The sequence below is a fragment of the Fictibacillus norfolkensis genome (assembly GCF_014836645.1).
Lineage (GTDB): Bacteria > Bacillota > Bacilli > Bacillales > Fictibacillaceae > Fictibacillus > Fictibacillus norfolkensis.
In genome coordinates, this window is sequence record NZ_JACSQM010000001.1 from 57,672 (window position 1) to 288,357 (window position 230,686).

At 39.1% G+C, this 230,686-nt stretch carries 219 protein-coding genes, 2 tRNA genes, 1 riboswitch and 6 other annotated features (2 of these 228 only partly in view); of the genes, 36 read left to right on the plus strand and 185 right to left on the minus strand.

Annotation, left to right across the window (positions count from 1 at the left end; genetic code table 11):
• Both nadC and nadB read right to left on the minus strand, forming a co-directional pair.
• On the minus strand, positions 1–816 hold the 5' portion of the coding sequence (gene nadC / locus H9648_RS00290; protein WP_191752637.1) for a carboxylating nicotinate-nucleotide diphosphorylase. It extends 45 nt beyond the left edge of the window; the window shows 816 of its 861 coding nt (coding positions 1–816); it begins with the start codon at positions 814–816; the stop codon falls past the left edge of the window.
• Entirely contained in the window at positions 770–2,350 is a 1,581-nt protein-coding gene (gene nadB / locus H9648_RS00295; protein WP_225218662.1) for an L-aspartate oxidase, read from the minus strand. The genes nadC and nadB overlap by 47 nt, the downstream gene beginning before the upstream one ends.
• Positions 2,351–2,447: 97 nt before the next feature.
• Between nadB and H9648_RS00300 the strand changes: the two genes are divergently transcribed.
• On the plus strand, positions 2,448–3,599 hold the full coding sequence (locus H9648_RS00300; RefSeq protein ID WP_191751835.1) for an IscS subfamily cysteine desulfurase: 1,152 nt from the start codon (positions 2,448–2,450) through the stop codon (positions 3,597–3,599).
• A complete protein-coding gene (locus H9648_RS00305; RefSeq protein ID WP_191751836.1) occupies positions 3,596–4,123 on the plus strand; it encodes a transcription repressor NadR in 528 nt (175 codons plus the stop codon). The genes H9648_RS00300 and H9648_RS00305 overlap by 4 nt, the downstream gene beginning before the upstream one ends.
• A 40-nt stretch (positions 4,124–4,163) precedes the next feature.
• On the opposite strand, the gene H9648_RS00310 is transcribed toward H9648_RS00305, so the two are convergent.
• The 29 genes from H9648_RS00310 to hemA form a co-directional block, all read right to left on the minus strand.
• On the minus strand, positions 4,164–4,610 hold the full coding sequence (locus H9648_RS00310; RefSeq protein WP_137788756.1) for an ACT domain-containing protein: 447 nt from the start codon (positions 4,608–4,610) through the stop codon (positions 4,164–4,166).
• Positions 4,611–4,725: 115 nt separating this feature from the next.
• The gene (gene obgE, locus H9648_RS00315; protein ID WP_191751837.1) at positions 4,726–6,012 is read right to left on the minus strand and encodes a GTPase ObgE; all 1,287 of its coding nucleotides are present in this window, start codon (positions 6,010–6,012) and stop codon (positions 4,726–4,728) included.
• 18 nt (positions 6,013–6,030) lie between these two features.
• The gene (locus H9648_RS00320) at positions 6,031–6,567 is read right to left on the minus strand and encodes a Spo0B domain-containing protein (protein ID WP_171005400.1); all 537 of its coding nucleotides are present in this window, start codon (positions 6,565–6,567) and stop codon (positions 6,031–6,033) included.
• 128 nt (positions 6,568–6,695) lie between these two features.
• The gene (rpmA, locus tag H9648_RS00325; protein WP_066239506.1) at positions 6,696–6,986 is read right to left on the minus strand and encodes a 50S ribosomal protein L27; all 291 of its coding nucleotides are present in this window, start codon (positions 6,984–6,986) and stop codon (positions 6,696–6,698) included.
• The gene (locus H9648_RS00330) at positions 6,979–7,332 is read right to left on the minus strand and encodes a ribosomal-processing cysteine protease Prp (protein WP_191751838.1); all 354 of its coding nucleotides are present in this window, start codon (positions 7,330–7,332) and stop codon (positions 6,979–6,981) included. Before H9648_RS00330 ends, rpmA begins: the two co-directional genes overlap by 8 nt.
• 5 nt (positions 7,333–7,337) lie before the next feature.
• Positions 7,338–7,646, minus strand: coding sequence for a 50S ribosomal protein L21 (gene rplU / locus H9648_RS00335; protein ID WP_191751839.1), 309 nt, complete (start codon positions 7,644–7,646; stop codon positions 7,338–7,340).
• Positions 7,647–7,660: 14 nt separating this feature from the next.
• Positions 7,661–7,733, minus strand: a sequence feature (ribosomal protein L21 leader region).
• 46 nt (positions 7,734–7,779) lie between these two features.
• Positions 7,780–9,267 (minus strand): Rne/Rng family ribonuclease, encoded by a 1,488-nt coding sequence (locus H9648_RS00340; protein WP_191751840.1) that lies wholly within the window; start codon positions 9,265–9,267, stop codon positions 7,780–7,782.
• Between the two features lie 29 nt (positions 9,268–9,296).
• On the minus strand, positions 9,297–10,148 hold the full coding sequence (locus H9648_RS00345; RefSeq protein ID WP_191751841.1) for a site-2 protease family protein: 852 nt from the start codon (positions 10,146–10,148) through the stop codon (positions 9,297–9,299).
• Positions 10,141–10,869 (minus strand): M23 family metallopeptidase, encoded by a 729-nt coding sequence (locus H9648_RS00350; protein WP_191751842.1) that lies wholly within the window; start codon positions 10,867–10,869, stop codon positions 10,141–10,143. The genes H9648_RS00345 and H9648_RS00350 overlap by 8 nt, the downstream gene beginning before the upstream one ends.
• A gap of 619 nt (positions 10,870–11,488) precedes the next feature.
• Complete coding sequence (gene minD / locus H9648_RS00355; RefSeq protein ID WP_066396533.1) at positions 11,489–12,283, minus strand: septum site-determining protein MinD; 795 nt, start codon at positions 12,281–12,283, stop codon at positions 11,489–11,491.
• Between the two features lie 15 nt (positions 12,284–12,298).
• On the minus strand, positions 12,299–12,976 hold the full coding sequence (minC, locus tag H9648_RS00360; RefSeq protein ID WP_191751843.1) for a septum site-determining protein MinC: 678 nt from the start codon (positions 12,974–12,976) through the stop codon (positions 12,299–12,301).
• Positions 12,977–13,039: 63 nt separating this feature from the next.
• Complete coding sequence (mreD, locus tag H9648_RS00365) at positions 13,040–13,558, minus strand: rod shape-determining protein MreD (protein WP_191751844.1); 519 nt, start codon at positions 13,556–13,558, stop codon at positions 13,040–13,042.
• Positions 13,558–14,430 carry a rod shape-determining protein MreC gene (mreC, locus tag H9648_RS00370; protein WP_066396538.1) on the minus strand — a complete coding sequence of 291 codons (873 nt, stop codon included), beginning with the start codon at positions 14,428–14,430 and terminating at the stop codon, positions 13,558–13,560. Before mreC ends, mreD begins: the two co-directional genes overlap by 1 nt.
• Positions 14,431–14,444: 14 nt before the next feature.
• On the minus strand, positions 14,445–15,482 hold the full coding sequence (locus tag H9648_RS00375; protein WP_191751845.1) for a rod shape-determining protein: 1,038 nt from the start codon (positions 15,480–15,482) through the stop codon (positions 14,445–14,447).
• Positions 15,483–15,554: 72 nt separating this feature from the next.
• Positions 15,555–16,226, minus strand: coding sequence for a RadC family protein (radC, locus tag H9648_RS00380; protein ID WP_191752638.1), 672 nt, complete (start codon positions 16,224–16,226; stop codon positions 15,555–15,557).
• 32 nt (positions 16,227–16,258) lie between these two features.
• A complete protein-coding gene (locus tag H9648_RS00385) occupies positions 16,259–16,849 on the minus strand; it encodes a Maf family protein (RefSeq protein WP_191751846.1) in 591 nt (196 codons plus the stop codon).
• A 459-nt stretch (positions 16,850–17,308) separates the two neighbouring features.
• Entirely contained in the window at positions 17,309–18,304 is a 996-nt protein-coding gene (locus tag H9648_RS00390) for an SPOR domain-containing protein (RefSeq protein WP_191751847.1), read from the minus strand.
• A 110-nt stretch (positions 18,305–18,414) separates the two neighbouring features.
• Positions 18,415–20,136 (minus strand): GGDEF domain-containing protein, encoded by a 1,722-nt coding sequence (locus tag H9648_RS00395; protein WP_191751848.1) that lies wholly within the window; start codon positions 20,134–20,136, stop codon positions 18,415–18,417.
• 108 nt (positions 20,137–20,244) lie between these two features.
• On the minus strand, positions 20,245–21,543 hold the full coding sequence (locus H9648_RS00400) for a bifunctional folylpolyglutamate synthase/dihydrofolate synthase (RefSeq protein WP_318243466.1): 1,299 nt from the start codon (positions 21,541–21,543) through the stop codon (positions 20,245–20,247).
• A gap of 77 nt (positions 21,544–21,620) precedes the next feature.
• Positions 21,621–24,269: a valine--tRNA ligase gene (locus tag H9648_RS00405; protein WP_191751849.1), complete on the minus strand. Its 2,649-nt coding sequence runs from the start codon at positions 24,267–24,269 to the stop codon at positions 21,621–21,623.
• A 46-nt stretch (positions 24,270–24,315) separates the two neighbouring features.
• Positions 24,316–24,538, minus strand: a binding site (T-box leader).
• A gap of 391 nt (positions 24,539–24,929) precedes the next feature.
• Positions 24,930–26,003, minus strand: a complete 1,074-nt coding sequence (ysxE, locus tag H9648_RS00410; protein ID WP_191751850.1) for a spore coat protein YsxE — start codon at positions 26,001–26,003, stop codon at positions 24,930–24,932.
• Positions 26,000–26,917 carry a hypothetical protein gene (locus H9648_RS00415; RefSeq protein ID WP_191751851.1) on the minus strand — a complete coding sequence of 306 codons (918 nt, stop codon included), beginning with the start codon at positions 26,915–26,917 and terminating at the stop codon, positions 26,000–26,002. The genes ysxE and H9648_RS00415 overlap by 4 nt, the downstream gene beginning before the upstream one ends.
• A 14-nt stretch (positions 26,918–26,931) precedes the next feature.
• Positions 26,932–28,518 carry a LysM peptidoglycan-binding domain-containing protein gene (locus tag H9648_RS00420; protein WP_191751852.1) on the minus strand — a complete coding sequence of 529 codons (1,587 nt, stop codon included), beginning with the start codon at positions 28,516–28,518 and terminating at the stop codon, positions 26,932–26,934.
• Positions 28,519–28,663: 145 nt separating this feature from the next.
• Positions 28,664–29,950, minus strand: a complete 1,287-nt coding sequence (hemL, locus tag H9648_RS00425) for a glutamate-1-semialdehyde 2,1-aminomutase (protein WP_191751853.1) — start codon at positions 29,948–29,950, stop codon at positions 28,664–28,666.
• Between the two features lie 16 nt (positions 29,951–29,966).
• On the minus strand, positions 29,967–30,938 hold the full coding sequence (hemB, locus tag H9648_RS00430) for a porphobilinogen synthase (protein ID WP_144698781.1): 972 nt from the start codon (positions 30,936–30,938) through the stop codon (positions 29,967–29,969).
• A 1-nt stretch (position 30,939) separates the two neighbouring features.
• Positions 30,940–31,686 (minus strand): uroporphyrinogen-III synthase, encoded by a 747-nt coding sequence (locus tag H9648_RS00435; RefSeq protein ID WP_191751854.1) that lies wholly within the window; start codon positions 31,684–31,686, stop codon positions 30,940–30,942.
• Positions 31,686–32,618, minus strand: coding sequence for a hydroxymethylbilane synthase (gene hemC / locus H9648_RS00440; RefSeq protein WP_191751855.1), 933 nt, complete (start codon positions 32,616–32,618; stop codon positions 31,686–31,688). The genes H9648_RS00435 and hemC overlap by 1 nt, the downstream gene beginning before the upstream one ends.
• 19 nt (positions 32,619–32,637) lie before the next feature.
• On the minus strand, positions 32,638–33,456 hold the full coding sequence (locus tag H9648_RS00445; RefSeq protein ID WP_144698775.1) for a cytochrome C assembly family protein: 819 nt from the start codon (positions 33,454–33,456) through the stop codon (positions 32,638–32,640).
• Between the two features lie 38 nt (positions 33,457–33,494).
• Positions 33,495–34,862, minus strand: coding sequence for a glutamyl-tRNA reductase (gene hemA, locus H9648_RS00450; RefSeq protein ID WP_191751856.1), 1,368 nt, complete (start codon positions 34,860–34,862; stop codon positions 33,495–33,497).
• A gap of 235 nt (positions 34,863–35,097) precedes the next feature.
• On the opposite strand from hemA, the gene H9648_RS00455 reads away from it, so the two are divergent.
• A complete protein-coding gene (locus H9648_RS00455; RefSeq protein WP_191751857.1) occupies positions 35,098–35,574 on the plus strand; it encodes a LiaI-LiaF-like domain-containing protein in 477 nt (158 codons plus the stop codon).
• Between the two features lie 300 nt (positions 35,575–35,874).
• Here H9648_RS00455 and yihA read toward each other — a convergent pair whose 3' ends face one another.
• The 18 genes from yihA to H9648_RS00545 form a co-directional block, all read right to left on the minus strand.
• Positions 35,875–36,462, minus strand: coding sequence for a ribosome biogenesis GTP-binding protein YihA/YsxC (gene yihA, locus H9648_RS00460; protein WP_191751858.1), 588 nt, complete (start codon positions 36,460–36,462; stop codon positions 35,875–35,877).
• Entirely contained in the window at positions 36,459–38,777 is a 2,319-nt protein-coding gene (gene lon, locus H9648_RS00465; RefSeq protein ID WP_191751859.1) for an endopeptidase La, read from the minus strand. Before lon ends, yihA begins: the two co-directional genes overlap by 4 nt.
• A 194-nt stretch (positions 38,778–38,971) precedes the next feature.
• On the minus strand, positions 38,972–40,639 hold the full coding sequence (lonB, locus tag H9648_RS00470) for an ATP-dependent protease LonB (protein ID WP_191751860.1): 1,668 nt from the start codon (positions 40,637–40,639) through the stop codon (positions 38,972–38,974).
• A gap of 693 nt (positions 40,640–41,332) precedes the next feature.
• The gene (gene clpX / locus H9648_RS00475) at positions 41,333–42,607 is read right to left on the minus strand and encodes an ATP-dependent protease ATP-binding subunit ClpX (RefSeq protein WP_191751861.1); all 1,275 of its coding nucleotides are present in this window, start codon (positions 42,605–42,607) and stop codon (positions 41,333–41,335) included.
• Positions 42,608–42,938: 331 nt separating this feature from the next.
• Positions 42,939–44,231, minus strand: coding sequence for a trigger factor (gene tig, locus H9648_RS00480; RefSeq protein WP_191751862.1), 1,293 nt, complete (start codon positions 44,229–44,231; stop codon positions 42,939–42,941).
• 106 nt (positions 44,232–44,337) lie between these two features.
• Positions 44,338–45,357, minus strand: a complete 1,020-nt coding sequence (locus tag H9648_RS00485; protein ID WP_191751863.1) for a tetratricopeptide repeat protein — start codon at positions 45,355–45,357, stop codon at positions 44,338–44,340.
• Positions 45,358–45,515: 158 nt separating this feature from the next.
• A complete protein-coding gene (gene ilvA, locus H9648_RS00490) occupies positions 45,516–46,469 on the minus strand; it encodes a threonine ammonia-lyase (protein WP_191751864.1) in 954 nt (317 codons plus the stop codon).
• A 43-nt stretch (positions 46,470–46,512) separates the two neighbouring features.
• Positions 46,513–47,106: a 3-isopropylmalate dehydratase small subunit gene (gene leuD, locus H9648_RS00495; protein ID WP_191751865.1), complete on the minus strand. Its 594-nt coding sequence runs from the start codon at positions 47,104–47,106 to the stop codon at positions 46,513–46,515.
• Entirely contained in the window at positions 47,093–48,529 is a 1,437-nt protein-coding gene (leuC, locus tag H9648_RS00500) for a 3-isopropylmalate dehydratase large subunit (RefSeq protein ID WP_191751866.1), read from the minus strand. The genes leuD and leuC overlap by 14 nt, the downstream gene beginning before the upstream one ends.
• A gap of 14 nt (positions 48,530–48,543) precedes the next feature.
• Positions 48,544–49,638: a 3-isopropylmalate dehydrogenase gene (leuB, locus tag H9648_RS00505; protein WP_191751867.1), complete on the minus strand. Its 1,095-nt coding sequence runs from the start codon at positions 49,636–49,638 to the stop codon at positions 48,544–48,546.
• An 18-nt stretch (positions 49,639–49,656) separates the two neighbouring features.
• On the minus strand, positions 49,657–51,198 hold the full coding sequence (locus tag H9648_RS00510; protein ID WP_191751868.1) for a 2-isopropylmalate synthase: 1,542 nt from the start codon (positions 51,196–51,198) through the stop codon (positions 49,657–49,659).
• Positions 51,185–52,210, minus strand: coding sequence for a ketol-acid reductoisomerase (gene ilvC / locus H9648_RS00515; protein WP_191751869.1), 1,026 nt, complete (start codon positions 52,208–52,210; stop codon positions 51,185–51,187). Before ilvC ends, H9648_RS00510 begins: the two co-directional genes overlap by 14 nt.
• Positions 52,211–52,226: 16 nt before the next feature.
• Positions 52,227–52,745, minus strand: coding sequence for an acetolactate synthase small subunit (ilvN, locus tag H9648_RS00520; RefSeq protein ID WP_066396617.1), 519 nt, complete (start codon positions 52,743–52,745; stop codon positions 52,227–52,229).
• Positions 52,742–54,460 (minus strand): acetolactate synthase large subunit, encoded by a 1,719-nt coding sequence (ilvB, locus tag H9648_RS00525; RefSeq protein WP_191751870.1) that lies wholly within the window; start codon positions 54,458–54,460, stop codon positions 52,742–52,744. Before ilvB ends, ilvN begins: the two co-directional genes overlap by 4 nt.
• Positions 54,461–54,596: 136 nt before the next feature.
• Positions 54,597–54,861, minus strand: a binding site (T-box leader).
• Positions 54,862–54,864: 3 nt separating this feature from the next.
• A complete protein-coding gene (ilvD, locus tag H9648_RS00530; RefSeq protein WP_191751871.1) occupies positions 54,865–56,532 on the minus strand; it encodes a dihydroxy-acid dehydratase in 1,668 nt (555 codons plus the stop codon).
• Between the two features lie 24 nt (positions 56,533–56,556).
• Entirely contained in the window at positions 56,557–57,459 is a 903-nt protein-coding gene (gene ilvE / locus H9648_RS00535; RefSeq protein WP_191751872.1) for a branched-chain-amino-acid transaminase, read from the minus strand.
• A 706-nt stretch (positions 57,460–58,165) separates the two neighbouring features.
• Entirely contained in the window at positions 58,166–58,390 is a 225-nt protein-coding gene (locus H9648_RS20575; RefSeq protein ID WP_318243477.1) for a type II toxin-antitoxin system HicB family antitoxin, read from the minus strand.
• 94 nt (positions 58,391–58,484) lie between these two features.
• Positions 58,485–58,745, minus strand: coding sequence for a hypothetical protein (locus H9648_RS00545; protein WP_191751873.1), 261 nt, complete (start codon positions 58,743–58,745; stop codon positions 58,485–58,487).
• A gap of 228 nt (positions 58,746–58,973) precedes the next feature.
• Between H9648_RS00545 and H9648_RS00550 the strand changes: the two genes are divergently transcribed.
• Together H9648_RS00550 and H9648_RS00555 are read left to right on the plus strand one after the other, a co-directional pair.
• Positions 58,974–60,311, plus strand: coding sequence for a DNA cytosine methyltransferase (locus H9648_RS00550; RefSeq protein ID WP_225218663.1), 1,338 nt, complete (start codon positions 58,974–58,976; stop codon positions 60,309–60,311).
• A gap of 33 nt (positions 60,312–60,344) precedes the next feature.
• Positions 60,345–60,551 (plus strand): hypothetical protein, encoded by a 207-nt coding sequence (locus H9648_RS00555; protein WP_191751874.1) that lies wholly within the window; start codon positions 60,345–60,347, stop codon positions 60,549–60,551.
• A gap of 48 nt (positions 60,552–60,599) precedes the next feature.
• Here the strand turns inward: H9648_RS00555 and H9648_RS00560 are convergent, their stop codons facing one another.
• Entirely contained in the window at positions 60,600–61,385 is a 786-nt protein-coding gene (locus H9648_RS00560) for a PmeII family type II restriction endonuclease (RefSeq protein WP_191751875.1), read from the minus strand.
• Between the two features lie 206 nt (positions 61,386–61,591).
• On the opposite strand from H9648_RS00560, the gene H9648_RS00565 reads away from it, so the two are divergent.
• From H9648_RS00565 to H9648_RS00575, 3 genes are all read left to right on the plus strand, one after another.
• Entirely contained in the window at positions 61,592–61,828 is a 237-nt protein-coding gene (locus tag H9648_RS00565) for a hypothetical protein (RefSeq protein ID WP_191751876.1), read from the plus strand.
• Positions 61,829–61,983: 155 nt separating this feature from the next.
• Positions 61,984–62,574: a helix-turn-helix domain-containing protein gene (locus tag H9648_RS00570; protein ID WP_191751877.1), complete on the plus strand. Its 591-nt coding sequence runs from the start codon at positions 61,984–61,986 to the stop codon at positions 62,572–62,574.
• A 520-nt stretch (positions 62,575–63,094) separates the two neighbouring features.
• The gene (locus H9648_RS00575; RefSeq protein ID WP_191751878.1) at positions 63,095–63,643 is read left to right on the plus strand and encodes a tyrosine-type recombinase/integrase; all 549 of its coding nucleotides are present in this window, start codon (positions 63,095–63,097) and stop codon (positions 63,641–63,643) included.
• Between the two features lie 444 nt (positions 63,644–64,087).
• On the opposite strand, the gene H9648_RS00580 is transcribed toward H9648_RS00575, so the two are convergent.
• Positions 64,088–64,861, minus strand: a complete 774-nt coding sequence (locus H9648_RS00580) for an HNH endonuclease (RefSeq protein ID WP_191751879.1) — start codon at positions 64,859–64,861, stop codon at positions 64,088–64,090.
• Between the two features lie 107 nt (positions 64,862–64,968).
• On the opposite strand from H9648_RS00580, the gene H9648_RS00585 reads away from it, so the two are divergent.
• A complete protein-coding gene (locus H9648_RS00585) occupies positions 64,969–66,108 on the plus strand; it encodes a Shedu immune nuclease family protein (RefSeq protein WP_225218664.1) in 1,140 nt (379 codons plus the stop codon).
• Between the two features lie 68 nt (positions 66,109–66,176).
• On the opposite strand, the gene H9648_RS00590 is transcribed toward H9648_RS00585, so the two are convergent.
• The 19 genes from H9648_RS00590 to H9648_RS00680 all read right to left on the minus strand — a co-directional run bounded on the left by H9648_RS00590 (position 66,177) and on the right by H9648_RS00680 (position 82,055).
• Positions 66,177–66,641: a hypothetical protein gene (locus H9648_RS00590; RefSeq protein ID WP_191751880.1), complete on the minus strand. Its 465-nt coding sequence runs from the start codon at positions 66,639–66,641 to the stop codon at positions 66,177–66,179.
• Positions 66,642–66,644: 3 nt separating this feature from the next.
• Entirely contained in the window at positions 66,645–67,019 is a 375-nt protein-coding gene (locus H9648_RS00595; protein WP_191751881.1) for a DUF1878 domain-containing protein, read from the minus strand.
• Positions 67,020–67,166: 147 nt separating this feature from the next.
• Entirely contained in the window at positions 67,167–67,421 is a 255-nt protein-coding gene (locus H9648_RS00600) for a hypothetical protein (protein WP_191751882.1), read from the minus strand.
• Positions 67,422–67,522: 101 nt separating this feature from the next.
• The gene (locus tag H9648_RS00605; protein WP_191751883.1) at positions 67,523–68,539 is read right to left on the minus strand and encodes a tyrosine-type recombinase/integrase; all 1,017 of its coding nucleotides are present in this window, start codon (positions 68,537–68,539) and stop codon (positions 67,523–67,525) included.
• Positions 68,540–68,699: 160 nt separating this feature from the next.
• Positions 68,700–68,776: transfer RNA gene (locus H9648_RS00610), tRNA-Arg, on the minus strand.
• Positions 68,777–68,964: 188 nt separating this feature from the next.
• A tRNA-Gly gene (locus tag H9648_RS00615) sits at positions 68,965–69,038 on the minus strand.
• Between the two features lie 81 nt (positions 69,039–69,119).
• Positions 69,120–69,650, minus strand: coding sequence for a metallophosphoesterase family protein (locus H9648_RS00620; protein ID WP_191751884.1), 531 nt, complete (start codon positions 69,648–69,650; stop codon positions 69,120–69,122).
• A complete protein-coding gene (locus H9648_RS00625; protein WP_191751885.1) occupies positions 69,635–70,243 on the minus strand; it encodes an XTP/dITP diphosphatase in 609 nt (202 codons plus the stop codon). Before H9648_RS00625 ends, H9648_RS00620 begins: the two co-directional genes overlap by 16 nt.
• A gap of 130 nt (positions 70,244–70,373) precedes the next feature.
• Positions 70,374–71,411: a GerMN domain-containing protein gene (locus H9648_RS00630; protein WP_191752642.1), complete on the minus strand. Its 1,038-nt coding sequence runs from the start codon at positions 71,409–71,411 to the stop codon at positions 70,374–70,376.
• A 197-nt stretch (positions 71,412–71,608) separates the two neighbouring features.
• A complete protein-coding gene (gene racE / locus H9648_RS00635) occupies positions 71,609–72,403 on the minus strand; it encodes a glutamate racemase (RefSeq protein WP_318243467.1) in 795 nt (264 codons plus the stop codon).
• A gap of 213 nt (positions 72,404–72,616) precedes the next feature.
• Positions 72,617–74,329: a phosphoenolpyruvate--protein phosphotransferase gene (gene ptsP, locus H9648_RS00640; protein WP_191751887.1), complete on the minus strand. Its 1,713-nt coding sequence runs from the start codon at positions 74,327–74,329 to the stop codon at positions 72,617–72,619.
• On the minus strand, positions 74,329–74,595 hold the full coding sequence (locus H9648_RS00645) for a phosphocarrier protein HPr (RefSeq protein WP_191751888.1): 267 nt from the start codon (positions 74,593–74,595) through the stop codon (positions 74,329–74,331). The genes ptsP and H9648_RS00645 overlap by 1 nt, the downstream gene beginning before the upstream one ends.
• Positions 74,596–74,608: 13 nt before the next feature.
• A complete protein-coding gene (gene ptsG / locus H9648_RS00650; RefSeq protein ID WP_191751889.1) occupies positions 74,609–76,681 on the minus strand; it encodes a glucose-specific PTS transporter subunit IIBC in 2,073 nt (690 codons plus the stop codon).
• A gap of 197 nt (positions 76,682–76,878) precedes the next feature.
• Positions 76,879–77,754: a glucose PTS transporter transcription antiterminator GlcT gene (glcT, locus tag H9648_RS00655; protein WP_318243468.1), complete on the minus strand. Its 876-nt coding sequence runs from the start codon at positions 77,752–77,754 to the stop codon at positions 76,879–76,881.
• A 128-nt stretch (positions 77,755–77,882) separates the two neighbouring features.
• Entirely contained in the window at positions 77,883–78,107 is a 225-nt protein-coding gene (locus H9648_RS00660) for a helix-turn-helix domain-containing protein (RefSeq protein WP_066243534.1), read from the minus strand.
• Between the two features lie 155 nt (positions 78,108–78,262).
• Entirely contained in the window at positions 78,263–78,730 is a 468-nt protein-coding gene (locus H9648_RS00665; RefSeq protein WP_191751891.1) for an acyl-CoA thioesterase, read from the minus strand.
• A gap of 182 nt (positions 78,731–78,912) precedes the next feature.
• A complete protein-coding gene (sdhB, locus tag H9648_RS00670) occupies positions 78,913–79,668 on the minus strand; it encodes a succinate dehydrogenase iron-sulfur subunit (protein WP_144698733.1) in 756 nt (251 codons plus the stop codon).
• Positions 79,669–79,670: 2 nt separating this feature from the next.
• Complete coding sequence (gene sdhA / locus H9648_RS00675) at positions 79,671–81,431, minus strand: succinate dehydrogenase flavoprotein subunit (protein WP_066396656.1); 1,761 nt, start codon at positions 81,429–81,431, stop codon at positions 79,671–79,673.
• Between the two features lie 15 nt (positions 81,432–81,446).
• The gene (locus H9648_RS00680; RefSeq protein WP_191751892.1) at positions 81,447–82,055 is read right to left on the minus strand and encodes a succinate dehydrogenase cytochrome b558 subunit; all 609 of its coding nucleotides are present in this window, start codon (positions 82,053–82,055) and stop codon (positions 81,447–81,449) included.
• 304 nt (positions 82,056–82,359) lie between these two features.
• On the opposite strand from H9648_RS00680, the gene H9648_RS00685 reads away from it, so the two are divergent.
• Positions 82,360–82,806 (plus strand): YslB family protein, encoded by a 447-nt coding sequence (locus H9648_RS00685; RefSeq protein ID WP_191751893.1) that lies wholly within the window; start codon positions 82,360–82,362, stop codon positions 82,804–82,806.
• A gap of 42 nt (positions 82,807–82,848) precedes the next feature.
• On the opposite strand, the gene H9648_RS00690 is transcribed toward H9648_RS00685, so the two are convergent.
• The 14 genes from H9648_RS00690 to zapA form a co-directional block, all read right to left on the minus strand.
• Entirely contained in the window at positions 82,849–84,087 is a 1,239-nt protein-coding gene (locus H9648_RS00690) for an aspartate kinase (protein WP_191751894.1), read from the minus strand.
• A 194-nt stretch (positions 84,088–84,281) separates the two neighbouring features.
• Positions 84,282–84,470: riboswitch (Lysine riboswitch) on the minus strand.
• 65 nt (positions 84,471–84,535) lie between these two features.
• Positions 84,536–86,359: an excinuclease ABC subunit UvrC gene (gene uvrC, locus H9648_RS00695; RefSeq protein WP_191751895.1), complete on the minus strand. Its 1,824-nt coding sequence runs from the start codon at positions 86,357–86,359 to the stop codon at positions 84,536–84,538.
• 142 nt (positions 86,360–86,501) lie between these two features.
• Positions 86,502–86,813: a thioredoxin gene (trxA, locus tag H9648_RS00700; protein WP_137788705.1), complete on the minus strand. Its 312-nt coding sequence runs from the start codon at positions 86,811–86,813 to the stop codon at positions 86,502–86,504.
• Positions 86,814–86,927: 114 nt separating this feature from the next.
• A complete protein-coding gene (locus H9648_RS00705) occupies positions 86,928–87,524 on the minus strand; it encodes a histidine phosphatase family protein (protein WP_225218665.1) in 597 nt (198 codons plus the stop codon).
• A gap of 68 nt (positions 87,525–87,592) precedes the next feature.
• The gene (locus tag H9648_RS00710) at positions 87,593–88,564 is read right to left on the minus strand and encodes an electron transfer flavoprotein subunit alpha/FixB family protein (protein ID WP_191751896.1); all 972 of its coding nucleotides are present in this window, start codon (positions 88,562–88,564) and stop codon (positions 87,593–87,595) included.
• Positions 88,565–88,576: 12 nt separating this feature from the next.
• Positions 88,577–89,347, minus strand: coding sequence for an electron transfer flavoprotein subunit beta/FixA family protein (locus H9648_RS00715; RefSeq protein ID WP_191751897.1), 771 nt, complete (start codon positions 89,345–89,347; stop codon positions 88,577–88,579).
• Positions 89,348–89,361: 14 nt separating this feature from the next.
• Positions 89,362–90,135: an enoyl-CoA hydratase gene (locus H9648_RS00720; RefSeq protein WP_191751898.1), complete on the minus strand. Its 774-nt coding sequence runs from the start codon at positions 90,133–90,135 to the stop codon at positions 89,362–89,364.
• Between the two features lie 26 nt (positions 90,136–90,161).
• Positions 90,162–90,764 carry a fatty acid metabolism transcriptional regulator FadR gene (fadR, locus tag H9648_RS00725; RefSeq protein WP_144698717.1) on the minus strand — a complete coding sequence of 201 codons (603 nt, stop codon included), beginning with the start codon at positions 90,762–90,764 and terminating at the stop codon, positions 90,162–90,164.
• 205 nt (positions 90,765–90,969) lie between these two features.
• Positions 90,970–92,661 carry a long-chain-fatty-acid--CoA ligase gene (locus H9648_RS00730; RefSeq protein ID WP_191751899.1) on the minus strand — a complete coding sequence of 564 codons (1,692 nt, stop codon included), beginning with the start codon at positions 92,659–92,661 and terminating at the stop codon, positions 90,970–90,972.
• A 548-nt stretch (positions 92,662–93,209) separates the two neighbouring features.
• Positions 93,210–93,614: a DUF350 domain-containing protein gene (locus H9648_RS00735; RefSeq protein WP_144698713.1), complete on the minus strand. Its 405-nt coding sequence runs from the start codon at positions 93,612–93,614 to the stop codon at positions 93,210–93,212.
• A gap of 43 nt (positions 93,615–93,657) precedes the next feature.
• Complete coding sequence (locus H9648_RS00740) at positions 93,658–96,015, minus strand: endonuclease MutS2 (RefSeq protein WP_191751900.1); 2,358 nt, start codon at positions 96,013–96,015, stop codon at positions 93,658–93,660.
• A 30-nt stretch (positions 96,016–96,045) separates the two neighbouring features.
• Complete coding sequence (polX, locus tag H9648_RS00745; RefSeq protein WP_225218666.1) at positions 96,046–97,758, minus strand: DNA polymerase/3'-5' exonuclease PolX; 1,713 nt, start codon at positions 97,756–97,758, stop codon at positions 96,046–96,048.
• A gap of 414 nt (positions 97,759–98,172) precedes the next feature.
• The gene (locus tag H9648_RS00750) at positions 98,173–98,709 is read right to left on the minus strand and encodes a CvpA family protein (RefSeq protein ID WP_191751901.1); all 537 of its coding nucleotides are present in this window, start codon (positions 98,707–98,709) and stop codon (positions 98,173–98,175) included.
• Between the two features lies 1 nt (position 98,710).
• Positions 98,711–98,974, minus strand: a complete 264-nt coding sequence (gene zapA / locus H9648_RS00755) for a cell division protein ZapA (RefSeq protein WP_144698705.1) — start codon at positions 98,972–98,974, stop codon at positions 98,711–98,713.
• Between the two features lie 156 nt (positions 98,975–99,130).
• On the opposite strand from zapA, the gene rnhC reads away from it, so the two are divergent.
• The gene (rnhC, locus tag H9648_RS00760) at positions 99,131–100,075 is read left to right on the plus strand and encodes a ribonuclease HIII (protein WP_191751902.1); all 945 of its coding nucleotides are present in this window, start codon (positions 99,131–99,133) and stop codon (positions 100,073–100,075) included.
• A gap of 198 nt (positions 100,076–100,273) precedes the next feature.
• Here the strand turns inward: rnhC and pheT are convergent, their stop codons facing one another.
• The 3 genes from pheT to H9648_RS00775 all read right to left on the minus strand — a co-directional run bounded on the left by pheT (position 100,274) and on the right by H9648_RS00775 (position 104,847).
• Positions 100,274–102,697: a phenylalanine--tRNA ligase subunit beta gene (gene pheT, locus H9648_RS00765; protein ID WP_191751903.1), complete on the minus strand. Its 2,424-nt coding sequence runs from the start codon at positions 102,695–102,697 to the stop codon at positions 100,274–100,276.
• An 18-nt stretch (positions 102,698–102,715) separates the two neighbouring features.
• A complete protein-coding gene (pheS, locus tag H9648_RS00770; RefSeq protein WP_191751904.1) occupies positions 102,716–103,750 on the minus strand; it encodes a phenylalanine--tRNA ligase subunit alpha in 1,035 nt (344 codons plus the stop codon).
• Positions 103,751–103,791: 41 nt separating this feature from the next.
• Positions 103,792–104,013 (minus strand) — a binding site (T-box leader).
• Positions 104,014–104,079: 66 nt separating this feature from the next.
• A complete protein-coding gene (locus H9648_RS00775; protein WP_191751905.1) occupies positions 104,080–104,847 on the minus strand; it encodes a TrmH family RNA methyltransferase in 768 nt (255 codons plus the stop codon).
• 105 nt (positions 104,848–104,952) lie between these two features.
• On the opposite strand from H9648_RS00775, the gene sspI reads away from it, so the two are divergent.
• Positions 104,953–105,159 (plus strand): small acid-soluble spore protein SspI, encoded by a 207-nt coding sequence (gene sspI, locus H9648_RS00780; protein WP_066396708.1) that lies wholly within the window; start codon positions 104,953–104,955, stop codon positions 105,157–105,159.
• A 51-nt stretch (positions 105,160–105,210) separates the two neighbouring features.
• Here the strand turns inward: sspI and H9648_RS00785 are convergent, their stop codons facing one another.
• Both H9648_RS00785 and H9648_RS00790 read right to left on the minus strand, forming a co-directional pair.
• Positions 105,211–105,705 carry a dUTP diphosphatase gene (locus tag H9648_RS00785; RefSeq protein ID WP_191751906.1) on the minus strand — a complete coding sequence of 165 codons (495 nt, stop codon included), beginning with the start codon at positions 105,703–105,705 and terminating at the stop codon, positions 105,211–105,213.
• Between the two features lie 211 nt (positions 105,706–105,916).
• Complete coding sequence (locus H9648_RS00790; protein ID WP_318243469.1) at positions 105,917–106,519, minus strand: TVP38/TMEM64 family protein; 603 nt, start codon at positions 106,517–106,519, stop codon at positions 105,917–105,919.
• Positions 106,520–106,666: 147 nt separating this feature from the next.
• Here H9648_RS00790 and H9648_RS00795 point away from each other — a divergent pair, with 147 nt between their 5' ends.
• Complete coding sequence (locus H9648_RS00795; protein WP_191751908.1) at positions 106,667–108,007, plus strand: cytochrome ubiquinol oxidase subunit I; 1,341 nt, start codon at positions 106,667–106,669, stop codon at positions 108,005–108,007.
• A 16-nt stretch (positions 108,008–108,023) separates the two neighbouring features.
• Positions 108,024–109,049 carry a cytochrome d ubiquinol oxidase subunit II gene (locus tag H9648_RS00800; RefSeq protein WP_191751909.1) on the plus strand — a complete coding sequence of 342 codons (1,026 nt, stop codon included), beginning with the start codon at positions 108,024–108,026 and terminating at the stop codon, positions 109,047–109,049.
• 3 nt (positions 109,050–109,052) lie between these two features.
• Here the strand turns inward: H9648_RS00800 and H9648_RS00805 are convergent, their stop codons facing one another.
• The 26 genes from H9648_RS00805 to H9648_RS00930 all read right to left on the minus strand — a co-directional run bounded on the left by H9648_RS00805 (position 109,053) and on the right by H9648_RS00930 (position 135,377).
• Complete coding sequence (locus tag H9648_RS00805; protein WP_269148762.1) at positions 109,053–109,304, minus strand: DUF1294 domain-containing protein; 252 nt, start codon at positions 109,302–109,304, stop codon at positions 109,053–109,055.
• 73 nt (positions 109,305–109,377) lie between these two features.
• Complete coding sequence (gene rplT, locus H9648_RS00810; RefSeq protein ID WP_191751910.1) at positions 109,378–109,737, minus strand: 50S ribosomal protein L20; 360 nt, start codon at positions 109,735–109,737, stop codon at positions 109,378–109,380.
• Between the two features lie 38 nt (positions 109,738–109,775).
• The gene (gene rpmI / locus H9648_RS00815; RefSeq protein ID WP_188401633.1) at positions 109,776–109,979 is read right to left on the minus strand and encodes a 50S ribosomal protein L35; all 204 of its coding nucleotides are present in this window, start codon (positions 109,977–109,979) and stop codon (positions 109,776–109,778) included.
• 24 nt (positions 109,980–110,003) lie between these two features.
• Complete coding sequence (gene infC / locus H9648_RS00820) at positions 110,004–110,507, minus strand: translation initiation factor IF-3 (RefSeq protein WP_191751911.1); 504 nt, start codon at positions 110,505–110,507, stop codon at positions 110,004–110,006.
• A gap of 543 nt (positions 110,508–111,050) precedes the next feature.
• The gene (gene thrS, locus H9648_RS00825) at positions 111,051–112,961 is read right to left on the minus strand and encodes a threonine--tRNA ligase (protein WP_191751912.1); all 1,911 of its coding nucleotides are present in this window, start codon (positions 112,959–112,961) and stop codon (positions 111,051–111,053) included.
• A gap of 63 nt (positions 112,962–113,024) precedes the next feature.
• Positions 113,025–113,253, minus strand: a binding site (T-box leader).
• A gap of 64 nt (positions 113,254–113,317) precedes the next feature.
• Positions 113,318–114,187, minus strand: coding sequence for a sporulation protein YtxC (gene ytxC, locus H9648_RS00830; RefSeq protein WP_191751913.1), 870 nt, complete (start codon positions 114,185–114,187; stop codon positions 113,318–113,320).
• Between the two features lie 104 nt (positions 114,188–114,291).
• On the minus strand, positions 114,292–114,945 hold the full coding sequence (locus H9648_RS00835; RefSeq protein ID WP_191751914.1) for an amino acid ABC transporter permease: 654 nt from the start codon (positions 114,943–114,945) through the stop codon (positions 114,292–114,294).
• A gap of 18 nt (positions 114,946–114,963) precedes the next feature.
• Positions 114,964–115,749 (minus strand): basic amino acid ABC transporter substrate-binding protein, encoded by a 786-nt coding sequence (locus H9648_RS00840; protein WP_191752645.1) that lies wholly within the window; start codon positions 115,747–115,749, stop codon positions 114,964–114,966.
• Positions 115,750–116,009: 260 nt separating this feature from the next.
• Positions 116,010–117,116: a cyclic dehypoxanthinyl futalosine synthase gene (gene mqnC, locus H9648_RS00845; protein ID WP_191751915.1), complete on the minus strand. Its 1,107-nt coding sequence runs from the start codon at positions 117,114–117,116 to the stop codon at positions 116,010–116,012.
• Positions 117,117–117,240: 124 nt separating this feature from the next.
• Positions 117,241–118,185, minus strand: a complete 945-nt coding sequence (dnaI, locus tag H9648_RS00850; protein ID WP_191751916.1) for a primosomal protein DnaI — start codon at positions 118,183–118,185, stop codon at positions 117,241–117,243.
• A gap of 14 nt (positions 118,186–118,199) precedes the next feature.
• Positions 118,200–119,588 (minus strand): replication initiation and membrane attachment family protein, encoded by a 1,389-nt coding sequence (locus tag H9648_RS00855; RefSeq protein ID WP_191751917.1) that lies wholly within the window; start codon positions 119,586–119,588, stop codon positions 118,200–118,202.
• A 163-nt stretch (positions 119,589–119,751) separates the two neighbouring features.
• Positions 119,752–120,213, minus strand: a complete 462-nt coding sequence (nrdR, locus tag H9648_RS00860) for a transcriptional regulator NrdR (protein ID WP_066396742.1) — start codon at positions 120,211–120,213, stop codon at positions 119,752–119,754.
• A gap of 72 nt (positions 120,214–120,285) precedes the next feature.
• Positions 120,286–120,681 carry a hypothetical protein gene (locus tag H9648_RS00865; protein WP_066396743.1) on the minus strand — a complete coding sequence of 132 codons (396 nt, stop codon included), beginning with the start codon at positions 120,679–120,681 and terminating at the stop codon, positions 120,286–120,288.
• A 104-nt stretch (positions 120,682–120,785) separates the two neighbouring features.
• The gene (gene speD / locus H9648_RS00870) at positions 120,786–121,169 is read right to left on the minus strand and encodes an adenosylmethionine decarboxylase (RefSeq protein ID WP_066396744.1); all 384 of its coding nucleotides are present in this window, start codon (positions 121,167–121,169) and stop codon (positions 120,786–120,788) included.
• A gap of 547 nt (positions 121,170–121,716) precedes the next feature.
• Positions 121,717–122,757, minus strand: a complete 1,041-nt coding sequence (locus H9648_RS00875; RefSeq protein WP_191751918.1) for a glyceraldehyde-3-phosphate dehydrogenase — start codon at positions 122,755–122,757, stop codon at positions 121,717–121,719.
• A gap of 144 nt (positions 122,758–122,901) precedes the next feature.
• Entirely contained in the window at positions 122,902–123,498 is a 597-nt protein-coding gene (gene coaE, locus H9648_RS00880) for a dephospho-CoA kinase (protein ID WP_191751919.1), read from the minus strand.
• 16 nt (positions 123,499–123,514) lie between these two features.
• Positions 123,515–124,156 carry a sporulation membrane protein YtaF gene (gene ytaF / locus H9648_RS00885; protein WP_191751920.1) on the minus strand — a complete coding sequence of 214 codons (642 nt, stop codon included), beginning with the start codon at positions 124,154–124,156 and terminating at the stop codon, positions 123,515–123,517.
• A gap of 61 nt (positions 124,157–124,217) precedes the next feature.
• Positions 124,218–125,039, minus strand: a complete 822-nt coding sequence (gene mutM, locus H9648_RS00890) for a DNA-formamidopyrimidine glycosylase (RefSeq protein WP_191751921.1) — start codon at positions 125,037–125,039, stop codon at positions 124,218–124,220.
• 59 nt (positions 125,040–125,098) lie between these two features.
• A complete protein-coding gene (gene polA / locus H9648_RS00895; protein WP_191751922.1) occupies positions 125,099–127,741 on the minus strand; it encodes a DNA polymerase I in 2,643 nt (880 codons plus the stop codon).
• A gap of 210 nt (positions 127,742–127,951) precedes the next feature.
• The gene (gene pnpS, locus H9648_RS00900; protein WP_191751923.1) at positions 127,952–129,682 is read right to left on the minus strand and encodes a two-component system histidine kinase PnpS; all 1,731 of its coding nucleotides are present in this window, start codon (positions 129,680–129,682) and stop codon (positions 127,952–127,954) included.
• The gene (locus tag H9648_RS00905; protein ID WP_191751924.1) at positions 129,682–130,392 is read right to left on the minus strand and encodes a response regulator transcription factor; all 711 of its coding nucleotides are present in this window, start codon (positions 130,390–130,392) and stop codon (positions 129,682–129,684) included. Before H9648_RS00905 ends, pnpS begins: the two co-directional genes overlap by 1 nt.
• A 189-nt stretch (positions 130,393–130,581) precedes the next feature.
• Entirely contained in the window at positions 130,582–131,058 is a 477-nt protein-coding gene (locus H9648_RS00910; RefSeq protein WP_191751925.1) for a MaoC family dehydratase, read from the minus strand.
• 93 nt (positions 131,059–131,151) lie between these two features.
• Positions 131,152–132,090: a malate dehydrogenase gene (gene mdh / locus H9648_RS00915; RefSeq protein WP_066396759.1), complete on the minus strand. Its 939-nt coding sequence runs from the start codon at positions 132,088–132,090 to the stop codon at positions 131,152–131,154.
• Positions 132,091–132,166: 76 nt separating this feature from the next.
• Complete coding sequence (gene icd, locus H9648_RS00920; RefSeq protein WP_066396762.1) at positions 132,167–133,435, minus strand: NADP-dependent isocitrate dehydrogenase; 1,269 nt, start codon at positions 133,433–133,435, stop codon at positions 132,167–132,169.
• A 115-nt stretch (positions 133,436–133,550) separates the two neighbouring features.
• Entirely contained in the window at positions 133,551–134,666 is a 1,116-nt protein-coding gene (citZ, locus tag H9648_RS00925; protein ID WP_191751926.1) for a citrate synthase, read from the minus strand.
• Positions 134,667–134,915: 249 nt separating this feature from the next.
• The gene (locus tag H9648_RS00930) at positions 134,916–135,377 is read right to left on the minus strand and encodes a DUF441 domain-containing protein (RefSeq protein WP_191751927.1); all 462 of its coding nucleotides are present in this window, start codon (positions 135,375–135,377) and stop codon (positions 134,916–134,918) included.
• A gap of 52 nt (positions 135,378–135,429) precedes the next feature.
• Here H9648_RS00930 and ytvI point away from each other — a divergent pair, with 52 nt between their 5' ends.
• Entirely contained in the window at positions 135,430–136,548 is a 1,119-nt protein-coding gene (ytvI, locus tag H9648_RS00935; RefSeq protein WP_225218667.1) for a sporulation integral membrane protein YtvI, read from the plus strand.
• Between the two features lie 297 nt (positions 136,549–136,845).
• On the opposite strand, the gene H9648_RS00940 is transcribed toward ytvI, so the two are convergent.
• The 8 genes from H9648_RS00940 to dnaE all read right to left on the minus strand — a co-directional run bounded on the left by H9648_RS00940 (position 136,846) and on the right by dnaE (position 147,524).
• Entirely contained in the window at positions 136,846–137,241 is a 396-nt protein-coding gene (locus H9648_RS00940; protein WP_191751928.1) for an FxsA family protein, read from the minus strand.
• Positions 137,242–137,341: 100 nt separating this feature from the next.
• Complete coding sequence (gene pyk, locus H9648_RS00945) at positions 137,342–139,096, minus strand: pyruvate kinase (RefSeq protein ID WP_191752647.1); 1,755 nt, start codon at positions 139,094–139,096, stop codon at positions 137,342–137,344.
• A 91-nt stretch (positions 139,097–139,187) separates the two neighbouring features.
• Positions 139,188–140,147 (minus strand): 6-phosphofructokinase, encoded by a 960-nt coding sequence (pfkA, locus tag H9648_RS00950; protein WP_137788670.1) that lies wholly within the window; start codon positions 140,145–140,147, stop codon positions 139,188–139,190.
• A gap of 118 nt (positions 140,148–140,265) precedes the next feature.
• Entirely contained in the window at positions 140,266–141,243 is a 978-nt protein-coding gene (gene accA, locus H9648_RS00955) for an acetyl-CoA carboxylase carboxyl transferase subunit alpha (protein WP_191751929.1), read from the minus strand.
• 3 nt (positions 141,244–141,246) lie between these two features.
• A complete protein-coding gene (gene accD, locus H9648_RS00960) occupies positions 141,247–142,101 on the minus strand; it encodes an acetyl-CoA carboxylase, carboxyltransferase subunit beta (RefSeq protein ID WP_191751930.1) in 855 nt (284 codons plus the stop codon).
• Positions 142,102–142,117: 16 nt separating this feature from the next.
• Positions 142,118–142,768, minus strand: a complete 651-nt coding sequence (locus H9648_RS00965) for a FadR/GntR family transcriptional regulator (protein WP_191751931.1) — start codon at positions 142,766–142,768, stop codon at positions 142,118–142,120.
• 20 nt (positions 142,769–142,788) lie between these two features.
• The gene (gene ystJ, locus H9648_RS00970; RefSeq protein ID WP_137788666.1) at positions 142,789–144,030 is read right to left on the minus strand and encodes an NADP-dependent malic enzyme; all 1,242 of its coding nucleotides are present in this window, start codon (positions 144,028–144,030) and stop codon (positions 142,789–142,791) included.
• Positions 144,031–144,143: 113 nt separating this feature from the next.
• On the minus strand, positions 144,144–147,524 hold the full coding sequence (dnaE, locus tag H9648_RS00975; protein ID WP_191751932.1) for a DNA polymerase III subunit alpha: 3,381 nt from the start codon (positions 147,522–147,524) through the stop codon (positions 144,144–144,146).
• Between the two features lie 161 nt (positions 147,525–147,685).
• Between dnaE and H9648_RS00980 the strand changes: the two genes are divergently transcribed.
• The 3 genes from H9648_RS00980 to H9648_RS00990 all read left to right on the plus strand — a co-directional run bounded on the left by H9648_RS00980 (position 147,686) and on the right by H9648_RS00990 (position 148,845).
• Positions 147,686–148,018, plus strand: a complete 333-nt coding sequence (locus tag H9648_RS00980; RefSeq protein WP_191751933.1) for a YtrH family sporulation protein — start codon at positions 147,686–147,688, stop codon at positions 148,016–148,018.
• The gene (gene ytrI, locus H9648_RS00985; RefSeq protein ID WP_191751934.1) at positions 148,018–148,530 is read left to right on the plus strand and encodes a sporulation membrane protein YtrI; all 513 of its coding nucleotides are present in this window, start codon (positions 148,018–148,020) and stop codon (positions 148,528–148,530) included. The genes H9648_RS00980 and ytrI overlap by 1 nt, the downstream gene beginning before the upstream one ends.
• A gap of 129 nt (positions 148,531–148,659) precedes the next feature.
• Entirely contained in the window at positions 148,660–148,845 is a 186-nt protein-coding gene (locus H9648_RS00990) for a YtzJ family protein (RefSeq protein WP_066396796.1), read from the plus strand.
• A 47-nt stretch (positions 148,846–148,892) separates the two neighbouring features.
• Here H9648_RS00990 and H9648_RS00995 read toward each other — a convergent pair whose 3' ends face one another.
• Entirely contained in the window at positions 148,893–149,840 is a 948-nt protein-coding gene (locus H9648_RS00995) for a DHH family phosphoesterase (protein WP_191751935.1), read from the minus strand.
• Between the two features lie 85 nt (positions 149,841–149,925).
• Between H9648_RS00995 and H9648_RS01000 the strand changes: the two genes are divergently transcribed.
• Positions 149,926–150,222, plus strand: coding sequence for a YtpI family protein (locus H9648_RS01000; protein ID WP_191751936.1), 297 nt, complete (start codon positions 149,926–149,928; stop codon positions 150,220–150,222).
• Between the two features lie 39 nt (positions 150,223–150,261).
• Here the strand turns inward: H9648_RS01000 and H9648_RS01005 are convergent, their stop codons facing one another.
• The 7 genes from H9648_RS01005 to H9648_RS01035 all read right to left on the minus strand — a co-directional run bounded on the left by H9648_RS01005 (position 150,262) and on the right by H9648_RS01035 (position 156,958).
• Positions 150,262–151,578 (minus strand): DRTGG domain-containing protein, encoded by a 1,317-nt coding sequence (locus H9648_RS01005; RefSeq protein WP_191752648.1) that lies wholly within the window; start codon positions 151,576–151,578, stop codon positions 150,262–150,264.
• A gap of 82 nt (positions 151,579–151,660) precedes the next feature.
• Complete coding sequence (locus H9648_RS01010; protein ID WP_144698634.1) at positions 151,661–151,903, minus strand: hypothetical protein; 243 nt, start codon at positions 151,901–151,903, stop codon at positions 151,661–151,663.
• A gap of 57 nt (positions 151,904–151,960) precedes the next feature.
• The gene (locus tag H9648_RS01015) at positions 151,961–152,641 is read right to left on the minus strand and encodes a metal-dependent hydrolase (protein WP_191751937.1); all 681 of its coding nucleotides are present in this window, start codon (positions 152,639–152,641) and stop codon (positions 151,961–151,963) included.
• 123 nt (positions 152,642–152,764) lie between these two features.
• Positions 152,765–153,889 (minus strand): alanine dehydrogenase, encoded by a 1,125-nt coding sequence (gene ald / locus H9648_RS01020; protein WP_191751938.1) that lies wholly within the window; start codon positions 153,887–153,889, stop codon positions 152,765–152,767.
• A gap of 253 nt (positions 153,890–154,142) precedes the next feature.
• Positions 154,143–154,307 carry a hypothetical protein gene (locus H9648_RS01025; RefSeq protein ID WP_191751939.1) on the minus strand — a complete coding sequence of 55 codons (165 nt, stop codon included), beginning with the start codon at positions 154,305–154,307 and terminating at the stop codon, positions 154,143–154,145.
• Between the two features lie 66 nt (positions 154,308–154,373).
• Positions 154,374–155,759 (minus strand): argininosuccinate lyase, encoded by a 1,386-nt coding sequence (gene argH / locus H9648_RS01030; RefSeq protein ID WP_191751940.1) that lies wholly within the window; start codon positions 155,757–155,759, stop codon positions 154,374–154,376.
• A complete protein-coding gene (locus tag H9648_RS01035) occupies positions 155,756–156,958 on the minus strand; it encodes an argininosuccinate synthase (protein WP_191751941.1) in 1,203 nt (400 codons plus the stop codon). Before H9648_RS01035 ends, argH begins: the two co-directional genes overlap by 4 nt.
• Before the next feature lie 213 nt (positions 156,959–157,171).
• Here H9648_RS01035 and H9648_RS01040 point away from each other — a divergent pair, with 213 nt between their 5' ends.
• Entirely contained in the window at positions 157,172–157,486 is a 315-nt protein-coding gene (locus H9648_RS01040; RefSeq protein WP_191751942.1) for a hypothetical protein, read from the plus strand.
• A 97-nt stretch (positions 157,487–157,583) separates the two neighbouring features.
• Here H9648_RS01040 and H9648_RS01045 read toward each other — a convergent pair whose 3' ends face one another.
• The 8 genes from H9648_RS01045 to H9648_RS01080 all read right to left on the minus strand — a co-directional run bounded on the left by H9648_RS01045 (position 157,584) and on the right by H9648_RS01080 (position 164,087).
• Positions 157,584–158,090 (minus strand): MogA/MoaB family molybdenum cofactor biosynthesis protein, encoded by a 507-nt coding sequence (locus H9648_RS01045; RefSeq protein ID WP_191751943.1) that lies wholly within the window; start codon positions 158,088–158,090, stop codon positions 157,584–157,586.
• Between the two features lie 18 nt (positions 158,091–158,108).
• Entirely contained in the window at positions 158,109–158,939 is an 831-nt protein-coding gene (locus H9648_RS01050) for an EcsC family protein (protein ID WP_191751944.1), read from the minus strand.
• A gap of 75 nt (positions 158,940–159,014) precedes the next feature.
• Positions 159,015–159,677, minus strand: a complete 663-nt coding sequence (locus H9648_RS01055) for a GNAT family N-acetyltransferase (protein ID WP_191751945.1) — start codon at positions 159,675–159,677, stop codon at positions 159,015–159,017.
• A gap of 146 nt (positions 159,678–159,823) precedes the next feature.
• The gene (locus H9648_RS01060; protein WP_191751946.1) at positions 159,824–161,011 is read right to left on the minus strand and encodes an acetate kinase; all 1,188 of its coding nucleotides are present in this window, start codon (positions 161,009–161,011) and stop codon (positions 159,824–159,826) included.
• Positions 161,012–161,214: 203 nt separating this feature from the next.
• Positions 161,215–162,213, minus strand: a complete 999-nt coding sequence (locus H9648_RS01065) for a class I SAM-dependent methyltransferase (protein WP_191751947.1) — start codon at positions 162,211–162,213, stop codon at positions 161,215–161,217.
• A gap of 160 nt (positions 162,214–162,373) precedes the next feature.
• Complete coding sequence (gene tpx, locus H9648_RS01070; RefSeq protein WP_191752649.1) at positions 162,374–162,874, minus strand: thiol peroxidase; 501 nt, start codon at positions 162,872–162,874, stop codon at positions 162,374–162,376.
• An 88-nt stretch (positions 162,875–162,962) separates the two neighbouring features.
• Positions 162,963–163,415, minus strand: a complete 453-nt coding sequence (ytfJ, locus tag H9648_RS01075; RefSeq protein WP_137788650.1) for a GerW family sporulation protein — start codon at positions 163,413–163,415, stop codon at positions 162,963–162,965.
• Positions 163,416–163,418: 3 nt separating this feature from the next.
• Positions 163,419–164,087, minus strand: a complete 669-nt coding sequence (locus H9648_RS01080) for a DUF2953 domain-containing protein (RefSeq protein ID WP_191751948.1) — start codon at positions 164,085–164,087, stop codon at positions 163,419–163,421.
• Between the two features lie 148 nt (positions 164,088–164,235).
• On the opposite strand from H9648_RS01080, the gene H9648_RS01085 reads away from it, so the two are divergent.
• On the plus strand, positions 164,236–165,033 hold the full coding sequence (locus H9648_RS01085; protein ID WP_137788648.1) for an NAD kinase: 798 nt from the start codon (positions 164,236–164,238) through the stop codon (positions 165,031–165,033).
• Positions 165,034–165,104: 71 nt separating this feature from the next.
• Here the strand turns inward: H9648_RS01085 and H9648_RS01090 are convergent, their stop codons facing one another.
• From H9648_RS01090 to ezrA, 6 genes are all read right to left on the minus strand, one after another.
• Positions 165,105–166,697 (minus strand): amidohydrolase, encoded by a 1,593-nt coding sequence (locus H9648_RS01090; RefSeq protein WP_191751949.1) that lies wholly within the window; start codon positions 166,695–166,697, stop codon positions 165,105–165,107.
• A 93-nt stretch (positions 166,698–166,790) separates the two neighbouring features.
• Positions 166,791–168,365 carry an acyl-CoA synthetase MbcS gene (mbcS, locus tag H9648_RS01095; RefSeq protein ID WP_191751950.1) on the minus strand — a complete coding sequence of 525 codons (1,575 nt, stop codon included), beginning with the start codon at positions 168,363–168,365 and terminating at the stop codon, positions 166,791–166,793.
• Between the two features lie 128 nt (positions 168,366–168,493).
• Positions 168,494–168,679, minus strand: coding sequence for an alpha/beta-type small acid-soluble spore protein (locus H9648_RS01100; protein WP_066243771.1), 186 nt, complete (start codon positions 168,677–168,679; stop codon positions 168,494–168,496).
• Between the two features lie 525 nt (positions 168,680–169,204).
• Positions 169,205–170,416: a tRNA uracil 4-sulfurtransferase ThiI gene (gene thiI / locus H9648_RS01105; RefSeq protein WP_191751951.1), complete on the minus strand. Its 1,212-nt coding sequence runs from the start codon at positions 170,414–170,416 to the stop codon at positions 169,205–169,207.
• Positions 170,417–170,421: 5 nt separating this feature from the next.
• A complete protein-coding gene (locus tag H9648_RS01110; protein WP_191751952.1) occupies positions 170,422–171,561 on the minus strand; it encodes a cysteine desulfurase family protein in 1,140 nt (379 codons plus the stop codon).
• A 171-nt stretch (positions 171,562–171,732) separates the two neighbouring features.
• Positions 171,733–173,424 (minus strand): septation ring formation regulator EzrA, encoded by a 1,692-nt coding sequence (gene ezrA, locus H9648_RS01115; RefSeq protein WP_191751953.1) that lies wholly within the window; start codon positions 173,422–173,424, stop codon positions 171,733–171,735.
• Positions 173,425–173,645: 221 nt separating this feature from the next.
• On the opposite strand from ezrA, the gene hisJ reads away from it, so the two are divergent.
• Positions 173,646–174,479 carry a histidinol-phosphatase HisJ gene (hisJ, locus tag H9648_RS01120; protein ID WP_191751954.1) on the plus strand — a complete coding sequence of 278 codons (834 nt, stop codon included), beginning with the start codon at positions 173,646–173,648 and terminating at the stop codon, positions 174,477–174,479.
• Here hisJ and refZ read toward each other — a convergent pair.
• The gene (gene refZ, locus H9648_RS01125) at positions 174,444–175,130 is read right to left on the minus strand and encodes a forespore capture DNA-binding protein RefZ (RefSeq protein WP_191751955.1); all 687 of its coding nucleotides are present in this window, start codon (positions 175,128–175,130) and stop codon (positions 174,444–174,446) included. The two genes, hisJ and refZ, sit on opposite strands and share 36 nt — an antisense overlap.
• Positions 175,131–175,282: 152 nt before the next feature.
• Here refZ and H9648_RS01130 point away from each other — a divergent pair, with 152 nt between their 5' ends.
• Complete coding sequence (locus H9648_RS01130) at positions 175,283–175,768, plus strand: GAF domain-containing protein (protein ID WP_191751956.1); 486 nt, start codon at positions 175,283–175,285, stop codon at positions 175,766–175,768.
• Between the two features lie 54 nt (positions 175,769–175,822).
• Here H9648_RS01130 and megL read toward each other — a convergent pair whose 3' ends face one another.
• On the minus strand, positions 175,823–177,001 hold the full coding sequence (gene megL / locus H9648_RS01135; RefSeq protein ID WP_191751957.1) for a methionine gamma-lyase: 1,179 nt from the start codon (positions 176,999–177,001) through the stop codon (positions 175,823–175,825).
• A gap of 346 nt (positions 177,002–177,347) precedes the next feature.
• On the opposite strand from megL, the gene rpsD reads away from it, so the two are divergent.
• A complete protein-coding gene (rpsD, locus tag H9648_RS01140) occupies positions 177,348–177,950 on the plus strand; it encodes a 30S ribosomal protein S4 (protein ID WP_191751958.1) in 603 nt (200 codons plus the stop codon).
• A gap of 55 nt (positions 177,951–178,005) precedes the next feature.
• Here rpsD and H9648_RS20955 read toward each other — a convergent pair whose 3' ends face one another.
• The 3 genes from H9648_RS20955 to tyrS all read right to left on the minus strand — a co-directional run bounded on the left by H9648_RS20955 (position 178,006) and on the right by tyrS (position 181,309).
• Positions 178,006–178,935 (minus strand): methyl-accepting chemotaxis protein, encoded by a 930-nt coding sequence (locus H9648_RS20955; protein WP_191751959.1) that lies wholly within the window; start codon positions 178,933–178,935, stop codon positions 178,006–178,008.
• A gap of 148 nt (positions 178,936–179,083) precedes the next feature.
• Positions 179,084–179,986, minus strand: coding sequence for an aldo/keto reductase (locus H9648_RS01150; RefSeq protein WP_191751960.1), 903 nt, complete (start codon positions 179,984–179,986; stop codon positions 179,084–179,086).
• Between the two features lie 63 nt (positions 179,987–180,049).
• Positions 180,050–181,309, minus strand: a complete 1,260-nt coding sequence (gene tyrS, locus H9648_RS01155) for a tyrosine--tRNA ligase (RefSeq protein WP_191751961.1) — start codon at positions 181,307–181,309, stop codon at positions 180,050–180,052.
• A 70-nt stretch (positions 181,310–181,379) separates the two neighbouring features.
• Positions 181,380–181,602, minus strand: a binding site (T-box leader).
• A 124-nt stretch (positions 181,603–181,726) separates the two neighbouring features.
• Here tyrS and H9648_RS01160 point away from each other — a divergent pair.
• Positions 181,727–184,594 (plus strand): transglycosylase domain-containing protein, encoded by a 2,868-nt coding sequence (locus H9648_RS01160; protein ID WP_225218669.1) that lies wholly within the window; start codon positions 181,727–181,729, stop codon positions 184,592–184,594.
• Positions 184,595–184,617: 23 nt separating this feature from the next.
• On the opposite strand, the gene acsA is transcribed toward H9648_RS01160, so the two are convergent.
• Entirely contained in the window at positions 184,618–186,333 is a 1,716-nt protein-coding gene (acsA, locus tag H9648_RS01165) for an acetate--CoA ligase (protein WP_191751962.1), read from the minus strand.
• Between the two features lie 160 nt (positions 186,334–186,493).
• On the opposite strand from acsA, the gene H9648_RS01170 reads away from it, so the two are divergent.
• The 3 genes from H9648_RS01170 to H9648_RS01180 are packed head-to-tail and all read left to right on the plus strand — an operon-like array spanning position 186,494 to position 188,965.
• Entirely contained in the window at positions 186,494–187,126 is a 633-nt protein-coding gene (locus tag H9648_RS01170) for a GNAT family N-acetyltransferase (protein WP_191751963.1), read from the plus strand.
• A 44-nt stretch (positions 187,127–187,170) separates the two neighbouring features.
• On the plus strand, positions 187,171–187,821 hold the full coding sequence (locus H9648_RS01175; RefSeq protein ID WP_191751964.1) for an acetoin utilization AcuB family protein: 651 nt from the start codon (positions 187,171–187,173) through the stop codon (positions 187,819–187,821).
• Complete coding sequence (locus H9648_RS01180) at positions 187,811–188,965, plus strand: acetoin utilization protein AcuC (RefSeq protein WP_191751965.1); 1,155 nt, start codon at positions 187,811–187,813, stop codon at positions 188,963–188,965. Before H9648_RS01175 ends, H9648_RS01180 begins: the two co-directional genes overlap by 11 nt.
• 267 nt (positions 188,966–189,232) lie before the next feature.
• Here the strand turns inward: H9648_RS01180 and H9648_RS01185 are convergent, their stop codons facing one another.
• The 3 genes from H9648_RS01185 to H9648_RS01195 all read right to left on the minus strand — a co-directional run bounded on the left by H9648_RS01185 (position 189,233) and on the right by H9648_RS01195 (position 192,301).
• A complete protein-coding gene (locus H9648_RS01185; RefSeq protein ID WP_191751966.1) occupies positions 189,233–189,934 on the minus strand; it encodes a 5'-methylthioadenosine/adenosylhomocysteine nucleosidase in 702 nt (233 codons plus the stop codon).
• A 21-nt stretch (positions 189,935–189,955) separates the two neighbouring features.
• On the minus strand, positions 189,956–190,957 hold the full coding sequence (gene ccpA / locus H9648_RS01190; RefSeq protein ID WP_191751967.1) for a catabolite control protein A: 1,002 nt from the start codon (positions 190,955–190,957) through the stop codon (positions 189,956–189,958).
• A gap of 255 nt (positions 190,958–191,212) precedes the next feature.
• Complete coding sequence (locus tag H9648_RS01195) at positions 191,213–192,301, minus strand: bifunctional 3-deoxy-7-phosphoheptulonate synthase/chorismate mutase (RefSeq protein WP_191751968.1); 1,089 nt, start codon at positions 192,299–192,301, stop codon at positions 191,213–191,215.
• Positions 192,302–192,419: 118 nt separating this feature from the next.
• Between H9648_RS01195 and H9648_RS01200 the strand changes: the two genes are divergently transcribed.
• Positions 192,420–194,573, plus strand: coding sequence for a cell division protein FtsA (locus tag H9648_RS01200; RefSeq protein WP_191751969.1), 2,154 nt, complete (start codon positions 192,420–192,422; stop codon positions 194,571–194,573).
• Positions 194,574–194,601: 28 nt separating this feature from the next.
• Here the strand turns inward: H9648_RS01200 and ytxJ are convergent, their stop codons facing one another.
• The 3 genes from ytxJ to H9648_RS01215 form a co-directional block, all read right to left on the minus strand.
• The gene (gene ytxJ, locus H9648_RS01205; RefSeq protein WP_144698574.1) at positions 194,602–194,940 is read right to left on the minus strand and encodes a bacillithiol system redox-active protein YtxJ; all 339 of its coding nucleotides are present in this window, start codon (positions 194,938–194,940) and stop codon (positions 194,602–194,604) included.
• Between the two features lie 82 nt (positions 194,941–195,022).
• Positions 195,023–195,439, minus strand: a complete 417-nt coding sequence (locus H9648_RS01210) for a YtxH domain-containing protein (protein WP_191751970.1) — start codon at positions 195,437–195,439, stop codon at positions 195,023–195,025.
• Positions 195,440–195,895 (minus strand): DUF948 domain-containing protein, encoded by a 456-nt coding sequence (locus H9648_RS01215; protein ID WP_066396872.1) that lies wholly within the window; start codon positions 195,893–195,895, stop codon positions 195,440–195,442.
• Between the two features lie 177 nt (positions 195,896–196,072).
• Between H9648_RS01215 and H9648_RS01220 the strand changes: the two genes are divergently transcribed.
• Positions 196,073–197,185, plus strand: coding sequence for an aminopeptidase (locus H9648_RS01220; protein ID WP_137788625.1), 1,113 nt, complete (start codon positions 196,073–196,075; stop codon positions 197,183–197,185).
• A gap of 383 nt (positions 197,186–197,568) precedes the next feature.
• Here the strand turns inward: H9648_RS01220 and murC are convergent, their stop codons facing one another.
• The 7 genes from murC to H9648_RS01255 all read right to left on the minus strand — a co-directional run bounded on the left by murC (position 197,569) and on the right by H9648_RS01255 (position 206,111).
• Positions 197,569–198,876 carry a UDP-N-acetylmuramate--L-alanine ligase gene (gene murC / locus H9648_RS01225; RefSeq protein ID WP_191751971.1) on the minus strand — a complete coding sequence of 436 codons (1,308 nt, stop codon included), beginning with the start codon at positions 198,874–198,876 and terminating at the stop codon, positions 197,569–197,571.
• A gap of 217 nt (positions 198,877–199,093) precedes the next feature.
• Positions 199,094–200,191 carry a nicotinate phosphoribosyltransferase gene (locus H9648_RS01230; protein ID WP_191751972.1) on the minus strand — a complete coding sequence of 366 codons (1,098 nt, stop codon included), beginning with the start codon at positions 200,189–200,191 and terminating at the stop codon, positions 199,094–199,096.
• Between the two features lie 344 nt (positions 200,192–200,535).
• Positions 200,536–203,244 (minus strand): DNA translocase FtsK, encoded by a 2,709-nt coding sequence (locus H9648_RS01235; protein WP_191751973.1) that lies wholly within the window; start codon positions 203,242–203,244, stop codon positions 200,536–200,538.
• 143 nt (positions 203,245–203,387) lie between these two features.
• Positions 203,388–204,203 (minus strand): DUF1444 family protein, encoded by an 816-nt coding sequence (locus H9648_RS01240; RefSeq protein ID WP_191751974.1) that lies wholly within the window; start codon positions 204,201–204,203, stop codon positions 203,388–203,390.
• Positions 204,204–204,276: 73 nt separating this feature from the next.
• Positions 204,277–204,702 (minus strand): preQ(1) synthase, encoded by a 426-nt coding sequence (queF, locus tag H9648_RS01245; RefSeq protein WP_066396893.1) that lies wholly within the window; start codon positions 204,700–204,702, stop codon positions 204,277–204,279.
• A 61-nt stretch (positions 204,703–204,763) separates the two neighbouring features.
• Complete coding sequence (locus H9648_RS01250) at positions 204,764–205,090, minus strand: thioredoxin family protein (protein ID WP_191751975.1); 327 nt, start codon at positions 205,088–205,090, stop codon at positions 204,764–204,766.
• 13 nt (positions 205,091–205,103) lie between these two features.
• Complete coding sequence (locus tag H9648_RS01255) at positions 205,104–206,111, minus strand: PTS sugar transporter subunit IIC (RefSeq protein WP_191751976.1); 1,008 nt, start codon at positions 206,109–206,111, stop codon at positions 205,104–205,106.
• Positions 206,112–206,282: 171 nt separating this feature from the next.
• Here H9648_RS01255 and H9648_RS01260 point away from each other — a divergent pair, with 171 nt between their 5' ends.
• Positions 206,283–208,463 (plus strand): methyl-accepting chemotaxis protein, encoded by a 2,181-nt coding sequence (locus tag H9648_RS01260; RefSeq protein WP_191751977.1) that lies wholly within the window; start codon positions 206,283–206,285, stop codon positions 208,461–208,463.
• 30 nt (positions 208,464–208,493) lie between these two features.
• On the opposite strand, the gene mltG is transcribed toward H9648_RS01260, so the two are convergent.
• From mltG to queD, 6 genes are all read right to left on the minus strand, one after another.
• Positions 208,494–209,519 carry an endolytic transglycosylase MltG gene (mltG, locus tag H9648_RS01265; protein ID WP_191751978.1) on the minus strand — a complete coding sequence of 342 codons (1,026 nt, stop codon included), beginning with the start codon at positions 209,517–209,519 and terminating at the stop codon, positions 208,494–208,496.
• Between the two features lie 137 nt (positions 209,520–209,656).
• Positions 209,657–210,169 (minus strand): DUF84 family protein, encoded by a 513-nt coding sequence (locus H9648_RS01270; protein WP_191751979.1) that lies wholly within the window; start codon positions 210,167–210,169, stop codon positions 209,657–209,659.
• Between the two features lie 13 nt (positions 210,170–210,182).
• Positions 210,183–211,253, minus strand: a complete 1,071-nt coding sequence (locus tag H9648_RS01275) for a M42 family metallopeptidase (protein WP_191751980.1) — start codon at positions 211,251–211,253, stop codon at positions 210,183–210,185.
• Between the two features lie 85 nt (positions 211,254–211,338).
• Positions 211,339–212,010 carry a 7-cyano-7-deazaguanine synthase QueC gene (gene queC / locus H9648_RS01280; RefSeq protein ID WP_191751981.1) on the minus strand — a complete coding sequence of 224 codons (672 nt, stop codon included), beginning with the start codon at positions 212,008–212,010 and terminating at the stop codon, positions 211,339–211,341.
• Positions 212,011–212,012: 2 nt separating this feature from the next.
• Positions 212,013–212,738: a 7-carboxy-7-deazaguanine synthase QueE gene (locus H9648_RS01285; RefSeq protein ID WP_191751982.1), complete on the minus strand. Its 726-nt coding sequence runs from the start codon at positions 212,736–212,738 to the stop codon at positions 212,013–212,015.
• Positions 212,728–213,207, minus strand: coding sequence for a 6-carboxytetrahydropterin synthase QueD (gene queD / locus H9648_RS01290; protein WP_144698545.1), 480 nt, complete (start codon positions 213,205–213,207; stop codon positions 212,728–212,730). The genes H9648_RS01285 and queD overlap by 11 nt, the downstream gene beginning before the upstream one ends.
• A gap of 244 nt (positions 213,208–213,451) precedes the next feature.
• On the opposite strand from queD, the gene H9648_RS01295 reads away from it, so the two are divergent.
• Positions 213,452–213,760, plus strand: coding sequence for a PepSY domain-containing protein (locus tag H9648_RS01295; RefSeq protein ID WP_186320459.1), 309 nt, complete (start codon positions 213,452–213,454; stop codon positions 213,758–213,760).
• A gap of 164 nt (positions 213,761–213,924) precedes the next feature.
• On the opposite strand, the gene H9648_RS01300 is transcribed toward H9648_RS01295, so the two are convergent.
• The 3 genes from H9648_RS01300 to trmB form a co-directional block, all read right to left on the minus strand.
• On the minus strand, positions 213,925–214,461 hold the full coding sequence (locus H9648_RS01300) for a hypothetical protein (RefSeq protein WP_191751983.1): 537 nt from the start codon (positions 214,459–214,461) through the stop codon (positions 213,925–213,927).
• 133 nt (positions 214,462–214,594) lie between these two features.
• On the minus strand, positions 214,595–215,437 hold the full coding sequence (locus H9648_RS01305) for a YtnP family quorum-quenching lactonase (RefSeq protein WP_191751984.1): 843 nt from the start codon (positions 215,435–215,437) through the stop codon (positions 214,595–214,597).
• 94 nt (positions 215,438–215,531) lie between these two features.
• On the minus strand, positions 215,532–216,173 hold the full coding sequence (gene trmB, locus H9648_RS01310; protein WP_191751985.1) for a tRNA (guanosine(46)-N7)-methyltransferase TrmB: 642 nt from the start codon (positions 216,171–216,173) through the stop codon (positions 215,532–215,534).
• A 117-nt stretch (positions 216,174–216,290) separates the two neighbouring features.
• On the opposite strand from trmB, the gene H9648_RS01315 reads away from it, so the two are divergent.
• On the plus strand, positions 216,291–216,575 hold the full coding sequence (locus tag H9648_RS01315; protein WP_191751986.1) for a YtzH-like family protein: 285 nt from the start codon (positions 216,291–216,293) through the stop codon (positions 216,573–216,575).
• A 50-nt stretch (positions 216,576–216,625) separates the two neighbouring features.
• Here the strand turns inward: H9648_RS01315 and H9648_RS01320 are convergent, their stop codons facing one another.
• The 6 genes from H9648_RS01320 to thpR form a co-directional block, all read right to left on the minus strand.
• Positions 216,626–217,408, minus strand: a complete 783-nt coding sequence (locus tag H9648_RS01320; RefSeq protein WP_191751987.1) for a phosphotransferase family protein — start codon at positions 217,406–217,408, stop codon at positions 216,626–216,628.
• Between the two features lie 154 nt (positions 217,409–217,562).
• Positions 217,563–219,701 carry a type I pullulanase gene (gene pulA, locus H9648_RS01325; protein WP_191751988.1) on the minus strand — a complete coding sequence of 713 codons (2,139 nt, stop codon included), beginning with the start codon at positions 219,699–219,701 and terminating at the stop codon, positions 217,563–217,565.
• Positions 219,702–219,862: 161 nt separating this feature from the next.
• Complete coding sequence (locus H9648_RS01330; RefSeq protein WP_191751989.1) at positions 219,863–220,066, minus strand: hypothetical protein; 204 nt, start codon at positions 220,064–220,066, stop codon at positions 219,863–219,865.
• 26 nt (positions 220,067–220,092) lie between these two features.
• Positions 220,093–221,016 (minus strand): diacylglycerol/lipid kinase family protein, encoded by a 924-nt coding sequence (locus tag H9648_RS01335; protein WP_191751990.1) that lies wholly within the window; start codon positions 221,014–221,016, stop codon positions 220,093–220,095.
• 49 nt (positions 221,017–221,065) lie between these two features.
• Entirely contained in the window at positions 221,066–221,848 is a 783-nt protein-coding gene (locus H9648_RS01340) for a hypothetical protein (RefSeq protein ID WP_191751991.1), read from the minus strand.
• A gap of 23 nt (positions 221,849–221,871) precedes the next feature.
• Positions 221,872–222,429 (minus strand): RNA 2',3'-cyclic phosphodiesterase, encoded by a 558-nt coding sequence (gene thpR / locus H9648_RS01345; RefSeq protein ID WP_191751992.1) that lies wholly within the window; start codon positions 222,427–222,429, stop codon positions 221,872–221,874.
• Positions 222,430–222,540: 111 nt separating this feature from the next.
• Here thpR and cysK point away from each other — a divergent pair, with 111 nt between their 5' ends.
• Positions 222,541–223,473 carry a cysteine synthase A gene (gene cysK / locus H9648_RS01350; RefSeq protein ID WP_191751993.1) on the plus strand — a complete coding sequence of 311 codons (933 nt, stop codon included), beginning with the start codon at positions 222,541–222,543 and terminating at the stop codon, positions 223,471–223,473.
• 72 nt (positions 223,474–223,545) lie between these two features.
• Here cysK and H9648_RS01355 read toward each other — a convergent pair whose 3' ends face one another.
• The 3 genes from H9648_RS01355 to H9648_RS01365 are packed head-to-tail and all read right to left on the minus strand — an operon-like array spanning position 223,546 to position 227,254.
• The gene (locus H9648_RS01355) at positions 223,546–224,727 is read right to left on the minus strand and encodes an MFS transporter (RefSeq protein ID WP_191751994.1); all 1,182 of its coding nucleotides are present in this window, start codon (positions 224,725–224,727) and stop codon (positions 223,546–223,548) included.
• 20 nt (positions 224,728–224,747) lie between these two features.
• Entirely contained in the window at positions 224,748–226,154 is a 1,407-nt protein-coding gene (gene pepV, locus H9648_RS01360) for a dipeptidase PepV (RefSeq protein ID WP_191751995.1), read from the minus strand.
• Positions 226,155–226,201: 47 nt separating this feature from the next.
• Positions 226,202–227,254 carry a potassium channel family protein gene (locus tag H9648_RS01365; protein WP_318243478.1) on the minus strand — a complete coding sequence of 351 codons (1,053 nt, stop codon included), beginning with the start codon at positions 227,252–227,254 and terminating at the stop codon, positions 226,202–226,204.
• A 388-nt stretch (positions 227,255–227,642) separates the two neighbouring features.
• Between H9648_RS01365 and H9648_RS01370 the strand changes: the two genes are divergently transcribed.
• Complete coding sequence (locus H9648_RS01370) at positions 227,643–227,861, plus strand: DeoR family transcriptional regulator (RefSeq protein ID WP_066243921.1); 219 nt, start codon at positions 227,643–227,645, stop codon at positions 227,859–227,861.
• 89 nt (positions 227,862–227,950) lie between these two features.
• Here the strand turns inward: H9648_RS01370 and H9648_RS01375 are convergent, their stop codons facing one another.
• Both H9648_RS01375 and H9648_RS01380 read right to left on the minus strand, forming a co-directional pair.
• Positions 227,951–228,586, minus strand: coding sequence for a PRC-barrel domain-containing protein (locus tag H9648_RS01375; protein ID WP_191751997.1), 636 nt, complete (start codon positions 228,584–228,586; stop codon positions 227,951–227,953).
• Between the two features lie 40 nt (positions 228,587–228,626).
• Complete coding sequence (locus H9648_RS01380; RefSeq protein WP_191751998.1) at positions 228,627–229,355, minus strand: pseudouridine synthase; 729 nt, start codon at positions 229,353–229,355, stop codon at positions 228,627–228,629.
• Between the two features lie 102 nt (positions 229,356–229,457).
• Between H9648_RS01380 and H9648_RS01385 the strand changes: the two genes are divergently transcribed.
• A complete protein-coding gene (locus H9648_RS01385; RefSeq protein WP_191751999.1) occupies positions 229,458–229,892 on the plus strand; it encodes a DUF6884 domain-containing protein in 435 nt (144 codons plus the stop codon).
• A gap of 44 nt (positions 229,893–229,936) precedes the next feature.
• On the opposite strand, the gene H9648_RS01390 is transcribed toward H9648_RS01385, so the two are convergent.
• Positions 229,937–230,686: the 3' end of a putative polysaccharide biosynthesis protein gene (locus tag H9648_RS01390; protein ID WP_191752000.1), read on the minus strand. Its footprint extends 858 nt past the window's final position; 750 of the gene's 1,608 nt are visible here — the last part of the coding sequence; its start codon lies off the right edge, out of view; the stop codon is at positions 229,937–229,939.

The following is a 230,686-nucleotide window of genomic DNA, read 5'->3' on the forward strand; positions in this document are numbered from 1 at the left end:
ATTCATGCTAATATCTAGTGCTTTATAAGAGTGAGTTAAGTAACCGAGAGAAATGTAGTCAACACCGGTTTCACTATAATTCTTAATCTCATCCAGTGTAATCCCGCCAGAGGCTTCCGTTATAATACTTGAAGGTACATGTGTAAGTCTTTGTTTAATCTCTTGGGGGCTGCAATTATCAAACATGATAATATCCGCTCCAGCTAAGACGGCTTCAATCACTTGTTCTTCCGTCTCTGTTTCTACTTCTATCTTTACGGTGTGTCCACACTTTCTACGCGCTGTTTCAACCGCTTCTCGAATAGAAGGAAATCCCGCTAAGTGATTATCCTTTAGCATCACGGTATCGTATAGTCCAAACCGGTGGTTGTATCCTCCTCCGCATCGGACCGCATACTTTTCAAACATTCTTAATCCTGGTGTCGTCTTTCTGGTATCACAAATACGAGTTTCACCTTCACAACAAGAGACTGCTTTAGCTGTGATCGACGCTATACCTGACAGACGTTGCAGAAGGTTTAGTATGACTCTTTCACCGGATAGAACACACTGTCTTCTCCCCGTGATCTCAGCTAATACTGTTCCTGCAGCAAACTCCTCTCCTTCGTTGACAAAGATACTCGTTTGTATGCTGCTATCAATCAATTCATATCCAATAGATAAAATTTGTCCACCAGCCATTACTCCATTTTCTTTCGCTATAATCGTTGCGGTGACTTCTGTATGATCTTCAAAAAGAGACGCTGACAAATCTCCTGATCCAATATCTTCAATTAAAAATTCCTGCAGCTGTTTTTTCAGCAATAATGGATTCATCATGCCACAAACTCCTTATTATTTTTTTTGAGTTCCATGTATTATTCTGAGAAGGAAAATCATTGCGATAATGACTTCCTCTGCTCTCTTCTCTCTTCAGGCAACTTGTTACTGTCAACCATGCGATGGTCTGCATATTGAACCTCTTGATCACAGGAAGAGGTTCTTTGAGCAGTTCTGTTCTCCACGTTCCAAGGTCTAGGGTTTCTGCAGCATTAATCAACTCTTTTTCGCTTCTGACGATGCCCGCATATTTATCCATAAGACGATGAATCTCTTCTTCTAGCAGAAGATTTCGGAGCTGAATGGATTTCTCATCGTTCAAAATCTTTCTTTTTATAATTTCAGGCCGCGTATCCGTTACCTCTGATGAAAGAATACTTTTTGCTGCTTCTTTTGCAAAAACTGCTCCTTCAAGAAGAGAATTACTCGCTAATCGATTTGCACCATGTACACCAGTATTCGCGCACTCTCCTATCGCATACAGCCCTCGCAATGAGGTCTTTCCGGTTTGATCTGTAACGATTCCTCCCATCGTAAAATGCGCACCAGGAGATACAGGTATCAGTCCTTTATTCAAATCGATACCAGCATTCTCGCAAAGCATCGTCACCCCAGGAAATTTACTTTTAAATTCTTTAATCGAAGAAATATCCAAGAAAACTTTCTCACCGTGAACGTGAATCTCTTGAAAGAGTCTCTTAGATACGATATCTCGCGGTGCAAGGTCTTTTAACGGATGAACATCCTTCATAAAAGGAACACCACTCGAATTGACCAATATTCCACCCTGGCCCCGAACAGCTTCGGTGATCAATCCTGCAGGTACTCTTCCTGATAAAAGCGTTGGATGGAATTGGACAAACTCCAAGTCCGAAAGTTCTATGCCGGCTCGGTAAGCCATGCATAGAACGCTCCCATCCGATCCATATGCATTAGAGGTCGTTCCATAGATTCCCGCATAACCTCCACCTGCCAATATTGTATTTTTAGCTTGAAAAATCGTGGTTTGATTTTCGTCATCCTTACAATACACACCGATACACTTTTGATCTTGTATGATCAAGTCAACTGCATATTGATGGCTGACCATCTTAACCTTTTTTCTTACTCGTCGAATTAGCGCTTCAATCACTTTTTTACCTGTTTGATCTCCTCCAGCATGAACGATGCGGTTTCGATGGTGTCCGCCTTCTTTACCCAGCATAAAAGAACCGTTCTCATGTCTGTCAAAACTTACTCCCCATTCAGTAAGTGTACGAACGACACTTTCGCCTTCTTTCACTAGTTGTTTGACCGCCTCTTGATCATTATGATGGTGCCCCGCCTTGAGAGTATCTAAAAAATGCTCCGCCCAAGAGTCCTCTTTATCTATAGCTGCAGAAATTCCCCCTTGAGCTAAAAAAGAATTTGATTTCTCTGCAGAAAACTTTGTGATAACTATCACATTCTTATGCGAACTTAAATATTCAGCAGCCATCAATCCAGCGATTCCTCCGCCGATAATTAAAACATCTGCTTCTATATGTTTCATAAACACAAAACACCTCAACTTTACACGTGTCTTGACACCTATATTTACATAGATTTAAACTAGATACAACTATTTTATTAAAACTGAGGTGGAAACCTTGATATATCTTGATTATGCAGCAACTACACCATTGTCGGATTCAGCGCTTAACGCTTTCATACAAACTTCAAAAACGTATTTCCAAAATACAGAGAGTCTTCACGAGGGCGGCCTAGCAGCTCGCGATTTATTAGAACATGCTAGGTGTTCTTTAGCTGAGTTGTTAAAAAAAGAAAGTGAAGGAATCTATTTTACAAGCGGGGGTTCTGATGGCAATTTTCTAGCTATTACTTCATTAGCGAATGGAGCAAACTATAAAGGAAAACACATTATCTCTTCAAATGTAGAACACCCCTCTGTTGATTATGTCCTTAGATTTTTAGAGCAGAGTGGTTATGAGATAACAAGAATACCCATACAAAAAAATGGGAAGATCTCGATTCAAACGTTGCTGTCCTCAATTCGTCCAGATACCATTCTCGTCACCATTCAGCATGTGAACAGTGAAACGGGAATCGTCCAGGATATCAAAGAAATCAGTGAATATTTAAAAAATCGAGGTGTTCTGTTTCATAGTGATTGTGTTCAATCCTTCGGAAAATGGGATAAAGCCTATTTTCATTCTATGAACATAGATGCTTTTACAATGTCTGCTCACAAGATAAACGGACCAAAGGGAACGGGTGCTGTATATATATCACCATCTATTCATATAGCCCCTCTTCTTTCTGAAGTCACACATGAACGTGGATTTCGAGCTGGTACTGTTGATCTCCCATCCGTAACAGCTTTTGTAACAGCAGCAGAAGAGGCATTTCAACTACAGCATGAACATTATCAGCATGCTGTAGACATGCGAAAACTACTCATATCGTCTATACTTACAGATAAGAACATAGTCTTTGAAGGCTTTGATGACAGCTCTCCTTTCATTATTCCAATCCGGGTTAAAGGGATGGAAGGTCAGATCATGATGCAAGAGCTTAATCGATTAAAAATCGCTGTTTCAACAGGATCAGCATGCAAGAACGGACAGCAGGCACCTTCTAAAACTTTACTTGCACTTGGAAGAACTGAGAGTGAAGCTCATGAATTAGTCCGAATATCGACTAGTCATCAAACAACTTCTGAAGAAATTACTTTACTTGGCAAAGTACTTATTGAAATAACAAATACATTCAGATCGGTTAGTGAGGTAATAACAAGATGAGTAACGAGAAATTAAAAGGTGATGATAGACGTTCGCAGCTCATAGCGTGGCTGATGAAAGCTGACAAGCCACTTAGTGGTTCTATTCTCGCCACTAGAACGAATGTGAGCAGACAAGTTATCGTACAAGACATGTCACTATTAAAAGCAAGCGGTGAGCCGATCATGGCAACAGCTCAAGGCTATATTTACATGAAGAACGACTCAAACAAGCAATATTATCGCGTGATTGCTGCCAATCATCCACCAGAAGAAACAACAAACGAACTCATAACAATCGTGGATTACGGAGTTACAGTCGAAGATGTGACCGTTGAACATCCTGTTTATGGAGATATTAAAGCTTCACTCAAACTCTCAACGCGTAAGGATGTTGAAGATTTAATCAAACGCCTAAGAGAAACGAATGCCAGTCTTTTAAGTGAATTAACAGAAGGCATTCACATGCACACTCTCTCATCAGACTCTGAAGAGAAACTGGATAAAGTTTGTGGCGCCTTAAAGGAAAAAGGGTTTTTATTATAAGCTAAAAAGAAATCCCTAGCTGTATCAGCCAGGGATTTTTTTATGCGCCTGTTCCTACTACTTCAACTCTTTCAACCGTTTCCATACGGTTTAATGTACTTAACAAGTCCTTCATATCTCCTTGAAGCATGTTTGTTTCGATCGTCAATGTAATATGTGCACGACCTTGCAACGGAATCGTCTGATTGATCGTTAATACGTTGCATCCTTGGGAAGCAACAACTGTTAACAGGCTCGACAGGGCACCAGATCTGTCTTCTAAGTGAATGGAAAGTGTAATAATTTTTTCTTTTACCATCGTATGAAACGGAAAGATTCCATCACGGTATTTATAAAATGCACTTCGGCTCAAGCCAACTTTTTCTGCGGCTTCTGCGACTGTTTTAACTTTTCCTCGATCTAAGAGAGACTTTGCTTCCAGCGCTTTTTGCATAGATTCAGACAAAACATCTTCTCTTACCATATAATATTGCTGGTCATTTTTCATTTGGCTTTCCTCCGGTGACTTTCTTACCTTTATTATAATAGGATTGACTTCTTATGTCTATCTCACACGGACATTTGTATAAAAAAAGACAGCCTACACGATAGGCTGCCTTCATTTAATCGATAAATTCAAACTCATATTTGAGAATTCGAACAACATCGCCATGCTCTGCTCCACGGTCACGTAACGCTTGGTCTACCCCAAGAGTACGCATCTGTCTTGCAAAACGCTTTGTTGCTTCTTCTCGAGAAAAGTCTGTCATCTTAAACAGTTTTTCAATCTTTGGACCATTGATAACAAAAACACCAGCAGGGTCACGAGTAATATAGAAGCCAGCGTCTTCTTTTTCATGCTTATATAGAACCCTTTGCTGTTCTCCACCATCATCATGAATCAGTGGGAACTCAGGCGTAACCTCTAGAGTATCAGCTGTTGTGAAAAGTACTTCTCTAATACCTTGTCGAGAAATCGCAGAAATTGGGAATACTTTTACGTCTTCTCCTACTTTTTCTTTGAATATCTCAAGGTTTTCTTCAGCACCTGGAATGTCCATTTTGTTAGCTAAAACAATCTGAGGACGCTCCATTAATCGCATGTTGTACTGATTAAGTTCATCGTTGATTTTTACGAAATCATCATAAGGATCTCGCCCTTCCATTCCAGACATATCGATAACATGAAGAATAACACGTGTTCGTTCAATATGTCTTAAGAACTGATGACCGAGTCCAACACCTTCGTGAGCACCTTCGATCAAACCTGGAAGATCAGCCATTACAAAGCTTCTGCCGTCTTCAACCGCAACAACACCTAAGTTAGGAGTGATCGTTGTAAAATGGTACTCAGCAATTTTTGGCTTAGCTGCTGAAACGATCGATAAGAAAGTTGATTTCCCTACACTCGGAAACCCTACTAATCCTACGTCAGCTAAGACTTTCAATTCTAATGTTACTTCTCGTTCTTCACCTGGTTCACCGTTCTCTGCAATCTCCGGAGCCGGGTTTGCAGGAGTAGCAAAACGAGTGTTTCCACGGCCGCCTCGACCGCCTTTAGCGATGATCGCTTGCTGCTGATGATGTACGAGGTCAGCAATCGTCTCTCCTGTATCAGCATCTGTCACAACAGTACCAGGAGGAACTTTAACAATCATATCGTTCGCTTTTTTTCCATGCATGCCCTTAGACATACCATGTTCACCTCGAGGGGCTTTAAAATGACGATTGTAACGAAAGTCCATAAGCGTTCGTAAACCTTCTTCAACTTCAAAGATTACGTTTGCTCCTTTTCCTCCGTCACCACCAGCCGGACCACCGTCTGGAACGTATTTTTCACGGCGAAATGCAACCATTCCGTTTCCGCCGTCACCTGCTTTTAAATAAATCTTGACCTGATCGACAAACATTTCATTCTCCTCCTTCCATTAGGAAGTTAACTGAATATCAAAATAACACTTATTTTCCTGATTATAGCTTTCGATGAGTAACATGCTTTTATGTGTTGAAAAAATATTTCTCAATACTTCATACGTATCCTTCTCATCTGTTAGCATCCCTTGAAAGGTATAACAAACTCGAAGAGCTGCAGGATCAAATGTAACAGTAAGTGAGTATTCATCATAACCCGAAATGGAATTATTCAACACATCACATACTTCTTTCGTCGTATGTAACAATTCCTCTTCAAATAAGCTGAAATCCCCGCTTTCACCATTTACTTTTCCATACAATTTCACCGGATGCTTCAACCAGTTATATGTTAATAAGTACTCCGATAAATTCGGGGTTTTCAGGTTAGAGATTCTTGATTCTTCCCGTGATAGTTCAATAACTTCATTCATAATCTCTTTTGCCCGCTCTGTGCGGCCAAGTGATAGGTTTGCTTTAATAAGCTGTAGCTGGTTAAGCCAGTCATGCCTGGCGTGGCGCAAAAGATCGACAGTTGTCCATTTGTTTGACATCATCGCACTCCTAGCCTTTCCTTTTAATAGGGCTATACCTTACACCAACAAATTTAGCGCAGTACTTAATACTCTAACAAAGCAAAGAAAAAACTCTAACCAATCTGGTTAGAGTTTTCATCTCCCTCTTACGCTTCTTGCGCGATTGGGTAAACACTTACCTTTTTGCGGTCACGGCCATAACGTTCGAAACGTACAACTCCGTCTACCTTAGCAAATAGTGTGTCATCTCCGCCTTTACCTACGTTCGTACCAGGATAGATCTTAGTACCACGTTGACGGTAAAGAATTGAACCACCAGAAACGAATTGTCCATCAGCACGCTTAGCGCCTAGACGCTTAGACTGTGAGTCACGACCATTCTTTGTGCTACCTACCCCTTTTTTAGAGGCAAAGTATTGAAGGTTTAATTTAAGCATTCGTTGCACCTCCTTCATGTTCAGTCAATTTTATATACTTGCTGTATCCTTCTTCAATTGAAGCAAGGGATACAACCATGCCTTCCAAAAGCCACTGTGTTTTTTGATGTATAGAATCATTAAGATTCCCCGGTACGTTTAACGTTAGAAAACCACCATCTTCATGAGTAGTTACTTCTGGCTCATAGCCGCAAAGTTTTTCTATCGCATTAATCGTACCGAACGAGACCGCTGTAGCTGCTGCACAAACCAAGTCTTGGCCATGTGGAGCGTAATCAGCATGTCCTTCCATCGTAAACGAAAGTATGTCTTGATCTTTGTTCCTGTATATAGAAACTAGAATCATGAGAATTACCCGTTAATTTTTTCAATCACAACTTTTGTGTATGGTTGACGGTGTCCTTGCTTACGGCGATAGTTCTTCTTCGCCTTAAACTTGTAGACAACCACTTTTTCGCCACGGCCATGTTTTTCAACTGTTGCCGTAACTGTAGCACCTTCAACTAAAGGAGCTCCTAGTTTCAAGCTATCTCCACCTACCATCAATACATCCTCGAATGTTACTGACGCTCCAGCTTCAACATCTAGTTTTTCAATATAGATCGCTTGACCTTCTTCAACTCGAACTTGCTTACCACCAGTTTGAATAATTGCGTACATCAACGTGCACCTCCTCTTATACTCAGACTCGCCATCCCAGGTGTATATAAAATACTTAAAACCTGGTCTGTGCGGTTGGAGCGGGTGCTCCAAACACTAACGAAAAAAGGATACCATGTTTGGCACCCTCATGTCAATGTGAATCTTTCAACATCCTGCTTCTTATTTCATCTATTTTTCCTGAATGTCTGACTGCCATTTCCCGGTTTGACGAACCGATAGATACGATCACAGAAATTTCATGCTGTTTCTCTAGATGCTTCAGCTTTTCAGGATTTTTCTTCAACCATTCAGAAAAGTGTTGTGGCACTTCCATCCACAAAGCCTCATCATCTTCGTATGTGTATTCTTTCATTATACGATCCATCTCATAATAAAACGTTTCCGGGCGCAGGATATACCCATCCATCATATGGCGATCGAACCTTATAGCAAGAGTCTCAAGTAATGAAGGTCTTTCTTTTTTTCTAGTCATCTCAAACAAGCCCATTTTCGTAAAGCCATGCAAAATCATGGTAGCAGAATCTTTCTTTAATGCGTCTCGCATAATTTTGTGGACTTGTTCTTTGTCTTCATTTGATTGCATGGTAATGAAGTCAATGACGATCATACCGGCAATGTTACGTAGTCGAAGCTGTTTCATAATTTCTTTTGCAGCGATCTTATTTGTTTCAACTACTGTCTTCAATCGATCTTTTTTTCCAGTGTACTTACCGGTATTTACATCAATCACCGTTAACGCTTCTGTCACATTAAAATATAGAGAAGACCCGTTCTTCAACCATACAAGTGGTGAAAGTGTTTTTTCTATATCCGTTTCAATTCCTAACTTACGAAAGAGTGGTTCTTTTTCGTTATATAGTGTAACGGAAAATGTATTTTGAAAAGATGCAGCATACTCTTTGACTTGATGATAAGTATTATAGTCATCCACTAAAATTTCTTCGACGTGAGGATTGAGCCATCTCTCTAAAAGTGGATAGAAAAAATATGGTCGTACGATAAGGGCAGGTGCCTTTTTGGCATCAAATTTTTTTTGCACTTCATTTAATTGTCTTCTCAGGCTCTCAAGCTCTTGATTCATTTCTTCTTCTGGAAATTCTTCGCAACCTGTTCGAATGATCAACCCTTCGTTACTATTCATGACAGAATCTCCCCAGTCCTGCAGCTTTGCGCGATGAGATTCTTTTATTTTTTTTGATATTCCAATGTGAGGTGTGAAAGGAAAATAAACCAGCAGATGCCCTGTAAACGAGATGAGGGCTGTTAATTTGGCACCTTTATCTCCAGTTTCTTCTTTAACGACTTGTACAAGGATCGATTCCCCTTCTTTTATAAGGTTTGAAATGGATACTTTCTTTTGTTCTTCACCAGGAAGCTGTTGATAAGCAGGCAGATCGTCTTTATGAAGAAAGCCATTCTTGCTCGTTCCTATATCTACAAACACTGCTTGCATACCAGGTAAAACCTTTTGTACTTTTCCTTTATAGATGTTTCCTGTTGACGGACTTTTTATTGGTCTATAAACTGCACATTCAATCAGCTTTTCATTCTCCATTAAAGCCGTTCGTTTTTCCATTCCTATCGCATTGATTACTACACGCTGCATCGTTCCATTCACATCTCCCTGTTTTTCGCTCTGTATCTATTCTAACGAAAAACTTTTCCGATTGCACACTCAGGAGAATGATTATGAAAATAAGCTTCTAAAAGTTGTTTCTCATTGATTGTTGTAGGATTAAAGTTCTTGATGACAATAGAATGCGAAACTCCTTTTACTAAATGATGGGTGACTTTTGAGAGTGACCATGTAGGAGGAACGATAAGCGTACGGGTATCTCTAACGTTTGATTGTTGTAATCTGTTCAGCAAGAATCGCATGAATACATAATGCCTGCTGCGCCATTCAAGAATATGAGCTAACCCTAAGAAAAGGCAGATTACCCAAAGGTTTAAGTGTGATGGCTGTAATGAAATCTGCCAAACACTACAAATTAGTAACAATACTCCGGAACCTATTAAAAACTTCTGTTGCGCTTCCCTGTATGGAACCCATTTCGAGACAAACGCAAATAACACTTTTCCACCATCAAGTGGCCATATCGGAAGGAGATTAAATAAGAAAAGCGTTAGATTCAAAAGAAAAAACCAATAGAAATCTTCAGGAGAGATGATATTTGACAGACTTAAAACATAAGCAACGCCCGTAAGCCAAATGTGCTGAAGCGGACCTAGAACAGCCACCCACACCTCCTCATGAAATGGACGTGTTCCATGTTCTTCAACTACTGCCGCTCCTCCAAAAGGAAGTAGATCTATTCTTGAAACTCTCCAATTAAAAAGACGGGCACCAGCAAAATGACCCATCTCATGAATTAGAACTACGAAAAACCAAACGATGATCTCCCTAAAGTGCCCTGTATAGACTGCACCAAAAATGACAACCCAGAAGGCGGGATTGATCTTTATTTTTCGTATGAATTCGATTATTAATTTAATCAATATCAATCACCTTACTAGGATCAATAAAGCTCTTGTCTTTTTTTATCGCAAAATAAAATTTACCCGACTTCCCATCCTTGCTCTCTGACACTTTACCTAATCGCGTTCCGCTCTCTACGTAATTGTAAAGTTTAATAGACTTATCAATTTCCTTAAGGTCTCCATACCACGATTCTTGTTCATCTGCGTGTTGAATAATTACAGTATATCCGTGATCTTCCTTTTTCCCAGCATAAACAATGTAACCACTTTTCGCTGTTTCAACATCTTCTTCTTTACCTGTTTCGATAACAATTCCCTTGCCGTTTGCACTGAACGTCTCGTACACTTTTCCATCTGCCGGAACAGCAAATACTTCACTGACTTCTTCTGTTTTCTTTTCTTTCTGTAACTTATCTTTTGGAAACAAAGCTAGCGGTTTCCCAAATTTATCTTCATACCAATCTTTTGCAGCCGCAAACTGAAACTCATCTTGATAGACGTGGTTGATAAACTTTTGTGCCTGTACGGTATGATCATTATTATTCTTAAATGCGATTCCTACAATTAAGAACAAGATAATAGAAAACATAATCTGCATTAACATAGCATGACGGTTGAATAGAGGATGAGATTTCTCCGGTTCGTCCCTGGATGTGATAACCGAGCTACTTTCTTTTGAGCTGCCGTTCTTAGAAATATTGCCGTACTTCTTTCGGATTTCATCTGCTCTATTTTTCATAACCGTTCCTCCATTTTTCTCATATATGTACATCCTATGACTTGTCCGTTGGAGATATGAGTAAATGGTTTATTGATTTGTGCAGCATGAAAATTAAAAGTTTATGTATGCTCTGTTGTTTTCGTAAGTGGTTGATTTCCGTTACAGGTGCTCGCTTTCCGCGGGGCGACCGGTGAGCCCCTTGCCGCTTTGCGCCTTTAAGGGTCTCACCTGACCGCTCGTCCCGCAGGAGTCTCGCACCCTCCACTCCAATCAACTTGCAAATGTAGCAAAAAGAAAAAATCCAAAAGCTCCTTAGACAACTTGAATGGTGCAACACCACCTTACAAGCTTCTCACGGAGCAAACGACAAGAAAGACTCTACGGTAGGTTTACTTGTAAACAAAGGAGCACAGTTGCTTTTGGCTAAGCGTGAAATGATCAAATTTAAAAACAAGCATCATAAAAGTCAATAATCGACTTCAAGAACAACAAGGCATGTGAAAATGCTTTATAAAAATACATCATTGTTTGTTGACGCCCCCCCGGAAAGCGAGCATCCTGGAACGGAAATCAACCACTTTCAAAATCTACAGAGGAGTCAACCCAATAAAAAAAAGCAACAGCGAAAGCCGATGCTTTATTTCATACCTAATAATGTTTTGATTTTTCCAAAGAAACCTTTATCTTCTTCTAAGGATAGAAGTGGAACAGACTCACCTAAAATTCTTCTTGCGATATTACGGTATGCGATAGAAGCTTTTGAGTCAGGCTGTAACGCAACGGGTTCACCTTTGTTCGCAGCTTTAATCACGTTCTCATCGTCGATCACAACTCCAAGGAGTTCGATGGAAAGTACCGAGACGATCTCATCAACATCTAACATATCACCGTTCTTGGCAAGATGATTACGAAGACGATTCACAATAAGTTTAGGCGGTTCCATGTCCTCTTGTTCTAAAAGCCCGATAATGCGGTCAGCATCACGCATAGAAGCAGTTTCAGGGTTTGTTACAACAATTGATTTATCTGCACCTGCTATGGCATTCTTGAAACCTTGCTCAATACCTGCAGGACAGTCAATAATCACATAATCATAATCTTGCTTTAATTCCTGAACGATCTTTTTCACTTGTTCAGGGGTAATGGAAGATTTATCTTTTGTTTGAGCTGCTGGGAGCAGGTACAAACACTCAAAGCGCTTATCTTTTATTAATGCTTGTTTAAGCTTGCAGCGTTCTTCTGCAACATCAACAAGGTCATAGATGATGCGATTCTCCAGTCCCATCAATACATCCAAGTTTCTCAACCCGATATCTGTATCTACAAGACAAACTTTTTTTCCAGAAAGAGCTAGAGCAGTACCTAAATTGGCAGAAGTCGTCGTTTTACCGACTCCACCTTTCCCAGACGTTATAACTATCGCTTCTCCCATGCTTCATTCCCCTTTCTATAGCAAACTGTTCAGTTTCGGTCTTAGTCGATGAACAGCACTGATTCGATCAATACGAATCTGTTTTTCTTCATTGGATATGTAAGCAAACTCCATCTCATTTCCAAGTTCGGGATAAGAGTCTGGCGCTCTATTAATATGGTGAGCAATCCTAAGTTGAGAAGGTTTCATTACGGATGCTGCAATGATCGCTTCTTCGTTGCCTTTCGTGCCGCAGTGAGCGATTCCTTTTAGCGAACCAAGAATATAAATGTTTCCTGTTGCCATAACTGTTGCTCCAGGATTAACATCGCCGATCAGAAGCAGGTCTCCTTGAATATCAAGCACCTGACCTGATCTGACCACTTTTGAAACGGTTACTACTTGAGCATCTTTTCTCATCTCTTCGGCTTCAGCTTTTGTAATAACCTCTGACTCAATGTGATCTAGAAATAGATTTTCTTTTTGTTTAAGGACTTCTAATAATTTCTCTTCTTGTTCAGCTGTCAAATAACGATTCCCTGCTTTTACTTTAACGGATATGACAGGGCCGTTTAACATTTGGCTGCTTCCGGCGGTTAATTTATCATTAAGCTCCTCGACTAATAGATCGAAGGAACACTTATCATCCAACAATAAAACGAGGCCGTCTTTTGTTCCTTTAATTGTAACGTTGTGCTGGAGTTTTTGTACCATTGCCATTGTTCACCTCAACGTACTAACATTCGACAGCTAGGTCTAAATTCCTCTTTGCAGAAGTTAGTTTTCTTTTAGAGTATCCTTTATTTGGTTCAACTGCTTTACAAACGGATAATAAATGAGTATCGCAAAGAAACCGTTTAAGATGAGGGTAGGCAACAATCTTTTATACAGGAATACATCTAACATCTGAGTACTGATTCCTATAAGACTGTTCAAACCGTAAACAAAAAACTCTAAAATGGAAACCCCTACTACGGACAGAAGCAAAGTCACGATCAAGTTCCCAAATAAATATCTTGAAAAAATTGATGTAATGTATGCTGTAGCAGCCATTGAAAACAAATACACACCAATGATGTCTGTATACAAAAGGTCAGTGAGCAGACCAAAAGCAAGACCATACAAAAGTCCATATGTCGTGTTTACATATATGGCAACAAACAAGATTAATACCATTGAAAAACGAGGAACCAGCTGCCAATCCATACTATTATCCTGTGGCAAGAAAGCTTGTACTAATGAGCTTTCACTTATAAAAGCTAAATAGATAAGAAAAGGAAGAAAGACTTTTTTCATCATTCTTCCTCCTTTTCTCTTAAACTTTCATCCACTGCAGGCATTTCACGTTCAAGCACCATCACATGATCAATATCATAAAGATCTGCTGAAGGCTTTAAATAAGCCGTTTGCGTTAAGCCCACTTCATCTGGTTCAATGTCAATAACTTCTCCGATGAGCAGGTTGGGCGGAAAGACATCTCCAAGACCAGAAGTAATGACCTTTTGGCCTTTCTTGATCTTTGCATCTACAGGAATCTTTTTAAACACTAACGCCTGTTTCTTTGCATCATAACCTTCGATCGTTCCAAAGATGTTCTTCTCACCTTGAACGATGGCAGAGAAACGATTCGTACGATCATTATCACTGATCAACTGAACCGTTGATTGGAACAAGGAGACATTAGTAACTTTTCCAATAAATCCTTGCGGTGAAATGACTGCCATCTTTGGTTTAATACCATCTTTTTCCCCTTTGTTGATGTAGATAAATTGGTTCCATTGGTCAGGGGAACGGCCGATCACAGTCGCTTCTCTCACTTTAAAATCGGTGAGATCTTCTTCTTTGTCTAATTGTGCTTTAAGTGTTTCGTTTGTTTTTTTAGCTTCCTCATACTGTACATAAAGTTTTGCGTACTCATCTAACCTAGCTTTTAACATTTGATTCTCTTTGTAGAGTTGCTTCATTTCAGCTAAATTCTCAAAGAAACCCGCTAGTGTATTAGCGGGTTTATAGAAAATCGTTTGTGTTAGTCCTGCAGAATCTTTTAAAAACTGTTCAGGTAAGGTTAGGCTTTCCCTTTTTTTCATCGAAAAACCAATCAGAGCTACTAGAATAATAATACTGACTAGTAGAATGATAAGGCGTTTATTCGAAAAAAAATGTGGCATGAAAATACACCTACTTACTTGGATTTAGATCTAGAAGTTATACCAGCCTTGGATTTAAAAAGGTGCAGGTTTTCAAGCGCACGGCCAGTCCCAACTGCTACACAATCCAACGCGTTCTCAGCCACGATAACAGGCATCTTCGTCTCTTCACTGATTACTTTATCCAAGTTTCTTAATAAAGCACCTCCACCAGTTAGAACAATACCGCGATCCATAATGTCAGCAGCAAGTTCAGGTGGTGTTTTCTCAAGAGTTACTTTAACAGCATCCATGATGCTATTAACAGTATCACGCAACGCACTGGAAACTTCTTCCGCCGTAATCGTAATCGTTTTTGGAAGACCTGTCAACAAATCTCTACCGCGGATGTCCATATCCTCGATACCATCAGGAGTACCAGCTGAACCGACCTCTAGTTTAAGTGTTTCAGCTGTTCTTTCACCGATCATAAGATTGTAAGTCTTTTTAATGTAAGCGATGATTGCGTCATCCATTTCATCTCCAGCAATTCGGATAGACTGGCTAGTCACAATTCCACCTAGTGAAATAATTGCAACTTCAGTCGTACCCCCACCGATATCAACGACCATGCTTCCTGTTGGCTCCCATACAGGAAGATCTGCGCCAATTGCAGCAGCAAAAGGTTCTTCAATCGTATAAGCTTCACGAGCTCCCGCTTGTTTAGTCGCATCTTCTACCGCACGTTTTTCAACTGCAGTAATCCCTGATGGTACGCAGACCATCACATAAGGTTTACGTGCGAAAACAGAGCGGTTTTTTTGGGCTTGCTGAATAAAATATTTCATCATTGTAGCTGTTGTTTCAAAATCAGCAATAACTCCATCTTTCATTGGTCGTACGGCAACGATATTACCAGGAGTACGTCCAATCATATTCTTAGCAGCATTACCAACTGCTTCGATTGAACCTGTGTCAGTACGCAAAGCAACAACGGAAGGTTCACGCACAACAACACCCTTGCCCTTCACGTAAACAAGTGTGTTTGCAGTTCCTAAATCAATTCCTAAATCTCTTGAAAATCCACCAAACATTTATGTAGACTCCTTTCATCAAGCAAAACTCATAAGTTTGATTATACGCTAAAAAACAAACAAAAGACAATGTTAAACATATCCTTTTTCTTTTAAACTTACGTATCTTTGATCACCGATTATGATGTGATCTAACACTTCAATTCCCAACATCTTTCCGCACTCTACTAATCTTTTTGTTACTTCAATATCTTCCCTGCTTGGAGCAGGATCACCGCTCGGATGATTATGAAAGCAGATGATTGAAGCACTCGAGCGTTTAAAGCCTTCTTTAAATACTTCTCGCGGATGTACAATAGAGGTATTTAGACTTCCTATAAATACTGTTTTTTTATGAAGCACTTGATTTTTAGTGTTTAAATACAAACAAACGAAGTGTTCTTGCTGTAAAAAACGTAGTTCATCCATCAGATATCGAGCACCATCTTCAGGTGAACGTATCGTGTACCTTTCTTCAAACTGAAGACGGCTGATACGTTTTCCAAGCTCGATAGCAGCCATCAGTTCCACTGCTTTTGCAGATCCTATACCGTTGATCTCTTTCAATTCACCAATTGTTGCTTCTTTTAGCTGCCTTAATCCTTCAAATTGCTGAATGATATGATGGGCAAGCTGGATTGCCGACATTTGCTTCGTACCCGTCCTTAAAAGAATAGCTAACAATTCATAGTTGGAGAGTGCTTCAGGACCATCATTTAAAAGTCTTTCTCGCGGTCTCTCCTGTAATGGGTAATCTTTTATCATAAGCGGCTTCGTTACCACTTACGTCCCCCCTATTATTCAGTCTTCGTGACTGACTCGGTGAATGAAAATCCGAAATCTTTTAGTGATCGAACCACCTTAGAGATCGGTAATCCTACAACATTAAAGTAATCACCATCGATTTTCTCAACTAATAGCGATCCAGACCCTTGGATTCCATAACTGCCAGCTTTATCAAATGGTTCACCGGTGTTTAAATACCAATCAATCGTATTTTCATCTAAAGTGTAGAAAGTAACACTTGTCTTAACAGAGAAAATCACTTTTTTTGTTTGATCTATTAAACAGACTCCCGTGTAAACTTCATGTGTTTGACCTGAGAGCATCCTTAACATATCGGCAGCTTCAATCCGATCCTTCGGTTTGCCAAGACGATTATTCTGATAAGATACAATTGTATCTGCACCTAAGACCACACAGTCTGGTTTTCGAGTAAAAATGTCAGCAGCTTTCTGTTCAGCCAGTGATTCAACCAATCGACTTGGAGTAAGGGAAAGATCCATTTTTTCTTCAAGTGTACTTGGATACGTTTCAAATGGAAGAAGCGTTAATGACAGAAGTTCAAATCTTCGAGGTGAAGCAGAGGCTAATATGAGGCGTTTCATGTAATCACCTTTCATCTAATTCATTGATGTATAGTTACGTACAGATTTACAATAGCAAACTTGTTAAAATTAGACAAATTACGCCGAAAAACATACTTCTATTAGTTTTTCGGTTCTTTACCGGATTTTATGTGGGCAAATGATTAAATTCATTGACGAATTCCGACAAAATTCTTAAAAGCTATCAATCAACACATTTTATTTTACACTTATTTCTTTCACACCCAATCTTGTTGAACACTAAAAAAGTACGACTCAAAAATCGAGCCATACCCTAATTTTCTTTAGTTTCTTCTTTTTTAAAAGATTGTTGCTTTCTAAGCATTGTCTCCTTTGACAGGTGAGACACTTAAGAGTGAAACGTACGAATGTGGCTCACCGCCTGCGCCACGGAAAGCGAGCAACTGGAACGGAAATTAACTACTCCCAAAAGCAACAAAGTTTACGTAGACAGCCCTTTTAGTTTAATGTTGCAAGCAGCTTCGTATATGACTGCAGGCTATCCATTGCTTTTTGCTGAAACGCCCAGTTCAGTTCTCCCTTTTTTGAATCCTTTAACGCTAGAAAAGCTCCTTCAAGCTGCTTTTCAAATTCTGATGCTGCTTTCGTTGTACTTTCACTCCACTTGCCTTTTTGCCCTTTTCCATATTCTTTCCACTTGTTAAAATCACTAAGTGTCCGATCAAGACCTGATCCACTTGCTTCTGGCATCTGAGAAAGGGTGAGTGTATTTTGAAGTAGAATCTGACCATTCGTAAAATAGGTTTCATCTAACTTTGTTGGTGTTTTCAATTGATCAAAAGAAAACGAGAGCGATTTAAAAAGCGGCTTATCCATTTCTTTTTGGTAAGCATCATTAAATTTATCCAATTGATGCTTCTCATTACCAATGCCCACAATTACAGAATACTTCTCTTCCGATTTAAAAATAACTGCTGAAAACCCTTTTTCTTCTATTGATTTCACAACTCCTTCAGCTCGATCCTTTGATGAGAAGACACCCGCTTGCAGTGCCGAGAAATTTAATTTTATCGGCCTTATCGTTACAGATTTGCCAGTATCAGCTGCTTTTTCTGTATGAACCGTTGAAGCTTCTGTCACTTTATCTCCAGCTTCCGTGATATCTGAAGAGAATACCGTTAAGACTAATATCCCTAATATGGTTCCCGTCACGATAGCCCCCATTATTGCTGCAACAATTTGCTTAGGAAAGCCTTTCCCACTGTTCGGAACAAGGAAGCTTGTCCTCTTGTTTAGCACATGTCCGTTCTTTCTTTTGAAAAAGTTTTCACGTTTCTTGAGAGAAGTTGTCAGGATCGTATATCCTCCTCTGTTCACTTCCTCGATGGCAGCAGCAACCTCATCATTATGAACGGGTTGTTCGTTAACAGGTGTTTGATCTTCACTATAGTTCGTTTCTTTACCATTGATTAAGATGGATATCTCTTGTTTCATATCATCCGCTCCTCTCTATCATCTACTAAAACATATGCTTTTTTCGTTTTAATAGAACAAGAAAAAGGTAGGAACATAAAAAAATCTAGGGAGAATACTCCCTAGATTCTTTATCCGATATAAGCGGCAACTTTATTTCTTCCTTGTTGTTTTGCGCCTGTATACATGGCGCGATCTGCGTTTCGTACTAATGTGAGTGCATCTTCTCCTTGATGAGGAGCGGTTGCAACACCGATGCTAGCTGTTATGTAGATGGTATGTCTGCATTGATCGGTGAGGTCATTATATATATCAAATCCTTGATCTGAAATAACAGAACGCAGTTGTTCAGCTACTTGGATACCTGCTCTGTCCCCTGATTCAGGCAGCAAGATAATAAATTCTTCCCCACCATATCTTGCGACCGTTCCTCGATCACCAATAAATTCTTCTAGCCTTCTAGCCAAGAGAATCAATACTTCATTCCCGCTTTGGTGACCATATGTATCATTTACTTTTTTGAAGTGATCGATATCCAATAAGATGATCGAGAACTGTTTTCTAAAATATTCATAGTTTTGGTACATTTCGGTTAGAATGCTCTCAAAATAACGGTAGTTATATAAACCTGTTAAAGGGCATTGTTCACTTTTTAACTTTGTGGATTCGTAGTTTCTTGCATTATCGATCGCTACTGCTAAATAGTTTGCTAAGATCTCAAGGATGATCAAGTGATGCTTTTGAAAAGCGTGCTTTTCTTTTGAAGCAAAAGTGATAATACCTACGATCTTTTGATTTCTAATCATCGGAACGGAGAGTACAGAATGTGCTTTTCCTTGAAAGAAAACGTCTGATATCTGTCTCCATGGCTTCAATTTGCTATAACGAATACTCTTACCTGTCGACCAAACTCTTCCACTGATCGCTTCATGTTTTTTTATAGGAACTGTGGTGAGAATTCCTTCTTCACTTTCATATTGTCGAATGATTTTTAGATGTTCACCTGCATCAGCATCATAAATGAAAGCAAAATCAACATTCATAAAACCAATTAGCCTTTCTATAAAAACATCTAGTATATGGTTCACCTTTAAATGTTCAGAAAGCTGCTGACCGATCTCACTCGCTTTTTGAAGAGCATCGTTAATCTGTTGACTAACATGATAGAGGTTAATAATGATAGATAATGAAAGAAATGGTAGACCGACATAGAAGATTCCTGGCCGCCCCAGTTGAGAGTATAGAACATATAGCATGAGACCTACAGGAATAGCTAGAACTTCAGATACGAAGTCCCAAACTGCATCACGCTCAAAAAAAGCAACATCTTCTTCGTATAGTACTTTTACGATGAAGTAAAGACCAACGTGATTTAAGACTAACCCCGTTAATACATAAGCCACTACAGGGATCAAATTAATAGATTCGTCTACTGCAAACGGTCCAACTTCACCTCCTAAGAGATGAAAGACAGTGCTTTCACAGATGATTAACCATGAAAACATGAGGGTGTTCGCCATATATCTGTAATATTCTTTTATAACATGAACTTTCAATGAGATGAACATCGCAATTAATGCTAAGAGTGTTACATATAAGGCAACTGTTAATCCGTAATATAAGAATACAGCTAGATTGATACCTGACATGAAGGAAATGTTCGTATCCATTACTTTGATCGGGAAACAAGATACAACGATCGCCAAAAAACTTATGATACCAAGATCGATTACATTGATATCAGGCTGATTACTCGTCATCTGAACAGCCGTCCAAATCGCGAGTGGAAATAGAAAAATCCATACTGCTGTAAGAAGCATACGTTTGTTTCGATTTGCCATTCGAGACGCCATTATCTTATCCCCCTTTCATATAATGAACGTTTAAAATACACATCTTTTTTACTAGGACAAATTCATTATCTTTTATTTTATCAAAAGTTCTAAAAATTACAATAAATGTTATTCCAAATTATGAAATGTTTTTCTGATTTCTGAAATAAAGTATAGCGATCCTGTAATAATGAGAACATCATCTTTCTGTAATTGGTCTTTTATATGCTGTAATGCTTTATTCCAAGAAGAGATGCTATATGAATTTCCCAGGGGACTTTCTCTCAATAATTGTTCTGCAGATGCTGCTCTTGGAAAATCAAAGGTCGTAAAGCATGCTTCGTAAATGACACTGACTAAATCCTGCAACATTGTTGCATACGCCTTATCCTCTAAAGCCGCAAACAAAAGAAAGATTCGCTTTTCTCCATAATGATTGTTCAGAGTTTGTTTAAGAGCTGCAACACCTTGTTCGTTATGAGCTCCGTCAATTATTATATCGGGTGAATGTGATACTTTTTCAAACCTTCCAGCCCAATTTGCTTTACGAAGTCCATCCGTTATCGCAGAGAGCGAAACTTCGAATCTATGAGCTCTTGTTAAGAACTTAACAGATGCAACCGCTAATCCTGCATTCTTGATCTGGTGCGTTCCCATCATAGAAATGTCAAATTCCATACTTTTTTTATTTTCCGTATCTGTATAGATAAATCTCTCACCACTATTTGTACTCTCAATGTGCTCAATAGAAAAATCACGATCAAGGAAGTAGTTCTGTGCATTCATTTCTTTCGCTTTAAGTTGGATGACTTCACGTGCTTCAGTTTGATCGGCTGTTGTAATTACGGGTACATCCTGCTTGATGATCCCAGCCTTTTGAAATGCTATCTCTTTGAGCGTTTCACCGAGTATGCCCATATGATCAAATCCTATATTGGTGATGATGCTTAAAATAGGCGTTATCACGTTAGTAGAATCGTATAGACCTCCAAGTCCTGTTTCGTATACAACGATATCAGGTTGTTTATCAGCGAAGTAAAGCAGTGAAATGACGGTAATCACTTCAAACTCAGTAGGGCTACCTAGATCCGTTAAAGCAACTTCTTCAACGAGGGGTTTTACAATTCTTACATAATGAAGCAGCTTTTCATCTGAAATAGGTATTCTGTTCAGCGATACTCTCTCATTGAAGGAAATGAGATAAGGAGATGTAAATGTACCTACCGAATAACCCGCTTCATTCATGATGCTTCTTATATACTCTACAGTCGATCCCTTACCGTTCGTCCCAGCAATATGTATACTTCTTATCTTTTTTTCAGGATTTCCAGTTCGTTCTAAAAGCCATTCCACTCGTTTAAGTCCTGGTTTGACACCAAATTTTAATAAGCTATGAATCCACTCTAATGCTTCTCGATATGTATCCACGTTAATTCCGCCTTTCTTTAACCATAAAGAAGGCGAATCCCTGCTGAAATAAGGATTCGCCTCATATAGATGATGTGTTAGCTTTGAAGTTCTTTAATACGTGCCAATACGTTATCATATTTTTCTTGATAATCCGCTTCTTTTGCACGCTCTTCTTCTATAACCTTTTCAGGCGCCTTCTTCATAAAGCCTTCATTGCTTAATTTTTTCTGAACGCGTTCTACTTCTTTCGCGTATTTTTCTGCTTCTTTTTCAAGTCTCTTAATTTCTTCATCAATATTTAACAACCCTTCAAGTGGAAGGTACATTTCTAAACCTGTTAAAATCGTGCTCATGCTCTTCTCAGGTGCTGAGATTTCATCTGAGATGATGAGTTCACCAGGGTTACAGAAACGAACTAAATAGTGACGATTTGATTCAAGAGCTGTAAGGATTTCTTTATTTTTTGGTTTGATCTGCAGTTCGATCGGCTTACTAGGTGCAACGTTCATTTCAGAACGAATGTTACGAACTGAACGGATCACTTCAGTAATTAGCGCAAATTCTTTTGCTGCTTCAGGGAAATGAAGGTCTTCACGCTTTTCTGGCCAAGCAGCAATCGTGATCGATTCACCTTTATGAGGCAAGTGCTGCCAGATTTCTTCTGTAATAAATGGCATGAAAGGATGAAGCAATCTTAACGTTTGATCTAACACGTGAGCTAGAACAGAACGAGTTGTTTTCTTCGCTTCCTCGTCTTCCCCATAGAGTGGAAGTTTCGCCATTTCGATATACCAGTCACATAGGTCATCCCAGATAAAGTTATAGAGCAGGCGTCCCACTTCTCCAAATTCGTATGCATCGATCAAACGTGTGATATCTTCTGCCGTTTCATTCAATCGCGTTAAAATCCATTGATCAGCTAGTGATTTTTTTCCACTTAGATCAATCTCATCGTATTGCATACCATCCATGTTCATCAATGCGAAACGAGATGCGTTCCAGATCTTGTTAGCAAAGTTCCAAGTAGACTCTACTTTTTCCCAATAAAAACGAAGGTCGTTTCCTGGTGAACTTCCTGTAGATAAGAAGAAACGCAATGCATCCGCGCCATACTTCTCGATAACATCCATCGGGTCAACACCATTGCCGAGTGATTTACTCATCTTTCTTCCTTCGGAGTCACGAACGAGACCGTGAATCAGTACATCATTAAACGGCTTTTGTTCCGTAAACTCGATCGATTGGAAGACCATTCTTGAAACCCAAAACGTAATGATATCGTAACCTGTTACTAGTACGTTTCCTGGGAAGTAACGCTTGTAATCAGCCGCTTCCTCGTCAGGCCAACCCATCGTTGAGAACGGCCACAGAGCAGATGAGAACCACGTGTCTAGAACATCTGTATCCTGCTCCCAATTCTCGGGATCTTTAGGTTCTGTCTTACCAACATAGATCTCTCCCGTTTCTTTGTGGAACCATGCAGGGATTCTGTGACCCCACCAAAGTTGGCGAGAGATACACCAGTCACGAATGTTTTCTATCCAACGCATATACGTGTTCTCAAAGCGATCAGGAACAAAGTTAATCTTATCTTCACCTTTTTGAAGCTTGATCGCTTCATCTGCTAACGGCTGCATCTTAACAAACCACTGTGTTGAAAGATATGGTTCAACGACTGCTCCACTACGCTCAGAGTGACCAACAGAATGAATATGCTCTTCGATCTTGAACAGTACGCCTTGCTCCTGAAGATCTTTAACGATCTGCTTTCGACACTCAAACCGGTCTAGTCCTTGGTAAGCACCAGCATTGTCGTTCATCTGACCGCCTTCATCCATTACTAGGATACGTTCAAGGTTGTGTCTGTTTCCGATCTCAAAATCATTCGGATCATGCGCAGGTGTAATTTTTACAGCGCCTGAACCAAATTCCATATCAACATAATCATCTCCAACGATTTCGATCTCACGTCCAACGATTGGCAGGATCGCTTTCTTACCTATTAAATGTTGATAACGCTCATCTTTCGGATGTACAGCGATCGCTGTATCACCAAGCATCGTCTCAGGACGAGTTGTAGCTACTTCGATATGTCCAGACCCATCAGCTAGTGGATACTTCATATGATAGAACGCACCTTGAACATCTTGGTGGATAACTTCAATATCAGAAAGAGCAGTTTTCGTCTTTGGATCCCAGTTGATGATATACTCACCGCGGTAGATCAAGCCTTTTTCATAAAGCGTAACGAAAACTTCTTTTACAGCTTCAGACAATCCCTCATCTAAAGTGAAGCGTTCACGAGAATAATCTAGACCGAGTCCTAGTTTGGCCCATTGCTTACGTATAAACTCTGCATACTCGTCTTTCCATTCCCATGACTTCTCTAGAAATTTCTCACGTCCTAAGTCATATCGAGAAATCCCTTCTTCACGAAGCTTTCCTTCAACTTTCGCTTGTGTCGCAATACCAGCATGGTCCATTCCAGGGAGCCATAGAACATCGTACCCTTGCATACGTTTTGTTCGAGTTAAGATATCTTGAAGAGTTGTATCCCATGCATGGCCGAGATGCAATTTTCCTGTTACGTTAGGAGGTGGGATTACAATCGTATACGGCTGTTTCCCTTCCTCACTCTTTGCTTCAAAAAATTTGCCTTTTAACCAAAAATCGTAACGATTTTCTTCTGTAGCCTTCGGATCATATTTCGTTGGCATCGTCAGTTCTTTCTGTTCGTTCGTCATTCTATTCTCCTCCTTTATTTCTAAAAAACAAAAAAGCCCTCTCGTCAAAAAGGACGAAAGGACTCCGCGGTACCACCTTTATTTACGGCAAGTCTAAATAAACTTGCTGTACACTCATGAATAACGGATGGACCGTCTTCTCCTACTTCTAGTTTCAGAGAAGATGCTCAAGGGCGACTTCCAACTAACTATCCTTAAGGATTCTTTCAGCAGATGAATCCCCTCTCTAGAAGGTGTTATGTTGTACTATTCCCTGTCTACGCGACAATATAGAATCTGAATATATTTTATACAACTTATCTGTTTTTAGTCAATAGTATTGCCGTAACTTGTAAAAGTTATTCTATGCTTTTGACCCTTTTATGGTGACAGCCTGTCTTTCACATTAATCATATTGCTGCATAAATTATAAAAAATGGGCGAATGGAGGGCTTGTCTTGTCTAGAAAATATTTTCGAAAAACACGTTTTCCAGGGTGGTTTGTCACCCTCAAACAAACAGTTGGACAATTGACTGCGCCACTTATTGTCTTTCAGCTTTTAAGGACGATACTATTTCCATCTGCTGTTGATTTTATCATCCTTTTAACCTTAGTCATCCTCCATGTGTGTTTCGCTTATGATGTTCTTTAATAATACAAAAAAAGATCACATATAGTCGCTATATGTGATCTCCGTCATCATTTATGTGAATTTTTGTTGGCATAGAATCTGTCGGTTCCATTGGTGCAGGTGGTGGAGCCATCATAATCGCATCGCAGAAATCCCGGATTTTCTTCATCGCTCTTATTCTGCTCTCAAGCCTATGCACCATTTCAATTTGAGAATAATCGTTGCGTTTCATGCAATAGAGATCCACTGCATTAAACACAGGTTCAGGATAAGATAAATAACTAATTAATAATCCTCTTTCTTCGTTTAGCAAAGGTACATGTTTTTCATACAGATCTAATAACGAGTTCCCTTCTTCGGGAGTCCATTCTTTTTGATGAGCCGCTCTTCGAAAATATACCGCTAAATCTCTGATCGGCGTATCCAGAACGGCTTTTTCAAAATTGAGCAGATGACCTTCCCCAGTGGGGTTAAAGATTAAGTGATTTCTTGAAACCTTCCCGTGACAAAGTACGCTCCGGTAACGTTTTTCTCTTTGACACGTTTCATACCACTCTTTTAATCTTCTTTTTGCTTCTTCTGTCATTCTCATAATTTGATGAAAGTGACTGAGATAGGTTAGTTCGAAGGGAGACATATACGTTTTCTGTTCTGCTTCTTCTGTAAATCTCTCCATCTCATATTGCCTATTTTCCCATCTGTTCATGAGATACTGATACGAATGTTCGACCACTTCATTCGAAAAGTCTTGCTCTTTCAGTGTTAAAGCATGGATCTTTCCTAAATGATCGATTAGAACCTCGTCTTTCGCTCTCTCATTTCTTTCATCAGAAGCAAACCATGGCATTAAATAATACGTTCTAGATCCTAACTGAACCGTATAATCACCAAACTTAGTTGGATAGAGAGGAACAACCTGATGAAAACCAATCTCAGAGAGACGCTGAATCACATGCGTAAACCAGCTTCTTTCGTCCTCTGTCATCTCTGCTTCTTTCAGTGCAAATGTACCCCTTTTCGTTATGACCTTCTTAACCTTCCCGTGCTGCTCCAACTTCTCGGGAAATAGATCATAATGAAAAAGGACGGGCCCGTAATTTAATGTATCTTTTTCCGTTGTCATAGGGCCACCTTCCTTCTTTTTTCATCAAACCATTCAGTTACCGTTTTGACCAATGTTCGGTTACTTTCCCAGCAAACTTCATATTTCTTCAAGCCGTCTATCATTCTTTCAAGTGAGCTGTTATCAAGTTGATCTAAACAATCATACAGTTCCCAAGGTGTAACCACCTCAGCTAAAAGTAATAATCCTTGCTCACGTTCCAAAGAAAAATGCTTATTCACCTCCGTTAACAAAAGTTTTAATGACGAAGGTGAAGTTTGTTCCAGCCACTCAACTAAAAACTTACGAAGTGGCAGATATCCCTTAATGGGTAAAGCTTCACTGCCTTGATAAAATAAGAAGTGAAAGATTTTCCTTCCATTCTTTATACTTAGCTCTCCATCAAGAACAGGCAATGGATAATTTCTCACGTTATGTTTGATAGCATGAGAAAATTCCAATCGTTGTTTACTCTCTTTTATACTTGTAACCATACATTGGAAGTTCGCTTCTAAATACTTTTGAGCGCGTGTTATACACTGATTCAGATCAAAAACAGGCTTTCTGGTTTGTTTCACGAAAACATCGTGGTTATCCGAAGAAATTGCCGTATTTAGCAACGTACCAATGAATTGGCCCCAACGTTCTATGTCTTCGCATCCATACCATTCTTTTGTATGATCATGAACAGTAAGCCACCTGTTTCCATATTTTATGGCAGCTTCACCGTTTTTAGTACGAATCATACGATCTGGCACGGCGCTAGAGCCTTTCGAGGACTCATCGCGCCATCTAATGTGCCAATTTAGATTATCTTCTTCACTCCAATAACGAATTCGTTTTTCTCCATAATCGGTCATGATCAGATATGGTCTTTCTTTCCACCGTATCCCATAAAGTTCATATTCTTTTTCTAAGGTGTTAATCAGTTCCATAATAGCACCTCGACTTAACGTGAACTGACTGGGATATATATGATCTGTCCCTCGGTCACCTCACCTTGTTGCAGTTGATTCATGCGCATGAGTGTATTCAATGAGATATCATATCTCTCACAGATGTGTTCTAAAGAATCTCCTCGTTGAAGAATATACATTTTCATCTTAGAAAAACGGTCTTCTTTAGCAGAAAGCATCTTTGTTAAATATAGAGCATTTTCGTCTTTAGGTTCCTCACGCTCCTTATTCATTTGCATCGGTTCTGCTTCAGCCTCATATTCTTCATAACTCGCATCATAGGATTCATAAGAGTTTTCTTGATCTTCTTCTGCTTCGTTGTAATTCACATTCTCGTATTCTTGCTCAGCTTCATACGATTGCTCTCCATATTCGTATGAAGGACGGGATGCATTTTGCTGATATTGATAATTTCCATATTGGTTGGATTGCTGTTGATAAGCATCTTGTTGCTGATAAGTTTCTTGTTGTTGATATGTTTCTTGCTGCTGATATGTTTCTTGTTGCTGGTATTCCTCTTTTTGCTGATATCCACCTTGATTCTGGTATGAAGTTTGTTGCTGGTAAGCTTCGTGTTGCTGATATGGATTGTAGGTGTAAGGTCTTTTCGTATCTTGATAAGTTTGATCGTATTGAGGATAGTTTGATTGTGAATCTTCAGCTTCTTGATCAGAAGCATCATAGCTCTCATAATCACCTTCTACATGATCATAAGCTTCTGTTTCATTATTTTCTTCCATCTCTTCTACTTCTCCATAAAATTCTGAATGCTCTTCATCTGAATCTGCGGTTTCTAAAGATGAAGAATCATTATTTCTTGTATCGTTCATTGAGAAAGCAATAGCTTTTAAAGAATCGAATGTAGCTTCCATCGTTCGATCATCCTGTGCCTCAAAATGCGGCTTAAATTCAAAAGGTGTTGACTTTTCAGCACGAACATCAGCTTCCTTCTCATCAAACCTAGCTGCAAATTCATTGAGATGTGAAGACTGTGAAGGTACACCCCCACTTTGACGTGCTTCAAATTGGAAAGGAGTGAAAATATCTTGTTTTTCTTCTTTCTGCAACGATTTTTCTTCTACTGCACTTGTTCGAACCGCTTCTTTTGGAAGATCATATGCAGGACTTTCTTGACGCTGTTTCTCATCTTTAATTCCATAAATACAAATTGAAGCAGAAAGTTCAAAGCAAGTTGAGTTTGGAAGTTCATATTCAAACGATTCAACTTCCACTTTTACCTCGTTTGAATCTTCTACACGATAAGACGGAATGGTGATATCGACTGGAAAACGGTGCACAAGTTCTGTCATCCCATCTTCTGCCACATTCAGCTGAGTAAGAGAGCGGTAAGACATGCTCTCAGAGAGCGTATTCTGGTCTGTTACACCCTCATTCTGGTCTTGTTTTTCTGACTGGTATCTGCCATTTAAAATAAGGGCTCCCTTGATATAAACCTGTCCGGCTTCCTCAGTGATTTGAATCTCAGGATTTAGTGACATCGACAAAACTTCAGCTACTTCCTGTCCCTTCTTTAGCCAAACAGACTCCTCAATGGAGAAACGCAGCTTCGATTGACTCATGCCCTTCTCCTCCTTTCGGTTTGCATATAGTTATACAATATAGGTGTATGAGTGAACAGGACGAAATATGATTTTTATTAGATAGAGGTCCTTAAAAAACAAAAATAGCGTCCGCTAAGAGTAAGCGGACGCTATAATAATGTGACTATTTTAATTGTGAAAAAGCCTTTTTGAACGCTGCAATTGTTTTATTAATATCTTCCTCTGTATGAGCAGTAGATAAGAATAATCCTTCAAATTGTGAAGGTGGCATCGAGATCCCTTCTTGAAGCATCGTTTTAAAGCAAGCGTTAAAGTGATCTAAATTGGATTGCTTAGCTGTTTCGTAATTGATAACATCTTGATTCGTGAAGAAAAAGCCAATCATGCTTCCTGCACGGTTGATCGTATGTGCCACTCCGTAATGCTCAGCAGCTTCTGAGATTCCGTTAGCTAATTGATCTCCAAGTTTTTGAAAATATGTGTAACTCTCTTTTGTAAGTTGCGAAAGTGTAGCATAACCTGCAGCCATCGCTAGAGGATTTCCTGATAACGTTCCTGCCTGGTAGATCGGTCCGCTTGGCGCGATCTGTTCCATGATTTCTCGTTTCCCGCCATATGCGCCAACAGGCAGGCCACCACCTATTACTTTACCTAAACAAGTTAGGTCAGGTGTTATTCCAAAATAACCTTGAGCACATTCATAATCTACTCGGAAGCCTGTCATTACTTCGTCAAAAATCAATAGAGAACCATGTTGCTCAGTCATTTTTCGAATGCCTTCTAAGAACCCTCTTTGCGGTGGAACTACACCCATGTTACCTGCGACAGGTTCTACAATCACACAAGCGATATCTTCTCCAAATTGATCAAAAGCTACTTGTAAGCTCTCTAAATCATTGTATGGAACCGTGATTGTATTCTGTGCGATTCCTTCTGGAACACCTGGAGAATCTGGCAGACCAAGTGTTGCTACACCAGAGCCTGCTTTGATCAATAAGGAGTCCCCGTGTCCGTGGTAACACCCTTCAAATTTAACGATTTTACTTCGCCCTGTATATCCTCGTGCTAAACGAAGAGCACTCATCGTAGCTTCTGTACCTGAGTTAACCATTCGTACAACTTCGATCGATGGAACACGATCGATTACAAGCTTTGCAAGTTTCGTTTCCATTTCATTAGGCGCACCAAAACTTGTTCCCAGTTCAGCAGTTCGCTTAAGTGCCTCCACTACTTGATCGTCAGCATGTCCAAGAATTAACGGCCCCCAAGACAAAACATAATCGATATATTCATTACCATCGATGTCATAAATCTTAGATCCTTTTCCGCGTTCCATAAATACAGGATCCATCTTTACAGATTTAAATGCACGTACAGGACTGTTAACTCCTCCAGGCATAACATCTTTCGCTTCTTGAAAAGCAGCAATCGATTTTTCAAAGCTTCTCATACCAACACCTCTTTCCTTATTTTTCATTCAGCCATCTTGCAGCATCTTTGGCAAAATACGTAATAATCAAGTCTGCTCCTGCTCGTTTCATAGAGATCAATTTTTCTAATACGATACTCTTCTCGTCTACCCATCCGTTCATTGCAGCCGCTTTGATCATGGAGTACTCTCCACTCACGTTGTATGCTACTAGTGGAAGAGGATATCTGTCTTTTAATTCTCTTAGAATATCTAGGTAAGAAAGAGCTGGCTTAACCATTAAGAAATCAGCACCTTCAGCAACATCCGATTCTGCCTCTCGTAGGGCTTCAAGTCGGTTAGCCGGATCCATCTGGTACGTTTTTCTATCCCCGAACTGTGGTGTACTATGCGCTGCATCACGGAAAGGACCATAGAAGGATGATGCATATTTTACTGCATAAGACATGATCGGAACATCATAGAATCCAGCTTCGTCAAGCCCTTGTCTGATCGCTGCAACAAATCCATCCATCATGTTTGAAGGTGCGATGATATCTGCTCCAGCTTTTGCCTGCGATACAGCTGTCTTTGCGAGCAAAGTCAACGTTTCATCGTTCAACACTTCACCATTTTCGATCACGCCACAGTGTCCATGGTCTGTAAATTGGCATAAACAAGTATCTGCAATGACAGTTAGTGATGGAGCAACTTCTTTAATTTGTGAGATAGCTTTTTGTACGATTCCATTATGATCATAAGCTGAACTTCCGCAATCGTCTTTTTCAGCTGGCACACCAAAAACAATAATAGACTGAATGCCAAGGCTTTCGATTTCTTTTACCTCTTCTTGAAGAAGATCCAATGATAGATGGTACACACCTGGCATAGAAGGGACTTCTTTTTTTATGTTCTCTCCTTCGACAAAGAACAATGGATAGATAAAATCTGAAACATGAAGATGCGTTTCACGCACTAGTGAACGCATGGATGCTGATTTTCTTAAACGACGATGACGCTGAAAATTCATATTAACTTCCTCCTTGAAAATAAGAGATGGCACAGTTCACCATATCTTCTGCGGTAAATTGCTTAGGCATTAGCACACGATGATATCCGCATTCTTCTGCAGCTTTTTTCGTTGTTGGACCAACACAGATCACAGGTTTTTTAAGAACTTCTTCTGTGTTCAACCCTCTACTCATGAAAGTTACGGCAGAAGGACTCATAAAAAAAAGACAATCTGCTTGATGCACGAGCGACCAATCTAAATGATCTTCTGATTCAGTTTTGTAAACAACTAACTCCTCTATTAATGCTGTACCTCTCAACTCTTCTTTAATGAAAGATGGAGCTAGATTCCCTTTTGGAAATAGAATTTTTTCATGAGGTAAGACGTGTTTTTTTAACGTCTTCACTAAACTTTCTGCATGAAAGTGTTCGGGCACAAAAATAGATGTAATCCCTCTCGTTCTTAATGATTCAGCTGTTTTCTCACCAACGGCGGCAAACTTAACATCTCCCAAAGTGAGATTATAATCAGAAATCAGTTGAAAAAAATAATCTACTCCATTTTTGCTCGTGAAAATGATCCATTGGTAAGACGATAGATTGTTTAACAACGACACATCGTTCTTAACACCTTTAATAGAGACAATAGGAAAAGAAAGAGGGAGTCCGCCATTCTCTCGTATAAGTGAGATCAATGGCGCTGCCTGCTCTTTCGGCCGTGTAACAAGTATTCGCTTACCTGCTAGTGGTCCTATAGATGTATTCATTATGAATTTAAATCCTTTTTCACTGTATCTAATATGGTTGTAGCACCTAATGTTTTTAATTCTTCAGCTAACTCTACACCTACGCGGTACGGGTCTTTGCCTGACTTCATTTCTTTTAAAACAGTCTTTCCTTCAGGATCTGCAACAAGACCCGTTAAAGAAACTTCCTGGTTGTCGTCCATCGTTGCGAATGCCGCGATTGGAACTTGGCAGCCGCCTTCTAACGTGTTCAGGAAAGAGCGTTCTGCTAAAACTGTGTCAAACGTATAAGCATCGTTCAGTGTAGCTAATAATTCTTTTACTTCAAGATCTTCACTTCTGCACTCAATAGCTAATGAACCTTGTCCTACAGCAGGGAGACACAGGTCAATGTCCAAGTATTCGGTTACAACATCTGTAGACCAACCCATTCTCTCAAGTCCTGCAGCTGCTAGGATGATCGCATCAAACTCACCGGACTTTAATTTGTTAAGACGAGTATCGATATTACCTCGAATAGATTTAATCGTTAGATCTGGACGTCTGTTCAGAACCTGTGCAGCTCTTCTTAGTGAGCTTGTCCCAACAACTGCACCCGCAGGAAGCTCTCTTAAGGACGAATACTTTTCAGATATTAGAGCATCTCTCGGATCAACACGTTTAGGAGTACAGCCGATTTCAAGCCCCTCAGGAAGTTCAGAAGGCATATCCTTCATGCTGTGAACGGCAATATCAATCTCTTTATCTAACATCGCTTGTTCGATCTCTTTTACGAATAAACCTTTTCCGCCTACTTTTGAGAGCGTAACATCAAGAATGATATCACCTTTTGTTACGATCTCTTTTACTTCAAATTCAAAAGGCATTCCTGATTTTTTTAATTGCTCGATCACCCAGTTTGTCTGTGTGATCGCTAATTTACTTCTTCTTGAACCTACTATAATTTTTCTCATGATATGAATCTCCTATTCTTTACTTATACCAAAGGTGAAATTCAGTGAACGTCGACGCTAAAAAGTAGTTGATCAAAACGACTAGGAAGGCCGCAGCGTTCCAAAGCGCTAACGTTTTACCTTGCACACCTCTTCCAACCTTTTGATAGAGGTAAGTACTGTAAACCAAAAGGACAATAAATGACGAGATGACTTTGGCATCAAGAAGTGTAAAGTCACTTATTTTCCAGAATGCCCATACGACTCCCAATATTAGACTAAGCAAGAGCAGCGGCACTCCGATCGTATTCAATCGAAAAGAAAGTTTCTCTAAGTATGATAGACTCCCAAAACGCTGCAGCCTTTTGCTCCATTTCTTTCGTTTCAACATGCCATGCTGTAGCAGGTACATGAACGAGAATATGAAGGAGAGTGAGAATGCTCCGTAAGAGATAAAAGCCATCGTTATATGAATGATTAATAATTCTGAGATCAGCTGCTTCTCAAGCACTGCACTAGCTTGTCCTGTTGGAGCAAACAAGTGGATCGAGACGAGCAAGAAACCAAGAATGTTCGTAAAAAACACGAGAAAATCAACACGGAAAAACCTGCTCATGACAACTGAGAACGTCACGAGGATCCATGCATAAAAAAACAGGCCTTCCGAGGGTGTTAATATTGGAAACCGTTGATCTTTCAGCATCCTTAACACAAAAAAGACCGTTTGAAGTACCCAGACAATAGAAAGCAACCAGAAAGCAAATCGGTTTGCTTTCCGGTTGTTTTGAAGAAAATCTATAAAATAGCCTATGATGCTAAGTGCATATAGAACGATAGTAAGATCATATATCCAATTCATTTTTGCTCACACTCCATGAGCTCGAGGGAAACGAGAGCTTAAGTTCTTACTACAGCCGAAGGAACCACTTCATCTGTTAGTGAAGACTTCTCTTCGACGTTTGCAGCAAATGCTGTTTCCAACTGCTTCTGTTTATCCAAATAATCTTCGAGTCCGAAAATTTCGGTAAATAATTGCAACTGTTCTTCAGCTCCTGGTTCACCAGCCATCTCTTTGGCTCTAGTCACAGGATCACGAAGCAATTGATTCACGATACTCTTCGTATGTTTGCTTAAAATTTTTCTTTCCCGATCCGTAAGATCCGGCAGCTTGCGTTCGATGCTTTGCATGGTTTCCGCTTGAATGTTTAATGCCTTTTCACGTAGTGCAGAAATTAACGGTACTACGCCAAGCATTGAAATCCAAGATTGGAAAGCTACAATTTCAGCTTCGATCATAATCTCAATCTTTTCTGCTTCTTTCATTCGTTCAGCAAGATTAGACTCTACGATCCCTTCTAAGTCATCAATATCATAAAGAAAAACACTTTCTAAATCATGAAGCTCAGGATCTAGGTCACGAGGTACTGCAATATCTACCATGAACAATGGAAGACCTTTACGTTTCTTAACTGCTGGTGCAGCCATTTTCTTTGTAATGACAAATTCACTAGCACCTGTGGAAGAAATCACAATATCCGCTCTAGTGAGCAAACTCTCAAGATCTTCAAAAGGATATGCTGTACCATGAAACTTTTTAGCTACCTCTTGTGCCTTTTCAAAAGTTCGGTTAATAACTAGTACTTCATTTCCTCCACTCGCATGCAGATGTTTCGCTGTAAGCTCACCCATCTTACCCGCACCAACGATTAAAATGGTTTTATTTTGCAAACCACCAAAGATTTTTTTAGCGAGTTCGACAGCTGCATAGCTAACCGATACCGCATTTTCACCGATATCCGTCTCTGAATGACATCTCTTCGCAAATGTGATCGCTTGTTTCATTAGTTTATTAAATATTGTCCCTGTTGCATCAAGTTTCTGTGACTCTAAGAATCCATCTCTTACTTGACCAAGGATTTGAGTTTCACCGATCACCATAGAGTCCAAGCCAGCAGCTACTCGGAATAGATGCTCGACAGCTGCCTCTCCGTCTCTAATGCTCAAGAATGGTGAAAGCTCTTCTTTATCAATTGAAAACCAGTCCGCCAAAAAAGATTTGATGTAGTATCTTCCGGTATGAAGCTGATCGGCAACAGCATAGATCTCAGTACGGTTGCACGTTGAAACGATTACACATTCAAGTATACTTTTTTGTTTTCGGAGTGTAGAGATCGCATCCGTTAATTCAGAGGGCTGAAAAGAAACTTTTTCCCGAATTTCTACGGGTGCCGTTTTGTAATTAAGTCCAACCACTAGAATATGCATGCGCTCACCTCCCTTAATTATGTATGTTCTTTATTAATTATAACATGTCCCAAAATACGGAATATCCAATAATGTGAACAGAATTTAAACGTTTATGCTATGATGTATTTATTATCTTTTTGGTGCCGTGTATAGCAGTTTTAGGATAACCATAATTACTAAAACTTAGCACCAATATTAAAAATAACAAAAATCGACCAATTTAGCAAAGGTTTACGTTTAAGATGGAGGCATTATGAAACAAAGAAACACATTCAGCGGCATCATTTTACTCGGAATTGGATTATTCTATTTTGCAAATAGAATGAATATTGAACTGCTTCAACCGTATTTGACTTGGCCGAGTATACTAATCATCATCGGTATAGCTCTGCTTTTCCAATCGGGTTCCGGAAAAGATTCTTCAAGTATTTTTTCAGGTGTATTTTTAACCGGATTGGGCGTACATTTTCATGCAGCAGAAATAGTAGCGACATGGCCAGAGCCACTACAAGTAATCATTTTACTTGTAGGTATATCCTTTCTGATTCAGTATCGAAAAACAAAAGAGGGGCTTATTCCGGGATTGTTGTTGTCCCTTTTAGCTCTCTGGTTGCTCTTCTTTAAGAGTAATACCCCTTCTGTAGAGAATATATTTGTGAAAGCGGAAGATTTTTGGCCTATTATTTTAATGGTCATAGGCGCTTATCTTATGTTCTTTAAAAAGAAATAGAAACACAAAACCCTCTATGTAAAAAAAACATAGAGGGTTTTGTGTTAAGGCTGTTTTCACATTCATAGTTGCTTTTAAAGTAGTTGATTTCCATTTCAGGTTGCTCGTGCTCGCTTTCCGCGGGGCAGGCGGTGAGCCACATTCGTACGCTACACGTATAAGTGTCTCACCTGCCGGCCTGTCCTAGCCTAGAGTCTCGCACCTTCCACTCCAATCAACAATCAAAGAAGTAAACAAAAAGATTTAAAAGCCATAATCTGTTAGCAATGAGGCGTCATGCTAACAGATTTTTAATAGTCATTATTTAGAAAGATAAGAATTCAGTATGCCCCATGCTTCATCTTTTCCGTGTCCGGTTTCAGATGAAAAGAGAACGATCTTATCGCTCTTGTCCATGTTTAAGGTTTCCTTGACTACTTTTTTATGCTTGTCCCATTTTCCTTTTGGGATTTTGTCACTCTTTGTAGCTACCACGATAACAGGAAGCTCATGATATTTTAACCAATCATACATGAGTACATCTTCTTTTGAAGGAGCATGTCTCAGGTCTACAAGCTGAACAACAGCTTTTAACTGATCACGTTCAACAAGATACTGTTCAATCATCTTACCCCAAGCTTCTCGTTCTGTTTTTGAAACTTTAGCAAATCCGTAACCTGGTACATCCACAAAATAAAAACTTTCATTTAGAATATAGAAGTTTAACGTTTGTGTTTTCCCAGGTTTTGAAGACGTACGTGCTAAATTCTTTCGATGAATCATCTTATTGATAAAAGACGATTTCCCTACATTCGAGCGGCCGGCAAGAGCAATCTCCGGAAGGTTGCCTTCCGGATATTGCTTAGGTCCGACTGCTGAAATTACGATTTCTGCTGTATTTACTTTCACTTTCTATCACCTGCTAATGCAACTTTTAATACCTCATCTAAATGAGATACGGTTATAAAAGATAATCCCTCTTTTACAGATTGCGGAATATCCTCAATGTCTTTCTCGTTTTCTTTCGGAAGGATGATTGTTTTGATTCCTGCTCGGTGCGCACTTAATGATTTTTCTTTCAAACCACCAATAGGCAATACACGTCCACGCAATGTGATCTCTCCTGTCATCCCTACATCTTTTCTAACTGGCTTTTTCGTTAGTGCTGATACTAATGCTGTAGCAATCGTGATTCCTGCTGAAGGCCCATCCTTAGGTGTTGCTCCTTCAGGAACATGTATATGAATATCTGTTTTCTCGTAGAAATCATGGTCGATTCCCAACTCTTCCACTTTCGTACGAACGTAGCTTAATGCAGCTTGAGCAGATTCTTTCATAACGTCACCTAGCTTACCGGTTAAGATCAGTTTACCCTTACCTGGAGATAAGGCTACCTCAATAGAAAGAGTATCTCCGCCTGCTGTCGTATAAGCTAATCCCGTCGCTGCACCAATTTGGTCTTCAAGTTCTGCCTGACCATAACGGAAACGCGGTTTACCTAGATAATCTTCAAGATTTTTAGCAGAAAGGATCACCTTTTTCTTTTCAGATGAAACAATTTGTTTTGCAGCTTTTCTGCATAATCCTGCAATTTGACGCTCAAGATTACGTACACCCGCTTCGCGTGTATAGTTACGAACCAGCTTTAAGATACAATCATCTTTAAATTGAATCTGGCTTTTCTTTAGTCCATGTTCTTTCAGCTGTTTGGGAATCAAGTGATTCTTAGAAATATGGAGCTTTTCAATCTCTGTATAACCAGCGATCGAAATAACTTCCATTCTATCCAATAATGGCCCTGGGATCGTTGATAGAGAATTGGCTGTCGTTACAAACATGACTTTAGAAAGATCATATGGCTCTTCGATATAGTGATCACTGAACGTGCTGTTCTGCTCCGGATCAAGCACTTCGAGCATCGCAGAGGAAGGATCTCCTCTAAAATCACTCGACATCTTATCGATCTCATCAAGCAAGAACACAGGATTGATCGTACCCGCTTTCTTCATACCTTGAATCAATCGACCTGGCATCGCACCAACATACGTTCTTCGATGCCCTCTGATCTCAGCTTCGTCTCTTACACCACCAAGAGAAATTCTTACAAAATTTCTGCCGATGGCACGTGCGATCGACCTCGCTAATGATGTCTTACCAACCCCTGGTGGTCCAACTAAACAAAGGATCGGCCCTTTTAGTGAATTTGTTAGCTTCTGAACAGCAAGATATTCTAAGACTCTGTCCTTCACTTTTTCAAGACCATAATGATCTTCGTTAAGAACTGTTTCTGCATGTGGAATATCCAGATTATCTATCGTCTCTTGTTTCCAAGGCAGATTAAAAAGCCACTCGATGTATGTTCTGATAACAGAGCTCTCAGCTGAAGAATTCGGCATCTTTTCATAGCGATCGAGTTCTTTTTTTGCAAGCTCCATGACAGTCTCAGGCATATCAGATGATTCAATACGTTCTTTGAGCGTACTTACTTCACCAACTTTGCCTTCTTTATCACCAAGTTCTTTTTGGATGGCTTTCATCTGTTCGCGCAGATAATATTCTTTCTGCGTTTTTTCCATCGCTTTTTTAACGCGTTGGCCGATTTTCTTTTCTAGACCTAGCACTTCTTTTTCATTGTTTAAAAGGTCCAGTAAGTGTTCAAGTCTTTCTTTCACATCAAAAATCTCTAGAATTTTTTGTTTTTCTTTGATCTTTAATGAAAGATGTGAAGAAATAACATCAGCCAGACGTCCAGGTTCAGTAATATCTTGAACTGAGGCAAGTGTTTCAGGTGTTACTTTTTTCGATATGTTTATGTATTGTTCGAATTGAGCCAGAATAGCTCTCATAAGAGCTTCCGTTTCGGCTTCTTTCACTTCAATATCATCCGTTAGTTCCACTTCTACTTCAACATGGGTCTTCTCGTCCGTGAACGAAGTAATTTCTCCGCGTTTAATACCTTCAACAAGTACTCTGATCGTGCCATTGGGCAGTTTGAGCATCTGATTTACTTTTGACAACGTTCCTACATGATAAATTTCCTCTTGTGCTGGATCTTCAATAGAAACTTCTTTTTGAGTAGATAGAAAGATCATCTGGTCATCAAGCATCACTTTTTCAAGCGCCTGAATCGATTTTTCTCTTCCTACATCTAAATGAAGTACCATTGTTGGATAGACCAACAACCCGCGAAGAGGGAGGAGCGGAAGAACTCGTTTTTCCCCCATTATAAACACCTCCGAAAACTGCTATGTAATCATTAATTATATGCTTAGTCTTTGTACAATTCTACCGATAATGCTTAACTTTGTCTAATGTAAGCTTCGGATTGTTAGAAAACTCATAATAAAACGTTCTCCTTGGCTGTTATAAAATTTTTATCGGCCAATATTCTGAATAAAAAGAAACTCCCTGCTTCTCCTTATACAGAAGAAGGAGGGGAGTTTAAGGCAGCAGATGCAGGGACCGATTGCTCTTCACTGTCATCTAAAAATGCGTGTTGAAACACTTCTGAAAGCTTTTTTACTGGAATGATCTCTACGTCTTCAATCGTATCAAAAATCTTTTGGTTATTCTCAAACGGTATAAGAACACGTTTTGCACCAGCATCCTTTGCAGCCAATATTTTAGCCATCACTCCACCAACTGGTTTCACTTTACCATGTATGCTGATTTCACCTGTCATTGCAATTTCATGATCTATTTTAATGTTGTGAATAGCTGAGTAGATGGAAGATGCGATCGCTATACCTGCTGATGGACCGTCTACCGGGCCACCACCTGGAAAATTCACGTGTATATCATACATGGATGCATCTACTCCCATGTATCGAAGTACTGTAATAACGTTCTCCACTGACCCTTTTGCCATACTTTTTCTTCGAATAGACTTAGTTTGATTACCGATACTCTCTTCTTCTGCTATACCTGTAATCGTAATAGAACCTTGTTTCTTTGCAGGAAGTACGGTTGTTTCAATCTCAAGCAACGCTCCGCTTGTTGGACCATATACAGCAAGACCATTCACTAATCCTATTTTTGGTTTGGTTCCAATTTTCCTTTCAGGTCGTGGAGCCATTCTACTTGAATGGGTTACCCACTCTACATCACTCTTTGTAATGTTTTTACGTTGTTCTGTGATGGCAAGACCTGCTGCAATTTGAATCATATTTACAGCTTCACGGCCATTTCTAGCATATTGAGCCATGTATGATAATGATTCATCATCAATTCCTAACTGAATCTTATCAGCTGCTCTTTTAGCGATTTGTTCAATTTCAGCCGGCTGCAATTCTCTAAAGAATACTTCCAAACACCTAGAACGAATAGCAGGAGGTATTTCTTCCGGCATACGAGTAGTGGCACCAATCATTCGGAAATCTGCAGGTAGACCATTTTGGAAGATATCATGAATATGATGCGGTATGTTTGCGTTCTCTTCCGAATAATAAGCACTTTCTAAAAAAACCTTACGATCTTCTAAAACTTTTAGTAACTTGTTCATTTGTATTGGATGAAGTTCACCGATCTCATCAATAAAAAGAACACCGCCATGCGCATTCGTAACAGCCCCTTGCTTCGGCTGAGGAATTCCCGCTTGCCCCATAGCTCCAGCACCTTGGTAGATCGGATCATGCACAGAGCCAATCAATGGATCTGCAATGCCTCGCTCATCAAAACGAGCAGTCGTAGCATCTAATTCTACAAAGACTGCAGTAGAACGAAATGGTGATGACTGATTTCGCTTCGCTTCTTCTAATACTAATCGCGCTGCTGCTGTTTTCCCAACTCCTGGAGGACCGTAAACGATAACATGCTGAGGATTCGGTCCACATAAAGCAGCCTTCAATGCTTTTATTCCATCTTCTTGTCCGATGATATCTTCGAATTTTCCAGGTCGAACACGTTCAGACAGGGGTTCTGATAGTGAGATCGATCGCATTCTTCTAAGCTGCTCCATCTCTTTTCTCGATTCTTTATCCACACTTACTTTTTGAGAACGCTGGTTGCGCAGCAAGTTCCAAAAATATAGCCCGATAACAATCCCAAAGAATAATTGAATAAGTAATGCTATGCCAGTCCAGTTCATTGTTTTTCCTCCCGGTACCTATGTAGTGATAATCATAGTATCTCCGAGGAGGTGGTGAACTAAACGGTCAACCTTTTAAAAGAATGGAATGATTTTAAAAGTACAAGGCATATCAAAAACAAAAGAACAGAAGAAGTAAGCTATGAAGTATATTTTATGAAGACCTTCACATGTATACATTGATGCTCTTGACAGAAGTTGATTTTCTGCTAAATTTTGCTCGCTTTCCATGGAGCGTACGGTGAGCCTCCTGCCACTTTGTGTGTTCAGGAGGCTCCACCTGTCTAGATGCAGTGGCTAGTCCCTCGAGGTCAGTTTTAACTGTCCGCGATGAACAAAAGTGCGACTTCCTAGCCCATTCAACTTTTGCTTGTCAGGGATGAACGACAACTTTCACTTTTCCACTGATCGCTCTTCTCTAAAAGATTGTCACTGTCAAAGCCATGTTCTCCTTTGACAGTTGATTGGAGTGGAAGGCGCGAGGCTCCTACGGGACAGGCGGGCAGGTGAGACACTTAAGAGTGAAACGTACGAATGTGGCTCACCGCCTGCCCCGTGGAAAGCGAGCAAGCCTGGAACGGAAATCAACACTTCCAAAAGCAACAAAGCTACGAAAACAGCATTTAGAAAAAATTACCGCTTTAAACTTGGTTTATCCCATACAAAAAAGACCAGCATACGCTGGTCTCAATGTTAAGCACTCTCTTTTGGCGTTTCTTTTGATTGTTCAATAACCGTACCATCTTCTAACTCGAGAGTTGGTGGTACTTTATCAGAGATTGTTTCTTTCGTTACGATACACTTAACAACATCTTCACGAGAAGGCAGCTCAAACATTACGTCAAGCATAACTCCTTCGATAATCGAACGAAGTCCACGCGCACCTGTTTTACGTTCAATGGCTTGAGCAGAAATTTCTCGAAGAGCTTCATCGGTAAATTCTAGCTCGACACCGTCAATATCCAATAACTTTTGATATTGTTTTACAAGTGCGTTCTTAGGTTTTGTTAAGATTTCGATCAATGCTTCCTCATCAAGAGGGTTTAAGTTTGAAATAACCGGTAAACGACCGATAAATTCAGGAATCAAACCAAAGCGAAGCAAATCTTCTGGAAGAACTTTAGACAAGTATTCTCCCGCTTTTAAATCAGCTTGTTTCGTTTCAGAACTGAATCCGATCACTTTCTTACCAAGTCGGCGTTTGATGATTTGTTCGATACCATCAAAGGCTCCACCACAAATGAACAGAATGTTAGTAGTGTCAATTTGGATGAACTCTTGGTGAGGATGCTTTCTTCCTCCTTGTGGCGGTACACTAGCTACTGTACCTTCAAGGATTTTAAGAAGAGCCTGCTGAACGCCTTCACCAGAAACATCTCTTGTGATAGAAGGATTTTCAGATTTACGTGCAATCTTATCGATTTCATCGATATAGATGATACCCTTTTCTGCTTTCTCAACATCATAATCTGCAGACTGAATCAATTTAAGTAGAATGTTCTCTACATCCTCACCAACGTATCCAGCTTCAGTTAAAGATGTAGCATCTGCAATAGCAAAAGGTACGTTTAAAATACGAGCCAACGTTTGAGCAAGAAGCGTCTTACCACTTCCTGTTGGTCCGATCATCGCGATATTACTTTTCGCCAGTTCTACTTCATCTGATTTTTGAGTTGAATTTATACGTTTGTAATGATTGTAAACGGCTACAGAAAGAGATTTCTTAGCCTGACCTTGACCGATTACGTACTCGTCAAGAATTTTACGAATTTCTACTGGTTTTGGTACTTCTTTTAGTTCTACATCCTCTTCTGTACCTAATTCTTCTTCGACGATTTCAGTACAGAGTTCGATACATTCATCACAAATATATACACCTGGTCCAGCAACCAGTTTTCTTACTTGATCTTGTGTTTTACCACAGAAAGAACATTTTAATTGCCCTTTTTCATCATTAAACTTAAACAATGATATCACCCCTAAAACGAGAATATGGATGAAACGCTTGACTAAAATTCAGATATGTTCTGAAGGAAAGTCTGATTATCTTTTCTACTACTTAAGCATTCCGTTGATTATAATGGATTGTATCACACTTCCATATTAAAACGGAAATAATAACTCTTAATAAATATGTATGGTAACGCTCTATATAAGTATGAACAATACCGCAAGATTTAAAACCTATTTTTCAAATAGGATGTGTATTTTAATAGAAATTTAATATGTATGGCAAAACAAGGCACGATACATAAGGATCGCGCCTTGCTTAAGTTTTATGAACTTATTTAATTAATGATTAAACAGTCTTGCTGTTTTCCAAAAGGAAATCAATTGCTTTACGTACTTTCAAGTCAGCTGCTACTGCATCATTTCCACCTTGCATAGCAAGCATTTGCTTGATTTGTTCTACTTCCATTTGGTACATTTCAGCCATCTTGCTAAGTTCAGCATCGATTTCTTCTTCAGAAACTTCGATGTTTTCAGCTTCAACGATCGCTTCAAGTACTAGATTAGTACGAACGCGCTTCCCAGCATCTTCTTTCATTTGCTCACGAAGTGCTTCTTCGCTTGTACCAGAGAACTGGTAGTAAAGGTCAAGGTTCATACCTTGCATTTGAAGACGTTGGCCAAATTCTTGAACCATACGGTCAAGCTCTGTGTTTACCATCGCTTCAGGGATATCGATTTCAGCATTCTCAGAAGCTTTTTCGATAACTGTTTCACGAGTTTTGTTTTCAGCTTCTTGCTTTTTGCTTTCTTCAAGCTTTGTGCGAAGTTCTTTTTTAAGATCTTCTAAAGTTTCAGCATCGCCTTCAGCTTCTTTAGCGAACTCGTCATTAAGTTCTGGAAGTTGTTTAGCTTTGATATCGTGAATGTTTACTTTGAAAACAGCAGGCTTACCAGCTAGCTCTTCAGCATGGTATTCTTCAGGGAAGTTTACGTTAACTTCTTTTTCAGCACCAGCTTTTTCACCAACTAATTGCTCTTCAAAACCTGGGATGAAAGATCCAGATCCGATTTCAAGAGAATAGTTCTCAGCTTTTCCGCCTTCGAAAGCTTCGCCATCAACGAATCCTTCAAAATCGATGTTTACAGTGTCGCCATTCTCAACTGTTCCTTCTTCTTTAACAACAAGTTCAGCTTGTTGTTCTTGTAAAGAAGTAAGTTCGTTTTGAACATCCTCATCTGTAACTTCAGTTTCAGTCTTTTCAACTTCAAGACCTTTGTAATCACCAAGTTTAACTTCTGGTTTAACGATTACTTTAGCTGTGAAAACAAGGTTGCTTCCTTGTTCCATTTTTTCGATGTCCACTTCTGGACGATCGACTGGCTCAATACCAGCTTCTTGTACAGCGTCTCCATATGCTTTTGGCAATAGGATATCTAGAGCGTCTTGGTAAAGAGACTCTACTCCAAAACGTTGTTCAAAAAGTCTACGTGGCATTTTCCCTTTACGGAATCCTGGTACGTTAACTTGCTTTACAACTTTTTTGAACGCTTGATCAAGCGCTGTATCTACTTCAGTTGCCTCAACTTCTACCGTTAAGACACCTTGATTACCTTCTAACTTTTCCCATTTAGCAGTCATTAAATGTTCCCTCCAACATCGGTATTTCCATAACTATCATATAGATTACAACCATTCCATTATAGCATAGACGTTCTGTATTTCAACAAGTTACATCACTTTCTCATTAAGTCTGCATATAAAATCTTTCCAATTCGACGAGAACCTTTACTGCTCTTTGTAATTCTTCATCTTCTTGATCCACTTCTTCTTCCATCCCACATAGAATATTCGCTGCCATAACAGCGGCCTCAAACCAAAGTATCTTATTCTCTGGAGTTGGTGAGAAAGGATATAAGGCGAGTGAATAATCCTTCCATACGGCAAGCGCGATCTCGAGTAGTGATGGATTCTCTTGTTCGAGCTCATCTTTGATCAAAGATTTTACTTCCTTATAAAAGAAATTATCATTTAGATCAGTGAGCTTCGCGATGTCCACTTCAGTGAATTGTCCATATTTCTCGATCTTTACGATTTTGTCTACTTGATTTTCTTTAAGATATTGCAGAATCAAGCTTTTAACAGCCGGATGTTTTTTTTCATCTATTAAAAAAGACTCAAACATCGGTACGATCATGTCAGGACCGAGCCGTTTCAACTGTTGTACAGCCATCCACTGCGAGTCTGCCTGATCGCTTTCAAGCATCTCTTTTAATGCTTGAAAGTCAGGATTAGCTGGGGGTGCTGTTGGAAGTACAGGATCTTTCTTCACTTCAGGAACACCTTCCTGCTCAATTACTTTACGACTAAACTGTAGAAGCTGATAAAACGTTTCAGCTTTGTCTGCAGGAATCTTCTGCTCTTCAAGAACAGCTTCGATCACTGAAACAACGGTTATGTATTCTGATAACTGAACTAATATGCTTAAGTAGATTTGAAGTACATCATAATATTCGCCGATTCCTTCTTTAAGCATACGGTCACATCTCTGTTTGGCTTCGTGTAATCGACCTAATTCAACCAAACTTAAAACAAGCCCAAGATTGCCTTGTGCATGCATTGGGTCTGCATGAAGCAATTGTTCAAAACAGGATAAAGATTCATCGTATTTTTTACTTTTTAAAGAATCCATTCCTTTTTCTAAAAGACGTCCATTTAAGTTAGGAAACCGAACGATATTGTTTTTGTTGTTCTTTTCGTTAGTCATCACAACTCTCCGCTTCCATTAATGTTTGACTAAAGAATAGCAGGTTCGCCAGATGAACTCAAGGTAACTAGAGGTTAGAACCCTGATTTCTTTAACCTCTGTTCTATACACAAAAAAACTTACTCAAAAGTTTCGCCTTCTGAGCAAGCCCAATATTATTAACTAATTCTTTTTAAGTTCACCTTATCAGCCATTCCTTTATATAATGACCATTTAACGGGATCTACATTACCACCACTAATGATAAGGCCTACTTTTTGGTCCAACGCAAGACGGCTATGGAACATCACTGCCGCTAAACTAGCAGCTCCAGCTCCCTCTACGACCACCTTTTCCCGCTCAAGCATAAACATCATCGCGTATGCGATTTGTTCCTCGGTCACAGTGACCATCTCATCCACATATTTTGATATCACAGGAACGGTGATATCTCCGGGCTTAACAACCGCGATTCCATCTGCGATAGATGTACAGCGAGTTAACGTTTTTCTTGTTGTACCTGTGAAGGCTTGATAGACCGCACTAGCATTCGCCGATTGCACGCCAACTACTCGGACATCAGGTCTGATCGACTTAACCGCTAATGCGATCCCAGCCAATAGACCTCCGCCCCCGACAGGTACTACAATCGTTTTTAATTCAGGTTTTTGCTGAAGCATCTCGAGAGCAACGGTACTTTGTCCAGCGATCACATCGTAATCGTCGAAAGGGTGAACAAACACTCCTCCGCTTTTTTCTTCTTCTCTTTTTGCCGCTTCATAAGCCGCCTGATAATTGTCACCTTCTAAAACAATATCTGCTCCATACGATCTTACTGCATCGATCTTGGAAATCGGTGCATTTTCCGGCATAAAGATCTTAGAATTTATTCCACGGAGTGAACATGAAAGCGCTAAACCCTGTGCATGGTTTCCTGCTGATGCAGCGATGACACCTCTTGCACCGTCTAGTTCGTTTAACGTGGAAACTTTGTAATAAGCTCCTCGCAATTTAAACGAACCTGTCTTCTGAAGGTTCTCCAGCTTCATATACACCTTTCCACCCGTCCACTTGTTAAGAGTTGATGATTGTTTAAGTGGCGTACGGTGTGCGATTTTTGAGACTTCCTCCAAAGCGTGAAATAAACGTTCCGCTGTGATTGTTAAATCCCCATTGTCAGTTCACAATCCTTTCATCTTCATATTCTTTTATAAGAGCTTCTTGTTGAAGAGTTACTGATATTTCGTCCCACCCGTTTAGAAGCATCTTTTTCCAGTACGGATCAAATTCAAAGCGGAATACTTCTTTCGTTTCGTTTTCTACAAGTTGTTGTTCGAGGTCTACTCTCAACGTTCGTATGAGGTTTCCAGCTCTCTCACTCTGCAGGTTTCGAAGCTCATCTTTAGAGAGTCGGATCGGTAAGATGCCATTTTTCACACAATTGTTGAAGAAGATATCAGCAAAGCTTTCGGCGATGATCACTTGAAATCCGTAATCTTTTAAGGCCCAAGGTGCATGTTCTCTGGATGAACCACAACCAAAATTTTTACCGGTAACTAATATGGATACTTCTTTTGTTTCTGGGGAGTTTAGCTCAAAGTCTTCGTTCTCCTCTCCATTTGAGTGATATCTCCAATCAAAGAACAAAAACTCTCCATAACCAGCTTTATCAATTTTTTTCAAGAATTGCTTCGGAATGATCTGATCTGTATCTACATGATCTCTGTCTAATACTGCAGCACTGCCTGAATATGTTTTAAACCCCGGCATAACGATCTACCTCCTGTTCTTTTTTAGGAAGTATGGAACGAACATCAGTGAATTTCCCATTTAAAGCTGCAGCTGCAGCCATGATTGGACTGACTAGGTGTGTCCTCGCACCTTTTCCTTGCCTCCCAGCAAAATTACGATTTGAGGTAGATGCACATCTTTCTCCTTCTGGAACAATGTCATCATTCATACCTAAACACATCGAACATCCCGACTCACGCCACTCGAATCCAGCATCTATAAAAATCTGATGAAGCCCAAGGTTCTCAGCTTCTTTTTTTACAGCTTGTGATCCTGGAACTACGATCGCCCGGACTTCGGGGTGTACATTTCTGCCTTCAACAACTTTAGAAGCTTGAAGTAGGTCACTAAGTCTTGAATTTGTACAAGATCCAATAAATACGTGCTGCACAGGTATATGCTCTATTTTTTCATTTCCTTTAAAGCCCATGTAATGGAGTGCATTTAGTAACGATTGCTTCTCTTCTATAGAAGAAGAATTTTCCTCTGCAGGAATCACTCCGCTGATCGGCAAACACATCGATGGAGTCGTTCCCCACGTGACCATTGGTTCGATCTCTGAAGCATCAATCTCAATCGTTTGATCAAATCTAGCATTCTCATCACTCGCAAGCTCTCTCCATCTTTTACAACTTTCCAGAAAATCTTGATTCTTTGGAGCATAGCGCTTACCTGATATATATGAAAAAGTAACTTCATCAGGAGAAACGACCGATGCTTTTGCTCCAGCTTCAATAGACATATTACAAAGAGTCATTCGTTCTTCCATCGAAAATTTTCTAACCGTGCTACCAGAAAATTCAATAATATGACCTGTACCGACATTCGTTCCATATTTCGCGATAAACCATAGGATGACGTCTTTCGCTGTAACACCAAAACCTAACTCTCCTTCAATCTTAACGTTCATCTGTTTTGGTTTGTTCTGCCACAGCGTTTGTGTAGCAAGAACATGTTCAACTTCACTCGTGCCAATTCCGAAAGAGAGCGCCCCGAAAGCACCATGCGTAGATGTGTGACTATCACCACATACAATTGTTTTCCCAGGCAATGTCAGACCCAGTTCTGGCCCTATAACATGAACGATCCCTTGTTGTTCAGAGTTCAATCCCTCGAGTTGAATACCGAATTCCGCGCAGTTTTTTTCAAGAGTTTGCACTTGCAAGCGTGATGTTTCGTCTTTTATATTGAATCGGTCGACCGTCGGGATATTATGATCCATCGTTGCAAAACAAAGCTCCGGCCTTCTGACGGTTCTATTTTTTTCTCTTAAACCAGCAAACGCTTGAGGTGATGTCACTTCATGAATGAGGTGCAGATCAATGTAGAGCAGGTCTGGTTTATTTTCCTCTTCTACGACAATATGGCTATCCCAAAGTTTATCTATTATTGTTTTACTCACCGAAATCTACCTCCCTACACATAAACCTCTAGAAGAGTTGCACTTGTTGAATCTTCCAACATTCTAAAATGAATTTGATTGACCATTTCTTTTGTCGTTACTAGCGTTCCACTTTCTCCAAAGATATCTTGTGTTCGATAACCTGCCTGCAGCGTTTCGAAAACGGCAAGTTCAACGGCCTCCGCTTCTTTCTCAAGTTGGAACGAATGACGAAGCATCATCGCGACACTAAGGATCATACCGATCGGATTTGCTTTCCCGCTTCCTGCGATATCAGGTGCTGATCCATGTATTGGCTCATATAGTCCAGGACCGTTTTCACTAAGAGAAGCAGAAGGCATCATTCCTAACGATCCTGTAAGAACAGAGGCTTCATCAGACAAAATATCTCCAAACATATTTTCAGTAACGACCACATCAAAACTCGTAGGATTACTGATCATCCTCATGGCAGCATAATCTACCAGCAAGTGTTCTGTTTCGATGTGTGGATACTTTTTAGCTACATCCTCCACGACTTCTCTCCACAATTTGCTCGTTTCAAGAACGTTTGCTTTATCAACAGATGTTACTTTTCTTCTGCGAGAAGAAGCTAACTCATATGCCTTTTCAACGATTCTCGTTATCTCCTCTCGCGTATACGACAATGTATCTACCGCACGTTTTTCATTCCGTTCTTTCGGCTCTGAAAAATAAATACCACCGGTCAGTTCGCGAACAAATACAAAGTCGGCACCTTTTACCTTGTTCGATTTAAGAGGTGATAGATGTTCAAGACCAGGATAAACGTGAACAGGTCTTACGTTTGCAAACACGTTCATCGCTTTTCGTAAAGCGAGTAACCCTTGTTCCGGCCGAACCTTCCCTTGATCCCATTTCGGTCCACCAACCGCTCCTAGCAGAACAGCATCACTGTCATTGCAAGTTTTAAGTGTGGAATCTGGAAGCGGATTACCTTCCTGATCAATAGCAGCACCTCCAAATACTTGTTCAATCGTCTCAAATTCATGACCAAACCGCGTTGCTACACCGTCTAACACTTGCAGAGCACCTTTGATCACTTCTGGGCCGATCCCGTCTCCTGGTAAAACTGCTATTCTCTTTTTCATCTAACATCCCTCCTAAATTTAGATACTCATTGCTTGATAGCTCTTCTTTTCATCATGAAGCTGAAGCTTATTATAGGCGTGAACATAGGCTTTAGCTGATGCTTCCAAAACATCTTGCGCCGTTCCGCTTCCGTTGATCTCATGACCATCACTAACGATCTGAACAAACACTTGAGCAAGAGCATCACGCCCTGCACCAACCGATTGAATTCGATAATCATTCAATTTGATTGAAGAAGGAAGCATCTTTCCGAGCGTATTGTAGATCGCTTCGACACTACCTGAACCTGTTGCAGCGTCTTGAATCAGTTTTCCATCTGGAGTCAACAGTCTTAACGTCGCAGTAGGAATCTGATTTGTACCATAATTCACTTGAATGTCTTTCAGCTGATACAACGGCACTTCAGGTTGTATTTTATGATCGATGAGTAGAGCGAAGATATCTTCTTCTGTCATCTCTTTTTTCTTATCAGCCAACTGTTTAAAATCTTCAAATAGAACTTTTACTTTGTTCTCATCTGGATGAAAACCTAATTTATGCAAATAATCTTTAAACGCGTGACGCCCAGAATGTTTTCCGAGCACGAGTTGGTTAGAAGGAACCCCTACAAGCTCAGGTGTGATGATCTCGTATGTCGACTTTTCTTTTAACACACCATCTTGATGTATTCCTGACTCATGTGCAAAAGCGTTCTTTCCGACAACTGCCTTATTCGGAGGGACAGCGATTCCTGTTAACCTGCTTACAAGCTGACTCGTTCGGCTGATCTCATTTAACTTAAGGTCAGTTCTTGCCTGATAAAAGTCTTCACGGATCGCCAATGCTACTGCAATCTCTTCTAATGAAGCATTTCCTGCTCTTTCACCAATCCCGTTGATCGTGCATTCCACTTGATTCGCACCATACTCGATCGCCGATAAAGAATTGGCAACAGCCATCCCTAAATCATCGTGGCAGTGAGCAGATAAAATTGCTTTCTCTATGTTCGGAACATTATTTAATAGATAACGAAAGATCTTTCCGTATTCCTCGGGATTCGTAAAACCAACCGTATCTGGTATGTTAATGATCGTTGCACCAGCATCGATTACTTTCTCAACAATGCGCGCTAAAAATACGAGATCTGACCGACATGCATCTTCTGCAGACCATTGCACGACAGGAAACTTTTGTCGTGCATATTTGACTGCACCAACCGCTGTCTCCACGACTTGGTCGGGTGTTTTCTTTAACTTGTATGTCATGTGAATGGGCGATGTTGCCAGAAAAACGTGCAACCTTGGTTCAACTGAATCTTTTAGAGCTTCCCATGCATAATCAATATCTGAGGTGTTCGATCGTGCCAAAGCAGTAACGGTTGAATTCTTTACGATAGAAGCTACTTTTTTTACGGCATCCAGATCTCCTTTGGATGCAGCCGGGAAGCCAGCCTCCATAACATCCACACCTAGCAGTTCTAGTCTTTTAGCTATCTCAATTTTTTCTGCCGTGTTTAGATTGACCCCTGCTGTTTGTTCTCCATCACGCAAAGTCGTGTCAAAGATTTCAATTTTTCGCACTAGCAACGGCCTCCTTTTTTTGTTTTGATTTTACGAACGGCATCATTGCTCGAAGTTCCCTCCCTACTTTTTCAATAGGATGGTTCTTCTCTTGATTGTTCACAACATGGAACACAGGTCGATTTGCTTGATTCTCTAAAATCCAACCCTTAGCAAACTCTCCGGATTGAACATCTTTCAGGACTGATTTCATTGATTCTTTCACTCTTTCATCAATGACACGTGGTCCTGATTGAAAATCTCCCCACTGAGCAGTATCTGAGATTGAATATCTCATCCCCTCTAGTCCACCTTCGTACATGAGGTCAACGATTAACTTCAATTCATGTAAACATTCAAAATAGGCAACTTCTGGCTGATAGCCAGCTTCTGTTAATGTTTCAAATCCAGCTTTGACAAGTGAAGATAACCCACCACACAACACGGCCTGTTCACCAAAAAGGTCTGTTTCCGTTTCTTCTTGGAAGGTCGTTTCGAGCACTCCAGCTCTAGCAGAACCAATTCCTTTAGCATAACTAAGTGCAGTTTCACGGGCAGTGCCTGTAGCATCTTGGTATACCGCGAAAAGCGCTGGAACTCCTTCACCTGATTCAAATGTACGTCTAACAAGATGACCAGGACCTTTAGGAGCAACTAAGAATACATCCACATCTTGAGGTGGTACTACTTGGTGATAGTGAACGTTGAACCCATGAGCAAAAACGAGTGCATTGCCCGGAGACAGTTCAGGTAAAATTTCATTTTTGTAAACTTCAGGTTGCCTTTCATCTGGTAATAGAACCATTACGACTTCAGCAATCCTAGCCGCTTCCCGAACAGGATATACCTCAAATCCATCTTTAACTGCTTCGTCAAAAGAACGACCCTCCCGAACACCAACTACAACATCATAGCCGCTATCCTTTAGGTTCAATGCATGAGCATGCCCTTGAGAACCATAACCTACTACCGCTACCTTCTTATTCTTTAATACATCGTTAGAAAGATCGTTTTCGTAATATACTTTTGCCATTATCATCATTCTCCTTTTACATAATAGAATAGGGGTGAAGCTCAAGTACTTTCTTTTGTGTTCCGCGAGGTATAGCTGTAACACCGGTCCTTGAAATCTCTTTGATTCCATATGGACGCAGCAGTTCGATCAACGCATCTATCTTTTCTCCGTCCCCCGTAACTTCAAGCGTTACGTTTTCGAGTGAAACATCAAGGACGGTTGCTCGAAACGGCTCGATCAGCATTTTGATCTCGCTGCGCGTATCAGGTGTTGTGAGAACTTTGATGAGCGCAAGTTCTCTAGAAACGAGTGCCATGTTTGTCAGATCACGAACTTTTAGAATATTAATCTGCTTATGAAGCTGTTTAACAAGTTGTTCAGCTTTACGATCATCTTCTACCCAAACCGTTAATGTTACTTTTGAAACGGCTGGATCTTCTGTATGTCCAACCGTAATGTTCTCTATGTTGAACTGGCGTTTTGTCAGCAATCCGGTCAAACGATTCAATACACCACTTTCGTTTAGAACCGTTGCAGAAATGATACGTCTCATCCTCTCACTCCAATCATTTCATGTAGTCCTTTTCCTGGAGCGATCATCGGATAGACATTCTCATCAGCAGTAACAACACAATCAAGAACAAATGGTTTTTTTGATGCAAGAGCAACCGCTAGAGCCTCTCTTACATCGCTTTCAGTTACAGCACGTTTCCCATCAATTCCGTAAGCTGATGCTAGCTTGATAAAGTCAGGTTGAATATCAAGCAAAGAGTGAGAGAATCGTTTTTCATAAAAAATCTCTTGCCACTGTCTTACCATCCCGAGAGATTTATTGTTCACAATGACTACGATGACAGGAAGCTCCCAATCTTGGAGAACTCCGAGTTCTTGAAGCGTCATCTGAAAACCACCATCTCCTACAACTGCTATTACCGGGAGCTCCGGCTTTCCAACTTTCGCTCCAATCGCTGCAGGAAATCCGAATCCCATCGTTCCAAGTCCTCCAGACGTTATCCATCTGTTCGATTCTAAAAACGTATAATATTGAGCTGCCCACATCTGGTGCTGTCCTACATCAGTAGCTACGATGGCTTCTCCTTTCGTAACTTCATGAAGAATCTGCATTAACTTTTGTGGTTTCAATTCTGATTCATCTGTCTTATACGTAAGAGGAAATTCAGTCTTGTGCTTCGTGAGTTGGATTACCCACTCGTTATAGTCTCCTTTATCGCCTCTCGTCTGGTTTAATGCCGAAAGTGTTTCTTTCGCACACCCCACAATGGGAATTTCAGTTGGAACATTTTTTCCGATTTCAGCCGGATCAATATCGATATGTGCAACCACTGCTTTTTTAGCAAAATAATCCAGGTTTCCAGTTAACCTGTCATCAAACCTAGCCCCAACACCAATTAACAGATCGCAGTCATAAAGTGCCATGTTGCTCGCGTATGTTCCATGCATTCCTGCCATCCCCAAGCAAAGCGGGTGTTCAGCTGGAAATCCCCCAAGGCCGAGAAGGGTTTGAGCAACCGGTATCTGGTGATATTCCGCGAATGCGACCAACTCTTTTTCAGCACCTGCCGCCAGCACCCCCGCACCTGTTAAGAGGACAGGTCTTTTCGCTTGCAACAAAGCTTCGTTCAATCTTTTCACTTGAAGAATATTAGGTTTTACTGTAGGTTGGTAACCTGGAAGGTGAATACCCGCAACCTCTCTAACTTCAGCTGTTTTTACCGCAACATCTTTCGGTATATCGATTAAAACAGGTCCTTTTCTTCCAGTGCTCGCTATATGAAAGGCTTCTTTCATAATTCTCGGCAGGTCTTCTGCCCGTTGGACTTGATAATTATGTTTTGTGATCGGCATTGTAATCCCGACGATGTCCGCTTCTTGAAAAGCATCCGTTCCAATCACTGTCGTTGCTACCTGACCCGTAAAGATAACAAGAGGAATAGAATCGATCATCGCATCTGCGATACCTGTAACAAGGTTGGTTGCACCTGGCCCTGAAGTCGCTAACACCACGCCTGGTTTTCCAGTTACTCTTGCATAACCTTGCGCAGCATGAATCGCTCCTTGTTCATGCCTCGTTAAAACATGTTTCATCTCTGATTTGTAGAGGGCATCATAGATAGGAAGTACAGCTCCTCCGGGATAACCAAACAGAACTTCAACTTTCTCATTCTGCAACCCTTGAATAAATAGTTCAGCACCAGAGACTAATGAAGTTTCGACTGATTTTTTCTCAGCCACCCAACTGGCCTTCATTTTCATTCCTCCTTTAACCTCGACTCGAACCTTTATTTAGTAAAGACTTTTCGCGAATCAGTTGTTGCTCTTAACAACAACGTCTTAAAAAAAAATAAAAAAACTTCTCCACCCAAATGGACAGGTCAATCCTATCCAAAGGGGTGAAAAAGTTTTCTTTTCCACGGTACCACCCTTATTCACAGTTCATGCACATTTACGCAAGAACTGCCTCAAGACGAAATAATCGTCATTTGATAACAAGCGATAAATAATGGTCTTATCGCTTGGCCCTTCCTACTAAGAAACGTTCAAAAGGACACTCAGGAGGGATGTCCTGGTATTAGGGATAACCGGTTCACAGCAACCACCGGCTCTCTGTATATCCCACATCTACCATTGTTCTCCGTCATCGTTTTAATGATTTAAATTTTTAAGATTCCTCCAGTATTAGCTGATGTTACAAGCGCCGCATAGCGTGCGAGGTAGCCTTTTTTGATCTTCGGCTCTGGTTTCACCCAACCTTCTTTTCGTTCTGTTAAGTCTTCTTCTGTTAATAAAACGTGAATCGTTCTATTCACTAGATCAATTAAGATTGGATCACCATTGTTTACGAACGCGATCGGTCCGCCTTGTGCCGCTTCTGGCGAGATGTGACCGATAGAGATCCCTCGAGACGCCCCAGAGAATCTCCCATCCGTGATCAGCGCTACTTTCGTACTCAATCCTCTTCCAGCGATAGCAGAAGTGGGAGAGAGCATCTCCGGCATACCTGGTCCACCCTTCGGTCCTTCATATCGAATGACAACGACATGCCCTTCTCTTACTTCACCATTATTGATGCCTTCGATTGCTTCTTCTTGAGATTCATAGACGATTGCCTCGCCTTGAAATGTTTTTATTGAAGGATCAACAGCTCCCACTTTGATCACACAGCCATCTGGTGCAATGTTTCCATAAAGTATAGATAAACCGCCTACTGGTGAATATGCGTTATCTTTTCTACGAATAACATCATCATCTAAAATTTCCGCATGCCGGACTCGGTGCTCTAGCGTTTCTCCACTTATCGTTAACCGATCGTTATGGATGGCACCTTCCATTCTACAGAGTTCATTGATGATCGCACTGACACCGCCGGCTCTGTGAACATCTTGCATGGAATAATCCGAAGCCGGACTAATCTTTGATAAATATGGAATACGCTCTGCGATCTCGTTGATTGATGATAAGTCATAATCAATCTCAGCTTCATTTGCGATGGCAAGCATATGAAGAACGGTATTTGTAGAGCCGCCCATCGCCATGTCCAATGCAAAGGCGTCATCAATCGCTTCTTTCGTTATAATATCTCTAGGTTTTATATTGTTTTTCACGAGATCCATAAGTGATGTTGCAGCCTCTTTGATCAGTTCTCTTCTTTCGTCTGAGGTAGCAACAATCGTACCATTACCCGGCAGTGTAATTCCTAGCATCTCCATAATGGAATTCATGCTGTTGGCTGTAAACATCCCCGAGCATGATCCACAAGTCGGGCAAGCACTCGTTTCAAGTTCTAATAGTTCTTCTCTCGTCATCTTTCCAGCTAAGTGAGAACCTACTCCTTCAAATACCGAGGCAAGAGATAGGGATTTTCCTGCCATAGACTTTCCAGCTTCCATCGGACCACCTGAAACAAATACTGCAGGAACATTCGTCCTGACAGCTGCCATTAACATACCAGGCGTAATCTTGTCACAGTTAGGTATGTAGAACACACCGTCGAACCAATGGGCGTTAATCACCGTCTCTGCTGCATCTGCAATGACTTCTCGACTCGGCAGCGAATACCTCATACCGATATGGCCCATCGCAATTCCATCGTCTACACCGATGGTATTAAACTCGAACGGAATTCCACCAGCTTCTCTAATGGCTTCTTTTACCCATTCACCTACTTTGTTTAGATGCATATGCCCCGGAATAATATCAACATAGGAATTACAAACACCGATAAAGGGTTTATCCATATCCTCTGGTGCAACTCCCGCTGCGTGGAGAAGACTTCTGTGCGGGGCTCTATCGATTCCTTGCTTGATCATATTACTGCGCATATCTGTAACACTCCTATACTTCTTTTATCCAGCTTGAACGGCTTGGTTTGGATACACCTTAACTCCTTCTTCAACTACTTTTTCTCTGAAGAATTTTAAAAGTTTGTTCGTATGTTCACCTGGTGCTCCATTTCCGATTACTCTTCCATCTACTTTTACTACTGCAATAACTTCAGCTGCAGTTCCAGTTAAGAATACTTCATCAGCTACATAAACATCATGTCTCGTGAATGGCTCTTCAACCATGTTGTATCCTTGTGCTCGTGCGATCTCTACAATTGCGTTTCGAGTAATTCCTTCTAGAGCCCCTAAGTATCCTGGAGGCGTCTTAATGGTATTCCCTTTGATGATGAACACATTATCAGCAGAACCTTCCGCCACATACCCTTGATCGTTCAGCATCAATGCTTCACTTACTCCTGCAAGGCTAGCCTCGATCTTAACTAAAATATTGTTCAGGTAGTTTAGCGATTTAACTTTAGGACTTAACACATCCGGGCGGTTTCTTCTGCTTGCCACTGTTATGATCTCTAAACCTGTTTCATAAAGTTTTTTAGGAAATAGTGCAAGCTGTTCTGCAATAACAATGACTCCCGGTTGGCCGCATGTAAAAGGGTCCAATCCTAGATTTCCTTTTCCTCGTGAAATTACTAGTCGAATATAAGCATCACGATATTTGTTTTTCTGGAGCGTTTGAACGATGATGTCTGTTAGTTCTTCTTTAGTGTGTGGAATTGTCAGCATAATGGATTGAGCTGATTCGTATAAACGCTGAAGATGTTCATCTAGTCGATATACATTCCCGTTATAGACTCGAATACCTTCAAACACCCCATCTCCATATAAAAACCCATGATCGTAAACCGAGACTTTGGCGTCATCTTTTAATACGTGCTCACCATTAACATAAACCCATTGCTCCTGCATCGTGATCCTCCTTTACGTGTCAATTTGAATTATTTGAATTTTTTAAAAATATTTTAATAATTGTTGACAATATTACGCCCATCTTATTAAAGAATCAACCACGAATTTTGGATTTTTTACTGAATTCTGACTTTTCAGTTATTTTGTACACGCTTTCATTCCCATGCCCATAAGGTTTTGAAGCTTTAACGCGTCACATTGTAAACATTTTTAAAGCGCTTTCAACAAAAAATAAAAAAACACGCTTGATATCCTTTAATAGAGGACATCAAGCGTGTCGAAAAGTTGTTATTATGTAAGTATTATGGCGTCCCAGGAGAGATTCGAACTCCCGACCAACGGCTTAGAAGGCCGTTGCTCTATCCGGCTGAGCTACTGGGGGGGATGCTGTTCCTTATCAGCCAAAACACTGGCATATCAAAGGTTAGCACAGATTAAGTTTTCACTGTATAGCTACAATATATAATAGTTGGGATTAGTACCTTTCCCTAACAAAGTTCTATTACCTTATTCAACAGAATAACTCAAACCCCTCATGTTATCAAACAATTTATTTATCTAATACTGCTACTCTAGCAGGTATTTCCCTTAATTAATTTGGAATCCCCTAAACTTCTCTTAGGTTAAGATGGCAATAACTATATAAGGAAGTAACTGTAACAGTTAACACCCCTGACATCTGAGACTTATGCTGACAAAAAAGAGCTTATTTAGCTCCCTCCCTAAAGTTATCAGTATCAATCTGTATCATTACTAGACTAGCTCCCTCAGGTACTTTAATGGTATCAGACTTACTAGGAACAGGAATAACCTCTCCATCCTTCTCCATTTCTGATAACATTAAGCCTAGAACATCCTGAGCATATTCTACAGCTCCTGTCAGAGTATCAGCATCTGTAAAGCAATTATCAATATCAGGAAAGCTGACAATAAAACATCATGAGCCATCCAGTTTCTCTTTCTCAATCAAAGCATAATATTTGTACATACCCATCTGATTGACCTCCTATTTCCTAAACAATCTCTCAATTAGTCATTTCTAACAATACCCTATCTAGTCTAGCTATATTTAACTTACCTACTGTAACTACATTTACTTTGTTAGTTCTATTAAAGTTTATAAATAATCCCTGTTCTAAGTGTTCTATCCATCTTTCATAACTCAAACTCTTAGGCATTGCTTTAGCCTTGAGCAGTTCATCATTTAGCTGTACCTGCTTGTCATCAGCATACCTAGATAAAAGTACCAGTTCCTCCTCAGTTAAAATTCCTTTATCCTCATACATAAACTCATCCTCTTAAATAAAACTCCTATTTAAGTCATTCAGATAATAAGCAAAGATAATGAGTAAATCAATGTAAAAAAGTATGGTTGCATCTATATAAGGTATAATGTTTGTTTTTGTCTGAATTTAGCTTTTCTTGAATCATTTTTATTGACTACCTCAGGACAAACCCTCATAATAACCCTATAAAAGTTAAATATTATTTTAACTCCAATGGAGGGTTACAAGTTGTATACTATAAGCAAAGACAAAGTTAGAGTACATATGAAAAGACATGGCATATCTACACAAAAGGAATTAGCTGAGCAATTAGGTATCAGCAAAAATCAGCTTTCTATGTTATTATCCCCTAATTTTAACCCTATTAAGTCCAATGCTCTCAAACTTGCAGAAATCTTAGATGTAAACTTTGAGGAGATTATTGACTCTGAGCAGTTTGCATTACCTTTAGATGCAGATACATTAGGAGAGCAGTCTCAGGATGATGTAATTAATGTAGCAGACTATGAGGGTCATGATTATGTAGAGGTAAGAGGATTAAAGGCTCATAAGGAATATACAGGTATTGAGCTTTTTGCAGGAGCAGGAGGTCTGGCTCTTGGACTTGAGGAGGCAGGGTTCCATTCTAAAGGTCTTATAGAGATTGATAAGTATGCCTGTCAGACTCTCAGAAAAAACAGACCTAACCTTAATGTTATTGAAAAAGACATTATAGAAGTAGCTGAGCAAGGTATCAGGAACTTTGTTGACATTGGTATAGGAGAGCTTGACCTGCTATCAGGAGGCTATCCTTGTCAGGCTTTCAGCTATGCAGGAAAGAAAATGGGTCTATCTGATGCTAGAGGTACAATGTTTTATTACTATGCTCAGATATTGAAACAGCTACTACCTAAAATGTTTTTAGCTGAGAATGTAAGAGGATTACTAAATCATGATGAGGGTAGGACATTTGCTCTAATGCTTAAAGTATTCTCTGATATTGGCTATACAGTTAAATGGAAAGTCTTAAGAGCCTTAGACTATGATGTAGCTCAAAAAAGGGAAAGATTAGTCATGGTAGGGATTAGAAATGACTTAGTTGAAAAATATAATTTTAGCTACTGTCTACCTCAGCCTTATGGCTATGAGCTAACTTTAAAAGATATTCTACAGGATGTTCCTAAATCAGATGGAGCTAAGTATCCTGAGTCGAAAAGGAAAGTCTTAGACCTGGTACCTCCAGGAGGATATTGGAGAGACCTCCCTGATGAGATTGCTAGGGATTTCATGGGTAAGAGCTATTACTCAGGAGGAGGCAGAACAGGAATGGCTAGAAGGTTATCATGGGATGAGCCTTCATTAACATTAACCTGCTCTCCCGCTCAGAAACAAACTGAGAGATGTCATCCTGATGAAACTAGACCTTTCACAGTTAGAGAGTATGCTAGGATACAAAGTTTTCCTGATAGTTGGGAGTTTGACTGTTCACAGGCTAATGCTTATAAACAGATAGGAAATGCTGTCCCTGTAAACATGGCTAATGCTATTGGCTTATCTATTGTAAATGTATTAAATCAGATAAAATAAATTAATCCATATTGAGGATAGGGAGATATTGGAATGTTAATTAAAAAGATGTATGGGTTACACAATTGGTTTTATGAAAAAGAGGAGCTTATACCTGAAAGTCATTTTGATGGTAAAGATTCTGTAGTCGCAAGATACCTTATCCTTCATGAGGATGTTACCGATATTAATGCTTATGATGTCCCTTACGTTGCTGATACGCTAGCAGAGGCAGAGATAGAATTAGGATATAGCCTATAAAAATGAAAAAAGGGATGGATGCAATTACAGCAACCTCCCTCTTTTTTGTTACAAAATATATTCCCCTTTATCCTCAGCAGCTATCTTCTTTTCGATAACAGGTTTTAATTGCTTTGGCTTTAATGTATCCTCAATTTCTTTAGCTAAAGTCTTAATCACATCCTCAATCATTTCAGAACCATCAACCTCAGAAGCTACATCACCTATAGCATCTGTAAGTTTTTGATAGAAGTCTAGCTCACCTGTTAGTCTGTACCAGAACTCCTGACCAACTATAACAGGATACTCTTTGTTGATAGTCTTATAATGATTACTTAAATCATCAGGAGTACCATAAAATACACCTACCACTAAATCATCAAAGCTGATACTCAACTTATTAGTCCTTGCAAGGTTTTTAATGCCTTGGAAATGCCCTTTGATAGTCTCAATATCATCTTTATTGATAGTGTTTGGACCTGCCTTAATTTGACAGTATTTCTTTCTGCCATCTACCTTATCAAAAAACTCAATATCAATACCTGATGTTGTAGATGCAAAGCCCTCTAATACCTCACTACAAAATTTCTGTAATCTATCTCCAAAGATAGTATTTATGGATGTACCCAAAACCCTTGGATAGACTAAAGCTCTAGCAATACTCTCAGAGTCATCATTTCCAGTTAGAAAGCTGGCTTTATACTTATCCAAAAATGGATTAAGGTTAAACTGCTTTAATTTTTTTAGTTTAAGAGTATTAGCTTTGTGGCTTGGAACAATATCATCTTTGAAAAATTTCTTTGCCTTTTCTATTATCTGTACTAAGGCATCCTCACTTAATTTTGCTTGACTCAACACATTTCCTCCTCTCCCCTATAAACTGACTACACTCTGCGGAAAAATAATACAGTGCTATTTTACCATTTTTTCCATGTGCCTTAAAGCCCCAGAAATAAGTCTCACTGAAACAGTATCAGAAATAATCTAAAGAACATCAGGAGTTGTCACAGTTTCTCTACTCTTTCTAATTATAGTAATGAAGAAAGAATGAGGAGGTCAATATGATGTTAGGGTTTAATAATGTCAAGCTAACTGATAGGGATGTCTACAAAATCCTTTATTACAGTAAAGTGAAAGGTCTGCTCCCATTTCAAATTGAGGAGCACTTCACTGTATCAAGAGCAACTATAAAAAACATTGTCAATGGAAAGAGCAGGAGAGACTGTTATGAGGCTTTCATGGAGTACAAAGCAAAGCATCCTAGAAAAGTAAAACTATTGTTTGAGGGTGAGGAATGAGTTTAGAAGTCCAATTTTAATACCATAACTAAATAACTGTATTAACTAACTAACAAAATAACTGGATAACTCAATATCTACTTTTGTAGCAAAGATAGAGGCTAAGCCTCACATCAATGATTAATAAAAAATTATTTGTAGAGGAGAATTACAACATGGGTAAGATAACTGATAAAGATATACAGAAATACAAGAACCTCATGAAAAAGCAATTAGAAGAAAGATACATTAAGCCTGAGCAGGTTACTCAACCTCTATTTATTGTACAGAATATTATATCCTATGATGATTGGACAGAAGATGTAATCTATATGCCATATGTATCTACTAACATTTTTAAAATTTACAACAGTGGTTACTTGAAAGGTCTGCCTAATGGATTAATAACATTTATGCAAGCACTTTGCTCCCATGTAGATAAAGATGGATTTGCTTTTCCATCTGTAGATAGATTAGCAGAGATGACAGGACTTGGTAGGTCTACAATTCTTAGCTACATCAAGGCATTTGCTAATAATCCCATTAGTGGAAAAGTATTATTTTATAAACAGACTATCAAAAGAGGTAAAGCACAGTATGACCTCAACATGTATTATGTTCCAAATTGTATTGTAGCATTTACTGACATTGATGACTTAAAGACTGATGAGGAAAAGCTCCAATTGTTACAACAGGAGCAAAATGAGACTAATATTTTTGAAATGCCTGATATAACAGATGAGGACTATATGGATGAAGTATCTTAATTTAAATAGCAATTACTTAGCATATTTAATGGATGCTATTAGGAAGGCTATGGAGTTTAATGGTTTTTCAATGCTAAGAAAGGTGGATATATTTCTTTTATGATGCAATTGTTAATCCTGATAATGAATAATTGAGTCAGCTGAATAGATAATAAACTTCTGTTTTTTTATTACTCTTTAAATCTCCTCAAACTCTTCCCTGTCCTGCAAGTCTGGTCTTGGATTTATCACACTAAAGGAATACAGTGTTACCAAGGGATGTAGCTGAGAAATATCCAAGAAAATAAGAGTCCATGCAATATCAAAAATATTTTTTCTGAGCCTGAAACAAATAAAGAGCAATTTCTAATCAAAGTGCCTATCTCCATATTCCAAAAAAGTAACACAATGTAATTATGTTACCTATAGATTGTTGTTATATCAGACTATAACTGCTATGATGGTTAAAGAAAATAATTTATGTAACATAGTGAGTCTTAATTATTACATTTTTTCTACATATAGCAGGGGGAAAATAAAAGTGAATACAGCTCAGCCAATCACTGATATGAAACTGATTAAGGATGTTATGGAAGTCTATAGAAAAGGTTCTAAGCAGTATTTACTGTTAGCTTACAGTCTGAATACAGGGCTTAGAATATCTGACATACTGAGGGCAAATGTTAAGGACAGCTTGAGAGGTATATGGAAGAACAGAGAGGAAAAGACCAATAAGGAGAAGTTGATAGAGCTTAACCCTAAGCTACAGCTACTGATAAGGGATTATGTTGTGGCAGAGGAATTAGCTGAGGGGGACTATCTCTTTTACAGTAATAAGGACAGGAGTAAGCCTATAAGCAGAGTACAGGCTCACAGAATAGTAGCTCATGCAGGAGATATGATAGGCATCACACTAAGCTGTCACAGCCTTAGAAAGACCTTTGGTTACATGGCTTACAAACAGGATGTAGACTTAGCACTGCTTCAGTATATCTTTAACCACAGCTCACAAGCAGTAACATTAAGATACATTGGTATTACTCAAGATGAGGCAAACAAAGTAACTACAAGATTATCAATAGGAATATAAGTGAAAATAAGTTAGGCTCAGGCAGATGCTGTAATGGTGTCTGTCTCTTTCTTTAAATGTAACAGCTCCTATCACCTCTCAGACTGCTTAAATTACTGTGCATTGAACAGTACAACAAACATGATAAGGATTCATGGCTGTACGACTACCTGAAAAGCCTGTTGCCTACTCAGCCCCCACCATGGGAACACCCCCTCTTAGAACTTGGAGCAAGGCAAATAAAACATACGCGTTCCATTTTTTTATTATATGTAATAATATTCCAGTTTACTCAGCTACAGATTTGCTAAATAGCAATTTCCTAAAAAATTTAGCATTATATTTTTATAAACTGGCAGGATGATAAAATAAAGAGAACTTGCTTAGCCCTCTGAAACTAACTCAATATTAGCCCTTAATTTAATTGCAAATTTATTTCATTACACTGTAATCATTCTAAGGTCTTTATCTATAAAAACTCTGTAATTCCTCTAATGATACTTTAAGTTCTGAGTTATTAAGTCTCTCTCTTCTCTTTAAATACAACTCCTCTAACATATCCACTTTATCCTCAAAAAGAGCAAAGTGTAACTTCTTATGACAGACCATACAGAGGGATACTATGTTTGCATGAACATCTAAGCTACAGTCAAACTGCTCTTGAAATTTCATTGGAATAATATGATGAGCTTCTACATAGTTTCTTTGGCTAAACTTAGATGTAAAGTGAGTATGCTGATTATCTACTTCACATAAGTAATCTGCATCCATTACTGAATCAATTGCATATTTAGGATTTCTACTCCAAATCTTTCTGTTGTTAACAGTCCTATATTTTGGTCTATCCTTTTTAGTATCTACAATGTTTACAGGTCTATTTTCATTGGATATATTTTGCTTAATCTGCTTTTCATACTCTATCTCATCCTTTAATAGCTCTGTTTGATATTGAATAGTCTGATTGTATTCAAGAAACCTTCTATAATGATTTAATGAAACACTATACATTCTATTTCCATTTTTATTTTTTTGGAGAAATTCATTACTTTCTTGAAGTTTTTTTATAACAGAATCAATAACTAAAGGCTCTTCCACATTGTAAAGGTTAATTTCATCCATTCCATAACTAGCTAATTCAGAGCTAATTGTTTCTATAGCATTTGCGTATCTATTTACTGAATATAGAACTATATTTCTATTATTTTCAAGCCAATAAATAAACTCTTTTTTGTTGACCATGTTTTTACATTCCCCTTTTACAGTTTGAGTCAATTATAACTCAATACAATTTAAAAACTTACAATTTATGTATTTAAAAGGTATAATTTATCTAAAAAGGAGTCTATATGATGAAAATTGTTTTAAATTCTACATCAAAGGATTCTGCAATGGGGACTGACATTATATTAAGGGAGAATAATTTAACTAGATTATTATTCAGACCTCAGATTGTAAACAATCAAAAGGATATCAATGCACCAGTAAATGGTTGCTTTATTTTTCAAAAAAAGAAAAAAGATGATGAGTGGGAAGATTTCAAAGATTTTAATCTTACTTCTCTAAAAGCATATGAGGGAATCAAACTTGAGTTAAAGTCAGATGAAATGCTCAAACTAATGACAGAGGCTGATGCTTATTACAAAATACATAAAGAGTATGGCATTATCCAGGGCAGGAGCTGGTTTACAAAAGCAAACAGCCAACTGCAAAAAGTAATAGAGATGTTCAAAAAAGATAGTAGTCTATTTGAAACTCTGCTTGATGAAAATAAGCAAGAATTAGTCAAGCAAACATTTGAATGGATGGCTAACACTAAAAATTCTGAGGATATAATTTCAAGATTGTTAGAGGTAAAGGGAAATGAGCTAGACCAATTAAATAATCTAATTGGAATAACAAATATCAGAAAATTATTAAAGGTCTGGCAAGAAAATTCAGATAATAATGATGAAGAGTTTTGGCAAAGGGTATTTACTGATAATGCTTGGGTATTGAGTCAAATCTTTGCCAGCCCCATGTTACTCTTTGAGGACAAAGCCTATGTTGGTGGTAAAGGAATTGGCAATAAAGGTGGAAAAGTAGTAGATTTCATGTTTAAGAATGATTTATCTAATGATGTAGCATTAATTGAGATTAAAACTCCAAGCACTGATTTACTTTCAGGTAAGTATAGACAAAATATATACTCCATACACAGTGACTTAACTGGAGCAATTGTTCAGGTACTAGGCTACAAGGAAACATTACAAAGAGAATATACATCCTTAAGAGGTAGTTCTGATGAAGATTTTAAAGTTTTTAACCCTATGTGTGTAGTAATTGCAGGGAAAATGAATGACTTGGAAGAACAGAAATTGCAATCATTTGAGTGGTACAGAAAAGAAATGAAAAGTGTAACTATAATTACATTTGATGAGCTGTTTAAAAAAGTGAATTTACTACTTGATTTATTATCAGGAAAACAAGAACAAGAAGAGAGCACCTAAATGCTCCCTTCTTTTTTAGTATTGATTTATAAGTCAGTAATAGGCACTACTAATCATTCACATAATTTTTAATTTTCTTGTTTTAGTTCTTCCATCAAGCCTTTAAGCCCTGTTGATACAATGTCTATTGAGTCTAAGACAGCATATTGCTTTTTATCAATTAATTTTTCATTTTTATCTCCATGTACTCTAAGTGCTTTTTCAACCTCCCTCATTTTTTCAATTAAATCATTATTTTTTGATGGTATTGCATGAATTATTTCACCTACAGTTGTTTCTAACTCTTTGTATCTTTTTTGGACATTAGCTCTGCCATCTGTACCTATCTTTCTGATGTCAGATTTAATCTGTTCTAATTTCTTATTAACTTCTGTGTATATCTCAACTCTTCTGTAGTTTTGAATAACTCCTAAAGTTTCACTTGCTTTATTTGCATATTTTCTTGCTTTAAGCCAAGCTGTGACTGCTACAATACCTGAAATGATTCCAATAAAATCTGCTAATTTTCCTACCACATTTAAAAAGCTATCCATTTATTAAAACCCTTTTTTAATGTGTTGATATTTTGGTAAAACTCTATACAGCTCATCAAACACTTCTTCCCATCTATCATTTTCCCAAAATGCTCTAGTTAATGATTCTACAAAGTGATAATTCCCACTATGTTGAGGAACTATTTCATACATCTCATCCTCAAATTTACCATGACTAACCTTTTCTTTATTATCTATTTTTGTTCTGTACCTATCCATCAAATCCATGATGAGATTGTACTGTTTTTTTGTAATATCATATTCATAAATGGCTCTATCCACAGATGTATTTGAAAAAAGCAAGTTCTGTCTGAAAGTAATTAATTCTATAGTTTCTTCAAGCTCTTGAATTCTTTTTAATAAATCATTGTTCTCCAATTTGAGTCCCCCTTAGTTTTTTAACACCCCTATTTAAATAAACTACTTATACACTAGAATCCCCATGAGAAATTAGCTAAGCAATTAAGATTCTACCTACCTCTAAATAATAAAAGGAGCTGACCAAATCAGCATCCTCTTTATGACTTACCATACTCCATTGTTACTTAAGTAAATCTTAGTAAGGTAGCCAGACAATAGGTTGTAGTAACCCTCATCATTATGAAAAGGCTGTTTAGCAACCTTATCCTCTGTTAGATATTCATTAACTAGTAGAAACTCTCTTGCTTTGCTAATCCATAACTCATATAATTCATGTTTAGCTTTTCCATTTTCAAAAGTAAAACTTTCCCCTAGCTTTAGCATCTCATCTAACCAAGTATCCATCTCAGCATTTTTCATCACTTTTCACCACCTTCTACACTCAACTATACTACTAATTTCTGTATTTAAAAATACAAAAACATACAAAAAAACCTGCTAGAATAGCAGGAGTAAAAGTATTATAAGTATTCCCTAAGGTTGTCAGCAACTTCCTCAACATCTAAGTCCAAATACTGAGTTGTGACAGCTAAATTAGAGTGTCCTAAGGCTTTAGAAATTAATGCAAGGTTAGCCCCTTTTTCTAATAAAGTCTTAGCATAGCCCCTTCTAAGGGCATGAGGATTTATGTTATCTAACCCATACTTTTTAGCATATTTATTTAACTGCTTTGAAATAGCATTGTTTGTAGACTTTGTATTAAGAGATGTGCCTTTGTAACTTATGAACAGATATGAATTTTTTTGCCCATAGTAAGTTCTAATTTTATTGTTCTGATTCATAAGAACCTTTAGCAAATGTAGTAGTTCATCATCAAGAGGCAGCTTTAAAAGTTTATGGTTCTTTAATATTGTACCATCCATACATAATTGCTTATTTTCAAAGTCAATATGCCTTTCTTGGAGTTGCCCCAGTGTATTAATTCTTACACCAGTTCTATAAAGAGTAAGAACTGCCACAGCATCTCTGAGACCAATAAAGGTATTTAAGTCTAACAAAGATAGCAAAACCATTACATCATCCTTCTTAGCACCTTTTTTAACCTGTTTATCAACTTTAATATTGATGCTATGCCAAAATTTTGAGCTGAACCACCCATTATTGAAACACTTACCTAGAATAGCCTTTAAGCATTTGAGCCTTGTCAGCTTAGTCTGATTAGATACTGCCATTGAATTAAGCCACAGATAAATACTATCTGTTGTAATATCCTCAAGGTATTCAACATTTGTAACCTTCCTAAACTGTGCCATGTAGCTTATATAATCAGTCATAGTCCTCTCTCTGTATCCACTAACTGTCATTTGCTGAATAATTACTTCCATAACACTGTCTAAGTCTCTGCCATCTTTCTTACTTGTTTTAGCTGTTGTAGGTACCTTTGCCCCTGATAACTTTTCTTGTATACCTGTAATATTTCCTTGATTAAACAGATTAATGTCTGCCTCTACATCAAATATGCCTTTTTTCTTTGTCATACTGTCTCCTCCATTGTGGCTAATAAGTTGGAGGTAGCAGAACTTTTGCTGAAATATTGTAGGTATAAAAAAGAGGATGCTCCCACAGTGTTATAATCTGTGATAGCATCCCTTATCTGTTCAAAACCCTGTCATATCAAGGGTTAGACTGTAAGTATTATGGCGTCCCAGGAGAGATTCGAACTCCCGACCGTACGCTTAGAAGGCGTATGCTCTATCCGGCTGAGCTACTGGGACATATGTATTGGAGCCCCTTTCGCATAGCAATGGCGCTTTCCGCAATTACCATGCGCTGCGGGCACACAGTGATTTGTTCCACCCGTCGACTGTGGATACAAATATATTTTTATCATGCATTTTAATTGTAAGATCTGTTAACTTCAGATGTAACTTTTCATGGACCATTTGAACGTGAGAAAAACAAATGGAGCGGGTGATGAGAATCGAACTCACGACCAGAGCTTGGAAGGCTCTTGTTTTACCACTAAACTACACCCGCAGACAATTTAGACCTTGTCGCGACGACATAACTAAATATACATGATATCTAAATTATAGTCAACCCATTTTCTTAACTTTTTTATTTTCTTACCGTTTTCTTTTCAAATGTTCTACTTAACTGATCGATACGTATACCATCGAGTGAATAAAAACTTACCGAAATACTATTATCTTCAATTTCTAATAAAGCATAAGTCTTTTCAAACGAACCTCTAGGCAGCCTGATACTGCCTGGATTAATAAAAATCATTCCCTCACGTTCAAATGCCTCAGCTATGTGTGAGTGCCCAAAACAAGCAATTGTTGCGCCTGTTTCCTCTGCTCTGTATGCTAGTGAAAGATAAGACATTTTTACATCGTATAGATGACCATGTGTTATATATATACATGTTTCTCCCAGCAGCTCAATGGCTTCGTTAGGAAAATCATCGCCTAAATAATCCATATTTCCTTTAACCGTTACAAATCCAGACATTTCTTTAGATGATGTCGAAAGCTCAGAATCACCGCAATGGATCATAAGATCTACTTTATTTTGATAGCGGCTCTTTAACGTTTCTAACTCATCTGTTAACCCGTGACTATCACTAACGATTAAGGCTTTTCCCATAAGAGATCCTCCTCATTGATCAGTTTTTTTAGTTTTTCCAAAGCTATTGCTCTATGACTAATTTTATTTTTTTCTTCTTTTGCTAACTCTGCCATCGAACGATTTAATTGAGGAAGAAAGAAAATCGGATCATACCCGAAACCTTCCGTTCCCTTCTTTTCTCTTAAGATCTGACCTTTACATTCACCTTTTACAACTAGCGTTTCTTTTTGAGGTCTTGCAAAAGCCAAAGCACATACAAATTGAGCGTTTCTATCGTTATCTTCAACATCCTGAAGTTCTTCTAAGACTTTGTTCATGTTCTCTTCATCACTTTTATGTATACCTGCATATCTAGCTGAATAAACGCCAGGTCGTCCTTCTAACGCATGAATTTCTAATCCAGAGTCATCTGCAATAACAGGAATATTCATCTGTTTAGAAATGGTTTCAGCCTTTAAAATAGCGTTCTCTTCAAAAGTGACTCCTGTTTCTTCAACATCAGGACTTCCTTCAATATCGTTTAAAGAAAGGATTTCAACTCCAAGGCTTTCAAACATGGATTGTAATTCTTTAGCTTTGCCTCTATTTTTCGTTGCGACTAAAATTTTCATGTGGTTTATTCCTCCGATAAAAGTAAATCTTAACTTAATGAATCAATATGTTAAATCCCTATATTAATATGGACAAAATAAAAAAGAAGCGAATATCTCGCCTCTTTACTGTATCACAACCTATTTGATTTTAAAATTCACCTGTATTCACTTCTTTAGGTCTTGAAACTGGAGCAGTGAGTTCTTTCCCTTTTTCATTAAAGATCTTTGACTTCCCATCGACTTTAATCGCTACTTTCTTCACTTCAGATAGTTCAGTAAGAGAAAGAACAATTGAATTTAATACTTCATCTGCAATCATGCTTTCTTCTTTGTTATCCAGTAAAGCTCCATTGAAGTTTAGTGTAACCACACCATCTTTGACGACAGGTGTACTCAACAGTTTCACATCTGTTCTAAAATCTGTTAGAAGGCTGCTCTCAGCAGAAGGGCCATCAATTAGATGTTCGATCGTTGCTGTTACTTTATCTGTTCCCTCTTTTGCAACTCGGCGCGTTACAGGTACATAATACGTTTGATCCTGTGTCTGTGCCAAGAAATAGAGCGTTACGAGTTCACTATTCGTGATATCTGCCACACTGCCATTTTCGAGGTTTATACCGTCAACGCGACTCACACCGTCACCAACTGGTGTATTGTTAACAGGCATTGAATTTTGGTTCTTTCCTGCGATTTGTATTTTAACTTTCTTTATGTTGTCAAACTGAGTAAGTGTAAATGTAATAGCTTGCAGAATCTTCATTTCATCCGCTGCATTATACTCTGTGAACTCTTTAGAAAAATTTGCTGTAGCTGTTCCTTTTTTGATATTTACCGATAACACTTCTGTATCTGCTGGCAGAACAGCTTGAAAACCGTTAGGAAGCAAATTACTGATTGGCCCATCTTTCACAAGATACTGCAGTACTTGTTTAGCCGTTTCATCGTTCTTTGGAAGAGCTAGTACCTGTGGGACAACCATCCCGTTGCTGTCGAATAAAAACAGTTGCCGCTTATTCGTTTGCTCTGCACTCGCTGCTTTATCCTTCTTATCAAGTGACTGACCTTCTTTCACGTAATTCACTTTAGGGGGATCAAGCTCATTTCCTGCTTTCTCTCCCCATAGTCCGCAACCTGATACCAGCAATGAAGCTGATAATATGATAAGCGGTGCTCCTGACTTCATCATTTTGCGCATACTTTCCCTCCTCAAGTGGTTTGTACTACTATGTATACGAGCTACCCTCTCCCGTTAGACCACTTGTACAAAAAATAAAAGAGATTGGCATTAATCAAAAGAAAAGAGCAGAATCCCTAAATGGATTCTACTCTTTTCATTTCAATATTCTCATTATGAGGTAACCTAATTTTCGTGTTTTTTGAAAACTACAACTTAATACATTCTACTTTTTCAATCTTGCGGTCTAGCCAATGGTTAGCGATCTTCAGGAAATGATTGCTCTCTGCTGTAGCTAAGAATCGATGCATCGGTTTAGCATCTTCTGTATTTAAGAGCCCGCTATGATCTAAGATGACAGAAACTTCACGCGCAGTTTCTGCACCTGAACAGATCAACGTGATATGTTCACCCATCACTTGCTGTATGACAGGTCTTAACAGAGGGTAATGAGTGCATCCCAAGATTAACGTATCGATGGAAAGATCCTTAAGCGGATATAACGTTTCTGAAACTGCGCTTAATGTCTCTTCACCTGATAACTTTCCTTGTTCAACAAGCGGAACAAACAACGGACATGCTAAACTTTCTACGATCACATCATTACGAATCTGCGTTAGTGCCTGTTTATAAGCACCACTATTGATCGTTCCGACTGTCCCGATTACACCGACATGATTATTTTTCGTCGCTTTTAAAGCGGAACGGGCACCAGGATGGATAACACCTAAGACCGGAATGTCTAACTTTCTCTTCGCTTCTTCTAATACTGCTGCAGTAGCTGTATTACAAGCGATAACGAGCATCTTAATCTCCTGTTCTAAAAGAAAGTCAATCATTTCCCATGTATAAGTCCTAACCTCTTCAAAAGGTCTAGGGCCGTACGGACACCTTTTTGTGTCTCCTAAATATATGATCTCTTCTTTCGGCAGCTGCTTCATGATCTCTCTTGCAACCGTTAAACCTCCCACTCCTGAATCAATGACTCCAATGGGTCTATTCAAAAACATCGCCTCATCTCTATATACATTACTGGCGTTTAATCACTGTTTTCTATTCTGCTAATATTTTTATGAAAATGCAAGACCATTCGTTAATGGAATGTTTTAAACCCTCGCAACCTGGAGCGGAAATCAACCACTCCCGTGTCCAACCATATTACCTCAAACATCTATAGAAAAAGACTATGGAAATTTCCCCATAGTCTTTTTTCTACTTTAGAAATTTTCTTCTGCAAACTTCACAACGTCTTCCATCGTTTCCATTTGTAGAATTTCATCCATGTGTGCACTTATCTTTTCTTTAGACAGACCTAGGATCTGACTACGAGCAGGAAGTACAGATGTAGCACTCATCGAGAATTCATCGAGGCCGAGTCCAAGAAGAATTGGAATTGCGATCGGATCGCCTGCCATCTCCCCACACATACCAGCCCATTTGCCTTCCTTATGAGCTGCATCAATAACCATTTTTACTAATCTTAAGATCGCTGGATTGTACGGCTGATACAAGTAAGAAACTTGTTCGTTCATACGATCAGCAGCCATCGTATATTGAATCAAATCGTTTGTACCGATGCTAAAGAAGTCAACTTCTTTAGCAAATGTATCTGCCATTACGGCTGTTGATGGAATTTCCACCATGATACCTACTTCAATGGATTCAGATACTTTTATACCTTCTGAAGCGAGCTTTTCTTTTTCCTCTAACAAAATACCTTTAGCAGCACGGAATTCTCCAAGTGTTGCAATCATCGGGAACATGATTTTCAAGTTCCCATATTGGCTTGCTCGAAGAAGTGCTCTAAGTTGTGTACGGAAAATTTCTTGCTCTTCTAAGCAAAGACGAATCGCACGGAATCCTAAGAAAGGATTTAACTCTTTCGGAAGATTTAAATAAGGAAGCTCTTTATCTCCACCAATATCAAGTGTACGGATGACTACTGGTTTACCTTCCATCTTTTCAAGCACTTCACTGTATGCCTTGAACTGCTCTTCTTCAGTTGGAAGTTGGTCACGGCCCATATAAAGGAATTCTGTACGGTATAAACCAACGCCTTCTGCACCGTTTTCTAGAACACCTTTTACATCAGCTGGTGTTCCAATATTAGCTGCAAGCTCAACTTGAACAGAATCGCTTGAGAATGTTTTTTCATTCACTAGCTTTGCCCATTCCGCTTTTTGGTCTTGATATTGTTTTTGTTTCTCTTCATATGTTGCGATTTCATCGTCAGTCGGATTCACGATTACGTGTCCATCCAGACCGTCGATGATTACCACTACACCGTTCTCAACATTTTCCGTAATTGTTTTAGTTCCTACTACTGCAGGAATCTCCATTGAACGTGACATGATTGCTGAGTGAGAAGTTCTCCCACCAATGTCAGTTGCAAATCCTTTAACAAAATTACGGTTTAATTGAGCTGTGTCGGAAGGAGTTAAATCTTCTGCTAAGATGACAACTTCTTCTGTGATGCTTGCAGGTGTTGTAAACGTCACATTTAACAAGTGTGCTAAAACTCGTTTTGAAACGTCACGAATATCTGCAGCACGCTCTTTCATATATTCGTTATCCATGGATTCAAACATATTGATGAACATGGATGAAACATCGTCCATTGCTGCTTCGGCGTTAACCTTTTCATTTTCAATCTTTTGTTTTACAGCATCAACTAGTTCTGGATCGCTCAAAACAAGAAGATGGGCAGCAAAAATCGCTGCCTTATCTTCGCCTAACTCTTTGTTCGCTTTTTCTTTTATAACAGAAAGTTCTTCTTTAGAAACTTTAAGCGCTGCTTCAAAACGCTCTATCTCACTCGCAGAATCGGAGATCGATTTTCTTTCGATCGTTAATTCAGGGTTTTGAAGAACAAACGCTTTTGCGATTGCGATGCCGGCTGATGCTGCAATACCTGAAATTTTTTCAGACATTACTCACCAAGCCCTTCCTTTTTCATTACATTTTCTAATGCTGCGATTGCTTCTTCTGCATCTGAACCTTCTGCTTTGATCACGATTGAAGATCCTTGTTGGATTCCAAGGCTCATTACGCCCATGATAGATTTTAAGTTAACGCTTTTTCCGTTGTAGTCAAGTGTGATATCTGAGCTGAACTGACCTGCTTGGTTAACTAAAGTTGTTGCTGGACGTGCGTGGATTCCTGATTCGCTCGTTACTTTGAATGTTTTTTCTGCCATGATAATTACCCCTTTATTTTTTGAATGTAATAATATTTTCTTCCTCTATAGCCACAGTTCCTGTTTTTTCGACGGAAACTGTTTCATCCGATAGATTCGTGAAAACAATCGGTGTGATTACGGATGGTGCATTTTCCTTAACAAAGTTCAAGTCAACCTTTAAGATCTTTTGACCGATCTTAACTCTGTCGCCTTCAGACACAAAGCTCTCAAAACCTTCACCTTTCAGTTTCACTGTATCGATACCAAAGTGGATGAGAATTTCTTTGCCTGAATCTGACTCAATACCGATGGCATGTTTTGTCGGGAAGATATTCATTATCTTACCATTAACAGGTGAAACCACCAAGCCTTCTGCTGGTTCGATGGCAAATCCATCACCCATCATTTTTCCTGAGAAAACTTGGTCAGGAACTTCGGTGATCGGAAGTATTTTCCCTTTAATCGGAGAAACAAAACGATCATCATCAGTAGAAATGGATGAAGTTGGTGTAGCACCTTCATTGTTTGTTTCCACAACTTTTCCTTGTTCAGGCGTTTTCTCTGAATTCTTCGGTTTAGCTACAGTCTTACCACTGATAATATCTTGAATTTCACTCTTGATCGTATCTGATCGAGTTCCAAAGATCGCTTGAATGTTATTACCCATTTCAAGAACTCCAGATGCTCCAAGTTTTTTCAATCGATTCTTGTCCACTTCCTTAGGATCATTTACAGAAACTCTTAATCGAGTGATACAAGCATCAAGGTTAGAGATATTGGACTCTCCGCCTAATCCCTCTAAAATATTCGCTGCTAGAGAATCTTTATTGGACGGTCCAACATTTGTTTCGACTTCATCATCCACGATTTCTCGTCCTGGTGTCTTAAGGTTCCATTTACGGATCGCAAAACGGAAACCAAAGTAATAGATCACTGCAAATACGAGACCTACAGGAATTACTAGCCACCAGTCTGTACGGTTAGGAAGTACTCCAAACAATAAGTAGTCAATTACACCACCAGAGAAAGTCATACCTATTTTAACATTTAACAAGTGCATGACCATAAAAGAAAGACCTGCGAATATAGCATGAATTCCAAATAATACTGGAGCAACAAATAAGAAAGTAAACTCAAGTGGTTCCGTGATTCCCGTTAAGAAAGAAGTCAACGCAGCAGAACCCATGATACCCGCTACTATTTTCTTTTGTTCAGGTCGTGCTTCGTGATACATAGCCAATGCTGCAGCTGGAAGTCCGAACATCATGAACGGGAACTTACCAGTCATAAATGTACCTGCTGTTAATTCAACGTTATCTTTTAATTGTGCAAAGAAGATCGCTTGGTCACCACGAACAAGTCCTTCTGCTGCAGATTTATAAGAGCCAAACTCAAACCAGAACGGCGAGTAGAAGATGTGATGAAGTCCAAACGGAATCAATGAACGTTCGATCACTCCAAAGATAAATGCCGCAACCGTCAAGTTCGAATTGATCATGCTTTCAGAGAACGTATTAAGTCCATGCTGAACAGGTGGCCAGATGAACGTCATTACAATACCAAGTGCTAAAGCAGATACTGCTGTAATAATCGGTACAAAACGTTTTCCAGCGAAGAACCCTAAGTATTGAGGAAGTTCAATGTTATAGAACCTCTTATATAGATAGGAGGCTAAAATACCGACGATGATACCTCCAAACACTCCAGTCTGAAGTGTTGGAATACCAAGTACGTTCGCAAAAGAAGGATCTTTTCCGATCATATCAGGCGTTACACCTTCAATTACGCTCATGGTTACGTTCATGATCAAGTAACCAATAATTGCTGCTAATCCTGCTACACCTTCACCGCCTGCTAGACCTACGGCAACACCTACGGCAAACAGTAACGATAAATTGGCAAAAACAATGTCTCCCGATTTTTCCATTACGTCTGCAACAAGCTGGAACCATGCTGCATCTAATGCAGGTATTCTTTCAATCAACGCTGGGTTTTTGAACGCGTTACCAAAGGCAAGCAACAGACCTGCAGCTGGTAAGATCGCAACTGGCAGCATAAGCGCTTTACCTACGCGTTGAAGAACACCAAAAAGTTTTTTCCACATAGGAAGTCCTCCTTTTTATTATGATAACCCTTCCATTTACTTTCGCATCAAACAAAAAAAGACATAAATAAGAAACATGAGTAAAATCCCTAATCAGAATTAATATATCCTAATTAAGCATCTGCTACACTTTTGTTTCTTACTTATGCCTGATCGAATCAGTAACACGTAAAAACGAGTTGTTCTATATTCATTTATCATTTGTCTTCATTGTCATAACGCGAAAGCCTTTGCAAATGCATCGTCAAATATACTGCTTCTGCATGGGGCACGGGTTTTTGTAAGGTATTTTGCATAACCTTAATCAACTTCCACGCCAAATTGTAGCATAAAGGATATTCTTCTTTCAACACTTTTGCTAACTTTTCTTGTTCCTCCATGATATCACCCATAGAAATACGCTCTATCGCATGTCTTAAATGACGCACAAGACGTAAATAATTAATGCTCTTTGTATCGATTGATAGGTCTAGTGAATGTTGAATCATCTGCATTAAAGTGTTGATGAGCTCTGAGTGCTTCTTTATGTCAGTTACACTTTTATTGGTTATGGCGCTATGAATATGTAATGCCACAAAACCAATCTCACCTTCAGGAAGATGAATGCCCAGCGACTTATTGATGATCTCGATCGCCTCTTCAGCCACCGTATATTCTTTTGGATATAGTGTTTGTGTTTCAGTTAGGAATGGATTTTTGATATCCATACTTTGTTCTAATCGTTTGATAGCAAATGTAATATGGTCGGTTAACGCGACATGTATATGTTCGTTTAACTCATTCTCAAAACGAGTTCGTATGTGAACAATTACATCATTGATCAATTCTACAATCTTTTCATCTATCGAATCTAATAAGGTTTTATATTGTTCTTGTTCGTTTTCATCTTTCAATACAAATAACTTGTCCACTTGCTTAGGAAGGATCTCTTCACCTGGTTTCTTGCCGAAGCCAATTCCTTTGCCGATAACAATTCTTTCTTCATCGAAGGAATCAATAGCAATAACCACATTATTATTAAGAACTTTTTTTACTTGCAGGCTTTTGTTCATGAATTTTTTCACCTTTTTCATTTAGGTCCATAAACCACTAACATCATAAACTTCATCATAGCGGAAAAAGGTTAGAAAAATCAATTACACTTTTTACCTTTAGTAAAACCAAACTGAAAACGGCTTTCACAATGAAAGCCGCTTTCTGACTAAATCTCGAGTTCTCCAAGCCTCAATAACTCTACAACGGCTTGAGAGCGTCCTTTAACCCCAAGCTTTTGCATGGTATTGGAAATATGGTTACGAACTGTTTTCTCACTAATGAATAATTGTTCCGCAATTTCTTTTGTGGTCTTATCTTGAACTAGTAGTTCGAAAACTTCTCTCTCTCTTTTTGTAAGTAGAGGCTTCGGTCGGTAGTGTTTATCTTTCAATGAATTCACCCCTCCTTGCTAGGGTTTAGGAACCGCCAACGAATATTGGAAGTATTTAGTCAACATATAGTATGTAAAGAATCAGATGGGAGTGACTTGGTTCATTTAAAAAGTATGAAGAATATTACGGATAAACCATAAAAAAAAGCCCATTTTCAAACATGGGCTTTTTTAGAAAAATTATTTAGTTGGTTTTTCAGCTCTTCATTCCACTTAACGGGACGTCCATTTCGTCTAGAAATCTGTACAATAGCACCTCTTCCTGTAAATACAGGAATCTTCTTCTCGTTTATTCCTAAGTAATGTATGTCGATGGAAGATGAGCCTACTTCATTAATTTTCACATAAACTCTTAATTTTTCATCGTACATGATCTGAGCCAAATAGTCACATTGAAGGTCTGCCACAACCGGAATCTCTTCTGAATCAGGAGCACCCCAGTCAGTCATCAGACCTAGTTCCTTAAACATCGCGATTCGTGATTCTTCCATATAAGTAAAGATATTCGTATTATTCACGTGGCCGAATCCGTCAATTTCACCAAAACGCACTTGCAATTCGTGATAAAAAGAAAAGCCCTTCTGCCACTCATCCATATTTGATATGTAATCTTGCCTAGCCAAATTCTTTACCGCCTTTCTTATATAGAAATTCAAGAATCATTCTTTTTTAGTATCATAGCGGCTTTTGAAAATAATTGATTTCCACTTATAGTTGCTCGTTACTTCCAAAAGCAATTATCTCCCAGACTACTGCCTTTTAAAAAAGCTTCTCCCTGATGAGAGAAGCTCTTGTGTTATATGGTTTAACGATCGCTTCCAAAGAAGTTCTTAAATGCTTGGAAGCTTGTATCACGGTTAAGTGCCGCAATTGATGTTGTTAAAGGAATACCTTTAGGACAAGACTGCACACAGTTTTGAGAGTTACCACACTCTGCAAGCCCACCGTCATCCATGATCGCGTTCAAACGTTCTTCCTTATTCATCTCACCAGTTGGATGAGCATTGAATAGACGAACTTGCGATAAAGGTGCTGGTCCGATAAAGTCCGAATTTGTATTTACGTTCGGACATGCTTCTAAACAAACACCGCATGTCATACATTTCGAAAGTTCATATGCCCATTGACGCTTTGTTTCAGGCATACGAGGACCTGGTCCAAGATCGTACGTACCATCGATTGGAATCCAAGCTTTAACTCGTTTAAGTGCATCAAACATTCTACTTCTATCGATCGCCAAATCACGGACAACCGGAAATGTTTTCATTGGTTCAAGACGAATTGGCTGTTCCAATTGATCAACAAGAGCCGTACAAGATTGTCTTGGCTTTCCGTTGATCACCATTGAACACGCACCACAAACTTCTTCTAAACAACCCATCTCCCAAGTAACGGGAGTCGTAGCTTCCCCTTTTGCGTTAACAGGGTTTCTACGAATTTCCATAAGAGCAGATATTACGTTCATGTTAGGACGATGAGGAATCTCAAACTCTTCTAAATATGGGGCAGTTTCTGGGTTATCCTGTCTTGAGATGACGAATTTCACCATTTTTGTGCTCATTCTTACACCCCTGCCTTCTTCTTAGAATAGTCACGTTTACGTGGCTGGATAAGCGAAACATCTACTTCTTCATACTCGAATTCTGGTCCGTTCGTTGTTGGATTGAATTTCGCTTTTGTTGTTTTTAACCATTGCTCATCATTACGTTCAGGGAAGTCTGGTTTGTAATGAGCTCCACGGCTTTCATCACGGTTAAGAGCACCGAGCGTAATAACACGAGCTAGCTGAAGCATGTGCCATAGCTGACGAGTAAATGATGCACCTTGATTACTCCACTTGGAAGTATCATTAATATTGATGTTTTTATAACGCTGCATCAATTCTTGAATCTTTTCATCCGTTTGCTTTAACTTATCGTTGTATCTTACAACCGTTACGTTATCTGTCATCCATTCTCCAAGTTCTTTATGGATCACATAAGCGTTCTCAGTTCCATCCATGGATAGAATGTTGTTGTATACTTCTTGGTCTTTTTTCACTTGGTTATCAAATACAGTAGAAGGTACATCCTCAACTGTTTTTTCTAATCCTCGAATATATCTAACAGCAGATGGGCCAGCTTCCATACCGCCAAAAATAGCTGAAAGCAGCGAGTTAGCTCCTAATCTATTAGCACCATGATACTGATACTCACATTCACCAGCTGCAAAAAGACCTGGAATGTTTGTCATTTGATCATAATCAACCCACATTCCACCCATTGAATAGTGAACCGCAGGGAAAATCTTCATTGGAACTTTACGAGGATCATCACCCATGAACTTTTCATAGATCTCAATGATTCCACCAAGCTTAATGTCAAGCTCTTTAGGATCTTTGTGTGAAAGATCAAGGTATACCATGTTCTCACCATTGATTCCTAGCTTTAGATCGACGCAAACGTGGAAGATCTCACGTGTAGCGATGTCACGAGGAACAAGGTTTCCGTATGCTGGATACTTCTCTTCAAGGAAGTACCAAGGTTTTCCGTCTTTATATGTCCAAACTCGTCCACCTTCACCACGTGCTGATTCACTCATCAATCGAAGCTTGTCATCACCAGGGATAGCAGTGGGGTGAATTTGAATGAACTCACCGTTCGCATAATATACACCTTGCTGATAAAGAGCTGATGCTGCTCCACCTGTGTTAATAACAGAGTTCGTAGATTTACCGAAAATGATACCAGGTCCGCCAGTTGCCATAATAACGGCATCCGCAGGGAAACTTACGATCTCCATCGTTTTCAAGTTTTGTGCGGTGATTCCTCGACATTGTCCTTCGTCATCAATAATGGCAGATAAGAATTCCCATCCTTCATATTTCGTAACAAGACCTGCTACCTCGTGGCGGCGAACTTGCTCATCTAGTGCGTACAATAACTGCTGACCCGTTGTTGCACCGGCAAATGCAGTACGATGATGCTGCGTTCCTCCGAATCGACGGAAGTCAAGTAATCCTTCAGGCGTTCTGTTAAACATTACACCCATGCGGTCCATCAGATGGATGATTCCTGGTGCCGCGTCACACATTGCTTTTACAGGAGGCTGGTTTGCTAAGAAGTCTCCACCGTATACAGAGTCATCAAAATGCTCCCATGGTGAATCTCCTTCACCTTTTGTATTTACTGCACCGTTTATGCCACCTTGAGCACAAACAGAATGCGAACGTTTTACTGGAACAACTGAAAAGAGGTCAACATTAACACCAGCCTCAGCTGCTTTGATTGTAGCCATTAAACCGGCGAGACCTCCGCCAACAACAATAATTTTCTGATTACTCAATTTGTCTCACCCCTTTTAAATAAATGCAAAGATTGTTCTTACGCTAACAATTGCAAGTGCAACAAATACACCCATCGTTACGTATGTTGAAATTTTCTGTGAACGAGGCGAAACTGTAAGGCCCCAGCTGACAAAGAACGACCATAATCCGTTTGCAAAATGGAATACTGCTGATAAAACACCTACCAGATAGAAAGCAACCATGAATGGAGAGCTTAAGATGTCTGCCATCATATCAAAGTTTACTTCTTGTCCGAACGCAGCTTGTACACGTGTTTCCCATACGTGCCAAGCGATAAAAACTAATGTGATAACGCCTGTTATACGCTGAACGAGGAACATCATGTTGCGGAAATAGCCGTAGCGGGTAACATTGTTTTTCGCTTGAAACGTAATGTAAAGTCCATACACAGCATGAAACAAAATTGGTAAGTAGATCACAAACGTTTCTAGGAAGATACGAAACGGTAAGCTTTCCATAAAATGTGCTGCTTTGTTAAATGCTTCAGCATCCCTCGTCGCAAAATGGTTCACAACTAAATGCTGCACGAGAAAAATCCCGATCGGAATTACTCCTAATAATGAATGAATCCTTCTGTTAAAAAAATCTCTACTGCCAGCCATTCTCTTGCCCCCTTCAAATTTAGCCTCTCTCTGGCTGCTAATCTTTGTTCCTCTCCACATGTAAGCGTTTTAAGTTTCCTCTTTTAGAGGATGAGTGTTAAACAATTAGCTTAATTAACTAGCAACATGTCCATTTTACTCCCATCGTTTGACACCGTCAAGAAAACGCTAACAACTAAACACGTAAATTTTCTTGATACATCAACGCTTTTGGAGGTTTAAGATTTTCGACAAATAGTGATAGTTGCTATAGAGTTTAAACCGCTTTCCCGTTATAATAAAAATTAGAAAGAAGGGATGCAGAATGTTTAAACAAAAGACAAAGGATGATAACACCCCTGTAGAACAGCTTTCTGTTTCAGCTTTTGGGTATGAGATCCTACGAAGCGACTTATTGCCTGAACTTCTTGGCAAACAAGAACGAAATATTCTCTATTGGGCAGGAAGACACTTGGCTAGAAAATATCCTTTACATACGATGGAAGAAGTTCACGCTTTTTTTGTTGAAGCTGGCTGGGGCACACTTGAAATGATTGAAGCTTCGAAAACAGAGATGAATTTCTCTTTAAACTCTCAACTGATCATGCAGCGAATAGAAAACTTCACTCATCAAACGTTCAGCCTAGAAGCAGGCTTCCTTGCTGAACAAGTTCAGCTACAAAAAAAATGCACAACAGAAGCTTTAGAATCAATGAAAAGAAACAAAGTTTTTATCACAGTTCAATGGGATAAAAAAGATACGATCGAATAACAAAAGCCGGCGGATCGCCGGCTTTTTTTTCAATGTTTGGTCTTACGTGTTCTCAACAGGAACACGAGCATCTAACTCAAACACATCATGCAGCGTTTCTATCGACTTAATCATATCTTCTTGTTTCACAACAGTAGATACTTTAATCTCAGAAGTGCTAACCATCTTGATCATAATCTCTTCGTCTGACAGAGCTTTAAACATTTTAGCTGCTACACCAGGATTTGAGATCATGCCAGAACCAACGATTGACACCTTCGCCAGACCTTGTTCATAACTTATCGATTCAAATCCTAATTTTGATTGATGCGCTGCAAGTACTTCTTGTGTAGCAGACAATGAATTTGATTCGATCGAGAACGAAATATTCGTTTTTTCTTCATTTAATACATTTTGAATGATGATATCTACATTTATGCCGTTCGAAGCCAAAATCGTAAACAGTTCCGCTAATGCATGCATCTCATTAGGTACTGAAGAGACCGTAATTTTTGTTATGTTTCCTTCAAACGCAAGACCTCTAACCATTAAATTTTGTTCCATAGACACTTCCTCCTCAACTAATGTTCCACGTTCTTCACACATACTTGATCTTACTTCTAATGTAATATTATAGTTTTTAGCAAACTCAACCGCTCTCGGATGTAAGACGCCTGCACCGAGGTTCGCCATCTCTAACATCTCATCATAAGAGATCGAAGGTAGTTTTCTAGCTGAATTCACTACACGGGGATCAGTCGTATACACACCCGTCACATCGGTATAGATGTCACATCGATCTGCATTAAGAGCTGCTGCTAGTGCAACGGCTGTTGTATCAGATCCACCTCTACCAAGAGTGGCAATATCCTTTGTTTCAGGAATAATTCCTTGAAATCCAGCAACAACCACGACATGGCCATCTTTTAACAGCGAAGAGATGCGCTTTGAATCGATGTCTAGTATTCTTGCATTTGAAAAGGTATCTTCTGTTTGAATGCCCGCTTGCCATCCTGTTAATGATTGAGCTTTATATCCTTCTTGATGGAGAGCCATCGTCAAAAGGGCGATCGTAATCTGTTCTCCCGTCGTAAGGAGCATATCCATCTCCCGTTTGGAAGGGTTCTGACTGATATCCGTAGCAAGCTTTACCAGTTCATCCGTTGTTTTACCCATCGCTGAAACAACAACTACTACTTCATTTCCTGCATCTACTTCATGGATAATTCGTTTTGCCACATTTTGTATTCGCTCAACTGAGCCAACACTAGTTCCACCAAATTTTTGAACAATTCTCCCCATATACTCCAATCCCTTCTTGTTGTAAGATTCTATCTCTTTTATTAGAAGACTTTGTTGACGCTAAAATGACCACGTCTACTTAGTTTGCACGTATACTTTCAGGTCACTTATTTTTGAAAGTAAATACAAAAAAGCAACAATAAGGAAAAACCCTATTGTTGCTATAATCCGTAGCAAGCCAAGTTTGTTCCCCCTCGTGAGATAGTCCTCCACACAAACCCTGGGGGGACTTGTGTGACAGCTCTGTATTTATTCAATACAGGTCCAGCATAAAAGACTAGAAGCCCTTTTACACTTCGGCAAGAATCCCCTTTCCACCATCATCACTAGAGCTTCTTCTCTTCAGATGGGTTACTATTGGTTCCTGCTCCTCTACCATCACTTCATACGAAGCATGGCATATTTATAAAGTTGGATTCATTTTAACAAAGTTACTCAATGGCTGCAACTACTCATTTGATAAAAATGCTTTTTCTATCAGCTCGGCCACTGGTTTAGGTACACCTGCTGCTTGAATTTCATCAACAGAAGCTTCTTTTAACTTCTTTAATGATCCAAAATGGCGAAGAAGCATCTTCTTCCGTTTGTCACCGATACCCGCAATGTTGTCTAATGTTGATTCAAACATACTTTTAGAGCGAACTTTTCGGTGGAAAGAGATCGCAAACCTATGAACTTCATCTTGAATTCGTTGCAACAGATAGAATTCCTGACTGTTTCTAGAGAGGTGTATCATCTCTGGAGGATCACCGATCCATAGCTGTGAGGTTCTATGCTTTTCATCTTTCGATAGACCTGCTACAGGAATAAATAAGTTAAGCTCGTTTTCTAACACATCTTGAGCGGCTGATATCTGCCCTTTTCCGCCATCGATCAGAATTAGACTAGGAAGTTCTCCTTCTTCTCTTAACACTCTTGTATATCTGCGGCGAACAACTTCTTTCATAGAAGCATAATCATCTGGTCCTTCTACAGATTTGATCTTGTATTTTCGATAATCCTTTTTATAAGGTTTACCATCAACAAAAACAACCATCGCAGAAACAGGATCTGTTCCATGTATATTCGAGTTATCGAACGCTTCGATACGATAAGGAGCAGCAATTCCCATTCTTTCGCCAAGGTTCTCAACGGCTTTGATCGTTCTCGCTTCATCATGTTCAATCAGGGCAAATTTTTCGTGAAGAGCTAAAGATGCGTTTTTAGTTGCTAACTCTACTAGCTCTTTCTTTTGTCCTTTTTTTGGTTGCAATACTTTTACTTGAAGAAGTTCCGATACAAGATTAGCATCTACTTCCTGAGGAAGCAGGATTTCTTTAGGCAAAAGGTGATTTTTTTGCAGATAGAACTGACCAATAAAGGTCAATAGATCTTCATTCGCCTCTCCATAAAACGGAAAGACAGAAATATCTCGGGCGATCACTTTACCTTGTCTGATGAAGAAGACTTGTACACACATCCATCCTTTATCAAAATGGTAGCCAAACACGTCTCGATCGACTAAATCTGCCGTCATCATCTTTTGTTTTTCCATAACAGCTTCGATATGCTGTATCTGATCTCGAAGCTCTTTTGCGCGTTCAAAGTTCAATGCTTCAGAGGCTTCTAGCATCTTTTCCGATAACTCATTTTTAACATCCTGATAACCGCCGTTAAGAAATCTTACGATGCCATCAACCATCTTCTTGTTTTCTTGTTCAGTTACATCATACACGCAAGGACCTAAACATTGGCCGATATGATAATACAGACACACCCGTTTAGGCATCGTGTCACACTTTCGGAGCGGAAATATACGATCTAATAATTTTTTCGTTTCTTGGGCAGCATAAGCGTTCACGAACGGACCAAAATATTTTCCGCCGTCTTTCTTAATCTTCCTTATATACAGAAGTCGTGGCTGTTTTTCAGCCGTAATCTTTAAGTATGGATAACTCTTATCATCTTTTAGCATCACGTTATATCGAGGGTCATGCTTTTTTATTAAATTCATCTCTAGAACTAATGCTTCCATCTCAGTAGAAGTTACAATGTATTCAAAATCTCTGATCTCACTTACAAGTCTCTGTGTTTTGCCATCATGTGTCCCAGAAAAATAAGACTTAACACGGTTCTTTAACACTTTCGCCTTACCAACATAAATAACTTTCCCGAACTCATTCTTCATAAGATAGCAGCCGGGTTGATCTGGTAGCAACATTAATTTTTGTTTTACAGAAATAGAGGTCAATTTCTTCCCCCTTTCACTCTCAGCAGTCTTTTCAACTATCATATCATGTATCAACCTGATCATAATACTACCATGATTTCAATATCACATATTTTCATTTATCGACAATATTTCCTAGAAAATATTGTGCATTTTGTAAAATGCATAAAAAAAAGCCCGAGCAACGGGCTTTTTTGGGTAAACCTTATTTATGTTTGTTTAATAGTTCAACTAAAGCTTCTTTCGGTTGGAAACCGACAACTTGATCTACCACTTGACCGTCTTTGAAAACAAGTAGAGTTGGAATACTCATAACTCCGAATTTACCAGCTGTTTCTTGGTTTTCATCAACATCAAGCTTAACTACTTTTACTTCTTCCATTTCTTGATCTACTTCTTCAAGAACAGGAGCAATCATTTTACAAGGTCCGCACCATGGTGCCCAAAAGTCAGCAAGTACTAAACCTTCGTTCGTTTCTGTATTAAATGTTTGATCTGATGCATTAACAATAGCCATTTATTTGGCCCTCCTTTTAAATAACAAAGTGTAAACAAAGTATATCTCACAAATGTTTCAGTTGCTAATAGTTTGCTCACGTTTATGGTACCCAAGTTTTTAATTCGACAAACGTTATATTGTTGCACTCGTTTCAAGATGTTTTTGACAGTTAAATAATTCACAATTCCAATCGTTTTCTGCTTTTAGGTTAAAGACCGAAAATGACGTGTTATTAAGTCCGTACCAGCGATCAGTATCGTCTTGCAGAAGCTCTTTGAAGATCCTTACAAGCAATGCTCCATGAGTGATGACCAGAACTTTCTCGCCATTATGCTTTTGAACAATGTCGTTTAGGGCTGCTTTCCATCTAGTATCTGCATCTTCATTTGGTTCTCTGCCTAGATCAAGTTCCATCCAATTTTCTCCCCAGCGTTCGACTCGTTCGATTTCAGTGGTACCTTCTGTCTCTCCGAATGAGATCTCGCGAAGTCTATCATCAGCCAACACGTTTAGACCCGTAATTCCGCTAATTGCCTCAGCTGTTTTATATGCTCTGAGTAGTGGACTGGCATATATAGCATCCCATTTCTCATCTGCAAATCTTTTTGCTAAACGTTCTGCTTGATACTTTCCGTTATTGTTAAGCGGTATATCCTTGCATCCTTGAGCTCTTTTTTCAGTATTCCAATCGGTTTCACCGTGACGAATGAATGCAATTGTTGTCATCATACACCTTCCTCGTTACATGATTGAAAAAAACGTCCAGAAAAACGGACGTTTTCATTCTTTACATTCTATTATACTAACACTTTCTTAAACTCTTCTGTTAATAATGGAACGACTTCAAAAAGGTCACCAACAATTCCGTAATCTGCTACTGAAAAGATACTAGCTTCTGGATCTTTGTTGATCGCAACGATTACTTTAGAGTTGGACATCCCAGCTAGATGCTGAATAGCTCCAGAGATTCCACAAGCAATATACAGATCAGGGGTGACAACTTTACCTGTTTGACCAATCTGCAATGAATAATCACAATAGTCCGCATCACAAGCACCACGTGAAGCTCCTACAGCTGCACCAAGTACATCTGCAAGTTCTTGAAGAGGTTTGAAACCATCTTCAGATTTAACGCCTCGACCACCGGCAACAATAATCTTTGCTTCCGCTAGATCTACGCCTGTAGACGCTTTACGAACAACTTCTTTAACAATCGTTCTTAAGTCTTTGATGTCAACAGATACAGATGTTACATCACCAGAGCGAGATTCATCTTTCTCTAATGGTGCGATGTTATTCGGGCGAATCGTAACGAATACAAGGCCATCAGAGATTAATTTCTTTTCAAAGGCTTTTCCTGAATAAACTGGACGAGTAAACACAGTGTTTTCACCAGCTTGTTCAAGTCCAGTAACATCTGAGATCAGTCCAGATTCTAAACGAGCTGCAAGTCTTGGAGAAAGGTCTTTTCCTAAAGATGTGTGTCCGAACACGATAGCTTCAGGGCTTTCATCATCGATAATCTGCTTTAACGTTTGGAAATAACCATCTGGAGTATAGTTCGCTAGCTTCTCATGTTCCGCTGTGAGTACACGATCAGCTCCATAGTGAAATAATTCTGCTGCTAACGACTGAACAGAGTCACCACATAATACTGCGAACACTTCTCCGCCGCCAGAAATTTCTTTTGCTGCTGCAATTGCTTCGAATGAAACATTACGTAATGCACCGTCACGGGATTCTGCAAGTACTAAAACTTTTTTTGCCATGATGACTCCTCCTTATATTACCTTCGCTTCGTTTCTTAACAGAGATACAAGTTCTTTTACTTGCTCTGGTGTTTCACCTGTTAGGATTTTTCCAGCTTCCTTTTTAGGTGGAAGATACACTTCTACAGTTTTTGTTTTCGCTTCAACTTCATCTTCATCAATATCAAGATCATCTAGCTCTAGCGTTTCAAGAGGCTTTTTCTTTGCTTTCATAATCCCTGGCAACGAAGGATAACGCGGCTCGTTCAATCCTTGTTGTGCTGTTACCAATAATGGAAGAGATGTTTCGATCTTCTCAAGATCTCCTTCAACATCGCGTTCGATGTTTACAGTCGTACCGTTTATTTCAATCTTAGTGATCGTTGTTACGTGTGGAATATCTAATAGTTCTGCAAGACGCGGTCCAACTTGACCAGTACCGTTATCAATCGCAACGTTTCCGCCTAGAATAATGTCGTATTCTTTATCTTTAAAGTAAGCTGCCAAAACTGACGAAGTCGTAAATTGATCTTGGCTGTCCAAGTCTTCGTTTGAGATAAGAACCGCTTGATCTGCTCCCATAGCCAGTGCTGTGCGAAGTTCTTTTTCAGAATCTTCGTCTCCAACCGTGACAACCGTAACAGTGCCACCGTGGGCATCTTTTAATGTGATCGCTTCTTCGATCGCATATTCGTCATATGGATTAATAATAAATTCTGCACTATCTTCAGAGACCTTGTTGTTTGAAACCGAAATTTTTTCCTCTGTATCAAAAGTACGTTTTAAAATAACAAAAATGTTCATCGTTACCCTCCTAGTTATCGGTCCTGAAATTCAGGCTGTCTTTTTTCAATAAATGCTGAGATTCCTTCTTGCCCATCGAAACTTTTAAAAGCTTTTCCGAACAGTTCTTGCTCTTTCTCTGCACCTTTTTCATAGAGTCCATGTCTCGCATAATTCAACAATTCTAATGTGTACTTAATGGAGACGGCACTTTTCATAGAAAATTCTTCAGCCATTTTGTAAGCCTTTTCAAAAAGTTCTTCTGTTGGATAAGAGCTGTTTGCTAAACCAAATGTGACAGCATCTTTTCCTGAGATCGGCTTACTTGAAAGGAGCATCTCGCAAGCTTTAGGTACACCTACAAGCTGTGGCAGTCTTTGCGTTCCTGCAAATCCCGGAACCAGTCCTAGTGTGAGCTCGGGAAGACCAAGTTTCGCATCTTCGGCCACAAGTCTTATGTGGCAACTCATCGCAAGTTCAAGACCGCCACCAAGCGCTGCCCCATGAATCGCAGCGATCACTGGTTTTGAGAACTGTTCGATTCGGTTGAAAACATCTTGTCCCTTTTTTCCAAGCTCTGCAAAACCTTTTTCATCAGTAACTTCTGTAAACTCTTTGATATCAGCACCTGCAGAAAAGAAACGTCCTTCTCCTAAAATAACAATTGCTTTAACCGCGTTATCATTTTCGATCTGATCGAGTGCTTTGTCGATTTCCGCGATTACTCCCGTTGATAATGCATTGGCTGGCGCACGATTAAGTTTGATCGTAGCCACTTTATTTTGTTTTTCAATTTGTAAGAATTCCAACTTCGCATTCCCTCCTTATTTGAAAATCAATCATCTGGATTTACAGACCGTACGGACAGACCGTTTACAAGCATCTGATGTACGGGACCAGCAAGAGCAGGAAGATCATATCGATGATCGTTCATCACCCAGTTTGTTGCTGTTTCGTCAATTGTTCCAAAGATCATCTGACGAGCTAATCTGTAATCCATGTTCTTAACAAAAACACCTTCATGCATTCCGTCCTTCAAGATAGAATCGATTAAATCTAAGTACCTCTTTAATACTTCACCGATTTTTGCACGAAGTTGTCTGTTTGTCTGCCTAAGTTCTAGCTGAGTTACGATTGATAGTTCAAAATCAGCAGTCAGTTGCTTAAAGTGCATCTCAACAAGAATTCTAAGCTTCTCAATCGCTGAATCGTTACTTTTCAGCTCGTTTTCTGTTTTTTCGATAAAGGTCCCCATCTTCTCATTAAAAACAGAAACAAGCAGATCTTCTTTATTTTTAAAATATAGATAGATGGTGCCGTCAGCGACACCTGCTTCTTTCGCTATCTTTGAAACTTGGGATTGATGATAGCCGTGCTCCGCGATTACATTTACAGCTGCATCAATTATTTTTTCATATTTTGGACCTTTACGTTTCATTTCTATCGCCTCTTTTTGTATAACACAATCATCTTTTCAAAAATGAATGATTGTTCATTCATAATTGTAAAACAAATCTTTCTTTTCTGTCAATTTCATTATGTCATTTTTTCTATACATTTTACAAGTTTAACTTGAAGATAACGTTTTTTCATTTTTGCAAAGTGATATTTTCACATAGAAAAAGCCGCCAGGTGGCAGCTTTTTACGAGCTTTGTTTTGCCTTCTCACGTTCTTCTTCCAAAAGAACTCTTCTTAAGATTTTTCCTACCATCGTCTTAGGAAGCTCTTGTCTGAACTCATAAAGCCTAGGTACTTTAAAGGATGCAAGATGTTCCCGGCAGAATTTATTTAACTCTTCTTCCGTACTTTCTGCCCCTTCCTTTAAAACAACAAAAGCTTTGACCGTCTCTCCTCTGTATGCATCAGGCACACCGACTACTACAGCTTCTTTTACTTTTTCGTGTTCATATAAAACCTCTTCTACTTCACGAGGATAAATATTAAATCCTCCTGCAATGATCAAATCTTTTTTGCGGTCCACGATGTAAAAGTAACCTTTTTCATCCATATAACCCATATCCCCTGTAATCAACCAATCTTCTCTGAATACAGATGCGGTTTCTTCGGGTTGGTTCCAATACCCTTTCATAACCTGAGGTCCTCTTACAGCTAACTCTCCGATCTCACCTGGCTCTGCCCATTCACCTGTCTCAGCTGAGATGATTGCTGCTTCAGTGTTTGGCCAAGGTAACCCGATACTGCCTCTTACCTGATCTCCATAAATGAGATTCGCATGAGTAACAGGTGAAGCCTCAGTAAGTCCATACCCTTCTACTAACGATCCTGAAATGACTGCTTGGAATTTTTGTTGCACTTCAAGCGGCAGAGCAGCTGAACCGCTTATACATGCTTGAATGGATGAAAGATCGTATTTTTCTAAATCTGGATGATTCAGAAGGGCGATATACATTGTCGGAGCGCCTGGAAATAGCGTTGGTCGTTCCTTATGAATCGTCTTCAAAACTTGCGCTGGATCAAACCTCGGAAGAATGATCATCTCTGCTCTCGTTATGATGCCAAGATTCATTACACACGTCATCCCATATACATGGAAGAAAGGCAGAGCACCGAGAATTTTTTCTTTTCCCTCTCTGTTTTTATACATCCAAGTATTGCACTGTAACGCATTCGTGACTAGATTCTTGTGAGTCAGCATCACACCTTTTGCTGGCCCTGTTGTACCCCCAGTATACTGCAGCAGGGCAAGATCCTCATCGGGGTCCACCTCTACTTGTGGCTTTACTGGTTGAGAGCGCTTCTGCAGATCTTTAAACGAATGAACTTCATGATTGTACGTAATATCAACGACTACTGTTGGATTCTGCCTCTTTTGAATAAATGGATAGATCAAATTCTTAGGAAAAGGCAGATAATCCTTCACAGAGGTCATGATGATGTGTTCAATGTTCGTATCTCCTCGAACGGCTGAGATTCTTCCAAACAAAAGATCTAATCCTACAATGACTTTTGCCCCGCTGTCAGATAACTGATGGCGTAATTCTCTCTCCGTGTAAAGAGGATTTGTCTGTACAACGATTCCGCCTATAAAAAGCGTGCCGTAATAGGCGATTACTGCCTGTGGACAGTTGGGCAGCATGATGGCAACACGATCACCCTTTTTTACACCAAGGGATGTTAAAGCATGCGCGAAGCGTAAACTGCATTCATGAAGCTCACCGAATGTTAATGTTTTTCCTAAAAAGTGTACAGCAGTTTTATCTGTTTTTTCTTCTGCTGCTGATTCTAAATACGCGAATAAAGGTTTGCTGTCGTAATCAAGATGTCCCGGAATCTCACTAGGGTAACTGTTGAGCCACCGTCTTTCCACTTGCATCTCCTCCTTTAATTCACGCCTTCCTTCAAAATTTCTATATCTTTATTCCTATTATATTGAAAACGCATACAATTTTATATACTTTTTTAAAAATTATAAATAATTAAATAATACGGTTCTAAAAATAGTATTTGGGCATAAGCCAAAAATCTTTATGTTGCGAATTCATCGTAGGATTTGAAAGTAGTTGATTTCCGCTCCAGGTTGCACGCTTTCCGCGGGGCAGGCGGTGAGCCACATTCTTAACGTTTCACTCTTAAGTGTCTCACCTGCCCGCCTGTCCCGCAGGAGTCGGCAACCTTACGCTACAATCAATTCGCACAGAAGAAAATAGAAACAATAAAAGGAACATTCTTTTTAGTAATCATTAAAGATTAATAACAATTAAAGAACAGTCTATAAGAAAACAATAAAAACCAGCTCTCCGAATTGAGAACTGGTTTTGAGACTTACGCAAAGAAAAATAAGTAGATAAGTCCTGCAGCAATAAAAACTCCGCTTAATACAAACAACACTTTAAATAACGTTTCCATATCTTTTCCCTTCAGCTATTCGATTCCTTCACCGATTACAAATGATAAACCAATTGAGATGATCATCGATATGAAACCCACTGCTCGGTTATCGTTTTCGATCTCTTTATCGATCTGAAACTTTGGGGTTAAGAATTCGAAGATAAAATAACCGATCAAGAGCAGGATGAATCCATAGGCACTCCACGTTATCATCATTAGTATGGAATCATTTTGAGCGATCGAGTAACGGAAGATGTTGGCGATACCAAAAATTTTCCCGCCAGTAGCCATAGCAACGGAAAAGTTCCCTTTCTTGATCTCGACCCAGTTTTTATAACGCGTAACCAGTTCAAACACAGCCAAAAAGACGACTAGACATAGCACGACAACGCTATAGTTAGCTGCTGTTTTAATAAAAGCGTTACTCATAAAATCCATTCAACAATACCCCTTTGTAAACGGCTTGGTTTAATTCCCTATACTATTTCAATACAGCGACTGTTACTCCGCCTCCGCCTTCACCAGCTGCACCCATACGAGTGGATTTAACATTTCGATGTGTTTTCAACAGCTCTTGAACACCTTTTCTAAGTGCACCTGTCCCTTTACCATGGATGATATACACTTGGTTAAATCCAGCTAGAAGTGCTTCATCCAGATATCGATCCACCTCTAGCATCGCATCTTCATACCTTTTCCCTCTTAGATCAAGTTCAGGACGAGAAGAATCAGAGTTTCCTGATACTTTTACGAATGAACGCGGTTCAGGTTTCGGTTTACTTTGTTTTACCCACTCTAAATCTTTTTCAGATACATTCATCTTTAAGATTCCAATCTGAACTTGGTATTCATTGTTGCTTACTTTTTCAACGATATGCCCTTTTTGACCTACAGTAAGCACTCTTACCTCGTCACCTGGAACGTACTCTTGTTTTGTTGATACAGCTTTTACCTTCTTATTTTTGGCTTTTGATTTTGGAACAGCTTCTTCCAATCTCTTTTTCGCTTCAATCAGTTTATGTTCTTTGATCTGTCCGCCCGATTTTTGAAGTTCACGAATCTCATGAATGATCTCTTCTGCTGTTTCACGTGCTTTTTCAATCGCCTTTTCTGCTTCCTGCTTTGCTTTTTCATACAATCGATCTTTTTCATTTTGAAACAGTTCGAGTTCTCTTTCTAGGTCACCCTTAATAGACTCTGCTTCTTTTCTTCTGTTCTCTGCTTCTTCCATCTCTTTTTCTGCTTTTTTACGATTATCTTCTAAAGACTTTATCATATTATCAATCTTGTTCTCATCTTCACTGATCTGAGAACGAGCTGAATCAATGATATCTTGACGGAGCCCGAGTCTTTTAGAGATCTCAAACGCGTTACTTCGACCTGGCACTCCCACTAATAAACGATATGTAGGTCTTAACGTCTGCACATCAAATTCTACAGAAGCGTTCATAACACCAGGTCGGTTGTATGCATATGCTTTTAACTCGCTATAATGGGTTGTCGCTACGACACGTGCTCCTCGCGCAAAGACAAAGTCTAGAATCGAAATAGCAAGGGCTGCACCTTCTTGAGGATCAGTCCCTGCTCCAAGTTCATCAAAGAGAACGAGGGATTCAAAATCAATCTTGTTTAAGATGTCTACGATGTTAACCATATGTGAAGAGAATGTACTCAGTGATTGTTCAATAGACTGTTCATCACCAATGTCAGCATAGATATTCTTAAAGACTGCCATTTCTGATTCTTCTCCAGCAGGAATCTGAAGGCCACATTGCGCCATAAGTGTAAGCAGCCCGATAGTTTTAAGGGTAACCGTTTTACCACCTGTATTTGGACCTGTTATGACGAGTGATTGATACTCGCCACCTAACATCACAGTAGTTGGAACAACCGTTTCTTGATCGAGCAGAGGATGTCTGCCTCTATTCAGTGAAATAAAACCTTTGTCATTCATAATCGGACGCGTACATTTTAGCTCATTGGAGAATCTAGCTTTTGCTAGAATAAAATCCATCTCTGCTAAAATATCTACGTTCAACAGAATATCATCAGCATGTTCCGCGACTTCAGCAGTTAATTCTCTTAGAATCTTTTCTACTTCGCGCGCTTCTTTCGCTTTTGCTTCTTTCACTTGATTATTAACCGTCATAACAGATTGAGGTTCAATAAACAAAGTTGCTCCACTCGCTGATTGATCATGAACCATTCCGCCAAAATTACCTCTGTACTCTTGTTTTACAGGAATAACGAATCGGTCGTTACGAATCGTTATGATCGAGTCAGATAACATTTTTTGATAACTGGATGATCTGACGATTGATTCCAGCTTTTCTCTTACGCGCGTCTCAAACGTACGCAACTGCTGACGAATCGCACGAAGTTCTGGACTAGCGCTATCCATCATATGTCCATTGTCATCAATACAGCTTTTAATTCCTTGTTCTAGCTCATGAAGAGGAATGATGTTTTCTGCTGCATTCTTTAAGATGCGCAGTTCAATTCCATCCTCTACCAAGCCCTCGATAAATCGCTTAAACCGTCTTCCACCATAAAGAGTAGAAGCGATATCCATCAAATCTTCTTCGTTTAGCAGACTGCCAATCTTTGACCGCTTAACATTTGGCGAAACATCAAAGATCCCTCCGAATGGAACTTGTCCTTTTAATCGGAGAACTTTTACCCCTTCATCTGTAGCATCTTGAGCTTCGTTTACTTCTTCAAGGGCTGTAAATGGCATTAAAGAATCGATTCTTTTCAGTCCAAGTGAGCAGCTTGCATGCTTTTTTAGACGATCGATCACTTTTTTTAGTTCTAAAACACGCAGCATTTTTTCTTGCATATTCTTTCCTCCTGATCCCAGGACCTAGAGCTATCTACGGTTTAAATAGGTTTCGAGTTCTTTTAAAGTCATTGTGTTTAACACATTGCTTTTTCGAATGTAACCTTTTCGGGCAACCGCTGCTCCAATCTCCATATGTTTCATCGTGTCTTTATAATGTGCATCTGTATTAATCGCTACCTTAACCCCAAGTTCCTGAGCTTTCTTAAGCCATTCAGGTGCAAGGTCCAGGCGATTCGGATTTGCATTCAACTCAACAGCGGTACCTGTTTCATAAGCAAGCTGCAGCAGGGTTTCAACATCCACGTCATATCCTTCTCTGCGTCCGATCAAACGCCCTGTTGGGTGGGCGATCAGATCAACTTTTTTATGTGTTAACGCCGTCTTCAAACGATCCATGATTTTGCTTTGATCTTGAGAGAACGCAGAATGGATGCTTGCAATGACAAAATCCATTTCTTCTAACAATTCATCATCATAATCAAGTGTACCATCTGGCAGAATATCCATCTCGATTCCAGCAAGTATCTTGAAATCGGTATACTTTTTATTTAACTTATTAATCTCTTGTCTCTGCATGCGCACTCTCTCAGGAGTTAGACCGTTTGCTACTCGTAGATATTGAGAATGATCTGTAATCGCCATATATTCATAGCCTTTGCTTCGTGCTTCCTCAGCCATTTCCTCAATCGAGAACGCCCCATCGCTCCAAGTAGAATGCAGATGAAGATCTCCTTTTATATCGGATAACTGAATAAGGTCATGACCATCTTTAAATAGCTCTATTTCTTCTCCAGACTCTCTCGCTTCAGGCGGTATCCAGCTTAACGAGAAATGAGCATAGAAATCCTCTTCCGTGTCAAATGTAAGAATTTCACCAGTTTCTATATTTTCTACACCATATTCACTGATCTTTTCGCCTCTTGCCTTTGCAAGCTGACGCATTTTAACGTTATGCTCCATAGAGCCTGTAAAATGATGCAGTGTAGTAGCAAACTGATGAGGTTGTACGATACGAAAGTCTACGGATACAGAGAGTTTCTCATCGAGTACGAGAGAAACCTTCGTATCACCACTTGCAATCACGTCGATAACTCCATCGAGTTTCAAGAGTTGCTTCTTCACTTCACTCGGATGTTCACTTGAAATAATAAAATCCAAGTCTTTGATCGTTTCACGATATCGTCTTAAACTTCCTGCTCTAGAGTATCTTTCAATACTGTTCATTCTTTTTAAATGAGATTCTATTTTTTCTGCAATGGGCAGCATGTATGCTATAGGAAGTCTCTCTGGTCTTTTCCCAAGATCTTTTAACGATGCTAAAATCTTTTCTTCTGTTTTAGCACCAAACCCTGCCAATTCTCTTACTTTACCATTTTCACATGCTTCTTTTAGAGATTCAATATTCGTTATACCTAACTCGGAATAAAGTTTAGCGATTTTCTTACCACCAAGATTAGGTACCTGCAGCAGTGTTATCAGTTCAGATGGTACTTTTTCCTGAAGTTCTACTAAAAGTTCCGACTCGCCCTTTTCTATCATTTCAATTATTACAGAAGCTGTTCCTTTGCCTATTCCTTTTAGTTTTGATACGTCCCCGATCTCATTCATCGTTCGCTCATCACTCTCAAGAGCATTGGCTGCTTTACGATAAGCGGAAACTTTAAACGAATTCTCACCTAAGATCTCAAGGTACAAAGCAATCTGTTCCAGTGCGCGTACTACCTCTTTTTTATTTACCATAATAAGCTCACCTCTATTATAATTGTATGGCTAGAAAGACAAAGGCTGTTTTCTACGAGTTTGGTACTTATGAAGTATTTGACACGTTGATCTAATGACACATCTCTGAAAGCGAGCAAGTGTGTGCGGAACTCAAGTACTTTGATTTTTTAAACAAAGTGTGCAAAATCACCTTCCAAAAAAGGGATTCTTTTTGTTATTTTTTAATTAACTTCTTTGACAAGTTGATTGGAGCAGAAGGATGCGAGACTCTAGGCTAGGACAAGCGGCCAGGTGAGACCCTTAACGGCGCAAAGCGGCAAGGGGCTCACCGCCTGCCCCGAGGAAAGCGAGCAGCCTGAAGCGGAAATCAACTACATTCAAGGTCTACTTAGTATAAACAACAAAGAAAAAACTTCTCCGCTTTGGGAGAAGTTATGCCATATGTTTCATCCACATTTCCTTTACTGACTCAGAAAATACGGGGGTGTTTTTGACCATTCCCTGTGCGATCCATGAATTTTCATAATGAGCTTGAAAGGCTTCAATCGGAACTAATGTTGCGATATACAATAGAATAAACACGATTAAATAGACTTCTACAAAACCTAATAAACCACCGAGCCATCTGTTGAACGTATGAAGGATCGGTAAGTTTGCAAGAAAATCAAGCATAGACCCAAGAATCTGTAGGATGATCTTCGTAGCGAAGAACAAGATAGCAAAGGCTATCGCATTATAATAAGCTTGTTCAAGTGATATGCTGTTCGTTAAAAAGGATACAGAACTATCATTTGAAGAAGGATACGGAATCCACAACTCTAACTTTGGCGCAAGTTCATCGTAATACAGATAAGCAACGATATAGGCTGCTATGAATCCGATCAAATGAACCAGCTGCATGATGAAGCCTCTTTTTAACCCAATTAAAAATCCACCTGCTAATACGATAATTAAAATTAAATCCAACATACTAACTTTCCTCTTTTCCAATTCGCTGTTGCAATTTTTTCAGCTCTTCTTTAATCTTTAAATATTCGTTCATTGTATTTACTGCTGTAAGTACAGCTAGTTGTTTCGTGTCGAGAAACCGGTTATGAGATTGAATCTCTCTCATTTTCAAGTCTACTTTATCAGCTACTAAATGAATGTGGCTGGAGGATTCGGTCCCTGCAATTACATATCGTTGTCCATAGATTTCGACCGTCGTACGGTTTTTCTTTTTCTCTTCCGCCACAAAATAACCTCCTTAACATACAAAGGATCATTCATTTAATGAATACTCTAATCTTTATCTTATCAAATATCGTTCATAGTTGAAAATATTTCTGTTCTATTGTAGCGTTTTTTTGATATATTTGGAAATCTCTTCATTTTTAGGAGGATTAATATCATGTCTCACGTTGTTAAAAAAATGACAAATGCAGAAATACTTGAAATGAAAAAAGAACTCACTTCCGTTCTATCAGCTAAAACCCCACCTGGCGCAGTTTTTTCAGCCAAGCTCTCAGATTGCACCGTTACAGCATACCAGTCGGGAAAAGTCCTTTTCCAAGGTAAGGGAGCTGAAGCTGCTTCTCAAAAATACTCAGGTGAAGTTTCCGTCCCAAAAGCGAAAAGCAAGACGGTGAAACCGCCTCATCAGTATGCCCCACCACAGAACGCTGCAGAATTATCGATGATCGGAAGTGACGAAGTTGGAACAGGAGATTATTTTGGACCGATGACTGTTGCTGCGGCATACGTTTCTAGGGGAAATCTAGAACTTGTAAAAGAACTAGGAGTGAAAGATTCCAAGCACTTAAATGACAAACAGATCATTCAAATCGCAAAAGAATTAATCCATACCGTTCCATACTCACTTCTTGTACTGAATAATGAGAAGTATAATGAACTTCAGCAAAAAGGTATGACGCAAGGTAAGATTAAGGCGATCCTTCATAACCGAGCTCTGCAAAATGTAAAAGCAAAAATTGAAGGTGAAGAGATCGAAGGTATATTAGTCGACCAGTTCTGTGAACCTGGTGTTTACTTTAACTACTTAACAAGAGAGAAGAACCTTTTAAAAGAAGGGCTTTATTTTGCTACAAAAGGTGAATCGATCCACCTAGCTGTTGCTGCTGCTTCCATCTTGGCGAGATATAGCTTCTTAAAAGAAATGGATAAGTTAGGGCACCGCTTCAATACCGTTATTCCAAAAGGTGCAGGCCCCCACGTTGATGTGAAGGCAGCTGAGCTCGTTGAAAAATATGGAGAAACTGTATTTGATACAGCAACAAAGAAGCATTTTGCAAATACGCAAAAAGCCTTGAAGCTGTTAAGCAAAAAACGAAGTTAGTAGGAGTAGCTGATATTAATAGGCTGTTTTCGTAAACTTTGTTGCTTTTGGAAGTGTTGATTTCCGTTCCAGGTTGCTCGCTTTCCACTCCAATCAAGTGTCAAAGAAGTAAATAAAAAAGTTTTAAAAGCAACAATTTTTTAGAAAACAGATTATAAAAAACCGGTTCATCCATGGATGAACCGGTTTTTGTGTAAATTATTTTCTTAGCTGTGCGCCAAAGCGCTCTTCTAAGCTCTTTAATACGCGGTTATGCGCCGTTACAACTTCTTCATCTGTTAACGTTCGTTCTGGATCAAAATATTTCAGTGAGAAGGCGAGTGATTTCTTGCCTTCTTCCATCTTTTCTCCTTCATACAGATCAAAAAGATTTACTTCTTTTAACAGCTCTCCACCTGCAGCTTGAATCACAGTTGTTAGGTCTCCTGCTGGAAGTTCTTGATCAACAACAAGAGCAATATCTCGTGTAATCGAAGGATAACGAGGCAATGTTTGATAGACCATCTGATCCGTTTCCTTCTCTAAAAGACTAGTTGCGTTCAACTCGAACACATACGTATCTTTTACATCCAACTCTTTTTGAAGAGCCGGGTGAAGCTGACCAACAAATCCTACAGAAATTCCATCAAGTTTCACGATCGCTGTTCTTCCTGGATGCATGTTCTCAATTTCTCCAGCTTCATATGTGATGCGTTCAGAAAGGTTCAGTTCACCCATGAGACCTTCAAGAATCCCTTTTAACACATAAAAATCAACAGTCTTTCTTTCCCCTTGCCAAAGATGCTCGTTAAATACACCTGTAACAGCTCCTGAAACGAACACATACTCTTCTGGAAGGTCCGTCAATACCTCCTGTCGATTGATGAAGACTGAGCCCATCTCATAGATAGCAAGGTCTTCCATCGAACGATTTCTATTGTATTGAAGCACTTCTAGAAGCTGCGGCAACAAACTCATTCTTAACGTACTGCGTTCTTCACTCATCGGATGTGCAACTGAGATCGGATATACCTTCTCATCGCTAAATGAAAAATGAGTAGACTTTGCAGGAGTAGTCAATGCGTATGTTACAGCTTGATATAGTCCAGCTCCTTCTAGATACGTTCTGATATTACGGCGTTGTGCCTGATTCATCGTTAGACCACCGGGACGCGCTTCTGATAAAAGGTACGTAGTTGGGATACGGTCATATCCATAGATACGTCCTACTTCTTCAATCAAATCTGCTTCGATCGTTATGTCCGGTCTGCGTGAAGGAACGTTTACTTCGAACTGTCCGTCAGACTCTTTATAACCAAAACCTAAACGCTTAAAGATAGATGCAGTTTGTTCAGATGTGATCTCTGTTCCTAAAAGATTATTCATTCTAGATACATCCATCTTGACGCTGTATGTGTTGACTTCTCGCTTACCAGCCTCAACGATTCCTTCAGCAACTTTGCCTCCAGCAAGCTCGGCCATAAGGCTAGCCGCTCTCATTGCTGCTGCATAAACACGGTTACGGTCTATGCCTTTTTCGTATCTCGAACTTGCTTCACTGCGTAAGCCTAGATCTTTTGAAGCTGCTCTTACACGACCTGAAGTAAAATACGCTGCCTCTAATAGTACGTTTGTTGTGTCAGATTGGACTTCACTCGTAGCTCCACCCATAACACCAGCTACTGCAATCGGATCTTTTCCGTTTGTGATCACTAAGTGAGTTTCTTTAAGCTTACGATCTTGATCGTCAAGCGTTTGAATGTGTTCACCTTCTGTTGCACGACGGATCACGATCTCTTTTGAACCTAAGCGGTTATAGTCAAAGGCATGTAAGGGCTGACCGTACTCAAGAAGCACATAGTTTGTGATATCAACGATGTTATTGATCGGACGAATACCCGAAGCCATCAGGCGATTCTGCATCCAAAGCGGAGAAGGACCAATTTTAACATCACGGATGACCATCGCTCCGTAATAGGGATTATCTTCAAGCGATTCGATCTGAACCGAGATAAGATCTTCTGCTTTTTCTTGTGTTGTTTTGATCGATGTGTTTGGAAGTCTTACTTCTTGTTCTAAAATCGCAGCTACTTCATTCGCTACACCGATCACGTTCAGACAATCAGCTCGGTTTGGTGTAAGTCCAAGTTCTAATACATGGTCATTCAGATTTAAGTATTCTAAAGCATCACTTCCAGGCTCTGCATCACTTGGCATCACAAAGATTCCTGTTGCATATTCTTTTGGAACTAATTTTGTATCTACACCTAACTCTGTAAGCGAACAAATCATTCCGTGAGATTCTTCACCGCGAAGTTTTGCTTTTTTTATTTTAAAGTTACCTGGAAGAACCGCTCCAGGTACAGCAACAGCCACTTTTTGGCCCTGAGCTACGTTTGGTGCACCGCACACGATCTGTGAGACTTCACCTTGACCTACATCTACTTTACAAACTCTAAGCTTGTCAGCGTTAGGATGCTGGATGCATTCTTCCACATATCCAACAACTACTCCACTGATTCCTTTATTTAGTGACTCGACCATCTCGACTTCAATGCCGCTTTTTGTAATCTTATCTGCGAGTTCAGATGGTGAGATTTCTACGTTTACATATTCTTTTAGCCAGTTATAAGAGATTAGCATATAATTCCCCTCCTCAAGTTATGCATTTTTGAATTGTTTTAAAAACCGGATATCGTTCGCATAGAAATGACGAATATCATCAATTCCATATTTGAGCATCGCGATACGCTCTGGCCCCATACCAAATGCAAAACCTGTGTATTTCTTTGAATCGAATCCAGCCATCTCAAGTACGTTCGGATGAACCATACCTGCTCCTAAGATCTCGATCCAACCTGTTTGCTTACAGATCGAACAGCCTTTTCCGCTACACTTAAAGCAAGAGATATCCATTTCGACAGATGGTTCTGTAAAAGGGAAGAAACTTGGTCGAAGACGAATTTTACGATCTTCACCGAACATTTTTTTAGCGAACGTTTCAAGCACACCTTTTAAGTCACTTAAACGAACGTTTTGGTCCACAACTAGTCCTTCGATCTGCATGAACTGATGAGAGTGTGTTGCATCATCGTTATCTCTTCGGTAAACCTTACCTGGAGAAATGATCTTCACAGGTCCTTCTCCTTCATGCTTTTCCATCGTACGTGCTTGAACAGGTGATGTTTGTGTACGAAGAAGGATATCTTCTGTAATGAAGAATGAGTCCTGCATATCTCGAGCAGGGTGTCCCTTCGGCAAGTTTAGCGCTTCGAAATTGTAATAGTCTGTTTCTACTTCTGGTCCTTCAGCGATCGTGAAGCCCATGCTCAAGAAAAGATCTTCAATCTCGGTAACAACAGCTGTTAGCGGATGCGGATTTCCTTTCTTTACAGGTCTTCCTGGTAATGAAACATCGATCGTTTCTTTGGATAGTTTTTCTGCGATCGCTGCATTCTCAAGCTCACTTTGTTTTTTATCTAGTTCTTGTTGGATGCTGTCACGAACTTCGTTTGCATAAGCACCAATTACAGGTCTTTCTTCAGCAGACAGTTTCCCCATCCCTTTTAATACTTCAGTAATGGGTCCTTTCTTTCCTAAATAAGCTACCTTAACAGCTTGCAGATCTTTTAGATCATGAGCTTCTTTAATCTGGCCGATCGCTTCAACTTTTAGAGCTTCTAAACGGTCTTTCACCGTGCAACCCCTCCTTAAAAATATAAAAAACTCCTCATCCAATAAGGGACGAGGAGTTCGCGGTACCACCCAATTTAACAATGAAAAATACACTGTTCACTTCATTTTAATAACGGCTTTTCACCGGTCAGCCCTACTAATCAGTTCAGGTGACAACTCAGGAGTGAATTCAATAATACCTACCAAAGAAATGCTCACAGTCCAAGACATTTCCTCCCTTTTTGGCGGAATCATTACCTACTCTTCTCCATCTTCGTTTTTAATACTATTCCATTCATCTTTTTTATTATATATGAAAAAATTCATTAATTGCAACGCTATGTCATAAATTACGTTCGATTTCGCTGTAATTCATACAAAAGGATACCCGTTGCTACAGAAACGTTTAGGGACTCCGCATTTCCGAAGATCGGAATTTTCACATTCAACGTTGATTGTTGTTGAAGAATCTCCTGCACACCAGCGCCTTCATTGCCCATGATCAAAGCAAATCCATCTACTTCAGGCGTTTCTCGCATATCCACAGAATTTTGAAGTGAAGTAGATAATACTGGCAGATCATGCTCCTTACAGCGCTCAATAATGTCTAACAAGTTCGCTTTAACAATCGGCAGATGAAATAAAGATCCTTGCGTTGATCGAACGGTTTTACCATTGTAAAGATCCGCTGTACCCTCACCTAAAAATACGCCATCAAGGCCAGCACTATCAGCTGTTCGAATGATCGTACCAAGATTTCCTGGGTCTTGAACGCCATCGATTAGGAGATAACGTCCACCTTTTTTGATAAGTTCTTCAGATTGATCCATCATCTCGCAAACAGCAATGATACCTTGTGGTTTCTCAGTTTCAGACAGCTGTTTCATCAATTTAGCCGGAACAGACCAAAGCGTAAATTCTTCCTTTAACCACGCTTCATTGATCTCAAAATTTTCCTCAACGATCACATGTTGAAGTTTTGCTCCAGACGTGATTGCTTCTTCTATAAGATGAGGACCTTCAAGTAAGAATGTCCCAGATTTTTCTCGTTCTTTTTTTGTATGAAGTTTTTTCCATTGCTTCAAGGAAGTGTTGGACTCTGATTCAATGTGCTTCATATTCAATTGTTCTCCTTTAAATCATAAATATTTTACTTTTTTCTCATAAAACATACTCAAAACGTACACAATAAAAAAAGAAAAAATTAATAGAGGTGCATATCCATGAATCTAGACTTAAGAAAAGCTGTATTGCATAACGTTACTGGCAACAATAAAGAGCAGTTACAAGATACGATCGTAGATGCTATCGAAAGTGGAGAAGAAAAAATGCTTCCTGGTCTTGGCGTTCTTTTCGAAGTGATCTGGAAAAACTCAGATCAGCAAAAGAAGGAAGAAATCTTAAACACACTTTCAGACGGCTTGAAGTAAAACCCGGGTTTCCGGGTTTTTTTTTCGTTAGAGCATAAGGTTGTTATCCTATTAATAGCCCGTATCTTGACGTTTATGATTCACTGCATTCTTTTCAAAATAAGCAGCTTCGATCTCTTCAAAAGTAAAGCCTAGTTTTACACCAAGTCCTAAAAATTCGTCAAAAAACGTTTGAAACTCATCGTTTGATAAGGATCTAGAACCGTTTTGATAAAGAGTTAGAAATAAAGAATTTATATCTATCTTGTCCATTTTCTCGCTAAGATCAACCTCATCTGTCATCTTAACCTCATTAAATCCCAAATCTAAACCAATCGATAAGACAAAATGTAGCCCGTCTACATATTCTTCTAAGATTACTTCTTTTTCAGACGCTGGACGTTTACTCCAATATTTAAAGCATCTTGTCTCATTGGCCAGCTCCCCAAGCTCAACAAGAAATGCTAATCTTCTCTGTTCAAATAATGATGAGTTATCAAGATTATGTTCTTTTACAATGCGCATGTTCAATTCGCTCTGCATAGAAAAGAGTTCTTTAATTTTCATGTCCATCCCTGCCTTTCATACCTAAGCTATTATAACGTTTTCTAGTCCTACATTCGAGGATGAATTTTTATAATGAAAACCAAGTAAAATTATGTCGCAAATTGCAAACTCGCCGCTATATTGCAAAAACTCGCCGGATTATCTATCAAATTTAAAGAATTAACATCTTCTATGCGGCTTAGTTCTGTACCTAACATAAAAAAAGCACACCTTATGCAGGCATGCGCTGTTTTTGCTGCTCTTCTTTCTCTTCCTCAAAGAACTCACTCCATTTGATCACCCATTCTTTTCTTCTCAATAAGTAAAACAATACAGACAAGACAATAATAATAGCTGCAGAAGTAACGAGCGATAGAGACAGCAACACCGAACCGAACGAAGAATAAAAAATAGCGATCGGAACGTTTGATATGATACTAGCCTTTGTATACTCTTTAAAATTTGATGAAATCTCGATCAAGCATAGACTCAGCAGATGAAAATGCATGAAGGGAATCATTTTTAAAATGGCAATCTGACCTACCGAAAACGGCATACGTTTTCCAATCCACTTTTTTTGCAGCTTTTTTACTTTTTTCATCAGTTTCGGCATACTTTTCATTCCCCAGTAGAAAAGAACACTCGAGAGCGTGATTCCGATGACTGAATAGAACGCGCCTGCAACTGCTCCAAACAAGATGCCTCCTGTAAGACAGATCAAGCCCACCGGAAGAAAAAAGAACTGTCGAAACGCTTGAAGAAGAATGAACAATAAAGGGGCAAAGATTCCACTAAACTTGAGCACCTCGATGAACACACCACTATTGTCTAACACGCACTCATCCCCCCTTAAGTCAGCATATGACAGAAGACGAGCTCTGTATGACAGAATGTTCGTATGCATAAACACTACTTCTTTTTGACACCTTAAATATAGATTGTTTGCTTACATAGTTCTTAGTTTCTTAGGAGGAGTCCGATCATGGATACAGTTGTACTTGCGAGAGCGTTCTTTGGTACATCACTAGGTTTTCATATAATATTTGCAACACTTGGTGTGGGTCTTCCTTTGATGATCGTTATCGCCGAAATCATACATCAAGTGAAAGGTGACAATGATTATGCCATCATGGCTAAGCGCTGGACAAAGGCGTTTGCTGTTTTGTTAGGGGTGGCTATCCCATCAGGGACGATCGTCGGCGTACAATTATCTTTATTGTGGCCAGGATTTATGGAAATCGTAGGAAAGGTTATCTCCCTTCCCTTTCAGATTGAGATTTTCGCTTTCTTTTTAGAAGCCTTGTTCATGTCTATTTACGTGTATGCGGCTGACAGGTTACCGAGATATTTCCGTTTGATCTCTGTATTCTTTGTAGCACTTGGTGCTGTTGCGTCCGCCATCTTAATTTCAGCCGTTAATACGTGGATGAATACACCGGATGGATTTAAGATCAAACCAGATGGGACGATCTATGATGTCTCCCCTTGGGATGCTTTCTTCAATCCTAGCTTTCTATCCTCTTCCTTTCACGTTGCCATAACCGCTTATATGACCGGCGCTTTTGCCGTTGCTTCTGTAGCAGCGTTTAAACTTTTAAAGAAGCGACCTGAACGCGAACGAGCTTATCATTTAAAAGGGTTGTTCATGTCTCTTACCGTCGCTCTTTTGATGAGCTTTGTCTCTGCGGTTTCTGGGCATCATTCCGCCCAGATTCTGCACCAGCATTCTCCTGAAAAACTAGCAGCTGCAGAAGGGCTGTTTGAGACTCAAAGGTATGCACCACTTGCTATAGGAGGTTATACAGATCCAAAGACCGAGGAAGTGAAATACGGAATCGAAATCCCTTGGGCACTTAGCTGGCTTGCTGCTGGAAAGTTCGATACTGAAGTAAAAGGACTGTACGAGTTTCCTCGAGAAACATGGCCACCTTTTTATGTACACACACTCTTTAACTTAATGGTAGGGATTGGAACACTTTTATTAGGACTTGCAGCAGTTGCTTTAGCATACTGGTGGTTCTTCGTAAAAAGAAAAGGAAAACAGTTTCCAAAGTGGCTGTTATGGTCTCTTGTTTTATCCGGACCACTTTCTATGCTCGGCATTGAGTTCGGCTGGGTATTTAGCTGTAGCGGAAGACAACCATGGACCATCTATCGCGTTCAGACGACGGCCGAGGCTGCAACTAAGAATGAAGATCTTGGCGTGCTCTTCCTGTTATTTTTAGGCTTATATGCGCTACTCAGCGTGTTAACCGTTTTGATTTTAACAGCTTATTTCAAACGAAACCCTGTTTCAAAAGATATGGAAAAACTTCAGAGTTAGAAAGGAGGAATGAAGGATGAGCGAAGAAGTTTTAGCGATTCTGATGATGTGGACCTTTATCTTTATCTATAGTATTTTCGGTTCGATCGATTTTGGTTCTGGATTTTGGGCGATGATCTATAACAATCATAAGACGATGGCTGGAAGAATCGCGAATCGTTTCTTGTCTCCCACTTGGGAAATTACAAACACGTTCTTAGTACTTTTAGTGGTTGCGTTCGTTGGTTTCTTTCCAAAAGGTGCATACACTCTCGGAACGGTCATGCTCGTTCCAGTTTCTTTAATTCTCTTCTTACTTGCTATCCGAAGTGCATTCATGGTGTTCTCGTATTCAGTTCAAGGATATCGCAGAACGATGTTTATCATCTCAGGCATCTCTGGCCTACTTATTCCATCCCTGTTGATTGCCGTGCTTCCTATCTCACAAGGTGGATTTATCGCGGTTGATGGAGATACACAGAGCTTATTGCTCTCAAAGCTGCTCACAAGTCCAACACTCTATTTGTACGTGCTATTCGGCCTTACATCTGAGTTGTATCTTTCGTCGCTGTTTTTAGCGGATTACGCAAGAGTCTCTAAAAAAGAGGATGCATATAGGTTATATCGAAGCAATGCGATTCTGTTAGGACCACTGACGCTACTCGCTGCGCTATTCACATTACTATTCATAACACCAGAATCGCGCTGGCTCATCGATAATCTAATGGATCAAAAAATTTGGTTTATTCTTTCATTGGTCGCCTTTCTTATTGCATACTTTTCTCTATGGTGGCCAAAACAAAACCGCCCAGGAATTGGACGGCCGCGTCTTACACTATTAGCAACTGTTTTACAATATGGTCTTGCAAGCGTAGGTTATGGATTAGCTCATCTGCCTTACATCGTATATCCTGATTTAACAATCTATGAGGCGTTTACTGCACCAGAAACATTTTATTCTTTAATGATTATGTATATCGTAGGTCTTGCCATCTTGGCACCAGGTTTCTATATTTTCTGGAGGTTGTTCTTAAAAGACAAACGATATCTTCAACAAGAATAGTTTTTATATAAACCAGCCTGCTAAAACCGTTATAAACATACTTAAAAGAGGCAGCCCGTAACGAAATGAAGGATGCTTAGTCTTATGACGTAACTTTTTCATAGCTAGCCACATACCCGGTGCTCCACCAATAATAGCGATCAGCCAAAGCCTCGCTTCAGGTGTACGCCATTCGCCCTTTTTAGCAGATAACTTGTCTCTTTTCATAACATAATAAGCGGCTACGTTTAAAATGATTAGATAAATGATTAACACCTTGTTGTTTCCCTTCAGAATGAAAAAAGATCATCTCCATCAAATGAGGAAATGATCTTTTCTTTTTTTCTACTTAAGCTTTTAGGCTGTCTTTAGCTTTTGAAGCTAATTCAGTGAAAGCTTTTTCGTCTGTGATAGCAATTTCAGAAAGCATCTTACGGTTGATGTCGATACCCGCAAGTTTAAGACCGTGCATTAAACGGCTGTAAGAAAGACCGTTTGTACGAGCAGCAGCATTGATACGAGTGATCCAAAGCTTACGGAAGTCACGCTTCTTTTGACGACGGTCACGGTAAGCGTACATAAGGGATTTGAATACTTGTTGTTGTGCTACTTTAAATAATTTATGTTTGGAACCGAAATAGCCTTTAGCTAGTTTAAGAACTTTTTTACGACGACGACGTGTTACATAGCCACCTTTTACTCTTGGCATATTAAAAACCTCCTATTTTTAAATCGATTAATAAACGATTAACGTTTTTTGTAAGTTAACAATGTACGGATACGCTTGTAGTCACCGCTGTGAACAAGTTTCGCTTTACGAAGCTTACGCTTAGCTTTAGTAGACTTGTTAGCAAATAAGTGACTAGTAAAAGCGCGAGCACGCTTTAATTTACCTGATCCAGTTTTTCTAAAGCGCTTCGCAGCACCTTTATGAGTTTTCATTTTAGGCATAATGGTTATCCTCCCTGGTAAAAATTATTTTTCGGCTTTAGGCGCAAGGATAAGGAACATGCTACGACCTTCCATTTTCGGTTTTGTTTCAACCGTAGAAAGATCTTCACATTCTTTCGCTAACTTCTCCAATACCGTTTTTCCGATTTGAGAATGAGTGATTGCACGTCCACGGAAACGAATGCTTGCCTTTACTTTGTCACCTTTTTCAAGGAACTTACGGGCATTTTTAAGCTTTGTATTAAAATCGTTTTCCTCAATTGTTGGACTTAGACGAATCTCTTTAGTCGTAATGACCTTTTGATTTTTTCGTGCTTCACGATCTTTACGTTGTTGCTCGTATTTAAACTTACCGTAGTCCATGATACGACATACTGGCGGTTTAGCAGTTGCAGCAACGAGTACAAGGTCAAGATTTGCGTTTACAGCAAGGTCTAAAGCTTCCTGTCTAGTTTTAATGCCAAGCTGGCTTCCATCAGGTCCGATTAAGCGAACCTCACGAGCACGAATACCTTCATTGACAGACATGTCCTTACTAATAGTAAGTCACCTCCAAATTTTTTCAGTGAGCGTTTTAAAACACTCGACTTGTTATTTCTGCAAATAAAAAAAGCGTCGGCGCAACGATCACCCACACATAGTAAACCGGCTATGTACACTTTGACATGCCTGAATATCCATCTACCCATCAACAGCCTTTCTTGGCGTCGAGTCAGGTGAGAAGCGGGTGCTTCTGCTTGTTTGATGCTTTTGCTTATTTTATTAACCTTACATACTATAACACATTGGAGATATGCGTGTCAATCAACGAATGTAATAACAGCAACGAAATTAATTTTACTTCGTTTACGAAAGGATTGCAAGAGTTTTTTTATTTGCCTTTTCGGTTTTGGAGTTTTACTGTCCACTCTTGAGTAATTACTGTCTACTTTTTTAGATTTACTGTCCACTTTTGAGTACATACTGTCCACTTTCAGTAATTTACTGTCCACATTGAGCATTTTACTGTCCACTTTTCATTTTCCTATAAAAAAGACGGCCAATTCAACATTGGCCGCTCTCTCAATAACCTTATCTCTTCTCGTTAATTTGAGCTAAAATCTTATCGCGGAAATCTTCATAAGAAACAGTCTCTGATTTTTGCTCACCATATTTGCGAACATTAACAGCATTGTCTTCGATCTCTTTATCACCTAGAACAAGCATGTAAGGAATCTTCTTCATCTGTGCTTCACGGATCTTGTAGCCCATCTTTTCATTTCTTGTATCAATCTCAACACGTACTGCATGCTGCTTCAAATCTTCTTGGAGCTTATACGCGTATTCATTATGAACATCTGATACTGGAATTAGTTTCACTTGTACTGGCGCTAACCAAGTTGGGAACGCTCCCGCAAAGTGCTCAACCAAAATTCCTAAGAAACGGTCGATCGAACCATAGATCGCACGGTGAATAACAACTGGACGAACCTTTTGGTTGTTCTCATCTACATACGTTAGATCGAACTTTTCTGGCATCTGGAAGTCCAGCTGAATCGTTGCACACTGATGACTTCTCTTAAGAGCATCTTTAATATGGAAGTCGATCTTCGGACCGTAGAATGCTCCATCTCCCTCATTCAGGTGATAATCCATTCCTAGATCTTCTAGAACGTTTTTCAATGCGCCCTCAGCTTGTTCCCATAAACGATCATCTCCCATAGAATCTTCTGGACGAGTTGAAAGTTCTACCGAATATTCGAATCCAAACGTGCTGTAGATTTTATCCACTAACTTAAATACGTTCTTGATCTCACTTTCGATCTGCTGTGGCGTTACAAAGATATGTGCATCATCTTGGCAGAACGTACGAACACGAATCATACCGTTTAGTGCACCACTATATTCGTGACGATGTACTTGACCGAACTCAGCCATACGTACCGGAAGATCTCTATAAGAATGTAGTTTGTTCTTAAAGATCAGCATGTGGCCTGGGCAGTTCATCGGCTTCATCGCAAATTTTGTATCATCTACTTCAGAGAAATACATGTTTTCATGATAATGATCCCAGTGACCCGATTGTTCCCATAGACGCTGATTCATCATAAACGGAGTACGCACTTCGTCATAATCCACTTGACGTTGAAGTTCGCGAGAGAAGTTCTCAAGCTCTGTACGGATTGTCTGACCGTTAGGAAGATAGAAAGGCATTCCTGGTGCTTCTTCTGAGAACATAAATAACTCTAATTCTTTTCCGAGTTTACGGTGATCTCGTTTTTGAGCTTCCTCAATAAAGTGAAGATACTCATCTAGGTCTTTTTGGCTTAAGAACGCAGAACCATATATACGTTGAAGCATTTGGTTGTCGCTGTCTCCACGCCAGTATGCACCAGAGATACTCATTAATTTATAAGCTTTGATTTTCCCAGTCGAAGGAATGTGAGGCCCACGGCAAAGGTCAAAGAATTCACCTTGCTCATAGATCGTGATCTTTTCACCTTCAGGAAGGTCTCGGATCAACTCAAGCTTTAAGTGATCGTTCAATTTTTCGTAAATCTCAAGGGCTTCTTGTCGACTAACTTCTTTGCGTACGATCGGAAGGTTTTCGTTTACGATCTTCTTCATTTCTTTTTCGATCGCAGGCAGATCTTCTGGTGTTAAGTTATGAGACATGTCTACATCGTAATAGAATCCGTTATCGATAACTGGTCCAATCCCAAGTTTCACGTCTGGGTAAAGACGCTTAAGAGCTTGAGCAAGTAAATGAGCATTTGAGTGTCTTGTCATTTCAAGACCCTCTTTAGAATCCTGCATTACGATCTCAATCGATGCATCTTCTTCGATAGGACGTGAAAAATCATATAATTGTCCGTTTACTTTCCCTGCAACTGCTTTTTTCTTTAAACTCGGGCTGATACTCTCTGCTACTTGTTCAGAAGTAACGCCTTTAGGAAATTCCTTGACTGAACCGTCAGGGAACTTGATTGAAATTGACGACATATAAAACATCTCCTTTTTTACTAGGTTCTTATCTGATTGAAAACAAAAAACACCCGTCCCTATAGAAGGGACGAGTGATTATCTCGTGGTTCCACCCTTGTTCCGACAACTTTAAACAAGCCAATCGGCACTCGGACAGTGTAACGGACTGCGACCGTCAGCGATTACTAAAGTTTTCACCGCTGAAGTTCCAAGGTGGTAAAGCACTTTTCCGTGTTAGGAAGCTTTCAGCCAAGACTTCCCTCTCTATGAACCGTAAAAACATGCTTCGTGTCCTTATCAATACAGATTGAATGATAAAATTATACACCTATTATATGCAGTCGTTTTTCAAAAAGCAAGAGGACTCTGTAAGTTTATGACTTTTTTTTACGGTAAGACCAATGTTCTCTGTAGGACATCCTATCAATTGGTGTGATCGTAACTTTTTCTTGAAAGATGTTTTTCACCGTTTGAAGCAATGGATGATCAATATCATAAGCATAGATCCTAGCGGAATTTGGTGAGATTCCAACTAATGGACCTAAAAGTCTTTCGTCTAAATTCGTTACATTCGTTAGACGCAGTGCCTTTTCATGGAACATCATCAGTTCAGTGTGTGTTAACTGTTTTTGATGTTCATCAAAAAGAAGTATTTGCTCTTGTTCAAAAACAATGACGATATCTGCTGAAATAAACGATCTCTGTTTCGTTATGCATGTCCTTAACTGCTCTACGAACATTTGGTATTCAAGTTCTAACTTGTATTCATCAATAGCACATTCAACTATCTTCAGCAAGGTCGCTAAATACTCTTTCAACCTAAACTTTATAAAGGATTCAAATTCTAAGAAATCTGTTTTAGCATCAATAATAGATTCCCATTGCTTTCGGATCAGTTCATTTAAGCTTGGCAGGTGTTTAACATCAGGTATTCCTTCGATCTCTCCAAGAATGATGCTTTTCGTGATAGATAAGATCTCTTTTTGCTCTGCTAAATCGCTGTAACAAAATGCTTGTTCGATCATTTCCTTCAAACAAATATCCTCTACTTTGTTTCGAGTAAATTCCGTTAACACATCCAATATGAACGTTTTTCTCTCCTGTATGTGCAGTTCAAGAATTTTTGAAGAAGCTTCAGATAATTTGGCAAAGGAAGGGTTTATTTTATGCTCAGCTGCCATACGAATCATTTTCTTCAAAACAGCTATACCATCTGCTGGGTGTGAAAAAGCAATCGCGACCAAATAAGTCCCCCCCATATAAAATCCTCAATAATACACTATATGGGACGAGGTCCTAAAACATGTTACTTACAAAAGAAAAAACAACCCTGTGGGTAGGGTTGTTCTTAATAAACAAATTTACGCTCAATTCTAGATAAGATAAACGCCATGCCAAGCGTTAAGATTAAGTACATTAGAGCGGCTGTCATGTATGGCTCCCACGGTCGGTAGTATTGACCCATCATCGCTCTCGCGTAATACATCAATTCTGGGGTAGCAATAATGGAAACTAAGGATGAATCCTTAATAAGCACAATGAACTCATTGCCTAGCGGCGGGATCATCCTTCTAGACGCTTGTGGAAGAATGACATGTTTCATAGCTTGTACATGATTCATGCCTAGAGAACGCGCTGCTTCCATCTGCCCTTTATCGATCGATTGAATCCCTGCTCTAAATATCTCAGCGATATAAGCAGCAGCATTAAGCGAAAGAGCTAGAACGCTTGAAATGAAAACGTTTGGCGGCTTCATGAACAATGGCATGAGCGCTGAATGGATTAAAAGGATCTGAACCAACAACGGCGTGCCGCGGAAAAAGCTGATATACCACATGCACGGAAGATGAACAAATGGGTTCTTCACCATTTTGCCAAGTCCGATGAATAATCCAAATATTGTACCGAATAGAATCGCCAAAAAAGATAACTGTACCGTTACCCATGTTCCTTTTAGAAACAGGGGCATATAATCACTGATAATCTGTAAAGAGTATTCCATGAAGACCTCCTGAGAATGTTATTGTTTCAGCACATCTACATTTGGTTCTTCACCAAACCATTTTTTATAGATCTCAGCATATTTTCCATCATCGATAATTTTCTTCATCGCTTTGTTAATCTCTTCTTGATGTTCACCATCTTTAGGGAAGATAATTCCGTAAAATTCGCTCTCGAAATTTTCTTTATCGCTGATTGTTACGAGTTTTTTATCAGGATTATTCTTTTCATATTCTTGTACTACAGCGTTATCTGCAACTACAGCTTCTACTTCACCATTTAATAGAGCTTGTATCGCTAATACATTGTTTTCGTACTTCTTTATGTTTTCACTTTTGCCAAACATTTTTTCGAGTGCTGCTTGTCCGGTAGTTCCGTTCTGAACGCTTACCTTCATTCCCTCTAAGTCCTTTGCACTTTTAATCGATGTTCCTTGTTTAGCTAAAATCATGTTAATCGATTCAAAGTATGGTGAAGAAAAGTCATAACTTTTCTTACGATCGTCATTTATCGTAATAGCAGAGATACCTGCATCAACTTCTTCATTCTGAAGAGCGATAAACAAAGGATCCCATCCTTTATTTGTTAATTCATAATCTAATCCCGCTTCCTTCATCACGGCATCAAGCAGATCTACGTCGAATCCTACAATTTTTTCACCGTCTAAGGATTCAAAGGGGGCATATGCTGCATCAGTACCAACCGTCAGCTTTTCACCGGACCCAGAACCAGAATCAGCACTTCCGCATGCTACAAGAAACGCAGCAGATAAACCTATTAATCCCATTTTAAATTTTCGTTTCATTTCCATTCTAATATTTCCCCCTTTATTCTAAATATTCTTATATTATACACAAAATTTTTAATATAAGGAAAATTACGATAATTTTTTTAATACGAAAGTCACTCATTAAAACATTTGGATATAAAACAAAAGACCCCGTCTTGGAGTCATTTGGGTCATCTATATTCTGCAGGTACCAAACGGACAACCTTAAAATCTGAAAACATCCATACAAGCGCATCAAAAAAGCACTCGACATAAATATGCCAAGTGCTTCACTGTTAGTTTTGCATCACAAAATCTTTTTCAGCTTTTTCTTCATCCTCAAATACACGAAGTGTTTCGTATTTTGTATTTCTTTGTGCTGGTATCTTACCTGCTTCACGAATCAGTCGCAACGTTAAGTTCGTATTTACCTTGTGAGTGGTTCCAGCTGCTGAAACAACGTTCTCTTCCATCATCGTGCTGCCAAAATCGTTGCAGCCATAGTGAAGAGATTTTTTACCAACCTCAGGTCCCATCGTAACCCAAGAAGATTGGAAGTTAGGTATGTTATCTAAGAAGATACGAGAGATCGCAACATTCTTTAAATATTCTCTCGGAGTTGTCTTTTCAGCCTTCATGTTCGTGTTATCCGGTTGGAACGTCCAAGAGATGAAAGCTAAGAAACAATCTGTCTCGTCTTGTGCATCACGAACACGCTGTAGATGAAGTGCGCGTTCTTCGAATGTTTCACCAAATCCAATAACCATCGTAGCAGTAGAATGCAGTCCAACTTTTTTAGCTGTTTTCATGCAATCGATCCACTCTGTCCACGAGCCTTTAAGTCTACTGATTTTCTTACGGGTGCGGTCATCTAAAATTTCTGCTCCGCCTCCCGGAAGAGAATCAAGCCCGGCTGCTTTCAGTTCCCGGAGCACTTCCTCTAGAGATAGACCAGACACTTCAACCATCTTCCAAATTTCTGCTGGAGAAAATGAATGCATCGTGATATCAAAGCGCTTTTTGATCTCTCTTAATAAGTCCGTATAGTAGTTGAATGGCAAGTTAGGATTTGTTCCACCTTGCATAAGAATTTCTGTACCACCTACATCAACTGTCTCTTGTATCTTTTGGAAGATTACTTCATCATCCAACACATAACCTTCGCTGCTTCCTGGCGCTCTATAGAACGCGCAGAATCTGCAATATGTATCACAAAAATTTGTATAGTTTACGTTACGGCCAATTACAAAAGTGGTAATCGGTTCAGGATGCCACCTTTTCATAATAATATCCGCAACTTCTCCCATGCGTTCTACTTCATCACTCTCATAAAGTTTAACGGCATCTTCTACCGATAAACGTTCGCCATCTAAAGCTTTTTGTAAAATAGATTCTATACTCATCGGTAACCTCCGAATACAATGTCTTAAGATCTTGTCTGTTCTTATCCTATCATATTTTAGTAGAAGAGACAGCTTTGTGTTTTCAAGAAAAAAGCTCCTGCCCTTTAAAAGAGCAGAAACTGAATTAATAATCTTCTCTAAAGTTTTTATTTCCACCCATAAAAATCGGAGAACTTAAGTGTTTGATCCGCTCCATGATTCTGAGAGCTTTCAGTTCATCGAGTCCGCCTTTTTGAGAATACGATAAATGTTGCTGCAGCATATCATAATCACAGTTGGACGTGTAAAGAGTTGGCAGTTTTTCCATCATTCGATATTGAAGAATAACGCCAATAATCTCGTCTCTGACCCAGTTCGTCATGTTTTCAGCACCAAGATCATCGAGCATGAGAACCGGAACGGTCTTTAACAGTTCCATCTTAGAGTCAAATGTCCCGTCAGAAAGGGAAGATTTCATTTCGCGAAGAAACTCGGGTGTATGAATAATTAGTGAGTGGACGCCCTTCTCAGCTAAACCATTCGCGATAGCACCTAACAGATATGTTTTACCAACACCAAATTTTCCATAGAAGTAGATTCCTTTTGCTTGATGACCAGAACCAGTCATCTGAACAAATTCATAAGCCTTCGAGATCGCGTTACGTCTTGTTTCATCAATACTATGTTTGTACAAACGATCAAATCTCGCTTCAAGGATTTCTTTCGGTATAAAGTAACTCTTAATCAATGAAGTCATGGATTTCTTTTGTTCATCGATGACCTTTAGTTCACAAGGTTTGTATCTTAGTTCTACCGTTTGTCTCACTTTCGTTAATTCAGAACGATACCCTTGCATAAGGTTAGGACAATTCTCTAAACCTGGACAATTGCGGCAAGCATGCTGTTCGTTCTTAAAGGTGTAAAAACTGGACAATAACTTTTCCGCATGGACATCTGATATGTCAGGGTTCTCTCGCAGAAAACGCATGACTCCAGGGTCTGTAAGTACTTGTTGCTTCATTTGCTCAAATCTTTCCTGAAACTTATCAAACCCCGGCATATTTTTAACAGATTCCTTTATGGATTCCATATTATTTCCCCCCTTTATTTCGAACTATTTAACAAACTCTCGAGCCATTTACGGTTCTCATCCTCAGTAGTATCTGTGTTAGCATCACCAGTCTGATCAGCAGATACTTTATCCTGTTTCAGCCAATCAGGAACAGTAACGTTACTCTTCTTATTACCCTTATTATAAGAGCCCGAATTTACCTTCTTATCTTGCCATTCTTTATATTTTCGTTTTTCATCGCGTGCTAAAGTCATTGCCTCTAAGACCGTTTGCGCTCTTTTACGAGCCCAATGTGAAGCGATCCGTTCGATCAATCCTTTTGCAAGCTTCATATCATTCTCAGATAACACGTAATCTAAAAGAACATTCGTAACGCCTGGTGTTAGATTCTGATCGATCATACAATAGGCAACGAGTTTCAAATCTACTTCTGAAGGAGTTGTACCTGAATAATCTTCTAACAAACGATAAGGTGACACTTCTTCAAAGTATTTGATAAGTTCCTCTTCTTTTGATTGAGGCTGCATGCCATGAAGAGCCTTTAGGGGAACTGGCTGCGTTTTTAACGCTAGAACCGGTAGTCCTTCTTCATGCTCAAATCGATACCATTTCTGAATTTCTTTTCTTAAACTCTCTGCAGAAATTTCTCCTGTAGAGTAGTATACGTTTTGAATCTGCTTACTCATATCCATCGGTTGTAACTGATAGATATAAGCTAGTTTATAGATAGCTTCCTTTAATTTTGGGGTGATCACCTCTTTAGGCACGATAAAAGACGAGATCTGATTCACCATCGCTTCAAAATCAAATGTGGATTCACTTAGTGCAACTTTCCCATGATTGCCTTTTTCATGTAAAGAGACATCTTCTGGAAGAACGTTTTCGTTAATCTCTGCATAGCTCTTCGATGACATTTCAGAAGGGTGTAAAGAAGTAAACACATCACTGAACGAAGCAGTAACCTCTTTATAATCCGACACATCCGTTTGAGCGATATAAAAGGACTCTCTAACTTCAGTAAACTTCGCTTTTCCTAAACGGTTAAAAAGATATATGCTTAAAAAGCCATCTGTAAAAAAAGCATTTGGCGAAAGTGGGAGTTGAAGCTCATAAACGTACTCCCTTGAACTATCGCCGTCTTTCTTAAACGTCTTCAAGAGACCGATCGCTTCTAGCTTCTTTCTTCCCGCCAAAATATCTTTTAGCGAGAACTGAGTTACGTTCATGAGGTGCTGATGTTTTTGTGTCTGCCGATCCATATTTACTTCGCACCATAATGTCATATATAAACTATGTGCAAATGCGCCAACCAACGGCTGATATAACATGGTTAGAACTTTATGATCTATTTCATGCAACATACCCTTGCACTGGACGGAATACGTATCAACGGGCACAACTTCTTGAAAATGTACCGTCATCGTTTTCACCCTTTGTTAAAAAGTCTTTAAAGTAAGCTGGCCGACGGATGTTAGTATCGTCAGCCAGAGTCATTTGTTCATTTCTATTTAGCCGTTTTCTAACACAGTAGAATACGGATTAAAATTTGTATAAAAAGAGCGTTACAGCAGTCTAAGATACGCTTTAACGCTCCTCCTTGTTAATGAGTTCTTTTAATTCCTGTATAAAAACATTGATATCTTTAAATTGACGGTATACAGAGGCAAATCTTACATAAGCCACCTCATCCGTTTTAGACAGATGTTCCATCACCTGTTCACCAACGGCTGTACTTGATACTTCAGATGCACCTGAGTTCCGTAATTCTTTTTCAATGCTATCTACTATATTTTCAAGCGTTTCCAAGGGGACTGGTCTTTTTTCGCAAGCTTTAATAAGCCCTCTAAGGATCTTTTCACGGCTGAACTCTTCACGTTCTCCGCCCTTTTTAACAATGATAAGCGGTGTTTGTTCTACCGTTTCAAATGTAGTAAATCTATAGCTGCAAGATTCACATTCCCTTCTGCGGCGAATGGATCTTCCGCTATGTACAGGTCTTGAATCAAGCACTTTTGTTCCGTTGTGCTGGCAAGTAGGACACCTCATTGTAATCATCCCCAAAAAATTTTCTATTCTCTATCTATCTTAAAGAAAAGGGAGGAGTGTGACAAGCTATTCCTACAATTTTTCAGCCATTGACGTCCCTACAAACGTTAGTTTTTCTTTTAAGATCTCATAAATATTAACTATTAGTCTTTGATTGTTACCAAAATTAAAAGGAAGAGCAGACTCTGTTGAAACGTTCAGATCTACAGCAGTTCGATTCGCTCTAACTGTTACTACACTAATAACAACAAACGCGCTCTTGGGCTGTCTGACTTCAAACGTAACTTCTCCCCTTTCTTCTGAAAAACCAAGTTCATGAAAATTGGTGTCTTCATCTAGGATCTGTTTGATCACTTTCATAACTTCTGGTTTATTAGCTTTAAAATAATGGGTTCTAAGTCTTTCGTCCACATGCTGTTCACTCGTTTCCGCATGATTTTCCATTAGATTTTGAAGTTTTCTAAACATAGTAGTCCTCCAAAGCAATATAATTTGTATCCTATTATTCCCTATAATGAGTGAAATAAAAAAGAGGTGTGATTTCTCACACCTCACGTACATTCTGTTTTAAATTATTGAGCAGTAACTTTTGATTTGGCAACAGAAATTGGACCCATTCCACGAGGAACTTCCAAGTTTTCGCGCTTTTTAGCGCCAAGTGCCTCCGAAATGTAATCAGCAGCTACGTTAGGATCGATTCGATCTCCACACGTATATACATCAATACTTGCATAACCATGCTCAGGAAAACTGTGAATAGTTAGATGAGATTCAGAGATAATAACAACTCCACTTACACCATGTGGAGCAAATTTATGAAAAGCAACCTCACGAATTTCTGCACCTGCTTTCAATGCAGCGTCAACGAATGTCTCTTCAATAAATTTCATGTCATTTAGTTTTTCAGAATCACAACCCCATAACTCAGCAATTACGTGTCTTCCCATTGTATCCATTAGCATAGTCCCCCTTTTAAAAATAATCATGCCTTCAAGCATGCGGTATCGAACATCTACCACGGGGGCAAGTTAGTCCAAAGAGGTCCTAACCCTTTAAGTAGCATTCAATGCCTTTGTTTGCTTTATTTGAAGTTCACGAATCATAGTATACTTCTTTTAAAATTTATTTGCAATAACTATAGGTAAATTTTTTCGAATCAATTTTTTATTGTTTTTTAAGTATGCTGTTTTCGTAAACTTTGTTGCTTTTGGAAGTGTTGATTTCCGTTCCAGGCTGCTCGCTTTCCACGGGGCAGGCGCTGAGCCACATTCGTACGTTTCACTCTTAAGTGTCTCAGCTGCCCGCCTGTCCCGTAGGAGTCTCGCACCTTCCACTCCAATCAATTGTCAAAGGTGACAAGGAGTTCAAAGCAACAATCTTTTAGAAAAGAGCGTTTAAGTATAAAGATCAATCGAAATATACTGGTGCGTTGAAACGCAAAAAAGAGCTGATGTGTAATCCAGCTCTTACTCATTTATCTATTTTTGATTTTTGTTAACGTTTTTATGATACAGAAACATTTTTTTCTTGTACTGGCATATTTACAGCAACACTTACATGTTTAGCTAGATCTACTACTCGGCATGAATAACCCCATTCATTGTCGTACCAAGCAAGTACCTTAACTTTGTTTCCGTCCATCACCATCGTTGATAATCCGTCTACGATTGATGAGTTTTCATTTCCATTATAATCAATTGATACTAGTGGAAGATCACTGTACCCTAAAATTCCACGCATTGAACCTTCAGAAGCAGATTGGAAAGCGTGATTCACTTGGTCTTTCGATACAGGAGTCTTCAATTCTACAACAACATCAACCAAAGAAACATTAGGTGTTGGAACTCTGAGTGCCATACCATTCAGTTTACCTTCTAAGTGAGGCAAGACTTTTGAAATGGCTTTTGCAGCACCTGTAGAAGTTGGAATGATTGATGTTCCACATGCACGTGCACGTCTTAAGTCCTTATGAGGGTTATCAATATTCTTCTGATCATTCGTATACGCATGTACAGTCGTCATCATGCCAGATTTTACCCCGAACTGATCATCTAGAACTTTAATCACAGGGGCTAAACAATTCGTTGTACACGACGCATTAGAAATAATATGATGTTTTGAAGAAATGTAATCGCTATCATTTACTCCCATAACAATTGTAATGTCTTCGTCTTTCCCTGGTGCAGTAATAATTACTTTCTTTGCACCTGCTTCAATATGAAGACCTGCAGATTCTTGTGAAACAAATTTACCTGTTGCTTCTATAAGAATATCAACGCCTAACATTCCCCAAGGTAGCTCACGAGGATCGCGAGAGTTAACTAATTGAACTTTTTTTCCATTAACAAAAAGGGCATCTTCTCCAGCAACAACTTCTCCAGGATACGTTCCATGTATAGAATCGTATTTAACCATATGAGCAAGAGTTTCGGCTGGATAGCTGGCATTAACAGCTACAACCTCAAATTCATCGTTCTCCATCATTTTGCGGAAGACCATTCTTCCGATTCTCCCCAAGCCATTAATTGCAATTTTTGCTTTCATGAAGCTGCTCCTTCCAATGTGTTATACTCTATCTTGTATCTATCTGTAATTAGTATATCATATTCACACTTAAAAAGAACATACTTTTATTTAAATTAGGCTGAAAAAGGGCTTATATAGATAAAAACAGACCTGAATTAGTTATCAGGTCTGTTTTTTGGTTTGCTTAAGTAATAATAGAACATCATTTTCTAATTCTGCTAAAGAGCCATTATTCATGATAACAACATCCGCCAGTTCCTTTTTCTCTGTGATTGGCATCTGTGAATGTATTCTAGACAGCGCTTGCTTCTCTGAAAAATGATCACGGTTGATCAATCTTTGAAGTTGCAGTTCTGGTGAAGCATAGACTAACCACGTTCGATCAACCATATGTGTCAGGTTACTCTCAAATAAGAGTGGTATATCCATGACCACTAAAGACTCACCTATACGTTGATAAGCATCTGCTTGCCGTCTCATTTCTTTTCTTACAGCAGGATGAACAATCTCGTTCAACATCGTTCTTTTTTCTGAATCATTAAAGATGATTTCTCCTAATCCTGCTCTATTTATTGTCTTGTCATCATTTAGTATCTGTTCACCAAAGCTGGCAACGATCTTCACATACGCTTCTTGATCCGGCATAACAACTTCTCTAGAAATTATATCGGCATCAACTACAGGAATTCCCTGACTCTTAATGATGTTGCTGACTGTTGATTTCCCCGTTGCAATGCCTCCAGTTAATCCAATAATCACAAGTTATCCTCCAGTGTTACATTTTTAATAATCCCATTACGATCAACAGAACTCCTGGCAGTATAGATAATCCCTTCATCCAGTTTGTTTTGTTAAAAAGATATAATCCCAGTATCATACCACCCCATAAGAATAAAGCACTCATCAACGCAATTGTAATGGTTGTTAATGAAGGTGACAGATCAATGAGTGCGGCTCCTATTCCCGCTCCAAAAGCATCCAGCGATAATGCTATCCCAAGCAATACGGCTTCTAAGCCCGTGATCGATCCAGACTTATCGATATCAGCCATAACTGGTTTCTTAAGTATGTGTATAACGATTCCCAACGATTTAATTTCAAAAAGCACAATGTTCTTAGGTTCTTTGTCTGTGCACTCAACGTTCTCTTTCTCCGGTAAGAAAACCTGCCATAGAGAGTAGATTCCGATTCCAAGAAGAATCACGCCTCCCAATATCTCACCTGTCTTAGGGGAAATAAATTGTTCTAACGTAAATCCAAGCAACATCGAAAGTAAAAAGGTAACAGCTGAACAAATTGCGATGATGATAATGGAGCGAAAAGGAATTTTAATGGATTTCATTCCATACGTTAATCCGGCTCCAAAACTGTCCAGGCTGACGGCCAGTGCCAACAAAACAAAAGAGTAAGCCACCATTGTTCCTGTACTCCTTTCAGTTAACGGTAAACGTAGTATATGAAAGGAGCACAGAATTGGTTTATTTTTGACAAGTCTTACAAATGTGAGTTCCTCTACCCGCTACAACTAATCGTTCAATTTCAGTACCACAAACGCGGCATTCTTCATTTTTTCTTCCGTAGACAAATAATTTCAGCTGAAAGCCACCTGTCTCACCAACTGCGTTCGTGTAGGAACGTATTGAGCTTCCTCCGTGCTTCACAGACTCAGAAAGAATTTCAGTAATCGCGGTTTTCAATTTCTTTAACCTAGGTAGGGTTAGAGAGTTAGCTGGTGTCTCTGGATGGATTCCTGCCTGAAACAGTACTTCATCTACATAGATATTGCCTAAACCAGCCAGAAGAGTCTGATCTAGCAATACCGATTTTATGTTGCGCTTTCGATTAGCAAACAGCTTTTTCAAAAGTGCTGCTGTTAAGGAATCTGATAATGGTTCTATACCTAAAGTTTTTAATGGTGCATGACTTTCCTCTGTTCCTTTTGGATACAGATGCATCGTCCCAAACTTTCTCACATCTCGATATCTGAGTTCAGTTCCATCAGAGAATTGAAAAAATACATGTGTATGCTTATCAGCAGACTCTTCACTTTGATTCAACCCATATTTGCCTTCCATCCTTAGGTGAGATACTAAAACATCTTCATCAAGATGAAAGATTAAAAACTTTCCTCTTCGATACACATTTTGAAAACTTTGACCTTTTAACTTCAAAATGAATTCTTCTATCCCAGGATGTTTAATAATATTTTCCCAGTGTATTTTCACATCTGTAATCTTCTTCCCCGGAAGAAATTTATTCAAAGTGTTTTTGACATTTTCAACTTCAGGTAACTCAGGCATTCTTTCACCAACCTTATTAGAAAAACAGCACCCTGGATCTATAGGATGCTGTTTCTTTATTATTTTGCTTCAAACCAGGAATCTCCCCAGTTCACATCTACTTTTAATGGTACATCAAGTTCTACTGCTGATTCCATCACTTCACAAACGATCTCTTCAAGTTTTTGCAGCTCATTTTCAGGTACTTCAAAAATAAGTTCATCATGTACAGTGAGCAACATTTTTGCTTCAAGTTTCTCGTCTGTTAACCGCTGATCCATATCGACCATCGCTTTTTTTATGATGTCTGCGGCAGTTCCTTGAATCGGTGTATTCATTGCTGTTCTCTCCGCAAAACTGCGAAGGTTAAAGTTTCGGCTATTAATCTCAGGCAGATAACGGCGTCTATGAAGCAGAGTTGAAACAAAACCATTATGTTTTGCTTCAGAAACACTGTCCTTCATGTACTGTTGAACACCAGGGAAACTATCCAAATAGGATGAAATAAATTCTCCAGCTTCTTTCCTCGTGATTCCAAGGCTTTGCGATAAGCCATAATCACTGATTCCGTATACGATCCCAAAGTTAACGGCTTTAGCGTGTCTTCTCATCTCTGAAGTAACTTCGCTTTCTTCGACATGAAAAACGTCCATGGCCGTTTTCGTATGAACATCCATCTCTGTTTTAAATGCTTCTATCAAGTTTTCATCTTGTGAGATATGAGCCAAAACACGAAGCTCGATCTGTGAATAATCGGCAGCAAGTATTTTCCATCCAGGCTGTGATGCAACAAAGGCATGTCTGATCTTTCTTCCTGCTTCTAAACGGATCGGAATGTTTTGAAGGTTCGGATCGATAGAACTTAGTCTTCCCGTTTGCGCAAGAACCTGATTGAAGCGTGTATGAATCTTACCCGTATCTTCTTTTACTACTTTTAGCAGACCTTCAATATAAGTAGACCGTAACTTACCTAGCTGACGATAGATAAGGATCTTATTAATGATCTCATGTTTGCCTTCTAACTTCTCTAATACATCAACAGAAGTCGAGTAACCCGTCTTTGTTTTCTTAACAGGAGGCAAGTTCAGCTTCTCAAATAATATTTCACCCAACTGTTTAGGTGAGTTTATATTAAATGATACCCCAGCTAGGTCGTGTATATCTTTTTCAAGTGCAGTTAACTGTATATCTAAGTCAGCACCCATCTTTTGAAGAGTATCTGATTTTACTTTTACGCCGAACTCTTCCATCTTGGCTAATACGAGAGCTAATGGCATTTCTAACTGATAGAATAGATCGCTCTGTTCATTTTCTTTTAACTTCTCATCCAGAAGATCACTCAATTGAAAGACAGTATGAGCTTTTCTACAAAGATGCTCAGCAAGAACAGCTTCATCTTCTGGCAGCTTCTTCTTAGCACCTTTACCATATACTGCTTCATTCACATCAACATTAGACTTGCCATACTGCCTTGCAACATCAGCTACTTCATCTAAGGATTCAGAAGGATTAAGCAGATAGGAAGCAAGCTGAATATCAAAATCAATACCATTCAAGACGATCCCTTGCCCGTGTAAGGCTACATGTGCTCTCTTAGCATCAAACATTCTTTTCTTTTGGTTCTGATCTTGCAGCCATTCATGAAATTCTTCTGATTGATCTGCAACACTTGAAGGAATATAAAATGTTCCTGCATCATTACTTACAGCAAAACCATGAATTTTTGCTTTATGATAATCTTCAGTTAACGTTTCTACGATTATGGATGAAGGACTTGTTAACATGTCAGCTTCAATTTTCGTTACCGTTTTGAAGTTAAGTTCTTCTTTTTCCTCATCCTGAAGAATTTCTTCATCTCCGCCTAATCGTTCGAGCAATGAATTAAATCCTAACTCTTTGAAAAGAGGAAATATAGATGACGTTTCATAACCATCGTAATTCGTTTCTTCCAGACTGACTTCAATAGGAGCTTCTTTCGTTATCGTAGCAAGCTCTTTACTCATAATAGCTTGCTCTTTGTTCTCTGTTAATCGCTCTTTAAGCTTAGCACCTGAGATCTCATCAATTGAATCAAGAACTTTTTCAATCGTCCCATATTGTTTGATTAATTTGATCGCAGTCTTTTCACCAACTCCAGGTACTCCTGGAATATTGTCGGAAGGGTCTCCCATAAGGCCCTTCATATCTATAATTTGATGAGGTGTAATTCCGTAGCGCTCGTTCACTTGTTCTACGGTATAAGCCTCCACCTCAGTGATTCCTTTTCTAGTTAGCACGACTTCAACATCAGGGGTAACCAGTTGAAGTAAATCTTTATCACCCGTAAACACTTTTACATCCCAGTTTCCATCGGCAGCATAAGATGCAAGGGTTCCGATAATGTCATCTGCTTCATAATTTTCAAGCTCATAACGCTTTATTTTAAATGCATCTAACAGCTGTCTGATAAACGGAAACTGCTCTGATAATTCTGGCGGGGTTTTCTGTCGGCCGCCTTTATATTCACCAAAAGTCTTATGTCGGAAAGTAGTTTTCCCGGCATCAAAAGCAACGAGGATATGTGTAGGCTTCTCATCTTCTAAAATCTTTAGGAGCATCTGTGTGAACCCGTAGACAGCATTTGTATAAATACCTTTATCGTTGTTTAAAAGAGGCAGAGCAAAAAAAGCTCTGTATGCAATACTATTTCCATCAATAAGTACTAATTTATTTGTTTTTGCCAAGTCCGTAACCTCCTGAGGACATTTCTTCTATCATCTATTGTATCACGATGACAACCAGAAACAAAAAAGTAGGAACAGAAGAGCTCTTGGCCATAAAAAAGGCGAGAATCCGTAAAGGACTCTCGCTAAGGGGGTACTGAAAAAGGATACTTTAATCATAAGATTGAACTGTTAACTAAAGAAAACAAGTGTGTAAAAGAATTGTAAATCTTACAACTCAAACTTCTTCGGAAACAGAATCGTAAACTGAGAGCCTTCTCCTGGCTTACTCTGAACTTCAATGGTTCCGTGATGAGCTTCTACAAGATGCTTAACGATTGCAAGCCCTAATCCAGTACCTCCTGAATTCCTGCTTCTTGCTTTATCTACACGATAAAAACGTTCGAATATTCGAGGAATCTCACTTTCCTTGATGCCGATTCCTGTATCTTTGATCAGCAGCTTCACATGGTCTTTTAGTTCTTCCACTATTACATTTACACGGCCACCAGCAGGCGTGTACGTTAAGCTGTTCGAAACAAGGTTAATGATGATCTGTTTCAATCGAGGTGAATCTCCATCCATAACAGTTTCACCTGAAACATCTACTGATAGAACAATACCTTTCTTTTCAGCTTTCGGCTGAAGAATCTCAAAGGTATCGTTTACTAAAGCACCTAGATCAATAGATTGAGTTTCTAGGTGAAAACCTTGTTCACTTTTAGAAAGATCTAACAAGTCTTGGATAAGCGCCTGTAGCCTATCACTTTCATTTAACATGATCGTTAAAAACTTATTTCGATACTCTTCGTTTTCACCTGCACCGTCTAATAAAGTCTCAGCAAAACCTTTTAAAGAAGTGATCGGCGTTTTAAGTTCATGTGAGACATTAGCTACGAAATCTTTTCTTACTTGCTCGAGTTTCTTAAGCTCTGTAATATCGTGAAAAACAAGCACGATTCCTTTTAGCTTCCCTCTTGCGTTCATGACAGGCGCACTATAGACATCAAAATGTTTTGTATCGATGTGAATAGGGATCACCGTATTTCTTCTCACCTTTTTTTCAGTTAAATACGTTTCTTTCACAATATCCTTGATGGATGTGTATGGAAATACTTCATAGAAGAGATGACCCGTCCAATAATCTGTATGTTCCTTAAACAGTTCTTTGAACGTTTTGTTTACTAAGTTGATATAGCCATTTTTATCAATAAGAATAAGTCCGCTTCCCATGTTCTCGATCAATGTTATCAAGCGATCATGCTGAGATTCTTGGGATTTTGTCATTTTCTCTAAGTTTCGTGCTAAAACGTTTAACGAGTAGTTTAACTCTCCGATATCTTCTCCAAAATACTCATAGGTTCTCGCTTTAAAATTACCTTTTGCAAGCTCTTTCGCAGTCTGAGTCGCTTCTTCAACAGGTCTGACAATCTTATGGATCACTTTAAGAGACACGTATAAAATGATGATAAAGCAGATCAGGAAACCGATCGACATCATGATCCAAATCGATCTCTCTTCAGATTCCGCAGCACCTTCAGGAATTGCAAACTGTATATATCCTGTTTCATCTTTCTTTTTTAACGTATAAAACAATTTACCATTCTCATTCTTAATAACAAGATTTTGGTCATTCATTCTTTTATCTTTTGGGTAATACAGAGACATGTTTCTTGGACTGTCTCCGTCAGATGTGTATTTTACATTCCAATCTGAATCGAGGACATAAATCTCACCTTTAAGATCTTTAGAGGCCGTTCTTAATAAGTTCGTTATAGTAGTCTTAGATTTTTCTGTCTTAAGAACTTGTTCAATTAGGCTTAATTCACCTTTATAAAATTCCATGCGCTTATCTTTCACACTATGGTGAACAATGTTCCCCATTATTAGAGCTAATAGAATAAAAACCAATAAAATACCGAGCAGGAAAAAGGTAAGTACCCGGTTTTTAAAATCATGCATTATTGAGGCTCCTCTAGCTTATAACCTAATCCCCTTATGGTTTTAATATAAATCGGCTTGCGTGTATTATTCTCGATCTTCTCTCTTAGATGACTGATATGCACATCAACAATTCGTGTATCACCTACAAAATCATAGTTCCAAACTGCAGAAAGCAGCTGTTCCCTCGAAAGTACACGGCTCTTGTGTCTAGCAAGATAGACGAGCAGTTCAAATTCTTTTGGTGTAAGTTCTAATGCTTTCTCCTTAAAATATGCTTCATAGTTTTCCGGATAAATATCAACTTCACCAATTTTAAGGTGCTCTACTTCTTCTTTTTTCTTTTCTGATTCTGTATTGACTGATGTTGACCTGCGGAGAATTGCCTTTACCCTTGCAACTACTTCTCTTGGACTGAATGGTTTCGTCATGTAATCGTCCGCGCCTAACTCAAGGCCCAAAACTTTATCAAACTCATCATCCTTAGCCGTTAACATGAGAATAGGAATATTTAATTTTCTCAGACGAAGTTCTTTGCATACTTCTATTCCATCCATTTCTGGCAGCATAAGGTCTAATATGATTAGATTAGGTTCTTCGCTTTCCGCTTTTTTTAATCCACTCTTGCCATCCATTGCCGTAACTACTTGAAATCCTGCTTGTTCTAAGTTAAATTGCAACAATGTTGAGATCGAAATTTCATCTTCTACTACGAGTAACTTTTGGCTCATCATATTCCCACCTTTTTACGACTTGTACAAATTCATCATACTATTTTTTTTATAGTGTGTACAAAAAACGCAAAATTTTCATAGTGGATTTACATATCCTTAACACTACCTTTACATTGGATAGGTTTTTTTGTGTTTTTTTAGTTCCAATAAGCCATTTCATAAAAATAAACCTTTCAAATGAAAGGTTTAAAAATTTTCCATCGTATTAGATGTAATTGATTTTGGAGCATATGGAGGACAAACTTGCAAAGTACTCTTTAACACTTCGATCCCTTCCTCGTTCTGTGCTCTAACGATCATATGCACAATATGTTCTTCTCTATTTACTTCGGTAATTTCAAACAAAAAGGTTAATTGGGAATAATGATAAACGGGTTTGATAAATGTGAAACTTGATTCAACGATCGAACTTCCAGGACCCGGTAAATATTTCGATACAGCCGATGTAACCATTCCCATTAACATGATCTGTGGAACAACGGGCTTTTTATAAGGTGTCAATGTTGCGTAATCGTGTTGGATGAATAGTGGGTTGTTGTCGTTCGTTAAGCCTAAATACAAAAGAAGATCTTTATCTTCAATCGTTTCTTGCATCTCTAATTTTTCACCAGCTTGAATCTCATCTATCTTTCTTCCAAGTTTTCGTTTTTTTCCGATCAGCATTTAATGACCCCTCTCTTGATGATAACGCTTTCATTATTAATAGGAGAAAAGATTCGGGGAGTTGCCCGAATCTCTCACACACTCTTCACACACTTATGCTAATACTTTCATAACTGATTTAACAGATTCAGCCGATTGATCAAGCGCTGCTTTCTCTTCTGCCGTCAGCTCAAGTTCAATGATTTCTTCTAGTCCGCCACCACCAAGAATCGTTGGAACACCAAGACAGATACCATCGTAACCATACTCACCTTCTAAAAAGGCGATTGAAGGAAGCACTCTACGTTGGTCTTTTACGATCGCTTCCACCATCTCAACTAAAGAAGCAGCTGGTGCATAATAGGCAGATCCGTTACCTAAGAGATTAACGATTTCCCCTCCACCTTTGCGTGTGCGCTCAACAATAGCATCTAAACGCTCTTTAGAGATTAGTTTCTCTAACGGAATTCCACCTGCATAAGAGTAACGTACGAGTGGCACCATATCGTCTCCGTGACCACCAAGAACAAAACCAGTTACATCTTTAACTGATACGTTAAGCTCCATAGCCACAAACGTACGGAAACGTGCTGTATCTAGTATTCCTGATTGTCCGATTACACGGCTTTTAGGAAAACCAGATTCTTTTAATACTGTGTAAGTCATGGCATCAACTGGATTTGTTAAAACGATAATCGTGCAATCCGGAGAATGTTTAACGATCTCTTTCGTTACGCTCTTCATGATTCCAGCGTTTGTGTTTACAAGATCATCACGGCTCATACCAGGCTTACGAGCAATTCCCGCGGTTATAACCACTACATCAGATTCAGCTGTATCTGCATAATCGCTCGTACCCGTGATCGATGCATCAAAACCTTGAACAGGACTTGCTTCCATCATGTCTAGCGCTTTACCTTTTGTAGGGTTTTCCATTTGAGGAATATCAACTAAAACTACGTCCCCAACTTCTTTTTGTCCTAAGATAAAAGCCGTTGTTGCTCCTGTAAATCCTCCACCAATAACCGAAATCTTTTTTCGTTTGTTAGCCATGTCTTTCCCTCCAGGAACAGTTTTAATAAGCATAAATGATGTTGAGAAAACCCCTTATAAAAAGGGGTCAGTTAGATTACATGTTTTTGATTAGTTCGTCAGCAAACTCAGAACATTTAACTTCTGTAGCGCCGTCCATCAAGCGTGCAAAGTCGTAAGTAACAACTTTACTAGCGATTGTGTTTTCCATAGAAGAAAGTACTAATTTAGCAGCTTCTCCCCATCCTAGATGTTCAAGCATCAACACACCTGAAAGAATAACAGATGATGGGTTTACTTTATCAAGACCCGCATATTTTGGAGCAGTACCGTGAGTTGCTTCAAAGATTGCATGTCCTGTTTCGTAGTTGATGTTAGCACCTGGTGCGATACCGATACCACCAACTTGTGCAGCAAGAGCATCAGAGATGTAATCTCCATTTAAGTTCATCGTAGCAACTACATCAAACTCAGCTGGACGAGTTAAGATCTGTTGTAAGAAGATATCAGCGATAGAGTCTTTAACAATGATCTTACCTGCAGCTTCAGCATCTGCTTGAGCTTTGTTCGCAGCATCTTTTCCACTCTCTTCAACAATGCGGTCATACTGAGCCCATGTGAATACTTTGTCACCAAACTCAGCTTCAGCTAACTCATAACCCCAGTTTTTGAAAGCACCTTCTGTATATTTCATGATGTTTCCTTTATGAACAAGTGTTACACTCTTGCGTCCTTCGTTGATCGCATACTGAATCGCTGCACGAACGAGACGTTGAGTACCTTCTGAAGAAACCGGCTTAATACCGATACCTGAAGTTTCAGGGAAACGAATTTTGTTAGCACCCATTTCATCTTGTAGGAATTGAATCAATTTTTTAACTTCATCAGATCCACTCGCATACTCGATACCAGCATAGATATCTTCTGTATTCTCACGGAAAATAACCATGTTTGTATCTTCAGGGCGTTTTACTGGTGAAGGCACACCTTTGAAGTATTGAACTGGACGAAGACAAGTAAATAGATCTAGCTCCTGTCTTAGTGCAACGTTTAAAGAACGGATTCCTCCGCCTACTGGCGTTGTTAAAGGTCCTTTAATCGCAATTATGTAATCGCGAATCACATCAAGAGTTTCTGCAGGAAGCCATTCACCTGTTTGGTTAAACGCTTTTTCTCCTGCTAATACTTCTTTCCATACAATTTTTTTCTCACCGTTATATGCTTTTTCAACAGCAGCTTCTAAAACACGTGAAGCTGCAGCCCAAATATCAGGACCCGTTCCGTCACCTTCGATAAAAGGGATCACCGGTTGATTTGGTACGTTTAATACACCATTGTCGACTGTAATACGTTCTCCGTTAGACATTTCTAAATTCCTCCTAATTCTTGTATTGCATGTACTATACTAGTCTACTAAAAAACATAGGGAAAAGAGAAGAAGAATCCCTTCTCTTTTTGTGATATAACCTATCGTTTTTATATTATCTTTGTTCTAAAGCAACATACTGCTGCATGTCAGGTCCGATATATTCAGCACGAGGGCGAATTAAACGGTTGTTTTCATATTGTTCTAAGATATGTGCAATCCAGCCAGAAACACGGCTTATCGCAAAGATCGGCGTGAATAGGTCATGGTCGATACCTAAGCTGTGGTAAACACTAGCAGAATAGAAATCTACGTTTGGCAGCAAGCCTTTCTTCTGCTTAAGCGTATCATCAATCTTTACGCTCATCGTGTACCATTTTTCTTCACCTGTGATAGATGTTAGCTGTTTAGACATTTCACGCAAATGTTTTGCACGTGGATCGCCGTTCTTGTATACACGGTGACCAAAGCCCATGATCTTTTGTTTGTTCTCAATCGCGTTGTCCAAGTAAGATTCTACATTTGCTTCTTCACCGATCTCAGATAGCATCTTCATTACTTGTTCGTTTGCTCCACCATGAAGTGGTCCTTTTAAAGCACCGATCGCTGCTGTAATTCCTGAATAGATATCAGAAAGAGTAGCCACACAAACACGTGCAGTGAACGTGGATGCATTTAGCTCATGATCAGCATGTAAAACTAATGCTTTGTTAAAAGCTGTTTCAGAAATTTCATCAGGCTCTTTACCTGTTAGCATATATAGGAAGTTAGCTGCATAGCTAAGTTCTTTTTTAGGAGCAATCGGATCTTTTCCTTCCCTAATACGTGCAAATGCCGTTACAAGTGATGACATCTGTGCTTGAAGACGGATGGCTTTTTTGTAGTTTCCATCTGTAGACATATCCTCTGCTTCTGGATCATACATCGCTAATGTTGACACGATTGTACGCAATACAGTCATAGGATGTGTATTCTTCAAAGGAAGCGATTTCATTTGTTCCAACAATTCTGCAGGCAGCTCAGTAGCTTCAGCAAGCTCTGATTTAAATGATTCAAGTTCAGATTGGGAAGGCAGTTTACCATTCCAAAGCAAGTATACAACTTCCTCAAAAGTTGCATGTTCAGCTAAGTCATCAATGCTATATCCTCTATAGGTTAATACATCGTCAATGATAGAGCTGACAGAAGATGTCGTTGCAACAATTCCTTCTAATCCTCTTGTAGCTGTCATGGCTATCTCTCCTTTTTTTCTGTTATTCTCTCTTCTCCTTTAATTGTTTCACTTTTAAAAAAATAGAAAGAGCTTACATTTTCCTTGGAATAAAAAAGCCGGATTCAAGGTTACATTCCCAACTTTTTTAATCTCGAAACTGAGACTTGAAAAATGAAAGACTATTTAAAGGAAATGGGACATACACATCAATTATAAACAATAATCTGATATTTGTGAACGGATATCACTTATTTCGTGCGGAAAGCGTCATGAACCTGAAATCATTCCAACGACTTTCATAGCCATATACGCAATTCCAGCACCGATCAATGGTCCTACAGCCACTCCTTTAAAAAGAGCGACGGCAAGGATTGTTCCAAAGACTAAAGCAGCTGTAATATGAGGATCATTCTGAAGCAGATGAAGTCCTTTACTTGCGATTACCGCTACGAAAATGCCCGATAATAGAGCAACCCACGCATAATAAGAACGCAATGATTCAGACAACTGTTTAAACCCAATCTCACCAGATGCTATCGGTACCAATACGGCAATCGTTATGATCGTCACACCCCAATTTATTCCTTTTTGCTGTATAACAGAAAACCATTTATCACCCATACCGGTAAATTTTAACACTAACAAAAATGCTACTGCGACGATTAATGATTGATTTTTTGCAAGTAAGCCAATAATCAATAATCCTAATAAAAAAAGTAAAGGTCCCATAGTTTCATTCCTTTCTCAAAGATGATATGTAGTGAAAAGGCAGGTGGAAAATTTGTATGCTGAACTGACACATCGCTTGTTGCGTATTGGATTTATTCTATTCCTCGCTGTTGCCCTTATTTTTTCTGGCTATTATGTTTCTGCTATTCTTTATCCATTCATAGCAGGCGCAATCATAGCACTGATGATCAACCCTTTTGTTGGCTTTATCGTGGATCGATTCAAAGTGAATAGAGCTCTTGCTGTCATTCTTTCTATATTAGGCCTTTTAGGTGTGATTGTCTTGTTACTAACCTTGCTTATTCAAGAGATGATGACTGGTTTTGCCTATATTGCACATGAATTGCCCGCATATATTCAAGAGCTGGTCTTTTATTTTGAACGATCTTTTAAAACGAACGTACTTCCTTTATATCAAGATTTACTCTCCATCTATAGCAAGTTGGGAACGGATCAGCAAGAAACGGTAATGGATAATATCGAGAAGATCGGAACCGGCATTACCACAAATGCGTCCAGTATGACACAGGCCGTAATTAATAGTGTCTCTCTAATGATCGTAAGTCTTCCAACTTTTTTAACGGTATTTATCTTTTCACTGCTTGCTGCTTTTTTTATTAGTAAGGATTGGTATCGTCTAACAGGATTCCTTAAGGCGATCTTTTCTGAAAAGTTAATCCATACTGTCACAACGGTATATGTAGAACTCCGAAAAGCTTTATTTGGCTTTTTAAAAGCTCAGTTAACCTTAATCTCCATAACAGCCTGTATCGTATTAGTAGGTCTCTTGTTGATGCGTATTGACTATGCCGTAACCATATCTGTACTGATCGGAGCGATTGATCTGCTACCATACCTTGGGACAGGTGCTGTTTTTCTGCCGTGGATCGCTTATTGCTTCTTGACAGGAAACTACACGCTAACGATCGGACTATCCATCTTGTATGGTGTTGTCGTTATTCAGCGACAGATCATGGAACCAAAGCTTTTATCACAAACGATCGGACTAGATCCTCTCGCGACTTTAGTTTCTTTATTTGCTGGATTCCAGCTTCTTGGATTTGTCGGCCTTATCGTAGGACCTGTTATCCTAGTCATTATTCGTGCTCTTTATGAAGCAAAGTTCTTTCATGAGATCTATCAATTTGTTATGAAGCCTATACACAAATAAAAAGAACGAATGCTTTAAGTGAGCATCGTTCTTTTTGTTATGTTTTCGTATTCACAGATGCCCTTTTTAGTGGTTGGTTTCCGCTCCAGGTTGCTCGCTTTCCACGGGGCGACCGGTGAGCCTCCTGCCACTTCGTGCCATTAGGAGTCTCACCTGACCGCTCGTCCCGTAGGAGTCAGCAACCTTCCACTACAACCAACTTGCCAAGAAGAAATTCAAAGAAACTTAAAAGAAGAAATCTTTTAGAAAACAACCTCTTATTATTTGCTAGGTTGACTCTGTCAGTAACTAGTGACTCTACCTTCTTTTTATAAAGTAAAACTGTCCTGATTGCATCTTTTGGAAGAGTTTCGCTTTCATCCACAACTTCACTGGCTTTCTTAGTGGAGGGATAAGTAAGAAGAAACCTAGAATGTCGGTTAGGAATCCAGGTGCTAAGAGTAATGCTCCACCGACTAGAATGCATGCCCCATCAAGAACTGCCTCTCCTGGCATCTGTCCGCTCTCAAACTGCACCTTCACACGTTGAAGCGTTTGTACACCTTCTCTTTTTGCTAAATAAGCGCCTAATATACCCGTTATAAATATCCCAGCAATCGTCGCAGGAATGCCTATATATTGTCCAGCCAGTATAAAGAGTCCTACCTCGATGGCAGGAATAAGAATAAAGATCGGTAAAAGCTTACGAAACAAATAAACCACCGCTTTCGTTAAACATGTAATAAGGGATTAAGCCTATTCCTTTTTTTACGAATGAAAAAAGAGAAGGTTTCACCCTTCTCTTTTCGTATCATTAAATAACGTTCTTTCTTCCGTCATAAATATATCCAACAGAAGCATCGATCGTAATCTCTTGGCCATCTGTAAAGATTTCCGTAGCATTTTGTAAGCCAACGATAACAGGAATACTTAGTGATACTCCACATACAGCAGCATGGCTTGTTAATCCGCCTTCTTCTGTAATAACAGCAGATGCTTTTTCGAACGCACCAATCATATCACGGTCAGTTCCAACTGTTACAAGAATAGCACCTTCAGTCATTTTATCCATCGCTTCTTGAGCTGTTTTAGCTACCACAACTTTTCCTGAAGCAGATGATTGTCCGATCCCTTGAGCTTTTGCAAGCACATCACCAATGATGTGGACTTTCATTAAGTTTGTAGAACCAGATTCACCAACTGGTACACCTGCTGTGATCACTACAAGGTTTCCATGTTGAACAGCTTCTGCTTTAAGCGCTGAATCAATTGCAATTTGGAACATTTCATCTGTTGTTCCAGCTTTTTCACCTTTAACTGGTGTTACTCCCCAAACAAGTGCAAGCTTACGGCAAACATCTTCGTTGCTTGTTACTGCGATAATAGGAGCTTTTGGACGATATTTTGAAATCATGCGAGCTGTTTGACCTTTTTCAGTAGCTGTAATAACTGCATCTGCATCAAGGTTAAGAGCTGTAAAGGAAACAGATTGAGAGATCGCATCTGTAATTGTCGTTTTGCTCTCTTTGCTTCTTGAAGATAATAATGTTTTATAGTTTAACGAACTTTCAGCACGGCTAGCAATCTTATGCATGGTAAGAACCGCTTCAACTGGATAAGTACCAGCAGCTGTTTCACCTGATAGCATGATCGCATCTGTACCATCAAAGATTGCGTTTGCTACGTCACTCGCTTCAGCACGTGTAGGACGCGGGTTACGTTGCATAGAATCTAACATTTGAGTCGCTGTAATTACTGGCTTTCCAAGCTCGTTACATTTCTTGATCAGCATCTTTTGCACAAGAGGTACTTCTTCAGCCGGGATCTCAACACCAAGGTCACCACGCGCTACCATCAGACCGTCAGAAACAGCAAGGATCTCATCAATATTGTCTACACCTTCTTGGTTCTCGATCTTAGGGATGATTTGAATATGGTTTGCATTGTGTCGATCTAAGATCTCACGGATTTCAAGAACATCTGTTGCACGACGTACGAATGACGCAGCAATAAAGTCAACACCTTGTTCGATACCAAACTCAATATCTTTTGCATCTTTGTCCGTGATACCAGGAAGTTTCACGCTTACGTTAGGTACGTTCACACCTTTTTTATTCTTTAATGTACCGGAGTTTAAGATTTTTGTAGTTAATTCTTTCTCGCCGATCGCTGTTACTTCAAGTTCGATCAGTCCGTCATCAAGCAGGATTCTTGATCCTACATGAACATCTTCAACAAGACCTGGGTATGTTACAGAGATCTTTTTGTCGTTACCAACAACTTCTTCCATAGAAACGATCAATTCGTTTCCAACTACAAGTTCAGCAACTCCGCCTTCAAGCGTTTGTGTGCGGATTTCAGGCCCCTTCGTATCTAAAAGGATCGCAACTGTTTTTCCGAGCTCTTTAGATGCCTCACGAATGTTGATGATTCGTTGACCGTGCTCGTCAAAGTCACCGTGTGAGAAATTTAGACGGGAAACGTTCATCCCAGCATTCATCAATTCTTTTAACTTATCAATACTTTCGCTTGCCGGACCTATCGTACAAACGATTTTTGTTTTACGCATCATATAAATGGCCTCCTGATTTTCTTTTTTCGCAGAAAGGCATCGTAAGGCTTCTGCAGTCAAACTGCAGCCGTACGATGCATTAAGCAGATTATATGGATAATTCTTGTGATAACTTGTACATTTGTCTATCTATCGAATGTTTTCTAGATAATACTTCTGTAATGTCATAATCAACAAGTTTGTTATTTTCAATACCTACTGTACGCCCAGCTTTACCTTCTAATAAAAGTTCAACCGCTTGCGCACCTAGACGGCTTGCTAGTACACGGTCAAAAGCTGTAGGGGAACCACCACGTTGAATGTGGCCGAGAACCGTAACCCTTGTCTCGAAGTCTGTAAGCCTTTCGATCTCTTTAGCAACATCAACGCCGCTTCCACAACCTTCAGCAACAATAATAATACTGTGTTTCTTACCGCGCTCATGTCCTCTTTGTAACTTTTGTACAACCTGATCCATCTTGTGGTCTTCTTCTGGAATGAGAATCGTCTCAGCACCATCTGCAAGGCCAGCCCATAGAGCCAAGTCACCAGCGTCACGTCCCATAACTTCAATGATATATGTACGCTCATGTGAAGTAGCCGTGTCACGAATCTTATCGATAGCATCGATAATCGTGTTTAATGCTGTATCAAATCCGATTGTGAAATCTGTACCAGGAATGTCATTGTCGATTGTACCAGGTACACCAATCGTTGGATAACCTTGTTCAGACAATTTCTTAGCACCTTGGAAAGAGCCGTCTCCACCAATAACGACTAATCCTTCGATACCGAATTTTTTTAATTGCTCGATACCTTTTTGTTGTCCTTCTGGTGTTTTAAACTCTAAACAACGTGCAGAATGAAGCATTGTGCCTCCACGATGTATAATATCTCCAACAGATCCTAATTCTAGTTTTTTAATATTCCCTGAAATTAGTCCTGCATAACCATTGTATATCCCATAAACTTCTAAGTCATGGTAGATTCCTTTTCGAACAACCGCCCGAATCGCAGCGTTCATGCCTGGTGAATCGCCACCACTTGTTAGAACTCCTATCCGCTTCATGAAACATTTCACCTCTCTAGTTCTCTCGTCTTATTAAAATATCATGTTCAAATGTTGAACACAATAGACAACAATAGGCAAAAAAATGCGCCTTTCCCTAAGCAGAAAGGCACATTCCCTATTTAACAACAATGGAATCGTTTACAAACCCAAATTGTCCGATTTTTTTATATTTTTCATAACGTTGATTTATGAGCTCTTCTTTAGACATGGAGAGCAAAGAATGTAAAGAGTCTTCCAAAACCTGGTCGATTAATTCTGCTTGATGCTTCGCGTCTTTATGTGCTCCGCCCTTAACTTCTTCAATAATCTCATCAATAATTCCTAACTCTTTTAAGTCTGGAGCAGTGATTTTCATAGATTCAGCTGCTTTCTTTGCCATCGAAGCATCTTTCCAAAGAATGGCAGCTGCGCCTTCTGGAGAGATAACAGAATAGGTTGAGTTCTCGAGCATGTGTACGTAATTTCCTACACCTAAAGCTAATGCTCCACCGCTTCCACCTTCTCCAATCACAACACAAATAACAGGAACAGTTAACCCAGCCATCTCAACTAAATTACGAGCGATCGCCTCACTCTGTCCTCTTTCCTCAGCTGCTTTTCCTGGATATGCTCCCTTTGTATCAATGAAACAGAAAATAGGTCTATTAAACTTCTCCGCTTGTTTCATTAAACGCAGTGCCTTGCGATAGCCTTCTGGATGAGGCATACCGAAGTTACGACGAAGATTTTCTTTCGTATCCTTTCCTCTTTGGTGTCCGATGATCGTAATAGGAAGTTCCTTATAAAATGCTACTCCTCCAACGATCGCTTCATCGTCACCAAAAAGACGGTCTCCGTGTAATTCAATGAAATCCGTAAAAAGATAGTTAATATAATCAAGGGTAGTTGGGCGTTCAGCATGTCTGGCAATTTGAACACGATCCCATGGCTTCATCTCTGAATACGTACTGTTTTCAAGGTTAGACAATTTTTCTTCTAGCCTCTTGATCTCGTCTGTTAAATCAATATCTTTCTCATCCATAAATGACTTAAGCTCTGCGATTTTTTTCTCCAGTTCGTGTATCGGTCTTTCAAATTCTAGTTCTGCTGCCATGCTTTACACCCTCCCTTCTGTATGAATCTTTACTAACGTACTCAATGTTTTCTTCATTTCACTTCTATGGATGACTCTATCTAACTGCCCGTGTTTTAATAAAAACTCTGCTGTCTGAAAATCATCCGGTAATTCCTGGCGAATCGTTTGTTCTATGATCCTTCTGCCAGCGAACCCGATCAAAGCCTTAGGTTCAGCAAAATTGTAATCACCTACAGATGCGAAACTTGCAGAAACGCCACCTGTTGTCGGGTGTGTCATGATAGAGATAAACAACAATCCTTTGTCACTCAAACGGTTAAGAGCTACACTCGTTTTAGCCATCTGCATCAAACTTAATACGCCTTCTTGCATTCTAGCTCCGCCAGATGCTGTAAAGATGATAAACGGTGTTTCTTTATCGATCGCGTGCTCGATCGCACGTGTGATCTTCTCACCTACAACAGAACCCATGCTACCCATTCTAAAGCGAGAATCCATAACCGCTAATGTTACATCACGGCCATCAATCTGACCGGCGCCTGTAACAACGGCTTCATTAATTTTTGTTTTTTTTCGGTCACCTTCAAGTTTTTCAACATAATCTGGAAACTCTAAAGGATTTCCAGAGATCATGTCTGCATCATATTCTGTAAAGGTTCCTTCATCAATCAGAGCAGCTATTCGTTCTTGTGATGACATTGGATAATGATATTGACAGCCTTGACAGACAAGCAAGTTTTTTCTCAATTCTTTTGTTACCATGATGTGCTTGCATTCTGGACATTTACTCATAATTCCTTCTGGAACGTCTTGTTTAACTTTACCAGTTGGTATCGTGGCATATTTTTTCTTTTTTACAAACAATCCTTTAATCATAAATGAATAACACCACCTATTCGATTGCGTTTAGAGCATCGTTTTGTTTTGATAACAAACTCGTCAGCTTCACAGCATCTTTTTGTTGGAGAAGTGTCAGAACTTCCTCACAAAATGCTTGTGACCAGTACGAATTTGCTCGTTGCAATGAAGACCCATAACCCGTTAGTTCTACATATAAACGATAAAGAAGATGATTGCCGCATGCTTGGATCACAATTTTTTCGAATTGTTTGCAAGCTTTATGAACTTGCTCTTGTTCGTTTGTATCCATCTGTTCGATAAGATTTCCCAGTTTTGAGATAGTGGCAGATTCAGCTCTGCGTACTGCAAGCTCCACACAGTCTTTAATAACAATATGTCTTGTTTCCTGAAGATCGTGTCTAGCTTTATTATCATTTAAGATGAACGAAGCTAGCACTTCAACGAGCCGGTGTCCGGTTGCTTCACGAATGAAGGTCCCTTCGCCTCTTCTTGTCTCAATCAGACCTAAAAGTTCTAGAGATCGCAGTGCTTCGCGAACAGATGATCTTCCAACCTTCAGGCGGTCACTCAGCTCCCTTTCAGAAGGGAGCTTGTCACCCGCTTGAAGACCGTCCTCAACGATAATCGCTTTAATTTGTTTAAGAATTTCTATATATACTTTTTCGGTAGGCTGGACAGACATTCCTCTCTCCTCTACCGGTTTCATTCATCTTTTCCGATAATAGCTAGTTTCTTAGTCTTTTCAGCGATGTCTTCAGGATTCACACGAAGTCTTGCTACTCCTGTTTCCATAGCCGCAGTGGCTACAGCTGCAGCAACAGCAGGTGCTACACGCGGGTCGAATGGTGCTGGAATTACATAATCCGCCGTCAATTCAACTGGGTTCACCAGATTTGCGATCGCATGTACCGCTGCGATCTTCATTTCCTCATTGATGTGTGTTGCACGAACATCAAGAGCACCGCGGAAAATACCAGGAAACGCTAACACGTTATTTACTTGATTAGGAAAATCAGATCGGCCGGTTCCAATGACCATCGCACCTGCTTCACGCGCTTCATGAGGCATGATCTCAGGGTTCGGGTTAGCCATAGCAAAGATAATCGGTTCAGGATTCATTGACTCAACCATTGCCTTTGTTAATGCACCTTCTACTGAAACACCGACGAAAACATCTGAGCCGCTGATTACATCAGCAAGTGTTCCCTCTTGTTTTGTACGGTTCGTAAAGTTTGCAACTTCTTTTTTTACACTGTTCATTCCGAACGGACGACCTTCATAGATCGCACCTTTTGTGTCGCACATGATAATATCTTTCACACCAAAACGATCTAGCAATTTAATAATAGCAATCCCAGCTGCCCCTGCTCCATTAACAACGACCTTAATCTTAGACATTTCACGTCCTGTTAATTTAAGCGCATTAACTAGACCAGCTAGTGTAACAATGGCTGTGCCATGCTGATCATCATGGAAGATTGGAATATTCGTTTCTTTCTTTAATCGCTCTTCGACTACGAAACAATTCGGTGCTGCAATATCTTCTAAGTTCACACCGCCGAATGTAGGTTCAAGCAATTTCACCGTTTCAACGATCTTGTCCACATCTGTCGTATTCAAGCAGATTGGGAACGCATCAACGCCAGCAAAACTCTTAAATAGTACTGCTTTTCCTTCCATTACAGGAAGTGCAGCTTCAGGCCCTATATTTCCGAGACCTAATACAGCTGTTCCATCAGAAACAACAGCTACTGTGTTACCCTTCATCGTATAGTCATAGACTTTCGTTTTGTCATCATAAATATCTTTACACGGCTCTGCCACACCAGGAGAATACGCTAAGCTTAAATCTTTCGCGTTACGTACAGGTACCTTTGATTTTGATTCTAATTTCCCTTGATGTGTGCGGTGCATGTGTAGTGCTTCTTCTCTTAATGTAGACATTTTTTCATCTCCTAATGATTTTAAATTTAAGGTTGATAAGCCAATTAGGAGGTGGTCAGACCACTAATATTGACTCATCCATTATAACAAAAGTTAACAAGCTGTAAAGGTTTTTAATTTCTTCTAAATACGACATTACCCTCACCAATAACAGATTGCAATTCTAATAACAATTTTTCAGAAACATTTACTTTTTGTGAAATCTGGACCTTTTGTCTATTCTCTTCATAGATCAAAACAACAGTTGTAGAACCTTTTGATTCGTCGAAAATGGTCTTCAACGCATTCAGATGCTGAGACGACTGATGATCTTTATCTATTTTAATAAATAGGGTCGGCTGCTCATTTGACTTTAGATCTTCGAGCAGTCTGCATTTATTCACAAGAATCTGCAGTGAATCGTTACGGTGTTCCACACTTCCTTCTATAAACAATTGTTGTCCTTTCTGAAGAAGAGAATGGTAAGCTTCATACACTTTTGGAAAAGCCACGGCCTCTATCTCACCACTTTCATCACTGATCGTCAGGAATGCCATGAGTTCTCCTTTTTTGGTTTTGATCGCTCGTACTTTGTCCACTAGAACACCTAGACGAACGGATGATTTTTTTTCTTTTAACTCATTGATGTTAACCGCTTTCCAGCTGCTTAAGGTCGTTCGATATCTTTGCAGCGGATGTGAAGAAAAGAAAAAGCCTAAAGCTTCTTTTTCAAACTTAAGTTTTTCGCTTTCTTGAAAGGATTGAACGGAAACATAGGAAGGTTTAGGCAAATTAATATCATCATCAAATAGATACATCTGATTCTTTCGTGAGATTTCCTGAAACTCTTCTCCATATTCAATCGCAGTTTCTAATGAAGCTAGCAACACTGCTCTATCTTGTCCCAATTCATCCAAAGCTCCTGCAAAAATTAATGATTCGAGTGTACGTTTATTCACCACTTTCTGAGGACATCGTGAACAAATATCGAACAGATCATGAAACGTTTCTTTTTGGTTCTCTGTCATCAACATCCTAATTGCATTGTACCCAACGTTTTTTATTGCCAACAGACCAAATGTGATAGTAGATCCATTTGAAATAAAAATTTCGCTGCCATTTTTTATAGATGGTGAAAGAACAGGAATCCCTCTTTGCTCGGATTCTTTAATATATTGATTCACTTTATCATGATTCCCGATAACGCTTGAAAGCAGAGCCGCCATAAAGTAGGCTGGATAGTTCGCCTTTAAAAAGGCAAGTTGATAAGCGATCACACTGTATGCAACAGCATGGCTCCTAGGAAATCCATAATCAGCAAAACGTACGATCAAGTCGTACAACGCATCTGCAGATTTTTCATCATAGCCTTGCTCTAAACACCCTGCAACAAAGTGTTGTCTCTCACGTAGAAGAATATCCCTTTTCTTCTTGCCTACTGCTCTCCTAAGCAAATCTGCCTCTCCTAGTGTGAAACCAGCTGCTTTTGTTGCAATCTGCATAATCTGTTCTTGATAAACGATCACACCATATGTTGATTGTAAAATCGGTTCCAGATCAGGGTGCATGTATTGCACAGTCTTCAGACGATGTTTGCCTGCAATATAGTCGGGAATATTCTGCATTGGACCCGGCCGATAGAGAGCATTCACCGCTACGATATCTTCAAACTCCGTCGGTTTAAGCTGCTGAAGAACTTTTCTCATCCCGTCAGACTCAAGCTGAAACACCCCAGTAGTATCACCTTTTGCAAGAAGCTCAAATGTTTTAGCGTCGTCGAATGGAATGTCATTCAGACTAATCTTCACATTTTCATTTTCTTCGATCGCCCATAAGATGTTTTCAATGAGCGATAAATTTCGCAAGCCCAAAAAGTCCATCTTCAACAGTCCTGCAGCTTCGAGCCATTCCATACTATATTGTGTAAGAGGTATACCGTCATGACCGGTTTGTAAAGGTACTTTTTGAACAAGTGGTGCTCCAGACAAGACTACGCCTGCGGCATGGGTTGATGCGTGCCTCGGTAAACCTTCAAGTCTCATTGCGATCTCAACTAGCTTTCTCACATCAGGTTCATTTTTGTACGCCTGTTGCAGGCCGGCTGATTCTTTCAACGCATTTTCCAACGTTATTCCTGGTCTAGATGGAATATTCTTTGCCGTAAGATCAATAAGTGCTGGAGCAAAATCCATTACTCTGCCCGCATCCCTTATCGCAGCTCTTGCAGCTAATGTCCCAAAGGTAATGATCTGTGCGACATAATCTGTACCATATTTACGCGCAACATAACTTAGTACTTCATCACGGCGGTTATCAGGAAAGTCGATATCAATATCCGGCATCGTGATCCGTTCAGGGTTTAGAAAGCGCTCGAATATCAGTTGATGATGAATAGGATCAACATTGGTGATCTTAAGGACGTAAGCGACTAATGAGCCTGCTGCAGAACCTCTTCCTGGTCCTGTGATCATCTTTTCGTCGTGTGCAAATTTCATAAAATCCCACACAATCAAGAAATAATCTTCAAAGTTCATGCTTTTAATAATATTGAGTTCGTAGGTTAAACGATCTTTGATTTCAGGTGTTATCGTTTCGTACCGATTCATAAGTCCTTTATTGCACAGCTCTGTTAAATATTCATAGCTGTTCTTATTGTCAGAAACAGGGTATTTGGGCAAAGCGATGTTACCAAGATGGAGCTCGAGCGAACATCTTTCTGCCAGTTTGGCCGTTGTATCTAACGCCTCTTCAGCATGGGAAAATTGACGTTCAATTTCTGTTGGGGATTTAAAATAAAACTCATCGGTCTGCAGTTTAAATCGATCACGATTGTTTTTCTTCTCTCCTTGTTTGATGCAAAGCAGGATATCATGCGCGTCTGCATCTTCTCTTTTCATATAATACGTTTCATGCATACAAACGAGAGGGATGAGATATTTCCTTGAAAGGTTGTGCAATTGGAGATTTATTGTTTTCTCTATACCTGTATTATGATCTTCTATTCCAAGGTAAAATCGATCTTTGAAGCACGATTTATAGAATTGAAGCATTCGATCTAATGTTTGATCGTCAAGGATTTCACGAGCAAGATACTGCTGGACCTCACCTTCTATTCCTGATGAAACAGCAATAAGGCCATCAGTATGATTTGAGATTTCTTCATAAGTAAGAGGTGACACGTCTCCATCCAGCTTAGTCTGCATAAGCGTTGTAAGTCTTAATAGATTTTCATAGCCTTCTATGTTCATGGCATATAAAAGTAGTTTATGGTGTGAACTTATCTTCTCTTTTGTATCAGTTTGATTTCCAACTTCTGCTTCCAATCCAATAATAGGTTTGATGCCAGCTTTTACACATGTTGTATAAAACTTTAAAGCACCATACATGTTTGATTTATCTGTTAAGGCTAACGACGTATACCCAAGCTCTTTTGCATATTGAACAAGCTCTTCGATCCGACAAGAGCTTTCAAGAAGCGAGTACTCACTATGTATATGCAGTGGGACAAATCCCATACCATCACTTCCTTTACGCACCTGTTTGCATTCCATTATAGTACAGAAGTTCGCATGTGTTAATGAAACAGTTATGAATAACGAACGATTATTCATTTTCTCTCAAATTAGCATACACTTCAGCTACTTCCCATACATTGATTAAGAGGGGAGGTTGTCTCATGGTACGTGAATTTTTTGCGAATATCATATTAGATTTTGCTATAGCTTTTGGTGTATTGTTGGGTGGAGCGTTAATCGGCGGGCTTGCTGCTTTTCTTGTGGGAAAAGCACCTATATATGAAATGATGGAACTTGCGAAAAGACTTAAAATATGGGCAATCGTCGCTGCTATTGGTGGAACGTTCGATACGATCACGAACTTTGAGCGAAGTTTTGAAAACGGCGCTACTATAGAGATTTTTAAACAATTAACTTATATTTTCGTAGCGATTGCTGGTGCTAATTCTGCCATGCAATTGATTCAATGGCTCAGTCAGGAGAACATCCACTGATGAGGATCCCCCCGCTATATCAACGAAAAGGCTACCAGCGTTTTTTTGCTGGGATAGCGATCGGATTTATTATCGGCTGGGCTTTTTTTTTAATACAAGGCGGTTTAGCTCATGAAAGACTGATTGTTAGAATTGAAAAGCAACGAGTTAAAATTAATGATTTGGAAAAAAAGAACGAGATCTTAACTTCGGATGATGAAAAAGCAAACAAAGAACTTGCTAAGAAGTTTAAACTACATGAAGTGAATGCAAGGTTTTCAAACCAAGATTCTTTAAAGTTATCAAACTTAACTAGACTGCACTTAGCAAAAGCAGTTGAAGACGACCTAGAGCACCTTATAGGAGAAGATACAGAAACACTTGCAAAAAGCCATTCCTTACTCGTACAAGCTATTGAAAATAAAACGTACCGACTCGATGACGATGAGCAAGCTTATGAAGTCAAGATCGATCATTTGTATTTATACACGGGTGTTCTTCGAATCTATATCTCAGCTAAAATCAGTGAATGATTATGCATAAATAATGGTCGAAATATTACGTTTTTATGAATCTTTGGGCAAAGAAATGGCAATCCCTCCTTCAATTGTATAAAATATGTGTAAAGAATAATTCAAGAGTGATTATTGGGGGGAAACTACATGATTATCAATCGAAAAGAACTTGCCCGTGAAAAGGTAAAGGAATTACAGAATGGCTTTTCTGCTTTTGCAGAAACGAAAGAAGTAGCAGACCTAATCAAGAGAGAACTTGCAAAATTAAACTTAAAAGTGCATGAAGATGTAACAGATGTTGGCTCTTGGTTTATCCCTGAAAAAGCTAACTAAATCTATTCCATGCTAAAGCATAAAAAGGCCCCCCGATGAGGCCTTTTTTATTTGAATTTATATTCTTTACAGAGGTTTCGAAGTTCAGCTAGTACAGACATCGTTTCGTCTTCTGTATATACCGTTGCTCCTGATGCTCTCGGATGCCCTCCGCCGTTGAATTTAGCTGCTATCTTATTAACAACAGGACCTTTCGACCGCAATCTAACTCTGATCTGATCTGGTTCATCCACAAAAAACACCCACGCCAACAAGCCTTCAACATGTGAAAAAGAATTTACTAAAAGAGAGGCTTCACCAGGAGTTGTTCCAAACTCTTTTAACGTATCTTTTTTTAAGTGGATATACCCTACACAATTGTCTACAATCGAAAAATTTTGAAGTACATAACCGTTCAATCGAACGAGTTTTTCCGATATCTTATATAAATTTTCGTGAATTTCTGAGGGTGAGAATCCTGTCTCTAATAACGCTGCTGTATAATGGTGTGTTTTTTGAGTCGTGTTTGAAAATAAAAAGCGACCAGTGTCACCAATAATACCAGCATAGATTAGTCTTGCTGCATGTTCATCAAGTTTTAATCCAGACGTTGATCCATAAAGGTAAAGATCCATGATCATCTCTGATGTAGAACTTGCTTCAGTATCCACCCAAATCAAATCACCATAAGGATCTTCATTTGGATGATGATCGATTTTGATAACAAAATCTCCTAGTGAATAACGGTGATCACTGATACGAGGTGAGTTTGCAGTATCGCAAATAATGACCAAAGCCCCGTTATAAACACCATCTTCTATAACATCCATTGTGTTTAGAAATGTGAGGCCCGCTTCCTCTTCTCCTACAACATACACTTCTTTTTGAGGATAACTTGCTTTGATGATCGCAGAAAGCCCACCTTGTGATCCAAGCGCATCCGGGTCTGGTCTCACATGTCGATGAATAATTATTTTTTCATACTGTTCAATTCTTTGTAAGATTTGTTCTTTCATAGCAGACTCCTTTTAGATGTCGTTGTGGCAATTATGGTTTTAAACGTTTACAATATAGTGGAGTAAATACGTGGGGGAATTTTCAATGCCTATTTTTATTATCCTAATTATACTTTCTTTTTCTCTTTATGTGTTCTATAAAGTCTCTGAGGTGCGCGCAAAAGAACCGTTCTTAAAGCGGTGGACAGGCACAAAAGCAAAAATGGCACTCGGTTCATTCTTAGCTTCTTTCGGTCTTAACGAACTCACTGCTGTTGAAGGACGTGTTCAGCTTTGGGTAGCACTTATTTTCTTAATCTATGGAATTGTACTGTTAGTCATGAATTATAAAATGTACAAGCATTTTCTTACACTTGCACGTGAAGAAGCACAGAAAAATTAATTACTTATGGATAAAAAGTCCCTGAACCAGGGACTTTTTTTATGAACGATGATCAAGAAGCTGTGCCATCATCATAGCTTTTCCAACAATCTTTCCATCATGATGGATTTCAACATCTACTTTCCCAAATTTCCGGCTCACTTCCAGCACTCGGGGGATCAGTTCAATATCACTATCAATCTGTACGGGCTTAATATAATAAAATGTAACATTCTCCACAACGAGGTCGCCTTTTTTAATTTTTCTCAGCGCTTTTCGCGCCGTTTCCGTAACGATCGTCATTAAAACGCCGTATGAAACAGTTCCAAGGTGATTGGTCATCTGTGGTGTAATCCTGCAAGAGTATGTGATCTCATTATCTACTTTTTGCTCTTTTAACTCTGTCGTAATAAGATCATCAAAAGTAGCACCTACCTGAGGCTGCTTTTGCATCATCTGCATCGCTTTTAATACATCTTGTCTTGTTAAAATTCCGATTAGTTTATGAGAGGTTCCGATAACAGGAAGGAGTTCGATTCCTTCCCAGATCATCATATGAGCACAAGCAGCAACAGATGTTTTTTCCGTAACGGTTAAAGGTGCACGGGTCATTACTTTTTCTACTTGCATGGAAACAGGTACCCCTATAATATCTTTAGAAGTAACTACTCCCGTTACGCGATTACCTTGATCTACAACCGGATAACGGCTATGCATAGTTTGTTGATTCAATTCATGCCAACGCTGCACTTTATCATGTTGATAAAGAAAATGCGTCTCATCGATCGGAATTAAAATATCAGATGCTAAAACGATATCTTTCTTAATCAAACGATCATGAATGGCTTTATTAATCATAGTCGCAACAGTAAAGGTATCATAGCTCGTAGAGATGACAGGAAGCTCAAGATCATCTGCGAGTCGTTTCACTTCTTCCTCTGTATCAAAGCCACCAGTAACTAAGATTGCACTTCCTGCTTTAAGTCCAAGTTCATGAGCGTTTACACGGTTACCTACGATCAATAAACTTCCTGCATCAACATAGCGCATCATTGCTTCAAGTTTCATGGCTCCGATTACAAATTTGTGCAGCGTTTTATGAAGACCAGCGCGTCCGCCAAGTACTTGTCCTTCAACAATATTTACGACTTCAGCAAACGTTAACTTTTCAATATTACTCTTTGCTTGTCTTTCAATTCGTATCGTCCCAACACGTTCGATCGTGCTTACGATTCCTTGATTCTCTGCTTCTTTTATCGCTCGATAAGCTGTTCCTTCACTAACGGTCAGATCTTTTGCTATTTGCCGAACGGAGATTTTTGATCCGACATCAAGGTCCAAAATATGCTGTAATATTTGTTCATGCTTGGTTAGCATTACATTCACCGTTCCTTCTACCTGTATCTATCTGTTTTATCACTTTGACTAATACAGATTATACAGGCATTAGAACAGAAACTCAACTTTCCATGTGTATCCTTTTTTTCATTTTTGAATCTGGAGTCACAATCTGCTTTTTAACAGCTCTTTTCTCTGGTGTATCTTTCTTAAACAAAAGGCTAACTAAAAGCATACCCGCAAATCCCATCCATGCTGCCGAGAAAAGTTGTTGCAGCAGAGGACCGTCAAACGATAAGACAGGTATCGCTACATAGAAAAGCACCAACAACATTAAAACTTTTGCCATTTTTTCTTGTCTCATAAAAAACACAACCTCCCTTACTATCATCAATATGCATAGAAAGGGAGGTTAGAATCATTATACACTTATGCTTTCACCGCTTATGAGCACTTTTCCTTTGTTTCCGAGTTTAGATGTGAATGAGGCTTCAGGATCCTGTTCAATCACAGGAAACGTGTTGTAATGGATTGGCACGGTAACCTCAGCACCGATCCACTCTGCTGCGATTAATGCATCCTCCGGCCCCATTGTAAAGTTGTCACCTATAGGCAAGAAAGCAATATCTGGTTTTGCAAACTCTCCAATTAATTTCATATCTGAGAATAGAGCTGTATCTCCTGCATGGTATAGCGTTTTCCCACCATGTGAGAATAAAATTCCCGCTGGCATTCCCGTATATACGACAGTGCCATCTTCTTGCGAATAACTTGATCCATGAAAAGCTTGAGTGAATTTCACTTTACCAAAATCAAATGTGCGGCTTCCTCCTATATGCATAGGATGTGCCTCTACTCCGAGTGTTTGTAAGTACTCAGCAAGTTCAAACGGTGCTACGACCAAGCTGTTATTCGCTTTTGCGATCTCAACCGTGTCGCCTACATGATCGTTATGACCGTGTGTTAATAAAATCACATCGGCTTTTACGTCCTTAACATCGATCTTAGCTTGTCCATTTCCATTAATAAAAGGGTCGATCCAAATGGAATGTTGTCCGGTTTGAATTTCAAGTACAGAATGTCCGTGGTATGTCACTCTCATAATTACATGCTCCCTTCTCAAATAAAACGCTGAAATATCTTACTTCCATTACATACCCTATTATAGAACAGAAAAAAAGTCCGATTCCAGAGAAAAGGAATACGAACTTTTTCTAATTGTTATCTATTTGTTTGATTTTAGAATGGAGACAGCATCTTTATAGTCTAGTTGATGCGATTCAGCAACCGCTTTGTATGTTACGAACCCATCTAATGTATTGATTCCTTTAAGTAGAGCTTCATTATCTAAACACGCTTGAACATAACCTTTGTTTGCAATTTGAAGAGCATAAGGTACCGTGACATTAGTCAGACCGATCGTTGAAGTTCTCGGAACAGCACCTGGCATGTTAGCCACTGCATAATGAAGAACACCATGCTTTTCATACGTCGGATTATCATGTGTTGTGATGCGGTCGACCGTTTCAAAGATTCCACCTTGATCAATGGCAACATCCACGATGACAGAACCTGGCTGCATGCCTTTAATCATCTCTTCTGTCACAAGCTTAGGAGCCCTAGCTCCCGGAATTAACACAGCTCCAATAACTAATGCTGATTCTTGAACCGCAAGAGCTATATTGAGTGGATTTGAAATGAGCGTGTTGATCTCAACACCGAAAATATCATCAAGCTGACGAAGTCGTTCGGGGTTCAAATCAATGATTGTAACATCTGCTCCAAGTCCCATAGCGATCTTAGCAGCATTCGTCCCGACTACTCCACCACCAATAACCGTTACTTTTCCACGTCTTACACCAGGTATTCCACTTAATAGGATACCTAGCCCACCTTTTGGTTTTTCTAAGAATTGAGCCCCTATCTGAGCCGCCATTCTTCCTGCCACTTCACTCATCGGTGTAAGGAGAGGGAGTGTCCCATTCGGCAATTGAACCGTCTCGTACGCAATGCCAACTACTTTATTATCTGTTAATGCTTTTGTAAGTTCTGGCTCAGGCGCAAGATGTAAATAAGTGAAGAGAATTAGACCTTCTCGGAAAAAACAGTACTCCTCAGGAAGCGGTTCTTTTACTTTCATGACCATATCCATCGACCATGCTTGAGTCGGTGTTTCTACGATAACACCACCAGCACTTTCGTATTCTTCATCTGTAAACCCTGAACCGATTCCAGCACCTTTTTGTATAAACACCTCATGACCTGATGCCACAAGATTCAACACGCCCGCCGGTGTCATCGCTACTCGATTTTCATTATTTTTTATCTCAGTCGGTACTCCTATTTTCATGTTGTACCCTCCCTTAATTCACATGGAAATATTTTCATTATTCTATAGTTAACATACCACCAAAAACTCAAAATAAAAAGTTGAATCTTCTTAGAATATTTATAAATTCAAGACAGCTTTAAGGTGCCCTAAAAGGAAAAAGAACATTCTCATTTTTGGTTTTATGAAAAATTCTGCTTATGTTCGCAACTGTAATAACTTTTTTTAGAACACAAAAAGGTAGCCTCTGTAATAGAGCTACCTTAATCTTGTGTTATGAAAGACTTTCTTCTTCATCAAGTTTTGTTCTTTGCTGTCCTTGATCTACTTTATCAACGATTCCGCTTTGATAAGATTCTGTTATCTGCTGATGAACAGTCATCTCACCTTCAGCATCATATTCAAGCTGTTGATTGGGACGTTTTTCGTTTTCCATCATAACTTTCCTCCTTCAAACGCAAGACTTTAATCATAGTTTTTGTCTTACAAGGAAAGTTCATTTGAGCTAATTATTGGAAACGGCCATTTTTGATTGAGCGGCATCAATCTGTTGGCGAACTGCCTCAAAACCAGTTCCACCTTCAGAATTTCGTCTTTCTACTGCTGTTTTTGGAGATAGAGCCTCAAACAGATCATTTTCAACGAGCGGACACCATTCCTTATACTCATCCAACGTCACATCAAGAAGATAGCACTCTTTTTGAATGCATTGAAGGACCATCTGACCAACTAATTCATGTGCTTCTCGGAAGGGAATTCCTCTTTTTGCTAGATAATCTGCAAGCTCTGTAGCATTAGAAAAGTCTTGATGCACTGCTTTATTCATCTTATCAACATGAATCTTCACTTCATTCATCATGCCAGTCATGATACTTAAGCATCCTTTAACGGTTTTTACCGTATCAAAAACGGGTTCTTTGTCTTCCTGCATGTCTTTGTTGTATGCAAGTGGCAATCCCTTCATCAATGTAAGAAGGGAGATCAACGAACCATATACCCTCCCGCTTTTTCCTCGGATCAATTCAGCCATATCAGGGTTCTTTTTTTGTGGCATCATGGAACTGCCTGTAGTAAAGCTGTCACTGATCTCAATGAATCCAAACTCTTCTGAAGACCAAAGGATCAGTTCTTCACAAAAACGAGAAAGATGCATCATGATCATAGAAGCATTGCTGCAGCATTCGATCGCAAAATCTCGATCACTTACAGCATCCAAGCTATTGAGATACTTGTCTCTGAATCCAAGCTCGTTCATCGTGATGTTGCGGTCGATATCAAACGTCGTTCCCGCTAAAGCCCCAGCACCAAGGGGCAAAATATCACTACGCTTTAGACTATCTTGAAGTCTTCCTTTATCACGATCAAGCATCCAAAAGTACGCCAACAGATGATGAGCAAATGAAACGGGCTGTGCACGCTGAAGATGTGTATAACCAGGGATGATCGTTTCTACATGCTCTTCTGCAAGATTCAAAAGTGATTTTTGTAATTCTTCAATATGAGCAATGATCAATAACGTTTCTTCTTTTACATAAAGATGAAAATCTGTTGCCACTTGATCATTTCGACTTCTTGCCGTATGAAGTTTTCCGCCATCCGGTCCAATTTTGTCTGTTAATAATTTTTCAAGGTTCAAATGAATGTCTTCGTATTTAACAGAATACGTAAGCTCCCCTTCTTCAACATCTGATTGAAGAGAAAGCAAACCATTCTTTATATTTTCATAAGCACTCTCGTCAATAATCTTACACTGAAACAACATCTTAGCATGAGCCAAACTTCCTTTAATGTCTTGACTGGCCAATTGCTGATCAAAAGAGATGGATGCTCCAAACTCATCTACCCATTCTTCAGGCTGTTTTGAGAAACGTCCTCCCCATAACTTCTTCACACTTTCACCTCATTTTTTTGAACCATGCTGCTAACTTTTGTAGGAAGTCCCCATAAAGAGATAAAACCTTTCGCAGCTGTATGATCAAAAGCATCGTCTGATGTATATGTTGCTAATTTTTCATCATAAAGAGAATAAGGTGATTTTCTTCCTTCGACGATCGCATGCCCTTTAAAGAATTTAACACGAGCTGTACCTGTTACATGTTTTTGTGTTTCGTCCAAGAAAGCTTTTAAAGATGCATGTAACGGTGAGAACCATAAACCTTCATAGATCAGTTCAGTCATCTTCTTTTCAATGATCGGTTTAAAGTGAGCGACTTCTTTAACTAATGTAAGATCCTCAAGTTCTTTATGGGCTTTAATAAGCGTTGTTGCGGCTGGACATTCGTAAACTTCACGAGATTTGATTCCTACTAATCTATTTTCAACATGGTCGATACGTCCAACACCATGCGCGCCTCCCCATTCGTTCAACTGATTAATCAGAACATCTAACGTAACATGCTGACCGTTCAGTGATACTGGAACACCTTGTTCGAATCCAATCTCAACAATCTGCGGCTCATCTGGCGTATGTTCGAGAGCAACAGTCATTTCATATGCTTCTTCTGGTGGTGCAGCCCAAGGATCTTCCAAGATTCCACACTCATTGCTTCTTCCCCATAAATTTTGATCGATAGAGAACGGATTTTCCTTTTTAATTGGAACAGGAATATCATGTTCTTTTGCATACTGAATCTCTTCTTCACGAGACCAGCTCCATTCACGAACCGGCGCTAGAACTTCAAGCTCAGGAGCGAGTGCAGAAACAGAAACTTCAAAACGAACTTGGTCGTTCCCTTTTCCAGTACATCCATGAGCAACGGCTGTAGCTCCATATTTTTTAGCAGTTTCTACTAACTTTTTCGCGATTAACGGTCTGCTTAATGCAGAGATGAGTGGATATTTCCCTTCATACAATGCATGTGATTGTAGAGCTACTAATGCATATTCATCAGCATATTCCTTCTGAACATCAAGTACGATCGATTCAGATGCCCCGATTGATAACGCCTTTGATTGTATAAAAGGAAGATCCTTGCCTTCACCTACATCCAAGCATAATGCAATAACTTCGTATCCTTTATCAACTAGCCAAGGAATCGCAACAGACGTATCTAATCCTCCAGAATAAGCTAAAACTACCTTTTTCCCCATATGAAATCTCTCCTTTTGTTATAGACAAAAATGAATATTTATTTATTTTTATACATTTTTTTTTATAAAAATACCATTTATGATAGTTCATACTATAACAAAAACATCACAGGGATTGCAAGGTTATTCTTTAAAATGAATAAAAATAACATCGAACTTTTATCTACCATCCCACTCCACCCTTTTGTACAATAGAAATAGAGGTGATTTCAATTGCAGAATGACTTTGTTTGGGATGAAAGACTCGGAATCTTTGTTCCGCATTTAAATAAATCGTGGGGAAAGTACGATATGGCGACTCAAGAAGCGATAATGTTACAATGGGAAAAGATCAGAGGAAGAATTCCTGATCGAATCGGAGAGATCGAAGAGATAATTAACGAGTTGCAAGACCAACTATCAACCGAAGAACATTTTAAGGTCTCATGCGAATTGAACAATAAAATCGCGAGCCTCGCTTCTGTCATCAACGATCTTTGGCTATGGTACAGATTGAATCAGAGTATAACATCAAAGATTCATGATTAAATTAGGGTCTTTTCGATAGTAGGAGTCTTCACATAAAAATAAAGAGGATGCATTTTGCATCCTCTTTATTTTGGACTATATTCTTTAACAAACATCCTTATTTATTCAGCTGTTGAACAACATGAGACAGCTCGGGTATGACTAATTTCTCCATGCCTAGTTTTACAGCACCTGATGAACCAGGGAGTGCGAATATCGCTGTCCTATCCTTAACTCCCGCTACTGCTCTGCTCAGCATCGCACCAGAGCCAATATCGTCTGTATAGCTTAACATGCGAAAAAGTTCACCAAAACCAGAGATCTCTTTATCGAATAAAGGCGTTAATGCCTCAATTGTTACATCCCTATAAGCGATTCCTGTTCCTCCATTAAAAAGGACAACATCAATCTCTTCATTCTGTATACCGTATTCCGCAGCATCTTGAATGGATCTAATCTCATCTTTAACAATTTTGTATGCAGCAATTTTATGATCCTTTTTCTCTAAAAAAGCATGTATCAATTTGCCGCTCTTATCTGTTTCTTCATTTCGTGTATCACTAACGGTTACGATCATGCATCTAACCACTCGTGGTGCTTCAGCTTTATGTTCTTTTTCACTCATGGATGCAACACCTGTTTCTTAATATTTTTCGTAAAGATATCTTTTTTGATAAAATTTGTGTGCAATTTCTGTAATCTTTCTCGACTGTTGATAGTTCATGAATGCACCCAGTGCCATACCGAAGATCGGCAGACCTTGAGTGAGCTTCTTTCTGAGAAGGAGAATCGCCATCATCTTCACAGCTTGCTGTATCGGATGAGACATCCAGGACACATCTGCGATCACATCTTTTCCTGCATAAAAAATCGGATCTTCTTCCTCTCTGATCTCAACCATTAGTTCGTCCCACTTTTCCTGCTGAAAACGCTTTGGCATCGTTGCTGCATGATAAACTTTTAACGAACGCATCATTTCTGCAGGTCTTTGTATATCATAGCCATAGTGCATCGCGATAGATTGCACAGAGCGGATTCCTAGAGCAACCATTGCAGGCAGGTCTGTACCTAAGAAGAGAAGTCCACCTGTGCCGGCGAGTCCTCCTTGAGAGAATGACAACAGTCTGTTTCTTGCGATCTGCTGGTCTGCCATATAAGACAACTGATCGATCGAACACTTTTTCAGATCTTCAATTTCAAAGATATCGTCTCTAAAGACTCTTGCTTCAGACAACAGCCTTTGCTTCGTATCCAGTTGGAATTGTGAATTCTGAATAAGAGCATGAATATGAAACAGTGCAGAATCAACATACTCTCCTATCGTCTCTTGCATCTCGTCTGGAAGAAGGTCCATTTGCCTTGTTGCCCATTTTTCGTAAGTACGGCCAAAATCCGTTGGTTCATATGTAAAAAAATCTTCTTCCCACGCATTAATGTCCTGCCAGATTTGTTCTTCACGCTCTGTTAGTGCCATAAGCATCCTCCTTAAAACCTTTTAAATAGTGTAGTATAAATCACTCTTAAAGTAAAAAACACCGAATGAGCAATCTTATAGAAAGGGATTTCTCCATTCCATCAACAAAGCATAGTTAGACGATTCTTCGTCCTCAATATAATTCGGGATAAGCATCAGCGGATTTCTTCCACATCGCAAAAGAAACGATATGACCGGATCATATAACTCACCACTAATCACTTTGTCAGCATAATCTTGAGGAGAAAGAACATGTGAATGCTTTGAATAACCCGGCATCCTCCCTCCGCCTAATAATCTCTGTAATTTAAGGTGAACGACTGTTTCATACAGAGATTGCATAAGAAGCTTGCCTAAATTTAATTTACGGTGTGATGGTCTTATGCAAATATCTACAACATACAGTGTATTTCCACTTTGATCATGATTGGTGATATAGCCATTATCCGTTATCTCTTCCCACGTATGCTGCGGATGTTCCAAGTCATAATCCACGAGTAAACTTGTTACTGATCCAGCAAGGACTCCATTGATCTCTACACATAGAGCTCCATCCGGAAAGAGCGAGATATGGTTATATAACTGTTTTTCGTTCCATAATAATTCTGGGGGAAATGGAGAAGGAAAGCTTTCTTTTTGAATGGAAAGGAGTTCAGCAAAATCCTTTTGTTCATAATTCCGAACGACAGCTCTTACATTTTGATTGTTCATGTAAAGATATTGTTCCTTTGTGTACATATTTTGGCCTCCCTCTTTTAAGAGGTGATCGCTATTTATTTGCTCATTAAATGGTTTACGCTAAACAACTCCATATTCCTCCTTTCACTTGCATATCTAAGCATAAAAAAACAGCCTTTTCCGAGGGAAAAGACTGTCTCTAAAAACTACATCGCATAGCGCATTGTATCACGCGCAATCATCACTTCTTCATTTGTAGGAATTACGATAACTTTTACAGGAGAGTGAGGGTAGCTGATGAATGCCTCTTTACCACGAACTTGGTTAAGAGCTGGATCCCAATATACTCCCATGAACTCTAAACCACGAAGTACGCGCTCACGGACAGCCGTACTGTTCTCACCGATACCAGCAGTAAAGATGATTGCATCAATACCTGCCATTCTTGCTGCATAAGATCCAATGTATTTATGGATACGGCTAGCAAAAACTTCTAAAGCAAGCTCTGCACGTTCATTCCCTTTTTCTGCTTCACTTTCAATATCGCGAAGGTCAGAAGAGAAGCCAGAAACTCCAAGCATTCCACTCTTATTGTTCAATACATTGATTACTTCTTCAGCACTTTGACCAGTTTTTTGCATGATGTAAGGAATTAATGACGGGTCAATGTTACCGGAACGAGTGCCCATTGTAACTCCTGCTAAAGGAGTGAAGCCCATAGAAGTATCAATCGATTTTCCACCTTCGATCGCTGCAATACTTGCACCGTTACCTAAGTGGCAAGATAAAAGACGAAGTTGTTCAACCGGACGTCCAAGAAGCTCCGCAGCTCTCTCTGAAACATACTTGTGACTTGTTCCATGGAATCCGTATTTACGAATTCCGTATTCTTCATAATACTCGTATGGAAGGCTGTATAAGAATGATTTTTCAGGCATGGACTGATGGAAAGCCGTATCAAAAACAGCAACTGCAGGTACGTTAGGCAATACGTTTTTGAACGCTTTGATTCCAACAACGTTGGCTGGATTGTGCAGTGGTGCAAGATAAGAGATTTCTTCAATTTCATGAAGAACTTCATCTGTGATTAAAACAGAGTCGTTAAACTTTTCTCCACCATGTACAACACGATGACCGATTCCTTCGATCTCATCTAGAGAAGAAATGATGTTATGTTTTACTAATTTATCTAAAAGCATTGATACTGCTTCTGAATGATCTTGGATATCTTTAATTTCTTTAACTTTTTCACCATTCACTTCGATTGTGAAAACTGAATCATTTAATCCGATACGTTCTACAAGTCCTTTAGTCAGTACTTCTTCTTCAGGCATTTGAAGCAACTGAAATTTTAAGGACGAGCTTCCGGCATTAATTGCAATAATTTTAGCCAAAATAGCCATCTCCTTCATATTCAATGAAATAGTAGGATGAGAACTCCAACTTCCATCTCACTTGAAACTTAATCCTTCCTTATTTAAACATTGACCTTTATTAATATCAAGGTTGTAAAACGCTTACACCTTATATTCATGCAATTCAGACTTGAATCCGTTTGCAAATGCATAAAAAAACAGCATAGGATAGACCCACGCTGTTATTTTTCACGTTCCCACTCTGTTTTAAACCACTCATTAATCTGTTCCATTACATTTCCTAAACCATTTTTATTTGAGAAGGATGGAAGCTGAGCTAGCATCGCTTGTTTAGGCTTTATTGCACCTTCTCCATTCTTCTGAAGAATCAGGATACTCTTTGCATGTACGGATGACTTAAACAATGATTCAGGAAGTTGAAGAAGACCTAGGACGGTTACTGTTTCCTTCATCCAACTTTTAAACAAGTCCGCTTGTTCACTTTCAAAGAGGTTGTTCGGCACGATAAATATCCCAATGCCTGTTTCTTTCAAATGATGAATCGATTGCTCAATGATTAAGTGATGAGCATAAGTATGTCCTTCTTTTTCATGTACTTTAAAGGCTTTAGCTGCTTCGTCATCAGGATAATATCCTACAGGCAAGTCGGCTACAACAACATCAACAGGATCTGCATAGAGTGGTTTGATCACATCTTGGTGAAAAAGTTCAAGTTTATGTTTTTGGATATTTGCATTGACCCACGCTAAACGTAAAAGAGTTTCGTCCACTTCTACTCCAAATGAAACACACTCTTTATCCTTCAACTGATTCATAACAGCTGTTAGCAAGTTTCCTGAACCCACTACAGGATCTAACAATGTAAGGTTTTCGGATTTTTTCATGAATTTTTGTACGAGGTATCCTGCAAAAAGTGCAACCGCATCTGGCGTCATCGCATGATGGGGCTGAACAGCTTCTTTCATACCTTTTAGTACAGCCAACTGAAATGCTTTACGCGTTTCTTCTTTACCGAATTCTGTAACATTCACTTTTTTGTATTCATCTGTTAATACAGTTGATAATTCTTTTGGGTATTCTTTTGGTATCTCCTGAAAGAACAGATTTTCTCCTGATTCTACAAGAGCGTCTAAATAAGGCAGTTCAATTTTATCCTTAATTGCCGTTGCTGTGTTGTCGAGAACAACAAATAGCTTTTCTACATCTTTAAAAGAACTCATATATAGCTTCCTCCTAAGTTTTCACAGGAAACATTTTAGCAAACTACGTACTATATATACAATCATTAACTTCTACCATTACCAAAATGGAGGTTGTGAGCAATATTTAAAACAAAAAAATCTCCGGTATTTTGAAGCTTTACCGGAGATGTCTGAATGTCTATTTTGCTGCTTTAGCAGCTTCGATCGCTGCTTCGTAATTCGGATGGCTCGTTACTTCGTCTACGTATTCTACATACGTAACTTTATCAGAGCTATCAATAACAAATACGGAGCGTGCAAGGAGACGAAGTCCCTCGATCGCAACGCCGTATGCTTTACCGAATGAAAGATCACGGTGATCAGAAAGAGTTTGAACATTTTCGATACCTGCTGCAGCACACCATCTTTTTTGTGCAAAAGGCAAGTCCACTGAAACCGTTAATACTTTAACGTTATCAAGCTTAGATGCTTCTTCATTAAAACGACGAACTTCAGCATCACATACGCCTGTATCAACCGAAGGAACAGCAGCGATCAAACGTACACTTCCTTTAGAATCTGCAAGGCTCACTTCAGACATGTCGTTTGCCAACACTTTAAAATCTGGAGCTTGGTCCCCTACTTTTACTTCATTTCCTAGTAATGTAACTGGTTTTTCCTTAAATGTTACAGCCATGATCATACTCCTCCTTTAAGGTATAAATTATGTACTTTCCCTTCCATCTTAAAGCAATGCAGAAAAAAAAGCTAACGAGATGTTAGCTTTTTTAAAACTCATGAGTTTGTGTGCTTGAAGGTCCGTGATCATGTTTGTTCTTGTTCATGAGATGCTGAAGCTTATCAATCACACCAGGTGCTAGATCTAAGATTCTCTCGTAAAGGTGCGTACTATTATCTAAGTGGATCGTTTTGATCCCAGTATTGCTTACAACAAGGAATGCAATTGGAGTAATCGAAACTCCTCCTCCGCTTCCTCCACCAAAAGGCATCTCTTTTGATTGACTAGAAGATCCTTGCTGTGTAGATGAATTACGGGATTCCTCCTGTCCACCGAATTCACTTCCACCTGCTGCAAATCCAAATCCTACTTTTGATACCGTTAGAATAACACTGCCGTCGGGTGTCTCTACAGGATCACCAATAATCGTATTTACATCGATCATTTCTTTTAAGTTTTCCATCGCGGTTTTCATTAAACCCTGGATTGGGTGTTCACTCATTTTCTACATGCCTCCAGTCATATATTCAGAATTCACCTTAGTCGAACGACTTACTATTCGCCAGGACTTTAAGATTTTTAACATAACGACAATAGCATGCCCGATTTTAAATGAAATCATACAAGAAAACCGCGTTTCACTATGCATACCCTGAAAAACAGGAACAACGGATATATTCGGAGATTCTTCAAGTTTAAAAAATGCATTCAGCACTTGTATCGCTATTCCTTTGAAACCCCAAACAGTACCAGCTGCTATAGCTGAGGAAGATGCTTCACCAAGTCCGATCGCACTATGCCATTCTACTTTTTTCACTCTCATCTTCTTTAAAAATGCTGCGAGTATCTGGTAAAAATGGTTGATGTGCTTTAGCATCTTATTAAATGATTGATATTGATTTTTTAATTGTGAGAACGTAATCTTCTTCTTTTCCTTTTTTTGTCCGAGCGTTGTTTGTTTTTCTTCTCGGATCTTTACAGAATGATCTTGAGCATCAACCATGATGAGTGGCACATTTAATTTATATTTTAAAAAACGATACATCTTAAAATTCACTTGAATGTTACTATTATCATTTCTGTGAACGAAATAAATAGAAATATGAATCGTAGAAAAACTTATTACGATTAATAAAAGCAGTAAGATACCAATTATGATTGTCACCCAAACCATACATGCTCTCCCCTTCTGTTATCTTTTCATTATGGACAGAGGGCATTCAATCTAAACGTTATGATGTCTGTTACAATAGAATCAGGAATTCGATTAAATGACTAAGAACAGAATAGGAAAGCAGAGAAATGTAAGGGAGGAAGGCATAATGGCTGTTCGTAATAAAATATTCTTCTTTTATAAAAAGGAAGAACGTACTTTAGAGAAGATCAACTCATTACTTTCATTGGCCAAAACAGAGGGCTTTGAACTAGTTGAAGATGAGAAAGAAGCAAACATCATAGCTAGTATTGGTGGTGATGGCACCTTCTTACAAGCTGTCCGTAAAACGGGCTTCAGAGATGATTGTCTGTATGTTGGCGTCAGTACACTCGAGAATGAATTTTATTGCGATTTTCATATTGATGATCAAGCAGGTATGATTGAAGCGATGAAAAATGAACAAGTTGAAGTTAGAAAATATCCTGCTCTATCGGTAAACATTGATGGACAAGGGTCATTTTTTTGCTTAAACGAATGTTCACTTCGCTCTTCTATTATTCGAACTCTTGAGATCGATGTCTTCATTGATGATTTATATTTCGAAACATTCCGTGGAGACGGAATGATCATTTCGACTCCTACAGGGAGTACTGCTTACAATAAGTCAGTTAACGGAGCAGTCGTTGACCCGATGCTAGCTTGCTATCAAATCAGTGAGCTCGCTTCATTAAATAACAATCACTATCGCACTTTAGGTTCGTCGTTTATCCTAAGTGATAACCGTAAGATGACATTAAAGATCAAGCATGATAACAGCCATTATCCGATTATCGGTATGGACAATGAGGCGATGAGTATCAAACATTGTGAAACCTTGAATTTTGAGCTTACAAATAAAAGAATCAAGACCGTAAAATTAAAAGATAATTCATTTTGGCATAAAGTAAAAAGAAGCTTCTTGTAGAAGATAAACAACCAAATAAAACAGCTTGCATGTTCTGCAAGCTGTTTTTCTTCTGTTCATGATTCCGCGTTCTACTCACCCTTGTGCTCATAGACAATATTACCATCTACAATTGTAAGTACAACCTTAGATTTTAAGATCTCATCTTCTGAAACTTCAAATAGATCTTGATCTAATACAGTAAAGTCAGCGAAATATCCTTCTTTAATGACCCCTTTAACATCCTCTTGCATGATGGCAGAAGCACTTCCGACAGTATATAAAGCTATCGCTTCAAACATCGTTAATTTTTGTTCTGGAACATATCCTTCATGGTACTCCCCCGGTTTTCTTCTCGTAACAGCTGCAAATATTCCAAGAAGTGGATCCACCGGTTCAATAGGAGCATCAGAGCCACCCGCACAAATTAGTTGTTCATCTAGCAGTCGCCTAAATGGGAAAGCATTCGGAATCCGTTCCGTACCAAGCCGTTCGATTAACCAAGGAAAGTCTGATGCTACAAATCCTGGTTGTATATCTAATATGACAGGTAGTTGTTTCATGTCAGCAATTAATTCATCATCTACAAGTCCAACATGAATTAAACGATCTCTGCCTTCTCTTGCCGGGTTATTTTTTATCGCTTCAATCGTTTGTCTCAATGCCATATCACCAATCGTATGTACCGCAACATTCATATGATACCCTCTAGCTTTTTGAACAAGTTTAGCAAGATCAAAATCTGCATGGATCGATACACCTGACGTTTCCGGTGCATCGTTATAAGGCTGAGATAGCCAAGCGGTCCGGCCTCCAAAAGCTCCATCTGCAAATATTTTCAATGCTCCATACTCTACAAAAGGCAACTCATATTCCTTTTTAACATTCTTGAAGTCTTCAAATGCTTCATGATGCACTAATAGATGAGCACGAAACTTAATCTCTTCTCCATCAATGACAGATCGATAAGCACTCAACGGCCTTTCTACATACCCATAATAGCTTAGGTCTTCCGAATGACCTCCTGTTAATCCTAATGAAAGCAAATGTTTAATAGAGGTCTTTAAGGCAGTATTCAAATAGTTCTGTGAAGCTTCTGGCACAACTTTCTTTACAAGTTCTGCAGCACTATCATGTAACAGCCCTGTTGCTTCTCCATCATTATCTCTTACGATAATTCCACCAGGAGGATCGATCGTATCCTTAGTTATACCTGCCAATGCTAATGCTTTCGTGTTCGCTAAAAATGCATGCCGACACACTCTGGATAGAAGAACAGGACGTCCTCCTGAAATATCATCAAGTTCTTGCCTATGAAAAATCTTACGGTCGATAAAATTGTTCTCGTTCCAACCTTCTCCGATCAACCATTCATCGGATGTAAGGGTAGCTGCTTTTTCTCGCAGAGCACGTTCCATCTCCTCAGCAGAAGTCATTTCTGAGAGATCAAGCTTTATCAATTTTTCACCATGACCGATCAAGTGCAGATGACTATCTACAAAACCTGGATACATAACATACCCTTTAAGATCAACTTTTTTCGTAATACGCTCATTAAATGTTTCTAATAAGTTTTCTTCGGTCCCTGTTTTAATAATTTTGCCGTTCTCTACGTAAACGGCTTCAATATGCTCATCTTCATTTACCATCGTATAGATTTTCCCATTAAAAAAGAGCGTCCCCAATTGATTTACCACCTTTAACAATCTTCTTTTTACAGTAGTATAACGTAAAAACCAAACAAAAAAGCAGATAAAATATCTGCTTTCCCTTAAAAATCATCTTGTTTTAGATGCTTCTAACTGACGCAGCTCGATACGCCTGATTTTCCCTGAAGTTGTCTTAGGAAGATCATCCACATATTCAATCGATCTTGGGTATTTATAAGGAGCCGTAAGTTCTTTTACGTGTTCTTGAAGTTCTTTTGTTAGGGCATCGTTACTTGCAGTATGATCTCGTAAAACAACAAACGCTTTTACAATATGACCACGTAATTCATCTGGGCTTGCTACTACTGCACATTCTTTAACAGCAGGGTGTTTTACAAGTGCATCCTCAACTTCAAAAGGTCCGATCGTATAGCCAGAGGAGATAATGATATCGTCACCTCTGCCTTCAAACCAAAAATAACCTTCAGCATCTTTCTTTGCTTTATCACCCGTAACATAATAATCACCACGGAATGCCATCATCGTCCGATCTCGGTCTTTATAATATTCTTTAAACAGAGCAGGACAATTTTTATGAACGGCAATATCACCAACTTCTCCAGCTGCAACAGGTTTTCCGTTCTCATCAATAACATCAACATCGTTTCCAGGGGTTGGCTTGCCCATTGAACCTGGCTTGATCTCCATACCTTCCATCGTACCGACTAATAACGTATTCTCTGTCTGCCCATACCCATCACGGACTTTGATGTGGAAGTATTTTTCAAACGTATCGATCACTTCCCGGTTCAGTGGTTCTCCTGCTGATACAGCACTTCTTAAATGCGGTAACTTATATTGATCTAAATTGTCTACTTTAGCCATCAAACGATACTCTGTTGGTGTACAGCATAGCACCGAGATCTGTTGGTCTTGCAAAAGTGTTAAATATTTTTTTGGATCGAACTTACCTTGATAGACAAAACCAGTAGAACCAGTACCTAGAGTGGATAAAAAAGGACTCCAAATCCACTTTTGCCAACCAGGTCCCGCTGTTGCCCAGACTTTGTCATCTTCTGAAATGTTTAACCAGCTTTTAGCAGCAGTACGAATGTGAGCATACGCCCATCCGTGTGTATGAACGACACCTTTAGGCTGTCCTGTTGTGCCAGATGTGTAGGATAAAAAAGCCATATCATCCTTCGATGTTTCAGGTGCTTTATAGGAAACGCTTACATTATTCGTTATTGCTTGCAAGCTTAACCAGTTATCTGTTTCCCCGTTCGCACTAATTTTATATGTAAGAGTAGGCAGAGTATCTTTGATTTCATTAACTTGTTCTGTAAATCGGTAGTCCGCAATGATCGCTTTTGCTTCACTATGTTGGACGCGGTAGCTCAGGTCCTTAGCTCTTAACATTTCTGAGCAAGGAATAACAGAAATTCCAGCTTTCAAACAAGCGATATACACCGCATACGTTTCAATCAGTCGCGGCATGATGATCAGAACTCTATCACCTTTAGCCAGTCCTAGTTCTTCTAAAGAATTTGCAATTTGATTCGCTCTGTCTAGGAGCTTCTTATATGTAATCTCCTCGGTAACGCCTTGTTCATCCATCCAGATTAAAGCTTTTTTTTCAGGGTTTAAAGCATACTTTTCCATTTCTTCCGTTAAATTATAAATGTTTGGAGCAATCAAGTTCATTTACTTCACCCTTTCAATTCATGTTGTTCTTTACCATTATAATATATTTTAGAAAATTTTTAAAATTTAGTTATATATGCACAAAAATAAAAGGAGCGGGGACAACCCGCTCCGTTAGCCATTACTATTTACTTAGAGTATCCACCTAGAGCTTGAGCTACTAGACGCTTAGTGATTTCTCCACCTACAGATCCGTTAGCACGTGAAGTTGAATCTGGTCCAAGGTTTACACCGAATTCAGAAGCGATTTCATACTTCATTTGGTCTACAGCTTGTTGTGCACCTGGTACTACTAATTGGTTTTGGTTTGCCATGTTGTTTCACCTCCTTTGTACTAATAAGATGTGTCTAAATGACCGATTCAATTCTTGGAAATTGTTGTGTGTGTTGCCATTTCGAATATTAGTTAGGAAGAAGGTCTATGAAGGTAGTTGATTTCTACTCCAGGTTGCTCGCCTCGACTACCTTGCGCTCCAATCAACTTGCAACGGAGAGACAATTCAAATGCAAAAGCTACAGCTCCTAGAAAAAGAAAAACGAAAAAAAGCCTACACAATGTGCAGACTTTTTCAACTGGGTTTTATCTTGTTTATTTTTTGAACTGAAAGCGTGCCTGAATCACCGCCACTAAACATTGAAGGCATTAATTTTTTCACCGGGTTACTTTCAGGTCATTTTCTTTTCTCTTCATTGACTAGTTGATTGGAGTGAAAGGTGCGAGACTCCTGTGGGACAAGCGGTCAGGTGAGACCCTTAAGGGCGCAAAGCGGCAAGGGGCTCACCGCCTGCCCCACGGAAAGCGAGCACCTGTAACGGAAATCAACAACTTTCAAGATGGCTTAGAGCAAATCATCAAACGTTTCGTCCGTTGACTTCCCCTCTTCAAGAATCAACGTTTCAACATCATTAACCGCTTCTTCAATCAACTCTTCAAGATTTTCAATATTTTGTTCAAAACGAATGGCTTTCTCACGCTTCGGTTTAGTCTTTGGTGCAGAAGGCAAGAATATCGTACAGCAATCTTCATAAGGACGAATTGAAATCTCGTATGTTCCAATTTTATGCGACAAATTCATGATCTCTTGCTTATCCATTGTAATAACAGGACGAAGAATAGGCATGTTCGTTACTTCATTGATCGCATACATGCTATGCATCGTCTGACTTGCAACTTGGCCAAGGTTCTCGCCGTTTGCGATAGCCATCGCATGGTTGTTCTCCGCTAATCGTTCAGTGATTCTCAGCATTACTCTTCTCATGATCGTCATGCTATAACTAGACGGAATCTTATCTTTGATCGTTTGTTGGATTTTTGTAAAAGGTACAACATGAAGCTTGATCTTGCCTCCGCTATAGCGAGTGAGCTCTTGTGTTAGATCGACCACTTTTTGTTTTGCTCGTTCACTTGTAAATGGCGGACTATGAAAATGAACACCTTCAATACGAACGCCACGCTTCATCGTTAAATATCCTGCTACCGGACTGTCGATACCACCTGAAAGCATAAGCATCGCTTTACCACCAACACCGATCGGCAGACCGCCAGCTCCCTCAAATGATTTTGAGCTAATGTAAGTTCCTGTATCTTTTACTTCCACTTTTACATTTACATCTGGATTATGAACATCAACGGTTAAACCTTCCGTATTTCTTAAAAGGTATCCTCCAACTTCTTGGTTAAGCTGCATCGAATTAACAGGGAAAGATTTTAAAGAACGTTTACCTGTAACTTTAAACGTCTTCTTTCCTTCCATCGCTTCATTTAGAGCGATTAACGCTGCTTTCTGGATCGCTTCTAAGTCATTTTCAGATCTTACAGCTAAACTGATCGAGTGTATGCCGAAAATATCTTGTAGTGATTTGACGATAGGCTCATAAGATTGTCCGTTTAACTCAATAACAATTCGGTCAAAGTGTTTAGACATATTAAGTTCCTGAAATGGACGCATTTTTCTTTTTACTGTTTCAAATAGCTGTGATTCGAAATGCCTTCTGTTTTTTCCTTTTAGTGATAATTCACCATAACGCACGACTAAATGATCATAAATCATCTTCATTACCTCATTACCTTCTTAATATTTATTAGTTCTTCTTTTAATATTTTTAAAGACAGTTCTGCTTCTTTCAATGTGTTTCCATAGGTGGTACTCAAACGAATGGCCGTTGAAGCACGATTTTCTCCTAACCCCATCTCTAGTAAGATACGGCTTGCTCCACCTTGTCTTGATGAACAAGCAGAACGAGTAGATACATACACATCTCTTTTATCAAGAGAATGAATCAGCACTTCTGGTTTGATGCCCTTCACTGAAAAATTAATAATGTGAGGAGCTGAGCTTATAGGAGTATTAATGTCTATTCCATCTATGGTACGTAACTCTTCAATTAAGAACTGTTTAATCTCAAATAAATTTTCTCTCTTTTCCTTACTCTCTTGAAGAATCAACCTTAACGCTTTTGCCATAGCTACAATACCTGCAACATTTTCAGTACCAGCTCTTTTCTTTAATTCTTGTTCACCACCAGTGAACAAAGAAGAGAGACTCACACCGTTCTTCACAAAAAGAATTCCATTTCCTTTTAGGCCGTGAAATTTATGTGCAGATATTGTGCACAGATCGATCCCACACTCTTTAAGTGGAAGGTCAACCTTACCGACACCTTGAACATTGTCGACATGGAAAAAAATCTTCGGGTGCTCTTTCAAGATCTTACCTATCTCTTGAATAGGTTGTATCGTTCCCGTTTCATTATTGACATGAATAAGTGAAACAAGTATCGTATCCTGCCGAATCGAACGTTCAAGGTCTTCTAATGAAATCAACCCGTCATGATCCACTGGAAGATACGTTATTTCGAAACCTTGTGATTCAAGATATTGAAAGGATTCATGACTCGATGCATGCTCAACAGAAGATGTTATAAGGTGTTTACCTCGATTTTGATGTTGAAAAGCAATCCCTTTGATCGCAATATTGTTGCCTTCTGTACCACCAGAGGTGAAAACGACTTCTGATGGAGCAACCTCCAGTAACTGAGCAATTGACTTTCTGGCCTGACCAAGCAATTTCTCAGCTTCGCTTCCTTTAGAATGAAGGGAAGATGGATTGGCAAAATACCTTTCTGACACCGTAACGAACGTATCAAGCACTTCCTTATATGGCTTTGTTGTTGCACTATTATCCAAATAAATCATTGTTGAATCCTCCAATTATACATTCCAAACCGTTCTAAAACACACATTTCATTATCATACCATAATTTAGCTATCGTGCACATCTACACATATCTCCTATTTTTTGTTAACCGATTTAAAAAATCTCTTTTTTACAGCAAAAAAACTGCAGGAATTGAATCCTTACAGTTTTTATACGTGTGACTTTAAATTAATTTCCATCTCTTTAAGGATTCCAGGTCTAACACTCTCTATCGCAGAAGCTGCAATCTCAAGAGCATCTTCATACTGATAATTTCGAAAAGCGATCTCAGCTTCAATCAATCGAACGGATACTGATTGATAAGAACTTCTAAATCTATTTCCGTACTGTATAAGCTTTTCTGCTAAAAAAGCATTCTCTATCATCTTAGAGGTTTCATCGTAGCCCTCATTCACTGCTTCATGCGCTTTGTTTAGAACATAAGAGACATCTGACATTTCTAGAGGTTTCTCATCCAGTTTTTTAGAAACTTCGATGATATATTCTTCTGCTTTCCCAATTGTGATCAAGTAATGTTCCGGCAATCCAGGAAGGTTGCTCTTTTGTACCATCCTTCTCGCTTCAAGAAGTTTCTTTCGAAGTCCTCTTAAGCTCTGTTTCGTTTCAAGTTCATCTTTTCTTAAATTATGAAGCATTTCTTCATAAACTTTCTGAGAACGCTGCAGTTCTTCCATCTGCTTTTGCATCTCTTCCATCATCTCGCGAATAACAGAATATGATTCTCTTTTCTCGTCAATTGAATCTTCGATGATCAAGAACCTGCTTTGTAGCTTGTGAAACAATTTTTCAATCTTCTTTTGCATCTCTGCTTCATTTTGTTCGATCAAGTAAGTAGAAGAAACGATTTGGGTCTCTTGCTTTAAATTCTCAATTCTATCGTGTAAATCTTGAATATTTGAGAAAAAGACTTCTCTTTCACTTATTACAAATTGCTTAGAATGTACTTCGTTCTCAAGCACTTCATAGAGCTGATCCATCTTCTGTACCGTTTCATCCATATCTTTTTGAGCACTTTCAAGCTCAAGTTCAAGTACTTTGTTCAGCGCTTGATCGTTAAGATCCTTTAAAGAACGGATCTCTTTTTCGATGCCAATATGATGAAGAACATAACCTTGTTGTTCCATCTCTGTAAAACCTACACTTAACTCTTTTAATGAATTAGGAATATCTGATTGAAGGATCACAAGAAGTTCAGGAACTCCCTGCATCTTTGTTTTACAATCAGAAATACGATTCAAACTCTCAACAAGTCTTTGTCTAGCTTCAAGATGGCTCCCTTGTACAGTTAATGATTCGAACGTTTCAATTAAAGCTTTTATCTCGTCAAGTTCTTTATCAAAAATTGGAGCAGTCTGGCCAAGTGCACGGATATGAGTTAAATAGTACTTCTTTGTTTCTTGAAGCTTTTCTTTCGCTTCAACAATCTCTTCCCGATTTAGTTCCTCACTCGTAACTAACTCATTGATTTCGGAAGTAATCTCTTTAATTCTCAAATCCATCTTTTCTAAAGACTGACTAACACCAGCTAAAATAGATTTAGCTTTTTTGAAACGATACTTGTCTGTATATTCCTCAGCATCGAATAAGTCTTCTTCTAAATTAGGAAGTTGAGTCGTTACCATCTCATCCCATTCTTGACGCCACATTTCAAATTTCTCTTCCGTTTCACCAATCATCGCCATACCCTTAACTTTTGAGATTTCTTCTGTTAAGGGGCGATTCATAATTTGCATCTTCCATGCTTCAAGTCGGTCAATTTCTTTATACACTCTTCGGCGTGACATGGCACCGTACAGGATCAATGCTAGGAATGTAACGATGGCAATGACTATGTATATCATCAGAGGCACCCTTTCTATCTGTTCAAATTTCTATATTGTCTATATTATGTATTCGTATGTTTAAATCGCTTTACCGATCTAATTTAGTTTTTATTCTATAAAATTGCAGTTTAATGCTTTTATGATAACATGTAAACAAACATTTGACGCAAAAAAATTGCATAATCTGATAACTTTTTTCCAATTTAATGAAGATTTTGTCGAAAGGAGGAGTAAGAAAGATGTACTATGATGGACATATCCACACGCCTTTTTGCCCCCATGGGTCTTCAGACACTTTTGAAATGTATATCGAAAGAGCTATCTCTTTAGGTTTGAAAGGTATTACTTTTACAGAGCATGCCCCGTTGCCTCATTCATTCATCGATGCTGCTCCTACGAAGGACAGCAGTATGAAACATGAACAATTAGGAAAATACTTCGACACTTTGAGAGAAGTTAAGAAGTTTTATAAAAGTAAAATTGAAATCTTTACTGGTTTAGAAGTCGATTTTATTGAGGGCTATGAAGAGGAGACGAATACATTTCTGAAAGAGGTTTGGCCTGAACTCGATGATGCCATTCTCTCTGTTCATTTCTTAAAGGTTCAAGACCATTACTTCTGCATGGATTATGATGAGAACGTATTTAGAGATTTGATCGAGCAATCCGGCAGCCTCTCTGCAGTATACTCACTATACTTTCAAACCGTAAAAAAATCGATCAGTCATTCATTTGGAGATCATCAGCCAAGAAGGATTGGACATATGACATTAGCAACTAAATTCCAGAAACTTTTCCCTCCAGATTTTAGTTATGAAAAAGAAGCAGAAGAGATTTTAACGGCACTGTCTGAACGTAACATGTATTTGGATTATAACGGAGCAGGCGCTGTTAAGCCATATTGTTTGGAACCATATCCTTCTAACTGGATCATAAAAGAAGCACAAAAAAGAAAAATCCCTCTTGTCTATGGGTCTGATGCCCACAGTGCTAAGGGACTCGGTCAAGGATTGGATCAATTAGTATCAACAGCAACATTAACTTCCCCACTTCTCCTGAATAGAGCCAAATAAAGGCTTTTGAACAGCGGACAGCAGGGGATTTTTTCTTTCTGGGATACAAACACATTTATCAAACCAGTTCATCATCCACTTCTTATAAGGTTGGAAGAACGTTTCTGTTTCAGCACTTATCTGATATACCTCAGCTAAATAAAGAGGATGTAAAAATGGAAGCATCATCATATCTTTGAACTGAATGGTTAAAAAGTCGATTGGCTGCCTTCTGAATTCTTTTTTCTTCATCCCTTTTTCAAACAGAGTTTGCAAAAAGTATTTTTCTTTAACTAAGTAGGTAGACATGAGTTCACGGACCAATGTTGAATCAAGCGTCATCTCACGATAGACAAAGCGTGCAAGAGGAAGGTTTCGCTGTTGATAGATCAACAATGCTTCTACTATTTCAATAAAACTCCCTTTTACAGTTGGAGAGCTCGATGTATGATATATGATTTCAATCCTTCTGATATACCCTTCAAAAAATGATATGATCAACTCTTCTAGAAGACCTTTCTTTCCTCCAAAATGGTACGAAATTAAAGCGATGTTCACACCAGCTTTTTTTGCTATCTGTCTAACGGTCGTTCCTTTAAACCCTTGGCTTGTAAAAAGAGCAATCGCTGCTTCGGCTATTTTCAGTTTCGTTTCCATCGGATCTGTCTTCATTTTCTTCCACCGTCCTTCCCTCTTGTATAAAATTCTTGGGCGAGAGACATAAACCTTTAATAATCGCTCGACAAATAAGGGCTTATGGGTGTATAGTTCAACATTATTTGATAGGATAGAGTAAACAATTTATCAGGTTTGGAGGAATCTTGATGTTTTCCGTTCAGCAATATAGCACAGACAAAAATGAAGCTTATTCTCTTCTGTTGAAACAACTTTCTGCTCTGCTTGAAGGCGAGACAAACGCGACTGCTAACCTCGCAAACGCTTCTGCTCTTTTGAATCAATTTTTAGACAGAGTAAACTGGGTTGGTTTTTATACACTTGAAGGAGAGACGAACCAATTAGTTCTTGGACCCTTTCAAGGGCTTCCAGCTTGTGTAAGAATTCCTCTTGGAAGAGGAGTATGCGGAACGTCCGCTCAAAATCAAGAAACGTTAGTTGTAAAAGATGTTCATGAGTTCCCTGGACATATCGCTTGTGATGCAGCTTCTCAATCAGAGATCGTGGTTCCATTAGTGAAAGACGGAAAGCTGCTAGGAGTTCTAGATATTGATAGTCCTGAAAAAGCACGATTTGATGAGATTGATCAAGAGAACTTAGAAAAGTTTTGTGAGGTTTTACTTCGATATCTCTAGATTCTCTTCCCTAAATAAAGAAGTCCTGCGCAGTCATTAGCGCAGGACTCTTTTTTATAGTGAATCTAAACTTTGTTTAATATCATCCCAAATATCTTCCCATGCTTCTAAGCCAACCGATAAGCGCAGAAGCTGATCAGTGATGCCCATCTGAAGTCGATTCTCCTCAGGTACGACAGCATGTGTCATTGTAGCAGGATGTTGGATGAGTGTTTCAGCATCACCAAGACTAACAGCGATCTTAATGAGTCTTAAATGGTTCATAAACTTTTGGGCGATTACTTTATCTCCTCTTATCTCAAAGCTGATGAGACCCCCAGCGTTCAACATTTGTGAGTTCGCTAGCTCATATTGAGGGAAGTCCGGATCACCCGGATACAATACTCGATTTACCGAAGGATGTTTCTTTAACAAGTCTGCAAGTTTCTTTGCATTCTCACAATGACGGTCCATTCGTACAGGCAGTGTCTTGATTCCTCTTAAAAGCAGCCAAGCATCAAAAGGAGACATGACCCCTCCAATATCCTTTTGAGTGGTCATTGCAAGGTGACTCATCATTTCTTGCCTACCGACCGCCAGACCTCCGATTACATCTCCATGACCACATAGATATTTCGTGGCACTGTGCAAAACAATATCGCACCCTAATTCGAGTGGACGCTGTAGGTAAGGAGATGAAAACGTATTATCAACAACAACTGGAATATTATATTCTTTCGCGATTCTTGCTACCATACTCAGATCAACAAGTTTCATGGTAGGATTTATCGGAGATTCAATATAGATGACCGCAGTATGATCGTTGATCGCTGAACGTATCGATTCCTCATCGTTCATAGGATGAAAATTATGTGTAATATGATATTTTTCTTCCATAAGTTGTAACAAGCCAAAGGTACACCCATATACTCCTTCTGAACAGAGAATATGATCACCGGTTTTCGTTAAGCCAAGCAGAATGGCTGAAACTGCAGCCATACCAGATCCAAACGCTAAACCTTTTTCCCCTTTTTCCATCGCTGCGATCCGCTCTTCTAACATTGCAACCGTCGGATTGCTGAGTCTTGAATAGATATAACCTTCCTGCTCTCCTGCAAATCGTGCAGCACCCGTTTCCGCGCTATCAAAAACAAAAGTTGAAGTTTGAAAAATAGGAGGAGCTAGACTTCCATAATGCTGTTCTGCGTTATACCCCTTATGAATCACATCTGTTTCAAAGCGTTTTGTATCCATTTTTACTTCTCCTTTGAAGGCAATATAAAATGTAAGCGCTTTCTTATTTATATCATATATGAATTTTAATACTTTTACAATTTGTCCTGATAAATGTTTTATGAATATGGCGATCAGGTTGACATCGAAGAGCAAAAAAGCTTATACTATTCTTTGTGTAAAATAAGCGGCACTGTGTCCATCATTTGTTTTTATTTTGTACTCAGGTTTTTATTAATCTGGGAACATCGCGTAGCTTCATAGGCTGCTGAAGTGAAGATGTTTTTCATACAAAATATGCTCATGAAAAGGCCATAGTCACTGTTGTTGTTTTAACACAAACAAACACGTGAAGGAGGAGTCAATTATGGCTCGATATACAGGTTCAACATGGAAAGTTTCTCGTCGTCTTGGAATTTCTCTAAGCGGAACTGGGAAAGAACTTTCTAAGCGTCCATACGCACCAGGACAACATGGTCCAACTCAACGTAAAAAAATCTCTGAATACGGTTTACAATTACAAGAGAAGCAAAAGCTTCGTTACATGTACGGTGTAAACGAGCGTCAATTCCGCCGCATTTTTGATGATGCTGGTAAAATGACTGGTATCCACGGTGAAAACTTCATGATTCTTTTAGAATCTCGTCTAGACAACGTAGTTTACCGTCTTGGTCTTGCTCGTACGCGTCGTGCATCTCGTCAATTAGTAAACCACGGTCACATCACAGTAAACGGCAAGCGTGTTGATATCGCTTCTTACCGTCTATCTGCTGGCGATGTAATCGGTGTTCGTGAAAAATCTCGCAACTCATCTGCTATTAAAGAAGCGATCGAAGTAAACAACTTCGTACCTGATTTCTTAACATTTGATGAAAACAAATTGGAAGGTACTTTCACTCGCTTACCAGAGCGTTCTGAACTTCCTGCTGAGATCACAGAACAACTTATCGTTGAATACTACTCTCGTTAATCTGAGTAAAGAAACCCCTAACACCTTTTTAAAGGTATTAGGGGGTTTTTTTATTTTATAAAAGTTCTTTAAACCTACTTGCTTGTGACTCTAATTGTCGTGCAGAATTTTCAATACCTATGAACTCTTGCATCGCTTGTTCAATTAATTTCTTGTTTTTCGTTATTCCTTCTTGTGATCGGTGAGTCACATCATTGATCTTGTTTATCTCACCTGTGATTCCTGAAATATGTGCATTCACTTCTTGGATAGAATCTTGCACGCGAGTAGCAAGCTTTCTAACTTCAACCGCTACCACATTAAACCCTCTTCCGTGATCACCAGCTCTTGCAGCTTCTATCGCTGCGTTTAAGGCTAACAAATTGGTTTGTGCTGCAATCTCACGAATCGTCTTAACGATATCCTCTATAGAAGTAGCTTGTTTTTTCAAAGATTCTAGAATCAATAAATTTTGTTGAGACTCAGATACTAGTTTTTCAGTAGATATCGAGATCTCGTTACTTTTCTTTAATCCTTCTTCTGCGCGTGTAAGCAACTCTAGAGACATTTGTTGAAGATTAGATGCAACTGTAATCGTATTATTTTCTCTATTCGTAATATCTGTAGCGATTTTCACAACAGCTGACACTTTATGATTTTCGTCTAGGACTGGTGTATACGTAGCTTCTAACCAAATCAAACGCTTTGATTTCGTTACACGTTGTATCTTTTCTTGAAATGTTTTACCTTCTCTTAGACTTCTCCAAAACCGATCATATTCACCGCTTCGCAAAAACTCTTCTGTGCAAAATTGCTTATGAACCAATAACGGCATCTCATCAACATGGTATTCCACCGTTGTTGCGAAATTTTCATTTGCCCACAGTACTTTTCCATAAGGGTCAAATTCAATCATTGCTACTGATCGATCAATCGCTGCTAGTACAGCGCTTTCATTCAATACTTGCGAGCTCTTTGTAGAGCTGTTATTGCTCAATGTTATCATTGTTGCATCCCCATCTTTTAGTTTTTATTTCTAATATTATACTACTAAGGAACTAATTACTAATTTAATGTTCTATGAATATAATAAAAAATCCACACAGCATGCTGCATGGATTTTTACTTATTTATGGGTGATTTTCAAGTATGGATCAGTCTACTTCTTTCCCCATACTTTCTTGTAAAATATAGAACCATTGCTCGCGTGTTAATGGTAAGTTTGCTGCATTTACAGCTGCTTCAATACGGTTCATTTTTCCGCTTCCTACGATCGGCATGATCTGTGAAGGATGCATTAACAGCCACGCGTAAGCGACTTCATCAATGGAAGTTGCTTCTGTTTCACTAGCCACTTTTTCTAATGCCTTTTTCACGCGTACCGCTTTCTCATCGTTGCCTTTAAACAATCTTCCTCCAGCAAGAGGAGACCACGCCATCGGTCTTACTTTTTCTTTTTGAAGGTGGTTGAGGGTACCGTCAAAGAACGGCTGTTCATGAAGAACAGATAACTCGATCTGATTCGTAACAAGTGGGCCATTGTACTTACTCTGAAGCATTTCCATTTGTTTAGGTGTGAAGTTAGAAACACCGAAATGTCTCACTTTTCCCTCTTTTCTTAAGATGTGAAACGCTTCTGCTGTTTCAGCTGGGTCCATAAACGGATCTGGGCGATGAATCAATAGTACATCTACAAAATCTGTGTTCATTTTTTTCAATGAATTTTCTGCAGAAGATATGATATGTTCTTTACTCGTATCATAGGATTTTATCGTATGCTCAGGACGATTTTCAGATATGAGTTTAATGCCACACTTCGTCACGATCTGAATTTCTTGTCGTAAGGATGGTTTGAGAGCTAGTGCTTGTCCAAACAGCTCTTCACACATGTAATTACCATAAATATCAGCATGATCAAACGTTGTAATTCCTGCTTCTATACATCGTTCCATAAGTGAAAGAAGCTCTTCAGGTGAGAGATTCCATTCTGTTAAACGCCAATGACCATGAACAATCTGTGAAAACTGAAGGTCTTCTGCTAATTGAATTTTCTTCAAAACAAACACACCCCTTAATAAAGTTTGAGAGGAACCCCGTTTCAACAGGGTTCCTGCTCTTTTTTAGTATCTGATCAACGTATACTTTTTCTTGCCGCGTCGGATGATGACAAACTTATTTTCGATACGGTCGTTCTCACCAATCATATAAGCTGTATCTTGAACCTTTTCGCCATTGATTGATACAGCTCCATTCGTAACATCTTCTCTAGCCTGTCTTTTAGATGGAGAAATCTTAGCATCAACAAGAAGGTCTACAATGTTTACCGCTTCCGTATTAGGAGCGTTGAACGAAGGAACGTCCTTGAACCCTTGTTCGATCTCAGCAGCCGTTAAATCAGACAAATTTCCACTGAAGAGAGCTTCAGTGATCTTTACTGCTTGTTTGTATGCTGCTTCACCGTGAACTAAAGCTGTTACCTCTCGTCCTAACGCTTTTTGAGCTTCACGTCTTTCTGGTTCTTCAGCTAAGGATTTTTCAAGAGCTTCAATTTCTTCTTTAGATAAGAATGTGAAGTATTTTAGCCAGTTGATTACATCAGCGTCTGCTGCGTTTACCCAGAACTGGTAGAACTCGTATGGAGTCGTTTTTTCTGCATCTAGCCAAATCGTTCCTGATGCTGTTTTACCAAACTTCGTTCCATCCGCTTTAGTGATGAGCGGAATCGTTAGTCCAAATGCTTTTTCTTCCTCACCAGAACGACGGATCAATTCCATCCCAGCCGTAATATTCCCCCACTGGTCACTTCCACCTATTTGAAGTTTTACGTTTTCTTTTTGGAAGAGATTAAGAAAATCATACGATTGTAAAATCATGTATGAGAACTCGGTAAAAGAGATACCCGCTTCTAAACGAGAGTCAACAGAATCCTTGGCAAGCATGTAGTTAACTGAGAAATTCTTTCCTACATCACGAAGAAACTCAATCATCGTGAGTTGACTTAACCATTCATAGTTATTCACTGTTCTCGCTGGATTAGTTTCTCTTTCAAAATCAAGCAGTCTTGAAAGCTGATTTTTAATCTTGTCTGTCCATTGAACAACGATCTCAGCTTCATTCAATGTTCGTTCTGTCTGTCTGCCACTTGGATCACCAATCAAACCTGTTCCACCGCCAACTAATGCAAACGGCTGATGTCCAGCTTCTTGGAATCGTTTGAGTGTAAGGATCGGTAACAGATTTCCGATGTGAAGACTGTCTGCAGTTGGATCGAATCCGCAATAAAGCTTTACGATTCCCTTTTCAAGTTCTTTTTGTAGCCCCTCTTGATCCGTTACTTGATTAAGAAGACCTCTAAATTCTAGATCTTGTAGAATATTCATTCCTATCTTTCCTTCCGTTGTTTAATGATGATGATGTTTAATAACAATAAAAAAAGTCCCTCTCCAGTTGGAAAGGGACGTGATGACAATCTCGCGGTACCACCCTAATTAAAAGCCAAACTATTGGCTTTTCACTTCATTTCGTAACGGTTTTATCCGTTCTCTGCTACTTAATCGTTCACAGAGACAGCTCCAGGAGGTAATTCACAGTATGCCTTTGCACTGGTTCGCATCAACCACCAGCTTTCTGAAACAGGGAGACACCTGCTACTCATTCCTATCTTCGCTTTCAACATATAATAATCTTCATTTATTTTTACCACACAGATGAATTTCATGTCAATCTTCATCTTCAAAAACGGTGTTCTATCATAAATCGACCTTATGTTATAATACACGAGGGGGAGGGATTACCAAATGATGTCTCATTTTGATGAACTGAAGCAAAAATGGGAGAAATTTGTCCACTTTTTGAAGGAAAAAGGAATTATTCGAACAGCACGAATTACATATAACGTCACTTGGAACATGTTCTTGATCGTAACTGTACTACTTATCCTCGGAGGTGTTTTCGCAGCAGGTGTTGGAGCTGGTTTCTTCGCTTCACTCGTAAAAGACGAACCTGTACGAGCACACACTTCTATGAAAGAAGATATTTATAATTACGAAGAAACGAGTACCGCTTATTTTGCTAATAAAACGTACCTAGGGAAGCTTCAATCTGATCTGGATAGACATGAGATAAGTTTAAACGAAGTTTCTCCTTACGTGTTAAAGGCTGTTATATCAACAGAAGATCAATATTTTTATGAACATGAGGGTGTTGTGCCAAAAGCCATCTTCCGCGCCATGTTCCAAGAGTTTTCTGGTGCTTCTGTTGTTACAGGAGGTAGTACACTCACTCAACAACTTATCAAAAATCAAATTCTAACGAATGAAGTATCTTTTGATCGAAAAGCTAAAGAAATTTTATTAGCCATGAGACTTGAAAAAGTACTTAAGAAGGATGAGATTCTAGAAGCTTATTTAAACATCGTACCTTACGGAAGAAATTCTTCCGGTCGAAATGTTGCCGGAATACAAGCTGCTGCAGAAGGTGTTTTTGGAGTACCTGCTTCCAAACTAAACCTAGCTCAATCCGCTTATCTATCTGGACTTCCAAAGAACCCTTTCGTTTATACCCCTTTTAATAAAGGTGGAGAGCAAAAGGAAGACATGACTGCTGGAATAAAGCGTATGCAAACTGTTCTTAGCCGCATGTTATCTGCCGGTTCCATTACACAAGCTGAATATGATGAAGCTATGAAATATGATATTAAGAAGAATCTTACAACAAAAAAGCAGTCTTCGTTTGAAAGATATCCATACTTAACAGTTGAAATTCAAAGACGTACAGTAGAATTACTAACAAAATTGAATGCTGAAAAAGATGGGAAGAAACTAAGCGATTTAAGTGCTGAGGAATTCAAAGAGTATGAGGATAATGCTCGTACTCAAGTTAGACAAAAGGGAATTAAAATTTTCACAACCATAGATCAAAAAATATACGACGATATGCAACAGGTAGTAAAAAATGATAATTTATTCGGTCCTGCTAATCAATACGTGTATAACAGCAAAGGACAAAGAATCAAACTTGATAAGCCCGAGCCTGAAGAAGTCGGTGCAACGCTTATAGAAAACAAGACAGGAAAGATCATCAGCTTTGTTGGCGGGCGTGATTTTAACCGTGAACAAACCAACCATGCGATGAGAGCTCCTCGTCAAAACGGATCAACAATGAAACCATTGCTTGCTTATTCTTACGCTTTAGAAACTGGTAAAGTTCAACCAGGCTCAATCGTACCTGATACACCGATTGCTTTAGGAACATGGAAGCCAAATAACTATGATATGGATTTTGATGGTCTCGTTTCGGTTCGACATTCATTAAAAAAATCGAGGAACATACCAGCTATTAAATCTTATCAGCGTGTCGATCATATGAAAGCAACCGAAAAGCTGATGCAGATGGGTGTAACAAGCCTTACAAAGGGTGATCGCACACAAAATGCAATGGCTCTAGGTGCCTTAGATGTAGGAATCACCGTTGAAGAAAACGTTAACGCTTTCTCTACCTTTGCAAACGGAGGGAATTTTGTTGATGCATACATGATTGAGCGCATAGAGTCTAATGATGGTGAAGTCATCTACCAACACAAGAGTGAAGCAAAACCCGTTTATAGTGCACAAACATCCTATCTATTAATTGACATGATGAGAGATGTTCTGTCTTCTGGAACAGCTTCTGGTGTTCCTCGCAAACTAGCTTTCCAATCGGATTGGGCTGGGAAGACAGGAACTACAAATGCTGATAAAGACTCTTGGTTTGTAGCATCCAATCCTAACGTTACGTTTGGTGTTTGGATAGGTTATGATACACCAGCTGACCTAGCAGGTAATACAGGACAAAGAAATCAGACGATCTGGGCACAACTCATAAATGCTGCTTATAAAAATTCACCACAACTCGTAGACGCTGAAAAGCAATTCGCAATGCCTTCAGGAATCGTTCGTCGTGAGATCTGTGGAATATCAGGTAAGCTGCCTTCTGATCTATGCCGAAGTGCTGGACTCGTTACGACTGATCTGTTTAATGCGAAGTTCACACCTAACGAAGTGGACGACACGCTTACAAAAGGCCGTTATGTACTTGTAGGTGATGCGAAGTACAAAGCACTTCCGTCTACACCACAAGAGTTCACAAAAGACGGTGTTCTAATTAAGGAAGAATTCCTGCGCGAACTTGGATTAGAAGCACTAAACAAATTAACGAATACAACGAATCTATTGAACAACATTGTTCCTGAGAAAGAGTTAAAAGAGAACGGCAAAGTTCCTGCCGCTGTTGCAGGCGCAAAAATGTCGGATGGCGTGCTCTCATGGGCATCACATGGAGAGAATGATGTAATTGGTTACCGCATCTATCACTCTTCAGATGGCACATCATTTAAGAAGATCGGCTCTGTAACCGCTGATAAAACTTCTGCAAAAGTACCTGCCGGAATCGTATATGTTACAGCTGTGGATATTGCAGGTAAGGAATCTCCTGCACAAACAAAAGTTCAAGTGGGCGAAAAAAAACCACCAGCTGAACCACCAACTCCACCAACAGATGGAGACGGAGATAAGCCTGATGAGCCACAAGATCCACCGCCGCCACCAACTGAACCTGCAGATCCTGGCACTGGCGATCCGCCACCAGCCACAACACAAAACAATAATAAGAAAAAACCCTCGAATTGATTTTCGAGGGTTTTTCATTGTTATTAGTCTTCCATCGTAGATAGATCCCCAGTTGGTAGATCAAGTTCCCAAGCTTTAAGAACACGACGCATAATCTTACCGCTTCTTGTCTTCGGAAGCTTATCACGGAATTCGATTTCACGTGGTGCCGCATGTGCAGCAAGTCCTGCTTTTACAAAACTACGGATTTCCTCGATCAGCTCATCACTTTCTTCATAGCCAGAACGAAGGGCGATGAACGCCTTAATAATCTCGCCTCGAACAGGATCCGGTTTTCCGATAACACCTGCTTCCGCAACGGCAGGGTGTTCTACGAGTTTGCTTTCCACTTCAAACGGTCCGACTCGTTCTCCGGACGTCATGATAACATCATCAATTCTACCTTGAAACCAGAAATAGCCATCTTCGTCCATATAAGCAGAATCTCCGGAAACATACCAGCCACCTGGCGTAAAATACGAATCGTATTTTTCAGGATTGTTCCAGATCGCATGCATCATGGACGGCCATCCTTTTTTGATAGCAAGATTGCCCATTCGATATGGCGGTAAGATGTTATCTTGGTCGTCAATGATCGCTGCTTCTACCCCTGGGAACGGTTTACCCATCGAACCAGGTTTAATTTCCATCGCCGGGTAGTTACTGATCAGCTGACCACCTGTTTCTGTCATCCACCAGTTATCATGTATGCGTAAGTTAAACACCTTCATTCCCCATCTAACGACCTCAGGGTTAAGAGGTTCACCTACACTTAAAATATGTCGAAGTGAGGACATATCAAATTTCTTGACCACTTCGTCACCAGCACCCATCAACATACGAAAAGCAGTTGGAGCACTGTACCAGACCGTTACACCATAATTTTCAATCGTTCCATACCAATCTTCAGGTGAGAAACGTCCACCACGAATAACACTTGATGTGCCGTTCAACCATGGCCCGAATATGCCATAAGAAGTTCCTGTCACCCAGCCCGGATCAGCGGTGCACCAGTACACATCGTCCTCTTTAAGGTCGAGTACCCATTTTGAAGTTTGGAAATGCTGAAGCATCGCATTATGAACATGAAGTACACCTTTTGGTTTACCGGTCGATCCAGATGTGTAGTGAAGGATTAATCCGTCTTCGCGGTCCACCCATTCAATATCTAGATCTTTTGATGCTTTTTTCATACGATCGAAATAATTTACATATGGTCCCTCTTCTTTAACATCTTCTCCCACCAAAATAACATTCTTCAATTTCGGCAGTTGATCAACTGGGACACGCTCTAAAAGTGATGGCGTGGTAACGAGTACTTTTGCCTCACTATCTTCAAGTCTGTCTCTTACTGCCCCTTCCATGAATGCTTCAAACAGTGGGCCTACGATTGCTCCGAGCTTGATCGCACCAAGGAACGTGAAGTAAAGTTCAGGTGAACGCGGCATGAAAATAAAGACGCGATCTCCTTTTTCAACACCTATTTGACGTAACATATTACCCGCTTTGTTAGACATCTCTTTCATGTCTTTAAACGTGTACTTCTCATCTCTATTTTGATCTGAAAAGTAGAGCGCTACTTTATTTTTACGATGGGATGCTGCATGACGGTCTATAGCTTCATACGCCATATTAACTCGTCCTGTTTTGTGCCAGGAGAATTCTTTTTCAATGTCTTTCCAATCAAATGCTCCGTATGTAGCCTCATAATCATGAAGATTAAAATCACCTTTTATAATCGGAAGCGCTTCCAGTTTCATTGCCAAATCTCCCTTCCCTTTTGGATATCCCTTTAATTATATCATATTATCTAAATTTTTTAACTTATTAGAACTATCTATAAAAACCGTTATGTAAACCCTTATAACGTGGTTTAATGATGTATAATAGAAGTTGGAAACCAACCTAGGTGGTGTAAAAATGAAACATACGAAAACATACAACTGTGTAGCACTAAAAACGAGTCATGGAACCATAACGGTCGAGGGACCTGTATCAGCGGAAACGTTAGAAGGTCTTTATTTTCATGAAGGTTTAAAAGCATTTAGACCAGCAGATGAACAAAAAAAAGCTGTTACTGAAATCGCTAGACTAGCCGAAGGAAGAATCATAATCGCAAGGAATAAGGATACCGTAGTCGGTTATGTTACATATGTCTATCCAGATCCACTAGAGCGCTGGTCAGAAGGAAACTTGGAAAATCTATTAGAACTAGGTGCGATAGAAGTCATTCCTGATTATCGAAACTTTAAAGTTGGAAAAACACTATTAAAAGTTTCCATGATGGATGATTCCATGGAAGACTATATTATTATCACGACAGAATACTATTGGCACTGGGACTTAAAAGGAACGAAACTATCCGTTTGGGATTACCGAAAAGTCATGGAAAAGATGATGAATGCAGGTGACCTGGAGTATATGGCAACTGATGATCCTGAAATTAGTTCGCACCCGGCCAACTGCTTAATGGTCCGTATTGGAAAAAGAATCGACTTAGACACGATTCAACAGTTTGACCGGCTGCGTTTTAAAAATCGTTTTATGTATTAATCCAATCAGTAGACTAGAGAGAAATCAAATGGGAGTGTTACGATATGATCGTTCAAAATATGATGCAGAAGAATGTTGTAACGATTCATGAAAGCGAGACGATCGGTACAGCCATTCAATTAATGTTAGAAAAAGATATTCGAAACTTGCCTGTGATTGACAAGAACGGAGATTTTCTAGGTCTTGTTACAGATCGAGAAGTGAAGGATGCCAGTCCATCAATTTTTCACCAGAACGAGCATCCAGAAGATTTTGAAAAACCGGTTTCAAGCATCATGAAACAAGCTATCTTTTCAGCTCATCCTTTCGACATAGCAGAAGAACTTTCTACGATTTTTTATGAACACAATGTGAGCTGTATTCCAGTGCTGGAAGAGACGAAGTTAGTTGGTCTAGTAACTGAAAGAGAGATGTTACATGCCTTCATCCTTTTAACAGGCACCCATCAGCCTGGGTCTCATCTAGAAGTAGTCGTACCGAACGAAGCTGGTGAATTAGCTAAAGTAGCGAGTGTCTTAAAAGATTTCCACTTGAACATCAGCTCAGTTCTCGTCTATCCTTCTCATAATGAGCGAGAAAAGATTATCGTATTTCGCGTTGGAACGATGAACCCGCTTCCGGTCATCGAACACTTAATTGATAACGGCTATGAAGTGAAATGGCCACCTGTACCGGGTGAACGCGATGAAAAATGATTCTGTTTTTGTTTATTCACCAGACCTATTAGGATATAAGTTCAGTGAGACGCATCCCTTCAATCAGCTTAGAGTTCAGCTTGCTTATGAGTTGTTAAGAGATTCAGGCTGTTTGAATGACGATCAGATCATCAAGCCTAGACAAGCAACAGATGAGGAGATTATATTGATTCATGATCCTGGCTATGTAGAAGCTGTAAAGCAAGCCGGACAAGGACAGCTTAATCGTGAAATCGCTCTAAATTATGGACTCGGTACAGAAGATACACCCATATTCCCAAACATGCATGAAGCCAGCAGCTGGATCGTTGGTGCCACTCTTACAGCGGTAGATCATGTGATGGAAGGAAAGTCCAAGCATGCTCTTAGCCTTAGCGGGGGACTGCATCACGGTTTTAGAGGAAAAGCTTCTGGGTTCTGTATCTACAATGACAGCTCAATCGCAATTGAATATATGAAACGAAAATACAATGCACGTGTTTTATATGTTGATACGGATGCTCATCATGGTGATGGTGTGCAGTGGGCTTTTTATGATGATCCAGATGTTTGCACCCTTTCCATCCACGAAACAGGACGCTACTTATTTCCTGGTACTGGATCCATCCATGAAAAAGGAGCTGGAAAAGGGTATGGCTTTTCCTTTAATGTTCCTGTTGATGCCTTTACAGAAGATGAATCCTTCTTAGAGTGCTATGAAAAGAGCTTGTGGGAAGTTGCAGAATTTTTCAAACCAGACGTTATCATTACCCAAAATGGTGTTGATGCTCATTATTATGATCCTTTAACACATTTATCTGTAACGATGAAAACCTATACGGAAATTCCAAGGATCGCAAAGAAAGTTGCTGAAAAATATTGTGGCGGCCGCTGGATTGCAACAGGCGGTGGCGGTTATGATATTTGGCGTGTCGTTCCTCGTGCTTGGTCTTATTTATGGTGTGTGATGAACGATCAAGCACCTTCCGGACAGATCGCAGAGAACTGGCTAAAGCGTTGGACGAATGAAGCGAAGCACCCTCTTCCTCCTACATGGGAAGATGAATCCGGAATCTACAAACCCATTCCAAGAAAAGATGAGATTACATCCAAAAACAGAGCAACATTGGAAAAAAGCTTATATTCCATTAAAAAGAGTTCATAACGAAAGAGGACTATATCGTTTAGTCCTCTTTTTCTATGTTTTAAATCCTGAAAATAGCTGTAGATGACAAGCGTTTTAAGTGCATGTTCATAATTTCACGGTAATCGAAAATATATTCCCGTTAAATAGAATTAATTTCGCGGTAATGTAAAGTAATTTCACGGATAAAAATTTTTAACCACTTTTCGACAAATCCATAAAACCCTCATGACCCAGAACCAAAAAAACTGACCCATCCATTGACGGGTCAGTTTTCCATAGCACATTCTATAATGATTCTATAATCGTTTCTACCATATCTGACGAACGGCGTGCAGCTAATGCTGTGAATTCAGCAAAGCTAGCTGGCGCTTCGCCGTTTGCTTTATCAGAGATCGAACGGATGATTACGAAAGGTACTTCATTTAAGAATGAAGCCTGAGCCACTGCTGACCCTTCCATTTCAATGCAAGTTCCGTTGAAAAGAGCTGAATAGACTTCAACCAGTTCACGATCAGCGATAAACTGATCACCGCTCAGTACTTTGCCGATCTTCACTTTCGGTCCTTGTAATCTTTCTGCTGCTGTTTCTGCAAGTTTTACTAAGTGAACATCTGCTCTAAATTCAGAATCAAACGCAAACATCGGAATCGTTCCTTTTGGAAAATCAGGGCTCAATGCAGAAGCATCCATATCATGCTGCATTGCACTTGATGAGATCACAATGTCTCCTACTTCCAGTTCAGGATCAAGTGCGCCTGCTACTCCTGTGAAAAGAACATGAGTGACTTGAAAGCGATCGATAAGAATCTGAGTGGTAATCGCTGCGTTAACCTTCCCTACACCAGACTTACATAATACGACCTCTTTGTTATGATGTGTTCCTTCATAAAATTTATTTTGAGCAAAAACGCTTTCCCCATAGATATCAAGTGCTTCTTTCATATAAACGATTTCTTCGTCCATCGCACCGATGATGCCAATTCTCACTTCGCCCACCTCAACACTTCATTATTGTTTTGTAGAATTTCTGAATTGAATACGATGAGGCAATACTACCGTATGTTCTTCGACCGTTTCTTTGTTCATCAATTTTGTTAACAATCGCATCGCTACCGCTCCGATATCATACATCGGTTGAACGACTGTTGATAACGTTGGACGAACCATCGTAGCCAGTCTTGTGTTATCGAAACCAATTACTTCAAGATCCTCCGGCACGCTCAAACCTCGGTCTTGTGCACCGTGAATTACTCCTAATGCCATTTCATCCGTACCTACAAAAACAGCTGAAGGTTTGTTTCCACTGTCTAAGAAGCTTTCGATCGCTTCGATTCCAGAATCATATGTGTATTCACCAACGAATACTTGACTTTCATCAACCTTTTTACCATGTTCTTCTAACGCTTTACGGTAACCATTGAACTTATAATAGCCGTTGATTGGGTCTTCTAGTGGTCCTGTTACCATCGCAACAGATGAATGACCTTTTTCAAGCAAGTGAGAAACCGCTTCATAAACAGCATTTTGATAGTCGATGTTTACAGATGGAACTTCTTCGTTCATATCCACTGTAGCAGCCATAACGATTGGAACAGCCGCACGCTTGAATTCTTCTACATGCTCTTCTGTGATCTTCCCGCCCATGAATACAATTCCGTCCACCTGCTTACCTAGTAAAGTGTTTAACAGATGGATCTCTTTATCTTTGTTCTGATCAGAGTTACAAAGGATAATGTTGTATTTGTACATGGTTGCAATATCTTCAATACCACGAGCGAGTTCGGCAAAAAAGATGCTAGAGATATCCGGAATGATAACGCCGACCGTTGTTGTTTTCTTGCTTGCTAGTCCCCTTGCTACTGCATTCGGACGGTAGCCTAACCTTTCGATCGCTTCAAGCACTTTCTTTCTAGTAGATGGCTTGACGTTTGGGTTTCCGTTAACAACACGAGAAACCGTTGCCATTGAGACACCTGCCTCACGAGCTACATCATAAATTGTTGTATTCAAAAAAAATCCTCCTTATATACTGCATATCCGACAGCTATGTAATGCTATTATCATACGATAAAGTAGTAAAGTAGGCAACGAATAGAGACATGTTTCACCATTTATTCATACATTAAAAAAAGAATAAAATAAAATGCACCTATTTTACTTATTTTTGGCGAAAATAGGCAGAATCATACACTTTTTCAGAGTGGATATTGATATATAAAAAAAACCGGCAGCATTTATCACAAAAGCTGACCGGTTCTCTACTTATTAAACCATCTGATTTAGTTTAAGAAAACGGGAAGAAACAAGTTCTTCAACAAATCTTTGAAATTCTTCGATGTTCATCTGCTGTGCAGCATCCGACAAAGCTACGGCTGGGTCTGGATGTACTTCTGCCATCACTCCATCTGCACCGATTGCAAAAGCTGCCTTTGCAGCTGGAAGGAGCAGATCTTTTCTCCCTGTTGAATGCGTTACATCTACAAACACAGGCAGGTGTGTTTCTTGTTTTAAAATGGGCACCGCTGTAATATCCAACGTGTTTCGTGTTGCCCGTTCATACGTTCGAATACCTCTTTCACAAAGGATGATCTGCCCATTTCCTTGTGACATGATATATTCAGCTGAGTTGATAAACTCATCAAGTGTTGCTGCGAGTCCTCTTTTTAATAAAACAGGCTTATTGAGTCTTCCAGCTGCTTTTAACAGCTCATAGTTCTGCATGTTTCTAGCACCAATTTGAATGATGTCTAAATACTCACATGCCATATCAAGGTCTTGGGGATGGACGATTTCACTGATTACCGCACAATTGTATTCATCTGCCACTTTTTTCAGAATCTGAAGTCCTTCCACGCCTAAACCTTGGAAATCATAAGGTGACGTTCGAGGTTTGAACGCTCCGCCTCGTAACAACTTCACACCATTCTTCGTAACAGCTTCTGCGACTGAAGCTGTTTGTTCATAACTCTCTACAGCACACGGTCCAGCAATCAAAATAGGATTTCCGTTTCCGATCTCCAGACCTTTAACAGAAATAACCGTATCTTCAGGTCTTTGTTTTCTCGAGACAAGAAGCTCTTTTTTGTGATTCACTTCTTGTAATTCGAGACCTGCTTTAAAAATTTCTTTAAAAAGATGGTGAAGTGTACTCGTTTCAAAGGGTCCTTGGTTCTCTGATGAAACGAGATCTAACATATGCCTTTCTCTAACAGGATCGTACTTCTTCATACCTTGATCGGATTTAATCTCACCGATTCGCTGAACAATCTTACCTCGTTTATTGATCAATGCTAACAATTCTTTATTTACAACATCAAGCTCGGACCGTAACGTGTTTAACTCTAGATGATTCATATATGAGCACCTCAGTATTTATATAATGTAAGAAATATGATACATTTCTAATAATTGGGACGTTTTCTAATAAACTTATAAGACCTATACATCTATCGTAACAAAAAGAGGTGCCTTCGTGGACAAAAATCTTTTATTCGCATTAGATATCGGTACACGCTCCGTGGTCGGTATGATTTTAAAACAGCATGTAAACGGAAAGTATGAAATTTTACATAAAAAAATGATCGAACATGAAGAGCGTTCTATGCTTGATGGGCAGATCCACCATATACCTGCTGTCGCCAGAGTAATAAAGACTATAAAAAATCAGCTCGAACTTGAAGTAGGTTCGCTTACTAAAGTTTGTGTTGCTGCAGCAGGGAGAGCTCTTAAGACCGTGAAAGGCCGTTCTGAAAAAGATCTTTCACTAGGTGAAATCACTTCAAATGAAGAAGTGATCCATATGGAACTTGCAGCGGTTCAACAGGCTCAATACCAGTTAGCGAGCCTATTAGATGAGAATTCAAATTTACTCTACGATTGCGTTGGATATTCTGTTCTTCATTATTACCTCGACGAGCAGGAGATCGGGAGCTTTATCGGTCAGCAAGGAAACAAAGCTAGTGTAGAAGTCATCGCTACATTTTTACCGAGAGTGGTTGTTGATTCCTTAATGAAAGCTCTAGACGAAGCTGGGCTTGAAATGGAAGCTCTAACGTTAGAACCAATCGCAGCAATCAATGTGCTAATTCCGCCTTCTATGCGTAGGTTAAATGTAGCTCTTGTTGATATTGGAGCAGGTACTTCAGATATTGCGATTACCGCTCAAGGGACAGTTATTGCGTATGGTATGGTTCCGGTCGCAGGAGATGAAATTACGGAAGCCATCAGTTCTGCTTTTTTGTTAGATTTTCCTGTAGCTGAGCAGCTTAAACGATCGTTAACTGAAGAAACAGTTGTAACCTATACTGACATCTTAGGGTTCCCATCGCAAAAAGACACATCTGAAGTCATCTCGATGATCGGGTATTCCATAGAAAGTTTAGCAGTTGGAATTACGAAGGAGATTCTTCGGTTGAACGCCAAAGCACCTCAGGCGATCATGCTTGTTGGAGGAGGCAGTCTAACACCTCTATTACGTGAGAAAGTGGCTGAAATTCTAAATCTGCCTATTGAACGCGTAGCGATTCGAGGGCTTAACGCTATCCAATCCTTGATCCCTACATTAAAAGAAGAAGGTCCTGAACTCGTAACACCTGTAGGTATCGGTATTGCGGCTAAAGAAAATCCAGTTAAATATGTAACCGTCTCTGTGAATGCAAAGACAATACGTTTATTTCAAGTGAAAAAACTTACGATCGGTGATGCCTTGATTGCTGGAGGAGCTGATCTTTCGAAACTTTATGGTAAACCTGGATTGGGATTGATGGTTCGGTTGAATGGTGAAGTGAAAATGTTTAAAGGAAAGATCGGTTCAGCTCCTTCCATCAAGATGAATGGCGTTTACAGCACCCTGTCAGATGAAATCTTAGAGGGTGCTACGATTCATTATGAATCCGGACAAAACGGCGAGGATGCAGAGGTTACCATTCAAGAAGCTTATGACGATCACTCTGTAAAAACGTTATGGGTGAACGGTAAGGCTGAGACGTTTGAAACTCATTATTTTATTAATGAACAACGTGTATGTGCAGATACGATAATACAAGATAGAGATGAATGCTATTATCGTTTCCCTTCTACCCTTATAGATATATTTGATCTAAAAGAATGGAACAGCGAAACAAAACGGTCGCATTTTACTATTTTTGTAGATGGCAAGCCTCTTTCCATTCCAACAAAACTCACTGATTCGGTGTATCTGAACGAGCAAAGAGTTAATCTGAACACATTATGGCATGATGGAGATCGATTAGAGTATCAACGTACTGAAGAAGAGCAAATAACTTTAAAACATGTAACGGATGCTCTAGACGTAAATCTGCATCAATCATGTACGGTTATTTTTAACGAGGAAGAACTAACTCTAGTCCGGCCACTCTATAGCTTTTATCGGGAAGAAGAAAAGCTTCGTTTGGATTCAGTTCTTTATCACCAGGAAAGGCTTTTGATGAAAATGACAGATCAAAAAGCGTTTATTTTTCAGGATGTGTTTACAGAAGTTGAACTAGTTCTCCAACCAAAGCCTGGTGAGAGCTTGATTCTGTTAAAGAATGGTGAAAAGGCAGGCTTTCAAACCGAGATTCAAACAGGAGATAAACTGCTATTAAAATTTGAAATGCTTGTTTAAAAACAAAGAAAAAAGCGTAGCATTTCTGCTACGCTTTTGTTTTTTCATTTGCTTGTGCAAGCTTTTTATTGGTGATGTTCCAATGAGAATCATGCCAAACCACATTATCTCCATCGAAGATTAATACTTGAGGTGATTCGTGCTTCACTCCTGTTTGCTCTGCAATCGCATTGCTTAATGACCTTGCATCTTGAACGTTCAAATAATACAATGTTTCGTTCTCGTTATCTGCTGCAAACTTTTGGAATTCTTTAAAAGCTTCATGACTCACAGGACATGTAGTACTGTTCTTCATCAAAATAATGCGGTTTCTTTGTTCTTTGACTAGATTCCAATCTTGTTCGTTCTGTAGTTGAATAAGTGACATATTGATTTCTACCTCCATCATAAAAAGAAAAGAAAAAGAAACAAGTTCTTTTTCTTATCTTTTCATATTCACACATTACTTATCAATATTTTTGCTCGACTAATTCTTGCTCATTAGCAGGATCGTAGTCTAATTTGCCTTCATCTTGGATATCGTCTGTAATTTCACCATACAGTTCAGACGCGTTTTCTTCTTCTTTCGCACGCCATTTATCGATGTCTTTACGAAGGTTTGAAGTAAGATCTTTTACCTTTGTTGCAACTTGATTCGACTGCTCAGATACTGTCTTAACAATGTTTGAGGATTTTTCACGTGCCAAATGAGAGATCTCATTACTTTTATCCTTTAGATAGACAGCTTGTTCATTCAGATCGCTTCGCAATTCCTTTCCTGCTTTAGGCGCTAATAAAAGCGCTGCTGCAGCCCCTAACATACCACCAACAAGAGCACCGATAATAAAATCTTTGCTGTCAATGTTTTGGTTGTTATTGTTGCTCATTTACACTCCTCCTCTGGAATATTGTCTTTGTGTTGTTTCAACATTGGATTTTTTGAGTTTGTATTTTTCCCATAAATTCAATGCTGCATTTCCCCATTGAACCGCTTGCGATATTTGCTTAGACTGTCGCTCTGTTTCAACCGTAATCTGGTCTGTTACTTTGCGAACAGATTGGTTCACCTTTTGAACGGATTGACCGAAATCTTGAACTGCAGAGAACACGTTGTTAAGTGAATCTGATTTCTTTTGAACATCCTCGGCTAACTGGTTTGTTTTATGTAACAAATCGGTTGTCTCGCGCGTTACGCCATCTAATTGCTTCTCTAGACTTTCTAGCGTTACCGCGACATGATTGAGGGTAATTTGTAAAGATTTTAAAGCCCCTGATAAAAAATAAACGAGTACGACAAATGCAACTGCGACTAATGCTACACTGATTGAGATAATGATATCCATTATTCGAGACACCTCCTGAAAGTATATTATTGCTTTTTCCCGAGTTTTTATCAAAGGAAACGTGTTTTTTAATAGTATTCTTTACCACTTCATTAAAATCCTTTTCTAGAACATTACAAATTGTTTAAATTAAGTTAAAATAAAGAAGATATCAAATATATAGGGGGCTTCTTCAACATGAGAGATCCAAGAATTCAACAACTAGCAAAAAACTTGATTACATATTCGGTAAACCTGCAAAAAGGTGAAAAAGTATTAATTGAAAACTTTGGACTGCAAAAAGAACTCGTGAACGCACTTGTTCAAGAAGCATATGCTGCTGGCGGTTTTCCATTCGTTTTACTAAAAGACCATTCTGTAATGCGCGCTCAATACACACAAGCAACTGAAGAACAGATGGAAATGATCGCGAAGCACGAAGGTGATCTTATGAACCAGATGGATGCTTATATCGGTCTTCGTTCAGGTGACAACATCAACGAAATGTCTGATGTTCCTTCTGAAAAAATGGCACTTTATGAAAAAACAATCTTTGCGATGCACCGTAAGATTCGTATCAAAAAGACGAAATGGTGTGTGCTTCGTTATCCGAACGCATCTATGGCACAATCTGCTAGCATGAGTACAGAAGCTTTTGAAGACTTCTATTTTGAAGTATGTAACCTTGACTATGGAAAAATGGATGACGCGATGACTGCACTAAAAGATTTGATGGATAAGACGGATAAAGTTCGCATAACAGGGCCGGGAACTGATCTATCGTTCTCGATCAAAGATATTCCATCCATTAAATGTTCAGGACAAAACAACATTCCAGATGGCGAAGTGTTCACAGCTCCCGTTAAAGACTCTGTTAACGGAACGATTTCGTATAACACGCCATCTCCATATAACGGCTTTACGTTTGAAAATGTACAGTTGACGTTTGAAAACGGTAAGATTGTAAAAGCGACAGCAAACGATTCTGAACGCATCAACAAAATTTTCGATACCGATGAAGGTTCACGTTATGTAGGTGAGTTTGCGATCGGTGTTAACCCGTTCATCAAGCATCCGATGAAAGATATTCTTTTCGATGAGAAGATCGACGGCAGCTTCCACTTTACGCCTGGTCAAGCGTATGAAGAAGCGTATAACGGAAATGAATCAAACATCCATTGGGATATGGTCATGATCCAGCGTCCTGATTACGGCGGCGGGGAAATCTTCTTTGATGACGTGTTGATCCGTAAAGATGGCGTTTTCGTTCTGCCTGAATTAGAGCAATTAAACCCTGAGAATTTAAAGTAATACTAGTTGATGAGTACCTGGGTGCGTGCGGTCAACCCGCTCGCCTACCTTGCGAGAAGTTTATCAATTGGTAGACACGCACCTTACGCTACAAGCAACTTATCAATTTAGTACAAGCTTCACCCATAAGAAAAAGACTTGCCGGCCGGCAAGTCTTTTTTTAGGCTGTTTTCTAGGAGATTGTTGCTTTTGAGTTGTTTATATTTCCTTCTTTGACTATTTGATTGTAGTGGAAGGTGCGAGACTCCTGCGGGACAGGTGGGCAGGTGAGACACTTATACGGAAACGTACGAATGTGGCTCACCGGCTGCCCCGCGGAAAGCGAGCATCTGCAACGGAAATCACTACTTTCAAAAACAACAAAGAATACGAAAACAGCTTTTTTATGGTTTTGCAGTCAGTGTTTCTTCATATGCTCTTTGGAACTTTTGAATATCTCCAGCACCCATGAACAATAAAACACCATCTTTGTATTTTTTTAGTACATCCACTTTATCTTCTGTAATGAATTGTGCGTTTGGAATTTTTTCTATCAAATTCTCGATTGATAGATTTCCAGCATTCTCTCTTGCAGAACCAAAAATGTCGCAGAGGTAAACATGATCCGCTTCACTTAGGGCTGCTGCAAATTCGTCTAAGAATGTCTTTGTTCGTGTAAATGTATGTGGTTGGAAGATAGCTACCACTTCACGATTTTTGTACTTATACTTAGTTGCTTCAATCGTTACTTTAATCTCAGTCGGATGATGAGCATAGTCATCGATCAAGATTTGATCACCAACTGTTTTTTCAGAGAATCTTCTTTTAACACCAGTAAAGCTCTTCAATTGCTCTTTAATAATATCCATCGGTAATGTTTCATAATGACAGATCGCAATGACAGCCAGTGCGTTCAGTACGTTGTGTGTGCCGTATCCAGGAATCTGGAACGTGCCATAAAACGTGTTGCGAACAAATACATCAAACGTTGTTCCTTCATCACCACGATTAACATTCTTAGCTTGGAAATCGTTATGATCTCCAAAGCCATAGAATACGACGGGCACTTGTGCATGAATCTCTTGAAGGTTTGCATCATCACCACATGCGATGATTGCCTTTTTCACTTGCATCGCCATCGCTTGGAAGGCACTGATTACATCTTTTAAATCAGAAAAATAATCAGGATGATCAAAATCAATGTTTGTGATAATCGCGTAGTCCGGATTATAAGATAAGAAATGTCTGCGATACTCACATGCTTCAAACACGAAGTATTCGCTTCCCTTGCTACCTTTACCTGTTCCATCACCGATTAGATAAGAAGTAGGCTTAGCAGCACCAACAACATGAGCTAATAAACCTGTTGTTGACGTTTTCCCGTGTGATCCTGTCACTGCAATCGATGTAAAGTTAGATAGATACTCTCCAAGGAAATGGTGATATCTATGAATAGGAATATTTTTATCATTTGCAGCTTGAATCTCTTCATGCTGTTCGCCAAAAGCATTACCCGCGATAATCGTTTGACCTTCTTCGACGTTGTTCTTGTCAAACGGTAACACCGGTATGTTTTTCTCTTCAAGTGCTGTTTGAGTAAAGATATATTGCTCAATATCAGATCCTTGTACATCATGACCAGTGTCATGAAGGATTTGTGCCAACGGGCTCATTCCTGTCCCTTTAATTCCAATAAAATGGTATTTTGTCATGTATAGCCCTCCACAAAAAGAACACCTTTTAAAAGGCCTATTTGTATTATTATATGCCTGCTGTCTGAAACGGTTATTTATGCACATTCAGGCTTGATTCGGAATACTTGAATCATTATAGCAAAGTTGTTGTCCGTTCACCATGATAGACAAATGATAAAAGTCTAATAGAGCTTTTTATCTATTTTTCCCAACTTCTCCAAAATAATAATAGCAGTTATTCCACTAGCTCTAGTCTTGGATTATGGCGATAGATTCTTCCTGCTTTTGCTTGATGCTGTTCATTCATCATAACGTTATCACCGGTAAACCCAATATTGATCTTTAATAGATTGCTGCCTACCCCATAAATATCTACGGGTACTTTTTGTTCTTCAAACTGCTCGATTCTTTCTTTTTTAAATCCACCGCTGACAACGATTTTAACATGTTGGTAGCCTTCTTCATCCAGCGCTTTTCGAAGTGCAAAGATCAGTTCTGGATTCACACCCCTCGGATCAAACGAACCTAGTACATCAGGGTTTCTAAAGAAATATTGATCGACCATCGTTCGTGAAGTATCAACCCTTACCCCTTTTAACGTCTCTCCAAACTCTCTCGCTACTTTTAAAGCATCTGTAATCACATCGTTGTTATAGTCAACAAGTGAGATAAGATCGTCTTCAGGGTATTTCGCATGATAAGCTTTCGTAGCTTCAACAATATCCCCATTAAAGATTTGAATGAGAGCATGTGGCATCGTGCCCATCCCTTTTTTGCCCCACCATTCATTCATCGCATGCGTAGCCTGAGCGGTTGAACCACCAATATAAGATGCATAACCATCTCCAGCTTGCTGTGCAAAATGGTCGTCTCGGTCTCCCATAAAGATGACCGGCTTCTGAACACCAGATTTACTAGCAGCTTTCACAACATTATAAACATTCGTAGCAACCGACGTTCTTCTGGCTAGAATTCCATCGATCATTCCTTCTAAGAAACCAAAGTTTTGATAAGGGCCCTTGATCGTTAACACCGTTTCAAACGGGGAGATTTTATCTCCATCTTTTAAAGAATGAATCTCTAAAGAATCTACATCCTTAGCAAACGTTTTAATAAGAGCGATCGCTTCATCTGAACCGCACAGGACGGCGTCACTCTTTTGAAAGAACTGCATGGTTACAATATTATCTGGTTTGAATGATTCTACAATCTCACATGTTTTAAGAAAATAAACAGCAGAGAACCAACCTTCCCTGATCCGTTCATCGAATTTAAATGTTTTATTCGTGAGCCGCTTGATTTTTCCTTGCAGCTTTAATTCTATCTCTTTCATTAATTTACTCCTCATGACTTATTCCAAGGTATAAAAGAAAGGGAACTATTCCCCACACTATAATAGCGAACAAGGCACAATAACTCAAGAAAATCATTTGAAAGTTAACTGTGGTCCTTATCGAGAAAGCGTAAAAAAATTTCAATATGTCAAATTTGCCGATATAATAGGAAACTTGTGGATAAAAAGCTATATTTCCCCGATATAATCTGTTTCTTGCCGATATCATTTTATTTTCGCCGATATCCTTACTTCTGTTAAATTGTAGACTAAGCCGATCTGCTTACAAAAAGAAAGAGCCGATGTAAGGCGTCCCCCACAATCAGCTCTTTCCTATTGATTTATTACTCAACACCGCTATATAAACGACTCTCTAGTTCTTCTTGTGTAAGAAGAACATGTCTTGGTTTACTTCCCATCGTTTCAGAGACGAGGCCGAAGCTTTCCATCATGTCTACTAATCTTGCTGCACGGTTGTAACCAATTCTAAATCTGCGCTGCAAGCTAGAAGAGGATGCTGCACCTACTTCTATAACATAGTAACAAGCTTCTTCGAAAAGTTCGTCTTCTACTTCTGTTGTTTGCTGATGCTGAATCAGTTCTTCACGAGTAAAAAGATATTCTGTTTGATACTCTTCTTTTACGTAACGCGCTACTTCTTCAATTTCTTCATCAGATACGAACGTTCCTTGAATACGCACCGCTTTGTTCGAGCCATTCTCCATAAAGAGCATATCGCCTCGTCCTAATAATCGTTCTGCACCACTCATATCTAGAATGGTCCGTGAATCAATCGCGGACGAAACGGCGAATGCTGTACGAGTTGGCACATTGGCTTTGATCAATCCTGTGATAACATCTACTGATGGCCGCTGTGTTGCAAGTAGAAGATGGATACCACATGCTCTTGCTTTCTGAGCAATTCGGCAGATTGCTTCTTCAACTTCTTGCGGTGAAACCATCATCAGGTCAGCCAACTCATCGATTACCACAACAATATACGGCATCTTGTTTTTATAATGCTGCTCTTCTTCCATCTTTTGATTGTAACGCTTTATCTCTCGTACACCTGTTTTTGCAAACGCTTCGTAACGACGTTCCATTTCTTCGACCGCCCATTTTAAAGCAGCCGTTGCTTCTTTTGCATCTGTGATAACAGGGGTCACTAGGTGCGGAATGTGATTGTATGGTGCAAGCTCGACCATCTTAGGATCAACAAGCAACAATCTCACATCTTCCGGCTTTGCTTTATACAGCAAGCTCACAAGTATAGAGTTGATACAAACGCTCTTTCCTGATCCTGTCGCTCCTGCTATTAGTCCGTGCGGCATCTTTTGAAGATCTGTCACTACAGGTGCTCCTGAAATATCTAATCCGAGAGCCACAGTTAAGGAAGATGCTGAATCCTTAAACACATCATCTTCAATGATCTCACGTAAATAAACAGCTCTGCTATGTTGGTTCGGCACTTCTATACCAATTGCATTCTTTCCGGGAATCGGCGCTTCAATTCTTATGTCACGAGCAGCCAGGCTAAGTTTTATATCATCTGTAAGGTTAGTGATCTTGTTTACCTTTACGCCTGGTGCAGGCTGAACTTCAAAACGTGTAACTGCAGGACCTTTTGTCATGTGAACCACTTTTGCATTCACATTAAAGTTATCCAGTGTTGACTGAAGTGTGTTCTTTTGTTCGTTTAACCAAAGATCATCATCTTCGAGTGAAACCTTTGCTTTATTTAATAATGACAAAGGTACAAACAACTGGTTATCTACAGCTTCAGTTCTTTGATGGATGTTTAACTCTGTTCTTGTTGCTTGTCTGCTCTCTGACTTTTGAATATCTGGTGTGGAAACAGGACGAGTTAGTGATTTCCTGTCTTTTTTTAGCATCAACACATTAAAAGGAACGAATTGCCCGCCACTTTTAGGGGTTTCCTTCTTTAGCTGTGTTTGTTCATTCACTACATTTTCTTGGTCTTGCTTTTCTTGTACCAAACTAGGAGTTATCTCTTGAACAGGCTGTGTTTCAGGAATTTCCGTGCGTTTTTCAGCAACTTCAGACACATCAACAGGTTCACTGATTTGGTTTTGTTTTCCCGCGCTCAAATTGTGAACCTCGGGATTTTCCTCTGACACATAGACAATATCGGGTTCAACAATCATTTCAAGTGACTCAATATGCTGTTCTTCTTCTACTAAATCCTGATTAGTATTTATGACTTCTTCTACGACTTGTATTTGGCTTTGATCAACGATGCTATTGTTTGCCCTCTGCAAATGAGAAGCCTCACTTACAATCTCTAGCTCTGGAGAATTCGTTGAACTTTCTTTTGTTGCAGCAGGTAAAACTTCTTCAACAGACTTTAAAAGTTCTTCAGTCACAGAATCTTTATCAGGTATATCTCTACCAATAAACAAAATACCTTCAGGCTTTCTCTTTCCATATCCGTATACAGGAGATGGAACATCTGTTGGTGTAAACCTCGATTTCACCTCAGGAGTCGCTTCCTTTTGTTCTGGCTTAACCTGTGCATCACTTTTATTTCTTCTTTCGTATCCGTAAACAGGTGAAGGAACGTTTGAAGCTTTGAAAGCTTGTCTTTTTGGTTCTTGGTTAAAGCCAGAAGACTTACCTTTAGGTCTTCTATTGTCATTTTGATGAGTACGTTGCTCACGAACAGGACGTTCTTCTCTGTATGACTTTTCTTCCCTAACAGGATCTTTATACGAGTGTGTCTCTTTCTGCTGATATGTATGTCTTTGTGCAGTTGGTTTTACCGTTTTTTCATCAGGGATCACAGGAAAACGAAATGGTGCATTCTCGGGATACTTGTGCAGCATTTTCGCAGGATGCTGAATATTTGAAGGAGACGGTTTTCTTCCATTGCTTGCAAAAGGAGCGGGCTTTGTCCTCTGATTATTTTCCGTTTTTTCAGGTGATTGCTGTTTTTTTACAGGCTCCTGGCTTTTTGTTCTCTCTTCCTCATAGTAGGAATCATCTTCATTTTCATCATCAAAAAACGTGTTCATTAATTTTTTTATCCAACTCATCTTCTCACCTATTTCTGTTGGTTGTTTCTTTATTGTAGCGAAAATAGAAGAGAAACAATAGTATAAATATTCATCTATAGCACATGCATGTTAAAAGATAAGAAATAAAAACCACTAGATGATCTAGCGGCTTTTATTATCAATCAATCTGTTGTTTCTTCTTCTATTGGTCTATTCTTGGCTAAAATAAAGACAGGTTCTAACTCTTTGTTGTCATACATAAACGGTAAAGCTGTGATCGGCACTCGTCCGTTCATAAAAAATTGCATCGCCATCTGAGCCAAAATATCGTATCCTTGCTTATTCTTAATATCTGCCACGATCAACACATCCTGATGTGGTATAGCCACTGCCATTTCTCCAGAGATTTTCTTCTTCATCTCTTCTAAGAAAGCAATGTTTAGGATTCTGCTCGCATCGTATCCATCGTTATGGTTTAAAAAGAAGAACGTATTTCCTGCAACTTGATCTTCTTTATGATCTGTTGATAAACGCTTTACATTGAATTTTGCCGAATCAAGTATTTGAGACTCTTCAACCTTTAATTCCCTCATCTTATTATTCGTAAGAAGCTTATAGGTTTTGCCTAGGTCTAAAGCATAATATATCCTTGTCTCTGCTGTGTGCTCTCGATAAAAAAGTTCTTCTCCTTCTGACGTTTCCATTGGAAAGGATGCAGAACGAATGACTGGAAAGATGCGTGATAAAGTATTTGAAAGCTCGCCTTCATGAGAAGCGGCATTCAATCCTTCTTCTACGTAATACACCAGTTTATCAATAAGCTCATCTTTTTCTTTTGACCAGCGCGCACTGAGCCCACCAAGTGATAAGGTTACACCTTTACCTGTTTCCTTATTTGTAATCCGAAGCGTTTCCTCTTCTCTATCATATGAAAATTCTCGGGTTGGACTCATCAATTTCTCTTGTAGTGTTTTCTTTAGTTTAATGGTACTGCTCATCTATGAATCCTCCTTTCCTAAACAACGGGTTACACGTAACGTGAAAAACCTCCTAATGGAGGTTTTTGTTCACTTACTTGCTGTTCTCTTCTTTATATTCTACTACTACCTCTGTTCCTAGTCCGCCACGCGCGTTCCAGTTTCCAACTACTTTAATGTACTTTGGCTTAAGTAGTTTTACTAGATCTTCTAAAATACGATTTGTAGCATGTTCTTGGTAGATTCCAACGTTTCGATATGAAGTTAGGTAATACTTCAAAGATTTCATTTCTACTAGATCTTCATTTGGAATATAGCTGATGATAATATCAGCAAAATCCGGAAGACCTGACCATGGACATACAGATGTGAACTCAGTTGTAGGAATGGTTACCATCGTATCTTTTCCTACATACTCATATGGAATGGTTTCTAATATATCAACAAGGATTACGTTCTCATCTTGGATGTCAAAACGAATCCCTTCATATTTGCTATGGTTAACTTCAACTTTAGCCATCAAAAATACTTCCCTTCACGTAAAAAAATCATTTTTTGTTATTATAACATACTCTTTTGACCTATTTTGAAGGAATGTTAAGCTCTTCTAAAAAGGCAACAATCTGCTCTTTCGTCTTTCTCTCTTTATTCACATAACGCCCGATCTCTTCACCATCTTTGAATGCGAGGAAGCTAGGAATTCCAAAAATATCAAGTTCCTGACAAAGTTCAATCAGTTCATCACGATCTACGTAAACGAATTGATAGTTAGAGTATTCTTCTTCAATTTCAGGCAAGATCGGTTTGATTACTACACAATCCGGGCACCAGTCTGCAGAAAAAACTGCTATTGTAACATCCTGTTTAATTGTTTCTTTAAATTGTTCGATCGATTTCATGTTTTCCATTATGAACGTCTCCTTATTGATTCAGCTTCATATCGCCGAATTTAATATATCCTTTTTTTCTTAACCATTCTGAAAGCACCAAGCTAATAATGATAGGTCCTATAAAATGCAAAATAAATATAGCAAGAAACGTTTCAAAGGTAAAGCCCATTGTCCTCAGTGTCATGATTTGCCCTACGAGACCGCTCGTCCCCATACCTGCTCCAGCTGGAATATTCTCCATCTTAAAATAAAGAGTTCCAATGGGTGCTAATAGGATACCGGCAACCGTCGGCGGAATTAGAATATACGGATTTCTCACTACATTCGGAAACTGTAGTTTAGAAGTACCGATTCCTTGTGTCAAAAAGCCTCCGAAGCCATTTTCCCGGTATGAACTTGTGGCAAATCCAATCATTTGTGCCGCACAACCAATCGTTGCTGCACCAGCCGCTAGCCCCTCAAGACCAAGCATCATCGCTATTGCTGCTGATGAAATCGGACCTGTTAATGCAAATCCGAGCAATATGGCTACTAAGATCCCCATAATTAAAGGACGCTGATCAGTTGACCACATAACGAGTTGGCCAAACGCCTTCATGAATTGATCGATTCCCGGCCCAATAAATGTCGCAATCGTAAAACCTGTAAAAATGGTAACTGCAGGAGTGATTAAAATATCAAACTTTGTTTCTCCAGATACTAACTTTCCTACTTCTACAGCTATTAACGACGCTACATAACATCCAGCTACACTCCCAAGATCCGCTCCTGCTGCCCCCGCTATACCCGCTGAAAATATGACGAGTGGAGGCGCTTTTAATCCGTACGCCACAGCCGTCCCAATCACTGGACCCATCAGAGTCATCGCTAATTGTCCCATATCGGTAAAGAATGGCAGCGAGAGTTGCTCACCGATCGTCTTAAGAATCAATCCTATGATAAGCGAAGCCATCAATCCTAGTGCAAAATATTGAAACCCCGTAATAAAATACGTTTTAGGCGAAAGACTTACCCCTTTTTTATTTAGAAAATCCCTCATTTGAAATGACTCCTTTAGTTAATCTGTTAAACATGTCCCTCAAACATTATAACTTGTTTTAAACCCGTGTAAAGACAGGTGTAAAGTTGATTAGTTTTACATACAATTCTTTTTACTTTGAAACTTAAAATAATTCAAAAAAGACCGATAAAATGGCAGGGGGGAATACATATGAACTTGTCGATACGAAGAAGAGTGCGACTGATGCTTTTCATCAGTTTAGCCGGAATGGTACTATTACTTGCATTTATTGGATTATTTTTATGGCAGAACACCCAAATGGAAGAAGAAAGAGATTCAGTACAACTAACATTACGATCTAGTAATGATATTCAGAGTAAATTTAATGAAGTGCGTAAACTTGAACAAGGGTATTTAAGAGATCCTAGCAAAGAGTCAAAAGAAAAGGTGCTTTCTTCATTAAGTGACTTACAGAAGGAAACAAGTAAAGTAGCAAAAGAAACGAATAGTTCTTCATTAAAAGGAATAGATAAAGACTTGTCTGCTTATCAAACATCATTTAATTCAGCCACAAGTCTTACTACCCAACTTAACGCGTTAAAGCAGATGATGACAGAGACGTCTAACAACTTTTATGCTTCTGTAAAAGCGATGAACGACCAAACGTTATTGATCACACTATTGCAGATGCAAACGTATGAAAAAGAAGTACATATTAAATATGACAGCACGACTGTTGAGAACTTTAAAGAAAGTGCTCAAACGTTTGATCAAATGTTGGATGAAAAAAATCTGCCAGCCGATCAGTTGTCTACTTTTAAATCAAATTTACTAAAATATACAACCTCTGCAGATACGATCCAAACGATCACAAAAAAAATTGGAGATGATATTTCAACTTTTGAAAAGATCGCAAATGTTGTAGATCAATCAACGAAAGATGCAGAGAGCAGTTTGCAGAAAGAAAACGCAGAACTGATAAAAAGTCAAAAATCAGTTAAGTTCTGGCTGACGATCAGTTTAATAGGATTAAGTATCGTAATCTTATCGATATTAAGCGTGATCGGTGTTTGGCTATTACGCTCTATTCAATCTTCTATCTCGGTTCTAAAAGAAGGCGCATCCATTATTGGTGATGGTGACCTCTCTTACCGGGTAGAGACGAATTCTAAAGATGAGATGGAAGAATTAGCACAAACCTTCAATCGTATGGCTGAAAAAATGCAAAAATCAATGAACGAAGTGAAAGATGCTGCTGAAAAACTTACGAGTTCATCTCAAAACTTAGCAGCAGTATCAGAAGAGACTACCGCACAAAGTGATGAAGTGACAGAAGCGATCTCACAAGTAGCAACAGGAGCTCAAAATCAAGCTGATCACCTGCAAGAATGTACTCTTCTCCTTTCTGATGTGACTGGATATATTAAAGAAACGGCTTCGATCAGTGATGAGATCGCTTCAGATGCTATTCAAGCTGAGAACGATGGAAAAGCAGGATCGAGCATCGTTCATCAACTAAATACGCATTCTGAGAACTTTTTAGAATTAGCTCAAAGTCTTATCTCAGAAATTCAAGATGCGAGTAAACAATCCAAACAGATTAATTCCATTGTTGAAACGATTCAAGAGATAGCTGGAAGTACAGATCTTCTTGCACTTAATGCAGCCATAGAATCCGCAAGAGCTGGTGAAGCCGGCAGAGGCTTTTCAGTCGTTGCCAGTGAAGTAAGAAAGCTTGCAGAACGTTCTAAGAACGAAGCGCTAAGAATTCAGCAGCTTGTTAAGTCGATGACGAATCAGATGGAACTGTTATCAAAAGAAACGGTGCGCTTTGAACAATATCGTGTTGATCAAGTTGAATCTGTTCAACAGACAGAAAAAGCGTTCTCAAGTATCATTCAAAATGTATCTCAGATTAACGGAAGAATCTCTCAAGTAAAAAGTGCGATCGGTCGGGTTGAATCCGCTAATGAAAACTTATCTGAAAAGCTCTTTGAAGTAAGTGCAATATCAGAAGAATCTGTTGCTACAAGTGAACAAGTCAGCGCTTCAAGCATTCATCAAAAAGAAGCCATCCACCAAGTGAACGTTGCTGCAACAGAACTGCAAGAAATTGCGCTCACTTTGCAAGAAGAGGTAGATCAATTTTCTTTAGGAGAGAGAGAAATCCTCATTTCTAAAGAAGAAATAGACTTAATCGATATGTATCAAGAAGCTGCGGCTACTGTCGAAGAAAGTGATACGGAAGGGTTAGAATATCAAAATGATGATAAAGAAGATCTTGAAGTGGAGAGAGTTTCGAATTCTGATCACCAATTTCAAGAAACAGAATTAGAGAATGACACAGAGTCTGTTCGTTCTTTAGATCATGAAATCAAAAAAGAAGACTAGATATCAAACCCGGTGATCATTCACCGGGTTTTAATAATTGCCACTCAATTGTGTATATTTTCTATGTTCTTTATACGTTTTAGAAAAGAAATGACTCCATGTACCGTCCTGTTTTGCAACAAAGTAAAAATAGTCGTGTACTTCAGGATCTGCCGCAGCTTTTAATGAGGGAAGATCCGGACTTGAAATCGGTCCTGGCGGCAAACCCTTATTAATATAGGTATTATAGGGACTTTGAATTTTGAGGTCTCTTCTTTTTAGGGTTGCTTTAGGTTTCTCAAGCAAGTATTGAACGGTGGAACATGATTGCAGCTTCTTCCCTTCTTCTAAACGATTAACAAAGACACCAGCAATTCTACGCTTCTCTTCGTTCAATAAAGCTTCCTTCTCAATAATAGAAGCCAACGTGATCATTTCATAAGGAGTTTGGTCTGTATGAATTGTTAATTCTTTCGTTTCTTCGACCATTCTTTCTGTCATTTGATGAATAACATCGCCTGCTTTCATGTTCTTTTCAAAATAATACGTGTCAGGAAAAAGAAGTCCCTCCACCGCAAACTTTATATTTGTTTTTTTAACTTTCTTATTTATTCCTAATTGTTCTTGCTGTTCTTCAGTTAGTGTATTCCACGATTTTGCTGCTTCAAGAAACTGGTTTCTATCCACAATTCCCGACTTGTTTAATCGATCCACAATCTCTAGAACAGTTAATCCCTCTGGAATGATTACTTCCATAGCTTCTGTTTCATTTTCCAATGTAGAAAGATCTTGAAGAATCTCTCTATATCCTTTTCCCTGTTTAATCGTATGTTCTCCTGGTACAACTTTACTCTTCATCCCAGTAACTGATGCATAAAGCGAGAATAGAATAGGGCTTTTAATGAATTCTTTTTCTTCTAGATGCTTGGATATCGTTTTAAAATCACTATTTTCTTTTATAATAAAAGCCTTCTCTGCTGTACCATCCGGTGGTGTAACTATATAAAAGATCCAAACTAAACATAAAATGATGAGAATACCAAAAATAATTATTCTTCTTTTTCCACTTGAGTTCAAAGTCAAAATCCGCCTTACTTTTTTGTTAATAATTTTCCCTGATTATTTACATTCATACAAAAAGGCTGTTAGATAAGGTATACAAACCTTACTAACAACCTTGATAATCATCTCACAAAGCATTGCGTTTACACTTTTCATTTATTCATATTATATATATATTGCCCTAAAAGGATCGTGGAAATATGCAAGAACATCTCACTTCGAGACAGCATACCACTGGTAAAAACACCTATCGCTCCATCCTTTTTTCTGATCTCAGGGTCTTTGGTTAACTCACCCATCAATGTTCCAAGTTCCTTCCCCTGCTTAAGACCTGTTACGATCAATGAAGGCAGCAAGATACGAGCTCCTGCAGCTGAAAGAACGTTTCCCTCTTGGTCAGCCACTGCTCCCCAGTTACATAAATACATTCCATCTTCAAGCTCCATAACACCGCCTTCAAAACCAATACCGATGTCTGCCCCTTGCTTCACACAATCTTTCGCACGGTTGATAGCACCGATCTTGGTTTCCTCATCAGAAAAAGGCTGAGCCGAAACCAATGAATCAGAAGAGTAGGAAACAAGTTCAGATTCCTCAAAATACGCTATAAAAGGCTGAGCTGCTTTTATTTTTGCAGGATTAGATGATCCAATTCCAATTTTCATCACACGCTCATCCTCAGCTGTTTTCTAAGATCGTTCTTAATGTGGATTCATCTGCTGTTTTAACAAGTCTTACAAGCAATTCTTTTGCAGCAGCATAATCATCTATATGGATCATAGAAGCATGGGTGTGAATATAACGAGAACAGATTCCAATCACTGCAGAAGGCACTCCATTTCCGGAGACATGTACACTTCCTGCATCTGTTCCGCCTTGTGAAATGAAATATTGGTAGGGAATTTTATGCGTTTCAGCTGTATCCAGGATATATTCTCTCATCCCACGGTGAGTTACCATCGTTCTATCCAGAATTCTTAACAACGCACCTTTTCCAAGTTGTCCAAATTCACTTTTATCCCCCATCATGTCATTCGCCGGACTTGCGTCTAATGCAAAAAACAGGTCAGGTTGTATCAAGTTCGCTGCCGTTTTTGAACCTCTTAGTCCAACTTCTTCTTGAACAGTAGCACCACTATACAATTCGTTAGGCAACGTTTCACCCTTTAATTCTTTTAATAATTCGATCGCTAAACCTACACCGTATCGATTGTCCCATGCTTTCGCCATGATTTTCTTCGGATTGGCCATCGGTGTAAACGGACAGATCGGAACGATTTGCTGTCCAGGCCTTACACCCAGGTTATGAACTTCTTGATCGTTATCTGCGCCAATATCTATGTACATATTCTTAATACCCATCGGTCTGTTACGCTGATCCTCAGAAAGAAGATGAGGTGGAGTCGAGCCGATAATACCTGTTATAACGTCACCTTTATCTGTGTAAATATTTACGCGTTGAGCTAATAGAACTTGGCTCCACCAGCCTCCCAACTCTTGAAATTTAAGCATACCGTTCTTCGTAACCTTTGTAACCATGAAACCGACTTCATCCATGTGCCCCGCTACCATAATCTTCGGACCGTTTCCTTTTTTCACACCAAAGATGCTGCCAAGACCATCTTGAATAATTTCATCTGATACAGGTTCGATCTCTTTGCGGACAAACTTACGAACATCTCTTTCAAAACCTGGAGCACCAGGCAATTCAGTCAATGTTTTAAACAAGTCGAGTGTTTCTTTATTCATATAAAAACAACCCCTTCTAATTAGTCACATGTACATTTTTTATTGTACACCTAATAAGAAGGGGTTTTCTATACTTATGACTGTTCTAGATTTCGTAAGTGATCGGATCTGCTGCTCCAGCTTCTTTAAAACCTTTCAAACGTAAAACACAGCTGTCACATTGTCCGCAAGCTGCTTCTTTTCCATTGTAGCAAGAAGTTGTTAGATCATATGGTACTTCAAGAGAAAGACCTTTTTCAATCGTCTCCTTTTTAGACAGAGAGATCAATGGTGTTTCTACTGAAATGTTTTTCCCTGTCACACCCGCTTTTGTTGCTAAATTGATCGTTTCCTCCATGCTTTGAATGAACTCAGGACGACAATCTGGATAGCCGCTATAGTCAACCGCCGAAACGCCTGTATAAACGGCTGTAGCTCCGATTACTTCTGCATAAGCGCTTGCGAGCGATAAGAAAATCATGTTTCTAGCAGGTACGTAAGTTACAGGAATCCCTTCTTCGGCCTCAGTTGGAACTTCTACCTTTTCATCGGTTAGTGCACTTCCACCTATATCTTTTAAAAAGTTCAGGTCTACAATTCTATGGTCTGCTACACCATAATACTTGCCGACTTCGACAGCTTGTTCAACTTCTCGATTATGGCGTTGTCCATAGTGAAAAGTGATTGGGTAAAGGTCATATCCCTCAGCTTTTGCGATCCCCATGCAAGTTGTGCTATCAAGTCCTCCGCTTAAAACAATAACCGCTTTTTTGTTCATGGTTAAACCCCTCTCTCTTCTGGATGCCAAATAACTTTATGAAGTTGAAGACTGAGCTTTGCATTTGGGAGTGGATTCTCTAATAGAAGTTCAACAAGACGCCTCGGAGGCATGCTTTCCCAAACAGGGCTTACAGAGATCTGACCATTTCTGTAATGTTCAGAGACCACTTGTTTCGTTATCTCAAAATCGTTCTCTGATCCAACAACGAATTTGATCTCGTCTTGATGCTGAAGTTCTTTGAAGTTTTCCATGTGCATTCTGTCCATCTCACCAGAAGCTGGGAGCTTATAGTCCATCACAAATCTCATCTTTTTTTGTAGATCATGGTGAGAGTTGCGCAATTGCTCAAATGGCTGTAAATCGATAGCTCCGTTCGTTTCAATGTGAATATCGACAATATGATCTAAATCAGCCATCGCTAAAAGCAAGGCAGCTGATTTTTCTCGATGTATTAAAGGTTCTCCACCAGTAAAACAGATTCGTTGAGATCGAAACGACTTAATCGTATTCACGATTTCTTCTATTGTAGCTTCAAATTCTGGTTTAGCAGGTGCATAACTGTATGTTGTATCACACCACGTACAGCGAAGATTGCAATGAAAAACACGTACAAAAACCGTTGGATACCCAGCTTGTAGTCCTTCACCTTCTACTGTTTCAAAGATTTCGACCATAGGAACTTTCCAGTGCTTCCAAATGTCTCTAGACGGCAGATCAAACATCATTTTCCACCATCCATTCTCTTTTCATTACAGCATAGCTAGTAGGTGTCTCATATAATTTAAGTTCTTCTATCCTGTGACCTTGATCACTTAGTCCTCTGTCGTTCAGTTGAAGATCAATTTGTTCCCAAATCCAAACGATCATATTCTCAGCAGTTGTATTCATCGGAGGAAGAACTTCATTTAAGTATTGATGATCTAATTTGCTGTCTATAGCTGATTTAAAAATCTCTTTGATCTCTCCAAAATCAACGGCAATCCCGATCGAATTCACAAAGCCACTCATAGTGATTACGAGTTTGTATGTGTGACCGTGGAGATTCTTACATTTTCCATCATAGCAATGCAGATGATGTGCTGCATCAAACGTAAACTCTTTGCATACGGCAACTCGCTTATTATGGTACTTTAATTGTTCGCTCTTAATGTCACGACCAAGTATTTGAACATCTGTTGGAATTTTATAAGTCATTCCTGTTCATCCTTTCAAGTGGAGCACGAAAACAAAAAAACTCTGCTAAAAACGCAGAGAGTGTAAATGTTCATTCTTCACGCTCCCTAGTTTTGTTTTAAGAGGGGTGGGAATTTCGAACCCTCCATCTTTATCAAGAGTATCTTATCAAAAAAGCACAAGAAAAAGAAGGCTTTTCTTTGTTATACTGTTTAAGAAGAACCAATACGATTTGAAAATGAACTTACATAAGGTGGGAATACGAATGAATTGGAGAAACCTGATTCTAGCAGGCCTAACAGGTGCTGCAATCGGTTATGTTGTTACAAAAAAGCAGACAGAGACCATCACACCCGAAAAAGCGTTAAAACAATTGAAAGAAAAAGCAAGTGAACATTACAGAATCTCTGGAGCCTGGATCATGGTTAAAGCAGAAGAAAAGAACGTGCATGGCCTTCCATACTCTGTTTATAAAGGTGGTTTTTCAAACTCATCACCTGGAACAGAAACATCTCATTTTGAATTTTTAATAGATGCTTCAACAGGAAGTCTATTGGAGCTAATACAAAAATAAAGGCTGTTTTTTTTGATTTTGTTGATTTAGGAAGTGTTGATTTCCGTTTCAGGCTGCTCGCTTTCCACTTCAATCAACTTTCAAAGGTGACAAGGATTTAAAGTTAGAAAAGAACATAGTAAAAAAGCCCTTAGGTCACTTTCCTAAGGGCTTTCCTATGAAGATTATCGATATATGTTTGTTTCGTCGTAAAGGTTGTTGTCGATCTTAAATTTCGTAGTAAGATACTGACGCTTCTCCCAAACCGCTAAGATGAATAATGGAACGATGATCAGAACGAATAATAGTGCAGTAACAACGATCCAGTCCATATGTGTGCCGAGGTCTGACTCGTGTGCTTTTTTATAATCTTTAATTTGAGAGTTTGCCTTAGCTACAGCAGCCTCAGCTAGTAATTCATTTTTGTCAGCATCATAGAACACAACTTCTGTGTGATCGAAGTAAAAGATATTGTCTCTTACCGTATCATAGTTAGCAATAGCAACTGTTACTTCAGATGCGTCTAATTTCGAATCTTGGTTTGGATAAGTTTCAATGTCTGTTAATGTGAGTGAACCCTTTTTTAAATCTTTGTGCTTACTTTCAATTCCCTTTTCAATGGTCTTTTTCATTGCATCTGTAGCTTGCTCTGCAGATGCAGAAGTACCAATGGATAAAAACAGTGCTAGAACGGTAAAAATGGCAACTAACTGTTTTTTCATTTTAAATCCCCTCTCATCTCACTCTTAAGATTTTAAGATATAAATAAAGTTCATCATGACATGCCTCTCATATTTTAACATATCCTGTCGATTTCGACATTCACTTGAAAATGGAAAATATGTGACGGTTTTTCTACATTTTTGGTGAGCGTGGTACTCTTTCTAACATTTCACCCTTCTCATCCCACTTAACAGCACGATAAATACAATCATGATAAAAGAAATACCATGTGTCAGGTTTAATCCATTTTTGTTTTTGAGAGATCGAAGTCATAGGATAATCATCATAAGCCAGTACCCATAATGGATTATGATGTGCGTGAGTAGGCATGATATCACCGATGTGATAGATTTTTTCGCCATTCTCTGTTGTAAGCTCGATCAGTGAATGTCCATCACTATGGCCTCCTGTATGAACCATTCTAATACCTTTCATAACTTCTATCTCTTCTTTAAACGTCATTACTTGTTCTTGAATAGGTTCCCAATTTTCTTTCCAATATGTATTCTGAGACCTGATATTTGGATTCTTTAGCTCATTCCATTCTGTTTGAGAGGTGTAAATAACAGCGTTTTCAAAAACAGGTACTAACTGACCATCTTCCCATCTCGTCAATCCAGAGGCATGATCAAAGTGCATATGAGTCATGAGAATAATATCAATATCAGCAGTTGTTAAACCTTCTTTTTCTAAACTTTTTTCAATAAGCGACTCTTCGGTAACTCCATAGTTTCTTTTTTGTTTTTCTGTTAATTTCCCAAAACCGATTCCAGACTCGATCAATATGTTCTTTCCTTCATACCCTTGAACAAGAATAGGCTCTGTTCTCAGTTCGATCTGATTATTGTCGTTAACAGGGTACTTTCTTTCCCACAGAGGCTTTGGAACGACTCCAAACATAGCACCGCCGTCCATATGTGTAACCCCGCCGTCCAACCAGGTCAGAGTCTTCATTCCGATTTTCCACTGATCCATATTCTTTCTCCTTTCTATTCCGATCTCCCTACAAGTGTATCATAAGAATCAGAGATCGTATGAAAAGAAAAAACCCAAGCATATGCTTGGATTTTTATGAACGAAACTGTGCTTCCATGCGGTAGATTCGAAATCCTTTTTCAGAGAATTTCTCTTCATATTCAGTCATGATGTTATCTTCCATATCACTCTTATGAAGATCAAGACTTACCAAATTGAAGAACATACCGTAAGTTGACATACTATGAAGGGAATATTCGAACAACCCTTGATTATCAGTCTTGAAATGAATTTCACCTGGCTTTTTTAATACCGTCTCATATCTCTTCAGAAAACTTTCATGAGTTAATCTTCTTTTTGCATGTTTAGATTTTGGCCATGGATCTGAAAAATTAAGATAAACACGTTCAATTTCTCCTGGTTCAAAATAATCAAGTAAATGTGAAGCATCTGCTCTAATCAGTTTAACATTCGGTATTTCGTCTTCAAGTATACGGTCTAGCGCAGTAATGATGATGCTATCATAAAGCTCCATGCCTAAATAATTTACTGAAGGATTTTGTTTACCCATCCCATTAATAAATTGTCCCTTACCTGTTCCAACTTCAATATGAATCGGGTTATCGTTGCCAAAAAAAGAATGCCATTTTCCTTTCATCTTCTCTGGTTCGACTGAAACATATTTAGGATTTTCAATTAATTTGTCTTTAGCCCAAGGCTTAAATCGTTGACGCATATTTTCTCCCCACTTTTTCCACTTTTATATACAATTTCGTTTACTTTCATATATTGAACGAAGGATATTTTTTCAGCATAATCCATAAGCTATGCAATGAAAGGATGTGCAGCGAAAATGCCATTAAATCACAACGACCAATTGCATATCATCAGAGATCTTCTTCAAGACCATTACACCGATTGTGCTGGTTCACCATCCGAATGTGCTCAATTAGAACGTCTTGCTGCACATTTATTGGAGAACGGCGCTGTACATGAAGAGGTACGGAACATCTTGTCCAACATTAATGAATATAGCCACACCGGCTTTTCACACCAGCATCTAGACGAGCATATTACGAATCATCGCCCACACTTAGAGTCATGGATCAACACGATTCAAACGCATCATCCATATTAAGACACTATTCCCTAGGAAATAGTGTCAGATGATCTTATATAATGTCAAAGTTAGATGGAACCCGCAAGTTTCTTAATACTTTCTGCAAAATGGGCAGTCTCTTTAGACTGTCCTTTTTCTTTATACCAGAAAAAAGAGCTTATCGTTTGTGCCAAAACATACCAATGCATTCTTCTTTCTAAGTCATCATCGAGTGTTTCCCCATAGATTTCAAGCCATTCTTCCCATTTTTCGTAAGGAATATAGCTATAGAGAAGCATTCCAAGATCAAGAGCAGGATCAGCGATCATCGCTCCGTCCCAATCGATCAAGTACAATTCATCCGATTCACTTAACAGCCAATTGTTATGATTCACATCACAATGACATACAACTAAATTATCAACTGTAACTTCTGTGGCAGTCTCCATTAAATAAGCAAAGGAATCGTTTATGATTTCTAAATAATCTTTTTCCTTACGCATCTGCAATTGTATATCGTTTAAAAGGTCAACAGGCGTCAATCTTTTTTTCTCGAGTCGATTCATCATACCAAGCAGCTCTTGAGATCGGTGAATTTTTGCAAGAAGTTCTGCAACATTCTCACTTTTCATATCTGCTGCTTTCAATTCACGGCCGTCTAGCCATTGTTGAGCTGTTATTACATCTCCATTACCTAATCTTTTTGTCCATAAAAGTTTAGGAACAATTCCTTCAGCAGAAAGAACAGCTAAAAACGGAGAGGAATTACGCTTTAAAAACAGTTTTTGGTTCCCATATTCAGCTATATATGCTTCTCCCGTTGCTCCGCCAGCAGGGGAAACCTGCCAATCTTCTCCCAAAATCTGTTCCAAATTGTTCACCTTCTTGTCTAGTTAAGAAATCCGTTTTTTAATAGTTGTTCGTTCAAAAAATCATAGCTTTTCCGTATCGAATTAAATTACTGCGAAGTCATTATTTTAACACAAAAAATCAAGAAAAGCACTTGATTCTTGATTCTTTACAATCCTAAACAGAATATAACAAAGAAAAAGATAATGCTTCTAATTTATATAGATCTTCGTTTATTAACCGATTATAGTATTTTTCATCTTCAATCGCTAACGTCCATGTGTTTTTTTCTAACGGGATTAATATCGGTTTAGTCGTTTGGTTAAAAAGTAGTAAAGCATTACTCCAATAAGAAGTATCCTTTTTTATATCGGTGTTTGGTAGGTGCAACTTAAATCCCAGACCGCCATCTGGGACTATCCATTCCAAAAACTCAGCTGAGCTTTCAAGGAAGATAGGCTGTGATTTCCTTATACCTATCAGCTGTTTAAAATAATCAACTTCTTTATGAAAGGACTCAACAAGGTTCCAGTCGAACGCATTAATCGTGTCGGGGAGGTTATAGCTGTTCTCTTCACCTTTTTTCGTTCGAAAACATTCTTGCCCAGCATGGATAAATGGAACACCTTGCGCAAAGATCGTAAACGCTAAGGCGAGCTGTTGTCTTTTTCTGCGCAAAAATTCATCTTCAAATGGATGTCGAATAGACAATAAGTCAAACAAAGTATGATTATCATGACATTCTGAATAATTAATGCTTTGCTCAGGTTTGATAAATGTTGAATTCTGACCTGAATAACCCCTCATCACATGCTTCATTTGATGTTTGATCCGTTCATCATGATTACCATTTATAAACCCGCTCTGACCGTCAGGAAAGATGCTCCCCTTAACATGGTCCCGAAACGCATCATTGAAAAAAGAATAGGAAGGCATCTTTTTAGCAGATGAAAGAGTAGCTCGTTTTTCTGGTTCTAAATTCGTATTTAAGTCCCAGCCTTCTCCAAGTAAGAATACGCCAGGATTCAATGATGTAAGTTTTTCAGCTGCCAGGTTCATCGTTTCAACATCATGAATCCCCATCAGATCGAATCGGAATCCATCCACTTTATATTCACTCATCCAATACGTTAAAGCATCTAGGATGAACTTTCGCATCATTTTTCTTTCCGAAGCTGTATCATTTCCTACACCGGTTCCATTAACCGGGTTTCCCCCATTATCATAACGAAAAAAATAGCCAGGAACGAGTTTTTCAAATGGTGATTCTTCTCTTTTATATACATGGTTGTAAACCACGTCTAAAATAACAGAGAGCCCATTTTGTTGGAGTGTGTGTATTAATGTTTTCAATTCTTTTATCCTGCAACTGGGATCGTAGGGATTCGTTGCATAGGAGCCTTCAGGAGAAAAAAAATGAACCGGATCATATCCCCAGTTGTACGCTGAATCAGGCATTGTTTCATCAACACTTCCGAAGTCAGCTACGGGCAACAATTGAACGTGAGTGATACCGAGACTTTTCAAGTATTCCAATCCTGTATGAAATCCATTGGGTGTTTTTGTTCCTAATTCTGTTAATCCTAGATACTTGCCTTTATTTACGACACCACTATCAGAATGAATCGTTAAATCCCGAACATGAACTTCATAAATAATACTGTCTGTTTTTGAACGAAGGTTTATCTTTTTGCCTGATCGATTCCACCCTTCAGGGTCTGTTTCTGGAAGATGGATAACGACCGAATATACACCATTTGCAGTAACAGACTTAGAGTAAGGATCTGTTGTTTCTACCCATTCATGGTTTACGTTTACAACAAACAAATATTCTGTAAGATGGTGGTCTCCTTCTAACGTAATCTCCCAAACTCCTTTTTCGGTCCGTGACATTTTTTGTTCAATAAAGGTATTAGATTTTTGGGTTTTATACTTAAGTTTCATCGCAAAAGCTACAGGTGACCAAACTTTAAACGTTGTACTCTCGGGTGTGTAAATCGCTCCAAGACTTGTTTCATCATAATAGAGACTATCGAACTTCGGTGTGCGTACAATGCTACCGATCATTAAAGGGATTCTTGATTCGTTAATCATGACCCAATATCGGTTTTTTAAATGAATCGGCATTCTCGTTCTACATTTATAGATCATTTGATTATGATAATGCTCTTGTTCATCAATGGTTAACGGCTGAACCACCTTATTATCATCTACCAATGAAAGTGAAGGGCTGACCGAAAAGGGCTTATTAACTACAATCGTTATCATAGAAAAATCATCCATATATGCGGACATTGAAATGGTATCACCTTTCATTGAACTCACCCCTCTTTATCGCTATTACATCATATTGAACGTAAAATGAATTGGTTATTCCTTTTTTATATAAAAAAAGAGACTCATCCTAAAAGTAAGATAGATTTACTTTAGGCGGCCTCACGCATTTGGCGAAGATAACTAAAAAAAGTTTTCTATCTTCACTCCGCATTTAAATACTTATTCTTCATGATTCTCCCTGCAATAACGATTGCCGCATAAACGATGACAGGTAAAACAATTCCAAGAATTAGCTGGTCATTGGTTACATCTAAAATCCAATTCTTCAAACCAGACTTCTTTTCGATCAACATAACCCAAAGGAAGGCAAAAAGAGCTATATTAAAAAAATCTGTCCATTTCATTTTTATTCCCCACTCTTTTTAAAAATTTATATTTTAACTGAAACTGTACTTGGTTGAACTTCAATACGAACCGGAGTGGTTCCTTTGTACTCACCATCGGCATGAATGGCTACTGACCTACGTGTTATAACTTCAATCTCTTTCCCTTTAAACTGAGAAACTCCTTGTACGTTAACATGACCACCCCAAAATACAGAAACAAAGAGCAATAAAAGTTTGAATAGAGATAGATCATGTACAACACAAACATCTAGAACTCCATCATTACACTTAGCTGATGGACAAATTTTCATACCCCCTCCATAATAGGGCATGTTACCAACAGCTACAAGCCAGACATTGCTAAACTTTTGTTCATGTCCATCGATTCTAATTTCCATGGAATCTGGCACATAAAATTTTAGAACCTTAAACAGTGTAAAAACATACGCAAGTGAACCTAATTTTAGCTTATGTAAATACTTTTTGTATGTCGCTTCACTTGTAAACTTTGCGACTTCTCCATCCAAACCAATACCAACAGCACTGATAAAAGACTGTATCTTATTGCTTCTTCCTAAAAGTTGAATGCTGCCAGAGTCAGTCTTGAGCGTCCGATTGCGTTTAAGATATAGAAGTTGTTTTTTTAACCCTTTAACATCTTTCGTTAAGACTCGAACGATATCATTGCCAGATCCTCCAGATATAAACCCTAAAGGAATGCTTGGATTTTCTTTCATACCGTTTAAAACTTCATGTATCGTACCGTCTCCACCTACTGCAATAATAGCATTAATATCATCTTTGTTTATGTATGTAACCTTCTTCGCAATTTCTGTGGCATGACCGCTATACTCTGTATAAAATGTTCTATAGCTTATCTCTTCCACGTCCATTGCATTTTTTAATTGATTAAATGTATGAATCGCTTTTGCGTTGTTTGCATTAATGATAAAGAAATATTTTTTCATTCAGTGCGTCCTCGATCTTATGTTTTTAAAAGTAATTCGACAAAATCTCTCAAATACCTTCAAAATGAAACTCAGACTCACTGGATAACGGATCTTTTCTGTATAGAGAATTCGTTACACCTAATTTAAGGAGATCAGACACAAATTTTAATTGCTGACCTTTAATGGGTGCAGGATTTTGTTGAAGAAGTGCATGCCACTCATTAAAATTGCGTTTATCTACATAGCTGACTCTTCTCCAATCACTCGTAAAATCAATAAAGGCATCTGGTGCAACAATGCATGATTTTAAGGACAACTGTTTTTGATAAGGTTCCCAAGCTTCTCGTACTATAGATTGCATGTGTTCAAGTCGAATAAACGGACTCAAGACGGTTTCTTTCTGCTCATGTCGAATATTTTTCCAGAAACGTTTGTTATCAGCTTCTTGCCAAATTCCTTCTCCACTCATCCAAACGATCAGCCAAACCTCTGTGGGTCCTACCAAAATAATATTTAGTTCCACTCCTGTATTCTTCACTTGAAAGACAGGTTCATAGAACAAAAAGTAGTTATCAGGAATTCCTTGAATGAGTAACTTTAGCGTTTCATCTTGAAGGTATTTTTTATCCCAGTTTGAAATCTCTTTTACAGTCGAAGTAGCCCAGTTCATCTGATGATGAAATAATTTTTCCCGGAATTCTTGATGAGATCGCTTACGATTCTCTGTTCCATATTGTTGTTGGAATGCCCTCCAGCGATTTTCTTTAATACGCATAAATAATGATTGATAGTGATGTAAATTGTTTTCGTATCTCGATACATAATCAAGTAATTTAACCAGTTGAGCCATAGGATCTCCTCTCTGTTTCATCTCTATATAGAATATGAGTGTAATACATGATATTTGGGCTGTTTATCTACATGTGTTTCATAGAGAACGATCTCGCCTGCTATGAATGGTACGTTTTCGCCATAATGATTCCACCATAGTTGTGAATCTACCCCATTATGGTCTGACTCTATATGTTTTCGTGCTAGCGTAATGTGCGGAGCATAAGGTCTTTTATCAAGTTGAAAACCTACCTTCTCACATACATAAGCTACTTGTTTTTGCAGAGTATATAAACAGTGTTCTTCTTCAACACCTGCCCAAAAGATCCTTGGATGTTTTTCGTTTCCGAAAAAGCCAAATTGGTTTATTTGAAGTGAAAAATTACTCTCTGTTATACTCATTTTCTTGTTAAGTAATTCATGAAGTTTTTGAAGCTGTTCTGACGAAGCAGCACCTAGAAAAGCTAAAGTGATATGAAAGTCATCAGGATGTACCCATGTTTTAAAATGATGTTCTTTCCTTATAAGGCTGCATATATTCGCAAGCTTTGTCTTGGTCTCATCAGGAAGCTTTAGTGCCAAAAAATAATGTCTTTGCATACTTCTCACACACCTTCATTTATTTTATCAAAAAATACATGGATTCATCTGCTTTTTTCCCGCATGACTTATTTGTTATAATCGAATCAGCAAGGAAAAGGAGTGCAGTTTATGAGAGTTGTTACAAATATCGCGGATTTAATCGGTGATACACCTATCGTAAAGTTAAACCGCCTTCCTCATCAAGAGGGAGCCGATGTATATGTGAAGCTAGAATATTACAACCCTAGTCGAAGCCTGAAAGACCGCGCTGCTTATAATATGATCATTGATGCAGAACAGAAAGGTCTCTTAAAGGAAGGCTCTACCATTATCGAACCTACTTCAGGAAATACAGGGATCGGACTCGCTATGAATGCGGCTGCTAGAGGTTATTCTTCCATTATTGTGATGCCTGATACGATGACAGAAGAAAGAATTAATCTTTTAAAAGCATATGGAGCAAAAGTGGTACTAACTCCTGGTGATGAAAAGATGCCCGGAGCGATTAAGAAGGCACGAGAGCTTGCCGAAGAAATTCCTAATAGCTATATGCCGATGCAATTTGAGAACCCTTCAAACCCTGATGCACACAGAGGAAGCACAGCGATTGAGATTAAAGAAGCCATCGAAGAGTTAAACAAGCCCTTTACTGCTTTTATCGCACCCGCTGGTACAGGAGGAACGATCACAGGTACGGGTGAACAGCTTAAAACCTTTTTTCCGAATTTAACTGTTCATGTCGTAGAACCTAAAGGGTCTCCTGTTCTTTCGGGAGGAAAGCCTGGGAAACATAAACTTGTAGGTACAAGTCCTGGTTTCATCCCACCAATCTTAAATCAAAAGGTCTATGATGAGATTGTTCAAGTTAATGATGAAGACGCGTATACGATCACGAGACGTCTTGCTTCAGAAGAAGGGATCTTGGTCGGTCCATCATCAGGAGCAGCTGTATATGCCGCTATAAAAATTGCAGAAAAACGCAAAAAAGGTGAAGTTGTAATCTGTATGACGTGTGATTCAGGAGAACGTTATTTATCGAGTGATCTGTTTCAATTTGAATAGATGACAAAAGCATCCCAAACAGAATTGGGATGCTTTTTTTTGTACATTTTGCTCAAAATAGTGGTTAACCTTTTATAGAGATCTTTGAATCAGTATTCGACCTTGCACTTCCATCTTTGTGAGGATTAACACCATTAGCAGACCTATAAACGATAAAGCTCCAAAAAATAAATACGTATAAAAGATGCTGTATTTATCAAAGATCACACCGCCTACAAATGTACAAAACCATGAGCCTAATCCATTCCCTACAGCCGTGTATAGGGAAACTGCTGTTGCACGCACTTCTACGGGTGTATAAGTTCGCACATATTCCATTGCTGCTGGAATGAACAACCCGACTGAAAATCCTTGTACGATGGTTGTCAATAGTACGATTTGGTACGATGGTTCAAAAAAATAAAAGGTCCAACGAACAGCAGAAACCGTCGCTGCAAAGACCATAATATGCATCATGCCCCACCTTTTTATGGTGAGTCCAGCAAACTTCATAAATGGCGCTTCACTTCCAGCTGCGATTAAGAAAGCTAGTCCAACACCGGCTAGAGTTCCGCCTGTTTCTTGAATATAAAATCCAAAGTAAAAGTTATTAGCAAAAATAGGACCAAAGACCAGGAAAGTAGCAGAAAGGAAAACTAAATACGAAGGCATCCTAACTAATTGTCCAATACCCTTTCTAAGATCTGTTCGGAGCGATTGATTATCATTTGGCATCTTGATTACAAAGACCATACAAAGAAGAAGAACAGAAGTAAACATATAAAAGATTATTTGAGTCCCTATAGAATCCGAAAGCCTTCCTGCTATAAATACGGCTATAGCAAATCCAATTGCTCCAAAAAGCCTGTAATTTCCATACTGCTTGTTCTCTTTTTGTACGTAATTTAAAAGAATGCTGTCTGAAACAGGAACTAACGCACTCTGCATGAACGAAAAAGCGATAAGTATTCCGATCAACCAAATATAAGATTCTAACAGATAGATGCTAAACCCTAAGCACGCTGTTAGAAGTAAAGAAAGTACTAAAACAGCCCTTGGACGCCTTGAATAATCTGTAACCACACCCCATAGAGGCTGAGCAAAGATCATCACGACTGGACTGATGGACATTAATGTACCAATTTCTGTCCCACTGAGACCTACTGAATCTTTAAAATAAACACCTAATAACGGAAATAAACTCCCTAGACCAAAAAAACTTAAAAGATAAAAGCCTTTTAGACTGATAGAGGTTTTATCGAACGAATTATTCATGATGTACCCTCTCTTACATGCTATTTAGCTAGTTCGTAAATGGCTTGTGCATAAATGGCAGAAGCGAGAAGTAAATCCTCTACAAACATGTGCTCATCCTTTTGGTGAGCCACATCTTCTCTTCCTGGGAACAGTGCACCGAAAGCAACTCCTGTTTCCAACGATCTTGCATAAGTTCCTCCACCAATAGCCATCAATTCACCTTTTTTCCCCGTTTGATCTTCGTAAACCTTTTGAAGTGTTTGAATCAATGGGTGACTTTCCTCTACATAATTAGGTGGGTTGTTTTCAATAATTCTCATCGACCAATCATCTTTCATCGCTCTTGTAGATAGAGTATTTTCGATTTTCTTGCTATCATGTGTAACCGGATAACGTATATTTAACCCCACTCTTCCGCCTTCTGCTTGATCATACGACAGGATTCCAGCATTAACCGTTAGTTTACCGCTCTCCTCATCTTCTGCAGCGATATTTAATTTATCACCTGTATACTCGCCCTTCAGCTCGTCCAACAAGCGAAGAAATGACTTAGCGTTTCCAATGAAAGAAAGAGTGTTCAAGAATTCTCCAAGCATAAGTCCAGCATTCTTACCCATATCTGGTGTACTGCCATGTGCAGATTTCCCTTTAACTTTTAGGATTAAAGCATCACCTTCCATTTGAGCCTGGTATTCAATTGCAGATTTCTTACCATATGCTTCAAATGAATGTTGAATTTCCTCTAAACCGCTTCCTTGGATTTTAGCTTCAGCATAATCTGGCACCATATTTAAACGTTGGCCCGATGTAAAGAAAAGTAATTGAAGTCCTTCTTTGTCCCCTTCTTGATTGGCTTTGAGACGAAACTCTACATCAAAAATTCCTTTTTCCGCAGAGATGATCGGAAAATCTGCATCAGGAGCAAATCCGATCGCTGGCATCTCTTCTTTCGTAAAATAATGTCTTACACATTGCCAGTTGCTCTCTTCATCACAACCAATGATCATACGGACCCTTTTCGATAAGGGAAGCTTTAATTCTTGAATGATCTTCATACCATAAAAAGCTGCCATTGTAGGTCCTTTATCATCGATCGCACCTCGTGCAAAGATCTTTCCGTCTTTTACTTCAGCTCCAAAAGGGTCTACTGACCAGCCATCACCAGGAGGGACCACATCAACATGGCAGAGAACACCTACGATATCTTCTCCATTTCCAATCTCGATGTGTCCTGCATATCCGTCTACATTCTTAACGGTCATTCCACTGTCTTTTCCAAGATCCAACATATACGTTAAAGCTTTTTCTATCTCGGAGCCAAAAGGAGCTCCTTCTTTTGCATTTTCTTCATCAAGTAGACTAGGAATACGCAATAACCCTTTTGTATCTTCCATAAGTTGTTTCTTTCTCTTTTCAACTTGTTCTTTCCAATTAATCTGATCCATTTTTCTAACATCCTTTCAAAAAACTTGTTCTTTACTTGTCATATTACTCAATGTTTTAGGATCGCTTCGTATACATCTTTGCTGCAAATGATATAGAGACGTGCATCGTCACTAATTGTTTGATCCAACTTCTTGTTTATCGATAGATCGTTACCATCAGCTATTAGTGTAGCACCTTGCTGCAGCAAACTGTCAAAAGCGTCTTTGTACGTTACCCATTCAGATTGTTTTCGCACCTCAAATAAATTTTCTCCTTCTTTATGAGAAAGTAGCTGCGTGTAGATCTCCGTAATACCTTTAGAAAAGGCGGACCGCACAGCCATTCGAGAAACTGTTTCATGACTTAAGACAAACTCATCTACTTTAGCATGCCTAAAGTTCTTAATATGTTCCTCTTTTTTGATCTCAACCGTACTATGTATGTGAGGAGTTAAACGTTCTACGGAAGTTACAATCAACAGAGTCTTTCCGTCAGCAAGTGCTGAATCATGAATCGAATCATCTGAAAACACAAGTACAGATTTTGCTTCTTTTAAATTTGCTTGTACGAGAGTTCCTTCTATTGATGGGTCACCTTGAATGTAATGGACACTCTGATGTGTGATCGGTGTAACAGGCAAGTTATCGATAAGAACTACTTCTAGGTTTGGGTGAGTTTCTATAATCTCACTAACAGCATATTTTGCTTTCTCAGACCATCCGATAATAACGAAATGATTTTTACCTTTAAAAGTCAATCTTCCTTCCTCCTTTCGTTTACGATGAGCTCCTAATGCTTCTACCAGTTTCCCAATAGCGAGACCAGCAATACCGATGCCAATCAAAAAGATGAAGATTGCGTAAATCCTTCCTGCTGTGGATACCGGATAGTAATCGCCATAACCGACCGTAGTAACGGTAGTCATTACATACCATAGGGCGTCAAACCAGTGAGGGAATGTTTTTGGCTCTAAAAGATGCATAACGACTGACGAAAAAATAACGATAAAAAAGGTAAACGAAAAAATTCCAAACTTATTTAAAACGAAAAGTCTATTCATCAGCTTTTGTAAAATATACACCTCATCGCTCCTTACATAAATTTTTAATAACCTAACTATTGTACCTTATTCCCATTAAAATGGTTAGAGAGTTTCGCTTTCTCAGGAATTACGGGATATTGACAAATAAATATTATAGTGTATAATGGTGCCAAATAGGAGGTGTAGTGTTGGTTAACTGACAGTTTTCCTCTATATCTTTATATTCAAGATCATATGTTCGTTATGAGGTTTTGCTGCCTAGCCGCACAGACATCTTTTTGAACGTTATTACTACATCTAATGGCTGACGCAGCGGAGAACCGATACGGATTCTTCGCTTTTTTTTTTATAAAAAGGGTGGGTCTTAAGAATTAAAAAGAATGTAATACAACGTTCATATTTCATTAACTTTAGACTGGTATCATATAGTGTGTTAACAACTATCTAAATAACAAGGAGTGGTTTTTTGAGTCCTTCAACTGACAGAATGTTGAATCGTGTGAAAGCCCTGTATTTGTTTATTCGCAAGAAAGGTACTGTAACAACACGAGAACTAGTTGAAGAATTTGGAACTACGCAGCGTACTATCCAGAGAGATCTTAACGTCCTCTCTTATAACAATTTAGTAACAAGCCCTGCCCGAGGTATGTGGGAAACAACAGGCAAAAAAGTAAAAGTTTCTTAAAAAGATATAATAAATTTTTGGATAAGCATATTGCATTAAATAATCCCTGCTAATAACTTAGCAGGGACTTTTTTTATTTACAATTAAATTTAAAGTTCGTCCTTGTTATCTCTTAAGAGCAGATCAGGAGTTCTTTCTATGTTCCATTCACGGTTTTCCCAATTCGGCGTTCCTGAAACAGGCATATACTTATCATCCTGACCGAATAAGTTCTTCCAAAATCCTTCCGCAAGAGAAAAACCAATAACTTGCTGACGATCTGTATCAATGATCAAATCTTTTATCTTTCCGATTTTTTCACCATCTTGATCGATGACAGTCCAATCTTTTATAGCCATATAAGAATAACACTCTTTTGGTTCATCTCTTTGTAATTCAATTCCGGAAAACACGAGTTTATCTTCATCAAATTCTCTCACTTGATGCCAAGGGATAAAAAAGGTTTCTTTTCCATAGTTCTGATTAGCAGCAAGGTTAGAGCTTCCAGTAAACGGAGTATGCTGTGTACCGATGCCTGAAGTGGCAGCCACTACTGTTTCCATATGTTTATCTGAGGGAATCTCTTCACGCTGATTGATTCCGTTGTCAACGGTGTACGTAAAATAACATAAACGGTGATCATACATATTAAATAGAATGTCGTCGATTTTATGCTGTGTTTCTTCAGTCGATATCGTATGATTTTGAGCTTTTGCACCCATTAACTTCTCTGCAGATAATTTCATTGGTATACAACTCCTTTTATTGGAAGATACCCCTAATAAATTATTCAAAAACATCCTCTTTTAAAGAAAGTAAGGATAGTTCTTCTTCCGCAAGCTCTCGATACATTCCTAACTCAAGCGATTCATCAAGCTTAAGCTGTCCCATCTGAATTCGTTTTAAGAAAATGACCTTTCTGCCAATAGCCTCAAACATCCTTTTCACTTGATGAAATTTCCCTTCAGTGATGGTTAGCTCAATCTCTGATTCTTTATCATCATTAGTCAAGATTTTTAATAAAGCAGGCTTTGTTTTATACCCATCATCTAAGATGACACCTTCTTTAAAATCCTCAAACGCATCCTCTGGAATCGATCCATTTATTTTTGCGTAATAAGTCTTAGGAACATGTTTTTTAGGTGATAACAAAGAATGTGACAGCTGGCCATCATTTGTTAAGATCAATAGACCCTCTGTATCAATGTCTAACCTTCCAACAGGAAATGGTTCGAAATTTTGATCTTCCATATAAAGTAGATCAATTACTGTTTCATGCCTGGAATCTTCAGTCGCTGAGATTACTCCTTGAGGCTTGTTCATCATCAGATAGATAAACTCTTTATAAACAGCTTCTTCTCCATGAACCATCACGTTGTCATGAACAGGATCTGCCTGAGTCTTTGCATCCTTTACAACCTCACCGTTCAACGTAACTGCACCTGATTTCAATAATTGTTTTACTTCTTTTCTGCTTCCATAGCCTGTATTTGATAACCATTTATCAATTCTCATAAAATACCTCCTGAATGAGTGATCTTTTTTTCCTATATTATTGTAAAAAATTGATTGATTTTTGAAGAAACAGGGTAATTTAGTACTATAGGAGGAATTGGAATGAAAAGGAAAATAGGTCTTCTAGCAACTGCACGTAAAAAAGCTTCTACCCCTTCTGCAGCTATAGATTTATACATAAGTCCCTTATTCGTTAAGTCTGTTCAATACGCACAAAATCATTATGATGATTTTTACTTTTTTAGTGCAAAAGAAGGACTGTTAACGAAAGACCAATACATTGAACCGTATAATGTTTCTATCAAAAATTTTACGACATCTGAAAAACGGGAATGGGCTCATCACGTGATACAAGACTTAGAACAAAACGTCAAGCCTTCTCAATGTAAGATTTATATTCATGGCGGCTGGGTATACCGAGAATTCTTACAGCCCGCGCTTGAAAGAGCAGGATTTCAATTTGAAATTCCTCTCGAAGGATACAGCATTGGTAATCAACTTAAATGGTATGATGAACAAAATCATGTCAAAAAATGAATACCGCAGAAAAAGAAGGCCACTTATCAGCCTTCTTTTTTCTTTTACTTATTTCTGCGTTTCAAAAAAGGAATGCGATCCCCTAATATGATATTTAATAGTCCTGAACGGTGACTTAAGAACACATACACCGCTCCCCCAGTGAGAATACCGATCGTTAATTTAATGATCGTATCAAGTCTTGTATTTGTCTCACCTAAGAGCGCGGATACGATCATAACAGTAACAGCCATCGCTGCGCAAAACAACGTGATCAGAACGGTTCTTCGGTATACCCATTTAAATGAGAAGCCGCTGTATTTTTTAATGATATACAGATTGAACAAGATCGAAAGTGTATATCCGATGTCTGTCGCAATGACAGAGCCAGTACCACCGAACAGCAATAATAATGGCTTGTTCAAAATCAGTTTGGCTAGGAAACCAGCTGATAAACTGATAAACGCATACCGTTGCTGGTTAAGCCCTTGTAGTAGTGCTGCAGTAACTGTAAACATCGCAAACCATAATGCGGTCGGCGCGTACCATTGAAGATAATAACCCCCGGTTTCCATAGATGATAACCCAAAGAGTGCACCATATGCAGGGTATGCAAGAACCGTTAGCCCGATCGCTGCTGGTGCAGTTAAGAACAGCACCATCTGAAACGTTTGCGTGATCTGCTTATGAAGAATTTCATCATCGTTTTGAGTGAAAGACTTCGTTATCACGGGTATTAAGGTCAGTGCAAGAGCAGTTGCTAATGATACTGGAATCATTACAAGCTTATGCGCGATCTGAGTGATGATGGCGAA

Coding starts and splice junctions, on each gene's coding strand:
- H9648_RS00800 (WP_191751909.1), top strand. CDS start 108,024: ATGAGCGAAGAAGTTTTAGCGATTCTGATGATGTGGACCTTTATCTTT.
- nadB (WP_225218662.1), bottom strand. CDS start 2,350: ATGAAACATATAGAAGCAGATGTTTTAATTATCGGCGGAGGAATCGCT.
- H9648_RS01275 (WP_191751980.1), bottom strand. CDS start 211,253: ATGAATAAAGAAACACTCGACTTGTTTAAAACATTGACTGAATTGCCT.
- H9648_RS01085 (WP_137788648.1), top strand. CDS start 164,236: ATGGCTGTTCGTAATAAAATATTCTTCTTTTATAAAAAGGAAGAACGT.
- tig (WP_191751862.1), bottom strand. CDS start 44,231: ATGACTGCTAAATGGGAAAAGTTAGAAGGTAATCAAGGTGTCTTAACG.
- H9648_RS01005 (WP_191752648.1), bottom strand. CDS start 151,578: ATGCTAACCAAGCATGAACAAATATTACAGCATATTTTGGACCTTGAT.
- H9648_RS00565 (WP_191751876.1), top strand. CDS start 61,592: ATGATGTTAGGGTTTAATAATGTCAAGCTAACTGATAGGGATGTCTAC.
- glcT (WP_318243468.1), bottom strand. CDS start 77,754: ATGAAAAAGGTGAAAAAATTCATGAACAAAAGCCTGCAAGTAAAAAAA.
- H9648_RS01180 (WP_191751965.1), top strand. CDS start 187,811: ATGAAAAATGATTCTGTTTTTGTTTATTCACCAGACCTATTAGGATAT.
- H9648_RS01235 (WP_191751973.1), bottom strand. CDS start 203,244: ATGAGTTGGATAAAAAAATTAATGAACACGTTTTTTGATGATGAAAAT.
- rpsD (WP_191751958.1), top strand. CDS start 177,348: ATGGCTCGATATACAGGTTCAACATGGAAAGTTTCTCGTCGTCTTGGA.
- speD (WP_066396744.1), bottom strand. CDS start 121,169: ATGGATACAATGGGAAGACACGTAATTGCTGAGTTATGGGGTTGTGAT.
- rplT (WP_191751910.1), bottom strand. CDS start 109,737: ATGCCAAGAGTAAAAGGTGGCTATGTAACACGTCGTCGTCGTAAAAAA.
- H9648_RS00680 (WP_191751892.1), bottom strand. CDS start 82,055: ATGGCTGGCAGTAGAGATTTTTTTAACAGAAGGATTCATTCATTATTA.
- H9648_RS01380 (WP_191751998.1), bottom strand. CDS start 229,355: ATGAGAATTGATAAATGGTTATCAAATACAGGCTATGGAAGCAGAAAA.
- ilvE (WP_191751872.1), bottom strand. CDS start 57,459: ATGCAGGAGCAATGGGTTTATGTTAATGGTGAGCACGTATTAAAAGAT.
- ilvD (WP_191751871.1), bottom strand. CDS start 56,532: ATGCGCAGTAATATGATCAAGCAAGGAATCGATAGAGCCCCGCACAGA.
- lon (WP_191751859.1), bottom strand. CDS start 38,777: ATGGGGGAAAAACGAGTTCTTCCGCTCCTCCCTCTTCGCGGGTTGTTG.
- acsA (WP_191751962.1), bottom strand. CDS start 186,333: ATGAAACTGGAAGCGCTTCCGATTATAAAAGGTGATTTTAATCTTCAT.
- H9648_RS00330 (WP_191751838.1), bottom strand. CDS start 7,332: ATGATTCTAGTTTCTATATACAGGAACAAAGATCAAGACATACTTTCG.
- H9648_RS01340 (WP_191751991.1), bottom strand. CDS start 221,848: ATGGCTCAACTGGTTAAATTACTTGATTATGTATCGAGATACGAAAAC.
- H9648_RS00910 (WP_191751925.1), bottom strand. CDS start 131,058: ATGCTGATCGGAAAAAAACGAAAACTTGGAAGAAAGATAGATGAGATT.
- H9648_RS01130 (WP_191751956.1), top strand. CDS start 175,283: ATGTTTTCCGTTCAGCAATATAGCACAGACAAAAATGAAGCTTATTCT.
- radC (WP_191752638.1), bottom strand. CDS start 16,226: ATGATAAAAGATTACCCATTACAGGAGAGACCGCGAGAAAGACTTTTA.
- H9648_RS00865 (WP_066396743.1), bottom strand. CDS start 120,681: ATGTTTAGAAAACTTCAAAATCTAATGGAAAATCATGCGGAAACGAGT.
- H9648_RS00445 (WP_144698775.1), bottom strand. CDS start 33,456: ATGAATTGGATATATGATCTTACTATCGTTCTATATGCACTTAGCATC.
- H9648_RS00600 (WP_191751882.1), bottom strand. CDS start 67,421: ATGAAAAATGCTGAGATGGATACTTGGTTAGATGAGATGCTAAAGCTA.
- minD (WP_066396533.1), bottom strand. CDS start 12,283: ATGGGAGAAGCGATAGTTATAACGTCTGGGAAAGGTGGAGTCGGTAAA.
- ezrA (WP_191751953.1), bottom strand. CDS start 173,424: ATGATATACATAGTCATTGCCATCGTTACATTCCTAGCATTGATCCTG.
- H9648_RS01305 (WP_191751984.1), bottom strand. CDS start 215,437: ATGGATCAGTGGAAAATCGGAATGAAGACTCTGACCTGGTTGGACGGC.
- dnaE (WP_191751932.1), bottom strand. CDS start 147,524: ATGGGATTTGTCCCACTGCATATACATAGTGAGTACTCGCTTCTTGAA.
- H9648_RS00750 (WP_191751901.1), bottom strand. CDS start 98,709: ATGTTGGATTTAATTTTAATTATCGTATTAGCAGGTGGATTTTTAATT.
- queD (WP_144698545.1), bottom strand. CDS start 213,207: ATGACTTATAAAATTCCAACAGATGTTCAAATACTTGGTCGTGACATT.
- H9648_RS00605 (WP_191751883.1), bottom strand. CDS start 68,539: ATGACAAAGAAAAAAGGCATATTTGATGTAGAGGCAGACATTAATCTG.
- hisJ (WP_191751954.1), top strand. CDS start 173,646: ATGTACTATGATGGACATATCCACACGCCTTTTTGCCCCCATGGGTCT.
- thrS (WP_191751912.1), bottom strand. CDS start 112,961: ATGTCGTCAATTTCAATCAAGTTCCCTGACGGTTCAGTCAAGGAATTT.
- H9648_RS00785 (WP_191751906.1), bottom strand. CDS start 105,705: ATGAAAATTAAAGAACTCTTTTCTATGCAGAGCGAATTGAACATGCGC.
- H9648_RS00320 (WP_171005400.1), bottom strand. CDS start 6,567: ATGTCAAACAAATGGACAACTGTCGATCTTTTGCGCCACGCCAGGCAT.
- H9648_RS00705 (WP_225218665.1), bottom strand. CDS start 87,524: ATGATGACAACAATTGCATTCATTCGTCACGGTGAAACCGATTGGAAT.
- ilvB (WP_191751870.1), bottom strand. CDS start 54,460: ATGAAGGCCAGTTGGGTGGCTGAGAAAAAATCAGTCGAAACTTCATTA.
- ptsP (WP_191751887.1), bottom strand. CDS start 74,329: ATGTCTGAAAAAATTTCAGGTATTGCAGCATCAGCCGGCATCGCAATC.
- H9648_RS00905 (WP_191751924.1), bottom strand. CDS start 130,392: ATGAGCCAAAAGTTACTCGTAGTAGAAGATGAAATTTCGATCTCAACA.
- H9648_RS01045 (WP_191751943.1), bottom strand. CDS start 158,090: ATGAGTGAAAAAGAACATAAAGCTGAAGCACCACGAGTGGTTAGATGC.
- H9648_RS01335 (WP_191751990.1), bottom strand. CDS start 221,016: ATGAAAAAATATTTCTTTATCATTAATGCAAACAACGCAAAAGCGATT.
- pyk (WP_191752647.1), bottom strand. CDS start 139,096: ATGCGTAAAACAAAAATCGTTTGTACGATAGGTCCGGCAAGCGAAAGT.
- H9648_RS01175 (WP_191751964.1), top strand. CDS start 187,171: ATGATCGTTCAAAATATGATGCAGAAGAATGTTGTAACGATTCATGAA.
- H9648_RS00995 (WP_191751935.1), bottom strand. CDS start 149,840: ATGAAAGAACAAATCTTACAAAGAATTGAACAGTATGAAAAAATAATT.
- H9648_RS01375 (WP_191751997.1), bottom strand. CDS start 228,586: ATGAAATTATCTGCAGAGAAGTTAATGGGTGCAAAAGCTCAAAATCAT.
- ilvC (WP_191751869.1), bottom strand. CDS start 52,210: ATGGCAAAAGTATATTACGAAAACGATCTTTCTAACGATGTATTAAAG.
- ytxJ (WP_144698574.1), bottom strand. CDS start 194,940: ATGTCACTTATTCAACTACAGAACGAACAAGATTGGAATCTAGTCAAA.
- H9648_RS01160 (WP_225218669.1), top strand. CDS start 181,727: ATGATGTCTCATTTTGATGAACTGAAGCAAAAATGGGAGAAATTTGTC.
- H9648_RS00390 (WP_191751847.1), bottom strand. CDS start 18,304: ATGAAACAAGAGATATCCATCTTAATCAATGGTAAAGAAACGAACTAT.
- hemL (WP_191751853.1), bottom strand. CDS start 29,950: ATGAGAAGCTTTGAAAAATCGATTGCTGCTTTTCAAGAAGCGAAAGAT.
- nrdR (WP_066396742.1), bottom strand. CDS start 120,213: ATGAGGTGTCCTACTTGCCAGCACAACGGAACAAAAGTGCTTGATTCA.
- H9648_RS00350 (WP_191751842.1), bottom strand. CDS start 10,869: ATGAAAAATAGAGCAGATGAAATCCGAAAGAAGTACGGCAATATTTCT.
- H9648_RS01355 (WP_191751994.1), bottom strand. CDS start 224,727: ATGAATAATTCGTTCGATAAAACCTCTATCAGTCTAAAAGGCTTTTAT.
- H9648_RS20955 (WP_191751959.1), bottom strand. CDS start 178,935: ATGATAACATTGAGCAATAACAGCTCTACAAAGAGCTCGCAAGTATTG.
- H9648_RS00395 (WP_191751848.1), bottom strand. CDS start 20,136: ATGGCGTCTCGAATGGCAAATCGAAACAAACGTATGCTTCTTACAGCA.
- H9648_RS01255 (WP_191751976.1), bottom strand. CDS start 206,111: ATGAGGGATTTTCTAAATAAAAAAGGGGTAAGTCTTTCGCCTAAAACG.
- H9648_RS01195 (WP_191751968.1), bottom strand. CDS start 192,301: ATGAATCATCTAGAGTTAAACACGTTACGGTCCGAGCTTGATGTTGTA.
- H9648_RS01330 (WP_191751989.1), bottom strand. CDS start 220,066: ATGAAATGGACAGATTTTTTTAATATAGCTCTTTTTGCCTTCCTTTGG.
- H9648_RS00685 (WP_191751893.1), top strand. CDS start 82,360: ATGTTTAAACAAAAGACAAAGGATGATAACACCCCTGTAGAACAGCTT.
- trmB (WP_191751985.1), bottom strand. CDS start 216,173: ATGCGTCAACGATTTAAGCCTTGGGCTAAAGACAAATTAATTGAAAAT.
- lonB (WP_191751860.1), bottom strand. CDS start 40,639: ATGAACTGGACTGGCATAGCATTACTTATTCAATTATTCTTTGGGATT.
- H9648_RS00930 (WP_191751927.1), bottom strand. CDS start 135,377: ATGGGACCTTTACTTTTTTTATTAGGATTATTGATTATTGGCTTACTT.
- H9648_RS01240 (WP_191751974.1), bottom strand. CDS start 204,203: ATGAGCAGTACCATTAAACTAAAGAAAACACTACAAGAGAAATTGATG.
- H9648_RS00555 (WP_191751874.1), top strand. CDS start 60,345: ATGTTAATTAAAAAGATGTATGGGTTACACAATTGGTTTTATGAAAAA.
- pulA (WP_191751988.1), bottom strand. CDS start 219,701: ATGAAAGGTGATACCATTTCAATGTCCGCATATATGGATGATTTTTCT.
- rplU (WP_191751839.1), bottom strand. CDS start 7,646: ATGTACGCAATTATTCAAACTGGTGGTAAGCAAGTTCGAGTTGAAGAA.
- H9648_RS00715 (WP_191751897.1), bottom strand. CDS start 89,347: ATGAACATTTTTGTTATTTTAAAACGTACTTTTGATACAGAGGAAAAA.
- H9648_RS00580 (WP_191751879.1), bottom strand. CDS start 64,861: ATGGTCAACAAAAAAGAGTTTATTTATTGGCTTGAAAATAATAGAAAT.
- queF (WP_066396893.1), bottom strand. CDS start 204,702: ATGGCTAAAGTTGAAGTTAACCATAGCAAATATGAAGGGATTCGTTTT.
- accD (WP_191751930.1), bottom strand. CDS start 142,101: ATGATTAAAGGATTGTTTGTAAAAAAGAAAAAATATGCCACGATACCA.
- H9648_RS01170 (WP_191751963.1), top strand. CDS start 186,494: ATGAAACATACGAAAACATACAACTGTGTAGCACTAAAAACGAGTCAT.
- H9648_RS00855 (WP_191751917.1), bottom strand. CDS start 119,588: ATGACGGTACATTTTCAAGAAGTTGTGCCCGTTGATACGTATTCCGTC.
- ytaF (WP_191751920.1), bottom strand. CDS start 124,156: ATGGTGGCTTACTCTTTTGTTTTGTTGGCACTGGCCGTCAGCCTGGAC.
- minC (WP_191751843.1), bottom strand. CDS start 12,976: ATGGTACAAAAACTCCAGCACAACGTTACAATTAAAGGAACAAAAGAC.
- ystJ (WP_137788666.1), bottom strand. CDS start 144,030: ATGTCTACATTAAGAGAAGAAGCACTACACATGCACCGCACACATCAA.
- ptsG (WP_191751889.1), bottom strand. CDS start 76,681: ATGTGGAAAAAACTTTTTGGTGTTCTTCAACGCGTAGGTAAAGCGCTT.
- H9648_RS00625 (WP_191751885.1), bottom strand. CDS start 70,243: ATGAAAATTTTAGTCGCAACGAAAAATAGAGGCAAAGCTAAAGAATTA.
- cysK (WP_191751993.1), top strand. CDS start 222,541: ATGAGAGTTGTTACAAATATCGCGGATTTAATCGGTGATACACCTATC.
- rpmI (WP_188401633.1), bottom strand. CDS start 109,979: ATGCCTAAAATGAAAACTCATAAAGGTGCTGCGAAGCGCTTTAGAAAA.
- H9648_RS00645 (WP_191751888.1), bottom strand. CDS start 74,595: ATGGCAGAAAAAACATTCAAAGTAACGAGCGAATCAGGAATCCACGCA.
- trxA (WP_137788705.1), bottom strand. CDS start 86,813: ATGGCTATTGTTAATGCATCAGATCAAACATTTAATACAGAAACGAAC.
- H9648_RS01050 (WP_191751944.1), bottom strand. CDS start 158,939: ATGGCACTAACAGAGCGTGAAGAACAAATCTGGCAGGACATTAATGCG.
- rnhC (WP_191751902.1), top strand. CDS start 99,131: ATGTCTCACGTTGTTAAAAAAATGACAAATGCAGAAATACTTGAAATG.
- H9648_RS00630 (WP_191752642.1), bottom strand. CDS start 71,411: ATGATGAAGTCAGGAGCACCGCTTATCATATTATCAGCTTCATTGCTG.
- H9648_RS01260 (WP_191751977.1), top strand. CDS start 206,283: ATGAACTTGTCGATACGAAGAAGAGTGCGACTGATGCTTTTCATCAGT.
- pfkA (WP_137788670.1), bottom strand. CDS start 140,147: ATGAAGCGGATAGGAGTTCTAACAAGTGGTGGCGATTCACCAGGCATG.
- pnpS (WP_191751923.1), bottom strand. CDS start 129,682: ATGCATGATTTTAAAAACCGGGTACTTACCTTTTTCCTGCTCGGTATT.
- uvrC (WP_191751895.1), bottom strand. CDS start 86,359: ATGATAGTTGAAAAGACTGCTGAGAGTGAAAGGGGGAAGAAATTGACC.
- H9648_RS00690 (WP_191751894.1), bottom strand. CDS start 84,087: ATGGGGAGAATTGTTCAAAAATTTGGTGGAACTAGTGTTGGCTCAGTT.
- H9648_RS00965 (WP_191751931.1), bottom strand. CDS start 142,768: ATGTCTGTCCAGCCTACCGAAAAAGTATATATAGAAATTCTTAAACAA.
- H9648_RS00835 (WP_191751914.1), bottom strand. CDS start 114,945: ATGGAATACTCTTTACAGATTATCAGTGATTATATGCCCCTGTTTCTA.
- H9648_RS01295 (WP_186320459.1), top strand. CDS start 213,452: ATGAATTGGAGAAACCTGATTCTAGCAGGCCTAACAGGTGCTGCAATC.
- H9648_RS00740 (WP_191751900.1), bottom strand. CDS start 96,015: ATGCAAGAAAAAATGCTGCGTGTTTTAGAACTAAAAAAAGTGATCGAT.
- H9648_RS01210 (WP_191751970.1), bottom strand. CDS start 195,439: ATGAGCAACAATAACAACCAAAACATTGACAGCAAAGATTTTATTATC.
- H9648_RS00385 (WP_191751846.1), bottom strand. CDS start 16,849: ATGAAACGCCTCATATTAGCCTCTGCTTCACCTCGAAGATTTGAACTT.
- fadR (WP_144698717.1), bottom strand. CDS start 90,764: ATGAAACGTAAAGGTCCAAAATATGAAAAAATAATTGATGCAGCTGTA.
- accA (WP_191751929.1), bottom strand. CDS start 141,243: ATGGCAGCAGAACTAGAATTTGAAAGACCGATACACGAACTGGAGAAA.
- H9648_RS00735 (WP_144698713.1), bottom strand. CDS start 93,614: ATGGATTTTATGAGTAACGCTTTTATTAAAACAGCAGCTAACTATAGC.
- ald (WP_191751938.1), bottom strand. CDS start 153,889: ATGAAAATAGGAGTACCGACTGAGATAAAAAATAATGAAAATCGAGTA.
- hemB (WP_144698781.1), bottom strand. CDS start 30,938: ATGAATTTTCAGCGTCATCGTCGTTTAAGAAAATCAGCATCCATGCGT.
- icd (WP_066396762.1), bottom strand. CDS start 133,435: ATGTCTAACGGAGAACGTATTACAGTCGACAATGGTGTATTAAACGTA.
- H9648_RS00875 (WP_191751918.1), bottom strand. CDS start 122,757: ATGAAAGCAAAAATTGCAATTAATGGCTTGGGGAGAATCGGAAGAATG.
- citZ (WP_191751926.1), bottom strand. CDS start 134,666: ATGACAGCTACAAGAGGATTAGAAGGAATTGTTGCAACGACATCTTCT.
- H9648_RS00730 (WP_191751899.1), bottom strand. CDS start 92,661: ATGCAAGTGGAAAGACGGTGGCTCAACAGTTACCCTAGTGAGATTCCG.
- H9648_RS00435 (WP_191751854.1), bottom strand. CDS start 31,686: ATGAATACATCTATAGGACCACTAGCAGGTAAGCGAATACTTGTTACA.
- queC (WP_191751981.1), bottom strand. CDS start 212,010: ATGAACAAAAAAGCGGTTATTGTTTTAAGCGGAGGACTTGATAGCACA.
- H9648_RS01315 (WP_191751986.1), top strand. CDS start 216,291: ATGCCATTAAATCACAACGACCAATTGCATATCATCAGAGATCTTCTT.
- mutM (WP_191751921.1), bottom strand. CDS start 125,039: ATGCCTGAGTTACCTGAAGTTGAAAATGTCAAAAACACTTTGAATAAA.
- H9648_RS01025 (WP_191751939.1), bottom strand. CDS start 154,307: ATGATGGAAAACGAAAAACGTCCCAATCAACAGCTTGAATATGATGCT.
- H9648_RS01080 (WP_191751948.1), bottom strand. CDS start 164,087: ATGGTTTGGGTGACAATCATAATTGGTATCTTACTGCTTTTATTAATC.
- leuD (WP_191751865.1), bottom strand. CDS start 47,106: ATGCCGGGGTTTAAAACATATTCAGGCAGTGCTGCAGTATTAGACAGA.
- ytrI (WP_191751934.1), top strand. CDS start 148,018: ATGAGGATCCCCCCGCTATATCAACGAAAAGGCTACCAGCGTTTTTTT.
- H9648_RS01015 (WP_191751937.1), bottom strand. CDS start 152,641: ATGAGAGTGACATACCACGGACATTCTGTACTTGAAATTCAAACCGGA.
- rpmA (WP_066239506.1), bottom strand. CDS start 6,986: ATGCTTAAATTAAACCTTCAATACTTTGCCTCTAAAAAAGGGGTAGGT.
- H9648_RS00485 (WP_191751863.1), bottom strand. CDS start 45,357: ATGACTAACGAAAAGAACAACAAAAACAATATCGTTCGGTTTCCTAAC.
- H9648_RS00420 (WP_191751852.1), bottom strand. CDS start 28,518: ATGAGTCAATCGAAGCTGCGTTTCTCCATTGAGGAGTCTGTTTGGCTA.
- hemC (WP_191751855.1), bottom strand. CDS start 32,618: ATGAGAAAAATTATAGTAGGTTCAAGAAGAAGTAAATTAGCGATCACA.
- H9648_RS01065 (WP_191751947.1), bottom strand. CDS start 162,213: ATGAGTTCTTTTAAAGATGTAGAAAAGCTATTTGTTGTTCTCGACAAC.
- H9648_RS00305 (WP_191751836.1), top strand. CDS start 3,596: ATGAGTAACGAGAAATTAAAAGGTGATGATAGACGTTCGCAGCTCATA.
- tyrS (WP_191751961.1), bottom strand. CDS start 181,309: ATGAATATTCTACAAGATCTAGAATTTAGAGGTCTTCTTAATCAAGTA.
- H9648_RS01300 (WP_191751983.1), bottom strand. CDS start 214,461: ATGAAAAAACAGTTAGTTGCCATTTTTACCGTTCTAGCACTGTTTTTA.
- mreC (WP_066396538.1), bottom strand. CDS start 14,430: ATGCCACATTTTTTTTCGAATAAACGCCTTATCATTCTACTAGTCAGT.
- H9648_RS01230 (WP_191751972.1), bottom strand. CDS start 200,191: ATGAAAGAGATAGAATTAAAGCTGCAAGGAAAAATCAAGCGGCTCACG.
- sdhB (WP_144698733.1), bottom strand. CDS start 79,668: ATGAGCACAAAAATGGTGAAATTCGTCATCTCAAGACAGGATAACCCA.
- H9648_RS01215 (WP_066396872.1), bottom strand. CDS start 195,895: ATGGATATCATTATCTCAATCAGTGTAGCATTAGTCGCAGTTGCATTT.
- H9648_RS01035 (WP_191751941.1), bottom strand. CDS start 156,958: ATGGGGAAAAAGGTAGTTTTAGCTTATTCTGGAGGATTAGATACGTCT.
- thiI (WP_191751951.1), bottom strand. CDS start 170,416: ATGATTTATGATCATTTAGTCGTGCGTTATGGTGAATTATCACTAAAA.
- H9648_RS00980 (WP_191751933.1), top strand. CDS start 147,686: ATGGTACGTGAATTTTTTGCGAATATCATATTAGATTTTGCTATAGCT.
- sspI (WP_066396708.1), top strand. CDS start 104,953: ATGAATCTAGACTTAAGAAAAGCTGTATTGCATAACGTTACTGGCAAC.
- H9648_RS00620 (WP_191751884.1), bottom strand. CDS start 69,650: ATGGGAAAAGCCTTAATCGTTAGTGATAGTCACGGGTTAACAGATGAG.
- H9648_RS01110 (WP_191751952.1), bottom strand. CDS start 171,561: ATGATTTATTTGGATAATAGTGCAACAACAAAGCCATATAAGGAAGTG.
- refZ (WP_191751955.1), bottom strand. CDS start 175,130: ATGAAGACAGATCCGATGGAAACGAAACTGAAAATAGCCGAAGCAGCG.
- H9648_RS01250 (WP_191751975.1), bottom strand. CDS start 205,090: ATGGAAAACATGAAATCGATCGAACAATTTAAAGAAACAATTAAACAG.
- H9648_RS01220 (WP_137788625.1), top strand. CDS start 196,073: ATGAGAGATCCAAGAATTCAACAACTAGCAAAAAACTTGATTACATAT.
- H9648_RS01055 (WP_191751945.1), bottom strand. CDS start 159,677: ATGTACACAAAGGAACAATATCTTTACATGAACAATCAAAATGTAAGA.
- megL (WP_191751957.1), bottom strand. CDS start 177,001: ATGGATACAAAACGCTTTGAAACAGATGTGATTCATAAGGGGTATAAC.
- H9648_RS01010 (WP_144698634.1), bottom strand. CDS start 151,903: ATGAGACAAGAAAAAATGGCAAAAGTTTTAATGTTGTTGGTGCTTTTC.
- leuB (WP_191751867.1), bottom strand. CDS start 49,638: ATGAAAAAGAGAATAGCAGTTTTACCAGGAGACGGGATCGGCCCAGAA.
- obgE (WP_191751837.1), bottom strand. CDS start 6,012: ATGTTTGTCGATCAGGTCAAGATTTATTTAAAAGCAGGTGACGGCGGA.
- H9648_RS00545 (WP_191751873.1), bottom strand. CDS start 58,745: ATGTATGAGGATAAAGGAATTTTAACTGAGGAGGAACTGGTACTTTTA.
- H9648_RS00455 (WP_191751857.1), top strand. CDS start 35,098: ATGAAACAAAGAAACACATTCAGCGGCATCATTTTACTCGGAATTGGA.
- H9648_RS00310 (WP_137788756.1), bottom strand. CDS start 4,610: ATGAAAAATGACCAGCAATATTATATGGTAAGAGAAGATGTTTTGTCT.
- mbcS (WP_191751950.1), bottom strand. CDS start 168,365: ATGAACTTGATTGCTCCAAACATTTATAATTTAACGGAAGAAATGGAA.
- H9648_RS01270 (WP_191751979.1), bottom strand. CDS start 210,169: ATGAAAATTGGAATTGGATCATCTAATCCTGCAAAAATAAAAGCAGCT.
- H9648_RS00415 (WP_191751851.1), bottom strand. CDS start 26,917: ATGGAACTGATTAACACCTTAGAAAAAGAATATGAACTTTATGGGATA.
- H9648_RS00795 (WP_191751908.1), top strand. CDS start 106,667: ATGGATACAGTTGTACTTGCGAGAGCGTTCTTTGGTACATCACTAGGT.
- H9648_RS01285 (WP_191751982.1), bottom strand. CDS start 212,738: ATGATGTTTGATCTGCCGTCTAGAGACATTTGGAAGCACTGGAAAGTT.
- H9648_RS00375 (WP_191751845.1), bottom strand. CDS start 15,482: ATGTTTGGTGGATTTTCAAGAGATTTAGGAATTGATTTAGGAACTGCA.
- thpR (WP_191751992.1), bottom strand. CDS start 222,429: ATGCAAAGACATTATTTTTTGGCACTAAAGCTTCCTGATGAGACCAAG.
- H9648_RS01000 (WP_191751936.1), top strand. CDS start 149,926: ATGCCTATTTTTATTATCCTAATTATACTTTCTTTTTCTCTTTATGTG.
- pepV (WP_191751995.1), bottom strand. CDS start 226,154: ATGGATCAGATTAATTGGAAAGAACAAGTTGAAAAGAGAAAGAAACAA.
- ysxE (WP_191751850.1), bottom strand. CDS start 26,003: ATGACAACGGAAAAAGATACATTAAATTACGGGCCCGTCCTTTTTCAT.
- hemA (WP_191751856.1), bottom strand. CDS start 34,862: ATGCATATTCTAGTGGTTGGACTTAATTACAAAACGGCACCCGTAGAA.
- H9648_RS00590 (WP_191751880.1), bottom strand. CDS start 66,641: ATGGATAGCTTTTTAAATGTGGTAGGAAAATTAGCAGATTTTATTGGA.
- mqnC (WP_191751915.1), bottom strand. CDS start 117,116: ATGAGTATAGAATCTATTTTACAAAAAGCTTTAGATGGCGAACGTTTA.
- mdh (WP_066396759.1), bottom strand. CDS start 132,090: ATGGCTAACAAACGAAAAAAGATTTCGGTTATTGGTGGAGGATTTACA.
- ilvN (WP_066396617.1), bottom strand. CDS start 52,745: ATGAGACGTATCATTTCTGCAACGGTTCTAAACGAAAGTGGTGTATTG.
- H9648_RS00990 (WP_066396796.1), top strand. CDS start 148,660: ATGATTATCAATCGAAAAGAACTTGCCCGTGAAAAGGTAAAGGAATTA.
- H9648_RS00710 (WP_191751896.1), bottom strand. CDS start 88,564: ATGGCAAAAAAAGTTTTAGTACTTGCAGAATCCCGTGACGGTGCATTA.
- H9648_RS01100 (WP_066243771.1), bottom strand. CDS start 168,679: ATGGCAAACCAAAACCAATTAGTAGTACCAGGTGCACAACAAGCTGTA.
- infC (WP_191751911.1), bottom strand. CDS start 110,507: ATGTCTGTCAATGAAGGTATTCGTGCTCGTGAGGTTCGCTTAATCGGA.
- mreD (WP_191751844.1), bottom strand. CDS start 13,558: ATGAAAAAAGTCTTTCTTCCTTTTCTTATCTATTTAGCTTTTATAAGT.
- dnaI (WP_191751916.1), bottom strand. CDS start 118,185: ATGGAATCCATAAAGGAATCTGTTAAAAATATGCCGGGGTTTGATAAG.
- pheT (WP_191751903.1), bottom strand. CDS start 102,697: ATGCTAATCTCTTATAACTGGCTAAAAGAATATGTAAACGTAGAAATC.
- polX (WP_225218666.1), bottom strand. CDS start 97,758: ATGGTAAATAAAAAAGAGGTAGTACGCGCACTGGAACAGATTGCTTTG.
- ytfJ (WP_137788650.1), bottom strand. CDS start 163,415: ATGAGTGAACACCCAATCCAGGGTTTAATGAAAACCGCGATGGAAAAC.
- H9648_RS00585 (WP_225218664.1), top strand. CDS start 64,969: ATGATGAAAATTGTTTTAAATTCTACATCAAAGGATTCTGCAATGGGG.
- H9648_RS00405 (WP_191751849.1), bottom strand. CDS start 24,269: ATGACGAACGAACAGAAAGAACTGACGATGCCAACGAAATATGATCCG.
- H9648_RS01385 (WP_191751999.1), top strand. CDS start 229,458: ATGAAAAGGAAAATAGGTCTTCTAGCAACTGCACGTAAAAAAGCTTCT.
- H9648_RS00775 (WP_191751905.1), bottom strand. CDS start 104,847: ATGAAGCACATTGAATCAGAGTCCAACACTTCCTTGAAGCAATGGAAA.
- murC (WP_191751971.1), bottom strand. CDS start 198,876: ATGACAAAATACCATTTTATTGGAATTAAAGGGACAGGAATGAGCCCG.
- H9648_RS00570 (WP_191751877.1), top strand. CDS start 61,984: ATGGGTAAGATAACTGATAAAGATATACAGAAATACAAGAACCTCATG.
- H9648_RS00840 (WP_191752645.1), bottom strand. CDS start 115,749: ATGAAACGAAAATTTAAAATGGGATTAATAGGTTTATCTGCTGCGTTT.